The sequence below is a fragment of the Microbacterium sp. NPDC090281 genome (assembly GCF_044769635.1).
In the GTDB taxonomy this organism is placed as follows: Bacteria; Actinomycetota; Actinomycetes; order Actinomycetales; family Microbacteriaceae; genus Microbacterium.
In genome coordinates this window covers 281,235-504,156 of sequence record NZ_JBIVYH010000001.1, presented here as the reverse complement: position 1 = coordinate 504,156, position 222,922 = coordinate 281,235, and the positions used below count along the sequence as shown (strand labels likewise).

The window sequence follows — 222,922 nt, the reverse complement described above, 5'->3', positions numbered from 1 at the left end:
AGGGTGCTCTGGAACCGCTCGGCGGCTTCGTGGTCTGGGTGGTCGAGACGATCGTGTCGGCGATCGCCGGGCTCGCACTCGGGCTTGTCGTCGTCGGGATCGTGCTGGGCATCGCCCGCCTGTTCGGCAAGACGCCCAGCTTCCACGAGGGCGAGGAATCCCCCGCCGACGTGCACGTCTGAGCCGGTCCTACGCACACCCACCCACCCACACGCGCGAACGCGCGCTCACGCCGCGATGTCGTAGCGGGCCCTGCCCCCGAGTCGTGGTCGACGTTGCGGATCGACGGTCGGCGGAGGGATGAGCCACACGCGTGCGGCGAAGCCGCACCCCTCGATTCTGATCTCCCAGCCGTTGTCGTGGATGCGGTGATGACAGCTCTCGCAGAGCAGCACGCCGTTGTCGAGGTCGGTCGACCCGGCATCCCGCTGCCACCAGCGGAGGTGATGCGCCCGGGTCATCTGCGGAGGCAGCCCGCACATGACGCAGCCACCGTCACGCTCCACGAGCGCGAGTCGCTGAGCCTCCAGTTTAGAACATATCTTCGATATATTGGAGGGGCGTGGATACCTCAGTCATCGTCGTTGCCGTAGTCTCATCGCCATGTCTGCCTCCCCCAAGCTCCGGAGCGCGAAGCGCGATGCCGATCGCTGGTTCCGCGAGCAGGGCCTCCCGACCTTCGTGCCGTTGCGACGCTGGTTCACCGATCTCCCCCGCCGCGTCGCACCGCTGATCGCCTGGGTGGCGGTGTCTGCATACCTCTTCCAGGACGGGCTCGAAGTCGTCTTCGAACTCGCTCTCGACGACGACTCTGCCGCGTGGGAGATCCTGCTGGTCCCCTTCGCCGTCGTCATCTTCGTGCTCGCGGTCGGCCTCGCCTGGGCCGCCTACTTCCTCGTGCGCACCCTGCTGCGGCGCCTGCCCGTGGGCATCGGCACCACGATCGCGCTCATCCTGATCGCCTGCTGCATCGCGTTCACGATCGTGTACGGCTACAGCACTCAGCCGGATGCGACCGTCGGCCCCGTCTTCAGCACGATCCTCGTGCTCGTCCTCTGCATCCTGGCGACCGGGATGGGCGGCGGTGCGATGATCTCCTGGGCTTCGCGCCTCGCGGTGCGCAACGCCTCCGCGATCGGCCACATGGCGTCGATCGCCCTGCCGGTGATCCTGATGCTCGTCGTGTTCTCCTTCTTCTCGGCCGAGGTCTGGCAGATGGCATCCGCGCTGTCCTGGGGATCGATCGCCCTGCTCGGTCTCGTCGTGGCAGCGCTCGCCGGCATCGTCGTGCTGCGGGTCAGCGCCTCCGAGATCGATGACCACGCGCACGCGCCGACCGCGGAGCAGCGAGCCGCGCTGCTCATCGACACGCCCGCCGAAGGACGCACCCCAGCACCTGGCCCTCCAGGACGACTGCGCGCGCCGCAGCGCATCAACATCCTGCTCGCCATGACCATCGCGCAGCTGGTGCAGGCGCTGTTCTTCGCCGGGCTCCTCGCGGCGCTGCTGATCGTGATCGGCGGGATCACCGTCCCGACGGGTGTCGTCGGCATCTGGCTCGGCCCCGGCAGCGCCACGCAGCCGCTCGCTGTCCAGCCTCTGGAGTTCTTCGGACTGAAGCTGCCGCTCACCGTCAACCTGCTCAAGGCGGCGACACTGCTCTCGGTGATCGCAGCCCTCCCGTTCGTGTTCTCGGCCGTCAGCGAAGCCCGCTACCGGGAGCGGTTCTTCGACCCGATCATGGCCGACATGCGACGCGCGATCCTCGTGCGCGAAGTCGTGAGCGCGACGCCCGCACACCGCCCCTCGTAACTGTTCGGTTGCAGCACTCCAAGGGGCCCGGCATCCTGCTAGCGTCGGCGATGCGCACCCGAGCGCCGACGAAGGATGCGCACCCGAAGCGCAGAAGAAGAGAGACCGTCCGCCGATGACAGCCGTGCGAATCAGGGATGCCGAGACAGCCGATCTCGACACGATCACCGCGATCCACAACCATGCCGTGGTGCACACCACCGCGATCTGGAACGAAGAGGCCGTCGATCTCGCCGATCGTGCCGCCTGGCTCGCCGATCGCACCGCCCGCGGCTATCCGGTCATCGTCGCGGTCGACGACTCGGGCGTGCTGGGCTACGCGTCATACGCCCAGTGGCGGCCGCACAGCGGGTACCGGCTCACGGTCGAGCATTCCGTCTACGTCCTCGGCGGCCAGCACGGTCGAGGCATCGGCACCAGTCTGATGGCCGCGCTCGTCGAACGCGCCGGCGCCGCGGGGATGCATGTGATGATCGCCGGGATCGAGAGTGAGAACGCCGCCTCCATCGCTCTGCACGAGCGCCTGGGGTTCGTCGAGGTCGGTCGCATGCCGCAGGTCGGAGCCAAGTTCGGGCGCTGGCTCGATCTGAGCATGCTCCAGCTCGTGCTCGACGACCGCACCACACCCGACGCGGGGACCTGACGATGGACCTGCTGCAGTGGTTCGTCGACGCCTTCAACTCGCAGTGGATTCTGCCGGGCGGGCAGACCCTCCTCGTGCGTGAGGTCGTGGGCAACGCGTTCGGCCTCGCCAGCGCGCTCGGCGGCATGCGCCGGAAGATCTGGGCGTGGCCGGTCGGCATCATCGGCAACCTGCTGCTGCTCACGGTCTTCCTGGGCTCCGCCCTCAGCCCCGACCCGTCACTGCCGCACCTGCTCGGGCAAGCCGGTCGGCAGATCATGTTCATCGCCGTGGCGATCTACGGCTGGATCCGCTGGCGCAATCTCGACGGCGGACGGGTGGTCCCCCGCTGGGCGCCGACGAGCGCCCGAATCGGCATGGTGCTGGTGATGATCGTCGGCACGGTCGCCCTGACTCCGCTGTTCCGTCTGCTGGGATCGTGGGAGCCGGTGTGGGCCGACGCCTGGACGTTCGTCGGATCCCTGCTCGCCACCTACGGCATGGCCAAGGGCTGGACCGAGTTCTGGCTGATCTGGATCGCCGTCGACGTGGTCGGGGTGCCGCTGCTGTTCAGCTCGGGCTACTACGCCACCGGCTTCATGTACGTCTTCTACGGCGCCTTCACCGCGATCGGCTTCGTGATCTGGTGGCGGGCACAGCGCACCGCCGCACATCCGATCGAGATCTTGCCGCCCGACCCGAGCCCCCGACGGCCGGAGGAGGAAGAGCTCGCCTGAGCTTCCCTCCCCCGGCATCCCCCTCCGCCTCTATGTCGCCCCTCCTCGACACGAGGCCGTTCTCAGCCCCGGCGCTTCCCCGTGATGGCCGCCTTCGAGGTCAGCGCCATGGCGTCGGCCGCCCGTGCGGTGAGTCGTTCGAGCGGACCCTTGCCGACCGTGCGCGTCCAGATGAGCGCGCCGGCCATCATGAGCAGCGACAGCGCGATCCACGGCAGCACCGGGTTCGGGAGCCAGGTCGCCGCACCCGCCAGGATGAGGATCGCCTGGACGACGTAGCCGGTGAGCGGAACCGCACCGTAGGCGGCCAGCGGGAGAACGACCCACCGCGCATAGCGGGTCACCAGCAGGCACAGCCCGAGGACGGCCACCGCGAATCCGCCGGATGCCAGGACCTCCAGCACGCCGCCGGAATGGGCCGAGGCACTGATGACCGCTTCGAGCATCTTCGCGGGCGGGTCCTGCGAGGCCACACGATCGAAGTACGACTGCCCCTCTTCGACGACGCCGCCGTCGCCCGTGAACAGTGAGGCCTTCTCCGGCGGGAAGCAGGCGACGATCCCGTCGCTCTGCTGGCACGTCAGCCCGGAGACGTCGACCTCGTCACCCGGGATCATGCTCATCGAGCTCGGACTTGAACCCGAACTCGAGCCGGAAGCGGAGCTCGACGTCGCGAAGTGCTGCGGCGGCGCGAGCAGCGCGCCCAGTGCGTAACCGCCGATCGCGATCAGCCCTCCGCAGACGAGCATGACGACCGCCGTCTTCACCCGGGTCAGGTCGAGGCGTCCGATCACGAGACCCGCGCAGAGCAGCGCAGCCCAAACCGTGATCGGGTAGGTGCCGAACAGCACGAGCGACAGGCCAGGGCCGCCCAGATCCGGCGAGAGTGTGCCGATCAGGGCGAGCAGGGGAGGACCGAGGATGCCGAGCGCCGCCCCCGCGATCACCAGCACCCTGGTGCGCAGGTGCACCGTGAACGCCGCGAGGATGTAAAGCACGCCGTAGAGCGTGAGGATCACGGCGATCCCCGAGCCCAGCAGTTCGACCACGAGCCCGATCACGAAGATCGCCGCCCCGCGGCCGACCAGGCGCAACCGGATCTTGCGGAGTTCGTCCGGCGTCGCGTTGCGGGCGCCGCCCGTCATCAGCGCGAGCGAGACCCCGGCCAGCAGGGCGAACAGGATGGAGGAGCGCCCGTTGACGATGTCCAGCCACGTCGACGGGTCGGACAGGGTGAGCTCGGGACCGCTCGCGACCATCAGGTGCGCACCGAACATGCCGACCAGTGCGAGTCCGCGGGCTACGTCCACGCCGACGATGCGGCGCCTGCCCGTGCGGGCGCCTTCGTCGCGGCGCGGGCGGTCGCCGGAACCTGCCGCGGAGGGGTCGGCCGGCGGCGCGGCGGAAGACGGGATGATGTGGGGCGTACTCACGTGAGGACCTCTCGAGGAATCGGCGGAGACCTCAAGCTCAGCACGCGCCTCCGAGGGCGCGCATCCACCCTCAGTACCGCTTCGATCCGTCGAGCGGATGAGTGTCGGCGGCGCGCGGTCTCCGGCGCGAGTCAGTGCTGCACGCGCGCCAGGAAATCCGCGGTCGCGGCCTGCTGCGGGGCATCGAACACCTGTGACGGCGGCCCCTGCTCGACCACGACACCATGCTCGAGGAACACGATGCGGTCGGCGACCTCGCGCGCGAACGACATCTCGTGCGTGGCCATCACGATCGTCGCGCCCTGGTGCTTCAGCTCCCGCACGAGGTCGAGAACCTCGCCGACCAGCTGCGGGTCGAGCGCGCTGGTGATCTCGTCGAGCAGCAGCACCTCGGGCTGCGTGAGCACCGCACGCACGATCGCCACGCGCTGCTGCTGTCCCCCCGAGAGCCGGTCGGGGTACTCGGAGGCCTTGGCGCCGAGCCCGAGCGTCTCGAGGAGCTCTCGCGCCTTGGCGCGGGCCTCCGTCTTTCGCATGCCGTGCACGCGAACCGCCGCGAGCGTGACGTTGTCGAGCACGGTGAGATGCGGGAACAGGTTGAAATGCTGGAACACGACCCCGATCCGGGCGCGCACGGCATCGGCGTCCACCCGCGGGTCGGTGATGTCCTCGCCGGACAAGAAGATCTGGCCGTCGTCGATCCCCTCGATGAGGTTCATCGTCTTGAGGAGCGTCGACTTGCCGGAGCCGGATGCACCGATGAGCACGACCACCTCGTGCGTGCCGACCGAGAGGTCGATGCCGCGCAGCACGTCGTGGTCGCCGAAGCGCTTGCGCACTCCCCTGGCCTCGATCACGGGGACGCTCATACGACTCCTCCGGCCTGCTCGCGTTTGTTCAGACGCGCGGTGACGACGTCGGTCAGCCGGATCATCGGCCAGCTGAGGATGATGAACATCAGCCCTGCGACGACGTAGGGCGTGAAGTTGTAGGTCTCGGCGACCATCAGCTGAGCGGCGCGGACCGCATCGATCGCACCGAGGACGGAGATCAGCCCGACGTCTTTCTGCATCGACACGAAGTCGTTCATGAGGGCGGGGACGACCTTGCGCACGCCCTGCGGGATCACGACGATCCGGAGGGCCTGACCGTGGGTGAGTCCGAGCGAGCGCGCCGCGATGCGCTGCGACGGATGCACCGCCTCCATGCCGGCGCGGAGCACCTCGGCCACGTACGCGGAGTAGGTGAGGACCAGCGCGATCGTGCCCCAGAACATCGGAGGCATGCGCGGGAAGATCATCAGCGCCGGGATGCCGAAGCCGACGAGGTAGAGCACGATCAGCAGCGGGATGCCGCGGAAGAAGTCGGTGTACGCCGCAGCGAGCGCGCGCAGCGGGAAGAACACCGGTCCGCGCAGCGAGCGCATGGTGGCCAGGAGCGTGCCGAGGATCGCGACGCAGACCACGGCGATGGCGAGCACCAGGAGGTTGACGAGCAGCCCCTGGAAGATCGGCCCGATGCTCTCGAGCGCGACCTGCGGGTCGAAGAACGTCTGGCTGACGATCGCCCAGCCGGGGGTGTTGACCACGACGACGATCAGCACGACCGCGAGGGCGACGCTGCTGCCGAGCGCGATCAGGACCGATCGCGTGGTGGCCCGACGCCGCAGAACGCGGCGCGACAGCTCGAGCTCGCTCGGCTGCCACTCCGCGTCGACGGACTGTGAGGTCATTTCAGGACGGGGACGTCGACCGCGTCGCTGAGCCACTTCTGCTGCAGTTCGTCGAGCGTGCCGTTGTCGCGAAGGGTGTCGACAGCCTTGGTGACGTCGGCCGTGAGGGCAGAGCCCTTGGGCAGCACGATGCCGAAGTCGTCTCCGCCGTTCGCGTCGGCGAACTGTCCGGTGACCACGCCGTCGTCGAGCTGCGAACCGACGACGTAGAACGCACCGGGGAGGTCGGTGATCATGGCGTCGATCTGGCCACCCTTGAGCGCGAGCACGACGTCGTCGACCGAGTTGAAGACGTTGAGGTTGGCCTCGCCGAGCTGGGCCTTGGCGACCGTGTAGCTGGTGGTGCCGCTGGCGACGCCGACCTTGGTGGCCTTGAGCTCATCGATGGTGGTCGCCGATGCCGCGGGCGAATCGCCGACCGCGACGACGGCCTGCGTGGTCGTGTAGTACGGCGACGAGAAGTCGACGGCCTTCTTGCGGTCATCCGTGATGGAGAACTGCTGCAGGTTGATGTCCCAGTCCTTCGGGCCCGGTGCGATGGCGCCGTCGAAGGTGGTGCGCACCCAGACGATGTCGTCGGCCTTGTAGCCGAGCTGCTCGGCGACGGCGTTCGCGACCGCGCCCTCGAAGCCCTCGCCGTTGGAGGGGTCGTCGTCGACGAACCACGGCTCGTAGTTGGGCTCACCCGTGGCGATCGTGAGCTTGCCCTCGGTCACGGTCGGAAGGCCCGAGCCGTCTCCGCTGCCGGAGTCGGCGGACGGCGAGCTGCACGCGGAGAGGGTGATGGCGATGGCTGCGGCAGCGGCTGCGACGGCGGCTGCGCGGCGGAGAGAGGGAGCGAAGGGCACGGTGACTCCAGAGCGAGGAAGGGTATGGAGAAGACGGCGAGGCAGGACGGGTCTGCTTCTGCAGAGACGGGTCTGCCTCTACAGAGTAGGCGATTCGGCGAGTCGCCAATCGGCGAAGTCGAAACCTGGGGACACGAAGCACGACACCAGCACCTCGTCGGCGTCGAGCGGCCGCGCCGCCTGCCAGACGCCGGCGGGCACGAGCACCTGCGCGGCCTCACCGGCGCCGAGCACCACGGTGGTCGCTTCACCCGGTTCCGCACCGTCTCCGCCGAGGCTGAGCTCGAGCCGCCCCGGTCCGTGCCACAGCCACAGCTCGTCGCTGGTCACGACGTGCCATTCGCTCTTCTCCGACGGCAGCAGGAGGTAGTGGATGCAGGTGGCCGCCGGCCTCGGACCGTTCGGCGTCTCGACGGGCAGGGGGCTCGTCCAGGTGCGGCGGAACCAGCCGCCCTCGGGATGCGGGGCGAGGTCGAGCCGCTCGGCGGTCGTCGGGCGCTGTGTCATGCGACACCTCCGGGTTCGGGTACGGGGGTCATTCCGGTCGCACTTCCTGTCGGCTTCCGGTGCCGTGGACGGCAGGAAGTGCGACCGGAACGTTCACGGGGCGACCGCGGCACGGTCGAAGGAGTCGATCGCGAAGCGGACCTCGCCGGACACGACCGTGGCGGCAGTGCGACCAGCGCCGTGCTCGACGAGTTCGGGGACGGCATCGGGGCCTGCGGAGACGTCGAAGAACGTGAGGTCGGCAAGGGCCCCGACCGCGAGGTAGCCGGTGCGCTCAGGGCCGACGTCGATCCCCATGGCGTGCGCGCCACCGAGCGTCGCGGCACCGAGCAGGCGTGCATGCAGGTCGCGGTCGGTGTAGCCCTGCGAGCGCGCGATGCGGGCGAGCTCCGCCACGTCGGCCAGCACGTCGAGCGAGGGGCTGGATGACAGCGAGTCGGTGCCGACGGCGATCGGGCTGCCCTCGCGCAGGTACGCGGCGATGGGCGGCTCCTCGAGTCCGATGACGGCGTTCGATCTGGGGCAGAGCGCCACCGTGGTGCGGCGCTCCCGCAGGATCGCGCGATCCCTGGCGCTCATGTACACGCCATGTGCGATGTGGCAGTCGGGGCCGAGCACGCCGAGCTGGTCGACGAACTCGGTGGCGCTGGTGCCGAACCCGGCCTTGCGCAGTTCCTGGAAGCTGGCGAGACCCGCGGTGTGCCAGGCCTGCGGATGCTCGTGCGCGAACTCGCTCTCGAAAGCGGCCTCGCCGAGGTGGATGTGGATGCGCCCGCCCCGCTCGCGCACGATGTCGGGGATCTCCAGGAGCGGCTCGATGTCGAGCGAGTAGGGGGCGTGCGGCGACAGGCCGGTTCCCGGCGGGGTCGGCAGCGCATCGAGTGCCTGCTCGACCTGCGCGCGTCCGGTGCGAGCCCAGTCGGCGTTGGTCCAGCTCATCACCTCCCAGTAGGTGATTCCGTGCAGTCGGGCGTCGTGCAGGGCGGTCACGGCCGCGCGGTCGGTCACTACGTCGGCGACAGCCGTCGTGCCGGAGCGCAGCGCCTGTGCGGCACCGTCGGCCGCATCCGCCGCCCAGTCGCGTCCGCCCTCGTAGACCGGGTCGAAAGCGCGCACCCAGTCGTCGAAGCCGTCGTACTGTCCGCGGCCGACCGAGGCCATACCGGTGTACTGCAGGTGGGTGTGCGCGTTCACGAGTCCGGGGGTGAGCACGCCGTGCCAGTGCACCTCTTCCGCCTCGATCCCTCGTTCCGAGAGCGACCGCAGCACCCATTCGCGTTCGCCGACGTGCATGATGCGTCCGTCGCGGACGGCCACCGCGCCATCGACGATCGGCGGCGCCGTGATCGGCACCACGAGGCCTGCGGAGTAGACGGTCACGGCGGTCATGCGGATGCTCCCCGGAATCGCGGCGAGCGCCACTCGCGTTGCGCCTCGACCTGGGCCTGGCTGCGCTCGTCGATGTGGTCGCCCCGCAGCGCGAGGGCTGCGGTGCCGATCGTCGTGTCGGCCTCGGCAGGAAGCGGATGCACTCCGGCGGACAGGTCGTGCGAGAGCAGGTACTCGACCGCGTAGAGCTGCACCGAGAACGACAGGTCCATGATCTCGATCGGGTTGCCCTCACCGGCGGAGAGGTTCACGCAGCCGCCGCGGGCGATCACGAGCGCGCCGTCACCCGCACGCTCGACGTACGGCGAGGCTTCCCCGCGCGGTCCCGAGTACGGTCGCAGCGTCGACACATCCAGGTCGATCTCGTGCGGAACACCACCCGCGACCGCGACGATCGCCGCTGCGCGCAGGACCTCGGCGTCGACCGTGTGCGGCGCACCGGTGGCCGAGACGACGAGCGCTCCGGGAGCGAGATCGTGCAGCCGCCCGATGCGGTAGCCGTCGTGCGCGGCCCGCAGCGCGCGGACGGGATCGGTCTCGGTGACCGCCACCTGCACGCCGAGTGCGCGCAGGTGCGCGGCGACGCCCTCACCGACCGGGCCGTAGCCGACCACGACCGCGGGGTGGTCACGGATGTCGATGCCCGCGGCATCCAGAGCATCGGCGATCGCGAACACGCACGACTGGCCGGTGCCGTAGCGGTTGTCGAACGAGGTCTTGGTCAGGGCGTCGTTCACCGCGATCACCGGAATCCCGAGCACGCTCTCGCGCTCCATCAGCCGCAGGGGCGTGAGCCCGCTCGTGGTTTCCTCCGCCGCACCGCGCAGCCCGGCGGCGAGACCCTCTTCATGGGCGAGGCGGATCAGGTGCGAGCCGTCGTCGAGCAGCAGGTCGAAGCCACGGCGAAGGAAAGACACAGCGGCGGCGCGCTCGGCGGCACCGGAGAGCGAGGGGTCGCCATCGACGGGGATGCCCCGGGACCGCAGTACCTCGGCGACCTCGACGTCGATCTCATCGGGGTGGGCGTAGACGGCGACCGTGGCGCCCGCGTCCCGCAGCAGCAGGGCGAGCTGGGCGGTCTTCGGCTCGAGCACCATCGCGATGCCGATCCGCACTCCGCGCACCGTTCCGGCCTCGCGCAGCCGTCGGGCGCGGTCTGTCGCGACGGGCATGTGCCGGCCTGCGGCGTCGACGCGGTCTTCCGCGGTCTCGCGCACCGGGAGCGCGTGTCCGTCGAGCAGGATCTCGGGCGTCTCCCCCGGCGCGAACACGACACCCGCATCGCCGAGATGAGCGCCGAGAGCGGGAAGCAGCTGACGCAGCGCATCGGCCACGGCATCCGTCCCGACCACCGAGAAGTCTCGACCCGACACGAGCAGGTTGGTCTCGCGGGCGAAGCGGCGCACCAGACGCTGGGCTGTCGCGGTCTCGTCGGTCACCAGTCAAGGGTAGAGCCAGCGGGGGCGGCCGCATGCCAGATCGCGGGGTACCGCACCCGGAATGTGTCCGCGCATTTCGGCGGCCCTGGATCCGTGCGCCCCGTTCGCCTTTCATGGGGGCATGACCCGTCAGATCCGCTTCAACGCCTTCGACATGAACTGCGTCGCCCACCAGTCGTCCGGCCTGTGGCGGCACCCCGACGATCGCTCGCGCCAGTACAACACCATCGGGTACTGGACGGATCTGGCGAAGCTGCTGGAGAGCGCGACCTTCGACGGCATCTTCATCGCCGACGTGCTCGGCACCTACGACGTCTACGGCGGCACGAACGAGGCCGCGATCCGCAACGGCGCGCAGGTGCCCGTGAACGACCCGATCCTGCTGGTTAGCGCGATGGCCGCCGTGACCGAGAACCTGGGCTTCGGCATCACGGCCGGTACCGCGTTCGAACACCCGTACCCGTTCGCCCGTCGCCTCAGCACACTCGACCACCTCACGCAGGGCCGTGTCGGCTGGAACGTCGTGACCGGTTACCTGCCCAGTGCCGCGCGCAACATGGGCCAGGAGGACCAGCTCGCGCACGACGACCGCTACGACCATGCGGACGAGTACGTCGAGGTGCTCTACAAGCTCTGGGAGGGTTCGTGGGAAGACGACGCCGTGGTCGAAGACCGCGAGCGCGGCATCTTCACCGACCCGGCCAAGGTGCACCCGATCGGGCATGAGGGCAAGCACTTCAGCGTGCCCGGCATCCACATCTCCGAGCCTTCGCCGCAGCGCACCCCGGTGATCTACCAGGCCGGCGCGAGCCCGCGCGGCGTGAAGTTCGCGGCCGAGAACGCTGAGGCGATCTTCGTCGCCGCCCCCTCGAAGGAGGTGCTCGCCGGCACCGTCAAGCGCATCCGCGACGCTCTCGAAGCGGCCGGTCGTGACCGCTACGACGCTCGCATCTACACGCTGCTCACCGTGATCACCGCGGCGACCAGCGAAGAGGCGACAGCGAAGCACGCCGAGTACCTCTCTTATGCGAGTCCCGAGGGCGCGCTCACGTTCATGTCGGGATGGATGGGCGTCGACCTGTCGCAGTATGCCGAGGACGAGCCGGTCGGGAACGTCGAATCGAACGCGATCCAATCGGTGCTGCAGCACCTCAAAGAGGAGGCAGACCTCGGCCGCGAGTGGACCGTCGGTGACTTCGGCCGCCACAATGCGATCGGCGGCCTCGGCCCCACGATCGTCGGATCGGGCGTCGAGATCGCCGACGAGCTGCAGTCCTGGGTGGAGGAGACCGACATCGACGGCTTCAACCTCGCCTATGCGGTCACCCCCGGCACCTGGCAGGACATCATCGAGCACGTGATCCCGGTGCTCCGCGAGCGCGGCGTCTACCCCGAGGAGTACGCGCCCGGAACGCTGCGCAACAAGCTCCACGGCCGTGGCGACCGCGTGCAGGACACGCACCGCGCCGCGAAGTACCGGGTCGGGGCGTTCGCCAAGGCGTGAGTCGAGTAGTCAGGCGTCAGTCGTCGCTGCGGCTGAAGAGGCCCCGGATCACCAGATAGACGACCACGGCGACGACCGCGACGATCATGAGCTTGAAGAAGAAGGCGAGCACCGAGAACAGCGCGGTCACGATCCACCACGCGATCACGACGGCGAGGATGACGCCGAGGATGGTCCAGATGTTCTTGGTCATGCCTCCAGCCTACGGAGTCGAGGCTGTGGGCACCTCGTCGAGCGTCCGGTAGACCGGGAGCCCGAGCTGCTGGGCGATCTCGACGTCCTTGTCGGCACCGGAGGACTCCCCCGGCAGACGCAAGACGGCGTCGCAGTGCTGCAGCAGCCGGCGAGCCGTCTCGTACATGACGTCACCCTCCGCCGCGGCCTCCGGATCGACGGTTCGCAGAACCGGAAGCGCGACCCATTCTCCGATCATCGGCACATGACCGAGGCGGAAGATCGGACCGGATGCCTCTTCGAGACGGGCCAAGTTCTGGGCGATGAGGGCCGGGTCGCCGCCGGTGCCGGAGCGGTAGGGGCCGGCGATCAGGATCAGGAGTGGTTTTGTCATGGGGATGACTGTAGTCTGAATCATGCACAATCGTGCAACTTCGTGAGGAAACACATGCTCGCCGCTCAGCGCAAAGACCACCTGCTCGACCTTCTCGACCGTGACGGACGGGTCGTGGCCAAAGCCGTCGCCGACGAGCTCGGGGTGTCGGAAGATGCGATCCGGCGCGACCTCAGAGAGCTCGCCGAAGAGGGGAAGCTCCTGCGTGTGTACGGCGGCGCCCTCCCGGTCCCCGCGGCCGACCGCCCGGTGCAGGAGCGGCACGACCTGGCGACCGAGAGCAAGGAGCGGATCGCACGACAGGCCGTCGCGAGCATCCGCCCCGGGTCGACGATCGTGCTCGACGCCGGTACCACCACCGTCGCTATGGCTCGCCTCCTGCCCTCAGGCGCCGACATCACGGTGATCACCCCGAGTCCCGCCGTCGCCCTCGCCGTGGCCGAGCACTCCGATGCCCGCGTGATCATGATCGGCGGCGAGCTCACCCGACACTCTCTGGTGGCCGGGGGCGGACTCGCGATGGAGGCGATCCAGCACCTCGCGGCCGATATGTTCTTCGTCGGCGTGACGGGCGTCGACCCCGTGCACGGCCTCACCACCGGCGAGCTCGACGATGCGGTCACGAAACGGGCGATCGCCTCGCGATGCGCCGAGACCATCGTGCTCGCCAGCGAAGAGAAGATCGGGGCCGCCTCGCGCTACCCCGTGCTGCCGTTCGACGCCGTCACCGCGATCATCACCGACCCGCTCGACGAGAATCCGCTGATCGGCGAGGTCACGGGGCAGGTCAGCGGTCGGGCGTGACGGAAAGCCCCTCCTCCGCGAAGCGATCGGCGAGCAGGTCGTGCACGTGCCCCGCCGCCCCGAGCAGAGCGACGCTGCGACGGGTGAGGTCGCCCAGGCGCGCAGTGAGGATGCGCTGCACCTCTCCCGTCCGACCATGCGTGCGCACTTCGTCGAGGATCCGCGAGATGGCGGGGATGCCGTAACCGCCGGAGCGAAGGGCTGCCACGACTCGCGCCTCGGTGATCGCGACGGAGCCGTAGGAGCGGGTCGATGCGGTGCCACGAAGCGGATGCACGAGCCCCTCGCGCTCCCAGTGGCGCAGTGCCGAGGAGCGCACGCCGAGAGCCTGGGCGAGTTCGCCGATGGTCATCGCGTCGTCGTCGGCGAACACGTCGCCAGCTTCCGCCACCGCGACGTCGAGCCCCCTCAGCGCCTCGCGCACTCGGGAGCGCTCGTGGGCGAGCTCCGCATGCAGATCGTCGATCCGTTCGGCGGCACCCTCGACCGAGCCGCCGATCAATACGGGCATCAACCGGCGCGCAGGTACCGGTCCGAGCGCGGCCGCCATCGCGCGATAAGCCCGCAGCGCCGTGGCGTGCGGCATCCGATATCGGCGATAGCCGTTCACGCCACGCTCCGCTGCGGGGATGACGCCGAGCCTCTCGAGGTCGCGCACCTGCTGCGTCGAGTATCCGACGAGCCGTCCGAGCTGCATGGTCGTGAATGTCGTGACTTGAGGGTTCTGCATCTTCTCCCCTGTCTTTTCCGCGCTCAAGTCCACATAAGCACTTCCGCTTCACCATTGAAGGATGGAAATGCAGAAGATCATCGACACGGTCCGCGGGTTCGACGGCGTCCTCGTCGTCGAACCCGAAGCTGGCAGCGACTTTCCGGAGCTGTCGTGGGGAGACACCTACCTCTACTACGCACCCGATGGGCGGATGCCGGAGCGCACCCAGCCGTACGGGACGATCATCACGAAGGACTACCCCGACGACACCTCGTCCGCTTTGGATACTCCAGGGCGCTTCCGGGTGAACATCCACGTCGGGCGCGAACAGACGGAGTCGATCGTGGATGCTGACGCCGACCCGACCGCGGCCGACGTGTTCCGCCGGCATCCGCTCTACGGCGCCTCCGGCTGGGTGTGCGTGATCGACCCTGCGGAGCGGACGGCGGCTGCGGTGCTCACTCTTCTTCGCGAGGCGCACGAGACCGCACGAGCACGCCTCGAACGCCGAGCGCGGTGAGCATGACGACCCCACAGGGCATGACCGACGCCGACCGCCGCACCGTCGCGGTGTGGGCGGCCGACTGCGCGGAGCGGGTGCTGCCCTTGTTCGAGGCCGAGGCGCCCGACGATGCTCGGGCTCGGGACGCCATCGCCAGGGCGCGGGCGTTCGCGCGCGGTGAGCTCACGTCCGCGGACGAGATCCGTCGCCGCTTCGTCGCCGGCCGGGCTGCCCACAGCGCCACCTCGCCCGCCGGGGTCGCCGCGGCCCGGTCGGCAGCCCAGGCCGCAGGAGTCGCACACATGAGCGCGCACGCACTCGGAGCAGCCGCCTACGCCGCGAAGGCCGCGGGGCTGGCGCATCCTGACACCCCGGATGCCCGTGCGATCGAGGTGCGCTGGCAGCTCGCCGCTCTCTCGCCCGCCGCCGCGGTCACGTTACGGCGCCTGCCACCCCTCGGCACCGACTCCGCCGGCCCCCTCGGCCCCGGGCTCCTCGCCTCCGGCACCCTCGGCGAAGTGATCCGTGAGATCCAGGCGGCCCTCGCCGACTGACTCCTTCGAATCGGAGGGGGTGAGGCGACCGCTTCAGCCCGGATTCAGCGTCGACCGGCCACACTGGGGGAATGCGGATCCTGGTGGTTGACGACGAGGTGCGCCTCGCCGAGGGCGTGCGTCGCGGGCTCGAGGCCGAGGGCTTCGCCGTCGACGTCGCGCACAACGGCGTCGACGGACTCTGGCGTGCGCGCGAGACGCGGTACGACGCGATCGTGCTCGACCTGATGATGCCGGGCATGAGCGGGTGGAAGGTGTGCGAAGCGCTGCGGGCCGAAGAGAACTGGACGCCCGTGCTGATGCTCACCGCGAAGGACGGCGAGTGGGACCAGGTCGAGGCTCTCGAGACCGGGGCCGACGACTACGTGACCAAGCCGTTCTCGTTTGCGATCCTCGTCGCCCGCCTGCGTGCCCTCGTGCGCCGCGGGGCCGTCGCACGCCCGGCGATCCTCGAAGCGGGAGACCTGCGACTCGACCCCGCCGCGCACCGCGTCTGGCGGGGTGACACCCCGGTGACGCTCACCGCGCGGGAGTTCTCGGTGCTCGAGTATCTGATGCGCCATCGCGGCCAGGTGCTCTCGAAGCGCGCGCTCATCGACGGGGTCTGGGACGACGACTTCGACGGCGACCCCAACATCGTCGAGGTCTACGTCGGGCATCTGCGCCGCAAGCTCGACAAGCCGTTCGGACGCGAGGCGATCGAGACCGTCCGCGGTGCGGGCTACCGGCTGGCGGCGAACGGTGGCTAGCCGCGGCTGGCGCTCGGTGCGCGGCAGGACCACGCTCGGGGCGACCGTCGTCGTGGCCGTCGCGCTGCTCGTCGGCGCCTTCTCGTTCTACGGCGTCCTCAGCGCCAGCATCCACGACAGCACGGAGCGTTCAGCGGAGCAGCGCCTGGAGGAGTTCGCCGAGCGCGCCGGAGGGCCGGGAAGCAAGGGCGTCGAGGGACTCGACGACGAGATCCTGCAGATCATCGGACCGGACGGATCTGTGCGCGCGGCCAGCGAGGACGCCAGGGAGAAGCTGGGATCGACCCCTCTCCCGGTCGACGACGATCCGCAGACGATGACCGTCGACGGCGAGTCGGTCCTGGTGGTCTCGGAAGACATCGACGGCGACCAGACGCTCGTGCTCGCCGTCTCGATGGAAGACGACGCGGAGACCTTGGCGACGGTCTCGACGCTGCTGGCGATCGCCGTCCCCCTGCTCCTCCTGCTCGTCGCCGTCACCACCTGGCTCGTCGTCGGCCGCGCACTCCGCCCGGTCGAGCGCATCCGCGAAGAGGTCGACGGCATCACAGCCGAGCGCCTCCATCAGCGCGTGCCGGTGCCCGAGACGGCCGATGAGATCGCCGCACTCGCGACCACCATGAACGGCATGCTCGACCGGCTCGACGCGTCCGCCACCGCACAACGCCGATTCGTGTCCGATGCCTCGCACGAGCTGCGCTCCCCGCTCGCGACCATCCGTCAGCACGCGGAGCTCGCCCAGGCCCACCCCGAGGTCACCAGCATCGGCGAGCTCGCCGAGGTCGTCTCGGAAGAGGGGCTCCGGCTGCAGGGCATCGTCGAATCGCTGCTGCTGCTCGCCCGCCTCGACGAGGGTGCGAGCACGCTCGACGAGGCGGTCGACCTCGACGACTTCGCGCTCAGCGAGGTGCGCCGACTCCGTGCGGTCGGGCTCGACGTCGACGGTTCCGGCATCCATGCCGCACGGGTGCACGGCGACCCGCGCCTGCTCGGCCAGCTGGTGCGCAACCTGGCAGACAATGCCGCCCGCCACAGTCAAGGCCGGGTGGCGATCGGGGTGACCCCCGCGGACGGCTACGTGTTCGTCACGGTCGAAGACGACGGTTCCGGTGTTCCCGTCGAGGAGCGGGAGCGCATCTTCGAGCGGTTCGTCCGGCTCGACGAGGCCCGCAGCCGCGATGCAGGAGGCAGCGGCCTCGGCCTCGCGATCGCCCGCGGCATCGCCGGCTCGGCCCGCGGAACCCTCGTGGTCGACGACTCCCGCTGGGGCGGCGCACGCTTCGTCCTCACCCTGCCCCTCGCTGCCTGAGCGGCCTGATCGTCGGTTCCTGAAGAGGTCTTCAGGACGCTTCAGGATGGCTTCAGCGCCGGCGGGAGAGCATCGAGACATGAACGACAAGACACCCACTCCCGACCAGACGCCCGAGAGCACCCCGGATGCGCAGACCGTGCCGGTGACCCCGACTCCGGATGCGGCAGCCACGGCAGCAGGTTCCGGGCAGCACCCGACGTTCCCCGCCGCCGAGCCCGTTCCCGCTCCCGGGGCATCCGCGCCGAAGCCCGGTCGCAAGCGTGCTCTCCTCATCGGCGGTGGCATCGCGGCGGCCGTGGTCCTCGCAGGTGGCGGCATCGCCGTCGGTGCGGCGATCGGCGACGAGTTCGGCGACGACGACCGCTCCTCGATGTCCGACAGCCCCCGCCACGACGACGCAGACGACCAGGGTCAGCGCGGAGACGACCGCAGCGACGACCGCGACGACCGCGGGAACGCCCCCTCGAACGATCGCGGCCCCGTGACCGGCATCGGCAGCGCATCGGCCGACGAGCTGATCAAGATCGCGGCTGCCGCACGCGGAGCCGCCGACGGCGAGGTCACCTCGATCGACGCCAAGCGCGACGGCACGTGGGAGGTGCAGCTGACGACCTCCGCCGGCGACGAGACCGATGTCCGGGTCGACAGCAACCTCGCGGCATCCGTCATCTCGACCGATGTCGCCGACGGCGACGACACCGGTCCTGCGCTCACCCTCGACGACCAGACGATCCGCGCACTCGTCTCCGCGGCACTCGCCGAGGCTGAGGGCATGATCACCGACCTCGATGTGGACGGCGACGACGTGAGCCCCTACGACGCGTCGGTGCTCACGACGGACAACCGCTCGATCGACATCGACTTCAGCGCCGACTTCGCGGTCGTCGGAACCGACATCGACTGAGCCGAGCCGAGCCAAGCCAAGCCAAGCGGGCCGGGCCGGGCCGGGCCGATGAACAGCACCCTCGTTTCGCCGGGGGTGCTGTCGTCGTTCAGGCCGTGGCCTCGCGCACCGCGGCGAGCGCGGCCTCGGCTCGCACCCGGAGGCCTCCGAGGTCACCGCTCGCGACGGCATCACCGAGCAGCGGCGACCCCATCCCGACGGCGAGCGCACCTGTGGCCAGGTAGTCGGCGATGTCGTCGATCCGGACACCCCCGGTGGGGATCAGCAGGATGTCGTCGAGCGGCGCGCGCACCTCGCGGATGAAGCGCACACCCCCGAGGACGCCGGCAGGGAAGACCTTCACGGCCGTGGCGCCGGCGGTCCAGGCGGTCTCGATCTCGGTCGGGGTGGCAGCGCCGGGGTACCAACGCAGACCCGCTTCCGCCGCGGCGAGACCGACCGGCAGCGAGACCGTGGGCGTGACGATGAAGGATGCTCCCGCGTCGGCGGCCAGACGCACGTGCTCGACGGTGCGCACCGTTCCCATGCCCACCTCGGTCGCGCCCGCAGCGATGAGGTCAGCCACGACCCCTGCAGCACCGGGGGTGTTGGTCGTCACCTCGAGCACGGACACCCCGGCTTCGAGGAGTGTGTCGCACGCCGCGCGGAGGTGCGCCCCGGTGCGGTCCCGCACGATCGCCACGATCCGGGTGCTGCGGACGCCTTCGCCGGGTTCGAGTCTGGTCACCATTCGGCGAAGCTCCCGTCGTCGTGACGCCACAACGGCGAGCGCCAGAGTCCCACACCGGCAGCCCTGCGCACGGCGGCCTCATCGACCTCGATGCCCAGGCCCGGACGCGTCGGACGCTCGAACCAGCCGTCCCTCACCGTGAGCGGTTCGGGGTCGACGAGGTAGTCGAGCAGGTCGGCGCCCTCGTTGTAGTGGACGCCGAGACTGGATTCCTGCAGCACCGCGTTCGGGCTGGCGATGTCGACCTGGAGGCAGGCGGCCAGGGCGATCGGTCCGAGCGGAGAGTGCGGTGCGAGCCCCACTCCGTGCAGCTCGGCGAGCGCGGCGATGCGTCGGGTCTCGGAGATGCCACCGGCGTGCGAGACATCGGGCTGCGCGAGCGCGATCCCGGCTTCGAGCGCCGACCGGAAGTCCCACCGCGAATACAGACGCTCTCCGGTCGCGATCGCCACCGACGTGCCTGCGCACAGCTCGTCGAGGCGGTAGGTCAGTTCCGGGACGAGCGGCTCTTCGAGGAACAGCGGTGCGACGTTGGCCTCGAGCGCCCGGCACATGGTCTTGGCGACGCTGACCGACCACCGACCGTGTGCGTCGATCGCGACGTCGCCACCGTCCATGGCCGCCGTGGCCGACTCGACGCGGTCGACCACGCCCTGCACGGAGGCGTGCGACTCGAGGTGGCGCATCCGACCGGAGGCATTCATCTTGACGGCGGTGTAGCCCTCGGCGGCCCGGGCGGCCGCCTGCGCGGCGACCTCGGCCGGATCGTCTCCGCCGACCCACACGTAGGCCCTGATCCGGTCGCGGACCGGCCCGCCGAGCAGGTCGTACACCGGCACGCCCAGCGATTTGCCGCGGATGTCCCACAGCGCCTGGTCGATGCCGGAGATGGCGGAGGAGCGCTCAGGACCGCCGCGGTAGAAGCCGCCGCGGGTCATCGTCTGCCACAGATCTTCGATGCGGGTCGGGTCGGAACCGATCAGGATCTCGGACAGGGAATCGACCGCCGCAGCCACGACGTCGGCGCTTCCCTCCACGATAGGCTCGCCCCAACCGACCACTCCGTCGTCGGTCTCCATGCGAAGGAACTGCCAGCGCGGGGCCACGCTGAACGTCTCGATCCGACTGATGCGCATCCGGCTCCCTCGCTGAGATGTCTCCGGCGCCGGGTGATCGACGCTAGATAATACTATTATCATAGTATGCACACCGACGAGTGTCGGCGATGCGAGGAAGCAGAGGGTTGAGCATGACGACAGTGGCACCTTCCCGAGAAGGGGGCGGCGGCACGAGCGGTGCCGACCTTCTCCGAGGAGAAGTGATCCTCGTCACCGGGGGCGCCCAGGGGATCGGCAATGCCGTCGTCCGCACCGCGCGCGAGCAGGGAGCGACCGTGTCGTTCTGCGACCTCGACCCCGCACGCGTCGAAGCCGCGGTCGCCGCCCTCGCCGCAGACGGCCTCGACGTGCACGGCGCCGTCGCCGACGTGACCGACGAAGCCGCAGTCGCCCGCTGGGTGGAAGAGGCGACGACGGCCCTCGGCGCACCGAGCGGTCTCGTGAACAACGCCGGCCGCAACGCCTACAGCGATCCCACGACCATGAGCGTCGCCGAATGGGACGACTTCTTCGACCTCGACCTGAAGGCGTCCTGGTTGTGTGCGCGGGCTGTCCTTCCGGCCATGCTCGCCGCCGAGCGCGGATCCATCGTGTCGATCTCCAGCATCCACTCCAAGATGACGATGGCGGGGATGTTCCCGTACGCTGCGGCCAAGGCGGGGCAGCTGGGGTTCACCCGCTCGCTCGCCCTCGACGTCGCCGGCCGGGGCGTCCGCGTGAACGCCGTCTCCCCCGGACTCGTCTGGACCCCTCTCTCCGAGACCCACTTCGCCGAGCGTCCGGAAGAGCTCGCCGCAACCCTCGCGGTCCAGCCGACCGGGCGTCCGGCGCAGCCGTCGGAGATCGCCGCCGTCGTGTGCTTCCTGCTCTCGAGAGCCGCGTCCTACGTCAACGGCGCTGACTGGGCCGTCGACGGCGCCTACAGTGCGAGGTTCGCGTGATGGCCGCCCGGCGTGGGCTGCACGGCGTGCTCGTCGACGACCTCGGCCGCCGCATCGTGCACCACGAGATCGCCCCCGGCGCGCAACTGCCGCTCGATGAGCTCGGCGAGCAGTACGGGGTGTCGCGCACGGTGGTCAGGGAGACCATGCGCGTGCTCGAGGCGAAGGGACTCATCGTCGCTCGCCAGAACGTCGGCACGCGCGTGCTCGCCGACGACTCCTGGCACGCCCTCGACGTCGACGTGCTCCGCTGGCGACTCTCCGGGCCGGACGCCAAGGATGCCAGGCAGGATCTGCTGGAGCTGCGATCGGCTGTGGAGCCGACGGCCGCTCGGCTTGCGGCGCTTCGCCGGGATGAGCCGACCGCCGAACGTCTCGTCGCCGCCTCGCAGCGGATGCGCGATGCGCTCGAGCCGGAAGACGTCGACGGCTTCACGGCCGCGGATGTCGACTTCCACGCGACCCTGTTCGAAGCGGCGGGCAACCCCCTGATCGCCGAGCTGCTCTCGCTGGTCGGCGCGGCACTCGACGACCGCATCCAGGTGGTCGCGAGTCACGGCATCTCGGCCGTCGCCGTCGATCTGCACTGCGAGCTCGCCGCAGCCGTCGCCGCGGGCGATGCCGACCAGGCCGCCCGCACCGCCGGCGACCTCATCGTCCGCTCCTACGAAGACTCTCTGTGACCGCACTCTCGTTCGGCGCCATCGACCTGGCGGACGGCGCGAGAGCGAACAGCCTGCGCGGCGTCGAGGAGTGGCTGCACCAGCCGATCGGCGAGCGCACGCCCACGGATTTCACCGCCACCTCGCTGGGCGGTTGGGACGAGATGCTGCCGACCATCGACGCCTGCCGCGTCCCGCGAGGCACCGGCTTCGAGGAGTGGGGCGATCACGGCGAGGCGTGGAACCGGCGCTGGTCGGGCGACAGCGGATCGCACGCGGTCGAGATCGACGGGATGACGCTTCGCCGAAGCATCCACCACGACTCCACGGGTGTGCGCCTCGAGTATTCCCTTGCATCCGACGAGGTGCGCCCGGTGCAGTGGGCCGCGCATCCGCAGTTCATCTGGACCCCGGGCACGACCATCGAACTCGGTACGGCGGCTCCCTGGCGGCGCGTCTACCCGAAGGAGGTGACACGGGTCCTCGAGGCGGACAACGACCCGGCGGCGCTCCTCGACTCGCTCGCCGGAGCGAAGTGGTGGTCGACCACCCCGATCGATCGCGTCGTGCTGCGGCGACCCGACGGAACCGGTCTGCGCGTCAGCTGGGATGCCGATTCCCTCCCCTGCGTCGCCCTCTGGATCGACCCCGGTGCGTTCGCCTCCGGGCCGGTGATCGCGATCGAGCCGGCGTTGACGCCGTACGACTCTCTCGCCGATGCCGTCGAGGCGGGCGCGGCGCCGACTGTCGGCCCTGATCGGCCGCTCTCCTGGTGGCTGCATCTGGAGGAGATCGGCTGATCTCCCGAAGCCGTGGTGCGGAGCGGACTCGCCGCCCCGCACCACGCGCATCATCCGGGGATGCCGATGCGCCGCTCGCCGGAGCGGAGCTGCTGGATCACGACCGCGATCACGAGCAGTGCGCCCTGGGCGACGTTCTGCCAGAACGTGTTCACCCCGAGCAGGGTCATGCCGTTGGTCAGCACACCGAGGAGCACGACCGCGAGGATCGTCCCTGCGATGGTTCCCTTGCCGCCCTTCAGCGCGGCGCCACCGAGCGCTGCGGCCGTGATGGCCTGCAGCTCGAGTCCCTCGGAGCCGGAGATCGGCTGCCCTGAGCCCGTGCGCGCGGTGATCAGGATGCCGGCGACCGCGGCGATCGCGCCGGTGACCATGTAGACGCCGATGATGTAGCGGTTGATGTTGATGCCGGCCAGGCGGGAGGCGATGTTGTTGCCGCCGACCGCGTAGATGTTCCGGCCGATCGAGGTGTACCGCAGCACGATGTGCGCGAGCACCGCGACGATCACGAGCACCCAGATGAGGGTCGGGATGCCGATGATCGCCCCTCGCGCCAGGAAGATGAAGAACGGGTCGGCGCCCGTGTAGCCCTGTGCGCGTCCGTCGGAGAGCAGCTGCGAGATGCCCTTGAAGGCCGCGAGCGTCGCCAGGGTCGCGATCACCGGGTTCACCCGGCCGAACACGATGATGCAGCCGTTGATCAGACCGCAGAGCACGCCGATGGCGACGGCGCCGACGACCCCGATCGCGGGCCCTGCGACAGTGAAGATCATCGCCGAGGTGACGGAGGTGAGACCGGCGATCGACCCGACCGAGATGTCGAGCGCACCGAGGATGATCACGATGGTCTGCACCACGGCGAGCAGACCCATGATCGAGATCGCGGTGCCGATGACCTTGAGGTTCTGCACCCCGAAGAACAACGGGTTCTGGATGCCGATGATCGCGACGACGACGGCGATCGCGAGGATGAGGGAGAGGTTCTGCACGCCGATCGCGGCGATGACGCGCCGGACCGGTGAGAGGGGCTGCGTCTCCACGGATGTGGTGTTCGCGGCGGTGGTGGTCACGGTCGATGTTTCCTTTCGGGAATCGATGCTCATGCGGCGGCCTCTTCGTCCATCGCGAGCGCCAGGATGTTCTCTTCGGTGGCCTCGGTGCGCGACAGCTCGCCACTGATGCGCCCACCCGCCATGACATAGATGCGGTCGGAGACGCCCAGGATCTCGGGGAGCTCGCTGGAGACGACGATCACGGCGACGCCTTCGTGGGCGAGGCGGTCGATGATCGCGTAGATCTCGGACTTCGCTCCGACGTCGATGCCACGGGTGGGCTCGTCGAGGAGGAGCAGCTTGGGCTTGGTTGCCAGCCAGCGCGCCAGCACCACCTTCTGCTGGTTGCCGCCGGAGAGCTTCCCGACGAGCTGGTCGGTGGAGGGTGTGCGGATGCGGAGCGCATCCACGTACTCCTGCGCGAGGGCACGCTCGGCGCGATCCTTCACGAAGATCCAGCGCGAGAGTTGACGGAGCACGACGAGCGCCGCGTTGTCCCGCACCGAACGTTCGAGCAGCAGAGCCTCAGCCTTGCGCTCCTCCGGCGCGAATCCGATGCCGGCCCTGATGCTGTCGGCGGGCTGGCGGATGCGACGGCGCTTGCCCTGCACGCGGATCTCGCCTGCCTGCACGGCGAAGTCGCCCGCGATCGTCTTCATCAACTCGCTGCGGCCCGCACCGACCAGCCCCGCGATGCCGACGACCTCGCCCGCACGGACGGTGAGGGAGATGTCGCTGACGTGCTGGTTGGAGACGCCGGCGAGTTCGAGGACGACATCGCCGAGGGCTGCGGGCTCGCGGTGGAAGAACTGGGTGAGGTCGCGCCCCACCATCATCCGCACGAGTTCGTCGTGGTCGGTCTCGCCGACCAGCTTCGTGCCGACGAACGCGCCGTCACGAAGGACGGTGATCCGGTCGGCGAGCTGGAAGATCTCGCCCATCCGGTGCGAGACGTAGGCGATCGCGACGCCCTCGCTCTGCAGCTTCTTGATCAGCGCGAACAGCAGCGACACCTCCTCGTCGCCGAGGGAGGATGTGGGCTCGTCGAAGCACATGATCTTCGGGCGGGTGATCACCGCGCGCATGATCTCCACGATCTGCCGCTGTGCCGGCGAGAGCTCCGATCCGAGCGTCTCCGCCTTGATCACACGATGAAAGCCCCAGCGGGTCAGCTCTTCGCGCGCCCGCTTCAGCACGTCGCCACGACGATACGCGAGACCGCCGAGAGCTCCGACGTAGATGTTCTCGGCGACCGACACCCAGGGGATGATCTCCGGTTCCTGCGCGATGACGCGCAGACCGGCAGCACGCGCATCGGCCGGATCCGAGAAGTGCACGGCTTCCCCGTCGATGCGCAGCTCGCCCTCATCGGGGCGGTAATCCCCGTTGAGGATCTTGAGGAGGGTCGACTTGCCCGCCCCGTTCTCACCCATCAGCGCGGTGACCTCGCCCGCGCGCAGTTCCAGCTCGACGCCGCGGAGGGCCCGCACGACGCCGAAGTTCTTCGCGACACCCACGGCCTGTAAAACGATCGACTCTTCCGACACTTCCTCATCACCTTTCTGTCGTCACGGTCATGACGTGGGGGCGACCCGTCGGATCGCCCCCACGTGTTCAGACGATCAGGTGCAGACCACGCCCTTCGCCTCCCAGTTGCTCGCGTCGACGATCTCCGTGTTCGCGACCGTCTTGGGAGGAAGCTCGGTGCCGTCGCGCAGCAGCGCGATCATCGAGCCGACGGCGGCCTTGCCGACCTCGACGCCGGAGATGAACAGCGCCGACTTGTTGCCGGTCTCCTGTCCGGCGTTCCAGTCCTTGCAGGTCAGGTAGGCGCCGAGTCCGACGCCGGCGATGTCGGTGGATGCGACGCCCGAGTTCTGCAGCGCCGTCACGACGCCGGTCTCGTTCTCGTCGTTGCAGCCCCAGACGACCCAGTGCTTGACACCGGCGTTCGCCGTGATCACGGCTCCGGCCTTGTCCTGGGCGTCGGTGGCCGAGTTGTCGGTGCCGATGTCGATGACCTCCGGACCGTCGGGGACGGCATCGGCGAAGGCGGATGCGGCACCCTCGACACGCTCGACGCAGTTCGGCTGGTCCTGACGGTAGGCCGAGAGGATGCGGGTGTCGGCGGCCGTCCATCCGGCCTCCTGGTACAGACGTGCGGCTTCGGCGCCGACCTTCTCGCCCATCGATGTGCCGTCGAACCCGGTGAAAGCGGCGGCGACCCCGGCAGCGTCCTCGATCGGGTCGTCGGCCGCCATGATCGGGATGCCGGCCTCGTTCGCGAGCTGGATCACCTGCGGGCCGATCTTGCCGTCGGGGACGACGATGATGATGCCGTCGACCTGCTGTGCGATCGCGGCCTCGACCTCGGAGATGGCCTTGTTGGCATCGGTGCCCAGATCGACGACGTTGACCGTGACGTCGCCGGCATCCTTCGCCGCGTCCTTCGCGCCGGTGGCCTCGTCGATGAAGTACTGCTGGTCGCCCTGCTTCTGCAACAGGGCGATCGTGAGCGTGCCGTCCTTGGTGCCGCCCGAATCCGCGGGTCCGGCCGTCTCCTGGCCGGAGGAACAGGCGGCGAGCGCCGCGATGGTGAGTGCCGTGACCCCGACGGCGGCGAGCCGGAACCAAGTGGGGCGAGCTGCATGCTGCTTCATCAGCGATCCTTATCTTCTTCGATACTCCGGCGACTATGCCGAGGGATGTGATCCGCTCTCGGGCGGGTAAACATATAATATGCCTAATCAACGACAACGCAACGAATGTTGCGTATTCGAGATTCGCGATGGTGCCCGGCACACGCCGGCACCCCGGCATCGATCGATGGAGAACGACGTGCGGCCGAGACGAGACACAGCATGAGCGCCGAGAACATCGGACGCAGCCCCCTGCGCTCTCGCGCCTGGCTGGGCGAGAGCGGCAAGAACGGCTTCATCGCCCGCCATCACCTCCGCCAGTCCGGGCTCTCCGGACGACAGTTCGACGGTCGCCCTGTCATCGGCATCGCGAACACGTGGTCGGAGCTCACGCCCTGCAACATCCACCTGAAGGGGCTCGCCGACGCCGCCCGCCGCGGCATCCAGCAGGCCGGCGGCACGGCACTCGAGTTTCCCGTCCTCTCGCTCGGCGAACCGTTCATGCGCCCCTCGTCGATGATCTACCGCAACATGATGGCGATGGAGCTCGAAGAGCTCTGCCGCGCGAACCCCCTCGACGCCGTCGTGGTCCTCACCGGCTGCGACAAGACGACCCCGGCAGCCCTGATGGCGCTCGCGAGCGTCGACATCCCCTCGATCGTCCTCACCAGCGGCCCGATGCTGAACGGCCGGTTCCGCGGACGCCCGGTCGGCAGCGGCACCGACATCTGGCGGATGACCGAGGCGCTGCGTGCCGGCGAGGTGACGCAGGAGGAGTTCACCGAGTTCGAGAGCTGCCTGAATCGCTCGGCCGGCCACTGCATGACCATGGGCACGGCCTCGACGATGGCGAGCATCACCGAGGCATTGGGGATGCAGTTGCCGGGTGGAGCCGCCCTTCCCGCTGTCGACTCGCGTCGGCTCGTCCTCGCCGAGGACACCGGAGCCCGTGCCGTCGAACTCGCACTCGAAGGCCTGCGTCCCTCGACGATCATGACCCGGGAGGCGATCGAGAACGCCCTCGTCGTCAACGCCGCCTGCGGTGGATCGACGAACGCCGTGCTGCACCTGCTGGCCATCGCCGGACGGCTCGGAGTGCCGCTCTCGCTCGACGACATCGACGAGTTCAGCCGTGCCATCCCGCTGCTGGTCGACCTGATGCCGAGCGGGCGATTCCTGATGGAGGAGTTCGCGTACGCCGGCGGAGTCCCCGCGTTGATGAAGGAACTGGGCGACCTGCTCCACACCGGCGCCCCCTCGGTGACGGGTCGGACCCTGGGCGAGAACGTCGCCTCAGCCCGCAATGACGACCCCGAGGTCATCCGTCCACTGTCGAACCCGGTGCAGCCCGCGGGATCGGGCACCGCCGTGCTGCGCGGCAACCTCGCCCCCGACGGCGCCGTGATCAAGGTGAGCGCCGCCGAGCCGCACCTTCTCGACCACACGGGCCCTGCCCTCGTCTTCGACGACCTCGAGTCATACCTCGCCGTGGCCGGAGACCTCGACCTCGACGTCACAACCGACACCGTTCTCGTCGTGCGCGGCTGCGGCCCCCGCGGCTACCCCGGCATGCCCGAGGTCGGCAACCTTCCCCTCCCGAAGAAGCTGCTCGACCAGGGAGTGCGTGATCTCGTGCGGATCTCGGATGCGCGCATGAGCGGCACGGCCTACGGCGCATGCGTGCTGCACGTCGCGCCCGAGTCGGCAGCCGGCGGCCCGCTCGCACTGATCCGCACCGGAGACCTCGTGCGGCTGGACGTCACAGGGAGATCGCTCGACATGCTCGTCGACGACGCCGAACTCGATCGGCGGCGTGCCGAGCTTCCGGCACCGGCGGCCCGGAGCACGCGCGGCTGGACCCGGCTCTACACCGACCACGTGCTCCAGGCCGATCAGGGCGTCGACCTCGACTTCCTCGTCGGCTCCAGCGGCGACGAGCCCGCACGCAGCCCGTTCTGACCTCACTCAAGGAGTCGATCCCCGTGCCCAGCACCCCCATCCGCATCCACGGCGTCTGCCCCGTCGTCGAGACACCCTTCACCGCCGAGGGGCACATCGACGTGGCGGCGTTCCGCGTCCTCGTGCGATCCCTCGCCGATGCGGGCGTGCAGAGCGTGATGTATCCCGGCTTCGCGAGCGAGTTCTACAAGTTGACCGACCTCGAGCGCGATGAGCTCACCGCAGCGCTCCTCGACGAGGCGCACCGGCACGGCATCGTCGTGGTGGTCTCGGTACCCGACCACGCCACAGTGGTCGCGGTGGAGCGTGCGCGCCGGGCCGTCGAGCAGGGCGCCGACATGATCAACATCCTCCCCCCTCACGCCCAGGGGCCGAGCGGGGTCGCCGTGCGCACGCACATCCGCGCCGTGCTCGACGCGATCGGCTCGACCCCCGCGATCCTCCAGTACGCACCGGCGCAGACCGGCACGGCACTGGACGCATCGATCATCGCCGAGCTGGCAGCGGCGAACCCGAACCTCGTGCAGGTCAAGGTCGAATCCGTCCCGCCAGGGCAGCTCATCTCGGCCCTTCGCGAAGCGGCGCCCGCGCTCTCGTGCGTCGTCGGCTACGCGGGGGTGCAGCTCATCGACGCCCTGCGCCGTGGAGCCGTCGGCGTGCAGCCCGGCTCATCGTTCCCCGAGATCTACCTCGCCATCTGGCGCGCCTGGAGTCGGGGCGACCGGGAGCAGGCGGCCGCCATCCACGCGCGACTCCTCCCCTACATCTCCTACTGGATGCAGTCGGTCGAGCTGATCATCGCGGCTGAGAAGGAGATCTCCGCGCGCCGCGGCATCCTGCCGACCGCGATCTGTCGCGCGCCCGCCCGCGAGTTGGATGCCGAGGAGCACGAGATGATCACCCGCTTCCTCGCCGCATTCGACGATCTCCTCCGGCCCACCTCGAAGGCGATTAGCATTCAAGGATGACGAACACCGATCCGATCGACGACATCTCCATCGGCGGCGAGGTGATCCGCCTCGGACAGTTCCTGAAGTTCGCCGGCCTCCTCGACTCGGGCGGCAACGCCAAAGAGGTCATCATCGACGGATACGTGACCGTCAACGACGAGGTCGACCGCCGCCGCGGACGCCAGCTGCACGACGGCGACCTGGTGTCGTTCGAGGGCCGCACGGTTCGCGTCCGTCCCTGACGCCGGTCGGGTAGCGCATCTCAGCGTGCGCCTGCCGGCAGGGCCGACCGCGAAGTGACCACGATCAACGCGACCAGCAGCCCGACGATGGAAACGTCCGCGACGATGTACGCGTAGTGCGCCCAGTTCGTCCCCGGCGATTCAGCGCCTGCGATCACCAGGTCGCTGCGCTGATTGAGCACCGGCCGGATGACAGCGACCTCGACGAGATACACGACCCAGATCGAGCCGAGGATGCCCAGTGCCGCACGGCCGGCCCTCGCGCGCACGTTCACGACCGTGAGCACGAGCAGCACGACGCCGGCGAGCACGTTCAACGCCGTGAAGACGAGCCGTCCGATACCGAGCCCGATCGGGATCGTGACACCGGGGGCGAGGAACTTCAGCGGCGCCTCGAGGAAGGAGATCGCGATGATCGCGCCGAGCAGGAAGGCCGGCAGCAGCAGCCGAAGGGCAGTGGTCGTACGCACCATGGAAGTCACGCAGTCCTCATCTCCCGCCGATCGCCGTCCGCGCCTTCGACGCTACCTCGCCGGTGCGGGGTAGCGGCCTGCATCGACCGGGGAAAAGCGCACGACTCACAGCCACTCGATCACCTGCTCGACGAGGATCCCCACCCCGATGACGGTCATGGCGATGCCGGCGATCCGGGTGACCACGGAGCTCGCGCGCGGTCGGGTCCGCAGCAGCCGGCGGGCGAGCAGCCCGACGGTCGTGTAGACGACCGCGATGTTGAGCAGGTGCAGCCCGCCCAGTGCGAGCATCTGCGTCGTCGACGACCAGCCATCAGGGCTCGTGAACTGCGGAAGCAGGGCGAGCAGGAGCAGCAGCCCCTTGGGATTGATGCCGCTCACCCCGGACCCGCGCAGGAATTGCGCCCACCCGCCGGTCGCGATCGGCTCGCCGCTCTCGGCGATCGGCGCCGGGCGGCTGGCCAGAGTCGTGGCTCCGAGGAAGATCAGATAGAGCGCACCGACGACGGTGAGCGTGGTGAGGGTGACCGGGTAGGCGGTGACCAGCGCTCCCAGCCCCAGCGCGACGGCCACGATCACGACCGTGTACCCCGCGATCATGCCGAGGATGGACGGCGCGATCGAGCGGGCACGCAGGCCCGCGGAGATCGCGTATGCCCAGTCCGCCCCAGGGGTCAGCGCGAGCATGACGGCGACCACCCAGAACTGCATGACCAGAGCGATATCCATCGGTCCTCCTCAATCCGAGGAAGAGACTACGAAGGATCACGCGAAAGGTGCTCCGATTCTTCGAGCAACCACGCCCTTCACCTGCAAGAATTGTCACCATGGACGCACTTGACCGGGAGATTCTTTCGCTGCTGCAGGATGACGGCCGGATGAGTGCCACGAACCTCGCATCCCAGGTCGGGTTGAGCCTGTCCGCCTGCCATCGCCGACTCAAGGAGCTGGAGCAGTCCGGCGCGATCGAACGGTACCGGGCGGTCGTCGCCCCGGCGGCCGTCGGCCTGACCTTCGAAGCCATCGTGTTCGTGACGATCGGGCGCACCGACAAGGACACGATCGTCGCGTTCGAGGAGGCCGTCGTGGCGATCCCCGCCGTCGTCGAAGCGCAGCGCCTGTTCGGCGACCCCGACTACATGCTGCGCATCCTCACCCGCGACATGAGCGCCTACCAGGAGCTCTACGACAACACGCTCGGCGCCCTGCCCGGAGTGCAGCGGCTCACCTCGACCATGGTCATGAAGCGTCTCGGCGCGGATCGCGCGGTGCCGATCCCCTGAGGCGGGTGCGGCTGAGGCGGGTGCGGCTGAGGCGGGTGCGGCTGAGACGGGTGCGGTCAGTCGATGCCTCGCCGGATCCGTCCCACCACCACGTCGGGCGCAGCATCCACCACCACCGTGATCCCGCCCTCGTCCGCGCCGAGTCGTTCGAGTGCCGCCAGCTGCGACGTCAGCAGTGCGGGCGGCATGAAGTGACCTCGACGGGCGTTCGTCTGCTCAACGACACGTTCCGCCGGCGCATCGAGGTGCACGAAGACGACGGTCGGAGCCGCCGCCCGCAGCCGATCACGGTGAGTGCGCTTCAACGCCGAACAGGCGACGACGACACCGGGGTCCGCGGCGAGCGCCGCCCCCACACGGTCGAGCCACGGCCATCGGTCGTCGTCGTCGAGTGGGGTTCCGGCGGCCATCTTCGCGATGTTGGCCGGCCCGTGCAGGTCATCCGCATCGATGAACGCCACACCGATCCGGCGGGCGAGCTCCCGACCCACCGTGGTCTTGCCCACCCCGGACACCCCCATCACGACGATCGACCGAGACTCGGTGGTCACCAGTCGTGCACCGTTCCGTCTGCCAGCCGGTTGTACGGCAGATAGGCCCGCTCATACGGGTACTTGCCCGCCTCGTCGACGTCGAGCTCGACGCCCAGACCCGGCTTGTCGCCGGGGTGCAGCAATCCGTCGCGCCAGGTGAAGGACTGCTGGAACACCTGGTCGGTGCGCGAGCCGTGCTGCATGTACTCCTGGATGCCGAAGTTGTGGATGGCGAGACCGAGGTGCATCGCCGCCGCCATGCCGACCGGCGAGATGTCGGTCGGTCCGTGCATGCCGGACTTGATCTGGTACATCGCCGCGTAGTCGAGGGTCTTCTTCAGCGGGCTGATGCCGCCCATGTGGGTGACCGCGCCACGGACGTAGTCGATGAGCTGGTCGCGGATGATGTCCTTGAAGTCCCAGACGGTGTTGAAGATCTCACCGATCGCGAGGGGCGTGGTCGTGTGCTGGCGCACCAGTCGCAGTGCCTCCTGGTTCTCGGCGGGGGTGCAGTCCTCGAGCCAGAACAGGTCGTACGGTTCGAGCGCCTTGCCGAGCTTCGCCGCCTGGATGGGTGTCATCCGGTGGTGTCCGTCGTGCAGCAGCGGGATGTCGGGTCCGAACTCGTTGCGCACCGCCTCGAAGACACCGGGCAGGTGGTTCAAGTAGGCGCGGGTGTCCCAGTCCTCTTCGACCGGCTTCGCGCCTCGGCGGGCCGGCTCATGGTCGTAGCGGGCCTCTCCTCCTCCGGTGTCGGCTGCCTGCGAGGCGATGCCGTAGATGGCCTTGAGCCCGGGAACGCCCGTCTGGATGCGGATCGCCCGATACCCCTGATCGAGGTGCGCGCGCACGGAGTCGAACAGTTCCGGCAGCTCCTTGCCCGACGCATGGCCGTAGGCGAGCAGGCCGGTGCGCGATGCGCCGCCCAGCAGCTGGTAGACGGGCATCCCCGCCTTCTTACCCTTGATGTCCCACAGAGCCATGTCGACCGCGGCGACGGCGGCCATCGTGACGGGTCCCCGCCTCCAGTACGCGCTCCGGTAGAGGAACTGCCAGGTGTCTTCGATGCGGTCCTCGTCGGCGCCGATCAGCAGCGGCACGACGTGCTCGGTGAGGTACGCGACGACGGCGAGCTCGCGCCCGTTGAGGGTCGCGTCGCCGAGGCCGGAGATGCCGTCGGCCGTCGTGAGCTTGAGGGTGACGAAGTTCCGGTCGGGGCTTGTGACGATGACCTCAGCCTTGTCGATGCTCATGCGAGGGTCCCTTCGGGAGTGAGGTGGTCGATGATGGTGGGTGCGCGGTCGGCCGCGGGTGCGGCGGAGATGGTTCGGGCGAGGGCGGCCGTCGCGGCGTCGGTCGGGTCGAGTTCGATGAGCGAGCGGATCCAGGTCTCCACGGCATGCAGCTGTGCCACGTCGACGGCAGTGCCGGCCTCTCGGCGCCGACGCAGCGGAGCCACGAGCCGCAGCGCCACCTTGATCGGGCTGTCCCGGCGGATCTGGTCGAGTCGATGGGCGATGCGCGGATTCGCGAAGCGGATGCGAAGGTCGTCGAGCCAGGCGTCGAGTTCTGCGGCGGGCAGATCGACCGCGGTGCGCTGGGCGGCCCACAGCGCCTCGGTGTCGGCGCGCAGATCGGCGTCGTCGAAGGCTTCCGCGATCGTCTCGTATCCGCTCAGCCTTCCTGCCGCGGCGAGGAAGCTGTGCCCGGCGTTGAGCAGGTAGAGCTTGCGCTCTTCATAGGGCCCGACGTCGGCCACGAATCGCGCACCGGCCTGTGCCCAGTCCGGCGCGCCACCCGGAAACTCGCCCGCGAGGATCCACTCCGTGAACGGCTCGGTCACGACGGCGGAGGGATCGTCGAGGCCGGTGAGCTTCCGCACGGCGTCGATGTCGGCTGCCGTGACGGCCGGGGTGATCCGGTCGACCACCGTGTCGACGAACGACACGGTGGTCGAGATGCGCGCGGCCTCGGTGCCGGCAGCCTTGAGCACCGCGTCGCGCAGCACCCGGCCGTTCCCCGGCAGGTTGTCGCAGCTCACGACCGCGATGGGTCCTGCGTCGGCGTTCGCTCGAGCGAGGAGTCCTTCGGCGATGCGCCCGGGCACCCCGGAACCGCCGGAGTACCCCGCCTCGGTGACCGTCACGGTCAGCACTGCGACCTGCGGATCGGCGAGTGTGTCGAGCCAGGCCCGCTCATCCGATCCCGGGACCGCGCGCACGATCGACTGCACGGTCGTCATCCGGTCGCCCTCGGCGGAGCGCTCCAGCACCGTGTACACCCCGTCGTTCCGCGACAGCAGCGCGGCGGCCTCGGGGGTGCGTCCGGTGAAGGCGGCGATGCCCCACCCCTCCTCCGCGCGCACCTGGTTGTTGGCCTGCTGGGTGTACCAGGCCTGATGGGCGCGGTGGAAGGCACCGAGACCCAGATGAGCGGCACGCAGCGGCGGATGCTGCGTGCGCGCCGGTCCGGTCACGATCCGATGCCCGCGGCGCCGGCAGACGCGCGGAGGAAGGCGAGGTCGTCGATCAGTCGCTCTTCCAGCGGAGCATCCGTCGAGAAGTCCTCCAGCGTCACCCATCCGTCGTACCCCACCTCGGCGAGAGCGCGGAAGTAGTCCGGCACACTGGCGATGCCCTCGCGCAGCGGCGCCCACGCCGACTCCCAGCGCACATCGCCGTCGAGACCGGTCTGTCCGGTGCGCTGCCAGATCGCGTTCTTCACGTGGACGTGAGCGAGGTACTCGCCCAGAAGCTGCAGGCCGGCGCGAGTGTCCTCCTGCCCTTCGATCACGAGATTGCCGAGGTCGTGGATCACGCCGATGGTGCGCGGATCCATGCCGTCGACCAATCGGCGCGCAGCCGAGGCGGACGAGGTGATCGTCTGGTGGTGGAGCTCGATGAGCACTTTCACGTTGAGCCGCCCCGCCTCCGCGGCCGCCCATTCCAGCTCAGTCCTGGTCCGATCGAACACCACCTGATAGCCCTCCTGGAGGAGGTCGGTGGACGGGATGCGCATGCGCACCTGTCGAGCTCCGAGTTCGGCGGTCACTCGGAGCATCTGGAGCGCCTCGTCGCGGTCGGACGCGGGCGCGTAGCCGCCGATGCCGCTGAACTCGAGCCCCGCCTCGCGAGTGACGCGGGCGATCTCCGGGACCGCCTGCGCGAGACCCGTGAGCGGCCAGGTCGCCCGGTTGCCGGCCCAGAATCCCGGCGGCTCGGCCTCCTCCTGGTCGGTGATGCGCCACTCGATGCCGTCGTACCCGATCGCCGCGATGCGGCGAGCCGCCTCTGCGGGCTCCCAGTCCGGCACTGACGCCGTGAACACGGAGAATTTCATGCGATGCCTCCCGTCCGCACTTCACTGTCGTCGACGGTGCCGTCGATCAGCTCGGCGATGTGCACCGGAGAGCCGGTGGTCGCCGAGACGTAGATGCCGCGCACGACGGCGAGCGCCAGGAGCGCCTCCGGCACCCCGACGCGCGAGGCTCGACCGACACGGATGCTGTCGACGATGTCGGCGTACTGACGGGCATGGCCCTCGGCGAACGCCTGCGGGTTCCGTTCGTCGCCGAGCCGATGCCCCTCCGGCACCCGGTCGACGCTGCGGTCGGTCGGCTCACCGTCGACCCACAGCCGGGCGAGCTGATCGTTCTCGATGATGCCGGTCCCCTGCGCACCGTGCACGGCCACCCGCACCGGTTGCTCGGGGAAGGCCGCGGTCGTGGCGTGCAGCACGGCGAGCGCCCCCGATTCGAAGCGCACCGTGACCACCGCGACGTCTTCGACCTCGACCCGCTCGTGCGCGAGCAGCGCGGTGTGCGCGAAGACCTCCACGGGCGTGCCGAGGAACCACAGCAGCAGATCCACGGTGTGCACGCCCTGGTTCATCACGGCACCTCCACCGTCGAGCTCCCACGTGCCCCGCCAGGCGCCCGAGTCGTAGTACTCCTGCGATCGCCACCAGGGCACGGTCGCGACCGCGCTGGTGATCCGCCCCAGCCGTCCTGCGTGCGCCGCCTCCGCGACCGCCACCGCTGCGGGGTCGAAGCGGTGCTGGCTGATCACCGAGATCCCGATGCCCCGAGCGTCGGCCTCCCGTGCGATCTCCGCCAGGCGGCGCCCGCGTGCCATCGACACGTCGAGGGGCTTCTCGAGCACGACGTGCATGCCGCGCGCGACCGCCCGTTCGGCGAGCTCGACGTGGGAGCCGCTCGGCGTGCAGATGACGACCACGTCGACGTCGTCGGGGAGCGATTCGATCGCGGCGTGCGTCGATGGACGCTCTCCACCGAGTTCATCGACGACGAAGTCCGCCAGCCGCTCGGTGGCAGCCGGAACCTCGTCGACGACGGCGACGATGCGCAGACCCGGAGTGACCGCGATCGCTCTGGCATGGTTGACGCCGATGATGCCGCATCCGACGATGGCGACGTCGAGGATTGCGTCGGTCATGAGAGGGTGACTCCGATCTCGTCTGTGAGTGTGCGCAGGGCCCGCCCGGCACGCCCGAAGGCCGCAGGTCCCGAGAAGCCGCCGAGCGCGTTGACGTCGGCGAGGTGTGGTTCGAGCGAAGCGAACCCCGCGTAGCCGTCGTCGCGCAGGGCGGTGAGGGTCTCGCGCAGTTCGCCGTCTCCCTCGCCCACCGGGACGACCTCACCCGTCTCGGCGAGAGCATCCTTCAACTGCAGGTACTCGAAGTGCGGCCGCAGCATGGCGTAGCCGTCGGTGAACGGCCGGACGCCGACCTGCACGAAGTTGGCGTTGTCCCAGGCGACCCGCAGCCGATCCGAGCCGACCGACTCGATCACATCGAGCACGCGCGAGGGGATGTCGCCGTAGATGTCCTTCTCGTTCTCGTGCACGAGGGTGACCCCGGCCGCCTCGGCGGTGCGCGCGAGCGCTGCCATGCGCACGAGCACGTCGTCGCGGATGTCGTCCGCTGCGAGATGCTCCGCGCGGAAGAACGAGAAGATGCGGATGTATGGGGTCTCGAGCACCTCGGCCGCACGGATGGCCCGCTGCAGTCGACCGACCTCGTGCTCGATCGGCAGGGACACGTCGACCTTGCCGATCGGCGACGCGATCGCCGAGACCGCCATGCCGCGCTCGCGCACCACGGCCGCGAGCTGGGCGAGCTGGGACTCGTCGAGGTCGACGATGTTCACCCCCCACGCGCTGCGCACCTCGATGTGTTGCGCGCCGAGCGCCTGGAGCACGGCGATCTGCACGACCGGATCCGGATCGATCTCGTCACCGAATCCGGAAAGCTTCCACGGGGTCATTTCACTCCTCCTGCGGTGAGACCGCCTACGAGATAACGCTGGAACACGAGGTACAACACGACGACGGGGATGGCGCAGATGAGCGAGGCCGCCATCATCTGCCCGTACAAGGGCACAGCGCCCGTCTCCTGCGTCGCACCGAAGATCTGCAGAGCCACCGCGGCGGTGCGACTGTCGCGATTGGTCATGACCGAGGCGAACAGCACGTCGTTCCACCCCTGCAGGAACGCGAAGATCGCGGAGACCACGATCCCGGGCCAGCTCAGCGGAAGCACGATGCGGGTGAGGACGCGCAGGTTGGAGGCGCCGTCCATGCGGGCAGCCTCTTCGAGCTCGCGCGGCAGGCCGCGGATGTAGGTCACCATCACCCAGGTCGAGAACGGCAGCGCGAAGGTGAGGTAGGTGATGAAGACCGACCAATGGGTGCCGATGGTGGGGATGCGCAGCACCGACGAGAGCGTCGAGAACATCACGAACACCGGCAGCAGCATGAGGGTGCCCGGAACCGACTGCAGCCCGAGCAGTCCGCGAAGGATCGTGACGCGTCCGATGAAGGTGAACCGCACCAGCACCCACGCCATCGAGACGGCCACGGCCGCGCAGACGACGGCGACCGCCCCGCAGATCAGGAGGCTGTTGGCCAGACCCCCGGCGAGATCGACGCTGCGCCAGACCTTGATGTAGTTGTCGAGACGCAGCTCGGTCGGCCAGTACGCGCCGCCGGCGACCGCGACATCCGCATTGATCGAGGCGAACAGCATGTAAGAGACGGGTCCGAAGACGACCAGGCACAGGACGATGTTCGCGGCCACGAGGAGTGGACGCGGCAGGAGGCGGTCGACCTGGCTGTGACCGCCTGGACGGCTCCGGCGCGGGTTGACCTGCGCGATCGTGGTGGTGACGCTCATCGCTTCGCGTCCTCTCCGGTGTCGAGGCGCACAGCGCGCAGGTAGACGAACAGGGGGATGGCGACGATCGCGAGAGAGGCGACGGCCATGGCCGCCGAGAGCCCGAACCGGAAGCTCTGGAACGCCGTGACGTAGGTGAGGACCGGCAGGACCTCGACGTCGACGGGTGCCGGGATGCCGAAGAGCACGAACGGCATCGTGAAGGCGTTCACACTGTGCAGGAAGGTGAGGATGAAGGCCAGCAGGATCGATCCGCGCAGGTACGGGAGGATGACCTTGCGCAGCTTGATCCCCCAGCCGGCGCCGTCGAGCGCCGCGGCCTCATGCACCTCCGCATCCACCGCCTGCAAGCCGGCCAGCGTCAGCAGATACACGAACGGCCAGCTCACCCAGAGCTGCGTGATCACCAGGGTCCAGTAGCTCTGCGGGCCGTTCAACCACAGCCCCGGATCGACACCGAACACGCCGAAGGCCTCATCCACCACGCCCTCGGGCTGGAACATCGCCCGGAAGACGGTCGCCACGACGAACGCGGGGAGGATGTACGGGATCAGGTAGACCGAGCGCACCAGCCCGCGACCGCGGAAGGCGTTCTGCGTGGCCAACGCCGCGGTGACGCCGATCGGGATCGACGCCAGCGACACGATCAGCGCGTAGCTGACGCTCAGCCAGATCCCGCGAAGCAACGGGGAGGAGGAGAACGCCTCGATGAAGTTGCCCAACCCGACGAACGGCGCCTGCAGCCACTGCCTGATCGTGTACTGGTCGAGGTCGAGCATCGAGATCCAGAACGCCAGCAGGAGCGGAACCAGGATCAGCAGTGTCATCAGCACCCCGCCGGGGAGCAGCATCCACAGCGGGCGAGGCCGCTCGCTCGGCGGGGTGTCGTCGGAGCGTTTCCGACGTGTATCGGTGGCGATCGCCATGTGCGGGTCCTCGCGTCGTTACTTGGACTTGTCGAGCGCCGACTGCGAGCTCGTCTGGGCTTCGGCGATCGCTGCGGCGATGTCGCTCTGGCTGAGGCTTCCGCCCTGCAGTGCGGGCAGCGACTGCACGACGACGTTGGTCAGCGCGAGCTGCGTGTCACCCCAGGCACCCGTGAACGGAGTGGCGACCGACTGCGAGGCGGCCTTCACGTTGGCGCTCAGGTCGGGGTTGTCCTTCTCGACCTGCGCGGCGGCCTCCACTCCGGTCGGCAGCTCTCCGAAGGTGTCGAAGTAGTCGAGCTGCGACTCGGTGCTGGTGAGCATCTCGATGAACGCGAACGCGAGGTCCTGGTTCGGCGAGTACTGGGCGACGACGAGGTTGTCGCCGGAGAGGATGCTCGCCGCCTCCTCGCCGCCCTTGGGGAGTTCGGTCTCTCCCGGCGGGATGGTCGGAAGGAGCGCGTAGGAGTACGAGTCGGCCACGGGCGAGCCCTCGAACGTGGGCTTGGAGTTCGCCGAGGTCATCGGCAGGAACCCCGCCTTGCCCTCGGCGAAGGCGGCGACGGCCTGAGCGTTCTTCCACCCGACCGATGCCGGGTCGACGAGCCCGTCCTGGTACCAGCCGAAGTAGGTTTCATAGGCGGCGGCCACGGCCGGGTCGTCGATCTCCGCCTTCTTGGCGTCGACGTCGATCAGCGGATTGCCCGCCTGCACGCTCATGCCCCAGACGAACTTCCAGGGATCGAAGCTGTCTGCATAGCCGACTGCAAGGCCGTGCACATCGCCGGATTCGATCTTCGCGGCCGCGGCCGTCAGCTCGTCCCACGTCGTCGGCGGCTCTTCGATGCCCGCCGCGGCGAGCAGCTCGGTGTTGTAGGCCATCACGAACGGACGGCTCACGAACGGAACGGCGATCTCATCCTTCTCGCTCGGGCCGGAGATGCCCAGGGTCGACGGCACGAAACGGTCGCGGCCGCCCACCTTGTCCCAGTCGGCGTCGGTGAGCTTCACGAAGGCTCCGGTGGCATACGCGGTCGGGGTGAAGGTGGTGCCGAGGCCGTAGACGTCGGGACCCTGGCCGGAGAGCACCGACGTCTGGATCTTCGTCAGCTCGTCGTTTGCGCTCGCGAAGGTCTCGAACTCGACCTTGGCTCCGGTCTTCTTCTCGAAGGCGTCGGAGACGGTCTGGAACCACTCCTTCTGCTGCTCGGGGTAGAGGCCGTTCGCGGCCATCATCACGGTGAGCGTCTGGCCTGTCCCATCGACAGTGCCGCCGGCGTCGCCGTCATCCGTACCGGCGGTGGATCCCGAGCATGCGGTCAGTGCGATCGCTGCTGCGGCCATCGCCCCGAGGGCGATCAGGGGTCGAGACTTCATTGAACTCTCCTTCGAGACAGTGAGTGGACGTGACTGCGTCTTCGCCAAGGTAGGCAAGCATGGCAATTGTTAGCAATCCATTGCCAGTAATTGCCATCCTGTGATTCTGTTGCCCCATGTCGTCCCCCACACCACCTCCGCACCGGCCGACGCTCGCCGATGTGGCCGAGGCCGCCGGCGTCGCGATCTCCACGGCCTCGCGCGCGCTCGCCGTTCCGGGCCGCGGCAACGCCGAGACCCGCGAGCACATCATCCGCATCGCGAAGGACCTCGGCTATACACCCACCACCGCGCCCGGCACGGCATCGACACCGTCGACCCGCATGGTCGCGGTGCTCGTGTCCGACGTCACGAACCCGTTCTACTTCGGCATCATCCGCGGCACGCAGCAGGCGCTGAGAGTCGCCGGCTACTCGCAGATCCTGGTGCACACCGAGGAGTCGCCCGAGATGGAGGAGAGCACGCTCGAAGAGCTGCGCAGCTCCTACGACGGCGCGATCCTGACCGCATCCCGACTGTCCGACGAACGCCTGGCCGAACTCAGCGCCGAGCTTCCCCTCGTCGCCCTGAACCGTGCGGTGCCAGGGGTGCCGTCGGTGTTCATCGACACACCGCTCGGTTTCGACCAGGCGGTCGAGCATCTCGCCTCGCTCGGCCATCGACGCATCTGCTACGTGGCCGGCCCCCCGACCAGCTGGGCGAGCAACCTCCGCTGGCGTGCTGTGGCCGCGGCGTGCGAACGCCTCGGGATCGAGCACACGAAGGTCGGGCCGTACCAGCCGCGCACCAAGGCGGGCGCTGCGGCGGCGGATGCGGCGCTGAACACCGGCGCCACCGCCTGCGTGGCGTTCAACGACCTCCTCGCGATCGGCATGCTCATCCGGCTCAAGGAACGGGGAGTACGCGTTCCGGAGGACATGAGCATCGTCGGCTGCGACGACATCTTCGGCGCCGACTTCTGCAACCCGCCGCTGACGACCCTCACCGCTCCGATCGAGCAGGCCGCACGTCTGTCGGTGTCGATGCTGCTCGACCGGCTGCAGAGCGAGCGCATCGGCGCGAGCGCACTCAACCGACGGCACATCGCCGCGCTGCCCACCCACCTGACCGTGCGGGAGTCGACCGGCTCCGCACCGCGCCGTACCCCTGGAGGAGAATCATGAGCACTCCGCTCAGCCCGCACGCCGACCGACTCCTCCCCGCCGATCCCGGCGTGCGCGAGCTCTCCCGAAAGCTGTACGACACCGTCGCCGCGGCGCCGATCCTCTCCCCGCACGGGCACGTCGACGCCGCACTACTTGCCGATGACCAGCCCTTCCCCGATCCCGCGACGCTGCTGATCACGCCCGACCACTACGTGCTGCGTCTGCTCCACGCGGTCGGCGTCCCGCTCGGCACACTGGGTCGCGGAGCTGCGCCGGCCGATCCGCAGGAGGTGTGGCGGGCGTTCTGCGCGAACTGGGACGTGTTCCTCGGCACTCCGGTGCGCTACTGGTTCGAGACGTCACTGTCCGAGGTGTTCGGCGTGACCGAGCAGCCGAGTGCGGGCAATGCCGACGAGCTGTACGCGCACATCGACGCGCACCTGCGAACCCCCGCCTTCCACCCGCGGGCCCTGTTCGAGCGCTTCCGCATCGAGGTGCTCGCGACGACCGACGACCCCGCCGACGACCTCGCCGCGCACGCACGACTGCGCGACGATCCGTCCTTCCGCGGGCACGTGCTGCCGACGTTCCGCGCCGACCGCTACATGGATCCCTCTGCCGCGGGGTGGGCCGCGGCGAACGCCGAGCTGTCGGAAGCTGCCGGCACGGATGCCGGGAACTACGCCGGGCTGCTCGACGCCCTGCGCCGCCGCCGTGCCGCGTTCAAGGAAGCGGGCGGAACCGCGACCGACACCGGAGTGCTCGACGCCGGATCTCAGCCGCTCACGAGCGCGGACGCAGAGCGCATCCATGCCGCCGGCCTCCGCGGTGAGGTCGCCGCCGACGACGCTGTCGCCTACCGCCGCAACATGCTCTATCGACTGGCCGAGATGTCGTCTGAAGACGGACTCGTCATGCAGCTGCACCCCGGCGTCATCCGCAACCACCACCGCGACACGCTCGCGCAGTTCGGCCCGGACAGCGGGCACGACCTACCCGATGTCGCCGCCTTCACGCGTCCGCTCACCCCGATCCTCAACGACTTCGGCACGAACGAGACCTTCCGCCTGGTGCTGTTCACGGTCGACGAGACCTCGTTCAGCCGGGAGATCGGACCGCTGGCCGGGTTCTACCCCTCTGTCTACGCCGGTGCGCCGTGGTGGTTCCTCGACACCCCCGACGCCATCTCCCGCTACCGGAGGTCGGTGACGGACAGCGCCGGGTTCACCAAGACGAGCGGTTTCGTCGACGACACCAGAGCCTTCTGCTCGATCCCCGCACGCCACGACATGTCCCGACGACTCGACGCCGGCTACCTGGCGACGCTCGTCGCCGAACACCGTCTCACCGAGGAGCAGGCCTTCGCGCTCGCACACCGCTTCGTGGACGACATCCCGCGGACGACGTTCCGCCTTCCCGGGGGTACCGCCTGAGCTTCATGAGGTGGATGCCTTCGTGACACGACGCACGACGTATTCGACGACGTCGCCCTCCGGGATCGCGCGTGGGCGGAAGCGCACGCCGGTTGCCGCCCGCGGGACCATGCGATCGACGCGGAAGATGCGCCAGTCGTCTCGGTCGAGGTCCCACGCGAGCAGGTACCAGACCGACCCCCAGCTCACCAGCCGCTGCGGTTCGGTGTGCCGCGGCTCTTCACTGCCCCCGGGCTTGGTGTAGCCGAAGCGGAGCCGTTCGTGGCCGCGGATCGCAGAGGCGACCGTGCTGAGCGCCGCGAGATCGAGGGGTGGTTCGGCTCCGGGGACCACGCTCGTCGCCCCGCGGATCGCGTCGACGCGTCGGCGGAGGCGGGACGGCATCACCTGCTCCAGTTTCGCGAGGGCGGTGAGGGAAGTCTCCTCGACTCCGAGCCGCCAGGTTGCGGCCACCCCCAGCCCGACCGCGACTGCGACCGCCTCGTCATCGTCGAGTAGCAGCGGAGGCATCGCCGTCCCCGCGGCCAACCGGTAGCCGCCGGCGACGCCGGGTCGCGCGTCCACGGGATAGCCGAGCGAGCGGAGCTTGCCGATGTCGGCGCGCACGGTTCTCGTGCTCACACCCAGTCGGTCGGCGAGCGCAGAACTCGTCCAGTCACGTCTGAGCTGAAGCAACGACAGCAGTTCCAGCAGACGGGCCGAGGTCTCGAGCATGTCTGATCCTCTCAGCAAATGCGGAAGCTGTTCTTCCGCATTGCCTGAGAGCGTGAATGACATGACCCAGAACACCTCTCTCACCCCTTTCCGCATCGACATCCCGCAGGACGCCGTCGATGACCTTCACGATCGTCTGACCCGTACACGGTGGCCGCTCGCCGTGCCCGGTCGAGACGACAGCGCCGACTTCCGACGCGGTGTTCCGCTCCCCTACCTGAAGGAGCTCGCCGAGTACTGGCGCGAGGGCTTCGACTGGCGCGCGCAGGAGGCTGCCCTCAACACGCATGAGCAGTTCACGACGGTCGTCGACGGCCAGACGTTTCATGTGTTCCATGTGCGGTCGGCGAACCCGGCGGCCACGCCTCTGCTTCTCAGCGACAGCTGGCCGGCGTCGTTCATCGAGTACCAGCGACTGATCCCGTTGCTGACCGACGATTTCCACGTGATCATCCCGTCACTGCCCGGCCTCGGCTTCTCGAACCCGCTGTCCGCGACGGGGTGGGATCTCGCGCGGACGGCGGAGGCCTATGCCGAGATCATGACGCGTCTCGGCTACGCCCGGTTCGCGACGCACGGCACCGACGTCGGCACCGGCATCACCGGACGACTTGCCGGGATCCACCCCGACCGCGTCATCGGCACCCACTTCGGCAGCGACCGCGTGTGGCTCGGGCTGGTCGGCACCATGTTCCCCGCCCCCGATGCCCTGTCCGAGGAGGAGCTCGCCCAGCTCGAGGCCGCACACGCCGCGAGTGCTGCGGAACGCGGCTACATCGGCATGCACAACCATCGACCGGACACGATCGGCCCGGCACTCACCGACTCGCCGGTCGGCCAGCTCGCGTGGATCGTCGAGAAGTTCAAGCGCAGGATCGATGGCGGTCACCGAGCGCCGGACGTCGATCGCGACCAACTCCTGGCGAACGTCAGCCTGTACTGGTTCACCCGCAGTGGCGCTTCCGTCGCTCAGTTCTTCTACGAGTCGGAGCACGCCCAGCTCGACTTCGTCATGCCCTCCGGGGTGCCCGCCGGCTGGGCCGTCTTCGACACCCATCCGCTGATCCGGCGCACGATGGATCCGGCCGGTGCGATCAGCCACTGGAGCGAGTTCACCGAGGGTGGACACTTCCCGGCGATGGAGGCGCCGGAGCTTCTCGCCGATGACGTCCGCAGGTTCTTCCGCAGTCTCGCCTGATCGGCAGCGGACGCCCGCAGCTCGACGAGCACGGCTGCTGCGGTGTCTTCCACCGACACCTGCTGCCATGCGCCACCAGGTCTTCTGATCTCGTGTACGCTCAATCTCTTCCAGGAGATCCATTCCATGGAAAGTATTGGTAAGCCACGGCAGTGCCGTGCTCGACAGGCGGCAGGAGCTCGATCCCGGGTGAACGACACTGGAGGATCTGTGCATGCCATGCGGCACGTAGTCCGCCCGCCGGGACTCCACCGGCTGAGCACCCGGCCACCCGGCTGGGCGGACAGTCAGGGTGTGCCTGTTGTCGACGAGGCGGTTCTCGCCAGGCTGGGAGCGCTGCGGATTCCTCCCGGGTGGACGCATGTGTGGGCGTCCGCCGACGCGACCAGTCCCATCCAGGCGACGGGCATCGATTCCCGCGGCCGGACCCAGTACCGCTACTCCGCTGCGGCACTGGAGCGATCACGCGCGAACAAGTTCTCGCATCTGCTCGAGTTCGCCTCGTCACTCCCGACGCTCCGCCACCAGGTCGAGAACGACCTCACCCGCTCCTCCCCCGATGAGCCGCCGGAGGGACCCGTTGTCGCCGCCGCCGCCGTGCGTCTGCTCGATAGGGGGTTGTTCCGCGTCGGCAATGAGCGCTACGCACGGGACAACGACACCTACGGCCTCACCACACTCCGTCGCGCCCACCTGACCCTGGAACGCGACACCGCGGTGTTCGACTTCATCGGCAAGGAGCACATCTCCCACCACAAGGTCGTCAACGACAGCACGGTCGCGCCTGTGCTGCGCGCTCTGCTCGCCCAAGACTGCGCACCGACGCAGCGACTGTTCGCGACATCGGCACCACCCTCTTGGCGGCGAGTCGACAGCGCGACAGTGAACTCCTACATCCACACCCACGGCGCCGTGTCCGCGTCGGCGAAGGCCTTCCGCACCTGGGGTGCGACCGTTGCAGCGGCTGCGGTCGCAGCAGGAGCCGTGTTCGCGACCACGGCGCACAGCCGGCAGGAACGCCTCAAGCCGTACGATGCGGCCGCCCAGCTGTTGGGCAACACCCCGACGGTGGCGCGAGCCGCCTACGTGCATCCCGACGCGGTGTCCGTCGGCGGGAACGACGAAGTCGTGGCGGCCCTCGAGACGGCGATCGCCCGGCAGGGATCGCCACTCGTGGAAGAGGTCATGCACGACCCGGGGCTTCAAGCCGCTGTCCACACGGCTCTGGTTCGATCCGCCGATGGTTCCTCAGACTGGAGTTGAGAATGTCGCCACACGCCGCATGGACCGCCCTCGCCGTCGATGCGTGGCAGCCGCTGTCAGTGTCACACCTGAATCAGATGAGGAGTAAGAGATGACCGATGGTATAGATCCGAGCGTCGCACCTTCCGGGTCGGGGTGCGTGGAGTGCGACCAGACCGGCGGATGGTGGGTGCACCTTCGTCGGTGCGCGGAGTGCGGACACGTGGGCTGCTGCGACGACTCCCTTTCTCGCCATTCGAGCGCACATGCACGATCGACGGGGCATCCCATCATTCAGTCGTATGAACCGGGTGAAGACTGGTTCTTCGACTTTCGGACCGGTGCTCTCTTAGCCGGGCCGACGCTCGCCCCTCCGAGCAGCCACCCTGTCGAGCAGGGGGCGCCCGGCCCTGTCGATCGCGTGCCGACGAACTGGCAAGAGATTCTCAGCACGCGCTGAGGAGGCCGCAGCGACTACCCTCCCCCGCTTCGATCAGACCGCGACCGCGCTGATCGAAGCGTGCGGGCGTCGCCCGTCCTGCGCCCGCGCATCACTGTCGATCACAGAGAAGCCGGCGCGCTCCAGCAGCGCCGACATCCCCTCGATCGTCCAATAGTGCGCGGTCGTGACGGCGTGCGGGAACGGTTCGCCGTCCGGCCCGTCGAAGAAGCCGACCAGCAGGCGCCCGCCCTCGCGAAGTGCGCGTCGGGCAGCCGCGAGCAGAGACGGCAGCTCATCCGGACTCGCGTGGATCAGCGAGTACCAGGCGAGCACTCCACCGAATGAGGCTGGCGAGATGTCGGCGTCGTTCAGCGATGCCACCCGAAATGGCACGTGCGAGAACCGCGCTGACGCACCGACGATGAACTCCGGCACGAGGTCGATGCCCGAGGCCTCGGCGCCTCGATCGACGAGGAAGGCTGTCCAATGCCCGGGGCCGCACCCGGCATCGAGAATGCGACCCTCGACTCCGTCAGCCCATCGCCCGATGCGCGCCCGGTCGACAGCATCCATCTGCCCGATGTCGCCGAGCAGCTCGGTGTACTCGACGGCACGCGCGGCGTATCCGTCTCGGATGCGCGCATCGCTCCCGGAGTCGTTCGACATGAAACCCTCACCGTCCACTCGCGATCACCGACCTCCACGGTATCCGGCAGCTGGCGCGGGTGTGGATGTAACAACTGTTACAGTTCTGAATGTGACGGATATAAATGGCTGGCTCGTTCTCCTGGTTCAGGTGCCGGCGGCACCTTCGAGACACCGCGTCGCCGTCTGGCGGGAACTGCGCCAATTCGGCGCGGTGCCTGCAGGACAGGGCACCTGGGTCGCCCCAGAAGTGCCGGCGTGCGTCGCGGGCGTCGAGCGGGCCCGGGCGCTCGCGCAGCGCGGCGACGGCGACATCCTCGTGCTCCGCACCCAGGCCGACGGCGGCGACACGGCCGCCCTCAGAGCGCTGTTCGACGCCGCGCGCGCCGATGACTGGTCGGAGTTCATCGCCGACTGCGAGAAGTACCGGGCCGAGATCGCTCGCGAGATCGTGAAGAAGAAGTTCACCCTGGCAGAGCTCGAAGAGGAGGAGCAGAGTCTCGACCGCCTGCAGCGCTGGCATCGGACGATCCGCAGCCGCGATGTGTTCGATTCCGCATCGTCGAAGGACGCAGACCGCGAGCTCGCCGCCTGCGTCGCCGACCTCGCCCGGTTCGCCGATCTCGTCTATCAAGCGGTCCACGCGTGAGTGATCCGGCGGCCTCGGCACGGACGAGAGTTTCGATCGCCCCGCTCTACGCCGCCGGTTTCGTCACCGCCTTCGGTGCCCACAGCATCGCAGCGGGCATCGGCGCGACCGGGGAGAGCATCGGCCTCGATCTCCTCCGGATGGGCGCCCTCCTGGCGATCTACGACCTCGCCGAGGTGTTCCTCAAGCCGGTGTTCGGCTCGCTCGCCGACCGCATCGGCGCCAAGCCGGTGATCGTCTTCGGGCTTCTCGCGTTCGGCATCGTGTCGCTCATCGGACTGTGGTCGTCGAACACCATCGCCCTCGCAGTCGCACGACTCGGGCAGGGTGCAGCCGCCTCGGCGTTCTCACCCGCCTCCTCCGCGACGGTCGCACGGCTCGCAGCCCCGGGCGCGAAGGGGCGATACTTCGGCAGATACGGATCCTGGAAGGGACTCGGCTACACGCTGGGTCCGCTCATCGGCGCCGCGCTGATCTTCACCGGCGGCTTCGCGCTGCTCTTCGTCTGCCTGAGCGCGGTCGCGATCCTGACAGCTGTCTGGGTGGCGATCGCCCTCCCCCGCGTCGACCCGCTTCCTCGACCTCGCTATACGGTCGCCGACCTCGTCCGCCAGACGACGGAGCGCGGCTTCCTCATCCCGACCCTGGTCCTCGCCGCCTCCACCGGCGCGCTCGGTGCGGCCATCGGGTTCCTTCCCGCCATGGCGAGCAGCGAGGAGGCGCCCTTGTTCGCGAGCATCGCACTCGCGTCCGTTCTGGCGCTGAGCTCGACGCTCACTCAACCGTGGGCGGGAAGACTGCGTGACAGCGGCCGTGTCAGCGATCGCGCCGCGATGGCGCTGGGCCTCGCGATCGTCACCGCCGGCACCCTCGTCGCCGCCCTCCTGCCCACATTGCCGGGCCTCTACGTCGCCGCCGGACTGCTCGGCATCGGAATCGGAATCGCCACACCCTTCGCATTCGCGCACCTCGCCGACGCGACACCGCCCGAGCGGATGGGGCGCACGATGGGTACCGCTGAACTCGGCCGTGAACTCGGAGACGCCGGAGGGCCCTTGCTCGTCGGCGGCGTCGCCGTGGTGGCGACGCTGCCGATCGGGCTCACTGCGCTCGCGCTCGTCGTCGCGCTGACGGGATCGGCCACGCGGATGCTGCCACGCCTCCCGGCCGAGAGCACGAAGGCCACCGGTCCGAACGCGTGATGCGTCCCTCGACGCCAGGATGCGGTGACCGATACTGTCTGGTCATGACTACGACCGACGCACCGGTGCGCTCACCCCGTTGGCACCTTCTCGGTTCGCTGCCCTTCGCGGCGGCCGCGCTCGTTCTCGTGAACGCGCTCTACATCTTCCTCGTCGCGCTCGGGAACATCACCGACTACGGCACCAACTTCGACTTCGTGCAGCATGTGCTGGCGATGGACACCACGAACTTCGGCCAGGAGGCCGGCAAGGGGCTCGACCCCGACGTGATGTGGCGAGCGATCAACGACCCCGTGCTGTGGAACCTCGCATACATCGGCGTGATCATCTGGGAGTCGCTGAGCGCGATCGTGCTGATCGTGGCCCTCGTCTTCTTCATCCGCGGATTCCTCGGCCACGGCTTCCACGCCGCTCGGGTCTGGTCGTCGATCGGACTGGTGATGATCATCCTGCTCTTCGTCGGCGGATTCATCTCGATCGGCGGCGAGTGGTTCCAGATGTGGCGCTCCACGTCGTGGAACGGACTCGACCCCGCGTTCCGCAACTCGGTGATCGCCGGCATCGGCCTGGTGTTGCTGCATCTCCCGTCGCCCCGGTGGGACGACACCACGCCTCGCCGCGACGCCACATCGTGATCGCGGGAAGCCGCTGGGTCGTCACGGGCGCTGCCGGGACCATCGGATCCGCACTCCGCGCCGCGCTCGCGGAAGAGGGCGTCGCGCTGGTGTCCACCGACATCCGTCCGGCGACACCCGTCGACCCCGGGGACTCCGTCGTGACGGCGGATCTCGGTGACCTCGAATCCCTGGTGGAGCTGTTCGCGGGCGCCGACGGCGTGATCCATCTGGGCGGCATCGCCGACGAAGCGGACTTCCACGATCTCGCCGAGGTCAACATCGTCGGCACCTACCACGTGCTCGAGGCCGCCCGTCGGGCCGGCGTGCCACGAGTCGTCTACGCCAGCAGCAACCGACTGACGGGCATGTACTCCGCTGGCGAGCACGTCACGCCGGACCTGCCTCCGCGGCCCGACGGCTTCTACGGGGTGTCGAAGGTGGCAGGCGAAGCCCTGTGCCGACTGTATGCCGACAAGTTCGGCCTCAGCACCGTCTCGGTGCGGATCGGCACCTACGAGCAGCAACCCGGATCCGCGCGCGAGCAGCGCACCTGGCTCAGTCCCGCCGACGCGGTGCGGGCGTTCCTGGCCGCCATGACCACCACCGAGCACACCGCCGTGTTCTATGCGGTGTCGGCGAACACGAACCGTTGGTGGGATCTCGAGGCCGGAGCAGCGGTCGGGTACGTCCCCCAGGACGATGCCGCGGACCGGGTGCCGGAAGAGTCGATCGACGCGAGCATCCCGCAGGGCGGAATCTACGCGACTCCGGAATACTCGACCGACCGGATGCGTCGCTAGGCGAATCCCCGGACCTCAGGCGCGGGAGTCGGTGTGCAGGCGCAGGTATCTCCCGGTCAGGCTCTCGGGAATCCGAGTGAGCCCCTCGGGGGTCGTCGCGGCCACGATCTGCCCGCCGTCCGCACCGCCGCCGGGACCGAGGTCGATCACGTGGTCGGCGTTGGCGATCACATCGAGGTCGTGCTCGATGACGATGACCGTCGCGCCCGCGTCGATCAGACGCTGCAAGACGCCGAGCAGCACCCGAACGTCCGACGGATGCAGGCCGACACTCGGCTCGTCGAAGATGAAGAGCGTTCCGTGCAGCTCGCGCTCGAGATCCGAGACGAGTTTGAGCCTCTGCGCCTCGCCGCCGGACAGGGCAGGGGTCGCTTCGCCCAGCGTGAGGTACCCCAGCCCGATCTCCTCCAAGGTCTGCAACCGGGCCGCCACCTTGCGGAGGCCGCCGAACCGGGAGCGGGCCTCCTCGACGGTCAGGGCGAGGGCCTCTGGAAGGGTGACGCCGGCGAGGCTCACCTCATCCGCTCGGGGGCTGTACCGCGTGCCCCCGCACGTCGGGCAGGCGATGTCGACGTCGGGGAGGAACTGCACGTCGAGGAAGACCTGCCCCACGCCGTCGCAGGCCGGACACCGGAGGTCGCCCGTGTTGTACGAGAAGCTCGAGGCCGTGAGTCCGAGGGTCTTGGCGGCATCGGTGTGCGCGTAGGCCCGACGCAGGTCGTCGAGGATGCCCGTATAGGTTGCGACCGTCGACCGCACGTTTCGTCCGATCGGTGCCGCGTCGACGACGACCGTGCGCTCGATGCCGCCCGGGTCGAGGTCGGCGACATGCGCTGGACGACTCGTCCCGGTGTGCTGAGCTTCCAACGCGGCTGCGAGGCTTTCGAGGACCAGGGTGGTCTTGCCGGACCCGGACACCCCGGTCACCGCGGTCAGCCGACGGAGCGGGAAGTCGACGGAGAGCCCGTGCAGTGTGAAGTGCGGTGTGGTGCGCAGCGAGATGCGTCCCTTTGCGAAGATCTGCTCGGCATCGACCTGCTCACGCACGACCGCTGGTTCGCGGCCGCTGAGGAAGCCGCCGATGCGAGAGGACGGGTTGCGCTCCATCGCTGCGACATCGCCCGTCGCGACGATCTGTCCGCCGTGCGTCCCCGCGGACGGACCGACTTCGATCAACCAGTCCGCCTGCCGGAGCACGTCGACGTCATGGTCCACGAGAACCACCGAGTTGCCCGTCTCGACGAGCCGCCTCACCACCCGCAGCAGCGACTCGATGTTCGCCGGATGCAGCCCGATCGATGGCTCGTCCAGCACGTAGAGGATCCCGGTCGCACTGCTGCGCAGCGCCCTGCCCAGCTGCACCCGTTGGAGTTCCCCTGTCGAGAGCGTGCGGGACGCCCTGTCGAGCGCGACGTAACCCAGCCCCAGTCCGAGAAGGCGATCCCCCGTCGAGGTGAACGCCTCGACAATGCGCTCCGTCATCTCCCGCAGCTCCGCCGGAGCCGTGGACGGCAGACCACGGACGAACTCGGTGACCTGCTCCAGGCTCCAGGCAGACAACACGTCGATGCTCTCCCCGTCCACCGTCGTGGAACGTGCCTGCGCGTTGAGCCGTGAACCTCCGCAGGCAGGGCACCTGGCCACGTGCACGAACCGGTTGAGCCGCGCGAGGCCCTTCTCGCTCTGGGCCTTGCGCAGGGCGTCGTCGATCACCTGGCCGGCGTTGCGGTACTTCGCGTTGAGCTCGAACACGTTGCCGTTCTTGCTCGTCACGACGACCGGTCGTGTCGTCTCCTCGCCGTCGAGCACTATGTGCCGCTCGGCGTCCGTCAGGTCGCGGAACGGGATGTCGGTGCGCACGCCGAGAGCCGCGACCACCTGCGGCAGGAGACTCGCGCCGAACGAGCCCCACGCGGCGACGGCACCCTGGTCGATCGTGAGCGACTCGTCGGGAACGAGTGCCCGCCGGTCGACCTGACGCGTCTCTCCCGTGCCTTCGCAGGTCTCGCACGCGCCCTCTTCGTTGAACGAGAACGCCTCGGCCCCCGGGGCGGGAAAACGCACGCCGCAGGTGGGACACGTGGTGTGACCGGTCGAGGCGATGCTGAGCGACGGCGGCACGCTGTGTCCGTTCGGACACCGATGCGCGCCGAGACGGGAGAAGAGCAACCGCACAGAGTTCAGCAGCTCCGTCGCCGTCCCGAAGGTGCTCCGCACGCCGGGGATCGCCGGGCGCTGGTGCAGCGCGATCGCCGCAGGAACACCCTCGACGATGTCGACGTCCGCGCGGGCTGCCTGCGACAGCCGCCGGCGCGTGTACGCCGAAAGCGCCTCGAGATAGCGGCGCGACCCCTCGGCGTAGAGCACCCCGAGGGCGAGCGAGGACTTCCCCGAACCCGAGACGCCCGTCACCCCGACCAGGGCGTGCAGCGGCACATCCACATCCACGTTCTTCAGGTTGTGGACGCGGGCCCCACGCACGACGACTTCCTTGCCCCATTCCATCCCCTCACCGTAGAGGAGGGGATCGACGTCAAGCGCGGGCTGGCCTCGGATGACCTGGGCGACGGATCATTCGCCCCACCCCTACGACGACAGCCCCGACGACTCCACCGATCGTGTTCCAGACGACATCCTGCACATCAGGAACACGCCCCGGGATTGCCGACTGAACATGCTCAATCGCAAACGACGCGCAGAACACCAGCAGCGGCGCCAGCACCCAGAGACGCCTGCTGAGCGCGATCGCGAACGCGGCCCCCAGCGGGACGAACAGCATCGCGTTGAGCGTGCTCTCCAGTTCGAGGTAGGTCATCGGTTCGACGAGCGGTGCGGCGAAGACATGCGCGAGGTCCATGAAGAGGGCGCGGGCAGGTCCCACCAGCTGACGCGGCGTCAGTGTGACGGCCATGACGACCAGGGAGGCGACGCCCATGACGAGGACCCGCGCGCCGGACGAGGGATGGGGATGAGCGGAGTGAGCCATGCCCCCACCTCAACGCATTCGATGTTGCGTGAGCGTATGCGTTTCGGTCGGTAGCCTTCAGGGGTGGAAAGCGAACCGCGATGGAATCTGACCGTCGGCCGGCCACCCACGCCGATTTTGGACGAACGCACCATCGAGCATCACCGCCTGCCGGACGGCGCAGGGCTCCCGCCTTCGTACATCTCCTTCGCGCGAACGTTCGGCTGGGGTCGCCTGTTCGGGCTCTGGCTCATCTACACGCCGGTTCCTTCAGGGTTCGGCGACGGCGTCGTGGGTCGAGGCGGGCATCTGACCGATCGACTGCACGAGGAGTTCCGCGAAGGTCGAGCCGAGGAGGATGACTGGAAGATCGAGCCCGACGGCTCCTGGGAGATCGCAGAGCGGCTCGTGGTCTTCGCGATGAGCGAGAACGGCGACTATCTCGCCTGGGACGCGGGCAGCCGAGACGGCAACGGCGAACTGCCGATCTTCCACACCACCCGCTTCGACTCACTCACGCGCATCGGCGACGACCTGTATGAGGCGGTCGAAGAGCTCCGCGGGCGCAACGGCGGTCAGGGCGACGAGCCCGTGGATTTCAGGCCGCTCGTTCCGGCTGCGCTGTGAGCCGTACGGCCGCACTCAGTTGAAGTCGCCGCCGGGGGCCATGTCCATGAAGCGCGAGTAGTGACCCTGGAACGCGACGGTGATGGTCGCGGTCGGACCGTTACGGTGCTTGGCGACGATCAGGTCGGCCTCGCCCGGACGCACGTCCTTGTCGTAGACGGAGTCGCGGTGCAGCAGGATGACCATGTCGGCGTCCTGCTCGATCGAGCCGGACTCACGCAGGTCGCTGATCGCGGGCTTCTTGTCGGTGCGCTGCTCGGGACCACGGTTCAGTTGCGACAGGGCGATGACCGGAACCTGCAGCTCCTTGGCGATGAGCTTGAGGCTTCGCGAGAACTCCGAGACCTCTTGCTGTCGCGACTCGACGCGCTTGCCCGAGGTCATCAGCTGCAGGTAGTCGATGATGACCATGCGCAGACCCTCGCGCTGCTTGAGTCGACGGCACTTGGCGCGGATCTCGACCAGCGTCATGTTGGGGCTGTCATCGATGTAGAGCGGGGCGTCGTTGATGCGGCCACGGGTCGCGGCGACGGTGGTCCAGTCACGAGGGTCGAGGTTTCCCTTGCGCATGTTCTGCAGCGGGATCTGGCCTTCGGCACTGAGCAGACGCATCGCGATCTCGCTCTTGCCCATCTCGAGCGAGAAGAAGACCGAGGGGATGTTGTGGCCGATGGATGCCGAGCGCGCGAAGTCGAGCGCGAGCGTCGACTTACCCATCGCAGGTCGCGCGGCGACGACGATCATCTGACCACCGTGCAGGCCGTTGGTGAGTTCGTCGAGCTCCTTGAAGCCCGTCGGAACGCCGGTCATCGATCCGTCACGGCCGCTGGCCGCCTCGATCTCCTCGAGTGCGGCGTCGACGGCGATCTGCAGCGGAACGTAGTCTTCCGCGGTCTCGGATCCGGTGATCGAGTAGATCTCGGCCTGGGCGTTGTTGACGATGTCGGTCGCATCGCCCTCGCCCGCGTAGCCGAGCTGCACGATGCGGGTGCCGGCGTCGACGAGGCGGCGAAGGATCGCACGCTCGGAGACGATGCCCGCGTAGTAGCCGGCGTTGGCCGCGGTCGGGACGATCGAGGTGAGGGTGTGCAGGTAGTCGGCGCCACCCGCCCTGCCGAGCTCGCCGGTCTTGATGAGCTCGTCGGTGACGGCGACCACGTCGGTCGGCTCGCCATGCGAGTACAGCGAGAGGATCGCCTCGAAGATCAACTCGTGCTTCGGAATGTAGAAGTCGGCGCCCTTGAGCGTCTCGATCACATCGGCGACGGCATCTTTCGACAGGAGCATTCCGCCCAGTGCGCTCTGCTCGGCGAGCAGGTCGTGGGGAGGCGTGCGCTCCGGGCCGCGCTTCCCACCCGCGCGCTCCTCTGAGATGTCGGCGATCGACACAGTCTTCCCTTCGATGCGACGTTTCCGATGCGATGTTCTGATGAGGCGTTTCGATGAGGCGTTTCGACGGCTGGGCCTCTTATGGCTCTCGGCCGTGACGTCACCCTGCGCAGCAAAACAGGTGCCTCCGACATTCGGTCGCTCGCCCACGCTACGAGCGACTGTTTCCACATGCAACACGGCCTGTGGATAACTCTGTGGAGAGCGTGCGGACAAAGCCGGAGTGTCTGTGCAGAACGGGTGTGGATAACCCCGTGGAGGACCGCGAAACCAAACTTTTTTATAAGCCGTGACCTGGCTTTTCCTGTTTCCCCAGCCTGTGGATGAGAATCAGTTTAAATCGAGCCTTGAAGGTTGCCTCTCCCGGGAGGGGGATGTGTAGAACCTGGGGAAAGTCAAGCCGAGATTTCTCCGGGCGCGTCACACCCCGACATCCCCGGAAACGCGCGGAGAACCCCCTAGACAGGAACCCCGCGCGCGAGTATCGTCACCCGCAATCGATGCATCTGCGTCGACGTACGTTGCCTTCTGAGGGGGAGGTGGACGTGGACGTTCGGGCCACCCGACACGGCGTTCCTGCCGTCGCCTTCTGGGGTGCCATCGGCGTTCTCGCCTGGGCGACGCTCACAGTCCTTCTCGCAGGCGGATCCGCGCACGCCGACGACCAGGAAGATGGGCCGCTCGACGGGCTCACGTCGCTCGTCAGCAACACGGTTACAGCCGTCACGGCCCCGGTGACCCCGATCGTCACGCAGGTCGTCGCACCCGTCGTCACCCAGGTGGTCGCGCCCGTGCAGCAGGCCGTCCCCGCCGTGGTCACCACCGTGACGCAGCCGATCGTGAACGCTCCGGTCGTCGGACCGGCGGTCACACCCGTCGTTCACGCCGTCACAGAGACCGCGACGGCGGTCGTCACACCCGTGACCGACGCGCTGACCGGCTCTCCGGTCTCGCAGATCACCGATCCGATTCTCGACGCCGTCGCCGGCATCCCGGTGGTCGGCGGACTCGTCTCCGACCTCGGGCTGATCTCCGCTGTGGATGACGTCGTCGGTGTGGTCGACGACACCACCGCCCTTCTCGGGAACGTGGCGAACGAGACAGTCCCGCCAGTGCTCGAAGCCCTCGACCCGACGACGTCGACGACACCCGAACCCGGTGAAGGTTCCGGGAGCGTCGCCGAGCCTGCGGTGAAGACGACCACCCTCATCATCACGACCGAGAACACCGCGGCGACGCCACCGGTATCACCGACGCCCGCGTCCTCGGCCGGAAGTCCGTCGCCGATCGCGCTCTCCACCACGATCGGTGCGACCCGAGCCGTCGACGACACCACTCCTGTGCCCACCGGCCCTCCCTCAGGGAGCCCGCCTGGTGCCACGGTTCCCGCGTCATCCTCTGCCGGTTCCGGCGGAGGCAACGGCGCTGCCCCCGCGCGTCTCAGCGACGTGACCTCTTCTCCGCTCCGTGCTGGTGAGCGGACATCCGGCGCCTCCGACGACGAGCTTCCCTCATCGCCGGTCGCCGACACCGACGTCTCTCCTGACTGACGGATCGTCACGTCGTTCCCCCGGGAATGACAGAAGCCGTGCTGCGCGCGCACTTTGATCGCGCGCACCCTTCAGACGAACCACCTAGTCAGGAGAACGATCATGCGCACTTTCATCAAGCGAGCCCTATGGGGCGCGCTCATCGCCGGGGGCATCACGCTCCTCGGCGCGACGGCCGCGAACGCGGCTGAGACGACCGGAGACGACGGACTGCTCTCCGGCACACAGGCGGAGACCGCGATCACCGCGCCACTCTCGATCGTGAACAACGCGATCTCGGTAGTGGGCGATGCCGTCGCTCCGGCACCGGCCCCTGCACCCGCTCCGGCACCGGCACCCGCTCCGGCTCCTGCTCCTGCTCCTGCTCCCGCCCCAGCTCCGGCGCCGGTCGCCACCACCAGTGGCGATTCAGGCACGGCATCCGGCACTCAGGCCGCAGTGACCGTGAACCTCCCCGTCACCGTGTCGAACAACGCCGTGAGCGTGCTCGACACGTCAACGACCAGCGCCCCGGCCGCGACTCCCCAGAGCCCGGCTCCCCAGGCCGGGACACCGGCCGGGGCGCCCCTCGTGACCACGAACGGCCTGGACGGAGTGCTCTCGGGCACCCAGGCGCTGCTCGCGGTCAACGCACCGATCACCGTCACGGGCAACGCCGTGTCGCTGCTCGGCGACACCGAGAGCACCGCTCCGGCAGGGCAGGGAGCCGCAGCACCGGCATCCTCCGCACCCGTCGGCGCAGCGACCTCCGGCGATGACGGAATCGGCAGCGGGACCCAGGTGATCGCTCCGATCACGGCACCCGTGACGGTGTCCGGCAACGCGATCTCGCTGCTCGGTGACACGAGCTCGACCCGATCCGGCACTGCCGGCGCTACCGGCTCTTCCACTCCCGCCACCGCGGCGGGCACTTCGGGCGACGACGCGATCCTCGGCGGCACGCAGGCCACTGCTCCCGTCACGGCACCGGTGACGGTGTCGGGGAACGCGATCTCGCTGCTCGGTGACAGCGCCACGACCGGCGCCGGCGGTACCACCTCCGCACCGGCCGCACCGGCCGGCAGCGGCAACACCACCACGGGAACCGACAGCGTCCTCGGCGGCACCCAGATCACTGCACCCGTCACAGCCCCCGTGGGCGTGACCGGAAACGCGATCTCGCTGCTCGATGACGCCACCGTCACCCGTACCGGCGGAACCGCCACCGCACCGGCCGCACCGGCTGGCAGCGGCAGCACCACCACGGGAGCCGGCGGCATCCTCGGCGGCACCCAGCTGGCGCTGCCGATCAGCCTTCCGATCACACTCGGCGGAAACGCCATCTCGGTGGTCGGCGAGGCGACGGTGACCGACCCCGGCCCGGGAACGAACCCGGGGACCGACCCCGGGACCGACCCCGGCACCGACCCGGGAACGAACCCCGGGACGAACCCCGGCACCAACCCGGGAACCGGCACCGACCCGAGCACGAACCCTGTCCGCACCACCGGAGCCGCCTTCGCCTCTGGCGCAGCGACCACCGGTCAGGCATCAGGGCTCGCGATGACCGGCGGCACATCGCCGGTCGGACTGATCGCACTCGCCGCCGCCCTGATCCTTCTCGGAGGTGCGGGACTCCTGCGACGTCGCCGGCTGACGGCGTAGCGATGACGCCGGCGGTGCGGTCGCCCTCGGGGAGGAGAGCCCGCACCGTCGGTGCGCCGACGCGTCCACCCCATACGTCGACGGACTCGTAGCCCCCAGCTCACACCGTCGTTCGACGCCGGCGCAGAAGAGGCGGATGCCCCGTGGAAATCCCACCCACGGGGCATCCGTCGCGCCCGCACCGCGGCGAGATCAGGGGATGTCGTCGACCTCGCCGTAGGGGATGATCGCGGCGCGGTAGCGCTCGACGAGTTCACGCCATCCGAATCCCTCGGTGTACTCGTGCTCGTAGACGGCTTCGGTGAAGTGCCAGAGCAGATACGGGTGCGCGCCGAGGCCGTACAACATGCCGTAGTCACGGTTCACGAACGCCTCGCGCTCCTCGGGCGTCAGCGTCCGGTCGTCGGTGACCGCATCCGGTCCCGCTCCCCCGGCCAGCCAGCCGTCGACGAACCCCTCGGTGTCGGCGACGTAGGCGTTCACGTTCGCGGTGCTCATCTCGACGGCGCGGATGAACTTGTTCATCATGTACCGGCTCATGACGCGGCCCTCCACAGGAAGAACGGACTGGAGGCGAAGCGCGAGGTTGTGGCCTCCGCCAGGTCGGCCGGGCGGCCCTGCATCGCGGCGAGCGCTGCAACGATGTTCACGTACTGGTAGGTGACGTTGCCGGCGGCCATGATCCGGTCGTACCGGCATCCGGCGATCGCCCCGTCGAGGTCGCCGTCGCGCATCCACTCCACCGCCTCGGCGTCGAACTCCGGGTCAGGGGAGCCGTTGAAGGTGCGCGGTCCACCGACGTCGGTGGCCATGTGGCCCGAGGTGAGCAGTCCCACCCTGGCATCGCTGTCCCAGGACTCCACCGCGGTGCGCAGATGCTGCCCGAGCGCGGCGAAGCGTGCGGCTGTGGGCAGCGGAGGCAGGATCGAGTTCGCGTGGATCGGCACGATCGGCAGGTCGAGCTCTGGGCGCACGTACTGCAGCGGCAGCACGAAGCTGTGGTCGAGGCGCCACTCGTGCGACACCGAGAAGTCGATCGTCTCGGGCAGCACCTCGCGGCCGGTGATCTGCGTCGCCAGCTCCGGGTTGCCGGTCAGCTCGGCGTACTCCATGCCGAAGGTGCGCACCTCGTTCTCGTAGGTGCCGTGGTACGACGCGGCCTTGCCGACGATGAACGCGGGCGAGTTGTCGGAGAAGAACTGCCGCACGTGGTCGGTGCCGAGCACGATGAGTGTGTCGACGCCCGCATCCGTGATCGCGTCGCGGATGCGACCGAAGTTCGCCTCGACCTGGATGAGATCGTCCGGCACCGGTTCGCGCATCGCCCGCCACAGCAGCGGGTTGTGCGGGGTCGCCGCGGCCATCACCAGTTCAGCCACGATCGTCTCCTTCCTTCGCGCTCACAGTCGGAACAGCTTGCGTGCGTTGTCGAGCAGGATCTTCCGGCGCGACTCCTCCTTGAGTCCGAGCTCGTCGAACTCGGCCATCCAGCGATCCGCGGTCATCACGGGCCAGTCCGACCCGAAGAGCACCCGGTCGGAGATCAGCGAGTCGGCATAGCGGACCACCTCGGGCGGCAGATACTTCGGCGCCCAGCCGGACAGGTCGAGGTACACGTTCGACTTGTGCCAGACCATCGCCAGGTTCTCGAGGTGCCACGGCCAGGCCGGGTGCGCGCTGATGATGTTCAGCTCGGGGAACTCGGCCGCCACGTCGTCGATGTAGGGCACGGGGCGGGCGTTCTCGAGACGGTAGCCACCACCGCCAGGGGTGCCCGCACCGGCGCCGGGGAATCCGGAGTGGAACATGACGACGAGTCCGAGTTCGGCGCAGGTCTCCCAGATCGGGAAGAAGCGCCGGTCGTTCGCGAGGAACTTCTGCCGCGACGGGTTGAGCTCGCCGACGCCCTTGATGCCGTACTCGGCGTGCATCCGACGGATCTCGGCGACCGCGGCCTCGCCCTTCCACGGGTCGATGCCGGCGAAGGCGAGGAACACGTCGGGGTGGTCCTGTTGCGCCTTGCCGAGCAGGTCGTTGGGCGCGCCCTTGATGCCGCTCGTGGTCTCCGAGTCGGAGTTCACGATGACGGCCATCATCTTGCGGTCGCGGTACTGGTCGGCCTGCTCGGCGAACGACACGACCGGCCGCTCGCGCCCGAAGTGCGCCGACATCTGGGAGTGCCGCTGGCCCATCGCCGCGATGAACTCCTCGGTCTGCGGGTGGGTGTGCACGTCGATCGCGACGAGGTCGTCGATACCGGTCATCAGGCTGCCCCTTCCTTCGCTCGTGCGGGTTCGGATGCTCCTGCTCCGGACTGCAGTCCGGTGATCGTTTCCGTGTCGGCACCGAGCGCGGGTGCGTACCGCAGCTCCGGGCGCCCGGAGCGCTGGAATCTGATGCTGGGCACGGGCACGCGCAGCGCGCCATCCGGCCCCTCGATCTCCTCCACCAGCCCCATGCTCGCGATCTGCGGATCGTCGAACAGGTCGCCCATCGTGTTCAGCGGGCCGTGCGGGATGTCGTGCGCGGCGAGTCGGTCGAGCCAGTACTGGCGGGGCCTGGTGGCGGCGATCTCCTTGAGCACGACGTCGAGCTCGTCGTAGTTGCGCACGCGCCCCTCGCGTGTCGAGAAGCGCGGGTCGTCGGCGAGGTCGGGCCGCTCGAGCACGTCGAGCAAGCCGGTCCAGAACTTCTCGGGCACGGACATGTGGATCACGAATGCCTTGTCGTCCGAGCCCCGGCAGGCATAGGCCTGAGCGCGACGCGGCCGCGAGTCGGGCGACGAGACCTGGCCTGTCTCCAGGAACGCGGACGCCGACTCGGTGAGGAAGTCGAGCAGTGCGCCGACCATCGTGACCTCGACATGCTCCCCCACCCCGCTCACGTCACGGGCGTGGAGTGCGGCGAGCACGGCCTGCACGGCCGACATCCCCGACAGCAGATCGGAGAACGCCGGTCCCAGCGGACGGATCGTGGATGCCGGAACGACCTGGCTGTACATGCCGCCGGTGGCCGAGATGACGGTGTCGTAGGCGGGTCGCTTCGCCGCGGGGCCGGTCGCACCGAAGCCGGTGATCGAGCACGTGATGACCCGCGGGTTGCGGGCGTGCAGGGCGTCGGGGCCGAACCCGAGCCGCTCGGCCACGCCGGGGCGGAAGTTGTCGAGCACGATGTCGGCGTCATCCACCAGGCCGAACAGGGCGGCGAGGCCCTCGGCGCTCTTGAGGTCGAGGACCACTCCGCGCTTGCCCCGGTTGTAGGCGGCGAACTGCGGGCTCATGGTCGCTCGCCCTTCCCACCGGCGCATCGGGTCACCTTCAGGCGACTCGACCTTGACGACGTCGGCGCCGAGGTCGGCGAGCAGCTTGGCGGCGAACGGGCCCGAGATGTACTGGCCGAGCTCGACCACGCGGATCCCGGCCAGCGCTCCGGCGCCCGGGGATGCAGTACTCGTCACTTGTGGTCTCCTCTTCGATACCGAGGGCGGTCAGCGCACATCGACGACGACCTTCCCGTCGCCCTTGCGGGGGAAATCGCGATACGCCGTGGCGATGTCGTCGAACGCATAGCGCCGGCCGACGAGTGAGGGCAGTGCCCCGGCGGCAGCCAGCGCGAGGGCCTCTGCCACGTCGTCGTAGCGCGCGCTGGCCACGCCGAACAGTCGCTTGCGACGCAGGTAGAAGTCGCGGGCATCGATGCGCAGATCGCTGTCGACGGATGCCGCGCAGAACACGGCCCGACCGCCCCAGCTGAGCGCCGAGATCCCGGCGCTCAGGGTCGGAGCATGGCCGGAGACATCGAGCACGACGTCGAACCCCTCTCCCCCGTCTAGCGCTGCCGCCAGGGACGCTGCACCCGATGCCTGAACGACCTGCTCGTCGCCGAGCGGGGAGAGAGTGCGGCGCGAAGCCGCGACCACCCGGGCGCCGCGAGCGAGCGCGATGGCGACTGCCGCACGCCCGAGCGTTCCGCCCGCGCCGGTGACGAGAACCCTGTCTCCAGCGGCGAGCGCGACCGTGCGCACGGCGTTGATCACGATGGAGGCGCTGTGCACCACGGCGGTCGCCTGCGCGGCGTCGAGGCCGTGACGGTCGATCGCATTGCGCGTCGGCACCGCGACGTACTCGGCCGCGCCGCCGTCGCGATGCACGCCCACGACGGTCTGCTTCGGGCAGTCGGCTTCGTCTCCGGCCTCGCAATGCACGCACTGCCCGCAGGCGATGTTGGGTTTGACGACGACGGTCTGCCCGATCCGCCCCCGGTCGACGCCCGCTCCGACCGCGACGATCTCGCCTGCGGGATCGATCCCGAGGATGCGGGGCAACTGCGCCTGTGAGCCTGGGCCGATGCCGGCGATCACGTTGAGGTCGAGCTGATTCACGCCGACGGTCTCGACACGCACGAGCACCTCGCCCGCGCCGGGTGTCGGCACGTCCGTCTCCGTGACGGTCAACCCGTCCACGTCATGACGGCTCAGCACGGCGGCACGCATCTTCACCTCTTCATCGCGGGAATCTGTTTGGGATACTGTATCCAATTTTCACCACGGCCGTCTACACCCTGTTCGAGCACGATATCCCGCAAACCATGGACACGGGATTCCAAATTGGATACCGTATCCCAAAATCCGCGTGAGGCGCCCCACTCCACGGAGGAGTCGCACGCACTTGCCCGAATGGAGAGTCATGCGCACGACACGAAACAGACTCGGCATCGCCGTGGTCGGGGGCGCAGCAGCACTGACGCTGCTCGCCGCCTGCGCCTCGCCGACACCGACACCGGAAGGCCCCGTCGACCTCGGCGACGGCGAACCCGGCGCGGCGGAGGACACCAGCATCACGGTGGCCATCCCCTTCCCCGACATCACGATGTACTCGATGTTCACGCTCGCGACCGACCTCGGCTACTACGAAGACGAGGGCCTCACCGTCGAGGTCATCACCGCCGACAACGTCACCGCAGCGGTCGCCAGCGGCAGCGCCGACATCGGCGTCGAGTCGACCGGCACCGTGATCGACGCCATCCGCGGCGGAGTCGAGATCGACCTCGTCTCCGGGCACTACTGCCGGCAGAACTTCGACTTCGCGGTGCAGTCCGACGTGAAGAGCGTCGACGACCTCGACGGCACCTCGATCGTGCTCGCCGGCACCCCCGGCGATCCCGCCGAGTTCCAGCGCGCCCAGGTGCTGAAGGAAGAGGGCTGGGACGTCTCGTCGATCAACGCCGAAGTCGTCTACCCCGGGCCCGGATCGGAGTCGTGGACGGAGTTCTTCGTCAACGACAAGATCACCCTGCAGCCGTTCTACGCCGACGACCGGGCCGCCCTCGAGGAGCACGGCGCGAACATCGTCGTGGAGTCGCTGCGCAACTGGGCCAACGACGTGCAGATCGCCGGCACCAAGTGGGCGCAGGAGAACCCGAACACCCTGGTCCGGTTCTTGCGCGCAACGCTGAAGGGCACCGACTTCATGACAGCGCCTGCGCCCGGCGAGTTCCCCGAGAACGCGGAGGAGGCGCTGGACATCTACGAGGCCAACGACTTCGACGTCGCGGAGCTGCGTGAGTCGGACAGCGTCTGGATCCTCGACGGACACCTCGCCTGCCCGAACCTGTACTTCGACGACGAAGCCTGGGACACCACCATCGAGACGCAGAAGCTCGAGCCGCTCGAGTTCGACTCCGACCAGCTCGTGTACCTCCGCAAGGCGCAGGAACTCCTGGGCCTCGACAACGAGGGGCCGGCCACGCTGACCTACCCGTGAGTCGCGGACTCATACGAAGAGGCCCCACCGTTGCGCATGGCGGTGGGGCCTCTTCGTGTGTTCGGGGTGTGGGATCTACCGCTGAGCGAAGAGCCCCACGACCCCGGCGGGATAGAGGGGCAGCGCCTCGGCGTCGTCATCGAAGCTGCGCCAGACGACGGGAACCACCGCCCCGTCGCTCTCCGTCAGCGTCGCGCCCGTCGCTGCGGGCTCCGGGTCGAGAGTTCCCGTGTACACGAAGACGATCTCGTGTCCGACGTCGCCGTCCAGGTGGAAGATGTTCTCCACCACCCCGAGGTAGCTCAGATCACGGATCGTCGCCGACAGCTCCTCGCGCACCTCGCGCCGGACCGCATCGAGGTGGGTCTCACCGAGCTCGACGCTGCCGCCGATGAGGCGGTGATACCCGCCCGGATTCTCTGCGGTCGCGGCGTTGACGCTGACCGCGTGGGCGGTCCTCTGCGCGTTCGGCGCGACGAGCATCGCCTTGACGCGGATATGGCTTCGATCGATCGGCGGGGCAGGCTCTACCATGATCGCCACGACGATCCCCTGAACACGACGGCCAGATCACGCACCGTTCGTCCAGTGGGTTCAGGTGCTGGAGGTGCGATCTGAGGACTCCTCATTCTTGCTCTTGCGCACCTCATAGACATAGCGAGAAATCCACCCCGCAGCTGCGAGAAACGCCACGACCACAGTGACGTACGAGTACCACTCCGGCCCCACACCCTTGACGAGCGAGAAGATGCCGACGCTCAAGAAAGCGGCCGCCCCCAGCAGATTCCACTTTCCGTAGCGCTCCATGGTGAGCGATGCTACTTCACACGAACCCGACAGTCGACTCGACGACGGCCCTTCGGCAACGCGTCCTAGTAATGGTCGCGAGCCTGCAGGATGATGATCTGCTCATCGCTCACGTAGTAGACGAGGCGATTGGTCTGGTCGATGCGGCGGGACCACGCTCCGGAGAGCACGTGCTTCAGCGGCTCCGGTTTCCCGATGCCCTCGAAGGGATCACGGAGAACATCGGCGATGAGCTGGTTGATCCGCCTCAGCGTCTTGCGATCCTGGCCCTGCCAGTACGTGTAGTCCTCCCACCCGTTGGGGTCGAAGGCCAATCTCCGAGTCACTCGTCGATCAGATCGTGCTGCTCGGTCTCACCGCGGCGCGCACGCTCGATCGCCGAGAGAAGTCGCTCTGCACCCAAAGGGTTTCGGAGCAGGTACGCCGTCTCCGTGAGGGCGTCGTAGTCGTCCTTCGACATGATGACGGCGTTCCCACGTCGGGAGACGACCTCGACGGGCGCATGGTCATCGTTCACCTGCTGGATAAGACCGAACAGGCGCTTGCGGGCCTCGGTAGCCGAGATCGCGGACATCCTCCACCTCCCTAGTGGTACAACAAAACGTACCACTCGATCGCGCGTGAACGCCCGCCGAACAGACCCGACCCCCGTCGCGCATGAGACGGAGGCCGGGAGTCGTGACGGCGGGTCAGCCGACGATCTTGCGCTCGTCATACCAGGGCGCGAGCCGGCGGCGGAGCACGGAGATGAGCAGCAGCGTGAGGTTCGCGATGATCACCATCACCACGACCATCGCGATGGCCTCGTCCATCCGGAACTGGTACGCGGCGAACTCGAGCAGGTGGCCGAGGCCGCCGGTGCCGCCGAGGAACTCGCCGAGCACCTCACCCGTGAAGCCGAGCGCCGCACCGCGCTGGATGCCGGAGAGGCTGTAGGGCAGCGTGGCGGGGAAGATCACCTTCCAACCGAGTCCGATCCCCTTGGCGCCGTAGACCCGGGCCGCGTTGACGAGCGAGGGGTTCACGGTGACCGCGCCCTCCATCGTGTTCAGCAGGATCGGGAACACCGCGAGCAGGATGACGAGCGCGATCTTCGACTCACTGCCGAGGCCGAGCCCGAGGATGAACAGCGGGGCGAGCGCGACCTTGGGCGTCGAGTACAGCACCCATAGGAACGGCGCGACCATGAAGCGCAGCACCGGTGACCACCCGACCGCGAGACCGACGACCACACCGACGACGATCGCGATCGTGAGGCCGATGAGCAGGTTGGTCACGCTGAACGCGAAAGCGCTCCAGAACTCCGGATCGACCATGAGCTGCCCGAACGCCACCGCCACCGCGGTCGGTGCGGGCAGGAACGCCTCGGGGATCCAGTGGAACCAGCTGACGGCCGCCTCCCACAGGAGCAGCACGGCGGCGATCACCCCGATCAGCAGCAGCGTCCACTTGCCCTCGCCCGAGCGCACCACACGCCGCGGCCGCACGATGCGGACGGTTCCGGTTGCCGAGACGACGCTCATCGCTTGCCCTTCCTCGTCCAGGGCGCGATCCCGCGTTCGATGGCCGTGACCACCTGGGTCATGCCCACGCTCCACAGCACGACGACCGCGATCGCGGCGAACGCCTGGTCGGTCTGATAGGTGTTCGACGCGCGGATGATGAGTGCTCCCATGCCGCTCGACGAACCCGCGAGCTCGGCCACGACCATGCCGATAGTGGCGAGCACGACCGCCTGGCGGAGCCCCGCGAACAGGAACGGCACCGTCGACGGCAGGTACACCGAGCGATAGAGCCGCATCCGACCGGCGCCGTAGACGCGGGCGGCGCGGATGATCGAGGGGTTCGTGGTGCGCATGCCGGCGGCGACGTTGAGCAGGATCGGGAAGATCGCACTGATCGTGACGAGGAAGATCACCGGACCGATGCCGAAGCCGAACCACGCCTTCGCGAGCGGCTGATAGGCGATCGACGGGGTGGCGTAGATGGTCCAGGCGATCGGGCCGATCACCCGGTCGACCGGAAGCGAGGCGCCCATGAGAAGCCCGACGGGGATGCCGACGACCACCGCGAGCACGAAGCCCGTCAGCCATGCCTGCACTGAGACCCCGGCATTGGCGGCGAGCGATCCGTTCGCCACGATCTCACCGAAACCCTGCGCGATGGCGAGGGGCGGTGGGAGGAAGACCGGGCTGATCCATCCGAAGACCCCGACGACCAGCTGCCAGAGCACGAGGAGGATGACCACCTCGATCGCGATGACGGCGGCCTTGCCCCGGGCGCTCAGGCCCGCGAGCCAGGCGGCGACACCACCTCGGCCGAGGTTCGGCCCGGTGGCGAGCAGCGCGGTCACTTCGACACCGCTGCCGCCGTGGCCTCACCCTCCAGCGCCTCCCAGAGGTGGTCGCGGAGTTCGAGGAAGCGGGGATCATGCTGCACCGAGCGCTCCGACCGCGGGCGCGGGATGCCGGTCGTGATGATCTCCTTGATGGCGCCGGGGTGGCTCTTGAAGACGACGATGCGGTCGCCCAGGAGGATGGCCTCCTCGATCGAGTGCGTGATGAAGAGGACGGTCTTGCCCGTCGCCTCGATGAGCTTCTCGATCTCGTCGCGCATCACCTCGCGGGTGAGGGCGTCGACGGCGCCGAGCGGCTCGTCCATCAGCAGGATGCGCGGCTCGGCGACGAACGCACGGGCGAGCCCGACGCGCTGCTGCATGCCGCCGGAGAGCTCGCGGGGATACGACGACTCGAATCCCTTGAGCCCCACCATGTCGATGGCCTCCTGCACCTTCGCGCGCCAGTCGGCGGTGCGCAGCCCCTTCTGCATCTCGAGCCCGAACTTCACGTTGTCGAACACGGTGCGCCAGGGCAGCAGCGCATAGTCCTGGAAGACCACGGCCCGGTCGGGCCCAGGGCCGTTGACCTGCTTCCCATCGACGAGGACCGAGCCGGTGCTCGGCGCGACGAGGCCGGCGATGACGTTCATGAACGTCGTCTTTCCGCACCCCGACGGGCCGAGCACCGTGATGAACTCGCCTTCGAACACGTCGAGGTCGACGTTCTCGATGGCTATCAGCTTCTTTCCCGTCCGCGCGACGTCGTAGCTCACCGAGAGTCCGGTGACCGAGATCAGCGGATCCGCCGAGTCCCGTGCGGTGTCGTTCACGTCAGTCATCGTCGACCTCTCGTCTCATCGCCGCGCGTCGGTGCGCGGCTTATCGCAGCTTCGGAAGCACCTCGGTGCCGAGGAGTTCGATCTGCTCGAAGAACCGATCGAACTTGAAGCGGAAGTCGAACACCAGGTGCTCGGTGCCGACCTCCTCGAACCGCCGGATCTGCTCGACGGCCTGATCGGGGTCGCCCACGATCAACTGACCCTCGAGGTCTTCGACGGTTTCGAAGCTGCCGGACGGCGGCTTCACCGCGAACTTCGCCTTGTTCGCCCAGGCGAGAAGGCCGGGGATGTTCACGTGCTTCAGAGCCTCTTCGCGGGTGTCCTCGATCGAGGTCGGCGGGATCACGGCGATGGTCGGCATCGGCCGGCCGTTCTCATCCGTCATCTCGCGCATGGTCTTGATGCGCTTCTCCATCGTGAGCAGGCCCGTGCGTCCCGGCATCCATCCGTCGGCGAACTCCGCCGCGAGACGGGCCGAGCGCGGGGTCGCACCGCAGTACCAGAACGGGATGCGTCCGCCCACGGGCTTCGGCTCGATCGTGACGTTCTCGAACTTGAAGATGCCGTCGTCGTAGGTGACGTCGTTCTCGGTGAACACACGACGCAGGATCTCGGCGTTCGAGCGCACCATCTCCACCCGGTCGAGGTCGCCCCAGCCGATCGCATCGAACTCGTGGTCGAAGGTTCCGGCGCCGAACCCGAGGATCAGGCGCGGGCCGAGCAGCTGCGTCATCGTGCCGGCCATGAGGGCCGTGACGAGCGGATGGCGGAACGGGATGAGCGATCCGGTGCCGAGCTCGATCTTGTCGGTGACGGCACCGATGGCGGTGAGGGTCGTCAGCGCGTCGTAGAACGTGCGGTTCGGCTTCTCCATCTCGCCGTGCGGTTCGAACACCAGGTGATCGCGCACCCAGACGGAGTCGAATCCGAAGCTCTCGGCGAGCTTCGATCCCTCCAGCAGCTTCTCCTTGCTCGCCTCCTCGCCGAAGTGCGGCAGCAGCAGTCCGAATTTCATGTCAGTTCCTCTCTAGCGGCGAATGCCGCCCTGTCTTCCGCCGATGCGGCGAGCTTTCCGAATGTGCGATCGCCTGTGACCTCGTCGCCGACGTAGACGTCGACACCGCGCACGAGGGTGCGCTGGATGCGGGCGCTGATGGTGCGCCCGTCGTACGGGGTCCAACCGATCTTCGACAGCACGCCGTCGTTCGTGATGGTCCACTCCTCGGCCAGGTCGGCGATGACGATGTCGGCATCCGCCCCGATCGTGAGCGATCCCTTCACACCTTCGAGGCCGAACTTGGCGGCGGGGATGTGGGCGACCATGTCGATCGCGCGCTGCAGGTCGAGCTCGCCTTTGTTCACGGCGTCGAGCATGAGCTCGTAGTAGTACTGGATGCCGGGGGTGCCGGTGTGCGAGCTCCACATCTGCGTCCAGCCGACCTCCTTCTCCTCGCGCGTGTGCGGGGCGTGGTCGCTGGCGGCGATGTCGATCGTGCCGTCGCGCATGCCCTCCCAGACGGCCGCGCGGTTGTCGTCGGGAACCCAGTAGCTGAGCGCGTACGGGCCGAGCGTCTCGACGTCGTTCCAAGTCGACAGGAACGGCGCCCAGTGGTTGACCTCGCAGGTCACGTCGATGCCGTTCTGCTTGGCGCGACGCACGGCCTCGATCGAGCGCCGGGTCTGGATGTGCGCGATGTGCACGGGGCAGCCGGATGCCTCGGCGAGACGCAGCACGACGTCGATGGCCGTGTCCCAGATCACACCCTCGCGGGCGGCGTAGGCGGAGGCGTAGCCCTGCGGGGTGTTCTCTCCGCGGGCGAGGTAGGCGCCCTCGATGTAGTCCATGAGCGCCTGGTCGTGCGGGTGCACGATGAAGCGCTTGCCGGTCTGGGCGATGTGATCCATGATCTCGAGCAGGTGCCCGTGGTTGTGGATGCCGGTGCCGGAGGGGTGCGGGTAGTCGCGGCCCGTGTCGACGACCATGTAGATCTTGTACGCCCGGATGCCCATCTCGCTCATGCCGGCGATCTCGTCGAACTTGGTCGGCGCGGGGTTGTGGTTCCAGTCGACGATCGACGATTCCTCGTACCGGTGGAACACGTCGGTCAGGGTGGCGACATCGGTGGTCGGCGGCTTGAGGTTCGGCATCCCGAACATCGTGGTGACACCGCCGGCCGCAGCCTGCAGGCTCGTCGTGTAGATGTCGTCCTTGTGCTCGTAGCCGGGCTCGCGGGTGTGCACGTGCACGTCGACCATGCCGGGGAGCACGAGCTTGCCGGTGGCGTCGACCGTGCGCTCGGCGGCGATCTCGGTTCCTGCGGCCACGATGCCGGCGATCTTGCCGTCGGCGACGAGCAGGTCGGCGACGACCGGTCCTGCGGGGGTGACGACGGTGCCGCCGGTGATCTTCAGTTCCACGCTCACCGCGTGACCTCCTCTGTCTGGATGGACTCGCCGATCGCGGGCGACGGCGAAGACCGGTGGATGAGATGCGCCGGGCGCACGTACTGGTCGAACCAGCCGACGATCACCGGGGTGGTCTGCTCCCAGTACGCGTCGTACGCGGCGTAGTGGGTCGTGTGTCGCTGCATGATCAACTGCTTCGGGCCGCGGGCGGCCTCGTACAGCGCCTCGGCATGGTCGGTCGGCGTGGTCGCATCGCCCTCGACGCCGATCACGAGCAGCGGCGTGGTCAGGCGGGCCGCTGCCTCGACGGGCCGGTAGGCGATGATCCCCTCGGCGCACGCGAGCGGCACGGCGGTCGGGATGCGGTCGTCGACGTCGGCCTTGATCTTGGTGGCGCGCCGCTCGGCCGTGGGGATCATGATCTCCTCGCGGGGGTGCACGATCCGCCCCTCCCCTGTGGCGACGCGCTGGCGGCGGTCCTCCTCGAGAGACTTCTGGAAGTCGAGCCATTCGTACTCGCTGCGCATGCGGTGCAGCCAATCCTCACCGTCGGCGACGGGCACCTGGCTGACGGCGGCCTTGATGCGCGGGTCGGCGTCGGCGAGGAGCACGGCGTTGCCGCCTCCGGTGCCGCCGGTGCCGAAGACCCCGATCGCATCGGTGATCACGTCTTCGCGGGTGGTGAGGTAGGTCACGGCATTCACCAGGTCCTGCAGCTGCCAGGCCGGGGAGAGGTAGCCGCGGTCGCCCTCGGAGTCGCCGAAGCCGCGGTAGTCGATCACGAGTACCGCGAAGCCGGCCTCGACGAGGGCCTCGTGGTAGCGGACGTAGAGCTTGGCGTCCTTGAGCCCGAGCCAACCGGGACCCTGCACGATCGCGCGATACGGGCCCTCATGATCGGGCGTGCGCCACACGGCGGAGATGCGCTGACCCTCGCTGAAGTACGAGACGGGTGTGGTCTGCATGGGTTCCTCTCGGCTGAACGCGGCGTCGCGATCGGCGATCTGCGCCGCTGCGGTGGGGCGTTTCCCATCTTCGCCCATTTTGGATCCAGAATCCAGTATTGATTGGATCCAGTATCCGCGCTAGCATGACCGCATCACGTCGGCCCGATTGGTCGACGTCGGTGGTCCCGACCTGGACTGCGAACGTGCTCTCTCTTGCGCCCTTCCCCTTCCTCGTCTTCCGGAGAACCATGCCTGCCACCACCCGCGCCCTCGGCGCCGTCCCCGCCCTCGCGCTCCTCCTCGCCGCCGGATTGAGCGGATGCGCCGGTTCGCCGGCAGCTCCCGCTGCTGCCGCCGATCCGAAACCCGTCGTGCTCGACAACTGCGGGGCCGAGGTCTCACTCGATTCCCCGCCGCAGCGCATCCTCACCGTGAAGTCGTCGACACTCGAACTCGCGCTGGCGCTCGGCGCGGGCGACCGGATCATCGGCTCGGCGTTCTCCGACGGTCCGCTGCCGGAAGATCTCGCGGCAGACGCCGAAGAAATCCCGGTCGTCTCCGACAAGGTGCCGTCGAAGGAGGCAGTGCTCGAACTCGAGCCCGACCTGGTGTTCGCCGGCTGGGAATCGAACTTCTCGGTCGACGGTGCCGGCGAGCGCGCCGACCTGGAGCAGCTCGGCATCACCACCTATGTCGCGCCCGCCGCGTGCAAGGCTCCCGGGTACATGCCCGACCCGCTCACGTTCGACACGGTCTTCGACGGGTTCGCCGAGGCGGGCCAGCTGCTCGGCGAGGAGGACGCTGCCGCGGCACTCATCGCGGAGCAGCGGAAAGAGCTCGACGGGATCACTGCCGACGACCGCGGCCTCACGGCGGTCTGGTACTCGTCCGGCACGGATCAGCCCTTCGTTGGCGCGGGCATCGGAGCGCCGCAGATGATCATGTCGGCGGCTGGGCTCGACAACGTCTTCGCCGACGTGCACGACACCTGGACATCGAGCTCGTGGGAGCTGATCGCCGAGGCCGACCCCGACGTGATCGTGCTGGTGGATGCCGCATGGAACACCGCCGACTCCAAGATCGCACTGCTCACAGCGAACCCGGTCACCGCGCAGCTCGACGCCGTGAAGAACCAGCGGTTCGTGATCGTCGACTTCCCGGCGACCGAGGCCGGCATCCGCAACGTGAACGCCGTGGAGTCGATCGTGGCGCAGCTCGGAGAGCAGTGAGCGTCGCGGTTCCGCTGCGGACGGCGCTCCCGGCCGCCTCGGCATCCGTTCCCCGCCCGCGACGGCGGCGCACCGCTTCGGCGATCGCGGTGCTGCTGCTCGTGCTGGCGGGCACGATGGTCGCGGCGGTCGCGATCGGTCCGGCCGACATCACCCCGGCCGAGCTCGTGGCGAGCGTGTGGTCGCACCTGACCGGGGCCGCCAGCGGGCTCACTCCCATCCGCGACGCGATCATCTGGGAGGGGCGCGTGCCCCGCGTGCTCACGGCCGCGGCGGTCGGAGGCGGCCTGGCCCTGTGCGGGGCCGTGATGCAGGCTCTCACCCGCAACCCGCTCGCCGACCCGTACCTGCTCGGACTCTCCTCCGGCGCCTCGACCGGCGCCGTGATCGTCATCGTGCTGGGGGCCGCGGTGGCACTGCCGTTCGCGGCCTTCGCGGGTGCGCTGCTCGCTCTGGCCCTCACGCTGGGCCTCGCCCGCGCGGCCGGTTCTGCAGGATCGACCGCGGTGGTGCTCGCCGGTCTCGCCGTCTCAGCCGTGCTCGCCGCGTTGACCAGCCTCGTGATCTTCTGGAGCGCGACGAACGACAGTTACCGCGAGATCCTCAGCTGGCTGCTCGGCTCGCTCGGCGGTGCGGACTGGGCGGATGCGGCACTGGCCGGGGTCGCCGTGGTCGTCTGCGCCATCCCGCTGCTGGCTTCGGCCCGACCGCTCGACAGCCTCGTGCTCGGTGACACCGCGGCCGAGGCGCTGGGAATCCCGGTGACCCGGCTGCGGGTGCTGCTCTTCATGTGCACAGCTCTGCTGACCGGAGCGCTCGTCGCCGTGAGCGGGTCGATCGGCTTCGTCGGGCTGATCCTCCCGCACGCGGTTCGTGCGGTCGTCGGCGCCTTGCATCGCGCTCTGCTGCCGGTCTCGTTCCTCGCCGGCGCCGTGTTCCTCATCTGGGCCGACACCATCGCCCGCACCGTCTTCGAGCCGCGCGAGCTTCCGGTCGGGATCGTGACAGCGCTGATCGGCGGACCGGTGTTCGCGGTGCTGATGCTGCGCATGCGGAAGAGCCGCGCATGACCGGGGTGCACGGAAGCGGCCTCGATGCCCGACGCATCCGCTTCGGCCACGGCGACCGTCTCATCATCGACGGCATGCATCTCACCGCTCCCGGTGGCGCGGTGACGGCACTCCTCGGACCCAACGGCTCGGGCAAGAGCACGCTGCTGCGGTTGATCGCCGGGACTCTGCGCGGCGAGGCCGACGCGCTCGAGCTGGACGGCGGGTCACTCACGGCGATGCGGCGGCGAGAGCGTGCACAGCGGGTGGCCCTGGTCGAGCAGGAGTGGTCGGCGGCCGAGGGCATGACCGGACGCGACATCGTCGGCCTCGGGCTGCTGCCGCATCGGGGGTGGTTGTCGTTCGAGGGCGAGGAGGCGGATGCCATCGCCACGGACACGGCATTGACGCGTGCGGGTGCATTCGAGTTCGCGGAGCGCGACGCCGCGACCCTGTCAGGCGGCGAGCGCCAGCGCGTGAACCTCGCGAGGGCCCTGGCTCAACGCCCGACGCTGCTGCTGTGCGACGAGCCGACGAACCACCTCGACATCCGCGCCCAGCTCGACGCGCTCGTGTTGCTCCGCTCCCTCGCTCGCGACGGGATGACCGTGATCGCCGCGCTGCACGACCTGAACCACGCGGCGGCCTTCGCCGATCGGGTCGTCGTTGTCGCTGACGGCCATGTGCAGGCGGCCGGTTCGCCGCAGGACGTGCTGACGCGCGAGCTCATCGCGCGTGTCTGGAGCGTCGACGCCGAGGTGCTGTCCCGGCCGGGCAGCGATCGCCCGCTGATCGTGTTCGATGCGGAGCACGCTCTCGCGCGCTGAACTCGGCCGAACTCCACCGGGTGGGCTCAGCCCAAGGCGGCCTCCGCGGACGCGAAGTGCGGAACTTCGACGAACAAGCCCAGACGGTGTGCAAGTGCCCGCGCTTCGGCCTCCCGCTCTTCCTGCTGATCCTGCTGAAGGCTGACCGTCGATACCCCCGCACTCATGGCCGCGCCCATTCCGACTCCCGCTCCCGCGAGAACACACGCCTCCGCCGGTTTCCGAAGCTGGTCGAAAGTCATGGGCAGAGCCGCGCACGAGGTGTGCCCGCACAGCAGATGCGCGAGTTCATGGAGCACCACGTGCAGGCGATACCAACGCGGATCAGAGCGCCGCACGGGGATTCTCGCGCGATCACCGTCCCAGAGCACGAACCTGGGCACGGTCGCCCATTCGTCCTCGTCCAAGACGTCGACCTCGATATCCAGGCCCATCAGTGCGGAAACCCGCTCCGTGATGCACTGCACACTCGCGCCGCATTCGACCTCCAGCTCTTCGAAGAGCCGATCAACCCCACTTCGACCACCCATTTGTCCCTCACCCCTCGCATAGCCCGACCCCCTTTCGGTCGGACAACCCTCACAGTGGAGAGACGGCGGTCAGGGCTCAGTCATTACGCCGAAAACCTGGGAACTTTCGGCCAGTCTTTCGAGACTTCCGACTATCACCTTTGGTCTCAGCCGATCGGGGCGATGTCGAGAGCCGCGGCAGCAAGATCGGCGGCGCTGTCGAGGTCGCGCATCCAGAGCCGACGCACCGGCGCGCGCAGTCCGGTCGCCTCGAGGCCTTCGGCGAGCGATGCGTCTTCCTCGGCGATGAGCCAGGCATCGAGCAACCCGCCCTTCTCGCGTGCGCCGTAGTGGCGTCCGACCGCATCGGCAGTGGCGGGGAGGCCGACGGCGGCGAGGCAGGCATCGGCCATGCCGCGCACGGGAGCGCCGGCGATGATCGGCGAGACCCCGACGACGCTCCCTGGTGCGGCGCGGACGGCGTCGGCGATGCCGGGGACCGCGAGGATCGGACCGAGCGAGACCACCGGATTCGACGGTGCGAACAGAATGACGTCTGCTGCGGTCAGCGCTTCGCGCACCCCCGGTGCCGGCACGGAGTGCGCGATGCCCGGCCAGTCGAAGCCCTGCGCCGGAAGGGCTGCGCGATGCCTGGTCCACCACTCCTGGAAGTGCATCCGGCCCTGCGCGGTGGTCACGTGCGTGTCGACTTCTGCATCCGTCATGGGCAGCAGCCGGACCCCGAGCGGCCATCGGGATGCGAGGCGGTCGACGACCTCGGTCACGGAGGCGCCGTCGTGGAGCCAGCCCGTGCGGGCGATGTGGGTGCCGAGGTCGAGGTCTCCCAGAGTGAACCACGGCCACCCGGCTCCCCACGCGTGCAGCTCGGCGGCGACGCGCTCGCTCTCGCCCGCTCTCCCCCATCCGCGATCGATGTCGTTGACGCCGGCCAGCGCGTAGATCATCGAGTCGACGTCGGGTTGCAGCCGCAGGCCGCTGAGCCACAGATCGTCCCCGGTGTTGGCGATCACCGTGATGTCGGCGCGTGTCCCACCCGCCGCATCCGGCCATCGTCGGCGTGCGGCCTCGCGCACCCCGACCACGAACTTCGACCCGCCGACGCCACCGGCCAGCACGACGATGCGCGGGGAACCGGCAGCGACGTCTAAGACACCGGTCATGAGGCGAGTACCAGCGGACGGTCGACGAGCGCCGCGGTGCGCGGGCCCAGACCTGCACGGCGTGCGGCATGGAGATGCTCGGCGTGATCGAGGTCGCGCCGGAGGCCACTCAGCACCGGGAACCCGACCTCGGCGAACCCGGCTGCGCGATGCGCGGAGGCCGAGTCAGGCCCGAAGCACGGCGTGAGGTCGAAGCCCGACCGAGCAGTCGCGAGCACGGTGCCGGTCCCTTCCGCATCCGGAACGAACGCCCGCGGATGCGACGAGGCGAAGGCGAGCGCCCTGGCCAGCTCGTCAGGGCGCAGCGCCGGGAGGTCGCCGAGCATCACGGCACGCGGGCGCATGTCGGGTGCCGCATTCACTCCGAGCCCGATCGCCGCGGTCAGTCCGTCGCCGCGGTCGCGCACCAGGCGCACCCTCGGCAGCAGACGCAGAGCAGTCGCGGTGACCTCGTCGCTCGTGACGACGATGACTTCGGCGACGCGCTCGCACGTCGCGGCAGCCTCGACCGTGTCGAGCGCGATCGCCCGCGCGAGGGGTTCGCGCTCGACACCGGGGATCCGCAGCCGCGACTTGCCGATCTCGGCGCGCTTGACCGGGATCACCACGATCCACTCGCGTGCGGGCGCGCCTGGCAGCGGCACCCCGATTCCCGGACCCCGGATCATGTCCGTCTCCTCAGCCGCGCAGGGCGGCGGCAGTGTCGCGCAGGGCGGCGGTGTCGCGCAGCCGGGGTGCGATGTCGCGCTCGAATAGCTGCAGGAACCGACGCTGGTCGTGGCCCGGCGCATGGAAGACGAGGTGGTTGAAGCCCCAGTCGATGTACTGCTGGATCTCGGCGGCCACGGCATCCGGGTCGTTCCCGACGATCCAGCGCTTCGCGATGGTCTCCAGCGGCAGCGCATCGGCGGCCTTCTCCATCTCGACAGGATCGGTGATGTCGTGCTTCTGCTCCTTCGAGAGCGACAGCGGTGACCAGAAGCGGGTGTTCTCCAGCGCCGCCTCACGGGTCTCCTCGTACGACAGCTTGATCTCGATCATCCGGTCGTAGTTGTCGAAGGAACGCTCGGACTGCTCGAGCCCCTCCTTCACTGCGGGCAGCAGCTGGTCGACGTAGAGCTCCTGGCCCTTGCCCGAGGTGCAGATGAAGCCGTCGCCCGCACGGCCGGCGTAGCGTGCGACCATCGGACCGCCCGCGGCGATGTAGATCGGGATGCCACCCTCTGGGCGGTCGTAGATCGAGGCGTCGTGCGTCGAGTAGTACTCGCCGTCGAAGTTCACCCGATCGCCTGACCACAGTGCCCGCATCAGGCGCACCGACTCCCGCAGCCGCGCGTAGCGCTCCTTGAACTCGGGCCACTCCTGCTCGCCCGCGCCGCGGAATCCGGTCGCGATCTCGTTCAGCGCCTCACCCGAGCCGACCCCGAGGATGATGCGGTCCTGATACATGCAGCCCAGGCTCGCGAACGCCTGCGCGAGCACGGCAGGGTTGTAGCGGAAGGTCGGGGTCAACACCGAGGTGCCGATGCGGATGCTCGTCGTGCGCTCGCCGACCGCGGCCATCCAGGTCAGCGAGAACGGGGCGTGGCCGCCCGTGTGCCGCCACGGCTGGAAGTGGTCGCTGGCGAAGACGGACTGCATGCCGTGCGCCTCGGCCGCGACCGAGATCTCGACGAGCTCCCGCGGGTCGAACTGCTCAGCGCTGGCCTTGTATCCGAGCGTCAGTGTCATGTCGCATCCTTCTTGTCGGGTTCTTGCTGTTCGTGTTCTTGCTGTTCGTGTGGGTGCTGTTCGTTTGGGTGAAGTCCTGCCAGGGCCGCGGCGTAGCCGTCGCGGTACCCCTGGTCGAGTGCTTCGGCTGTGCCCAGCCAGAACAGGTCGCGCTCCGAGGCGCGCACGATGCTCGAGGCACCGGGGAGGGTGAGCGGTCCGACGAGGTCGGCGCGTCCGCGCACCACAGCGACGGGGTTGCCTCTCGCCTTGCCCTTGACGAGGTCTGCTGCCGCGGCGAGCTCGTCGGCGACGCACGGGGTCGTGACGCTGAGCACCTTGCCCGCCTGGTCGGTCGTGCCGCGGAGGTCGGCGATCATCCGCACACCCCCACCGCCGATCGCGACGTCGGTCTGTCCTTCTCGCCAGGGACGCCCGAGGGTGTCGCTGAGGATCACGCCCACCTCGGCCCCCGTGGCCGCACGCAGCCCTGCGGCGAGCGCACGCGCCGAAAGATCGGGGTCTTCGGGAAGCAGCAGCACCCAGCCGTCGGGGGTGTTGCTGGCGTCGACCCCGGCGGCCGCGGCGACCATACCCAGGCGGTTCTCGACGATGCGCATGGTGTGCCCGTCGAAGGTGCGCGAGGCGACGAGGCGCACGGTCTCGGCGGTGATCGCCTCCTCACGGTCGGCGGCCTGCACGTAGCGCCCCTCCGCCTTGGAGACGATCTTCGAGGTGACGACGAGGATGTCGCCGTGGGCGAGCTCGACGCCGGTCGCGAGGATCAGGGCCACGAGGTCGTCGCCGGGCTGCACTTCGCCCATGCCGGTGAGGGCGAAGACGGTGATCGCGGGGGCGCTCACGCGTGCACCTTCCGGAGCACGTCGCGGCCGAAGACCTCGAGGAACTCCCGCTGGTCGGGCCCGACGTTGTGCAGGTAGATGCGGGTGAAGCCGAGGTCGGCATAGCGCTGGATCTGTGCGCGGTGCACGTCGGGGTCGGCGGAGATGAGCATCGACGCCCGCATGTCGTCGGCCGTCACTCCGCGCACGAGCTGCTCGAAGTCGTAGGGCGAGCGCACGTCGCCGCGGCGCATCCGGAGTCCGGCGATCGGCCATTCGGACAGTGCGTTCGCGAGGGCCTGCTCCTCGGTCGGCGCCCACGAGAGGCGCAGCTGGAGCACCTTCGGAAGGACATCTGGGTCGTGACCTGACTCGCGTGCTCCTTCGGCGAATCGGGCGAGCAGGGGCGCGAGGCGCTCCAGCTCGGCGGAAGTCGTGATCAGGCCGTCGGCGTTCCGGCCGGCGCGGCGTGCGGTGGCGGGACCGGCTGTCGCGACATAGACCGGCGGGGCTACGGGCGGCATCGTCCAGAGCCGGGTCGACTCCATCCGGAAGTGCTCGCCGCGGTGGCGGGTGTCGCGACCGGCGAGCGAGGCGGTGAAGAGCTTGCGGATCAGATCGACGGCCTCGAACATGCGGTCGATGCGCTCCGCGGGTTCGGGCCAGTAGTCGCCGACGATGTGCTCGTTCAGCGCCTCCCCCGATCCGACGCCGAGCCAGGTGCGCTCCGGATAGAGCGTCGCGAGCGTCGCCGCGGCCTGCGCGACCACGGCGGGGTGCGTGCGGTAACCCGGCGTCGTGACTCCGGGACCGAGGTCGCCGGTGGTGTGCGCACCGATCGCGCCGAGCATGGTCCACACATGGGCGGCCGCGCGGTGGCGGGGAAGCCAAGGCTGGAAGTGATCGGTGGCCATGATCCCGCGGAACCCGTGCGCCTCGGCGAGGACGCAGTTCGCGATCACGGCGGTCGGCTCGACCTGCTCGAGCATCGCGGCGTACCCGATGTGCATGTCGCCTCCTCCCCCTGCTTCTGTCCGCTGTTCTCCTGTTGCTGCTGTTCCCATTGAATGGATACTGGATCCAAAAGTCAAGAGCCGCTCTTCTCCTGGGTCCCCAACGCTCGTCGAGTGCACGGGATCTCGTCGAGTGCACGGCTTCACTACGTCGACAAGCCGTCCACTCGGCGCGAAGCCGTGCACTCGGCGCCTGGGGGCGGGGGGGAGCGGGGGCGGGGGGGCTAGCCGTTGGCGTAGATGGCCATCGTGGCCCAACCCAGGCCGAGGAAGAGGAGCGCGGAGTGGGTGAGGACCTGTTGCATCGCGGTGGCCCGTCGGCGGAACACCCAGGTCAAGACCAGCGCGAGGAGCCCGAGTCCGGTGGCGAGGAACGCGATCGGGACCCGAGACTCACCGGTCTGGGTGGTGATCGTGCCACCGTCCGTGGCGGCGTAGGTGCACTGTCGACCCGGGGGCAGGAACGTGATGTCGGCTTCGTAGGCGGAGGAGTCTTCTGTCACCACAGCCCCTGGGGGCACGTTCCCGAAGCACTTGCCTTCGATCTCTCGGCCGTCGGCGTACTGACCGATGAACACGAACCAGATCAGCGCCGCGCCCAGCGCGCTCAGGAGGACGAACCACCATCCCAGATTGCGCCGGCGGTCTGCATTCGTCATCGAGTCACGACCTCGTCCGCGCTCTCTCGACGCGGACGAGGCGGGTCGCGGAAACGGCATACGCGCCGGCTATGGCCAGCGCCAGAAGCGCGCCGAGAACGACGGCGGCCGGGAACGGAGCGGTCCCCGCTCGAAAGAGGCCGGTGACGGCCTGAATCGCGAAGAGGACGGAGAGGACCGCACTGGAGAGAGCCGTCGTCGTCATCCGCCACCACGGCCGGGGCTCCGGCCCCTCGCCGGGACCACGGAACACACGCGCGGTGAAGACCACCAGGGCGATGACCACCAGCAGCGACCAGACATACCCGATCAGGAGGTTCATCGCGCCGAGGGCGATCCCGATCATCGGAAGGATGATCACCGCTCCGACGACGATGCCCGCCTTGGCCGAAGGTGCTCGCACGCGCATTCTGCCCTCTCCCCCACACGAATCCTGCACACGACGAAGAGACGTCATGCCATCAGGACACTAGACGTTTCTGAGCGCCGTGTCTGTCGACTGTTCGGGGACACCGCCATAGTCGGGCGTTCTCGTCGAGTGCACGGCATCCTGCCGAGTGCACGGCTTGGTCACGTCGATAAGTCGTGCACTCGGCGCGAAGCCGTGCACTCGCGGCCCACCGGCGCGGGCCGGGGCGCGCCGCCGCTCAGCGTTTCTGGCGCTGCACCGCCAGGGTCACCGTCGCCGAGTCGGCGGCGGGGACAGGAGGCGCGGCGAGGGTGGGAAGCCCTGCGGCGACAGGCTTGCGGGCCCGACCGATCGCTCGACGGGACAGCGCCCACTGCAGGCCGTAGCCGATCGCGAACACCATCAGCGTGAAGATGAGCGCCATCGCGGCACCCTGATCCGGCGCGTACAGCTGCGCGGACCGCGGGTTGATCATCGCGTAGATGTACATCGACAGCGGACGCGACGACGGGGTCGCGAGGAACGCCGGGAGCGTGAACTCGTTGGTGCCGAGGATGAACATCTGGATCCACACCGCCATCACGGTGGGCATCAGCAGCGGCGCGATGATGCGGCGGAACCCCTCGAACCGACTCGCTCCGCTGGTGAGCGCTGCCTCCTCCAGCTCCGGACGGATCTGCAGCGTCGCGCTGTACGACGAGCGGTAGGCGATCGACACCCGGTACGAGTACGCGATCACGAGCGCGAGCAGCGTACCCGCGATCGGGATGTAAGGGTTGATCACCATGAAGGTGAGGAACATCGCGAAGCCGGCGATGGTCGCGGGGATCGCGACCGACGACGAGGCGAACAGGTCCATGGCCTTCACCCACCACGTCTTCTTGCTGCGGGCGATGCCATAGGCGAGCACGGTGGCGAAGACCACCGCGATCGTTGCGCTGCCGCCCGCGATGATGACCGTGCGCCCGAGCGACACCCAGAACTCCGGGTCGGCGAGCACCGTGCCGAACGCTCCGAAGTCGGTGCTGCCGAGCATCGCGTCGATCGAGAATGCCACAGGGTACGGGGTGATCGCCGCCCACAGCAGCGCCAGAAGAGGAAGGATGCCGGTGAGCAGGATGAACACGGCGACCAGCAGCATGACCGGGATCTTCCACGGCCCCATCCGCATGGTCGACGGCCGGAAGCCCTTGCCCGACACCGAGGCTCTTCGCTCGGCGTTGCGCGTGGCCCGCAGATAGACCGCGAAGGCGATGGTCGTGATCACGAGGAACACCAGGCCCCACGCGGCGGCCAGACCGTACTGCGGCAGCTCGCCCGCGTTGGAGCTGATGAGCGTCCAGAGTTTGAGGGCGAAGATGTCTCGCCCCGACTCCTGCCCGAACAACAGCGGGACCTCGAGACTGCCGAGACCGAGGATGAAGGTGAGCACGGTCACTCCGAGAAGGCCGGGCCAGAGCATCGGCAGCGTCACGCGGCGCAGGGTCTGCGGCCAGGAGGCGCCCGACACTCGCGCGGACTCCTCCAGAGAGCCGTCCATGTTCGTCAGGATGGGCACGATCATCAGGTACGGGAACGTGACGTTCGTGAGCGCCTGGATGAAGATCATCGTCGGGAAGGCGTACGGATCGATCGGCACGTCGCTCGCGAACGGCAGCAGTCGCAGCATCTGGTTGAGCACGCCAGACTCCGGCGACAGCATCAGCAGGTAGGCCTGCGCCTTCACGATCGGCGGGATGATGTACGGCACGATCACCAGCACCGAGATGAGGCGACGCCACGGGGCGTCCGTGCGCACCGTGACCCAGGCGAGGCCGAAAGCCATCAGGAGCGTGAGCAGCGTGGAGCCGCCGACGAAGGCGCCGGTCGCGCCGAGCACTCCCCAGAAGTCTTCACGCAGCTGCCACAGGGTGACGAAGTTGTCGACACCCCACTTCGCCGATGAGACGCCGAAGGGCAGGAACGGACCACGGAACGCGGTGATCACCTGGACGATCAGCGGTACCGCGAGAAGGATGAAGATGACCGCGCCCGAGACGATCATCGCGATCGTCATCGTGGTGGGACGCTTTCGCCCCGTGGTCCGTCCTGCCTTGAACATCGTTATCCGTTCAGCGCCTTGTCGGCGGCGTTGATCATGGCCTGCCAGTCGTCACGAGTGGCCTGCGTCTCGGTCTCGGCCCCGTTGTCGAGGCCGAGCAGCAGTGCGTCGGAGTTCGTCTTCATGAGCCCGGTGGACTCGGCGAACGTCGCGGCCGGAAGACCTGCGAACGGCACCTGGGTGCTCGCGAAGCGCTCATCCGTCATGCGCAGCTTGATCCAGTCGGGGTCGAACGCGTTCCACAGGGTCCACAGCGCCGCACCCGGCTTGTTCTTGGCGTCGGAGTTCACTCCGGAGAACTGCGCCCAGACTCCCGCGTGCTCGAACGGCGAGACCTGCAGCGCGGGGTTCGGGTTGAACAGCGTCTGGTTCAGCGCGATCGGCACGTCACCGCTGGAGAGCGGAGCGCCCTGGTCTTCGAGCAGCTTCAGGTTGCCCGACGACATGAGCTCGTCGATCAGCGAGACCATCTTGTCTTCGCCCTCGGCCATGCCGTATCCGGCGAAGACCACCGCGTTGTAGCCGGCGACCGACACCTTGTCCTTGTACTCGGGGGCCAGCAGCCCGTCGAGCGTCTCCGGCACCGACTCGACCTTGTCGGTGTTGTACTGGATGAGGGTGCCGTTGATGCTGTCGGGCATGAGCTCGGGGGCACCGATGGTCAGGAACTCCTTCGGAACGCCGAAGCTCTCCCAGTCGACCTTCTCCCAGAAGCCCTCGTCGTACATGGCGGCCATCGAGGTGATGGAGCCTGACACCACATCGGTGTTGCGCGAACCCGTGGCCTTGGCCGAGATGATCGCCGATGACAGGTTGTAGGTGAGTCCCCTGGTCTCGACCTTGATGTCGGGGAAGCGCTTGTTGAACTGCTCGATCACATCGGGCGACAGTTCGTACCAGTCCCAGATGACGAGCGTGCCGCCGTCGGCCTTCTTGGCCTCTTCGTAGAGGGTGTCGAGCTGCTTGTCGATCTCGGGCCAGTAGTCGTCGTAGAAGTTCTCGCAGCGCGTGATCGCTCCGATCTCCGCAGCATCGCAGGTGGCCGAGGCGGCGTCGCCCTTGAGCGCGCTGTCACCGCCGGCGGCCTCGGTCGACGTGTTGCATCCGGTCAGGGCGAGCGCGAAGACCGCCGTGATGGCGACTGCTCCCAGTGTTCTCTTCATGATCTGAATGTCCTCTCTGACATCAGGTATGTGATTGCGGGTGTGGTGCGTGGTTTCGTCAGGCGCCCAGCACGCGGCAGGCGTGCGGGACCAGTTCGAGGAAGACCCTGCCGCCCTCGGGGGGTGTCGCCTGCGGTGCTCCGCGGCCGACGATCGTGGCGACCGGCTCGCCGTCGGTGAGCACCTCGGCCTCGTACTCGACGATCTCGCCGAGGAACTCCACTCGCACGATGCGCACGGGAAGCACGTTCGGGCGGTCGACCGCGGTCTCGTGCCAGCGCACGGTCTCGGGGCGGAAGGTCAACGTGACCTGATCGCCCGCCGAGACGTCGTCGGGCACGGGCGTCTGCAACCGGGTGCCGAGCGCTTCGACCACCGCGTCGCCGGCGCCATCGCGGTCGATCACCACGGCGGGGATCATGTTCGCGCGGCCCACGAAGTTCGCCACGAACCGGTCTGCCGGCTGGTCGTAGAGTTCGCGGGGCGTGGCCTCCTGCACGATCCGCCCCTCGTTCATCACGGCCACCCGGTCCGACATCGACAGCGCCTCCGACTGATCGTGCGTGACGTAGAGGGCACTGATGCCCAGGGTGCGCTGCAGACTCCGCAGCTCGTTGCGCATGGTGTCGCGCAGCTTGGCGTCGAGGTTCGACAGCGGCTCGTCGAGGAGCAGCAGTCGCGGCCGATGAGCGAGTGCACGGGCGAGAGCGAGTCGCTGCTGCTGTCCGCCCGACAGCGCGGTGGCGGGGCGCTGCGCGAGGTGGTCGAGCTGCACGAGCTCGAGCGCCTCCATCGCCCGCTTGCGCGCCTCCTGCTTCGGAAGCTTCGAACCCGCGACCTGCAGCGGGAAGATCGCGTTGGCGAAGACCGTCATGTGCGGCCAGATCGCGTAGTTCTGGAACACCATGCCGATGTCGCGCTTGTCCGGCGACACGTGCTCGGTGCCCGTCGACAGAACGCGGCCGTCGAGCGAGATGACACCGCCGTTGCTCCGCTCGAGGCCGGCGACACAGCGCAGCGTGGTCGTCTTGCCGCATCCCGACGGACCCAGCAGCGAGTAGAACGTTCCCGGCTCGATCGTGAAGGTGACGTCCTTGACGACGGGAACGGCCGCGCCATCCAGCTCGTAGTCCTTCTTCAGGCCGTCGACGACGAGTCTTCCGCCTCCGGATCTCTCGTTCATCGGAGCCTTCTCCTGCTTCTTGGTTCTGGATGTTGGATCCACTGCGATTGCCGTCATCATCGTCCCTCTCTCACAACAGAACCCACCGGCTGCGGGGCGGTCGGTGCACCCCAGGGGCGGGGCTTCTCGAAAAACACCACGACGACCGCGCACACCGCGAAGGCGATGGCCGAAAGCAGAAGCGACTGCGACATGGCCGCGGCCAGCCCGATGCCGTCCTTCGTCGAAAGCTCGCTGCCCGGGTGGATCGCCCCTGGCACGAAACCGGTGATGTGCGCGGCGAGCGTCACATTCATCAGCACGGCCAGCAGCGCCGATCCGATCACCGATCCCATCTGCCTGGTCGTGGAGTACACACCCGATCCCGCTCCCGCCTGCGTGTGCGGGAGATTGCGGGTGGCGGTCGACGCGAGCGGGCCGAACATGCCGGACACCCCAACCCCCAGCAGTGCCGAGGGGAACAGCAGGAGCCAGAACGGAGCATCGAGCGTCATCGTCGCCGCGTACCAGGCCATGGCCACGGCCGAGATGACGAAGGCGGCGAACGTCACCCAGCGCGGACCGATCCGGTCGCTCAGCTTGCCGACGAACGGCCCGAGCACACCCGAGACGACCGCCATCGGCGCGAGCATCAGAGCGGCGAGCGTCGGGTCGAGGCCACGGGCGACCTGGAAGTAGAAGGCGAGCGGCACGGGCATCGCGGTGATGCCGACACCGACGAGGAAGATCGTGGCGTTCGCGACCGAGAAGTTGCGGTCGCGGAACAGGCTGAGGGGCATGAGGGGCTCTGCGCGGTTGAACCGCTGCCAGACCACGAAGAGCACCAGCAGCACGGCGCCTGTGACGATGACGCCCCACACCGTGACCGGGCCGAACATCACCCCCCAGTCGTAGACCTCGCCCTCCTGGATGCCGAACACCAGCAGGAACAGCCCCAGCCCGGACAGGGCGACGCCGATCCAGTCGAACCGGTGCGGATGCCCCTCCAGGTTCGGCACCAGACGCCAGGCGACGACGAAGGCGACGATCCCGACCGGCACGTTGACGAAGAAGATCCACTCCCAGCCCACGGTGTCGGTGAGCACGCCGCCGAGGATCGGACCGACGAGCGTCGCCAACCCTCCGACCGCTCCCCACGCGCCCATGGCCTGACCGCGACCGCGAGGCGGGAAGACCCGCGCGATGATCGCCATGGTCTGCGGCGTCATCAGAGCGGCACCGAAGCCCTGCACGGCTCGGGCCGCGATGAGCATCTCGATGCTGCCGGCCAGGCCGCACGCGAGCGAGGCGAGAGTGAAGACCACGAGGCCTACGAGGTAGACCCGCTTGGGACCGAACCGGTCGCCGAGCCTGCCCGTCACCAGCAGCGGAACCGCGTAGGCGAGCAGGTAGGCGCTGGTGACCCAGATCACCGTGGTCAGGTCGGCGTCGAACGCCGCGAGGATGACCGGGTTGGCGATCGCCACGATCGTCGTGTCGACGAGGATCATGAAGAAGCCGATGCACAGCGCCCACAGGGCTGGCCAGGGCCTGACTGTCTGAGTCATGGATCGCTTTCGGGAGGGATCGTCATGGGTCGGGAGCCGGTGTCCGTCCACTCAGCCCCTTGTCGGAGGACGGACACCGGAGTTTCGGGGAAGCGGTCAGCCTTCGGCGGCGGGGATGCCGACGACGGGTTCTCCCAGCAGCGGAGTGGAGACCGCGTAGATGCCGTGGTTGGCGAAGAGCCAGATCACGTTGCGGTCCCACTCGACGAAGATGCCGTGCACGGGGGCGGCGAGGTCATCGTCGTCCTTGAGACCGATCGGCGGAACGAAGTACGCACCGACCTTGGGGTTCTCCGGGTCGCGCACGTCGAAGATCTGCAGACCAGCGGCGTAGAACGCGTAAGGGATGACTCCACCGTGCGGCGTGCCCGTGTTGGTGAAGTAGCCCGAGCGCTTGGGCCCGAACGATCCGCGGCGCTGCGCCCAGTCGGTGAACGCGGCCTCTGCCGGCGGCGTCGGGCGGGGGAGCGTCCGCACGACCCGCGGGTTCGTCGGGTCGCTCACGTCGATCTGGTAGATCTCCTTGGCCGGCTCGTAGCAGTCGGTGTTCATCGGGTAGCCCGAGACGTAGACGTATCCCGTCTCCTCCACCTGAGTGGTGTCGACGTTGTCGCCCTCGGTGCCGGCGACGCTGACCGGGAGGTGGCACCAGCCGACGTGGTTGATGTTCGTGGGGTCGGACACGTCGAGCACGAAGAAGCCCTGACCGCCCTGGGCGGCGTAGCCGTACTTCCACCCTGACTCGACCGAGCGCGGCATGAAGATGCCCATGCGCGAGCCGAACCACGAGGTCTTGTTGTTCCAGCGCTCGTTGTCGGCGAGGTACTCGGAGTCCGCCTCCTCGCCGGCGCGGGATCCGGGCACCCACCAGTTCGAGAGCAGCTCGGGCTTCGCCGGGTCCGACACGTCGTAGGCCGCGTGCCCCGCCGTCCACAGCGTGGTCTTGTACGGCTGGTTGGTGAAGGTGTTGTCGGGCGCGGTCGCCACGAACAGGTACTTGTCGCCGTAGTAGACCGGCAGGTCGAGCACGCCGTTGCCCTCCTGGATCTCGTCCGGTCCGTGGTTCGGGTCGGTCGAGACCTCGGTGAGGAGCGTCCAGTCGCGGGGGCTGGGGCCGTTCATCTCCCAGGTGCGGAAGCCGCGCAGGCCCTCCCACTCCTTCAGCTGCCCCTCGACGGTGTCGTCGATCCACTTGTTGGCGACGCGCCCCTTGAGGAAGTACCGCGGGGTCTCGCTCGCCTGGATGGCGATGTGCTTGCCGAGCTTCTGGTTCCACTGCACCGTCGTCGCGCCGAACTGCGGGCGGGGGTCGTCCCAGCCCCACTGCTCCTCGTCGACGATGGTGAGGTCGCGCGGGTCGGTGATGTCGTAGAGCTTCCAGTGGTTGCCGCCGCCGTAGTGCAGCATGAGGCGGCGGCCGTCCCAGTCGTAGATGCACTGCCACGAGTGGCTCGTGTTCACCACGATCGGGTAGAACGCCTCGGCGGTCGCGTTGAGCGCATAGGTCTCGGGGTCGCGGTAGTCGAGCTGCCCCGGCCAGTCGACGAAGACGTCGCGAGGCACGGACGGCGTGTGCTCCGGCGGCAGGAACGTGCCGTCGGGCTGCATGCCCCAGCTGGAGGGATCGGGATCGGCCGGTTCACCGGCGACGCGCACGAAGTCTTCCGGGCGGTACTTCTTCGCATCGGGCACGTAGGGAGAGCCGGCCATGTCGCCTCCATTGGCTGAATCGGGTGAGATCGTCACGACGTGGTGTCGTTCTCATCAGGTTCACCCTGTGGGAGCGATGCTGTCCAATATCCATACGGGTCAGAGCTATGACCATCCGGGCATATCAGCCGGCGAAGCGCGGCTCCGTCTGCGCGTACTCGCGCTCGAGCTCCGCCAGGCGTGCGCCCTCTTCGCGCAGATGAGCCAGCAGCGCGGATGCTGCCGGCGACGGCGCCCGGTCCTTGGGCACCGTGACGCCGACCGAACGACGGATGGAGCTGAGCGGCGTGGGCAGGATCCGCAGTTCGCGGTCGTCGACGGCGATGAACATCGGGAGCGCCGCGATCACATCGGTCGAGATGAGCAGGGTGCGCAGCGTCAGCATCGAGGTGCACTCGACGCGGTCGGGCGGGAGCGGCAGTCCCTCGTGGAAGAAGACCGCTTCGAGCTCGGCCCGCAGCGCCGTCTGCGCGACCGGGAAGATCCACGGGTAGCTGATCAGCTCGGCGAGGGAGTTCGCTTTGACCCCGCCGAGCACCGGATGCCCGGCGCGCGCGACCAGGCGGATCGGCTCGAGATGCAGTCGCTCCTGCTCGAGTCGCACCGGCGCCGTGGGCGAGAGCCGCCCGACCGTGAGGTCGAGGTCGCCGGCAAGGAGCAGCTGCTGCAGCGTGTCGGGCGTTCCCTCACGCACGACGACGGTGAGCCGTGGATGCTCGGCCTTCAGCGCGGCGATGGCCCGTGGCAGCAGCAGGTTGGAGCCTGCGAGGTGTGTGCCGACCGTGACGGTGCCGAGCTGCCCCGACTGCAGCAGCCGCACCTCCTCCCCCGCGGCACGAAGCTCGGCGAGCACGGAACGTGCGCGCTCGATGAACGAGTACCCGTACTGCGTGGGCCTGACCCCGCGCGGCAGCCGCTCGAACAGCGGCACGCCCAAGACGTCTTCGACCTCGCGGAGGCCGCGGGTGACGACGGGCTGGGTGATGTGCAGCGACTCGGCGGCGCGCACCAAGGTGCCTTCGTCGGCGATGGCGGTGACGAGGACGAGGTGGCGGATCTTGACCCGTCCGTCGAGCAGTCGATCGGTGACCATGTTCCGGACTATAGCCGTATGGGCATGGCAGTGCATCAAGAGAGTATTTGTCGGCATCCCTCGAACCTTCCTAGCCTGAGCCCATGCCTTCCGAGACGATGACGCCTCCCCTCCGTGCCGCCGAGCCGGAGCGGGCGCCCCGCGCGATCCACAACATGATCGCCGGCGAGCGCGTGGAGGGCATCGCCACCTTCCAGAAGATCAGTCCGGTCGACGGGTCGATCATCGCCGAGGTGCACGAAGCCGGCACCGAGCAGGTCGACCGCGCCGTGGCCGCTGCCCGCGCGGCGTTCGACGGACCGTGGGGACGGATGACGGTCGCCGAACGCGCCCGTCTGCTGCGCGGGGTCGCCGACGCGATCGACCGCCGCGCCGATGAGCTCGTCGCGGCCGAGGTGGGCGACACCGGCAAGCCCGAGGCTCTCGCCCGCGACCTCGATGTGGCCCGGGCCGCCGCGAACTTCCGCTCCTTCGCCGACACGGTCTCCACGGCCGGACTCGACTCTTTCCTGACCGAGCTGCTCGACGGCCGCCGCGCCCTGAACTACGCCGTGCGCAAGCCGCTCGGGGTCGTCGCCGTGATCGTGCCGTGGAACCTCCCGCTGCTGCTGCTCACGTGGAAGCTCGCTCCGGCCCTCGCCACCGGCAACACGGTCGTGATCAAGCCCTCGGAGGAGACGCCCTCGTCGGCCACGCTGCTCGCCGAGATCCTCGCCGAGGCGGGGGTGCCGGCCGGCGTCGTCAACGTCGTGCACGGTTTCGGTGCCGACTCCGCAGGCGAGGCACTCACGAAGCACCCGGGCATCGACGGGGTCACCTTCACCGGCGAATCGTCCACCGGCTCGGCCATCATGCGGGCGGTCGCCCCGCGCGTGCGCCCGGTCTCATTCGAGCTCGGCGGCAAGAACGCCGCGCTCGTGTTCGCGGACGCCGACCTCGACTCCGCCATCGCCGGCCTCGCCCGCTCCACGTATCTCAACACCGGCCAGGTGTGCCTGTGCACCGAGCGCATCTACGTCGAGCGCTCGGTCTTCGACGATGTCGCAGCCGGCCTCGCCGAGCACGCCGCCCGTCTGCGACTGGGCCGCCCGGAAGACCCGGCCACGACCACCGGTCCCCTCATCTCGCAGGCGCACCGCGAGAAGGTGCGCTCCTACTTCGACCTCGCCGTCGCGGAGGGTGCGACCGTGCTCGCCGGCGGTGGCATCCCCACCCTCGGCGACGGACTCGATGGCGGATCCTGGATCGAGCCGACCCTGTGGACGGGCCTCGACAACAGCCACCGCACCGTGCGCGAAGAGGTGTTCGGTCCGGTCGCCGCGCTCATCCCGTTCGACACCGAGGAGGAGGCGATCCGACTGGCGAACGACACCGACTACGGGCTCGCCGCCGTCACCTGGACCACCGACCTCACCCGCGGCCACCGCGTGGCGCAGCAGATGCGCACCGGCATGTCGTGGGTCAACACCTGGTATCTGCGCGACCTGCGGAGCCCCTTCGGCGGTGTCGGGCTCTCGGGCATCGGCCGCGAGGGCGGCCACCACTCGCTCGAGTTCTACACCGAGCCGACGAACGTGTGCGTGCAGCTGTGACCGGCATCCAGGATTCCGACGCCGTGCGCCTGGCGGACGAACGGCTTCGGCTCGCAGCCGAGTCGGGGCGCCCGTGTGCGCCGGTGCGCGACCTGCTCGGCGAGACGGATCAGGATGCCGCGTACGCGGTGCAGTCGCTCGGCATCGCCCGGCGCCTGGACGAAGGGCGACGGGTGGTCGGCCGCAAGATCGGCCTCACCTCCCCCGCCGTGCAGACGCAGCTCGGCGTCGACAGCCCCGACTACGGCGTACTGCTCGACGACATGATGTTCGCCGACCGTGAGCCGATCGACCTCGCGCGCTTCCTGCAGCCGCGCGCCGAGGCCGAGGTCGCCTTCGTGCTCGGCAGCGACCTCGACTCCCCCACCACGCACGTCGCCGATGTGATCCGGGCCACCGAGTTCGTGCTGCCCGCGATCGAGGTCGTCGACTCCCGCGTGGCCGGGTGGGACATCCGCATCACCGACACCATCGCCGACAACGCCTCCAGCGGGGCGGTCGTGCTCGGCACCACGCCTCGACGCCTCGACGGGTTCGACCTGACCGCACTCGGCATGACCCTCGACCGCGAGGGCCGTCCGGTCTCGACCGGATCGGGCGCTGCGTGTCTCGGCAGCCCGGTGATCGCGGTGGCGTGGCTGGCACGCGAGGTCGCCAGACGCGGGCAGCCGCTGCGCGCGGGCGAGGTGATCCTCTCTGGAGCGCTCGGCCCGATGGTCGACGCGACCGCCGGGGTCTACCGCGCCCGCCTCGACGGACTCGGCGAGGTGCGTGCCGACTTCTTCGGCACGGCATCCGGCACATCAACGGAAGGGGCAGCGGCATGACCGTCGGCATCGCCATCATCGGCTCAGGCAACATCGGCACCGACCTGCTCATCAAGGTGAAGCGGCTCTCGACCACGCTGCACGTGGTCGCGATGGCCGGCATCGACGAGCGCTCCGACGGGCTCGCCCGCGCGCGCCGGCTCGGTGTGGCCACGACCCACGAAGGCGTGGACGGCCTGATCGCGATGCCCGAGTTCGCCGACGTCGAGCTCGTGTTCGATGCGACCTCGGCCGGAGCCCATGCCCGCAACGACGCACTCGTGCGCGACGCCGGGCGCATCATGGTCGATCTGACCCCCGCGGCGATCGGCCCCTACGTCGTGCCGGTCGTGAACCTCGAGGCGCACCTCGGCGCGACCAACGTGAACATGGTCACGTGCGGGGGCCAGGCCACGGTGCCGATGGTCGCCGCCGTATCGCGCGTCGCCCCAGTGGCTTACGCCGAGATCGTCGCGTCGATCGCCTCGAAGTCGGCCGGTCCCGGCACCAGAGCGAACATCGACGAGTTCACCGAGACCACCGCCCGCGCGCTGGAGGTGATCGGCGGCGCCGAACGCGGCAAGGCGATCATCGTGCTCAACCCGGCCGACCCGCCGCTCATCATGCGCGACACCGTGTTCTGCCTGGTCGAGGGCGACCCCGACGCACTGGATCGCGATGCCGTCAGCGCCTCGGTCGCCGACATGGTCGCCGAGGTGCAGGCCTACGTCGGCGGCTACCGCCTCAAGCAGCAGGTGCAGTTCGACGCGGTCGACGAGGCCTACGTGCCTGCTCTCGACCGCCCGTTCCGCGGCACGCGCGTGACCGTCCTGCTGGAGGTGGCGGGCGCGGGCCACTATCTTCCGGAGTACGCGGGCAATCTCGACATCATGACCTCGGCCGCCCTGCGCACGGCCGAGAGACTCGTCGCCGAACGGACAGGGGTTCCCGCATGACCACTGCATCTCCGCGCGTCTACGTGCAGGACGTCACCCTCCGCGACGGCATGCACGCCATCGGCCACGGTTACACGACCGACCAGGTCCGCGGCATCGCGCGTGCTCTCGAGGCCGCGGGCGTGGATGCCATCGAGGTCGCGCACGGCGACGGCCTCGGCGGTTCGAGCGTGGCCTACGGACAGGGCGCGCACACCGACTGGCAGTGGATCGAGGCGGCGGCCGAGGTGCTCGACCGTGCCGTCCTGACCACCCTGATCCTGCCCGGCATCGGCACGATCGACGACCTCGCCAGGGCCCGTGACCTCGGTGTCGCGAGCGTGCGGGTCGCGACGCACTGCACCGAGGCCGACGTCGCGATCCAGCACATCACCTGGGCGCGCGAGCACGGCATGGACGTCTCGGGCTTCCTGATGATGAGCCACCTCAACGATCCGCGCGGTCTCGCGGAGCAGGCGAAGATCATGGAGGCGGCCGGAGCGCACTGCGTGTACGTCACTGACTCGGGCGGACGCCTCACGATGCGCGACGTCGCCGACCGCGTCGACGCCTACCGCGAGGTGCTCGACCCCGGCACGCAGATCGGCATCCACGCCCACGAGAACCTCTCGCTGAGCGTGGCCAACAGCGTCACGGCCGTCGAGCACGGCGTGTACCGGGTGGACGCCTCGCTCGCAGGACAGGGCGCGGGGGCGGGCAACTGCCCGATCGAGGCGTTCATCGCGGTGGCCGACCTGCTCGGCTGGGAGCACGGCTGCGACCTGTTCGCGTTGCAGGATGCCGCGGAGGAGCTGGTGCGTCCGCTGCAGCGCCGCCCGGTCCGCGTCGACCGCGAGACCCTCACGCTCGGCTACGCGGGGGTGTACTCGAGCTTCCTGCTGCACGCCGAGCGCGCGGCGGAGAAGCACCGCCTCGATGCCCGTGACATCCTCGTGGAGTTGGGACGCCGCCGCATGGTGGGCGGCCAGGAGGACATGATCGTCGACGTCGCCCTCGACCTCGTCGCCGCCCGCTCGATCGAGGTGACCGCATGACCGCGGATGCCGTGTTCGCCGCCGCGCTCGACACCGCTCAGCGCACCGCGACCGCCATCAGCCAGCTCTCCTCCACGGAGGAGGTCGGTCTCGACACCGCGTACGCCACGCAGCATGCGCTGATCGCCCGCCGAGTCGCCCGCGGCGAGCGCATCGCGGGCCTCAAGCTCGGCTTCACGAGTCAGGCGAAGGCGCAGCAGATGGGCGTGCACGATGTGATCATCGGCACCCTGACCGATGCCATGCGCCTCGACGACGGTGCGACGTTCGACCGGCGATCGGCCATCCACCCGCGCATCGAGCCCGAGGTCGCCTACCTCCTGGCATCCGACATCGACGGCACGGATATCAACGGCGCCGGAGCCGATCGCCCGCTGTCTGAGCTCGTCGCCGCGGTCGCTCCTGCGCTGGAGATCATCGACTCGCGGTACCGTGACTTCCGCTTCAGCCTCTCCGATGTCGTGGCCGACAACACCTCGGCAGCCGGCTACGTGATCGGCCCATGGACACCGTTCGACCGGGCCGGTGCCCTCGACAACAGGGCTGTCCGGCTCGAGGTCGACGGCAGGGTCACGGCCACCGGCTCCACCGCCGCGATCCTCGGCGACCCCGGTCGTGCCATCGCCGCAGCCGCACGGCTCGCCGCCCGCCACGGGTTCACCCTCCGCGCCGGCACGGTGCTGCTCGCGGGGGCCGCGACCGCCGCCGTCCCACTGCCCGACAACGGAGTGGTCGAGGCGACGATCACCGGGCTCGGAAGCGTCAGTGTCCGCACGCGCAACGGAGCCGACAGTCTCGTCCAGGAGGAGGCACGATGACCGAATCACGCGGCATCCTCGTCGAGGGCAAGGCCACGCCCCGCGGCCGCTTCCCGCACGCCAAGGTCTCCGGCGACCTGGTCTTCGTCTCCGGCACGTCGAGCAGGCGTCCCGACAACACGATCGCCGGAGCCGAGGTCGATGAGTTCGGGGCGACGAGGCTCGATGTCGCGGTGCAGACCCGCGCGGTCATCGAGAACATCCGCGAAGTGCTGGCCGCCGCCGGCTGCGGCCTCGACGACCTGGTGCAGGCGACCAGCTTCCTCGTCGACATGAACGACTTCGTCGCGTACAACGCCGTCTGGGCCGAGTACTTCGACGAGCAGGGGCCGGCCCGCACCACGGTCGCGGTGCATGCCCTGCCGCATCCGCACCTGCGCATCGAGATCCAGGCGATCGCGCGCCGCCCCGAATCCAGTACCGACCGCACCACCACTGACCACAACACCACTGACCACAACACCGCTGCCACTCTCGAGGAGGAGAAATGAGCACCATCGCACCCGTCATCCCACCCGTGATCGATTTCCCCGCATGGATCAAGGAGAACGAGCATCTCCTCAAGCCACCGGTCAACAACAAGGCCGCCTGGACGCCCATGGGCGACTTCATCGTGCAGGTCGTCGGCGGCCCGAACCAGCGCACCGACTTCCACTTCGACCCGTATGAGGAGTGGTTCTACCAGTACCGCGGCAACATGCACGTGAACATCCAGACGCCCGACGGTCTGCAGCGTATCGACATCCGCGAGGGCGAGATGTGGCTGCTGCCCGGCAACGTGTTCCACTCCCCGCAGCGCCCGGAAGAGGGCTCCATCGGCATCGTGATCGAGCGCATCCGCGAAGAGGGCACGCTCGAGAAGTTCGCCTGGTTCTGCCCGAACTGCAACGCCAAGGTGCACGAGGTCGAGCTCCAGGTGCGCGACATCGTCGAAGATCTGCCGCCGGTGTTCCGCGACTTCTACGAGAGCGAAGAGGGGCGCACCTGCCCCGAGTGCGGCGCCGTCCACCCCGGCAAGGGCTGAAACCCCTTGGGCACGATCGACGTCCACACGCACTTCGTGCCGAGCGCCTGGCCCGACCTGTCGACACAGGTCGGGCCAGGTCTCTGGCCGACCCTGCGCGTGGACTCCGAGCGCGAGGCGATGATCATGCTCGGCGACACCGAGTTCCGACGGGTCGGCGACGACTGCTGGGACGCTTCCGTGCGCCTGGCCGACATGGATGCCGACGGTGTCGAGATGCAGGTCGTCTCCCCCACCCCGCTGTTCTTCTCTTACGACAAGTCGGGCACCGAGGCCGTCAAGGTCGCCCGCATCTTCAACGACCTCGCGCTGGAGATCTGCGCCCCGGCACCCGATCGGCTGATTCCGTTCGCGCAGGTGCCGTTGCAGGATCCGGATGCCGCGTGCGCCGAGGCCGACCGCGCGATCGCCTCCGGTCACGCCGGCGTCGAGATCGGCAACCATGTCGGCGACCGCGACCTCGACGACGAAGGCATGGTGATGTTCCTGCAGCACTGCGCCGACAGCGGCATCCCGGTGTTCGTGCATCCGTGGGACATGCCCGGCTCACCCCGTCTCGACCGCTGGATGGCGCGCTGGCTCACCGGCATGCCCGCCGAGACGCACTTGTCGATCATCGCCATGATCCTGGGCGGAGTGTTCGACCGGGTACCGCCGACTCTTCGCCTGGCGTTCGCGCACGGGGGCGGATCGTTCGCGTTCTGGCTGGGCCGGTTCGAGAACGCCTGGCAGCAGCGGCCCGACCTCATCGGGGTCAGCGAGCGCCCGCCGTCGGCCTACCTCGACCGCTTCAGCGTCGACAGCGTGGTGTTCGACCCCGTGGCCCTGCGCGTGCTGGTCGAGACTCTGGGCGCCTCTCAGGTGATGGTCGGCAGCGACTACCCCTACCCCCTGGGCGAGCGCCCCGTCGGCAGCGTCGTCAACCGGGCCGACTTCCTCGATGACGCGCAGAAGAGCGCCATCCGCCGCGACAACGCCCTGCGATTCCTGGGGCGCTGACCCCGCACGACCTCGAACGGACCTGCCTCATGAGCACCACCTCCACCCGCCCCGTCATCGACCGCGCGACCTGCACGGCCCTCGACGACGCCGACCCGCTGGCCTCGATGCGCGATCGCTTCGTGCTTCCCGACGGCGTGATCTACCTCGACGGCAACTCGCTCGGCGTGCTGCCGAAGCACACCGCAGCCCACCTGCAGCGTGTGATCACCGAGGAGTGGGGCACCGGCCTCATCCGCAGCTGGAACGACGCCGGATGGTTCGCCAAGCCGCGCACGATCGGCGACCGCATCGCACCCCTGATCGGGGCTGACGCCGGCGAGGTCGTGCTCGGCGATTCGACATCGGCGAGCCTGTTCCAGGCCGCGGTCGCGGCGGTCAGGCTTCGTCCGGGACGACGCGTGATCGTCGCGGAGCGCGGCAACTTCCCCACCGACCTCTACATGCTGGAGGCCGTGCAGGAGCTGCTCGGTGGCGGAACCCCGTTGGAGCGCCGGCTGATCTCCGACGACGGTCCCACCCTCGACGACGTGCTCGACGATCACGTCGCGGTGGTCGTGCTCACCCAGGTCGACTACCGCACCGGACGAATGCACGACATGGCCGAGGTCACACGCAAGGTGCATGCCGCCGGTGCCCTCGTGGTCTGGGACCTGTGCCACAGCGTCGGCGCGGTGCCGATCGACCTGAACGGAGCGGAGGCCGACTTCGCGGTCGGCTGCACCTACAAGTACCTCAACGGCGGGCCCGGCTCGCCGTCGTTCATCTGGGCCGCCGCCCGGCACCACGACGCTGCCCGTCCGGCCCTGACCGGCTGGCACGGTCACGCGAAGCCCTTCGACTTCACCGTCGAGTACGCACCCGCCGCGGGCATCGAGCGCTTCCGCGTCGGCACGCCTCAGCTGCTGTCGGTCGCCGGACTCGAAGCGAGCCTCGACATCTGGGACGACGTCGACATGGAGCTGCTCCGCGAGAAGAGCCTGCGGCTGACCGAGCTGTCCATGTCCCTCGTCGACACCCGCCTCACACCGCGCTGGGGAATCGAGCCGGTCACCCCTCGGGAGTCCGCCCGCCGCGGCAGCCAGGTCTCGCTCCGCCACGAAGACGGCTACGCGGTCATGCAGGCCCTGATCGAGCGCGGGGTGATCGGCGACTTCCGAGCGCCCGACCTCATCCGCTTCGGATTCACGCCGCTCTACACCTCCTACACCGACGTGTGGGATGCGATCGATGCGCTGGAGGACGTGCTCGACAGCGAGATCTGGCGCGAGCCGCGGTTCGCGCGTCGCGGCACCGTCACCTGAAGCACCGTCACCTGAAGCACCGTCACAGAGGGGGACCGCGAAATGATCGCCGGTCCCCCTCTCGTGCACACAGTTGCTGCGCGTCAGGCTCCGTCGCCCGCGGCCTCGATCGCTGCAGCCTCGAGCAGTGCGATGACCCCGTCGCGCACGTGATTCAGGTGCGACTCGAGCACGCGCAGAGCCTCGTCCCCATCTCCGGCCGCCACGACATCGATCAGCTCGCCGTGCGAGTGGTCGTGCGCGCCAGGAGACACCAGCCGCCAGCCGAGCACGTAGCGCCCCAGCTTGAGTCGCAGCTGCTCGATCATCTCCCACATCACCGGACGGGACTGTGCGTCATACAGCGTCGCGTAGAACTCGGTGCGGGCCTCGACGAACTCGCCGCCTTCGGAGATGTCGTCCGCCGTCTGCGCGAGTTCGCGCAGGCGAGCGACCCGTTCGGGCGTGATCTCCTCCATCGCCAGGCGCAGTGCGTCCTTCTCGAGCAGCGTCCGCAGATGATAGACCTCCGTGGCTTCCTCGACCGACAGCGCGCGCACCATCGCCCCGCGACGGGCATGGAAGATCACGAGCCCGTCGGCCTCCAACTGGATCAGCGCGGAGCGGATCGGCAGTCGCGAGATTCCGATGGATTCGGCCAGCGTCTCCTGTCGCAGCTTCATGCCGGGGGGCAGCGTGCCGTCGAGGATCGCGTCGCGGATGATGTCGTACGCCATCGCTCCGACCGACCGGTATCCGGCCCCGTGTCGCTGCGCGAGCTTCTGCAGCGCCTCGGCCCGTTCCTTCGGCGACGCGGCGTTCCCTGATTGCACCATGGGAGCGAGAGTATCGGATCATCACCGCGAACTCTGCATTCTGGATCCAAAATCGGCACGCGCCGTCACGGCAGTCACGTCCACCTGCGGGGGGACGAGGATCAACCCGCGGGAGGATGTCTCGGCTCGCGCGACCCGGCAGGCTCGAATTGTCGATCGTGTCGCCGAAGCTCAGTCGCCTCTCGTCGCGCTGAGCCGGAACCACAGGACTCGGCGCGGAACGATGAGAGTCGGGTGACCACAGGCGGCTTCCGCGTCGCGGTGTGCGTCTTCGCCTGCCACCGCGACCCAGCCGAAAGCACCTCACCGCTCCATGTCGTTCCTCACGCGCAGCAGTCTCAAGAACCGTCTCATCCTGTCGCTCGCGACACTGGCCATCGTCGCCCTCGGCCTGATATCGATGGGGTCGCTCAAGCAGGAGCTGATGCCGTCGCTGCAGGCGCCGATGGCGTACATCTCCGCACAGTCGCAGGGTCTCGCGCCCGAGGAGATGGCGAGCAGCGTGACCGAGCCCGTCGAGCAGGCGGTCCGAGCCGTCCCCGGCGTGACGAGCGTGACCTCGACGACATCCAGCGGTGGTGCGCAGATCCTCGTCGAGTGGTCGTTCGGCGAGAACGACGAAGAGACCCTGCGCACGATCCGCAGTGCGACCGAGTCGTTGAAGCCGAGCTTCCCGTCCGGCACAGAGGTCGTCGTGGCGTCCGGGGGTGCCGGTGATATCCCGGCCATGGTGCTGAGTGCCGGCACCAGCGGCGACCAGGAGGCGTTCGGCGACGCCCTGCAGCAGACCGTCGTCCCCGCACTGAAGGGCGTTCCGGGGGTTCGCGATGTCACGCTCGCCGGCCAGGAGACCCAGCGCATCACGATCGACCTCCGCCCGGCAGACGTCACGCGCCTGAAGGTCGAGACCTCGACTCTCGGGCCACTCCTCGAGTCCCACGGCGCAGCGCTCCCCGCCGGGCAGGCGGACTCCGCTGAAGGCCCGCTCTCGATCACCGTGGGGTCGCGGCTCGCCACCCTCGAAGACATCCAGGCTCTCTCCGTGCCCACACCCGACGGCGCCGTCACGGTCGCCGACTTCGCTGACGTCACGATCGAGAAGGTGCCGGCGCAGACCATCTCGCGCGTCAACGGCAACCCCTCCCTCACCCTCCAGGTCATGCCGTCGCAGGGTGCCAACGTGGTCGACATCTCGCACGGAGTGAACGCCGAGCTCGACAGGCTCGCACCGATCCTCAAGGCCGACTTCGTCACGATCTTCGACCAGGCGCCCTACATCGAGCAGTCGATCCACGACCTGTCCGTCGAGGGCGGGCTCGGACTCCTCTTCGCGGTGCTCGTGATCCTCGCGTTCCTGCGTTCGTGGCGCTCGACGGTCATCGCGGCCGTGTCCATCCCCCTGTCGCTGCTGATCACCCTCGTGGGCCTGTGGTGGAGCGGCAACACGCTCAACATCCTCACCCTCGGCGCCCTGACGATCGCCATCGGACGCGTCGTCGACGACTCCATCGTGGTGATCGAGAACATCTCGAGAAGGCGCGGAGACGGCCCGCTCACGATCGACGGCATCGTGGCGTCCGTGCGCCAGGTCGCCGGTGCCATCACCGCGTCGACCCTCACCACTGTTGCCGTCTTCCTGCCGATCGCGTTCGTCTCGGGCATCGCCGGTCAGCTGTTCCGCCCGTTCGCGGTGACCGTGTCGATCGCCCTCCTCGCCTCGCTCGTCGTGTCGCTCACGATCGTGCCCGTGCTCGCCTCGTGGTTCCTCAACAAGGCTCCGAAGCACCGTGCCGCAGACGCCGAGATTGCTCACCCCGCGGACTCGGAAACGTCTCCCGACGCGGCGCCGGCTCTCGAGGCCGAGGGGACGACGGCCGTGCTCGCGACACCTGCCGCAGCTGTCGCCGCCGCACCGGCACCGACTCTCGCGAGCGAGGCGCCGTCCGAGCTCGACGAGATCCACACCGCTCCCGACCGCCTGCAGCGCACGTTCATGCCGGCCCTGAATGCGACCCGTCGGCACCCCGTGATCACCCTGGTCGCCTCCGGGTTGCTGCTCGTGGCGACCCTCGGCATGACGCCGTTCATCCAGACCGACTTCCTCGGCTCGTCAGGCCAAGCGAGTCTGCGGGTCGTGCAGACTCCCCCGAAGGAGTCCACAGCCGACCTCGTCGCCGCGGCGGAGCCGGTTGAGAAGACGCTCGGAAAGATCACGGGCATCGCCGACATCACCACCTCGATCCCGATCCCCACACCCGGCACGCCCACCTCCATCACCTACGACCTGCGCTTGAAAGACGGCGCCGAGGTCGCAGAGGTCGAGTCGAAGGTGGAGAAGGCGCTCGATGGGTTGCCGGACAGCGGCGAGATCGAGCTCGCATCGCAGGATGCCTCGCTCGCGGGAGCCGGTGACGGTATCGCCCTGGCGATCCAGGGCAACGATCCCGCGGCTCTGCGCACAGCGAGCGACCTGCTCGAGAAGCAGCTCACCGACGCCGACGGAGTCCGGTCCGTGAAGAGCGAGCTCGCCGGCGAGCAGCCGGTGCTCCGGGTGAAGGTCGACGAGCCGCTGGCCGCGCGCCTCGGGTTCGACCGCGCGATGATCGCGAAGGCCGTGCAGGAGGCTCTTGCCGGTACCACCGTCGGCACACTCATGTTCGAGGGTCAAGAGCGCGACATCGTCGTGCGCACCCCGGGCGCCGAGCGCACCGCCGACAAGATCGGCGAGATCCTGCTCCCGGTCACTCCTCAGCAGACCGCGGAGGCGCAGAAGGCCGCCGCAGACGCGCTCAAGGCCAAGGCCGATGCCAAGGCGAACGAGGCGAAGACCAAGGCCGAGAACGAACTCAACTCGCAGATCAACACGGCCACGAAGCAGCGTGCGGAGCTCGCCGGCCAGATCGGCGCCTTGAACAGGCAGCTCGCGGAACTGTCTGCAGCGCCGATCGTCCCCGCTGACCCGCTCGATCCCAACGACGAGGCCGTCCTCAAGGCGCAGACGGAGCGCGCCGAGCAGCTCTCCGCGCTGCAGGGTGCGATCGAGGGCGCGCAGTCCGGCGTCAAGGCAGCGGACGAGCAGATCAAGGCCCTGCGTCAGGGCCGCGCCGATGCCGCAGCCCAGCAGGTCGAGGCCGAAGCCGCCGAGGCCGAGGCCAAGGCGGCCGCCGAGGTCACCGGAACCGCGATCCCGCTCGCCGCGATCGCGACCGTCGAAGAAGAGCTGACGGCTCCGACCATCACGCGCGCCGAAGGCGAGCGTCAGGTGACTCTGACCGTGACCCCGGAGAAGGGCGGCCTTGCGGCCGCCAGCCGGGCGATCGACAAGGCGATCGCCGAGACCGATCTCCCGGCGGGGGTCACCTTCGAACAGGGTGGTGCGTCGGCACAGCAGGACGAGGCCTTCAGCCAGCTCGGTCTGGCCATGCTCGCCGCCATCGTGCTCGTGCTCCTGGTGATGGTCGCGACGTTCCGCAACTTCCGCGGACCGCTCGTGCTGCTCATCTCGATCCCGTTCGCGGCGACCGGGGCGATCCTCGGGCTCCTGCTCACCGGCACCCCGATGGGCCTGCCGGCCCTGATCGGGCTCCTGATGCTCATCGGTATCGTCGTGACGAACGCCATCGTGCTCATGGACTTCGTGAACCGTCTCCGAGAAGCCGGAGCGAACCTCGATGAGGCCGTGGAGCACGGCACCCGCCTGCGCCTGCGCCCGATCCTGATGACGGCTGCCGCCACCATCTTCGCGCTGGTCCCGATGTCTCTCGGGCTCACAGGCGGCGGGGTGTTCATCTCGAAGCCGCTGGCGATCGTCGTGATCGGCGGGCTCGTGTCGTCGACGCTGCTCACGCTCGTCCTGGTGCCCGTGCTCTACACGCTCGTGGAGCGCAGTCGGGATCGCCGGATCGCCAAGCGCGCCGAACGTCGGGTCCGTCGCGAGGAGCGCCGCGCCGCTTCGTCCGAGACATCGACCGACATCTTCGAGGTCGCAGCCGACAGGGAGTAGCCCCTGGGCCCGGGTCACTCGCTGCACATGTCGGGAGATTCCGGCAGGTCCCACACGGATCTGCCGGAATCGACCGACATCCGTGAATCCTCCCGACATCCGTGCATTGATGTCGGGAGGACGCAGGATTCAATCGTCGGACGAAGCCGCTGACCGGATGACCTCGGCGAGGTCACCTGGACGACTCCACATGGGCCAGTGCCCCGTGGGGAGGTCGATGACATCGAGATGCTCGAGGTTCGCGACCTCGGCGAACATGGGGTGACCTGCTCGAGCCAGCTCCAGCAGTTGCGCGCTCGGGATCGAGCAGCACACCAGTGTGGTCCGAACCCTCCGGCGAGCGTCGTTCGAGAGCTCGACAGACTGACGAAGCACCGGACCGGGCTCGGGGACAGCCCTGGCGCGAAACCGCTCGAGGACCTCTGCACTCAGCCCCTCGAGGCTCGCCTGCTGCGCGAGGACGTCGAAGGGCGGCAACGGAAGCTCCGCCACCTCGTCCGGCAGCTCGGGCGCGAAGATGCTTCCCGTCGCCACCGGGCCGGAGTCGACCCAGATCACGCGGTCGACGAGCTCAGGATGCCGGTCGAGGACGAGACTGACCGGCGCATTCGCCCCACTGTGAGCGACGATGATCGCGGGCTGATCCTCAGAGACCCCGCGCTGGGCGAACTCCTGGAGAATGCCCGCGGCCTGATCATCGATCGTCTTCGTCGCTCGCTCAGGGTCTTCCCCGTCGAGACCCGCCAGGGTGATCGCGACCGCGCGCGAGTGGTCGATCTTCAGGTGGTCGAGAACCTCATCCCATACCCAGGCACCCAGCCAATGGCCGGCGATGAGGATGATGGTCGGACTGCTCGTCGTCGTTGTCATGTCTCCACCTTCTTACCTACCGCAGGCAGGTGTGTGTCACTATTTATGTCATGAATCTGCCCCGGTCTGCACGATGAAGCGCACGGAACGCCTCCATGCCCTGTCCGAGATGCTGCGCCGCAGCGGATCGCGGGGGTGCTCGGCTGAGCGGATGGCGCGAGAATTCGATGTCTCCGTGCGAACAGTCAAGAGAGACCTCGCCGCACTGGCGAACAGCGGCGCGCCGCTCTGGTCGCGCCCGGGCCCTGGTGGCGGGTACGGGTTGGCCCTCGGCGCATCCCTGCCACCGGTCAGTCTGTCTCCCGCACAGGCCGTCGCGTTGATGGCCGCCGTGTCGGCTGCACCCGATGCCCCGTACGCCGATCTGGCCGCAGCCGGCGTCCGCAAGATCCTCGACGTCCTCGATCCGCGAACCCGAGCACGAGCCGATGAGTTGGCCGATCGAGTGTGGGTCGAAGCGCTCCCGTCCGCATCCCGCGCGATCCGATCGGCGCTGGAGGAGGGGATGGCCGAGCAGCGAGTGGTCCGCATCCGCTACACGTCCGGAGACGGGACGACGACCACCCGCGATGTCGAGCCCGTGCTGTTCGCCGCCACGAACGGCCAGTGGTATCTCGTCGGGTGGTGCCGACTGCGAGACGCCATGCGGTGGTTCACCGTGCCACGTGTCGAGCGGGCCCATGTGACCAAGACGGCCTGCAGCGGCCATACCGTCGACGAGGTCGGCGAGCCCCCGGCGAACGCCAGAGCGGTGCACGGACGGGTCGCCTGAGTCACGGGATCGAACTCGCAGGAAATGCAGAACGCCCCCTGTCCCGAAGGACAGGGGGCGTTCTGGAAGTGCCTTACTTGGCGGCGACGACCAGCAGCGTGATGACTGCGGTGACGTCGTCGTGCAGACGCACGGTTGCCTCGTGCTCACCGGTCACCTTGATGGGCGACGGGATGTGCACCTTGCGCTTGTCGATCGCGCCCAGGCCGGCGGCTGCGACAGCATCCGCGACGTGGTCGGTCTTGACGGAGCCGAAGAGACGACCCTCCTTGCCGGCCTTGACCGTGAGGCGCACCTTGGTGCCCTCGAGAGCGTTCTTCAGTGCGACAGCGTCGTCACGATCGTGGATCGCGCGTGCCTGACGCGCGGCCTGGATCGATGCGACCTGCTTTTCGCCACCGCGGGTCCACGCCGTAGCGAAACCCTGCGGGATGAGGAAGTTACGGGCGTACCCGTTCTTGACCTCGACCACGTCACCAGCGCTACCGAGCCCGGCGACCTCGTTCGTGAGAATCAGCTTTGCCATCTCGATACCCCTTACCGGCCGGCGCCAGCGTAGGGCAGGAGCGCCATTTCGCGCGCGTTCTTGACCGCGGTGGCGATCAGACGCTGCTCCTGCACCGAGACACCGGTGATACGACGGGCACGGATCTTGCCGCGCTCCGAGACGAACTTGCGGAGGGTGGCGACATCCTTGTAATCGATGAGGCCAACCCGGATGGACTTCGCGGGAGCGGTGGGCTTGCCACCCTTCCGCGGCTTGCGGCGGTCGCCGCTCGACTTTCCAGCCATTGTGTTTCCTTAAATGAGAGCGGATGCCTTCCCCGAGACGAGCTCGGGGCCGGATCCAGAAGTTGTTTAGAAGGGGGTGTCGTCGCCGAAGCTGCCAGGAGTGCTCCAGGCATCCGCGCTGGTCGACGAGCCGGGCGTGGACCACGGCTCTTCCGACGTCTGCTGCTGCGCGGGACGGGACTGTCCACCGCCGCCGGCACCACCGGCACCGCCGGCACCACCGGTCGAGGCCGCACGGGTGACCTGCGCGGTCGCGTACCGGAGCGAGGGGCCGATCTCGTCGACCTCCAGCTCGATAGCGGTGCGCTGGTTGCCCTCGCGGTCCTGGTAGGAGCGCTGACGCAGACGGCCCTGCGCCATGACGCGCATGCCCTTCGTCAGCGAACCTGCCACGTGCTCGGCGAACTCGCGCCACACGGATGCACGGAGGAACAGCGCATCGCCGTCCTTCCACTCATTCGCGGCACGGTCGAAGTTCCGAGGCGTCGATGCGATGGTGAAGTTCGCCACCGGCAGCCCGTTCTGCGTGTAACGCAGCTCGGGGTCGGCCGTGAGGTTTCCCACCACGGTGATGACGGTTTCGCCGGCCATGGCGCTTAGGCCTTCGCAGCCTTGGCGGCCTTGCGGGCAGCCTTCTCTTCGGAGCGCTTGGCTTCGAATGCGGCCATTGCCTGAGCCTCTTCCGAGCGGAGGACCTTGGTGCGCATGATCTGCTCGTTCAGCTTCAGCTGACGGTCGAGCTCCTGCGTGGCCTCGCTGGTGGCGGTGAAGTTGACGACGGCGTAGATGCCCTCGTTCTTCTTCTGGATCTCGTAAGCCAGACGGCGCTTACCCCAGATGTCGATCTTGTCAATCGAGCCACCATCGTTGGTGATGACCTTCAGGAACTTGTCGAGCGTAGGGGCTACCTGGCGCTCGTCGATCTCGGGGGTCAGAATGACCATGAGTTCGTACTGGTGCGTCACTTACCCACCTCCTTCGGACTAGAACGGTTACCGCGTATCTCGCGGAAACAGGAGGGTGTGTGAATGTGTCGGCCCTTCGATGAGCGCAGGGGCTCAGAGCAGACAACCTCGACAGTCTAGCGGAATCGGGTGGATGGCGCGAACGAGGCCGGCAACGTGCGGAACGTCAGCGGACCTTTGGCATGCTGGGACCCGTGCCCGTTGACGGTCATCGGGCACTCGACCAGAGGGGGGACGCCATGCGCGTCAACAAATGGGGGGTCGGCGTCATTCTCGCCGCCGCCGTGCTGCTCATTGGATGCTCGGGGAGCGGAGCGGAAACGACGGCCGACAAGAAGCCCAGCGCCGGATCGTCGCAGCAAGAGGAAGCACCGAAGACGGATTGCCCCGAGCTGAAGGAGGGTGCGACCGTCGACGGCGCGGCCCTCGGCGGGTGCATCGCCGATGCGATGTCGGACACGGCGGGGTACGCGGCGAAGACCAGCGTGATGGGCGTCGATTCGACGGCACGCTTCAACCCGTCCGAGAAGGCGATCGAATCGATCTCGCCGGTCGGATCCCTGATCGCCATCGGAGACGACGTCTGGGTGAAGTCCGCGACGAGTGACTGGCAGGCCGCCGACCCGTCGTCGAACGATCCGATCATCGCCGCGCTCAGCACCAGCGCCGCCAACATCACCTCGCTCGACCCGGCAACGGCCGCGTCGGCCATCACCGGCGACTTCACGGTGACCGGAACCGGCGAGCGACTGGGCCAGAAGGTCTACCTCCTCTCCGGCACCGTCGAGCAGCAGGGCGCCTCGATCGACATCGTCTTCGAGGTGACGGCGGACTACATCAACCTCGCGTCGACCAGCACGGCGTCGCTCGAGGGCCAGTCCGTCGAGGTCTCGATGGAGATCACCGAGTGGGACGTGCAGCAGGACATCGTCGCACCGCTCTGATCCAGAGCTGAGAACGAAGGGCCGGGGCGGATGCCCCGGCCCCTCGTGTTTCTCGGGCACGCGACGGTACAGCGCAGCCGTGCCCGGCCCGACGTGCGGACCGGGCGCAGCGCGGCTTCAGCCCTCGCTGTTGATCGCGGGGGGCGCGTCGACGATCTCGTGCGTGAAGCGTCGGATGGTCGTCGGTGCCCCGCTCTCGACGAGCGGGCTCGTGCCGACCGGCACGTTCTGGCCGGCATCGTACGCCTCCGTCAGATGCTGAGAGACTTCCCGCAGCTGATCGGTTTCGGTGTCGAAGACGAGCCGACGGATCGCCCGGTCGTCATCGAGGCGAACGGTGGTGACGGTTCCCTCGACCGACTCGATGTGCAGGCCGTCCGCGAGTGCGATCACGCCGAGGAGCACGGAGCGGTAGGCACCCGAAGCGGTGGCTATGTCGCCGGTGACCAGGGTCTCGAAGACCACGGCGATGGCTTTCTCCTTGGTCGTCCCGGCGGGGAACTCCGCCAGGATGTCGTCGAGAAACTCCTGGGGCTCGGTCGCGAACGTGCCCCAGTCGTCGATGCGAGAGTCGTCGGGGTCGTCGATGACCTGCCCTTCTTCGAGATCATTGCTCCAGAGACGCGCATGGGCGACACCATCCATCTGGAAGACCACCGGCGGGCGGGGAGATTCGATGACGTCATCCCAGCGCCCATAGGTCGAGCCGTAGTAGGAGTTCCACGCCTCCTCGACGGCTTGGACGTCGCCGTTGGCCGCGACCGGCTGATAGTCGCTCACCTCCAGAATCGGCGGGACGTCGGCGTCAGACGAGAGGAAGGTCGAGGTGATCCACCTCGTCGTCAGAACGCCGGTCGCGTCCTGCAGCACGTACGAGAAGGGTTCTGCCTCCGTCGGTCCGTGGAAGCCAATGACCTGCTCGAACGTCTCGGTCGTCTTCAGGTACTTACCGGCCGGTATCTCGGACGCCCGGAGTTGTGCGGCAGCACTCAGGACGATCGTCTCCGCTGCCGACGCCGGTGGCGCGACGACGACCGCGCCGACAGTGAACGTGCCCGCCACGACCGCTGCCACCGCGGAGATGCCGACGACACCACCTGCTGTGCCGAATGCGATTCCCAGGCCACGGCGACGTCGCCGGCGCCCCTCGCCCGCCATCGCCCGATGAAGCGAGTTCCGCGCACCGACGATGCTGGCAGAGGGGTCTTCCACTCCGAGTTCGCGAACGCTATCCAAGATGTCCATATTCGACCTCCGATGTGTGCTGAGTGCTGGTTGATGTCTTGTTGCCCGCGCGCGCCGGCGCAAGCAGCCGACGAACGCGATTGAGGCGTGACTTCACGGTTCCCACCGGAACGCCGAGAGCCTGCGCCGTCTCCTCATAGCTCAGATCCCCCCACGCGAAGAGGAAGAGCGTGTCGCGGTCCTTCTTCGCCAGTGCGGCGACGCGAGGGGCCAGTTCCCGGAGCGACGCACTCGCGTCGAGACGATCCGACAGACCGTCGGAGTCGTCGGGGCGCGCTCGCTCGGGCGGCTGGGCGAGCAGGCTTCGCAGCTGCTTGGCCTCGCTCGCGCGGTGTCGGTGGATGATCCGGGTCGCGATGCCGAGCAGCCACGGACGCGCGGAATCGACTCGGAGATCGAAACTCGCGCGCCGGCGGAAAGCCACGAGGAACGTCTCGCTCAGCACGTCTTCCGCGACATCCGCTCCGACCCGTCGAGAAGCGAAGCCCACCACCGCGCGGGCGTGCCTCTCGAACAGCTCGCCGAACGCGGCCGCCTCCTGTCTCGATCGCCGAACGATCTCACTATCAGTGTTCACGTTAGATATTCCTCAGCCCGCGCGATCAGGTTCACGCGCGGTCATCCTAGGACGACGTCGAGGCGAGGGCGGCGCGACAGGAAGAAGCCGCGCACGTCGGGAACGCCGTGTTCCGCCGCGTCGAATCAGGCCGATGCGCGGCGCGACCGTCAGTACATGACCGGCGGGATCTCCGCCCACACCGTGCGGTCGTCGACCGAGGGAGCTGCGGGGATGCGGCCGGCGCCGTCGGGCTCCGGGATCGCCGCGAGCAGCGCCTGCGTATAGGGGTGCCTCGGCGCAGCCCAGAGCTGATCCGTCGGCCCCGACTCGAGCACACGTCCACCGAACATCACGAAAGTGCGGTCGGCGATGCGCCGCACCACGGCGAGGTCGTGCGAGATGAAGAGCATCCCCGCACCCGACTCCGCCACGAGGTCGCGCATGAGCCCGGCCACGCTCGTCTGCGTCGAGGCATCGAGGGCGGAGATCGGCTCATCCGCGACGAGGAGCGAGGGCCGTGCGGCCAGGGCCCTGGCGATCGCGATGCGCTGCTTCTGTCCGCCGGAGAACTGGTGCGGGAAGCGGGTGCTGACGTTCGTGGGCAGCCCGACCCGCTCGAGCCATTCGTCGACGGTGGATCCTTCGGCACCGCGAGCGCGGGCCGTCGCGATGCCGTCCGCGATCTGGTCACCGACCCGGCGTCGCGGGTTCAGCGAGGTCGCCGGATCCTGGAACACCATCTGGATGCCGGTGAGCGCGATCGACCGGCGGCGGATGCCGAGCGGCGACACGGGTGCGTCCCGGAAGAGCACCGTCCCGCCCGCGGTCTTCTCGATGCCGACGACGGCACGGGCGAGGCTCGACTTGCCACTGCCCGACTCCCCCACGAGAGCGACGGTCTCGCCCGCGGCGACGCTGATCGATACGCCGTTGACGGCGATCACGGGCGGGTTGCCCGGGTAGCGCACGACCACGTCCTGCGCGTCGAGGACTGCGACCTCACTCATCTGCAGCCTGCCCTTCCGGTGCCTCGTCGATGCGCGAACCCGGCAGGGCCGCGAGCAGCATGCGCGTGTACTCGTGCTGAGGATCGCGGAACAGCGTCTCGCGATCAGCGAGCTCCACGATCCTGCCGTCCTTCATGACGGCGACCTTGTCGGCGATCGCGCTCATCACGCCCAGGTCGTGCGTCACGAGGAGCACGGCGAGGTTGCGTTCGATCGCGAGGTCGCGCAGCAGCTTCAGGATGCCCGCCTGCACGGTCACATCGAGAGCCGTGGTGGGCTCATCCGCCAGCAGCACCTCGGGATCGCACGCCAGGGCGCAGGCGATCGCGATGCGCTGACGCTGTCCGCCGGAGAACTGATGCGGGTAGCGCTTGAGCGCCTCGGCGGGGTTCGGCACCTGCACGGTCTCGAGCAGCTCGACGGCCCTGGCGCGAGCTGCGGCACCCTTGAGTCCGAGATGCACACGCATGTGGTCGGTGAGCTGGCGGCCGATGGGCAGCTGCGGGTGCAGCGAGGCCGACGGATCCTGGAACACCATCGCGATCCGCTTGCCGCGCACCCGGTTGAGGGAGCGACGGCGCAGGCCCACGAGCTCTTCGCCGCCGAGCAGGATCGATCCGCCGGTGCGCGCCTGGCGGGGAAGCAGACCCAGCACGGCGAGCGAGGTGAGGGTCTTCCCCGAGCCCGATTCACCGGCGAGGCCGTGGATGCGACCGGCCTCGAGTTCGAGCGAGACGCCCTTCACGAGCGGGCGCCCGATGTCGATCGTCAGGTCGCGGATGCTGAGCGTCGACGACTGCTGCTCGACTGCGCTTCGGACACTCATGCGGCCACCCCCGTCGCGGAGGCCTTGTGTTCCGCGGCCTTCTCGTGCGTGATCTCGGCCGTCGGGTCGAGCACGTCGCGCATCGCATCTCCGAGGAAGTTGAACGCCAGCACGACGGTCAGGATCGCGAGACCCGGGAAGACTCCGAGCCACCACGCGTCGAAGTTCTGCATCGCGCCGGAGATCATCGACCCCCACTCCGCGGTCGGCGGCTGTGCACCGAGGCCGAGGAAGGAGAGTCCGGAGAGGAGCAGGATGGCCGCACCGATGTCGAGCGTCGCGAGCACCAGGACGGGGCCGGCGATGTTCGGGAGGATGTCGACGAACAGCGTCCGTGCGGGCGAGTGCCCGAGCAGACGACCTGCGATCACGTAGTTCTGGCCGCGCAGACCCAGCACGATGCTGCGCGTGACACGGGAGTACTGCGGCCACGACACCACGATCGCCGCGATCACCGCGTTGAAAAGCGACGGTCCGAGGGACGCTGCGACCACCATCGCGAGGATCACGGTCGGGAATGCCATGAACAGGTCGGTGATTCGCATCAGCGTCTCATCGACCCAGCCGCCGAAGTACCCGGCGATCGCACCGATGAGCGTGCCGATGATCATCGCCGCGATCACGAGCATGAGCGCGAGCGGCAGGCTCACGGTGGCACCGGTCATCAGGCGCGAGAAGATGTCGCGCCCGTTGCCGTCGGTGCCGAGCAGGGTGTCGATCCCCGGCGGCTGCAGGCGGGGCAGCACCTGCGCGTTAGGAGGGAACGGAACCCACCACTGCGCGGTGAAGGCCACGACGATCCAGGCTCCGGCGATGACGGTGCCGATGATGCCCAGCGGGGTGCGCCAGGCGCGGGGCCAGCGGAAACGGAAGCGCCCGGCCGGTGTGGCGGCGGCGATGCGGCTCATGCGATCCTCACTCTCGGGTCGAGCACGCCGTAGAGCAGGTCGACGATGAAGTTGATGAGGAGGTAGATCATGCCGACCACGAGTCCGACGCCCATGATGCCGGGCAGGTCGAGGTTCGCGGCGGAGTTGTAGGCGTAGGTGCCGAGCCCGGGCCAGGCGAACACCGACTCGACGAGCACCGTGCCCGAGAGCAGCGCCCCGAACGCGACACCCACCACCGTGAGGATCGGCAGCGAGGCGCCCCGGAGCACGTAGTCGAGGATCACGCGCATGGCCGGGAGCCCCTTGGCGCGGGCTGCGCGCACGTAGTCGCTGCCGAGCACCTCGAGCACCGAGGTGCGGATGAAGCGGGTCAGCAGACCGATGGTCACGAGCGAGAGCACCATGACCGGAAGGGCCAGGTGCGCGAGGGCGTCGAAGAAGCCGACCGCGTCGCCGTTCAGGAGGTAGTCGACCGTGTAGAGCCCGGTCACGCGCGGCGGCGGTGTGATCGACGGCGAGATGCGGCCGGACCCTGGTGCGATGCGCAGCTCGAGGAAGAAGACGTAGAAGCTGACCAGCGCCAGCCAGAAGGTCGGCACGCTGAGTCCGACCAGGGTGACCACGCGGATGACCTGGTCGGTGACGAGTCCGCGGCGGTACGCGGCGAGAGTGCCGAGAACGATGCTGACCGCGAGGCTGACGATGATCGCCCCGATCGCGATCTCGATGGTCGCCGGCACCGCGGTGGCGAGGTCGCTGGTGACCGGGCGTCCGGTCACCAGCGACGTGCCGAGGTCCCCGCGGAGCAGGTTCCCCATGTAGATGAAGTACTGCACGAACAGTGGCTGGTCGAGACCGTGCTCCTTGATGAACGCGTCACGCGTCGCGGGGTTCTGCGACGCGCCCTCACCGAGTGCGGCCGAGACCGGGTCTCCCGGCACCAGGTTGGTGAGCGCGAACGTGACGATCGTCACGCCCACCAACAGGAGCAGGGAGGTGCCGACCCGCCGCAGCAGGTATCCGATCAGAGGCGATCGGCGCCGCTGCGCCTGCCTCTGCACCGCCACTGTCGTCATGAGATGTCCGCTCAGCCGGCCGGCGTGATCTCGGCGATGTCCATCTCCCAGACGGAGTTGTACACCGCGCCCTTCACGCTGTCAGCAGAGGAGATGTTGCGGCCGGGAACGATCAGCGGCACGAAGGGGCCATCGGCCTGCATGGCCTCGGCGAACGCGGTGAACGCCGACGAGCGCTGGTCGGGGTCGGTCGCGGCAGCAGCACCCGCGGCGATTCCGGCGATCTCCGGGTTGGCCTCGGCGGCCCAGCCGGCGCGGAGGCCGACCTTGAGGCCCGGAGCGAAGGGCAGGAAGTTCGCGGAGTCCGCGTAGTCCGGACCCCAGAACCAGAGGCCGAAGCCCTCGGTGCCGTTGACGTAGGCGTCGAGCTCGGTCGCGAAGGGTGCGGGGGCGAGGTCGACCGTGATGCCGGCATCTTCGAGCTGCGCCTGCACACGCTCGGCGAGCGGGGTGAACTCCACACCGCCGACCGGGTAGTCGTTCGGGAACTGCAGCTTCAGCGTCTGGCCCGTGTATCCGGCCTCGGCGAGCGCGGCCTTGGCCTTGTCGAGGTCCTGCTTCACGCCACCGTCGAGAGCGCCCTCGAATCCGGGAGGGATGACGCCGGTCGCCTGCACGGAGCCGGCACCTGCCAGTTCGAGCAGCGCGTCGTAGTCGAGCGCGTAGCGGATCGCCTCGGCGATCTTGACGTTCGCCAGGTCACCGGCGACCGCCTCGGACTGGTTCAGCAGCAGGAAGATGGTCTGACCGGAGGGAACCGAGTCGACCGTGATGCCGTCGCCGAGACCGGCGACCTGGTCGCCGTTCAGGTCCATCGCGACCATCGAGTCGCCGCCCTTGAGGTTGGCGAGCTGGGTGGCGCTCTCCGAGACGTTGCGTACGACGACGCGCTTGTACGCCGACTCCTCGTCGCCGTTGTATTCGTCGTTCTTCTTCAGCACGACCTGCGAGCTGAGGTCGAGGGTGTCGAGGACGAACGGACCGGAACCCGCGGACTCGCCGTCGAGGAACTTCTGGGCCGAGTCGGTGCCGTCGGTGGTGCCGCCGTTCTCGATCACGACGTCGGAGTTGACGATGCCCAGTGCCGGGTTCGCGAGGATCGCGGGCAGCTGCAGCAGCGGGGTCTCGGAGGTGAACTGGATCGTCTTGTCATCGACCTCGGTGATGGTGAGGCCGCCGAGAAGGAAGTTCGGCTTGGCGTCTTCCATGCCCTGGATGCGCTGCAGCGTGAAGACGACGTCCTTCGCCTCGATCGGCGAGCCGTCGGAGAAGACGCGATCCCCCTCGAGCGTGAACGTGAACTCGGTCGCCTCGTCGTTCTGCTCCCACGAGGCGAGGCCGGCGACGGGAGTGGAGACGTCGGAACCCTCGAAGTCGACGAGGGTCTCGTAGAGCGCCTTCGCGATCATGTTGCCGGTCGGGTCGTAGGTGTGACCCGGGTCGGTGGTCTCGATCGAGAACGCGGTGTCGATGACGAGGGAGTCGGAGCCTGCGGACTGGCCGCCGCCGCCCGCCGAGTTCCCTCCAGAGCAACCTGCGAGCGCAAGGAGCGCGACGGCTCCGAACGCGATGACCGGCGTGATACGGCGTGACGACATGAGGGCCTCCAGAGGCGAGGAGTACATTCGGGTGAGTCGCCACCGATGTGGACGACCGTGGATCAGATTCGCATCATATGCGACGATGTGTCCAGCAAGAGCGGGTCACCTCGGCACGCTCTGTCCAGAACCTCGGATGTGAGGAACAATATGTCCAGCAAGGACGCGGAACCGTCGAAGCATTCTGGACGAAGTGCCGCACCTTTGGACGAGACGGCATACAGAATCCTCGAAGTGCTGCGTGATAACGGTCGCGTCTCGATCGCCGCCCTCGCCGACAAGGTGGGGATCTCCCGCGCGAATGCGTACACGCGCGTCGAGTCGCTGGTGCACGACGGGGTCATCACCGGCTTCAGCGCACGGGTCGATCAGGCGAAGGCCGGGCTCTCGATCGGTGCGCTCGTTTTCGTCACGGTGATGCCGCAGGCCTGGGCGTCATTCCGCGAACGAGTACTGGAGATGCCTGACGTCGAGTGGTGCGCCATCACGACCGGCGAGCACGACGCGATGCTGCTGATCCGCGCCGTCGATGTCAGCGGCGTGCACGAGTTCTCCACCGGAGTGATCGCCCAGCTGCCCGAGGTGCGCACGGTCGTGAGCGTCGTCGTGCTCGACGAGGTCATCCGCCGTCCGTACCTGCTGCCGGCCGACCTGCCGGAGCGCGATGCCGACACCGCGCCCCTCGGCATGACGCGGTGGACGCCCGCTTCACCTGGTCGCGATGCACTCCCGCCCCGCTGACGCGCCATCCGTCAGGCGGAGATCTCCTCGCACACGCTGAGCTGCGGGAGCCCGTGCATCTCGTAGTGCTCCACGAGGCGGATGCCGCCGTCGTCGGTCAGCTCCAGCTCGCTCTCGCCGTCTCCGGTCACGACCGTTCCGTCGGTCTTGAGCACGTGCACGAACGAAACCCAGATCGTGTCACCCGTGCGCGTGCCGACGAACTTGCCGAACGTGACCGTGTCGCCCTCGTACCCGCCCCAGATCGCTCCGTCGCGTTCGAAGTACTCGAAGATGCTCGGGGATTCCGGGTCGACCGCAGAGGTCGTGGACGACACCATCCGGAATCGGCGGCCGTCGAGGGAGGGGAGGGTTGCAGTCGCAGTCACACCCTTGATTATGCCCGTCGAAACTCACCCGCAAACTCACCCGCCGAGGGTGGTGACACCCCGGAGCGCCCTGCTTAGGCTGGGCGCGAAGCGGGCTGCTCTGCTCGCCGAGAGCCGTAGGAGTGAGCATGTCCGAGCCCCAGCGTTCCAGTCTTCCGATCCCCGATCTGGCCTACACGGGCACGGTCACCTACGACGCGACCGACCCTGACACGTCGTTCCCGCCGATCACTCCGGTGCGTCCACCGAAAGGCGCCCCGAACGTGCTCGTCGTGCTCATCGACGACACCGGGTTCGGCGCATCGAGTGCTTTCGGTGGCCCTGTGCAGACCCCCAACTTCGAGCGTGTGGCGGCTGCGGGTCTGAAGTACACCCGCTTCCACACCACGGCCCTGTGCTCTCCGACCAGGGCAGCCCTGCTCAGCGGCCGCAACCACCACACGGTCGGCATGGGGGGCATCACCGAGATCGCCACATCAGCGCCCGGGTACAACTCGCTGCGCCCCAACAGCTGCGCCCCGCTCGCCGAGACGCTCAAACTCAACGGCTACAACACCGCCCAGTTCGGCAAATGCCACGAGGTGCCGGTGTGGCAGGCGAGCGCGATCGGCCCGTTCGACGGGTGGCCGACCCCGGGCAACGGCTTCGAGTACTTCTACGGCTTCATCGGCGGCGAGACCAACCAGTGGTACCCCGCGATCTACGAGAACACGACGCCCGTCGAGCCCTGGGGCACACCCGAGCAGGGCTATCACTTCATGGGCGACATGACCGACAAGGCGATCGCCTGGACGCGAGAGCAGAAGATGCTGGCCCCTGAAGTGCCGGCGTTCACGTACTTCGCGCCGGGCGCGACACACGCCCCGCACCACGTGCCTGCCGAGTGGGCCGACAAGTACAAGGGGCAGTTCGATCAGGGGTGGGACGAGATCCGCAAGGAGACCTTCGCCCGTCAGATCGAGCTCGGCGTCATCCCCGCCGACGCGGTGCTCACCGAACGCAGCCCCGGCATCCCCGCCTGGGATGAGATGAGCGAACTGATCAAGCCCGCCCTGGCCCGGCAGATGGAGGTCTACGCCGGGTTCCTCGCGTACGCCGACCACCACGTCGGCCGCCTGCTCGACGCCTACGAAGAGCTCGGCATCCTCGACGACACCCTCGTGTACGTGATCATCGGCGACAACGGCGCGAGTGCCGAGGGGTCGATGCACGGCACGACCAACGAGGGCTTCACGATCAACCACATGAACGAGATCGAGACCGAGCAGTACGTGGCCGACCACATCGACGACATCGGCACCCCGAGCTCGTACAACCACTACGCGGTGGGCTGGGCGCACGCGATGGACACGCCCTATCAGTGGACCAAGCAGGTCGCCAGCCATTGGGGCGGCACCCGCAACGGCACGATCGTCAGCTGGCCGAACGGCGGCGTGGAGAAGGGCGGCATCCGCAATCAGTTCTCGCATGTCATCGATGTCGCCCCGACGGTGCTCGAGGCCGCAGGTATCCCCGAACCGACGAGCGTGAACGGCGTGACGCAGCGCCCCTACGAGGGGACGCCGATGAACTACACGTTCGCGGATGCGGATGCGGATGAGCGCCACATCACGCAGTACTTCGAGATGGTCGGCAACCGCGCGATCTATCACAAGGGCTGGACGGCCGTCGCGAAGCACAAGGACCCGTGGCTCGGATCGGACCACGGACTCGACGACGACCGTTGGGAGCTCTACAACGTCGACGAGGACTGGACTCAGTCGCACGACCTCGCCGACCAGGAACCGGAGCGACTCGCCCACCTGCAGCAGCTCTTCCTCATCCAGGCCGCGCGCTTCAACGTGCTTCCGCTCGACATCCGCACCGCCGAGCGGTTCAACCCCGACCTCGCCGGCCGTCCGGTGCTCTCGCTCAGCAACACCCAGAAGTTCTACCCGGGCATGAAGCGCCTCAGCGAGAACACCACCATCAACATCAAGAACAAGTCGTGGACCGTCACCGCCCGAGCCGTGGTGCCCGAGTCCGGGGTCGACGGCGTGATCATCGCACAGGGCGGTGCCTACGGCGGCTGGTCGTTCTACACGACCGGTGGCCGACTTGCCTTCGCCTACAACCTGCTCGGCATCGACGTCGACATCATCCGCTCCGATGGTCAGATCCCTGCCGGCGAGCAGGAGCTGCGAGCACACTTCGCCTATGACGGCGGTGGTCTCGCCAAGGGCGGCACCGTCACCCTCTACGCCGGCGACGACAAGATCGGCGAGGGGCGCGTTCACAAGACGATCCCGTTCCAGTTCACATTCGACGAGACCGTCGATGTCGGCTGCGACCTGGCCTCCCCCGTCTCACCCGACTACCCGGCAGCAGGCAACGGGTTCACCGGGACGCTCGAATGGGTGCGCATCGATCTCGGAGACGACGACCATTCGCATCTGATCGATGACTCGCACAAGCTCGCGGTGGCGATGCTCAAGCAGTAGCCGAAGCTGGCCTCGGGCGGCGTGCGATCACCGATCGCATGCCGCCCTTCGTCATCTCCCGGTCCCGCCTCGTTCTCGCCACTCATCCTCGAGGAGCGCATAGACGAGCAGTGTCGTCCACTCGTCCTTGAACCATTCGCTCTCCACCAGTCGCGCCTCGCGCCGGAAGCCGAGCCGCTCGACGACCCTGGCCGATGCCGTGTTCCGCTCGTCGATCCGCGCGACGATCCGGTGCAGGCCCAGCCCGTCGAACCCGAGTTCGAGGAGCGCGCCGACGGCCTCCGTCGCGTATCCTCGACCGCCGGCGCGCGGGTCGAAGATGTACCCGACCTCACCGGATCGGTCGGTCTCACTGCGCCAGAACAGCACCACGTCGCCGACCAGCCCACCGGTCGCAGGCTCCTCGACGGCGAGGGAGACGGCGTCGCCCTCCTTCGCGAAGCGGGTGTTCGACCAGGTGGTCGCGATGCGCTGCTCGACGTCTGCGAGCTCCAGCGGCGCGTAGGGCACGTACTGCACGGCATCCGGATCCGACTTGTAGACGTGCATCGGTGCCGCATCGGCCGGCGCGATGGGACGCAGGATCAGGCGCTCGGTGCGAATCGGGTACTCGGGGTCGTGTCCCCTCTCCCCGGTCACTCGAGGTCCAGGGAGAGGAGGCCGGGCAGATGCGCGGTCCTTGCTCGGACAGCCAGCAGGAGGTCGTCGTAGTCGGGTGTGATCCCGACACGGGAAGATGCCAGCAGGTGCGTGGTCGTCTTGCCTCCGGCGCGTGCGAGGCGCAGGCGCTTGACCGGGTAGGCCGGCGGGGTCAGCCAGATGCGGCTGAGCTGCGTGTAGGGGGTGTCGACTCCGTCGATGCGGATGCCGTGGGTGTCGATCGACACCTGGGCGGGGATCGACCGCACGACGCGTCGGCGCTGCACGGCACCGATCCCGAATCCGATGGCGGCGAGCGCGGCGAACGGCGCGAGCAGAATGAGGGCCGAGAGCTCGCTCTCGACGAAGCCCGGCACGATCACCAGCAGTCCGACGCCGACGGCGATGACGAGGAAGACGACCGCGGCGATCGTGATGCGCGAAGCCAGACGCCGCTCGCCCGTGGCGTCGATCGTGAACTGCGTCGGCAGCTGGGCCGCGGCGCGCGCAGCTGCGACGGGATCGTCGAACACCGGCTGCGCGATCGGGTTGAGCGTCGCCATCAGCTCGTTGAACAGCGACCGCGTGTAGCCGGGCAGCTCGATCGTGATCTCTCGGTCACCGCTGTGCACGACCAGAGCGCGCGTCGTTCCGCTGGGCAGTCCGTTGGTGCGGTGTTCGGTGATCTTCGATCGGAAGGCGGTCGTCGCCCTCGAGAACGTCTCGCGGCTGCCGGCCTTCCCGATCTCGACCGCATCGGGGCGCACGACGATCCGGATGTTGCGGAACCAGAAGAATCCGGCGAACACGGCGATGGTCAGCGCGATCGCGATGACGAGCACCAGCACGCCGCGGGTCGAGATCTTCATGGTGCCCGGTAGGAACTTCGGGAGCAGGAAGAGCGTCGCCGCCGACAGCACCGCCGAGAGCACGATCGCCCCGACGGCCGAACGGACTGGATTCCTGCGGAAGATCCGCTCACCGGACACGGCTTCGGCCTGATTCAGCATTCGAACTCTCCCCCAAGACAGTCGGCTCGCGCGACGCGATTCCTACCGTAGCGCCCGCCCCGGTGGCAGCACTGCGTCGGATCTGCTCAGCGGGCGACCGATCCGCCGCCCCTGCCCCAGACGCCGCGGAATCGGCTGGCTGCCCAGACCAGGACGCCGGCGAGGAGGACCGCCGCGAGCAGGCCGATGATGTGGAGGAGCAGCGACACCGGGCCACGTTCGGGAAGAAGGAAGCCGTACGGCACCCAGCCATCGGTGACGCCACGGATCAGGACCACGACGAGCCACATGAGGGGATAGGGCAGGAGCATCCAGAGGTGCCGCCACGGCAGGCGGAAGCGATCACCAACCAGCAGCCAGTCGAGCACGACGAGTACCGGGAACACGACGTGCAACAGCACGCTCACCCAGGGCGGCGCCGAGCCGGTGCCGGGGACGAGAACGTTGTAGATCACCCCGACCACGATCAGATACGCGGTCACGATGCCCCTCAACAGAGTGAGCCAGGGCGGGATCGGTCGACCGTTCACCGCGATTGCTCCGGCGCCGATCAGGATCAATGCGGCGATCAGGCTGGTCTGATTCGTGAAATATCCGAAGTAGTCGAGTGGGTTGCCGTCTCCGACCGCGATGCGCAGGAGATAGGCGTAAAAGAGGACCGCGATGACCGAGACTCCGGCGACGATTCGCCCGATCGCCCACACGATGGAGGTCGGCGGCGCAACGGTGTCGGACTTCACAGCGCCAGCCTAGGAGCACTTCCTGCACGACCGATGGTCGCAGTCCGCGCGCGTTGGGTAGCGTGGTCGCATGGAGTGGATGTCTGATCCATCGGCGGGTGCATGGCTGCACGAGCGGCTCGATGCGGGGTACGAGACCATGCACGGCGTAGTCCCTCGGGGCTTCCCCGCGTATGCGCGCGTCTTTCATCCCGCCGTCGTCCGTTCGCTGCCCGACCGCGCGATCCCGACGCCCGACGAACTGGTGCGGATGCCGGAATCCGAACAACACGCCCTCATGGACCGATTCGTCGACGAACCCGCCACTTGGGCGCAGGCTGCCGCGACCTTCGGCACGGTCCTGCATCCGCTGGCACAGTGGCAGCGGATCGTGCGCACACCGCCAGACGGCGACGGGCGCATGGGGATGGCGCCGGATGGCCGCGAGTTCTCGGCGCCGATGGAAGGCGAGCTCCCACCGGACCTCCTCGCCGCGATCGCCGGCCACCTCGTGGATCACACGCAGACACCGGATGCCGGATTCGCTGCGCTCTGGGAAGGACGCGGCGGTCTGCTGGGGTTCGTCGGCATCACCCCATCGCGCGCGTTCCTGACCTTCTCGGACGACCCGAACCATCAGGCGATGCTCGACCGCAGCACACGCGATCCGTTCAACAACGTCTTCCGCAAGCCCACCTGGCAGGAGGGCATCCTCTCGCGCGAGATCTCGGAGGGGCCGCGGTTCGAGCTGCCGGGACGGGGGCACGTGCTGTTCTCCGCATCGCCGCGCTCCTTCGCCGACCCCGACTGGGTGCTGCGCGCCCCCTGGCGAGACCTTCCGGCCGAAGAGCATGGGTTCCCGCCGTCCGCTCAGAGTCCGAGCATCCTGTGGCCCGAAGATCACGCCTGGGTCATGGTGAGCGAGGTTGACTTCGACTCGACGATCGTGGCGGGGTCGTCCGAGCTGATCGCGGCCATCTGCGCCGACGGGCGTCTGGAGGCGCTCCCGATCCCGGAAGGCGCCGACCTCACTTGGGATGCCGATGCGGTGAATCGGTGATGACACCGCCGCCCACCTTCGACGCCGGGCCTCTCACCGAACCGGTCGACGCGGCGGCCGTGCGCGCCTTCGCCGCGGAGCTTCGTTCACGACCCACGGCAGGTCTGTCGGCATCCACGATCATCGGCATCGTGGCGATGACGGTCGCTGCCATCGTGTTGCTCCCGCTCCTCGTTGGCGTGATCCTGAGTCTCGGGTCGTTCGGCACCTCACCTGCCGTTGCGGCGATCCCACTGGTGCTGATCTTTCTCCTCCTCGCTGCAGTGGGAGTGATGATCTGGTTGGCCGCGCGCAACGCGCAGGCCAGACGCTACCGGCTGCATCGATTCGCTCAGGCGAACGGCATGTCATACGAGCCGAAGCTCGCGGACCCGCCGCTTCCCGGCATGATCTTCAGCCTCGGTCGCGCGCGTCAGTCGACCGACCTGGTCCGGGGCACCCGACCGCGCTTCGTGGAGTTCGGCAATTACCAGTACACGGTGCAGTCGGGAAAGAACTCGACGACCTACCGCTGGGGGTACGTGGCCGTGAAGCTCGATGCTCCCCTGCCGAACATCGTGCTCGACGCGAAGGGCAACAACGGTTTCGGGTCGAACCTTCCGGCATCGTTCCAGAAAGCGCAGCGCCTGTCACTCGAGGGCGACTTCGATCAGCACTTCACGCTGTACTGCCCTGCCGGATACGAACGCGATGCTCTCTACCTCTTCACGCCCGACATCATGGCGCGGTTCATCGACAACGCCGCCCAGCTCGACGTCGAGATCGTCGACGACTGGCTGTTCCTCTACACGCAGCGCAAGGTCTCGACGCTCGACCCCGCGACGTGGGCGTGGTTGTTCGCAGTGGTGGGCGCACTGCTGGCGAAGTTCGATCAGTGGTCGCGGTGGCGCGACGAGCGACTGACTGCCGACGACGCGGGCGCCACGGCATCAGGCCCCCACCCGGGACAGGCGCTGCCCTTCGCTCCGCCGGCGGGACTGCGCACACCGCCACCGGGAGTCGCTCCGCAGGGACGGCGCCTGAAGCGAGGCGGGACCTGGCTTCCGATCATCGTGGTGATCGGGTTCATCGCGTTCTGGGTCGTGAGCCGACTGAACTGACGCGGATCCGAGTGTGGGGGTGGGCGTCGGCTGGGGACCGAACTCCCACCCCATCCCCCCCTCGGGATCGAAAAGAGATCCACTCTCCCTCCGCATGACGGCTGAGCCGCCCCGCCCACGGTCAGCTGGGGACTGACACTGCTGGGCGTATGGCCAAATGGTATACCGGACGAGGTTGCAACCTGTTGCATCCATGCACCGGAATGGGATTTCATCCGGGCGTTAGGAGCGGAGGTATCCGGCCAGGAACAGATCGACAGCCCTGGCCACCGGCGCCGCCTCAGTCATCACACCCAGAAGGCCGGCGTTCAGTGGCGCGCCCACGACCAACCAGGTGAACTCGCTCGCGAGCGCTCGGGGGTCGTCGACGACCAGGCCGTGCACCTCGGAGAGGTCGGTCATCGCCTCTGCGAGGTTGCGGATGTTCGCGTCCCAGCTCTGTGACAGGTAGTCGCTCGCGACGTCCGGGTGCGCGGCCGCTTCGGCGATGACCAGACGGCGCATCGCCACCACCGGATCACTCAGAATTCCGGCCCGCATGGTCTCGCCGAGCGCGACGAGCCCCTCCCTCAGGTCGGGGTTCGCCTTGAGGTCTTCGAGGGCCGGTCTCATCGCGTCTCGACCTGCGAGCGCCCAATGCCGGACGACGGCGGCGTACAGAGCCGACTTCGAGGCGTGCTCCCGGTAGAGCGACGCCTTCGAGATACGCGCACGCCGGGCCACCTCGTCCATCGACGTCCCCACATATCCGAACTCGAGGAAGACGTCCCGGGCAGTGTCGAGCAGAGCATCGCCCGTGCGACCGGCCGGGCGTCCTGGCGTTCGAGGCATCACCGTCATGCGATCGAGTTTAGTACTTGACAGTTTCCCCCGAGGGGAATACTTTGAGTACCACCAAGTACTAAAGGAGGCTGACATGATCGTTCTGGCAATCACCCTGGCCACCGTGGCATCGTTCATCGCGAGCGCTCTGCTCTACGCCCTGCCTCCGGTCTCGGCGCTCATCTCTCGGACGAGCACACCCCGGCCCGGCCTCCCTATCGTCGCGCAGATGGCGTCGGTCGTACTGCGCAGCCTCATCGTCTCGTGCCTCGTCGCCGGCCTGATGGCCGCAGCGGGGTGGCACGGCGCGGGTTCCGGTGCGCTGCTCGGGCTGGCTCTGTGCACGCTCCCCCTCGTCCTGCTCATGGGAGGCGTCGTGCATGAGAACACCGCACCATCCGCCGCGGGCGTCCACCTGCTCGACTGGATCCTCAAGCTCATCATCATCGGCGCGATCGTCGGATCGTTCGTCTGAACCGCGAAGGAGAAGGACATGCACAGCCCACTCGACATCACGTTCACAGCCACCCTCGGAAAGGTGCGCGAAGGCGACACCTGGACCTGCGTCCAGCTCGACGACTCCGCGACCGTCTTCGGCACGCGCGGACTCGTCAAGGTCGCGGGCACCGTCGACGGCGAGCCTTTCCGCGGCGCTTTCATGGCGCTCGGCGACGGCACACACAAGCTCCCGGTCACCGCCGCCATCCGCAAGCGCATCGGCAAGACCGACGGCGACAAGGTGACCGTTCATCTCACCGAACGCCTCAACGGCTGAAGACAGCTGTCCTTCGAGGCCGGGCTGAGGCCTACCGATCAGCCCGCGAGAGTCGCGCGAGCATCTTTCACCAAGAGGAAGAGCGTTCGCCGAGCACCAGGGAACGCGCTGAAGCCGAATCGCTCATAGAACGGCACGATCTCGTCGCTGATCGCGTGTACCAAGATGGCGCGGACCCCGATGGCGTCCGCGGCTTCGAGCGCCCGCATCGTCGCGTGCTGCAGGAGGGAGAACCCCAGCCCGCGACCCACGTACTCCCGATCCACGGCCAGACGCCCCAGCAACACGATGGGAACAGACACGGGCATGCCGGCGGCGAGCGGTGGCGGCCCCTCCCCTCGGTCGATGGCACTCGAGGCCAGGCAGTAGTACCCCGCCACCCTCCCCTCCCGCGTGACCGAGACCATCGTGCGCGAAGCACCGCTCTTCTCGTTCGAGCGGGCCCGGCCGCGCAGCCAGATATCGAGGCTCTCTTCCCCGCAACGGAACTCCGACAGCTTGTCGCCCGACGCGAGATGTCGAGGCGTCAGGAACTCAGTCAATGAAGACGGATCCGCGACTCAGCAGTTCACGCAAGCCTTCGACGGTGCGGGGCGGACGCTCCATGACCTCGATAAAGGCGTCGAAGCGCACCGCATCGACACGCAGTCGACGGTCGCGCTCGATGACCTCCTGAGCCCGCTCCGCGAGCACGGACGCTGAGAAGTCGGTGACCGTGCGCCCCTCGATGGCAGCCGCCTCTTCGATCGCCTCCTTCTGCTCTGCCGTGACGCGGAACTCCAGGCGGGCGTTCTTCAGAGGCGAGGCGGAGGTACTCATCAGGTCAGTGTACGGCAGATCTCCGTACACGCTCGACTCGATGCCGCGTTACTCCGAGTGACGCCCTCGGCCCCACCTCGTTCTGCATGCAAGAGAATTGAAAGTGATGTCTGAACGCGAAGATCACACCCACTGGCAGGCCGAGCGCCGCGCTGCCGTCACTTCGGCGACGGGCAACCTCGCCCTGGTCGAGACCCGCTGGACGGGCGAGGCCCCCGACCTCGACGCCGAGCAGCGCGCCGCAGCAGACACGGTGACCGTGACCCCGGTCGAGCGCACGAACATCGAGACCGGCCAGGCGGAGCACGGGCTGCGTGTCTGGGATGCCGACGCCCCCGCCATCCGCGCCTTCGACCGCATCGACACCTACGAGTACGACCCCGCATGGGTTCTCGAAGGGCACTTCACCCCTGTGTCGGGTAGTCGCCGCGTCTCGTTCGAGCACATCCGCGACAACGGCGGCACACGCGACCTGGTCGTCCCCGGCGACATCCGCCTCGAGCTCGACGGCCAGGAGTACACCCTCGCCGCCTTCGACGACGGCGGCACGCTGCTGCTCGTGTTCGGCGACGAGACGAACGGATCGGAGACCTACGGTTCCGGTCGCTTCCTGTTCGTCCAGCTGCGCGACGATGAGGGCTCAGTGGTCCTCGACTTCAACCGCGCGTTCGTGCCCCCATGCGGATTCAGCGCCCAGTACAACTGCCCGCTGCCGCCGGCATCCAACCGCTTCCCCCTGCCTATCCGAGCAGGCGAGAAGAACGTCGTCTTCCGCGACGGCTTCGACATCTACGCGGCGTGACGCCGCACACTCTCACCCTGGAGTACTCATGAGAAGAACCCGCATCCTCGGCGCGCTCGGCGCCGTCGCCACGCTCGCCCTCGTGGCCGGTTGCGCGTCCGGCACGAGCAACGACGCCGCCGCGAGCGAAGACGCCACGATCTTCATCGGATCGCTGTACGAGCCCACCAACCTGAGCAACACCCAGGGCGGCGGCCAGGGCGTCACCGAAGCACTCACCGGCAACGTCTACGAGGGCCTGTACCGATTGACGGATGACGGCGCGGTCGAGCCTCTTCTCGCCGAAGACGCCCAGGTTTCCGACGACGGCCTGACCTACACGATCACGCTGCGCGACGACGTGACCTTCCACTCGGGCGACCCGCTCACCTCCGCCGATGTGAAGTCGAGCATCGAGGCCGTCACCGCCGAGGAATCGGTCTCTGCCCGCAAGTCGAGCTTCAAGACGATCGCCGACATCGCCACCCCCGACGACAACACGGTCGTGTTCACCCTGTCGGAGCGGTCGATCTCGTTCCTCTACAACCTCAGCTACGTCTGGATCGTGAACGACGAGGCCGGCGACATCACCAGCACCGAAGACGGCACCGGCCCGTACACGCTCGACGAGTGGAAGAAGGGCTCGACCCTCACCCTCGACCGCTGGGACGACTACTGGGGCGAGCCCGCCAAGAACGGCGAGGTCGTCTACACGTACTTCACCGACGCGACGGCCGAGAACAACGCACTCCTCACTGGCGAGATCGACGTCATCACCAGCGTGCAGAGTCCCGATTCGCTCACGCAGTTCGACTCCGATGACTACGTCGTGAGCGAGGGAACCTCGACCACGAAGGAGCTGCTCGCCTTCAACGACCGCGTCGCCCCCTTCGACAACACGCTCGTGCGCAAGGCGATCTACTCCGCGATCGACACGAAGAAGCTCCTCGAATCGATCTGGGGCGACTACGGCACGCTGATCGGCTCGATGGTCCCCCCGACCGACCCCTGGTACGAAGACCTCACCGCGGTGAACCCGTATGACGTCAAGCTGTCGAAGGATCTGCTCGCGCAGGCCGGCTACGCCGACGGCTTCACGTTCACGCTCGACACCCCGAGCTACGACCCGCACCCCGCGGTGGCGGAGTTCCTGCAGTCGCAGCTCGCCGAGGTCGGCATCACGGTCGAGATCAACACGATCAGTGCTGACGAGTGGTACACGAAGGTCTTCAAGGAGCAGGACTTCGAGGCCACTCTCCAGGAGCACGTGAACGACCGCGACGTGGTCTGGTACGGCAACCCCGACTTCTACTGGGGCTACAACGACGCCGACGTGCAGCAGTGGGTCGCCCAGGCCGAACAGGCAGCCACGACCGACGAGCAAACGGCTCTGCTGAAGCAGGTCAACGAGAAGATCGCCGCGGATGCCGCGAGCGTATGGTTGTACCTGTACCCGCAGATCGTGGTCGCCTCCAGCGACCTCAGCGGTTACCCGGTCAACGGCCTGAACTCGCAGTTCTTCGCGTACGACATCGTCAAGTCCTGACGTGCGTGGGGGATGCCGCGCGTCGGCATCCCCCACGTCATCCTGAGAAGCCATGCTCGCCTATCTCCTGCGCCGCCTCGCCTTCCTCGCGGTCTCGCTCGTCGTCGCGATGGTCGCGATCTTCGTGCTGCTGCGACTGCTTCCCGGCGACCCGGCCAATGCACTGCTCTCGGTGAACGCCACCCCGGAGCAGATCGACGCCGCGCGCGCCCAGGTCGGCTCCGACCAGCCTCTGTTGCAGCAGTTCACGACGTGGGCGGCACAGCTGCTCCGATTCGACCTCGGCGAGTCCTTCCTGAGCTCCCGTCCCGTCGGACCCGACATCGCCGATCGCCTCGCCGTGACGCTTCCGCTCACGCTCATCGCCTTCACCATCGCACTGCTCGTCTCGCTCGCGATCGGCATCACCGCGGCCGTGAAGTCCGACCGCTGGTACGGCATCGCGCTCTCGGGGTTCGCGCAGCTCGGTGTCGCGGTTCCCGTGTTCTGGGTCGGCGTCGTGCTCGTCTGGGTCTTCGCGCTCGGGCTGGGTCTGCTGCCGTCCGGCGGCTTCCCTCGAGACGACTGGGAGGATCCGGCCGACGCGCTGCGCTCGCTCGCGCTTCCGGTGCTCACGATCGTGATCGTCATGAGCGCCTCCCTGAGCCGCTACGTCCGCTCGGCCACCCTCGACGTGCTGGGCAGCGACTATCTGCGCACCGCCCGCGCGGGAGGATCCGGCATGGGTGAGGCCCTGCTCCGGCACGGTGTGCGCAACGGCGCGGTGCCCGTCGTCGCGATCCTCGGTATCGAGCTGTCCACCACGCTGCTGGGCGCGGTGGTCGTCGAGAGCGTCTTCACACTTCCCGGGCTCGGCAGCCTGTTGCTGTCGGCCATCGAGCAGCATGACTTCCAGGTCATCCAGGGCGTCCTCGTCGTCAGCACCCTCTTCGTGCTGCTGGTCGGGTTCGCCGCCGACATCGTGCAGCGCCTGATCGACCCGCGCCTGCGCACGAGCGTCTCGGGGAACCGATGAGCCGCGTCGCCGAACAGCTGATCACCGGATCGGTACCCGTGCGCCGGCGTCCGAAGGCGACCCTCCTGATCGGGATCGTGCTCACCGGTCTCATCGTGCTGATGGCCCTGGTCTCTCTGTTCTGGCTGCCCTACCCGCTCGCCGACACCAGCGGCAGTCGCCTCGAGGGGCCCAGCGCCCTGCACCTGCTCGGCACCGATCGACTCGGGCGCGACCTGTTCTCGCAGCTGATGTGGGGCGCACGGATCGCCCTCATCGTCGGCACCTGCGCCGTCGCGATCGCCGCGCTCCTCGGCACGATCGTCGGGCTCCTCGCCGCGTTCGCCCGCCCCTGGGTCGACGACACGCTCTCGGCGGGACTCGACGTCGTCATCGCCTTCCCCGTGCTGCTGCTCGCGATGCTGGTCGTCGCCGTGCAGGGCGCATCCCTGTGGTCGGCGGTGCTCGCGATCGGACTCGCGATGTCGGCGGTCGTGGCACGTCTCACCCGCATCCTCGCGCGGCGCGTGCTGCAGGAGCAGTACATCACCGCCGCGCGCACGAGCGGCACCGGCGTGCTCGGAATCGTGTTCCAACACGTGCTGCCGAACATCGCCCCCACGCTCGCCGTGAGCCTCGCGCTACAGTTCGGCGCCGCCGTGCTGGCCGAGGCGAGCCTGTCGTACCTCGGGCTGGGGGCTCCACCGCCCAACGCGTCATGGGGGCGGATGCTGCAGGAGGCGCAGGGCACTGTGCTTGTCGCACCGGTCGGCGCGATCGCTCCCGGTGTCGCGATCATCGCGCTCGTGCTCGGTGTGAACTTCCTCGCCGACGGTCTGCGCGATCTTGCCGACCCGACCCGCAGGAGGAGCCGATGAGCATTCTCGACGTCTCCGGCCTCACGGTGCGCTCCGGCACTGGCGCGCTCGTGCGTGACGTGTCGTTCGCGCTCTCTCCCGGTGAGCGACTGGGGCTGATCGGTGAGTCCGGTTCGGGCAAGTCTCTGACTTCGCTGGCGGTGACCGGGCTGCTGCCGGATGCGCTCAGCGCATCAGGATCGGTGCTGCTCGACGGCCACCAGGTCATCGGCGCTCGAGATGCCGATCTGCGCCCACTGCGCGGACCCGTCGCGCAGATCGTGTTCCAGGAGCCCCTCACCGCGCTCGATCCGCTGATGCGGGTGGGGCGTCAGATCGCCGAACCGCTGCGCCGCCACCTCGGGCTGCGCGGCGCGGAACTGCGTTCTGCGGTGGCGGCTGCTCTCGACGAGGTCGCGCTGTCCGACGCCCGCATCGCACGCGCCTACCCGTACGAGCTCTCGGGTGGTCAGCGCCAGCGGGTGGCCATCGCCATCGCCCTCGCGGCACGCCCGCAACTGCTCATCGCAGACGAGCCGACGACTGCACTGGATGTGACGGTGCAGGACGGCGTACTCGCCCTGATCGAGCGCCTCGTCGACGAGCGCGGCATGGCGCTGCTGTTCATCAGCCACGATCTGGCCGTCGTCTCGCGCATGGTCGAGCGCATCGTCGTGCTGCGCGACGGACTCGTCGTCGAAGCGGGCTCCGTGACGCAGGTGCTGCAGACGCCTGCGGAGCCGTACACACGGATGCTGGTCGACAGCGCCCGTGCACTCGATGCATTCCTCGACGCCGGGGAGGCCGGACGATGACACTGCTCGAACTGCGCGGCGCCGGCTTCGCCTATGGGTCACACCGCGTGCTCGACGACGTGTCGCTGAGCATCGACGAGGGCGACTCGCTCGGCCTCGTCGGAGAATCGGGCGCAGGCAAGTCGACGATCCTGCGACTGCTGCTCGGACTCGCCGCCCCGCGCGATGGCCAGGTGCTGTTCGAGGATGCACCGCTCGCACTGCGCGACCGGGGGCAGATGCGTCGCTTCCGCGCGAGCGTGCAGCCGGTGTTCCAGGATCCGTACTCGTCGCTCGACCCGCGCCAGCGCATCGATCGGATCGTCGGCGAACCGCTCCGCTCACTGGGGCTGGCATCCGGCGCCGACGCGCAGCGCCGCATCGCGGAAGCCCTCGACTCCGTGGGGCTTCCCGCCGACACCGCACGCCGGTACCCGCACGAGTTCTCCGGAGGACAGCGTCAGCGCATCGCGATCGCGCGGGCCGTGGTCTCCCGTCCCCGGGTGCTGCTCGCCGACGAACCGGTCAGCGCCCTCGATGTCACCACCCGCGTGCAGGTGCTCGAGCTGCTCGACCGGCTGCGCCGCGAGAACGGCCTGTCGCTCGTCATGGTGTCGCACGACCTGACCGCGATCGCCTCGGCCTGCGACCGTACGGTCGTGCTCCAGAACGGACGCGTCGTCGAGCAGGGGACTACCTCTTCCGTGCTGCACGACCCGCATGACCCCTACACGCGTGCGCTGGTCGACGCCGTTCCCCGGCTCCCGCGCTGAGCGCGCGACCCCGTCTGTCAGCTCCCTGACGACACCAGACCGAAGTACGCGAGTTCCGCGTCGTTCAGCATCCGGGAGCGGATCAGGAACCGCATGCCGGTCGGCCCCTCGACGCTGAACCCGGCACCGCGCCCAGGCACGACGTCGATAGTGAGGTGCGTGTACTTCCAGTACTCGAACTGAGACTCCGACATGAAGACCTCGACCGGCTGCGGAAGCCCGACGTCGAGCGCGCCGAGCAGCACGTCGCCCGGCCCCGTGATGAACATCCCGATCGGATAGCACATGGGTGAAGAGCCGTCGCAGCAGCCGCCGGACTGGTGGAACATGAGCGGCCCGTGCTGCACGGTCAGTTCGCGCACGAGTGATGCCGCCGCATCCGTCACGTCCACCCGCTGGTAGGTACCGATGCTGACCATGACTGCCGCCTTCCGGGGATGGAGCCGGGCGGACGCTGAGGGAGCAGCGCCCGCCCGGGATCGAACTCAGAAGAAGCCCATCGGGCCTTCCGCGTACGAGACCAGGAGGTTCTTCGTCTGCTGGTAGTGGTCGAGCATCATCTTGTGGTTCTCGCGCCCGACCCCCGACTGCTTGTATCCGCCGAACGCCGCGTGCGCGGGGTACTGGTGATACGTGTTGGTCCAGACGCGTCCGGCCTCGATCGCCCGCCCTGCACGATAGGCCGTGTCTCCGCTGCGGCTCCACACACCCGCGCCGAGTCCGTAGAGGGTGTCGTTCGCGATCGAGATCGCATCGTCGAAACCGTCGAACGAGGTGACCGACAGCACCGGGCCGAAGATCTCCTCCTGGAAGATGCGCATGTCGTTCGTGCCCTCGAACACGGTCGGGGCGACGTAATAGCCCTCGCTCAGATCGCCGCCGAGATCCACTCGCTCGCCACCCGTGAGCAGGCGCGCACCGCCTTGCTTGCCGATGTCGATGTAGCTGAGGATCTTCTCCAGCTGGTCGTTCGACGCCTGCGCGCCGATCATGGTCGCGGGGTCGAGCGGGTTGCCCTGCACGACCTTCGCGACCCGCTCCAACCCGTCGGCGAGGAAGCCGTCGTAGATCGAGCGCTGGATGAGAGCGCGCGAGGGGCAGGTGCAGACCTCACCCTGGTTCAGCGCGAACATCGTGAATCCCTCGAGCGCCTTGTCATAGAACGGGTCGCTGGTCGAGCGGGCGACGTCTTCGAAGAACACGTTCGGGCTCTTGCCTCCGAGCTCCAGCGTGACGGGGATCAGGTTCTGCGACGCGTACTGCATGATCAGGCGTCCGGTCGTGGTCTCCCCCGTGAAGGCGACCTTGCGGATGCGCTTGTGCTGCGCGAGCGGAGCGCCCGCCTCGATGCCGAATCCGTTGACGATGTTCACGACACCGGCGGGAAGCAGGTCACCGATGATGTCGAACAGGAACAGGAGCGACGCCGGAGTCTGCTCGGCCGGCTTGATGACGACGCAGTTGCCTGCGGCGAGCGCGGGCGCCAGCTTCCACACCGCCATCAGGATCGGGAAGTTCCAGGGGATGATCTGCCCGACCACACCCAGCGGTTCATGGAAGTGGTACGCGACGGTGTTCTCGTCGAGCTGGCTGATGCCGCCCTCTTGAGCGCGCAGAACGCCGGCGAAGTACCGGAAGTGGTCGACGGCGAGGGGGATGTCGGCGGCGAGGGCCTCACGCACCGGCTTTCCGTTCTCCCACGTCTCGGCGACCGCGATCTCCTCGAGGTGCTGTTCGATGCGGTCGGCGATCCTGTTCAGGATCACCGAGCGCTCTGCCGGGCTCGTCTTGCCCCACCCCGCGAACGCCTGCCAGGCGACCTCGACCGCACGGTCGATGTCTTCGACGGTGCCGCGTCCGACCTCGGTGAAGGGCTTGCCGTTCACCGGGCTGACGTTCTCGAAGTACTGGCCCTTCACGGGATCGACGAACTCGCCGCCGATGTAGTGGCCGTAGCGCGGGCGGTAGTTCGCGAGGGCGCCCGGCCGGCCCGGGGCCGCGTAGGCGAGGGACACGTCTTCTTCGACGATGCTCATGGGGTCTCCTTCGACGGGCCGCGCGTCGGTGCGGCGGCTGTCCTCCGAAGGTAGGTCGCGCGAGGTTGCGCCCCGGTGCGCAACGTTGCGCCCGGTTGCAGACCTCAGCTCTCGAGGCGCTCGATCCGTGCGACCAGCCCTGCTCGTTTCGGCGAGCGGGCGGGCAGCATCTCCAGCGCGAGGCGGAGGGCCTCGGCATCGCCCTGCCCCTCGGGGATCTCGGCGTACGAGAGCAGCACGTCGAGACTGGCCTCGGACAGCATCGCCTCTCGCAGCGCGGCCCGCACCGACTCGCGGAACTCCTCCACGCCGGGTGATGTCGACTCCGGCAGCACCGGACCTCGATACGCGGTGAGTGCCACCCGGTGGGCACCGCGATCGAGCAGCGACAGCACATCGTGCGCATCGGTGTCGAGCGGGACGGGCAGGCGATACGGACGAGACTCCGGCACGAGGTCGGGTGCAGTGCGCTCGAGCACCTTGCGAAGGCGCACCATCTCCGGGCGCAGTGTGTCGGGAGAGACTCCACTGCCGTAGACGAGCTCGCAGAGGCGCTCGGCGGAGAGACCCTGACGGTGCAGGGCCAGCATCAGCAGGATCGCGGCGTGACGCGCGCTGAGCTCGATCATCGATTCGCCGTAGGCCGACTCGGTCTCCAGGCGAGCTCGATCGCGGCCCAGCACGTGCAGGGTCGCGCGGGCAGTCACCGGCGTGCGTGCCTTCGTCGTCGTCGACCTGGACCGAGGCGCCTCGCTGCGTTCACGAAGACGCGCCACCATCAGCTCCGACTCAACCGCGCGAGCCGTCGCGTCGACGAGCAGTCTCGCCTGCAGCGACACGACCTCGGGACCTCCCGTGATGTCGATGACTCCGAGCACACGCTGGGTCTCAGGGTCGCGCACCGGGGCAGCGGTGCACGACCACGGATGCACCAGGCGGTTGTAATGCTCTGCGCCACGGATCTGCACCGATTGCCCGAGGGCGAGCGCGGTTCCCGGCGCACTCGTGCCGACGGAATCCTCCGACCAGTTCGCCCCGGCGACGAAGCCCATCCCATCGGTGAGCGAGCGCAGCTGGCTGTCGCCCTCGATCCACAGCAGCCGCCCCGCCTGGTCTCCCACCGCGATGATCACACCGGTGTCCTCGACCTCGCCGGGAAGCAGCAGGGCACGGATCATGTCCATAGCTGAGGCGAGCGGGTGGGCGAGACGGTAGGCCTCGAGTTCGTCGCTGACCAGCTCGAGTGGAGGGGCGCCCTCGGGGCCGACCCGACCGCGCCACGACCGTTCCCACGACTCTCGGACGAGGGGTCGCACCTCCTGCAGTCGCCGGTCGTCGAGGTTGCCGGCCAGCAGCTCCTCGTGCGCGCGCTCGATGAGCAGTCGCGATGTCGGAGGAAGGGACTCGCGAGATACCTGCCACGGCGCAGACACAGCGGTCTCCGATCGTCGAGGACGTGCGTTGCCTCAGTGTACGAGCAGCGCGCCCGCGAGGGAACACCCCTTGCGACGTCAGCGGATGAGCCCGGCCACCAGGTCGTCGATCACGTCATCGGTGGAGGTCTCCGGATCGATCGGCGTGGTCAGCCTGTCGAGCAGCAACCCGTCGATCGCGTAGTGGAACAGAGCGATCTCACGGCGTCCGCCCGGGAGCCCCGCCGCGGTGTTGAAGGCTACGTCGCCTTCGAAGCCAGCACGCTGCCAGGCGCGGAGGACCGCAGCGACCTCCGGGCGGCGTCCACCCTCGAGTCGCAGCTCGAAGAGGGCGAGGGTGACGTCCGGGTCGGCGGTGAGGCGGCGGACGATGTCGCGGATGTAGTCGGCGAACAGCGCGGGCCCCGGGGCCGCGGAGGCACGCCGTTCCAAATCGTCCGGTGTGGGCGCGAGTCGCTCCCCGATCCGCTCCACGAGCCCCTCGATCAAGGCATCCCGACTCCGGAAGTAGTTCGAGGTCGTGCCGGTCGGAACCTGTGCGGCGGTGTCGACCGCGCGGTGAGTGAGGCCCCGCGACCCCTCTCGCGCGAGCACCGTGAGCCCGGCGTCTGCGATCGTCCGCCGTCGGGAGTCGTTCTTCACCATGACTCGAACACTAGCGCAATCACTACGCCTGTTGTACTGTAACTGCGACATCTGTAGTGATTGGAGAATCATGCGAGAGCTCGTGTACTACGCCGCCGTCACCCTCGACGGCTACATCGCCGGCCCGAACGGGGAGTTCGATGCCTTCCTCGTCGAGGGCGACCACATGGCGGGCATCAACCGGCGATTCGCCGACACCCTCCCCACCGTCGCCGCCGAAGCACTCGGCATCGAACAGAAGCGCGAGGTGTTCGACACCGTGCTGATGGGGTGGAACACCTACCAGGTGGGCGGCCTGCCCAGTCCATATGCGCACCTCCGGCAGATCGTGTTCAGCCGAACGAGGTCCGCGGAGGCCGAGAGCCTGGAGGTCACAGCCGAAGATCCGGTCGCCGTGGTGCGCCGCCTCAAGCAGGAGGACGGCGCCGCGATCTGGCTCTGCGGCGGCGGCGCTCTGGCCGCGACGCTCGCAGACGAGATCGATCGGCTCGTCCTCAAGCGGCAACCTCTGCTGTTCGGCTCGGGCATCCCGCTGTTCGGCGACCGCCCCTACCGTCCGGACCGGTTCGACGTCGTCGAGACCGTCGCCTACGACAGCGGCGTCGTGTTCACCGAGCTGGAGCGCCGCCGCGAGGGGTAGATGGGCACGGGAGGCGATGCTAGCATTCTGCTGTCAGGAGGCGAGACATGGCGACCGTGACCATCCGGAATCTCAGCGACGACGTCGTCGACGCATTGAAGGAGCGTGCCCGGCGAAACTCCCGTTCGATGGAGGCCGAGGTGCGCGATGTACTGACCCGCCTGGCGGAAAACGACGCGAGCGGGATCGAGGCCTCCCTCGCGCAGCGGATTCCGCAACGTCGACGCTGGTCCGTTCCGTCGAGCGAGATCATGGCGTGGATCGACGGGAACCCCTCGACTCCTGAGCAGGACAGGATGCGGGAGGAATGGGCGGCTGAGTTGGAGGCCGATCGGAGGAACCCGCTGTTCGACGAGACCATCCGTGACCCATGGGACGACGATGCTTCTGCTTGACACGAACGTGCTGATCCGGATCCGAGAAGTGCGTCTCCCTCGTGACGACGTCGCTCTGAGCGCACTCTCCTTCGCGGAACTCCGGTTCGGCGTCGAGCGTGCGAGCGCACCCGCAGTCCGCCGAGAGCGTCAGACCGACCTCGCTCGAATCGCGACCATGTTCTCGTCCGACTGGCTGCCGTTCGACACCGCCGCCGCTGATTCCTATGCCACGCTGGCGGCGCACGTCGCAACCAAGCGTCCTGCCCACGCGCGGAGCACCGATATCATGCTGGCCGGCCACGCCCACTCACTCGGCGCCGCCTTCCTCACCTTCAACCCGAAGGACTTCGAGCTCGTGTCCGACCGGGTCGAGATCATCGTCCCCGAGCGGCGCTGAGGCTGCTCAGCTCCGCGCGGCCCACCACTCGCGCAGCCGCTGCTCGGCGACCTCCGGGCCCAGCACACCCTCATCCAGACGCAGGTCGAGCAGGAACTTGTAGGCCTCGCCCACCTCGCGCCCCGGCGTGATGCCGAGGACCTGCTGGATGCGGTTGCCGTCGATCTCCGGACGGATGGAGTCGAGCTCCTCCTGCTCGCGCAACGCGGCGATGCGCGACTCGATGTCGTCGTAGGCGCTCGCCAGGCGTCCGGCCTTGCGCTTGTTGCGGGTGGTCACGTCGGCGCGCGTGAGGATGTGCAGGCGCTCGAGCAGGTCGCCGGCGTCGCGCACATAGCGGCGCACGGCAGCATCCGTCCACGCCCCCTCGGCATAGCCGAAGAAGCGCAGGTGCAGCTCGACGAGGGTGGCGACAGCGTCCGTCGTATCGCTGTCGAACCGCAGCGACTGCAGGCGCTTGCGTGCCATACGGGATCCGACCACGTCGTGGTGGTGGAAGGTGACCACTCCCCCGTCTTCGAGCTTGCGGGTGCGGGGCTTGCCGATGTCATGCAGCAGCGCGGCGATGCGCAACGGCACATCGGGTGCAGCGCCGGGATGCCGGGCGTGCTCGAGCTCGATCGCCTGACTGAGCACGGTGAGCGAGTGCTCGTAGACATCCTTGTGATGGTGATGCTCGTCGACCTCGAGGCGCAGTGCGGTGACCTCGGGGAGGAACTCGTCGATCAAGCCGGTGTCGACCAGCACTCGGATGCCGCGCACCGGGTCGTCGGTCTGCATGAGGCGCACGAGTTCCGACTGGATGCGCTCGGGGCTCACGATCGCCAGTGTCTCGCGCAGCTCGGTGATCGCGTCAGAGGTGGCCTCTTCCACACGGAACCCGAGCTGGGCGCTGAAACGGGCCGCACGCAGCATCCGCAACGGGTCGTCGCCGAACGAGACCCGCGGATCGGCGGGTGTGCGCAGTACGCCGGCGACCAGGTCTTCGACGCCTCCGGTCGGGTCTACGAGCTTCACGGACGGCACCAGCAGGGCCATGGAGTTGACGGTGAAGTCGCGGCGCACGAGGTCGCCGTCGATCGTGTCGCCGAACTCGACCGTGGGCTTGCGGGTCACACCGTCGTAGCTGTCGGCGCGGTAGGTCGTGATCTCGACCTGCTCACCCTGCACGCGGGCACCGATCGTGCCGAACGCACGGCCGATGTCCCACTGCGCGGTCGAGAGCGGCTTGACGATCTTGAGGATGTCATCGGGCGAGGCGTTCGTCGTGAAGTCGAGGTCATGCGTCGCACGGCCGAGCAGCGCGTCGCGTACCGGTCCACCGACCACGGCCAGGTCGAAGCCGGCGTCCTCGAACGCCGTCGCGAGGGTGCGGACGACCGGATTCTCGGCGAGCGCACCGAGACGAGCGAGGCCGTCAGCCATGTTGAGCATGGTTTCCAGCGTACCGGGGTGGGTGCGAAGGCTGCCGCGGGGGCCTGTTCACCTCCCGGTCGCCCGGAGGCCAGCCCCCGGTCATCCGCCTTCGATGGGGTGGAGGGGCCCCGTGCGGCTGAGCACGGAACTCCCCACCCCGAAGGACTCACATGACCTCCCCCACCCCTGCGGTGCGGTGGCGGCGTCGCGGATTGACATCCGTCGCGCTCCTCGCCCTGCTCGGCGGCGCCGTCGTCGCCCCCGCGGCCCTCGCCGCACCCGACCCCGAGGTGCCGACGGGCTCGCTGATCACCGGCGACACCGCCTGGCACTACCTCGACGACGGCTCCGACCCGTCTCCTGCGCCGGCACAGCTCCGCGACTGGACGCTGCCCGCCTACGATGACAGCGCGTGGAAGACAGCGCCGGGTTCGTTCGGCGCCAAGGGCGGGAAGCTCGCACCGGTCGGCCCGCAGACGCCGAAGACCCTTCTCAACCACTACCTCGACGGCACCAAGGCCCCGACCGTGCCGACCTACTTCTTCCGCACGACGTTCGAGCTCGAAGCGGGCGTGGCCGAGCAGGTCGCGGCCCTGCAGAGCACCATCACGTACGACGACGCGATCATCGTCTGGCTCAACGGCGTGGAGGTCGCCCGCTACGTCGACGGCCGCATCACCGACACCAAGAACGTCGAGTACGCCGGAGACAGTGGCGGCGACCCGCTCACGAGCTCGTTCAGCGCCGAAGGCGAGCTGCTGCACGACGGTACGAACACCATCGCCGTGTCGCTGTTCCAGGACCGCGAGACCAGCTCCGACATCTACTTCGACATGTCGTCGCTGACCCTCGTGAAGGCATCCGCTCCCGGCGCGCCCGTGGTGGCGCCGCCGACGCGCGTCATCCTCACCCCGACCGAACAGCCGGCCGTCTCGCAGTCGTTCTCATGGCTCGCCGGTGACGCCTCGCACACGGTCGGACAGGTCGAGATCGCCCCGACCGCGGGCGGCGACGTCCGCACGGTCGACGCCTACGACGCCGGTGTGGTCAACGGCAATCCGAACAAGCACTTCTCGGCAACGATCACCGGTCTCACGGCAGCCACCGAGTACCGCTACCGCGTCGGCCTGCCCGGCAGCTGGAGCGACTGGTTCGAGTTCCGCACGGCCGACCCCAAGGCCACCGACTTCCAGTTCATCTACTACGGCGACGCGCAGATCGGCCTCGACACCACGTGGCCGAGCGTCGTGAAGCAGGCCGAAGCCAATGCACCCCGGTCGATCGGCTCCGTGCACGCGGGCGACCTGATCAACACGTCGAGCAATGAGAACGAGTGGGTCAACTGGTTCAAGGGCATGAAGGACTCGGCCGTCCGCACCAACGTGATGGCAGCCCCCGGCAACCACGAGTACTCCGGCGACAAGCTGCTCACGGCATGGAAGGCCGCGTTCGAGTACCCGCACAACAACCCGTCGACGAGTTCGATCGGCGAACTCGCGAACCTCGCGAAGGGCGACTCCGAGGTCGCGCAGCAGTACCGCGCGTTCTTCGACCACTGGAGCTCGTTCGCCGCCGAGACCGCGTATTACACCGACTACCAGGGCATCCGCTTCATCACTCTGAACGCGACACGCGACACGACGTTCCTCACGCCGGCCGGTCTCCCGTCCTGCACGGGAGCAGAGTGCCCCTCCGCGCAGATCGGCCTCCTCTGGACCCGCTTCCAGGGTGCCTGGCTCGACCTGCTGCTGCAGAACAGCCCGTCGAAGTGGAACGTCGTCACGTTCCACCAGCCGGTGTTCTCCGCATCCGAGGGACGCGACGAGCCGGTGCTGCGCGCCGAATGGCTGCCGGTCTTCCAGCGCAACGACATCGATCTGGTGCTCATGGGCCACGACCACACCTACGCCCGCGGCTACGTGAACACGGATGCCACCGAGACCCCCGGCCTCACCACCGGACCGGTCTACGTCGTGTCGAACTCGGGCGCGAAGCACTACGACCTGGAGACTCCTGAGAAGAACGTCTGGACCAACAACGGCGCCACCCAGGTGCTGCGCGGCCAGGGCGTCACGACCTATCAGGTGATCGACGTCTCGAAGAACCAGCTCGTCTACCGCTCCTACCTCGCGGAGAAGCAGCCGGGCGCCACGACCGATCTTCCCGTCGGTGCCGTCTACGACACCTTCACGGTGACGAAGTCGGATGCCGGCGAGAAGTGGGTCACTGAAGCCGGTGTCACGCCTCCGGTCACGCCGGAGCCCGAGGTTCCTGCCAAGGTCGAGCTCGGCGCTGCATCCGTGAAGGCCGGCGGCACCGTCACGGTGTCGGGCAGCGGCTTCGCGGAGGGCGCTCAGCTGCGACTCGAGCTGCGTTCCGATCCGGTGCAGCTGGGCACGGCGACCGCCGGTGCGGATGGCTCGTTCCAGCGCACGGTCACGATCCCGGCGAACACTGCGGCGGGTTCTCACACGCTCGCCGCGATCCTCCCGGACGGCACCGAAGTCACCGCCGCACTGACCGTCGCGGCGGCAACCGGTGGTGGAGCGGTGGCACCCGGCAACGGCGGCTCATCCGGCGGCGACCTCGCCACCACGGGTGCCGACAGCGTGCCGTACGTCGTCGCAGCCGTCGTGCTCCTCGCGGCGGGTCTCGGCCTGTTCGCGATGCGCCGTCGTCGGCAGCACGCCACGGTGGAGACGACTGAGGCGGAGTAGTCCGAAGGAGGGCGCCGTCCGGGCTCCGGGCCGGGCGGCGCCCTCTGCTGATGTCCCATCGATAACGATCCGGATGCCGCCACGCGTACGGGCCGTCCTCGTCCGCGGGGCATCCTAGGCTCGTACCATGCACCGCCGCTCCCACGTCATCCTCGCTTCCACCGCCGCCGTGCTGCTGGGCTTCTCGCTCACCGCCTGCGCCCCCGCGAGTACGGACGGCTCCGCGACACCGTCACCGTCACCGACGTCATCGCCGGCACCCTCCCCGTCCGTCACACCCACCCCTGAGGTACACATCATTCAGATCTCGGTCGACGGGCTGTCGATCGACGACGGCCCCGTGATCACGTACAGGGAACCGGACGGTGCTGTCGCCGCCCTCACCGATGCATTCGGATCGGCACCGACGGAAGGTCCGGTCGAGGGTCCCTATGGCAGCGTGTACGCCGGGTTCGACTGGGAAGGGACGAAGGCGACGGTCCAAGAGACATACTTCTACCTGAGCGTTTCGGCAGATGCCCCCGGCGTCACGTTCCGCACGCCGGAGGGCATCGGCATCGGTTCGACGCGCGCCGAGGCTGTGGCCGCAGGAGCCGTGGACGGGTGGGATGAGGACAGCGACGGCGTCGCCGATTATCTGAGCATCGGCATGCGAGAGGTGCCCGGCACCGAGTCGCTCGAGCATCCCGGCGAAGTCGGAGTGGAGTACATCAACCTGAAGATCACGGACGACACCGTCACCCGTCTCAGCAGCGGCGGCAACGACTTCGCCGACATCTGACGCGACTCGCGAGGTGCATCGACGGCGATCTCCGAAGTCATGCAGGGCGACGAGGGGTGGTCCGGTCATAGGATCGCGGCATGGCCGATGACGACTCCTCCTCCCCCGACGCTCCCCGCGATGCCTCCCGCCGAGGCTTCTTCAAGGTGGGTGGTGCCGCTCTCGCCGGCGCGGTGGTCGGGGGTGCAGGTGGCGCGGCCATCGGGGCCTCGATCGCAGGAAGCGCACGCGATGGATTCGCGGCCGACCCCGATCAGTTCGCCGCACTCACGCCAAGAAGTGAGCCGGGCTTCGACCACCTCGTCGTGGTGATGGGTGAGAACCGCTCCTTCGACAATCTGCTCGGGTACTTGTACTCGAAGGAGAACCTGCCGAAGGGCGAGAAGTTCGAAGGCCTCGACTTCGGCTCGTACAGCAACACCGCCGCCGACGGCACGGTGGTCGACGCACACGTGTACGAAGGCGACACCGACCGGATCATGAGCCTTCCCGACCCGGATCCGGGCGAGGAGTATCCGCACGTCAACACGCAGATCTTCGGCACGGTCGACCCGAAGACGAACGCCGACCTCTTCGTCGACCAGATGACCGCGCCGTTCAACGCCCCGACGCACGGCGAGAAGGCCACGATGTCGGGGTTCCTCGACGACTACATCATCAACTTCCGGCGTCTGCGCAAGGGAGTCGATCCGAAGCCCGAAGAGGCGGCGCACATCATGGGCTCGTTCTCGCCCGAGATGCTGCCGGTGCTGTCGACGCTCGCCTCCGAGTTCGCCGTCTTCGACCACTGGTACGCCGGCGTGCCTTCGCAGACTTTCTGCAACCGCTCCTTCTTCCATGCCTCCACCTCGCACGGCTTCGTGACCAACCAGGCCGGTGGCGGCTACCGGAAGTGGCTGGATGCACCGGCCGCGCCCACGGTGTTCAACCGGCTCGAGGACAAGAAGGTGAGCTGGAAGGTTTACATCGACAAACTGCAGCTGGTCTCGTTCACGGGGATGCTGCATGCGGCGGTGCTGGAGAAGTACTGGCGCACCGACCACTTCGGCACCATGGAGGACTTCTACGCCGAGGCCAAAGACGGGAAGCTGCCCGCCTATGCGTTCATCGAGCCGCGGATGGTCTACGACCACAACGACTTCCACCCCCCGTTCGGTTCTCCCCGCGAGGGCGAGGTCGACGGCGAGGCCGTGTTCGACAGCGCGATCTCGGATGTGCGCGCCGGCGACCGGCTCATCCACGACATCTACGAGGCGGTGCGCACGAGCGCCTCCCCGAAGGGCTCCAACGCCGTCAACACCCTGCTGCTCATCACGTTCGACGAGCACGGCGGATGCTACGACCACGTGCCGCCGCCCGCTGCCACCAAGCCCACCCCCGACACCGAGGCGGGCGAGATGGGCTTCACATTCGATCGACTCGGGTGCCGCGTACCGGCGATCGCCGTGTCGGCCTACACGCGGCGCGGCAGCATCATCCACGACGAGATGCATCACGGCTCGGTCACCGCGACCCTCTCGCGCCTGCACGGCCTGAAGCCCCTCAACGACCGTGACCAGTCAGCCAACACGCTGCTGAACGTCGTGAACCTCGACAAGCCGCGGCACCCGTCCGACTGGCCGGTGACGACTCCCGCCTACACGCCGCCGAACCCGGAGGACACGGCACCGCAGCCAGGCGAGCAGGATCAGATGAAGCCGCTCACGCCGCCCGCGCGTGGCCTGCTCGGCCTGCTCCTCGCGCGCTACGGCAAGCCCGGCGAGCAGGAGCCCGAGACGTTCGCCGACGCCTACAAGCTCCTCCACGAGCACGGCGAAGAGTTGTTCGGCCCGCCGAACGGCAGCTGACCGCGACTCGCGGGCTACTTCCGCCCTGCGCGCCGGCGGGAGACGATCAGGAGAGTCGCGCCGAGGATGATCACGACCGCACCGCCCGCCGCCCAGGCGAGCGTCTCAGGTCCGAGTCCGGTTGCAGGCAGCCGTCCGTTGCCGTTGCTATTCCCGTTTCCGGTCGACGGATCGGGCGACGGCGATGGCGGGACGACGACGGCCGCGAGAGTGAAGTCCTGCCCCTCGATGGACTCGCCGACAGCGGAGATCACGACGGTGCGGATCGCCGGGCCGACCACACTGCTGCCGGTCGGCGTGCGCACGATCAGCTCATAGGTTCCGGGAGCGAGGCTGCCGAGACCATAGGTGCCGTCGGCGTCGGTCGTGAGCTGCTGTGGACCACCGGGTCCGTTCAGGTCGATCACCACACCACCTACGGGGGCGCCGCCGTCGGTGCGCACCGTGCCGTCGATGGCCCCCAGCCGCGCGAGGTCGAAGTCCACACCTGTCACGTCCGTTCCCGCGACGGGCTCGGTGCGGCTGACGGGAGAAGTGGCGACATACCCCTCCGGCGTCGTCATCGTCACCGTGTAACCGCCGGCGGGCAGGCGCGCGAACGTGTAACCGCCGTCCGCTCCGGTCACGGTCGTGAGAGTGCCCCCGCCCTGCAGCACGGCGGTGACCGTGACTCCTGGCACTCCCCCGCCGTTCCATCGGACGACCCCGCTCAGGCTCGGGTTCGCCTTGATGACGAAGTCGGCGAGGGTGATCAGGTCCTCGTTGTCAGCGGGGACCACGAAATCGGGCGGGGCAGTTTCGAGGGTGTACCCGGTCGGGACGACGATGCTCGCCTCCTGCGGCCCGTCCAGGACCATGTCGAACAGATACCGTCCATCCGCGTCGGTCATCGTGGTCTGTCCGTCGATCGTGACCGCGACACCGGCGATGGGGTTGCCGTCCCCATCGACCACCAGCCCGGTGACGGGTGAGGGGATGATGTCTCGCACGGTGAAGTCGACCCCCTCGGCGTTGCCGCCGCTGAGGTCGACCGGGGTCGTGGTCTGGCCGACGGCGATCTTGTCGTCGGGTGCCGTGACGCTCACGCGATACCCGTCCGTGGCGATGAATCCGGGGAACGAATAGGTGCCGTCCGCAGCAGTGGTCGTCCGGCCGACGATCGAGCCGTTGCCGTCTGTGAGCGTCAGGGCGACACCGTCCAGAGGACCGGTGGCCACGTCGGCGACGGTGCCTCGGATGTCGTTCGCGGCCGAGACGAACCACGTCTGGTAGACGGGGAGGCCGGATCGCCGGGTGAAGATGAAGCTGAGTGAGCTGATGGGGGTCGAGGGCTCGAACCACGCGGCGGACCCGCTGGTGTCGGCGGCAGCCGCGTTGCCGGTGAGCGTGAGGGTCGCGGCATCCCAGGTCGGCACGTCATCTGCGGCACCGTTGCAGGCGGGCTTGCCGGCGACTCCGGGGGCGCAGTAGTTGAAGCGGTCTCTGAGACCGATCTCCGAAGCGGTGAGCACATGCCCGTCCGGGGCGACGGCCTGGATGCGCACGCTGTCGGAGTCGATGTCACCCAGCGCGAAAGCCCACCCCGACGTCGGCGTCGGGGCGGCGAACGAATAGGTCGTCGTCGACGGGCTCGTGGCGTTGTCGGCCTTGGGGCGCAGATTCAGGTACGGCTGGTCCTTGCTGGATCCGTACTTGGCCCCGATGGGCGTGCCCTCGGAAAGCCAGGTCGACGCCCCGGTGATCACTCCGACCTGTCCTGCGCGCGAGTCGCTGGTCATGGTCGCGGTGAGTGCAGGCTTCGGCGCCACCTGGACCGTGGTCGTATAGGCGCCTCCCGTGCCGCCGAGCAGCCCCCAGGTGGCCCACGACGTCACGGCGGCTGCGGCGGGGATGGCTCCCACGAGTACGGCGACGAGCACGATGGCTCCGGTGATGATCCCGTTGCGGCGAAAACGCATGCGGTCAGAGTACTGGTATACCGGATCGCTGAGAAGTGAATTCTTCGGGACTACACGTCGGCGATCAGCCTCTTGCCGAGGTCCACCGTGTCATCGATCTCGTAGCCGAGCCGGCGGTAGAAGTCGACGACCTGCGCGTTGCCGGAACGCACCTGCAGATTCACCTTCGGGCAGCCCAGGTCGCGCAGGCCGGCCTCGACGTGGGCGACGAGTGCCCGGCCCACCCCGAGCCCTCGGGAATCGAGCTGTGTCGCGAGGTAGTTCATCCACCCGCGGTGCCCGTCGTACCCGGCCATGACCGAGCCGAGGATGCGGCCCGTCTCGTCTTCCGCCACGACGAAGAGGTGCGACTGCACGGTCGCCTTGCGAGCGATGTCCTTGAGTGGGTCGTTCCACGCTCTCGTGAGCCCTGCCGCCGCCCACAGGGCGACGACGGCATCGGTGTCTTCAGGCTGGAAGGGTCGGATTCGCACCCGTCCAGCTTTCCAGATCGGAGCGCTTCCCCGGATCAGCCCTCGCGTGAGAACGTGATGTGCGTGACGCCGGACTCGGCGACCTCCGAGGTGACGCGGTAACCGGATTCGAGACCGCGCAGATCGTCCCACAGACGGATCCCGCTTCCGATCACGATCGGCGTGATGCCGACATGCAGGTCATCGACGAGTCCGGCACGAAGATACTCACGAACGGTCGTCGCCCCACCCCCGACGCGCACGTCCTTCCCACCCGCTGCGTCGACCGCGGTGCGCAGTGCCTCCTCGGGAGTCGCCGAGAGGAAGTGGAAGCTCGTGCCGTTGGCGAACTCGATCGAGGGACGCGGCGTGTGCGTGAGCACGAACACCGGCGCGTGGAACGGCGGCTCCTCGCCCCACCAGCCGCGCCACTCGGGGTCGTCCGGGTTGGCATGCAGACCGAACATCCCGGCTCCCATGATCTCGGCGCCGATGTTCTCGAAGTACTGGGAGGCGTACTTCTCGTCGACGCCGTCGGTGCCCGCCCCGCTGGTGTCGTGGAAGACACGCTCGTGGAACGTTCTGGTCGCCGTGTATGCGGCGGTGAGTCGGCCCCAGTCGTCGCCGAAGGGGTTCTCGGGAGTCTGATCCGTCGTCGTGGCGAAGCCGTCGAGCGAGATGTTGAGATCGACGCGAACACGGGTCATGACTGCCTCCGGAACTGCACGGGGTGACGGCGCCTCCATCGAAGCACCGTCACCCAGCGTCAGCTTTCCTCCCGGCGATGTCAAGGGCGCCGGTCGGGATCAGACGGGGTCGCCCTGGACGGGCCCTTCGGTGTTCGGCTTCCACCCGAGTGCGGGGGCCACGTGCTTGGCGAACGACTCCAGCACGTGCAGGTTGTAGTCCGGTCCGAGCTGGTTCGGGATGGTCAGCATCAGGGTGTCAGCAGCCATCACGGCCTCGTCCTGTCGAAGCTGCTCGATCAGCACGTCGGGCTCGGCCGCGTAGGTCTTGCCGAACGTGGAGCGGAACCCGTCGATGATGCCGACCTGGTCGGCGTTCTCCTCGCTCCGAAGGCCGAAGTACGCGCGGTCCATGTCGGAGACCAACGGGAACACGCTGCGGCTGACCGAGACCCGCGGGGTGCCGGTGTGCCCGGCTTCCTTGTAGGCCGACCGGAACAGGTCGATCTGCTCGCGCTGCAGTTCGTGGAACGGCTGCCCCGTCGCCTCGGTGACGAGGGTCGAGCTCATCATGTTGAGACCCTTGCGACCCGTCTCGATCGCGGTCGGCCGGGAACCCGACCCCCACCAGATGTGGTCACGGAGTGTCGGCGACTGCGGTTCGATCGCGAGGTAGCGCCCCGCGCCCACCATGCGGGGGTCGCCGGGGGCGATTCCTTCGCCGTCGATCGCGCGGAGGAAGAGGTCGAACTTCTCGCGGGCGATGACGCTGCCGCGCTCGGTGTCCTCCTCGTCGACATAGCCGAACGTCTCGTAGCCACGAAGAGCCGTCTCGGGTGAACCACGGCTCACGCCCAACGCGATGCGGCCGTCTGCGATGAAGTCGAGAGCAGCCGCCTCCTCAGCGAACTGGAACGGGTTCTCGTACCGCATGTCGATCACGCCGGTACCGACCTCGATGCGCTTGGTCCGCGCGGCCATGGCACTCAGGAGCGGCATCGGAGAAGCCGCCTGGCGCGCCCAGTGATGCACGCGCACGTACGCGCCGTTCACACCGATCTCGTCGGCACCCTCCGCGATCGCGATGGTCTGCTTCAGCATGTCGCCCGCGGTGCGGGTCACCGAGCCCGGCACATCCGCGTAGTGCCCGAACGAGAGGAATCCGAAAGCCTTCATGATCTATTCCAACGCATGTATCCGCGGTCTATTCCCCTGGTACCAGGATGCCGTCGAGCACGAGGGAACGGATGCGGGGCTCCAGATCCGCCCACAGCTCCACCAGCGGCACCTCGAAGAGGTCAGCCAGCGCGGCGACGATCTGCACGACCGTGAGCTCGCCATCACAGGCGCCCACGAAGCCTGCGAGTGCGGGGTCGACGTTCACCGTGCGCGCGAAGCCACCGCCCTGACGCAGCTCGATCACGCTCGGGTCGTCGTTGCCGGGAAGCAGGTGCCTCGCCTCCGTGACATCCGCCGCCGTCACCAGCCTCGCCGGTATCCCCGCGGCGAGAACATCATGCGCCGCCAGGCCCGTGCCCAGGGCGGCTCCGACATTCGAGACCTGCTGGGCGATGCGCTCTGTGCGACGGAGCGGCTCGCCCGAGGTGCCTCTGCGCATCAGCACGTACCCGAACCCGATGGAAGTCACGGCGCGGGCGGCGAAGTCGTCGAGCCATGCGGTGAGCAGCGGGGTGAACGCGGGGTCACGCGGCGTCGTGCCGCCGTCGCGGATCCACAGCTCTGCGTAGCCGAGAGGCGACAGCTCCTCACGTTCGATCACCCAGAGGTCGAGTTCGCCCGGCACCCAGGCTTCGAGGCGCGCGAGACCTGCGACGCCCGCCCTGGACTCCCAGTTCCCCAGCAGCTGCGCGATGCCGTTCGGGGTCAGGAAGGCAGGTGCACTGCGCACGAACTGCTCGACGAGAGCGTCTCCCACCAGCCCCCCGTCGCGGTACTCGTACGCAGGGACACCCTCCACGCGCGGAGTGATCACGAACGGCGGATTCGAGACGATCAGGTCGAAGGCCTCTCCTTCGACGGGTTCGAACATGCTGCCGTGTCGGAACTCGATGTTCGTCACGCCGTTGAGGTGGGCGTTGAGCTCGGCGAACGCCAGAGCACGGGCGGAGATGTCCGTCGCCACGACCGTGCCGGCTCGCCGTGCGACGAGGAGCGCCTGGATCCCGCATCCGGTGCCCAGGTCGAGGGCACGCTCGACCTGGATCGGAACGACGGTCTCGGCGAGCGTGCGCGAGGCTCCGCCGACACCCAGCACATGGTCGGCGGGCAGCGGGCCGTCGAGAGCCACCTCATCGAGGTCGCTGGCGATCCACCACTCACCCACACCCTCCGCATCGACGAACGACTGCGGACGCAACAGGGCGGTGGGTGTCACGGTGTCGGCGTCGTCGAGCTTCGCGAGCCCGAGGTCGACGAGCCCATCCACTCCGAGCCGCGGCAGCGAGGCGGCGACAGCCACCCGGGGCTGCGGCATGCCGAGCACAAGCAGACGGCCCAGCGTCGCCAGCACCCCCGAGTCACCGGCGATCGCACGCAGGATCGGCTCCCGCATTCCGCGGGCGAGTGCGTCGTCCGCCTCCTCTCCCCACAGGCGTCGCAGTGGCTCGGAGCGAAGGTCCGCAGCGTCGAGATCAGCGGCGAATGCGGCGCTGCGAAGCGGGTCTGGGAAGGGTGTGGGGGTGTCGGACACGGCCGTCACTCTACGCGTCTTCAGGGTTCTCATTCCCCGCGCCTCCTAGAATCACTAGGTCAGTACTCACGATCAGCCCGATTCCGGGCGTTCGAGGAAGACCTTCATGACCGCGATCACCCCCGAGCACGGCCTCCGTGCGCGCCTGCGAAGGCTCGCAGGCAGGACCGTCGTTCTCGCGATCGCACTGGGCTCGTGTGCACTTGCCGCACCGAGCGCGGCCATGGCTGCCGATCAGTCGTCTTCGAGCGATGATGCGGGCGTGGGGTTCCACGTGGCAGCGGGCCTTCGGGGCCTCGTCGCACCCGGTTCCTCGACCACGGCGATGCTCACAGTGCAGAACGACACCGAGTCGAAGTTGTCCAGTGGTCAGGTGCAGGTCGAACTCAGCAAGACGCCGCTGACCGATGAGGAAGCGGTCTCGAGTTGGCTCGATGATGGCGAGGCTCCCGGCGACTTCGCCTCGATCGGCACCGACACGACCGCCGTGCTCGATGCCGGGACCTCCGCCACGACGACGATCTTCGTCCCCGCCGAGACGCTCGCCGATCTCACGCCCGGCGTCTACCCGCTGCGGGCGGAACTGACCGGTGCGACCACGGAGAATGCCGCGGACGACCGTTCGACGACCGTGGCGACGACGGCTTCCAGCGTGCTGGTCATCGCCGGCTCGCAGACGGCTCAGGTCGGGGTTCTCGTTCCCATCACCGCGACTCCGGCCGGCGGTTCTCTGCTCACAGCCGAAGAGCTCTCGAAGCTCACAGCCCCCGACGGACCTCTCACCGCTCAGCTCGACGGTGTTGCCGGCACCACCGCGGTGCTCGCCATCGATCCGTCCATCCTTGCGGCGATCCGGGCACTGGGTTCGGCTGCGCCCGAGACCGCGCAGGAATGGCTCACACGCCTCGAGGGTCTGCCGAACACACGGTTCGCGTTGCAGTTCGGCGATGCGGATGCTTCGGCCCAAGCGCAGGCAGGGCTGCCCGCCCTTCTGCAGCCGACGACTCTGACTCCTTTCCTCAACGGAGCGAACTTCCCGCAGGCGTCTGCCACCCCTGCTCCCCCGGCTTCCGCGAGCACGACACCGACACCGACACCGACCGCCGCCCCTCAGCTCCCCGACGACGAAGAGCTCACCGCGATCAACGGTGCGCTCCCCCGCATCCTCTGGCCCGACAGCAGCCTCGATCAAAGCGATCTGGCCGCGTTCACGGGCTACCTCGGTGAGGGGACGACCACAATCGTCTCGTCGACGGCGGTCGGCGATCAGAGCGCGGCGCACGCGGCATCCGACGGACTCGATCTACTGGTCACAGATGCCGCCACGTCCGAGTCCCTCTCGGACGTGGCCGCCGAACCCGACGCCGTGGAGCGTCAGCGTCTGCTCGCCGAGGCCTCTGCGCTGCTCCTCCTGGCCGAGGGCCGCGTGCCGGGAGCTCCGCTGCTGATCGGACTCGATCGCGACGAAGCGCGCACTGCCGGCGCGCTGCGCGATGCGATCTCCACCGCCGACTCGATCGGATTCGAGCTGTCCGCACTCCGCGCGACGACGCCCGTCTCCGCATCCATCTCAGGTGACGTCGATCCGGCCCGTGCAGCAGCTGTGACAGACCTCCTCGCCGACGAGGGCAAGCTCACCGCCTTCTCCTCCATCCTCACCGACCCGCAGGTGCTGTTGAGCCCCGAGCGAATCAGAATTCTGCGCACCCTGTCTGTCGGCACCTCCGCGAGCGCCTTCGCAAAGAAGGTCGACGCACATAAGGAACGGACCGAGGGCACTCTGGCCGCGGTCAACATCCCGCCGTCCAGCACGATCCAGTTGCTCACAGCCAATGCCGATCTGCCGATCGCGGTGCGCAACGATCTGCCGTGGCCCGTGAATGTGCAGCTCTTCGCCTCTCCCACTGACCCGCGTCTCGAGGTCAAACCGATGACAGAGACTGTCGTGCAGGCCAACTCGACGGTGCGAGTCAAAGTACCCGTGTCCGCACGGGTGGGAAGCGGCGAGGTCGACCTCCGGCTCAGCCTCTACAGCCCCACCGGCGTGCAGATCCAGGACACGCAATCGGTCCGCGTCGCCGTCCGCGCGGAATGGGAGACCATCGGTCTGATCGTCTTCGGCGGTCTCACCGTCGTGCTGATCGCGCTCGGCGTGATCCGCACCGTCCGTCGCAAGCGCCGCGAGGCAGCCGAAGAGGCAGTACTCGAAGCGCAGATCGAAACTCTCGAAGAGGATGCCGTGGAAGCCAGACCGGATGCCACGACGACCGAAGACAAGCATGAGTAGTCTCGGACGCGCGAGCGCTGTGATCGGCGCCGGCACCCTGGTGTCGCGCCTGACCGGCCTGCTGCGCAGCATCGTGCTCGTCGGCGTCCTCGGCTCTGTCGCCTCCGAAGCAGCGGATGCGTTCACCTACGCGAACCAGCTGCCGAACAGCGTCTTCTCCTTGATCTCGGTCGGCATCCTCACCGCCGTCATCGTGCCTCAGATCGTCAAGGCGACCGCGGATGCCGACGGTGGCAACGCGTTCATCTCGAAGCTGTTCACTCTCGGCACAGTCGTTCTGGTCGTGGTGACCGGAATCGCGACTGCAATGGCACCGTGGCTGGTGCATTTGGTTGCCGGCAAGGCCAACGAGTCCACTCTCGCGCTCGCGACAGCTCTCGCGTACTGGTGTCTGCCCCAGATCCTCCTCTACGGCCTGTACGCGATGCTCGGTGAAGCGCTCAACGCGCGGAAGATCTTCGGCCCGTTCACCTGGGCGCCGGTCGTCAACAACATCGTCTCGATCGCCGGATTCCTGGCACTCGGCGCTCTCTTCGGGCCCGTTTCCACCAAGGCCACCAACTGGACTCCGGAGATGATCAGCCTGCTCGGCGGCACCGCCACGCTGGGTATCGCTCTTCAGGCCGTCGTCCTGCTCGTGTTCTGGCGTCGCACGGGCCTCGCGCTGAAGCCTGACTTCCGCTGGCGCGGAGTGGGCCTCGGCAATGTCGGCCGTCTGGCGGGCTGGACGTTCCTCATGGCCTTCGCGAGCCTCTCCGCAGGAATCCTTCAGGGATACATCGTCAGCGAGGTAGCCGGTCTCGGTGCGTCCGCCACTGTGACGGCGAACGCCTGGCTCATCTTCATGCTCCCGTACTCGGTGATCGTGCTCTCGATCGGCACCCCCTACTTCACTCAGATCAGCGGTCACGCCGCTGCCGGACGTGACGACGAGGTCCGCGCCGACATCGCACGGAGTATCCGCACCCTGCTGTTCTTCATCGTGGCGGCCGTGGCAGCTGTCGCTGCCGCGGCCATCCCTGCGTCTCGTGTGTTCACCGACTCCGCCGATGATGCCCAAGCCGCTGCCTGGGTGCTGATCGCGTACCTCGTCGGACTCATCCCCCTCACGATCCTGTTCATCGTGCAGCGCACCTTCTATGCGTATGACGACACACGCACGCCCTTCTGGTTCACGATCTTCCAGTGTGTCCTCATCGTGGCGACCGCACTGATCGCTCTGGGAATGCGAGAAGCGGGAATCATCCCCCTCACCTCCCTCGCCGCGGCGGTCGCGCTCGGACAGTCGATCGCGAGCATCCTGCAGACGATAGTTGCCACCTGGCTGCTGCACCGCAAGATCGGCGGTCTGCAGATCCGCTCGTGGATGTCGGCCATCGGTCGCTTCGCGATCGCCGGTATCCCGGCGGGTCTGGCCGGCTGGGGCGCTTTCGCGCTGCTCGGTGGCACCACCGGCTGGACGATGGATGACAAGATCCAGGGCGCCGTCGGTACGGCGATCATCGGTCTCGTCGTCGTGGTCGTCTACATCGCGATCCTCGCCGTGATGCGCGCCCCCGAGCTCAAAGCGGGCAGCGCGCTCGTCCGCCGATTCCTCCCCGGCCGCTGATCCGGGCGCGGAGCCTTCTCCCAGCCCGGCGACGCACACTGTCCGGGGAATGCCTCGCGGCTACCATGGGTTGAACCACTCGAAGGTCATTCGACTGCAGTTTCTAAGACGGAGAGCACATGCGTCAGGTCATCATCATCGGCTCCGGCCCCGCCGGATTCACGGCTGCCATCTACGCGGCCCGAGCGAACCTCAAGCCGCTGCTCATCGCGAGCTCGGTCGAGGTCGGCGGCGAGCTGATGAACACCACCGAGGTCGAGAACTACCCGGGCTTCCCCGAAGGCATCCAGGGTCCTGAGCTCATGGCCAAGTTCCAGGAGCAGGCCGAGAAGTTCGGCACCGAGGTCGTCTACGACGACGTCACCGAGCTGCAGCTCGACGGCCCCGTCAAGAAGGTTATCCTCGGCTCCGGTGCGGAGCACGAGACGCAGTCGCTGATCTACGCGACCGGCTCCGCCTACCGCAAGCTCGGCATCGAGGGCGAAGAGCGTCTTTCCGGCTACGGAGTCTCGTGGTGCGCCACGTGCGACGGCTTCTTCTTCCGCGAGAAGACGATCGCCGTCGTCGGCGGCGGCGACTCGGCGATGGAAGAGGCCACCTTCCTCACGCGCTTCGCCGAGAAGGTCTACGTCATCCACCGCAAGGACACTCTGCGCGCTTCGAAGATCATGCAGGAGCGTGCATTCGCGAACCCCAAGATCGAGTTCGTGTGGAACAGTGCTGTCTCCGAGGTGCTGGGTGGCGATTCGGTGACCGGCGTGCAGCTGCGTTCGACGGTCGATGGCACCCTGAGCGACCTTCCGCTCGACGGACTCTTCATCGCGATCGGCAACGACCCGCGCACGCACCTCGTGCACGACAAGCTCGAGCTCACGGCAGAGGGCACGATCTGGGTCGACGGCCGCTCGTCGAAGACCTCGGTTCCGGGCGTCTTCGCCGCCGGCGACGTGATCGACCCCACCTACCGTCAGGCCATCACGGCAGCCGGTACTGGAACGATCGCTGCCCTCGACGCCGAGCACTTCCTCGCGGATTTTGAGGATGCTTCCGTAGAGGTCCCTGCTGCGGAAGCGGCCGAGATCCTCACGGCCTCGGCATAGTCCGGTCGGGAACACTTTTCGCTCGTCCGCTGTTGTAGCTGGCGAACCTCAAATCAAGGAGAACTCTGATGAGTGCAAAGGCTACGAGCCAGGCGACCTGGGAACAGGACGTTCTGCAGGCCGAAGGTCCCGTGCTGGTGGACTTCTGGGCCGAGTGGTGCGGTCCGTGTCGTATGGTCGCGCCGGTGCTGGATGAGATCCAGGCCGATAACCCCGACAAGATCACCATCCTCAAGCTCAACGTCGACGAGAACCCCGAGCTGGCGATGAAGTACCAGATCACGTCGATCCCGGCGATGAAGGTCTTCGACGGTGGTGAGGTCAAGACGACCATCATCGGCGCCAAGCCGAAGTTCGCGCTCGAGAAGGACCTCGCCGCTTTCATCGGCTGATCCTCTTACTCGAAGGCCCGCATCTCTCCGGAGATGCGGGCCTTTTCGCATCCCCGGTCAGCTCTTGTCGTGCACGGGGATCGGGGCAAGGCCACGGTCGATACGAGCCTTGTCCATGATGAGCTGGATCACTTTCGTCTTCCCGGCGTTGTACGACTGCTCCCCGGTACGCGCCGCGTCGAGAGCCGCGTGTTTGGCTCGTTCGTAGAGGATGACGTCGTCCGGATGCTCTCGCAGCCAGTCGCGCAGGATCCTCTGGCTGACATCGTCCCAGGTGTGCGCCTCAAAGAAGTGAGCGATCCGGGTGCGTGCATCACCCACTTCGAACACCATCACTCGATGACTGCGTATCCCGCTCCCCACACGCCAGCCGATGGTCTCGAGTGCGGGGCGATGCCTGAGGAAATCAGCGTCGTCGACGATTCGCACCGCGACGTCGATGACCGGCTTGGCGCTCAATCCAGGGATCGCCGTGGATCCTATGTGCTCGATATCCCATCCCGGGTCGCCGTGTTCGCGGAGCTCCGTCGCAACTTCCTCGAACACAGCCGGCCACGCCGGATCATACGGAACGAGGACGATGCTCACGTCAGGAGGCGTCGGCCACGCTCGGGTCCCACCGACGATGCCGCTGCTTCTCGTCCAGCAGCCCCCAGACGGCCGAGGTGAGTTCCGGGTACTCCAACGCGATCTGGCGCAGCACACGGTAGTGCCTGGCGGCGTTGGGACGCACTCCGTCGTTCGCGTTGATGTTGTCGGCGCGCAGCAGGTACACGACGAGCTCATCGACGCTCGGAAGATCTTCCATGAACTCCCAGGGGTCTTCCCCACCGAGGAGTCGCTCCTGGATGAGCACCGCAAGCTCGTCGGCGGCCTCGGCACGCAGCACTTCCAGGCTGGCGCGGCGCTGAACGGACTCGGTCATGCCTTAAGCCTACGTCGGCTGCGGACCCCTCCGTCGCGTGACCTTCATGTTCTCGGTCATCTCCTCGAGTTCCTTGCCCTTGGTCTCGGGCACCTTGAAGAACACGAAGAAGAACGACAGGAGAGCGAAGAACGCGTAGAACCCGTATGCGAACGTGAGGCCGATCTCGGCGAAGGCGGGGAAGGTCGTCGAGATGAAGAAGTTCGCAACCCACTGCGCGGCCGCGGCCACAGCGAGAGCGCCCGCGCGGATCGAGTTCGGGAAGATCTCACCCAGCAGCACCCAGACCAACGGGCCCCAGCTCGCGCCGAAGAAGACGACGAATCCGTTCGCGCAGACCAGGGCGATGGTGGCCCACGGATCAGGAAGTGTGGCGGTGCCCTGTGCGTCGAGAGTGCCGAACGAGAAAGCGAGCGCCATGAGGCCGAGCGTCACCGTCATCCCGACCGAGCCGACCAGCAGCATGATGCGGCGCCCGATCTTGTCGACCAGCAGGATCGCCACGATGGTGACCACGATGTTCGTGACCGATGTGATCACCGAGGTCAGCAGCGCGCTGGACTCGTCGAAGCCCACGGACTGCCACAGGGTCGTGGAGTAGTAGAAGATCACGTTGATGCCGACGAACTGCTGGAACACCGACAACAGGATGCCGATCCAGACGATCGGCTTCAGCCCGAAGCGATTGCCACGGAGGTCTCGCAACGACTCGGTGCGCTCCGTGTCGATGGTTCCGGTGATCTCTTGGATCTTGCCTTCGACGTCGATCGTGCCGGTTACGGTCTCGAGAACTTCTGCAGCACGCTTCAGCTCCCCCTTGCGCACCAGATATCGCGGCGATTCCGGGAGCCGGAGCGACATGATGCCGTAGACCAGGGCCGGGATCGCGGCGACCATGAACATCCATCGCCACGCCGTGAGGCCCCACAGCGGCTGGTCCGCCGAACCCGCGATACCGGCGAGGAACGCATCGGAGAGAAGCGCGGCGAAGATACCGGTCACGATCGCGAGCTGCTGCAGCGAGCCGAGTCTTCCGCGCACCGCTGCAGGCGACACCTCCGCGATGTAGGCGGGGGCGATGACGGATGCTGCACCGACACCCAGTCCGCCGATGACACGCCAGATGATGAGGTCGACGACACTGAAGGCGAGACCTGAACCGATCGCGGATATGAAGAACATCCCCGCCGCGACGACCATCACGGGGATGCGTCCGTACTTGTTCGACACGGGACCCGCGAACCAGGCCCCCACAGCACAGCCGATGAGTGCCGACGAGACGGCGAAGCCCTTCAGCGCCGTGCCGAGGTCGAACCCGGAGACATCGCCCGCCAGTGCGTCGACGGCTCCGTTGATCACGGCTGTGTCGAATCCGAAGAGGAATCCACCCAATGCCGCCGCGATACTCACCGTGATCACACGGCGCTTGATGGCAGCTGGACCCGCTGGTCTGCTCATGACATCCCCCTCATCGTCAAGATGACGCGAGTCTAGGCGACCTGCGACGCTATCGGGGGTGTCACTTCGCCGTGCCGTAGCCGCTCTCGCCGATCTCCTCGAGGATGCGATTGAGATCCTGAATCGATGCGAAATCGATTGTGACCTGGCCTTTACGCGCACCGAGTGCGATCTTGACCCGGGTGTTCAAGCGGTCACCGAGCTTGCCTGCGACCTCGTCGAGATAGGCACGACGCGCACCAGGAGTCGGCTTCACGGACTTGCCGGCGCTGGGCTGCGACTTGGCAGCCTCCTCCGTCGCTCGCACCGAAAGGTCTTCGTTGACGACCTTGTCGGCAAGGCGCTGCATCGATTCCGGGGAATCGAGGCTGAGAATCGCGCGCGCATGTCCTGCAGTCAGCACACCGGCTGCCACCCGCTGCTGCACCGGTACGGGCAGCTTCAGCAGGCGGATCGTGTTGCTGATCTGGGGACGGGAGCGACCGATTCTGGTGGCCAGTTCTTCCTGGGTGATCCCGAAGTCCTCGAGAAGCTGCTGGTAAGCCGATGCCTCTTCGAGCGGGTTCAGCTCAGATCGGTGGAGGTTCTCGAGCAGCGCGTCACGGAGAAGATCCTCGTCCGCGGTGTCGCGAACGATCGCGGGAATGACCTCGAGACCAGCCTCACGAGCGGCACGGGTGCGCCGCTCCCCCATGATCAGCTCGTACTGGCCCTCATTGTTCTTACGAACGACGACCGGCTGCAGCACGCCGAACTCACGCACGCTGTGGACCAGCTCTGCGAGGTCCTCAGCATTGAAGTGCGTACGAGGCTGTCGCGGATTCGCGACGATGGTGTTCGGATCGACCTGTATCAGGTGGATACCGGGAACAGCTGCGAGCTCTGGCTCGTCAGCTGCCGTCTCGACAGCCTTCTCCGACGCGGCCTGGCGCAGGCTCGCGCCCGGGAAGAAGATGTCAACGGGACGTTCAGACTGATCAGCAGTGGGAATGAGGGCGCCGATCCCCCGGCCCAGTCCAGTGCGCTTCGCCATCATTTCTCCTTGCTCTGCGTCGCTGTCCGCGATGCGATTTCGACGGCAGCCTCGCGGTAGGCGATCGCACCGGCGGATTGTCCGTCGTAAGCGATCACGGTCTGCCCGAAACTCGGGGCCTCGGAAACACGGACCGAGCGCGGGATGACCGTCTCCAGAACCTGTTCCGGGAAGTGTGTGCGCACCTCATCGGCGACCTGCTGGGCAAGACGGGTACGCCCGTCGAACATGGTCAGCAGAATCGTGGAGAGATGCAAGGCGGGGTTCAGGTGCTTCTGGATCATCTGGATGCTCCCGAGCAGCTGGCTGAGTCCCTCAAGAGCGTAGTACTCGCACTGAATCGGGATGAAGACCTCGGTGGCCGCCGTGAACGCGTTGATCGTGAGCAATCCCAGCGAAGGAGGACAGTCGATGATGACGAAATCCATGGGGTTGTCGACCAGGTAGGTCTCCAATGCACGGCGCAGACGATGCTCTCGTGCGACCTGAGCGACGAGCTCGATCTCGGCACCCGCGAGATGGATGGTACTCGGCGCACAGAAGAGGTTGGGATCTTCCGGGCTCGCCTGCACGATGTCCGCGAGGGGGAACTCCTCGATGAGGACGTCATAGACGCTGGGGACGTCCGCACTATGCGGAACCCCGAGCGCGGTAGACGCATTGCCCTGTGGATCAAGGTCGATGACCAGAACCTTCGCACCTAGCCCGGCGAGGGCGGAAGCGATATTCACAGCGGTCGTGGTCTTGCCCACGCCACCCTTCTGATTCGACACCGTCAGCACACGGGTTTCCCCTGTGAACTCCACAGCCGTAGCTTCCAGTGCCCGCCTGCGAGCGGAGAGGTCAGCGATTTCCCGCGCGAGCGGCGTATCCATCCCGAACGACTCGTTCGATGATGTCTTCTCGGATTGTTTCACGTGAAACATCCACTCCTTTCGGGGCCGCGTTCCACTCTAATCGCATGCAGCGACGTTCGATTACGGATGCGCCCACAGCACTGCGCTCCGGGGCGGAAACAGGCGAACCGGCAGCCAGTTCACGGTTCGATCGCACCCTTTGAGTGGGACCGGGTGGTCAGATTCCCACGAAAGTGATTTGAGATCCCTCAAACAGTCATGTTTCACGTGAAACGTCGTGCCGACGGCCCGAGGAGGAATTCACTTCCAGACGAACGAGCCTCGGAAGTCTTGGCTGGTGGGCGACCAGTCCCTCGGGGTAGAGCCCCCAGCACCGCTACGTACTGACCGCAGCCTCGCTCACACATCGGCCCTATTGACCGAAGCTCCACCGAGGTTTCATGCGCGCGTCTTGGGGCGATCCACCGTGCACCCACTGTCTCCTACTGCACTCAAGACCCCGACTACCCGAATACCGCGTCTCCCCCGCAGCGTCCAGCCCCGTTTCACGTGAAACATTCGGCTCCGTAAACCTCCCGCTGCACTCAGACGGTCGATTGCCGCTCCGATCCGGAATGTACTTCTCCATGGGGGGAGGCACCTCCCCAGGAGTGCTCCACTCGCACGGGAGCACATCGACGTCTACGAGCCGAATCCTCAGGGCCGCACCCCCGACCGGATAGCGCCGTGTCGCCCATATTCAAGCTCCAACGCTCCGCACGGGACGCAACTTGTGGAGCAGTGGCATGTCGGCTTCAGGCGTCGGAAGCCCTTCATCCGCCAGGCACAACAGGGAGCGTGATCATGCCATGGGGAGCGCAACGATCCGACGGTGACGACAGGGACCGACGACGCGAGAACCACGATGCGAAATGAACGATGAGAGGGGAGGAACGCCTGGCGGAATCCAGGCTGACGAGTGCCACTCTTAGAAGTCGAGGCACAGACTCACCAGCAACGGTGGTGGGTTTGTCGCATTGCGCTGAAGTACAGGCAGACAGGGCTGTGTCCACTCGACCTGTAGGAAGCACCGAGCGCCATAAACACCTGGGGCCGTTTCACGTGAAACATCACCGAGCCGCTCATCAGGACCGACCGGGCGGAGGTAGCATCAGACGCCGCGCCACGCGTCCTGCAATCAAGCCCGCGCGACTCATCCTGCACCCGAGCCCCCGCAACGATTGGAGGTCGACTACGCCTTGGCGGGTTGCGACCGCCTACACGACGACAAGTCAGCATGTACGGCGACAAGTCAGCATGTACGCAAAAGCCGGATGTTCCACGTGAAACATCCGGCTTGCAGTGGATCGCGGTATCAGCGGACCCGAGCCCGCAATACCCGAGTCGTCTCGGGGAGAACGTTCTCCCCCATTACTTCGACCCGCACATCCGCGAGGCGGAACTTCTTGATCTGCTTCTGTGCAGCCTCGATCTCGTTCGCGACATTCATACCCTTGAGGAGAGCCAACTCTCCCCCGTCGCGAACCAGAGGTGCTGTGATCGGGATCAGTGTACGCAGCGCACTGACTGCTCTGGCGGTGACGACATCGAATCCGTCAGTGGACCGGACATCTTCGGCACGTGCACGAAGTACCGTGACGTTCCCGAGCTCCAGCGCAGAGACCTGCTCGTTGAGCCAGACAACCCGGCGCTCCATGGGCTCAACCAGAGTCCACTGCACGTCAGGACGTGAGATTGCGAGAACGATTCCGGGAAGCCCGGCCCCGGAGCCGATATCAGCCACAGATCCGTAGAAGAGCGGCGCCGCTATCACGCTGTTGAGGATGTGTCGAGTCCACAGCCGTGGAAGCTCGAGTGGACCGATGAGTCCACGCTCTTCGCCTTCACGGGCGAGCGCAGCTGTAAACGCGCGCGCTACGTCGATCCGATCACCGAAGAGGTCACCCGCAACTGCCGGCTCGACCTCGAGCTCGAGATCACTCATGGAAATCTCCGAGAACGCGATGTTTCACGTGAAACATCAACGACGGCGGAGGACCGTGTGCCGGTCAGCGCCCTCGCCATAGGACTCGGATACGAGTCCACGCTCAGCTGCGATGTCATGGACGAGCTTGCGCTCATAGCTCGACATCGACGGCAGGGAAGCCTGCGACGAACCCTCATCGAGCTTCTCGGCCGCTGCGTTGACCAATGTCTCCAGCTGGCGACGGCGAGTATCGCGCGAGCCGGCGACATCGAGGATCAATCGGGAGAACGATCCGGTCTTGCTCTGCACCGCGAGGCGAGTGAGTTCCTGAAGCGCCTGGACAGTGTCGGGAGCCGAGAGCAATGCAAGCCCATCACCCTCAGCCTCTACGGAGACGTAGGCGCGGCCCTGGCGGACGTCGAGGTTCAGGTCCCCATCGATATCCGCGATGTCAAGGAGCTCCTCGAGGTAATCCGCGGCGACGTCGCCCTCATTCTCGAGCTGAGCCACGGTGGGCTCGATGTTCTCGGTCATGGTCTCGCTCATGAACCGCTCCCCTTCTTCTTAGAACGCTTCTTACCCACCGGCTGCTGACGCTTCGGTGCTTCGGCCTTCGCCTTTTCGACCTCTTCGAGCAGACGCTGCTGCTCAGCCTCATACGCGGCCATCGGCACGACCTTGCCCGAGGAGTCGATCGCCTTGCCCTTGCGGGCCAGACGCTCTTCACGTGCCTTGGCGGCCTCCGAACCCGGAGTCGGCATCTCGCGGATGACGAGGAACTGCTGGCCCATGGTCCAGAGGTTCGAGATGAACCAGTAGACGACCACGCCGAGGGGGAAGAACACACCGGAGAAGATGAAGCCCAGCGGCAGAACGTAGAGCATGATCTTCTGCATCTGGTACGCCTGGCCGGTCTTGGCCTCGGGCGACAGGTTCTTCGAGATGATCTGCAGCTGCGTGAAGAACTGCGAAGCGATCATGAGCACGACGAGGGTGACCAGGATGACGATCGCCGTGGTGTTCTTCGCCTCGACCGCGTTGCCCAGGTTCTCGTGCAGGGAGGCGACACCGAACAGCTTGGCGTCGTAGAACTCCTTCGTCAGCTCGGGGCTCATCAAGCCCACGCCGCCGATTCCTGCCTCCGCATGCTTCTTGACGTCGCTCAGAACGCTGAAGAGGGAGAAGAAGATCGGCATCTGTACCAGGAGCGGCAGGCAGCTCGACATCGGTGTCGTGCCGTGCTTCTTGTACAGGCCCATGGTCTCGCGGCTCATGGCCTCGCGAGAGAGCTGATCCTTCTTTCCGCGATACTTCTCCTGAACTTTTCGCAGTTCAGGAGCAATTTCCATCATCTTTCGCTGGCTCTTGATCTGCTTCACGAAGAGCGGGATCAGAGCAGCGCGGACCACGACCACGAGGCCGACGATCGACAGCACCCAGGTGATGCCGGATGCCGCAGGGAGACCGACGGCCGTCAGGAGCCAGTGCCAGGCGACGAGGATCAGCTCGACCACCCACTTGAGCGGCCAGAGGATGGTGCCGAGCAGATCGAACCCACCTGCAGCGGGGGCGTCGCTAGGAGTGGAGCTGGCTAGCAGAAGGTCAAGACCCACCGATCAGTCCTTTCGGGAAGGGACGACGAAACCGTGTGAGGTCAGGTCGTAGCGGAAGTGGTCATGCGGCCGCACGTCATCGACGCCGCCGCTGGTCCAGGGGTTGCAGCGGAGGATGCGCCACGCCGAGAGCACCGCTCCCTTTGCAGCACCGTGCTGCTGCACCGCACCTACAGCGTAGGCGGAACAGCTGGGGTAGTACGCACAGACATCTCCGTACATCGGGGAGATGACCTTGCGATAGCCCGTGAGGAAGCCAAGGACCAGATTTCGGGGGATCAGCGGGATGCTGCGGAGGAGATCGCTCGAGTGCACCTGCGCCGTGCCGATCGACGAGGCGGGCAGCGCCGTCATGAGGATCCTGCAGTCGATGCCGGCGTGAGCCTGCTGAGACACCGACGTACATCGGCTTCGAGCTCGGCGAAGGAAGCCTCCGCAGATGCAGGAAGGGCACGGATGACGACATCCGTGCCCTCGGGAACACGCGGGAGCGCCTCCGCACAGACGGCTTTGAGTCGCCGACGCACGGTATTGCGCACCACAGCGGTGCCTACCTGCTTGCTGATGATGAATCCGAACCTTGCGGCTCTGCTCTCGCCCGTCGTCAACATCGAGGTGATGACACGCGCGCCGCCACAACGGGAACCACGACGAACGACCAGACGATAGTCGGTCCCGCGGGTCAGCCGATGTGGGCGGGCGAGCACAGCGGACTACGCAGAGAGCTCGGTGCGGCCCTTCGCGCGGCGGGCAGCGAGGATGCCGCGGCCGGCACGCGTACGCATGCGGGCGCGGAAACCGTGCTTCTTGGCGCGACGGCGGTTGTTGGGCTGGAAGGTGCGCTTGCTCATGGAATCACTCCGGGAATGCTGCCACCGGATTCACTTCGACCGGAGACATGGGGAACTGCCAAAAATGGCATAAGTCAACCGACTTAGGGTACGTCCTACTGGCGCGCAGAGCAAATCTGCGTGCTTCGGAGGTGGTCGACCGACCCGAACCGCACAGCCATTATCCACAACCACGGCTCGCCCGACAGGCACAACACGCGCGCGTAATTTCAAGGGCAGGTTGCCGTTCACAGCCGGGGTGACTACCGTGGCATCCTAAGTTATCCACAGGGGGCACGGCACGTCGACCCCGCCTCGATCACTCGTCCGGAGCGTCATGTCATCACCTGCCCAGCCCGACGTTCCTATCTGGACCACGGTGCAGGAGCTTCTGGTCGATGACGATCGCGTCACGCCACAGCTTCAGGGCTTCCTGAGCCTGGCCGTACCCGCCGGAGTCATGTCGGCGACGCTGTACCTCGAAGTGCCGAACGATCTCACAGCTGCGCAGATCAACAAGCGACTGCGGCTCCCGATCATGGAGGCTCTCTCCCACATCGGCGACGAGGTCTCCTCGTACCGCGTCGTCGTCAACCACGAGCTCGCCGAGCAGCAGTCGGCACCGATGGTGGTCGGCGACTTCGGCCGACATGAACAGGCCCGCATCGAGTCGCCGATGGAACAGCCGACTCAGTTGCGCCATGAGTCGCGGCTGAACCCGAAGTACACCTTCGACAACTTCGTCATCGGTCAGTCCAACCGATTCGCGCATGCCGCAGCGGTCGCCGTCGCCGAAGCACCGGCCAAGGCCTACAACCCGCTGTTCATCTACGGTGACTCGGGGCTCGGCAAGACCCACCTCCTCCATGCGATCGGCGACTACGCGCAGTCCCTCTATGCAGGAGTGAAGGTCCGCTACGTCTCGAGTGAGGAGTTCACCAATGACTTCATCAACTCGATCGCGAACAACCGTGGCGCCGCCTTCCAGGCTCGATACCGCGACGTCGACATCCTCCTGATCGACGACATCCAGTTTCTTCAGGGGCGTGCGGAGACGCAGGAAGCGTTCTTCCACACCTTCAACACGCTGCACGACCACAACAAGCAGGTCGTGATCACCAGCGACGTCGCCCCGAAGCACCTCACCGGATTCGAAGATCGGATGCGAAGCCGCTTCGAGTGGGGCTTGATCACCGACGTCCAGGCACCGGACCTCGAGACGCGCATCGCGATCCTCCGCAAGAAGGCGCAGAGCGAGGCCCTCCATATCCCGGACGAAGTCCTCGAGTACATCGCCACGGTCGTCTCGTCGAACATCAGAGAGCTCGAGGGCGCCCTCATCCGGGTCTCGGCCTTCGCCAGCCTCAATCGCTCGGCACTCGACATCTCGCTCGCACAGACGGTGCTCCGCGACATCATCGACACCGCAGAAGACAACATCATCTCGCCGACCGACATCATCACCGCGACGGCTCAGTACTTCAAGCTCACCGTCGACGACCTCTACGGCTCGAGTCGCTCCCAGCAGATCGCCACCTCCAGGCAGATCGCCATGTACCTCTGTCGTGAACGCACGAGTCTCTCGCTGCCGAAGATCGGTCAGCTGTTCGGCAACAGGGACCACACCACGGTGATGTATGCCTATAAGAAGATCAGTGAGCTCATGAAGGAGCGTCGCTCCATCTACAACCAGGTGACGGAGATCACCACGCAACTCGGTCGCCGCTGAGCGTCCGAAGTCGCGAGAAAAGGGAGAGGCAGCACCCGAACGGTGCTGCCTCTCCCTTTTTCCGTGCCCGCCAGGGAATCTGATCGCCGGATAGATGCCTGTTTGCACATGTGGATAACTTGTGGATGAACGTGGATTCGATCGGGACGAATGTGGGCTGATCGCCCAAACCTGTGGATAACTATGGGAGGGCGCGGATCGACCCGGATGCCGGTAACCCGCGGATTCCTCAGGGATTCCACAACTGACAACCATGTAGTTCCCTACTCGCTCTTGCTATCCACCGACTTATCCACAGTATCCACAGCTGTTAACACTGTTAAGGAGTTAAGTCTTTCAAGGCGCGATCCCATCACCAGACGGTGGGGAGAACCGTCGAGCGAACGACAAGAACCTCGGCGTAGGGATACGCCGGACTGTGGGGCTAGCATGGGAAGCCCTGCACCGGCAGGGATGACGACAACGCGTCACATTTCGACGACAAGGGAGCACCCGTGAGGTTTCAGGTCAACCGCGATGTCTTCAGCGAGGCTGTCTCGTTCGTCGTCAAGCTTCTGCCGCAGCGCAACCCGCAGCCGATCCTCGCCGGAGTCCTGATCGAAGCGGATGGCTCAGGCCTCACGCTCTCGGCCTTCGACTACGAAGCCTCTGCACGGACGACGATCGAAGCAACTGTCGAAACGCCGGGCACGATCCTGGTCCACGGCCGGCTTCTGTCCGACATCGCCAGCCGTCTTCCGAACGCCCCGATCGAGATCGCCGTCGAGGAAGACGGCGGAATCACCGTCACCTGTGGCTCGGCTCGGTTCACGCTGGCCGCGATGCCCGTCGAGGAATATCCCTCGATCCCTGAAGTCACCGGGTCCTCCGGTGTCGTCCCGGCCGACGACTTCGGTACGGCGATCGCCCAGGTCGGGTTCGCCGCGTCGCGTGACGACGTGACCCCCGTACTCACGGGTGTTCAGCTCGAGGTCTCCGGGCACAGCTTGAGCCTGGTCGCCACCGACCGCTACCGGGTTTCGCTCCGCGATGTGCCGTGGGACGGCGAGGCCGTCGAAGCCACTGCCCTGGTCCCTGCGCGCACCCTGCTCGAAGTCGGTAAGACGTTCGGACATGCCGGCACCATCCAGATCGCCTTCTCCGGGGCGGGTGACCGCGAGATCATCGCCTTCACCGCCGGCAACAAGACCGTGACTTCGCTCCTGATCAAGGGCAATTTCCCGCCGGTCCGCCGCCTCTTCCCGGAGCAGACCGACCACTACGCGGTGGTCAACACCGCCGACCTGGTCGAGGCCGTGCGCCGAGTGTCGCTCGTGCTCGACCGCGCCGCTCCCCTGCGTTTCACCTTCACGAACGACAGCGTCACGATGGACGCTTCAGGCGGCGATCACGCACGGGCCTCCGAGTCGGTCGACGCGATCCTCTCCGGAGGCGACGAGGTCACGCTCGGCCTTAACCCGCAGTACCTGATCGAGGCACTGGGTGCGGTCAAGAGCGAGTTCGTCCGCGTTACGTTCACCTCGAGTGACAACGCCAACAAGCTCAGCCCGGTGCTGATCACGAGTCAGACGTCTGTGGACCAGGCCGGCCTCGACTCGTTCAAGTACCTCCTTCAGCCGAACCTCCTCCTGCGCTGATTCCGCTGTTTCCGGCCGTTACGTGCCGGAAACAGCAAAGCTCAGAACGCGAAACACCAGACTGCGAGAGTCGGCCGTGCCCCAGAGCACGGCTGCTCCGCATAGCCGTGCGGCCGCGCTCGTCTTCCCAGACGAAAGACGCTCCGCATGCCCCAAAATGCTCGTGCTCTCTTCCGCAGGCTGCGCGCCCCCCTCTCGGGTGTCGTCGTGCTCGCGGCTACAACCTTCCTGGCACTGGGGGCGGCATCGCCGGCTTCCGCCGTCACGATCTCGGCCACGTATGACACTGTGTCGCTGACGGCGACTCCGGCCACGCTGTCTGTCGGTGACACCGTCACGGTCTCCGCGGTCTTCACCGGCCTCGTCGATGCCTACGCGTACGAGCTCGACATCTCGTACGACGCGAAGCTACTCGCGTTCATCGATGACAGCGAGCAATTGCCCTCTGGAGGATTCGACTCGGTGACGGATCGGGGAGGCGAGATCGGCATCGCTGCGACCCGGCTCGGTACCTCGCCGGGTCTGGCCGGCACGCAGACTCTCGTCACGCTCACATTCACAGCACTCGACGAGGGGGATGCTTCATTCGCCATCTCATCCGGTCGGATCGTGGGTTCGAACGCGCAGACGTCCACTGTCGATCCGGCCGCGGCGGGCGCATCGACGATTGTCGAGATCTCGAGTAATGACGATGCGGAGCCCGGTTCAGGGGACAACGGTTCGTTTGGGGCAGATCCCGGGTCCGGGCCCGGGTCACCGCTTCGAACGGGATCGGGCAGCGCCGCAGACGGATCGCTCGCCATCACCGGTACTGACGCCGCGCCCTGGCTCATTCTCGGTGCCGGCGCCATCGCTGCTGCTGCCGCAGGCACGATCATCGCCATCCGACGGAGGACCCGATGACCCCACGCGAAGTCAGAGCTCAGGTGCTGGACGACAGGAGAGACAAGACCGTGAAGAAGATCACCCTTCGGACCGTTGCCGCCGTTTCGGTCGCAGGTTCTGCAATCGTCGCGGGAAGTCTGGTGACCGTGCCTGCCGTTGCCGCATCGCCGACAGCATCCGTCAGCCTCCCGCCGTACTACAGCGAGCTCGACCTGACCGGAGATGCGATGGTAACCGCGTCCGATCTGTCGATCGCCGGTGAATCGCTGGGCCTCACGACGGCCTCTCCGGAGTGGTCCCGTGTGTCGATCCTCGATACCGATGTCGACGGTGAGCTCACGATCCTCGATCTCGCTGGCCTGTCGCAGCGGATCATCTACGATGATGGGCCGTTCGAGCTCGTCGAAGCCTCGCTGATCGACATGCAGGCGGCGATGAACGCGGGGATCGCGAGTTCGCAGAGCATCACCCAGGAGTATCTCGACCGGATCGAGGCCTACGATCGCACGGTCTCACCGGGCGGAAGCCGCCCTCTCAACTCGATCATCACGGTGAACCCGCAGGCGCTCGACGATGCGGCGGCGGCCGATGGGATCCGCGCTTCCCAGGGGATGACGAGCCTGCTGCTGGGTGTTCCGATCGCATTGAAGGACAACTACGACACCGTCGGCATGGTGACAACCGGTGGGTGCGCGTGTTGGAACGAGAATCAGACGGCCACTGACGCCTCGATGGTCACAGGTCTCCGGGGCGACGGCGCCGTGATCCTCGCGAAGGCGAGTCTCGACGAGTTCGCCTACGGATTCGTCTCCGAGTTCTCCTCGTTCCAGGAACCGGGATCGACCTCCCTCGTGGCGAGCCCGTATGACACCACGAAGACGGCCGGCGGATCCAGCGGAGGAACGGGGGCCGCGATCTCGGCGAATCTCGCCGCCGTCGGCTTCGGCACCGACACCGGCGGTTCGATCCGGGTGCCTTCGTCGTACAACCAGCTCGTCGGTGTTCGTCCCACCGTGGGCCTGGCGAGCCGTGACGGCATCATCCCGCTGGCGCTCTCGCAGGACACGGGCGGACCGATGGCCCGATCGGTCATCGACGCGGCGGTCGCGCTCGATGCCGTCGTCGGCGTCGACGACGCTGATCCCGTCACCGCGCGGCAGCAGGGCTTGGTTCCCGATTCGTACACCTCGTTCCTCGATCCGGACGCACTTCAGGGCGCGCGCATCGGATACGTCACCTCGATGGTCGGCACCAACACCGGCACCGTTCGCCTCTTCTCTGAGGCGACGGCGGCGCTGACCGCGCAGGGCGCGACCGTCGTTACCGTGACACCACCGGCGGGTCTCGCCGCTGTGCTGAACGAGGGCTCCGGATCGACGAACGAGTTCCGACACGACCTCGACGAGTACATCGACACCCATCTCGGTGCGGCGGTAGAGGCACGGACGCTGACAGACATCCTCGCGTCGAACAGCTTCGTGACCTCACGGCGTCCGATCTACGAGGCGCGAGATGCCGTCACCGACGCGACCTATGAAGCATGGGCGGGAGCGAACGGCTCGCATACCGTGCAGATCGCAGCGGGCAAGAGCCTCCTGACGCAGACGATGGAGGATCTCGATCTCGACGCGATCATCTACCCGAGCACGAATGCGTACGCGACGCAGGGCACCAACATGAGGTTGAGCCCGAACACCGGGATGCCGTCGGTGACCGTTCCGATGGGGCAGACGGTCGCGGGCGAGTCTCTGCCCGGCAGCGGAGTGAACCTGGAGTTCCTCGGACGGGACTTCGACGAGGGCACGCTGCTGGGTCTGGCGTACGCGTTCGAGCAGAAGACGGGTGCCCGCACCTCTCCCTCGCTCTACGGACCGCTTCCGTGATCCACGGCCGGCGACTGCTCGACGAAAACGGGCGGTCGCCGGCCCGGATCCGCCGGAAGGAGATGTCAGACCCCGAAGGTAGGCTGACAGCGTGATTGTGGAACACCTGAGCCTGGTCGATTTCCGCAATTACGCGACCGCTGAACTCTCCCTCCACCGCGGTCCGAACGTCCTCGTCGGACGAAACGGTCAGGGAAAGACGAATCTGGCCGAGGCCGTCGTGTTCCTCGCCACGCTCGGATCCCACCGGGTGTCGTCGGATGCGCCCATGGTCCGCGACGGGCAGGAGTTCGCGGTGATCCGCGCCCGACTCTCACATGGCGAGCGTCGGGTGCTCGCCGAGGTCCAGGTGAACAGGCAGGGATCGAACAAGGCCCGCATCAACGGCTCGCCGTCCAAGCCGAACGAGCTCCCCCGCTACGTGCACGTCGTCCTGTTCGCTCCCGAAGACCTGCAGATCGTGCGAGGTGATCCCTCGGCGCGCCGCCGCTTCACCGATCAGCTCCTCATCCAGCGCACACCGAGACTCGCTGCTGTGCTCGCCGACTACGACCGCGTGCTCAAGCAGCGCAATGCGCTGCTGAAGTCGGCGCGAGCCCGGGGCATCCGCGGAGAAGGCCTGAGCACACTCGATGTGTGGGACGACAAGCTCGTCTCCCTCGGTTCCGAGATCATCACGGCACGCCAACGTCTGGCGGCAGATCTGCAGCAGCCGGTCGCCGATGCCTACGAGGCGATCGCCGGAGAGGATCATCGTCCGCAACTGGAATGGGCGCTTTCGGTCGGTGGCGGAGACCCCGAGGAAGGTGAAGACGGGGCGGAAGACATCGAGGACGAGGTGGCCATCACCAGGCTCGGCGATCCGAATCACATCGCCGATCTCTTCCGTGCGTCGCTCGCGGCGAAGCGATCGAAGGAGCTCGACCGAGGGCTGACCCTCACCGGTCCGCACCGCGACGACCTGGTTCTGCGGGTTCGCGACCTTCCGGTGAAGGGGTACGCCTCTCATGGGGAGTCGTGGTCGGTGGCGCTCGCGCTCCGACTCGCTTCGGCCGAACTGCTGCGCAGTGAATCTCCTGCCGGCGACCCGGTACTCATCCTCGACGACGTCTTCGCCGAACTCGATGCCGATCGACGCCAGCGGCTCGCCGCCCTGACCGCCGGGTACGAGCAGGTGGTGGTGACCGCTGCGGTGGAGGAGGATATCCCCGAGGTGCTGCACGCCCATGTCGTCCGGATCAGCGCCGGAACCATCAACGATGAGCGTGTTCTCGGGCAGACACCGGAATCGAGTGAAGATGACTGACGCGGCTTCGACTCCGGCAGCAGAGGTGCCGGAGACCGTCGGCACCTATCTTCGGCTGCGCGGACTCCAGCCGAGTTCCAAGAGCTGGAAGCGCAAGCGCCGCATCACCACCGATGACGACAACGCCCCCTTCACGCCGGGGCGCGATCCCGGTTCGCTCGGTGCGGTCCTCGATCGGTTGAGTCGCGATTCGGGCTGGCAGATCACCCTGGCCAGGGAAGACCTCGTTCGTCAGTGGGCCGATCTCGCCGGGGCCGACACGGCGAAGCACTCCGAGCCGGTCTCTCTCGAGCGCGGATTGCTCACGGTGAAGTGCGACTCCACGGCTTGGGCGAAGAACCTGCAGTTCATGCGGGCGACCATTCTCACCGAGATCGGTCGGCGGTATCCCGACGCGGGAGTCGAGAACCTCCGCTTCATCGGACCGGACGTTCCCTCGTGGAAATGGGGTTCCAGAGCCGTTCCAGGACGGGGCCCGCGCGATACCTACGGGTAGGGCACCATGCGAAGGGGTCGAAACGCTCAGAGGGCCACACGCGGCCGTTGAGCGGCATTTCCCGACGAAACCCCGCTAGAATGGGAGTTCGTGATATCGATGTGGAGAATGCCCTCTGATGACGCCTGAATCCCCTGCTGACGAGACGGAATCGACAACCGGGGGAACCTCCGACCCCATCGACGGGTCCGAGACCACGAGCAACTCGATCTCCCCGAAGATCAAGCAGCCCGGCGAGTACGGTGCCGACTCGATCCAGATCCTCGAAGGCCTCGAAGCCGTTCGCAAACGCCCCGGCATGTACATCGGGTCGACAGGCCCGCGCGGTCTCCATCACCTCGTGTACGAGATCGTCGACAACTCGGTCGATGAGGCTCTGGCCGGCTACGCCGACACGATCCTCGTCACGATGCTCGCCGACGGCGGCGTGCGCGTCATCGACAACGGCCGTGGCATCCCCGTCGATCCGCACTCCTCCGACCCGAACAAGTCGACCGTCGAGGTCGTGCTGACGATCCTGCACGCCGGCGGAAAGTTCGGCGGCGGCGCCTATGCCGTCTCCGGCGGACTGCACGGCGTCGGATCGTCGGTGGTCAACGCGCTGTCGACCCGCTTCGATGTGGAGGTCAGGCAGAAGGGCTTCGTCTGGCGTCACTCCTTCGCAGAGGGCGGCATCCCGCAGCAGAAGCTCGAGAAGGGTGAGGCGACCGAGGAGACCGGAACGAGCATCACGTTCTGGCCTGACGCCGAGATCTTCACCGAGACGACCGAGTTCGAATACGACACACTCCGCACGCGCTTCCAGCAGATGGCGTTCCTCAACAAGGGGCTGCGCATCGAGCTCCGTGACGAGCGAGAGTCCTCCGCCTACGAGGTGGAAGAAGAGGGCACTGCCGTCACCAAGCAGCCCGGCGACGTGTTCTTCTACGAGCGCGGACTCGTCGACTACGTCGAGTACCTCAACAAGGTGCGTCACGCCGAGGTCGTCAACGACGAGATCATCGCCTTCGAATCCGAGGACACCGCTCGCAAGATCTCACTCGAGGTCGCGATGCAGTGGACGACGTCGTACACCGAGAACGTCTTCACCTACGCCAACACCATCAACACCCACGAGGGCGGAACGCACGAAGAAGGCTTCCGTGCAGCGCTCACCACTCTGGTGAACAAGTACGCCCGTGCGAACAACATCCTCAAGGAGAAGGACGACAACCTCTCCGGTGACGACGTGCGCGAGGGCCTCACCGCGGTCATCTCGATCAAGCTCGGTGAGCCGCAGTTCGAGGGTCAGACCAAGACCAAGCTGGGAAACACCGAGGCGAAGGCCTTCGTCCAGAAGGTCGTCGGAGATCAGCTCGGTGACTGGTTCGACCGCAACCCGGTCCAGGCGAAGAACATCATCCGCAAGGCGCTCGATGCAGCGACCGCTCGACTCGCTGCTCGAAAGGCGCGCGAGACCGCGCGCCGCAAGAGCGTGTTCGAGTCGGCCGCGATGCCGGACAAGCTCAAGGACTGCACAAGCAAAGACCCGTCGATCAGTGAGATCTTCCTCGTCGAGGGTGACTCGGCCGGTGGTTCCGCCGTTCAGGGTCGCGACCCGCACACCCAGGCGATCCTGGCGCTGCGCGGCAAGATCCTCAACGTCGAGCGCGCACGCCTCGACAAGGCCCTGGGCAACAAGGAAGTCCAGGCGATGATCCAGGCCTTCGGCACCGGCATCGGCGAAGAGTTCGACATCGAGAAGGCGCGCTATCACAAGATCGTCCTGATGGCGGATGCCGACGTCGACGGCCAGCACATCACCACGCTGCTGCTCACGCTGCTGTTCCGCTACATGCGAGGACTCATCGAGGCCGGCTTCGTGTACCTCGCGATGCCGCCGCTCTACCGCTTGAAGTGGTCGAACTCGGCGCACGAGTACGTGTTCAGCGACGCCGAGCGCGATGCTCTGCTCAAGCACGGGCTCGACAACGGCAAGCGCATCCCGAAGGATGCCGGCATCCAGCGCTACAAGGGTCTCGGTGAGATGAACCCGAAGGAGCTGTGGGAGACGACGATGGATCACTCCACTCGCACCCTCCAGCAGATCACCATCGAAGATGCAGCTGCCGCCGACGAGATCTTCAGCGTGCTGATGGGTGAGGACGTCGAATCCCGACGCAGCTTCATCCAGCGCAACGCCAAGGACGTCCGCTTCCTCGACATCTGACGCCCGCGGGCTCAGACCAGATGTGTGACAGAGAGATTGATTCATGACTGACGAAGAACGCACCGAACCGGAACACGATCACGGCAAGATCGACCAGGTCGACCTGCAGTCGGAGATGCAGCGCAGCTACCTCGACTACGCGATGGCCGTCATCGTGGGGCGCGCACTCCCCGACGTCCGCGATGGACTGAAGCCCGTGCACCGCCGTGTCATCTACGGGATGTACGACGGTGGCTTCCGCCCAGACAAGTCGTTCTCCAAGTGCGCCCGCGTGGTCGGCGAGGTCATGGGGCAGTACCACCCGCACGGCGACTCGGCGATCTACGACGCCCTCGTCCGCTTGGTGCAGCCCTGGTCGCTGCGCTATCCGCTGGCACTCGGTCAGGGCAACTTCGGCTCCCCTGGCAACATGGGCGCCGCAGCCCCTCGATACACCGAGACCAAGATGGCCCCACTCGCGCTCGAGATGGTGCGCGACATCGAAGAAGACACGGTCGACTTCACCGACAACTACGACGGCCAGACGCAGGAGCCGACGGTCCTGCCCGCCCGCTTCCCGAACCTGCTCGTCAACGGCTCGGTCGGCATCGCGGTCGGTATGGCGACGAACATCCCGCCGCACAACCTGCGTGAGGTGTCGGATGCCGCACTCTGGGCTCTCGACAATCCCGAGATCTCGCGTGAAGAGCTGCTCGACGGTCTGATCCAGCGCGTCCCCGGTCCTGACTTCCCGACCGGTGCGCAGATCCTCGGAACCAAGGGCATCCAGGAGGCGTACCGCACCGGACGCGGGTCGATCACGATGCGTGCGGTCGTGAACGTCGAGGAGATCCAGGGTCGTACCTGCCTCGTCGTGACCGAGCTGCCGTACCAGGTCAACCCCGACAACGTCGCGGTGAAGATCGGTGATCTAGCCCGTGACGGCAAGATCACCGGCATCGCCGACATCCGTGACGAGTCGTCCGACCGCACCGGTCAGCGTCTCGTCGTCGTGCTCAAGCGCGACGCGGTCGCGAAGGTCGTGCTGAACAACCTCTACAAGCACACGCAGCTGCAGGAGAACTTCGGCGCGAACATGCTCGCGATCGTCGATGGTGTGCCGCGCACACTCGCGATCGACGGCTTCATCACCAACTGGATCGCGCACCAGATCAACGTGATCGTCCGGCGCACGGAGTACCGTCTGCGCGAGGCCGAGAAGCGCATGCACATCCTGCGCGGATACCTGAAGGCGCTCGATGCGCTCGATGAGGTCATCGCGCTCATCCGTCGATCGCAGACCACGCAGGATGCGAACGAGGGACTCCAGAAACTCCTCGACATCGACGACATCCAGGCCGACGCGATTCTGCAGATGCAGCTGCGCCGTCTCGCCGCTCTCGAGCGTCAGAGGATCATCGACCAGGCGAACGAGCTCGAGGCTCAGATCACCGACTTCAAGGCGATCCTCGCCGACGAGGGGCGTCAGCGCACGATCATCCGCGAAGAGCTGACCGGGATCGTCGACCGCTTCGGCGACGAGCGCCGCACGCACATCCTGCACGGTTTCGACGGCGACGTCTCGATGGAAGACCTCATCGCCGAGGAGGAGATGGTCGTCACCGTCACGCGCGAGGGGTACATCAAGCGCACGCGCAGCGACAACTACCGCTCCCAGCACCGCGGTGGCAAGGGTGTCAAGGGCGCGCAGCTGCGGGCCAACGACATCGTCGAGCACTTCTTCGTGACCACGACGCACCACTGGCTGCTGTTCTTCACCGACAAGGGTCGCGTCTACCGCGCGAAGACCTACGAGGTGCCGGAGTCCGGGCGTGACGCCAAGGGCATGCACGTCGCGAACCTGCTGGCACTGCAGCCGGATGAGAGCATCGCCCAGGTGCTCGACATCCGCGACTACCAGGTGGCCGACTACCTGGTGCTGGCCACGCGTGAGGGTCTCGTCAAGAAGACCCGGCTCGAGGCGTACGACACCAACCGCCAGGGCGGCGTCATCGCGATCCGCCTGAACGACGAGGACGAGCTGGTCAGCGCGTTGCTCGTCGACGCCACGGACGACATCCTCATGATCAGCCGCCGCGGCATGTCGGTGCGCTTCGAAGCGACCGATGAGGCCCTGCGTCCGATGGGACGCGCGACGGCCGGCGTGCGCGGCATGAAGTTCAAGATCGACGACGACTGCCTGCTCTCGGCATCCGTCGCAGCGCCTGGGAAGTTCGTGTTCGTCGTCACCGACGGCGGGTACGCCAAGCGCACAGCGGTCGAGGAATACCGCGTGCAGGGACGCGGTGGAACCGGCATCAAGGTCGCCAAGCTCAACGACGATCGGGGCACTCTCGCGGGTGGTCTGATCGTCGCCGAGGACGACGAGGTCTTGGTGGTTCTCTCCAGCGGCAAGGTGGTACGCTCTGCCGTGGCCGAGGTCCCCGCCAAGGGGCGAGACACCATGGGAGTGGTGTTCGCTCGTACGACGGAGGCCGACCGGATCCTCGCCATCGCCCGTAACGGTGAGCGTGGCCTCACCGAAGACGAGGCGGATGCGGAGGATGCCGAGACCCAGGCCCCCGAGACGACAGAGACCCCCGAGGATACAGACGCATGAGCACAGTGGCCGACAAGCTGGCTAAGAAGTCGACCCGCAAGACCGGTGGCAAGCAGGTTCGCCTCCGACTGGTCTACGTGGACTTCTGGTCGGCAGTGAAGCTCTCGTTCCTCGGAGCGGTCGCCCTCGCGGTGGTCACCATGGTCGCGTTCTTCCTGATCTTCCTGGTGCTCCAGGCGACGGGCGTCATGACCACGGCCGAGGGGTTCCTGGTCAGCATCACGGACAACACGTTCGTGCTGTCAGAGGTCGTCGGTCTGCCGCAGGTGATGGCGTTCGCCGCCGTCGTCGCGATTCTGAACCTCATCGTCTTCACGGTGCTTGGCGCCGTCGTCGCCGGAATCTACAACCTCGCCGTGAAGGTGACGGGCGGACTGCTCGTCGGCTTCATGTCGAACTGATCCGGCGTTTCACGGAACGGACTTCACGAAGGGCGGATGCTGCGGCATCCGCCCTTCGTCGTTCCTCGGGGTGATCGTCGCTAGACGACGCCGGAGGTGCCGAGGAGCGTGCCGATCAACCAGGTGGCTGCCAGGGCCAGGGCGCCGCCGACGACCAGCCGGATCGATGCCGGAACGGGCGCCGAACCGCCGATCTTCGCCGACACGGCACCCGTCACGGCCAGAGCGATCAGGACGGCGATGAAGGTCACGGGCACACGCCACTCGGGCGGTGGCAGCAGGATCGCGAGCAGCGGCAGCAGCGCGCCGAGTGTGAAGGCGACCGCGGAGGAGATCGCCGCATGCCAGGGATTGACGAGGTCGTTCTGGTCGATGCCGAGTTCGACCTCCAGATGAGCGGAGAGGGCATCGTGCGCGGTGAGCTCCTCGGCCACCTGACGCGCTGTCTCCTCTGAGAGTCCGCGGTCGCGATAGAGCTCGGTGAGTTCGCTGAGCTCTGCCGTCGGCATCGTGCGCAGCTCTTCACGCTCCTTGGCGATCAGCGCACGTTCACTGTCGCGTTGGCTGCTCACCGAGACGTACTCGCCGAGCGCCATCGAAATCGCCCCACCGACGAGTCCGGCGATCCCCGCGGTGAGGAGTGCGGCGTTGTCGGTGGTCGCGCCGGCGACGCCGACCACGAGTGAGGCGACGGAGACGATGCCGTCGTTCGCACCCAGCACCCCTGCACGCAACCAGTTCAAACGCTGGCCGAGACCTGCGCCATGCGGTTCACCTTCGTGGGCTGTCATGCCCCCAGTGAAGCAGACGGGAGTCGTAGAGCGGGGGTACGCACTGGTCCCTCATTACGGAAAACCCGAAGTGGAGTATCCGGATGACTCGGTGTCGCGCCCACCCGCCCGCCCGTAACTTGGAAGCATGACCACTCAGACTGCGACCCCGGCTCCCGCAACGGCGGTGAAGCCGCCGTTGCGCCTCTTCCTCACGATCCTGCATCTCGCAGGCGTCGGCATCCTCGGCGGTGCGATCTTCGGCATGCTCGGCGGCCTTCTCGGCACCGGCCTCGGACTCCTGTTCGCCGCTGGAATCGGGCTCGTCCTTCTCGTGGGGCTGGTCTACGCGCTGTATGGGCTGGGCTGGTTCGAAGTCGCCCGCGTCGGCGCCCTGTACCGCGTCCCGATCGCACCGCTGCGCCTGCAGCCTCGTGACCGCCCCGGCTTCGCCGGCTGGCTGCGGGCCCTCGGACGACAGTCGATCGATGGCCGCATGTGGCGCGCGGTCGCCAACTTCGCCATCTCCGCCGTTCTCGGCTGGATCGTGCTCCGGCTGTTCTGGGGCCTGATCTGGTCGATCATCATCTCGTTCGCGCCCCTCACCGCTGCGGACTCGGTGATGGGACCGTTCGGCGGCGGAGGCATCCCCGTCGCCTGGGCGCCGCTGGTCGGCATTCTGGGCATCGCGGCCTGCGTCGTCGGCATGATCGGCCTCGCACTGCTGCATCGCACGCTGTCACTCGCGATCGTCATCCGCAGCAAGGAGACCGAGCTCACCGAGCGCGTCCGCACCTCGACAGCCCAGCGCGAAGGCGCCGTGCGCGCTGCAGACGTCGAACGCACCCGCATCGAGCGCGACCTGCACGACGGCGTCCAGCCGCGGCTCGTCTCGGTCGGCATGACCCTCGGACTCGCACAGCAGAAGATCGACAACGACCCCGAGGCCGCGAAGGAGCTGATCAACGAAGCTCACACGTCCACCAAGGCGGCCATCACGGAGCTGCGTCAGCTTGCTCGCGGCATCCACGCCTCCGTGCTCGACGACAGAGGCCTCGACGCCGCACTCTCGGCACTCGCCGGCAGGTCGCACATTCCCGTGCACCTCGATGTGCGCATGGAGGGGCGGTGCAGTCGTGAGGCCGAGGCCGCCGTGTACTTCTCCATTGCGGAGTCTCTGACCAACGCCGCGAAGCACTCACGCGCCAGCGAGGCCCGCGTCATCGTGCGGCTCCGCGAGGGCAACACGCTCTGGGCACGGGTCGAGGACAACGGCATCGGAGGCGCGCAGGTGCAGCCGGGCGGTGGGCTCGACGGGATCGCGAATCGTATCCTCGCTGCGGGGGGAACCTTCCGCCTCGACAGTCCGCAGGGTGGACCGACGAGCCTGGAGGTGAACGTACCGTGCGCATCCTGATCTGCGAGGACTCGGTCCTCCTACGCGAGGGCCTGGTGCGTCTGCTCGAAGACGCGGGCCACGATGTGGTCGCCGCTCTCCCCGACATCGAGGGCCTCGACCAGGCCGTCGCCACCACAGCACCCGACCTGTGCATCCTGGATGTCCGTCTCCCCCCGACGTTCACCGATGAGGGCATCCGCGCCGCGCTCGGGCTGCGTTCGACGCATCCGTCGCTCGCGATCCTCGTGCTCTCGCAGTACGTCGAAGAGCGATACGCCTCGGATCTGATCGCGGCGCAGGGTGGTCCGCTCGGATACCTGCTCAAGGACAGGGTCGCGGATGTCGCGGAGTTCCTCGTCTCAGTGCAGCGGATCTCGGAGGGCGCGACGGTGCTCGACCCCGAGGTCGTCGCGCAGTTGCTCTCGCGGCGGAATCGGGATGACCGGATGCTGCGGCTCACCGAGCGCGAGCGTACGGTTCTCGCCCTGATCGCCGAGGGGAAGTCGAACCAGGCGATCGCCGGGCTGCTGTTCCTCTCGGAGGCGAGCGTCGAGAAGCACATCACCGCCATCTTCCAGAAGCTGGGTTTCGAGCAGGACGAGTCGGGAAACCGACGTGTGCTCGCAGCCCTCGCCCACATCGAGAACACCGGTGGCCCGACGCCGCCGACCGGCCAGACAGGAGTGGCACGATGACCACCGACAACAGCGGCGTCCCGAGTGAGCACACCCCGCTCACGCCACCGCCTGCTTCAGCCCCACAGATGCCCGCTCCGCAGGGGGTGCCGACCCCTCCTCCGCCCGGTCCCTCCGGTGGTCGCTCTTCCGGAGCCACAGCTGTCATGGTCGTGACAGCGGTGGTGGGCGGGATCGCCCTGCTGGGCACCGGGGGCACCGCCGTCGCCGCTGCAGCAGGGACCGTCATCTCGTCGAGTCGACCGGACTCCGTGCAGACCGTGGACGTCGAGGGCATCGAGGGCATCGACCTGGATGCGGACGCCAGCAGCATGCGCGTCGAGTTCGGCGATGTCGACGAGGCGGAGCTCGCGATCACCAACGGTCGCGGCACCGCGTGGACGTTCGAGCGCGACGGCGACGAACTCATCGTCCGGAGCCCGGACAGCGTATTCGGCTGGTGGTTCGGCAGTTGGTTCGGAGACGAGCAGATCGCCGTGCTCACGCTGCCGGAGAGCCTCCGTGGCACAGAGTTCGATGCCGACCTGACTCTCGATGCCGGCAGCCTCGACGTCGACGGAGACTTCGGGGTGCTCGACGTCACCGTGAGCGCCGGTGCACTCGATATCACCGGATCGGCCACGGAGCTCGATGTGGAGATGAGTGCCGGTCGTGCCGACATCATCCTCGACGGCGTCACCGCCGCCGATCTGGGTGTGTCCGCGGGTAATCTCACCGTGGAACTGACGGGTGCGCCGCCGTCTCAGACCACGATCGATGTGAGCGCGGGCTCGCTGGATCTGACCGTGCCCGACGTCGAATACGCCGTCACGCAGGACATCAGCGCGGGCACCCTCAACTCGAAGGTCGACGAAGCCTCGAGTGCGCGGCGGACGATCGACGTCTCGCTCTCCGCCGGCACTGCGACGATCCGACCAGGGCACTGAACACGGTCGAGGGGGATGACACTCCCGGGTGCTCCCCCTCGATTCGGATTTTCCGTGATTCTCCGGTAAAGTCTTGGAGGTTGACGGGGCTATAGCTCAGGCGGTTAGAGCGCTTCACTGATAATGAAGAGGTCCCAGGTTCAAGTCCTGGTAGCCCCACTCCTTAACTCAAGAAAATCCCCTTACGGGGCCTTAGCTCAGTTGGTAGAGCGCCTGCTTTGCAAGCAGGATGTCAGGAGTTCGAATCTCCTAGGCTCCACAGGATCGAGAAGCCCCCGGCACCTGCCGGGGGCTTCTTCTTTGTCCGACGGTTGACCTCCCCGAATCGGTGCTCAGTCGAGATCGATCTCGTAGTGGATCATTCCCGAGCGCGAGGCTACTCGGTCGTAGAGGACGCGTGCGGTGGAGTTCGACTCCGCGGTGAGCCAGTAGAGCTTCGCCGAGCCGTGCTGCTCCGCCCACGCTCGGACGTGCGCGATCAATGCTCTGCCGACTCCACCGCCACGGACTCCGGTCGTGACGAAGAGGTCTTCGAGATAGCAGTAGTCCGTCGTGGTCCACGTGCCCGGATGAGTGAGCCAATGGACGATTCCCACCGCGTCGCCGCCCTCGTCACGCGCGATCGCCCCATGGATGCCGGAACCAGGGTCGACAAGGCGCTCGAAAGTGGTCGCCGTTGTCGCCTCGTCGAGATCGGTCTCGTAGAAGGTGAGGTACCCGCTCCACAGCTCTCGCCAGTCGGACTGGTCGTTCATGGTGATCGGTGCGATCGTCGTCATGAGTCGAGAGTAACGACCGAGTGCGGAGGATCACTCGACCGGTCGGAGTGCCCGCAGGATCGTGGCGTGCCGCATGAGGAAGGTGCGCTCGTCGAGCTTCTTGCGGCGGAGCCAGCCGGTGACCTCGTCGTTGTGCTTGCTCGCGTTGCAGGAGGCGCAGGCCGGGACCACGTTCTCGAGCGTGTAGCGTCCCCCTCGCGACACGGGCTGGATGCAGTCCCGCTGCAGAGCGGCGCCGTCTCCGCCGCAGTAAGCGCAGCCGCCCCAGGCCTCCATGAGGTCGTACCATTGCTCGTCGGTGAGGTCGTTGTCGACACGGGCGAGCCGATTCTGGCGCCGCTTGGCGTAGCGCGCTCGGGTCGCCGGCGACGCGTTGGCTGAGGAGACCTTGCGGGGGCGGCGCATGGGCCGATGCTATCGCGGCGGTCGGTCGAGTCCGGTCAGCGGACGCCGACCGAAGTCAGCTCGTGAGGGGCGACGTTCAACCGTTCTCCGCCGTCGGCCTTGACGATCACGATGTCCTCGATGCGAGCACCCCACGAGCCGGCGAAGTAGATGCCCGGCTCGATGCTGAACGCCATGCCCTCGCGCAGCACCAGGTCGTTGCCCGGTGCGATGTAGGGCTCCTCGTGCACCGAGACGCCGATGCCGTGACCCGTGCGGTGCAGGAACGCCTCGCCCAGGCCGGCGTCGGCGAGCACGGTTCGGGCCGCCACATCCACCTCGGCCGCGGTGACACCCGGACGCACGGCATCGACTGCCGCCTGCTGCGCCCGCACGAGCACCGCGATCCGTTCAGCCGCTGCGGGGTCGGGGGTGCCGACGACGTAGGTCCTGGTGCTGTCGGAGTTGTAACCGCTCGGCACCGCACCGCCGATGTCGACCACGACGACATCGCCCTCTTCGATCACGCGGTCCGACACCTCGTGATGCGGGTCTGCACCGTTCGGGCCGGAGCCGACGATGACGAACTCCACCGTGCGGTGTCCTTCGGTGACGATGGCCTCGGCGATGTCGGCTGCGACCTCGCGCTCGGTGCGTCCGGCCCGAAGCCACTCGTGCACGCGGCGGTGCACCGCGTCGATGGCGTCACCGGCCCTGCGCAGTTCGGTGATCTCCTCGGCATCCTTGATCATCCTTCCTTCCCGCAGCACGGGGGTCGCGAGCTCGAGGCGCACACCCAGTCGCTCGCCGATCGGGATGACGTGCAGAGCGGGAAGCGCATCGGAGACGCCGATGCGTGATGCGGTGCCCACGGCTACGGTGACCAGTGCGTACGGGTCTTCGCCGTCGACCCAATCGGCGACAGCGAGTCCGAGTTCACCGACCGCGGTGGTACGAACCTTCGCGAGCTCCATCCGCGGCACGATGACCGTGGCGGTGCCGCCGGTGCTGAGAACCAGAGCGGTGAGTCGCTCGATCGTGTCGCCTTCGACGCCGACCAGATACTGCAGGTCGGGGCCCGGTCCCACGATGATGGCGTCGAGTCCGGCCTCGGCGGCGAGGGTTGCGGCGCGGTCGAGGCGGGCGGCGTACACGGAAGCGGGGAAGGGCAGTGTGCTCACAGGCTCAACGCTACTGCGCAGGCGTCTGCAGGGCACAGGGTTCTGCAGACGTGGCGGCTGTTCAGCTCGCGCGCACCGCGCGGGGAGGCACCCCGTAGTGCGCACGGAACACCCGGCTGAAGTGCGCGGGGTCGACGAAACCTGCGGCGATCGCGATCTCGGCGATGGAGCGGTGCGCCTGATAGGGATCGGTGAGCGCGTCGTAGCAGCGCTGCAGGCGACGCCGGCGGATCACCGTGGAGACGGTGGATCCCTGTTCACTGAACATCGCGTGCAGGTGCCGCACCGAGATGTAGTGCGCTGCGGCGATCTGCGACGGCGAGAGCTCGCTGTCCGAGAGGTGCACGTCGATGTAGGTGAGGATGTGCGTCAGCGTCGCGGAGTGCGCGCTCACCGGGCCGTCGGTCGCGGCGAGGTTGGCCTCCAGCACCGTGCTGAGCATGTCGACCGCTGTCCGCAGCATGCGTCGGGCGATGCGGCTGTCGAGGTTGTGCGCTCCTTGGGCGAGCGAACCCAGATACGGACCCACCATCGCCCCCAGAGCCCCGCCCGCGTTGAGTCGGGTGGCGGTGATGCGACTGGTGTCCTCTGACGGGATGTCGAGCAGCACCTTGGGGAACATCACGACCGACATCTGCACGGAGTCGTCGAACAGCAGTGAGTACGGGCGGTCGGTGTCGTAGAGCGCCATGTCGCCGCTGCCGAGCGCGGTCTCACGACCGTCCTGCACGATGAGTCCGCTTCCACGTTCGATCCGCGAGAACTTGAAGTACTGCTGCGGTGCACGGGAGATGAGCGAAGGGGTGCGGTGCACGCCGTGTCCGTCGGCGTCGATCGCGAAGACGTGGATGTCGCCGGCCGCGGTGGCATCGATCGCGCCGCGGAAGCGATCCTGCTCCGGTGCCGTCACGTCGAGCGCGACGACGGCACGAGAGACCGCATGGCGGTAATCGAGGAACGACAGACTCTGCATCAAGGCTCACCCCACTGTGGCCGATCATATACGATGCTGCATTTTAGCATCAGCCCCCTGTGCCCGCGTAGACAAGTGTTCTGCCCTCGCCGTCAATCGACGACGCGTGGCCCTGGCGAGTATGAGGACATACCCGAGCATCGAAGGAGCTGCGCCATGGCGACGTCCACACCCACAACGTCGACGACGAGAACGGCCGAGCATCGGCGTCTCGGCGTCTTCGCGGTCGCATTCATGATCATCGCGGCCTCCGCACCCCTGACGGTGCTCGCCGGCGGAGTGACCAGCGCCTATGCGGTCACGCACGTCGACGGCATCCCGTTCGGCTACATCGTGCTGGCAGTCGCGCTCGCCGTCTTCGCCATCGGATACGCGGCCATGAGCAGGTTCGTCACCAACGCGGGAGCGTTCTACGCCTACGTCGCGCAGGGCATCGGACGCCCGACCGGTGTCGGCGCCTCCGTGCTCGCGTTCCTGTCGTACAACGCGATGCAGATCGGCATCTACGGGATGCTCGGCTTCCAGATCAGCTCGTTCATCGAGTCCAAGACCGGTTGGGCGACTCCGTGGTGGGTGTGGGTGCTGCTGACCATCGTGCTCGTGGGCGTTCTCGGGGTGCATCGGGTCGACCTCTCGGCGAAGGTTCTGGGGGTACTCGTCGCGCTCGAGTTCGTCGCGGTGATCGTGTTCGATGTCGTCGCCTTCGGCAACCCCGCTGAGGGGTTCACCGCCGCGCCGATCAGCCCGTCGGCGCTGTTCGTGCCCGGGGTCGGGGCAGTCCTGGCCTTCGGCATCGCGGCGTTCATGGGCTTCGAATCGGCGGCCCTCTACGGCGAGGAGTCGAAGGATCCGAAGCGCACCATCCCGCGGGCGACTTTCCTGGCGGTCTGCGTCTCGGGCATCTTCTACGCCGTCTCCTCGTGGGCGCTCGCGCTCGCGGTCGGTCCGAGCAAGATCACCGACCCTTCCGGGATCTCGCCCGAAGAGGCCGGTCCCCCGCTGTTCTTCAACTTCGTCGCCGAACAGCTCGGAGTCATCTGGGTGGATGTGATGTCGATCCTCTTCATCACGAGCCTGTTCGCCGCCCTCGTGAGTTTCCACAATGCCGTCGCCCGGTACGCGTTCTCGCTCGGACGCGAGGGCGTGCTGCCTCGGGTGCTGGGCACCGTCCGCACCAAGAGCGGCGCACCGTGGGCCGGTTCGCTGTTGCAGTCCGCGATCGCGGTCGTCGTCATCGTGGGTTTCGCAATCGGAGAGCAGGGCTGGAACCCCGAGAACGGCCCGTATCCGGTGATCACCCTCTTCACCTGGCTCACCAACCTCGGCGCCTTCGGCCTCGTGCTGCTCCTCGTGCTGGTCTCGGTCGCGGTGATCGGGTTCTTCCGGCGCGATCGGCGCGGGGTGGGGACCGGCAGCAGGTTGGTCGCTCCGCTCATCGCGTTCGTTGCGCTCGCGATCGTATGGGTGCTGATCCTGCTGAACTGGGATGTGCTGCTCGGTCAGGCAGAGTCCACCCCGACGACCTTCATCCTCCCCGCCGTTCTCCTGGTTCCCTCGGCGCTCGCCGTCGTGTGGGCGCTGTGGCTGCGGCGGGCCCGGCCCGAGGTCTACCGTCAGATCGGGCACGGTACCGAACTGCCGGAGAACCCCCGCCTGGGTGAACCGGTGGTCGACGCGACGAGAGGAAACCAGTGAGCACCCCGGACACCAGACTGACCTTCCGCTATCTGTCCGAGCCCGACATGATCGCGGCGGGCGTCACAGACATGGGGCTGTGCGTCGATGTGATGGAGGAGACCCTGCGTCTGGTCGACGCCGGCGACTACCGGATGGGCGGCCCCGACGGGAACTCCCATGGCTCGATGGTCACGTTCCCTGCCGAATCGACGCACGACGGCATGCCGCTCGACGGGCCCCACCGGCGGATGATGGCGATGCCGGCCTATCTCGGCGGCACCTTCCAGACCGCCGGGTGCAAGTGGTACGGGTCGAACATGGCCAACCGTGAGCAGGGGCTCCCTCGGTCGATCCTCATGCTCACGCTGAGCGATAAGGACACCGGGGCTCCGCTCGCGCACATGTCGGCCAACCTGTTGAGCGCCTATCGCACAGGTGCCGTGCCGGGCGTCGGTGCCAGACACCTCGCGAACCCGGGGGCGCGGAGCGTGGGCATCGTGGCTCCCGGCGTCATGAACAGGACCACGCTCGAGGCCTTCGTTGCCGTGCGTCCCGGCCTCGACACCCTGAAAGTCGCCGGACGCAGCCGTTCGAGCATCGACTCCTTCGTCGAGTGGGTGCGGCGCGAGTACCCGCAGTTCACCTCGGTCGCGGTGGTCGACAGCGTCGAGGAGGCCGTGCGCGACAGCGACCTGGTCACGATCGCCCCCACGACGCCGGCGGGTTCTGCGAACTACGTGCGGATCGAGAAGCGGTGGATCAAGCCCGGGGCCCTCGTGAGCCTGCCCGCCGACATCATGATCGACGACGAACTGCTGCACGGTGCTCGGCACATCGCAGACTTCCGTGGGCTGTACGAGGCATGGAGCGAAGAGGTGCCCCACCCCGCTCACGAGCACATCGGGCTTCACGGCATGTACCTGCTCGACCGGATCCGTTCCGGAGACGTGAGCGACGAGACGCTCGAGAACCTCCCCGCGATCATGAGCGGTGAGGCCGAGGGGCGCAGGAGCGAAGACGAGATCTTCCTGTACTCCGTCGGTGGGATGCCGGTGGAAGACGTGGCGTGGGGAACCGTCGTCTACCGGCGCGCGGTGGCCGAGGGCATCGGCACCGAGCTTCTTCTCTGGGACACTCCGGCGCTCGCATGACCGGCGTCCATCCCCCATCGTCTTCTCGTCAGGAGTCTTCATGAGTGCGCAGGTCAGAAAGCGGATCGTCATCGTCGGGTTGGGAGCTGTCGGTGCGCTCACCGCGTGGCGACTGTCACAGCGCGACGACGTCGAGGTCATCGGCATCGAGCAGTACGGCAAGGTGCACGACCGTGGTTCGTACGCCGGAGAGTCTCGGGTCTTCCGCACGGCGTATCACGAGGGCGGGTTGTACGTGCCGATGCTGCAGGAGTCACGGCGGCTGTGGCGTGAACTCGAGCAGCAGTCGGGCCGGGAGCTCTACCTCGAGGTGGGCGCCCTGTCGATCGCACAGCCCGATCGGATCGAGATGCGCACGACCCTCGACACCATCCGGGAGTTCGACCTGCCGCACACCGTCTACGACACCGAGGAACTGCGGCGCGCACACCCGCAGCACAACGTGCACGACGGCGACGTCGGGGTGCTCGACCACCACGGCGGCGGGATCCGTCCCGAGGTGTCTCTGATGGCAGCGCTCGATCTCGCCGAGGCCGCCGGCGCGCAGCTGCACTTCAATACCCCGGTGCTGTCGATCGAGGAGGAGCCCGGTGGCGTCGTGGTGCGCACCCCGACGGGGGCGATCAGCGCCGACACCGTGATCCTCGCCTCCGGGTCGTGGTCGACGCGACTGGATGGCCGACTGCGCGACCTGCTGCGGCTCCAGGTGCTCGGATTGACCTGGTTCATGCCCACGGACATCGCCGACTTCCTGCCGGAGCGCTTCCCCGCGTTCCTCCGCGACGTGGGGCCGGTGCACTTCTTCGGGGCCCCGAGCCTCGACGGCTACTCGATCAAGGCGAGCAGCAACCCGACCTGGCCCGTCGCCCGCGATGTCGACGAGGTGCCGCGGGAGTACACACGGCACGAGCTCGTGAAGATCGGGCAGCAGGCCAAGGAGTTCTTCCCGTCGTTGAACCCCGAGCCGGTGCGCTCCAGCGTGCATCACTGCGCCTATACGCCCGATCGCACCCCGATCGTCGATGTGAGTGAGAGCGAGCGGATCGTCACCGTGACCGGCCTCTCCGGCCACGGCTTCAAGTTCGCGCCCGTGCTCGGTGAATGGGCTGCCCGGCTCGCCACAAAGCCGCGCGACGCCCACATCGATCCGCACTTCTCGATGGCCGCCCACCTCGACCGACTGGCGACCGTCGGCGCCTACCGCGGCGGAGGGCACTGAGCGCTGTTCCGGGCGGCGTGCTTCGGTCACGGACGGGCAAGCGCGCCGCACGGGCAGTCAAACCGCGTTCCACCCCCGAGCGCAGACTCGAACTGCACGATGAACCAGTCGTGCCCCCGTCGTGAGGAGACAGTGATGTCGGAAACCGCCCCGGTTCTGGATGAGGCCGCTCTGCTGGAGCGCGTCGGCGCACCGGAAGGACAGGGTCGCGAAGTGGTCGACGCGGCGACGCGCGAACCGATCGGACGAGCACCCGTGCATACGGTCGAGCAACTCGACGCCGCGATCGCGCGTGCCAAGGCGGCTCAGCCCGCGTGGGATGCGCTCGGGCATGCGGAGCGCAGCGCTCTGCTGGTCCGGGTCGCCGATGCGATCGACGCGAACGCCGAGCCGCTCGCCCGACTGCTCTCCCGCGAACAGGGCAAGCCGCTCAACGGACCGAACGCCCGCTTCGAGGTCGGTGCGTGCTCGGCATGGTTGCGCACCGCCGCAGCGACGCCGCTCGAGCCGGAGACTGTGGTGGACGACGGTGAGACCCATGCCGAGCTGCACTACCGTGCGATCGGTGTGGTCGGCGCGATCGGGCCCTGGAACTGGCCGCTCATGATCGGCATCTGGCAGATCGCGCCGGCCCTGCGCATGGGGAACACGGTGGTCGTGAAGCCGAGCGGGTACACGACGCTCAGCGTGCTGGCGCTGATCGAGGTCATGAACCAGGTGCTTCCCCGCGACGTGCTGATCGGGGTGGCCGGCGATCGCGAGGTGGGCGCGCGGATCGCCTCGCACCCCGACATCGGCAAGGTCATGTTCACCGGCTCGACCGCGACCGGACGCAGCATCGTCGAGAGCTCGGCGAAGAACCTCGCCCGGCTCACGCTCGAGCTCGGCGGGAACGACGCGGGGATCGTGCTGCCCGGTGTCGACGCGACGGCCATCGCACAGGATCTCTTCTGGGGTGCGTTCATCAACACCGGACAGACGTGCGCGGCGCTCAAGCGGCTCTACGTGCACGACTCCGTCTACGACGAGGTCGTCGAGGCGCTGGCAGAGGTCGTGCGTCAGACTCCGATGGGCAACGGTCTGGACGAGCAGAACGTGCTCGGTCCACTGCAGAACCACGCGCAGTTCGAGATCGTCCGCGACCTGGTCGAGGACGCTGCCCGACGCGGTGGCCGGATCGTCACAGGTGGAAAGCCTGCCACCGAGCTCGGGGAGCTCTTCTATCCGGTCACGCTCGTCGCGGATGTGTCTGACGGAGTCGCGCTCGTCGATGAGGAGCAGTTCGGCCCCGCCCTGCCGATCATCCGGTACACCGACGTCGACGATGCCGTGGCCAGCGCCAACGGTCTCGATGTCGGTCTCGGCGCCTCCGTCTGGGGCGAACGCGAAGAGGCGCGGAAGGTCGCTGCGCGCATCCAGGCCGGGACCGTGTGGATCAACTCGCACGGCGGGGTCCACCCGATGATCCCGTTCGGCGGCCACAAGTCCTCGGGCTACGGCCTCGAGTTCGGCGTGGAGGGGCTGAAGTCGGTGGCGGTGCCGCAGATCATCAACGGTTGAGTGAAAGGGTGCGCGGTCGAGCGACCGCGCGCCCTTTCACAGAGGATCAGCTGATCGCGACGCGGATGCGCTCGGCGAGGAACTCCAGGTCGGCCTCGGTGAGGTCGGTCACGGCGTATGCGGTCGGCCAGACGGTGCCGTCGTCGAGGTTCGAGATGGGCTCGAAGCCGAACGTGCCGTAGCGCACCTTGAACTTGCTGGCCGGCTGGAAGAAGCAGAGCACCTTCCCGTCGCGACCCCACGCCGGCATCCCGTAGTACGTGCGCGGCACGAGTTCCGGTGCCACCTCGGAGACGAGCGCGTGCAGCTTCTCGGAGAGCGCCTGGTCTTCCGGGGTCAGCTTCTCGATCGCCTCCTTGATGTCGGCCTCTCCCGCCGCCCGCAGCTCTTCGGGTGACTTCTTCGCGCGGGAGCGCCGCGTGCGAGCCTCCTTCGCGGCGGCCTGCATGGCGTCGCGTTCTTCGGCGCTGAAGTTCTTCTCTTTCTCGGCCACGATCTGTCCTCTCGACGTACTTCCGGTGTGAAGATCACACTACGGAGGCCGAGCATCGATGTGCTTCTCGATTCGTGATCGATCTCGGTCCGGTGGCTCCCGCCCTGCCAGACTGACGCCATGACGACAGTCTTCACCGGCCGTATCCGTCCGCTCTCCCCGACTTCTGACACCGAGGTCGAGGCCATGGCCGTCGAGGAGGGAACGATCATCGGCGTCGGTTCCGCGGAAGAGGTCAGCCGCCGGTTCCCGGATGCCGACACCATCGCACTCGACGGTTGGGTCATGCCCGGTCTGATCGAACCGCACGGGCACCCCGGCTTCGCCGCGATCCTGCTGTCCGATCTGGTGGTCGACCTCCGCCCCGTGGTCATCCCCGATGCAGACGGCGTCCTCACGGCCCTCCGCGCGGCGGTGGCGGAAGCCGACGGAGGAGCGGTCTTCGCGAACGGGTGGGATGCGCTGCTGCAGCGCGGGCTCCCCGAACCCGACATCCATTTCCTCGATGAGCTCGCCGGCAACGTGCCCCTCGTCGTGATCCACAACTCCGGACACTCGGTGTACTTCAACACTGCGGCTGCGGTCGCCGCAGGCATCGACCGCAGCACACCTGATCCGGTCGGAGCGTCGTTCGGTCGAGATGCAGAGGGCGAGCTCACCGGTGTCGCACTCGAGGCGGCCGCCGTCGAGATGGTCGTCGCCCCGATGCTCGCGAACGCGCAGCAGCATCTTCCCCGCGTCCTTCCTGCGCACCTGCATGACCTGGCCTCTCGCGGCATCACCACCGTGTCCGACCTGTCGTGGAATCCCGGACTCAATCCGCTCATCGACGCGCTCCGTGCACAGCACGCGATGCCCGTGCGGCTGCGGTGGTACGAGATGTCGCGTCCGGGCGGGGCGCCGTCCGTGCGAGGCGGCGACGATCCGGTCTTCCGCCAGACGGGGGTGAAGACGTGGTCGGACGGTTCCCCGTGGGTCGGCAATATCGCCACCTCCTTCCCCTATCTCGACACTCCGGCGACCCGCGCGCTCGGGCTCGAACCGCATCACGTCGGGCAGGCGAACTACACGCCGGACGAGCTGAAAGCGATCGCCGAGCCCTACGCCGCGGCCGGCTGGCAGCTCGCCTGCCATGTGCACGGAGACCTCGCGATCGACGCCACCCTCGACGTCTACGCGCAGATCATCGCGGAGCAGGGACTCCTCGATCACCGCTACCGCCTGGAGCACTGCGGCGCGATGACCCCTGCCCAGTTCGAGCGCGCGGCGTCTCTCGGCATCACTGTGAGCCTGTTCGTCGACCACATCACCTATTGGGGCGAGGTGCTGGTCGACGACCTCTTCGGTGCGGAGCACGGGGGTGCCTGGGCGGATGCCGGTGCCGCATTCGCCGCGGGCCACCGGGCGACTTTCCACAACGATGGCTGGGTTACCCCGAACGAGCCCTTCCGCAACATGGCCGTGGCCGAGACCCGCACCACCCGCAACGGATATCGGATGCCGGGCGGCACACCGGTCACGCGCGAGCAGGCTCTCCTCGCGCACACGGCCAATGCGGCCTGGCAGCTGTTCAGCGACCACGAGGTGGGTGTCCTCTCTCCAGGGCTCCTCGCCGACTTCATCGTCGTCGACCGTGACCCCGTGACCGTCTCCGCCGAAGACCTCGCCGAGACACAGGTGATGGCGACCTACGTGGGCGGTACCCGAGTGGTCTGACGCGCGGTCATCGAGGGGCTTTGCCGACGGATAGTGTGTGATCCATGGACCTGCGTGTCGCGGCGTATGCGGTCGTCACCGATGACGATGGACGGCTGCTGCTGGCGCGCTGGACCGAAGGGCGCCGCGTGGCGTGGACCATGCCTGGCGGCGGACTCGAGGCCGGTGAATCTCCGGAGGATGCGGTGCGCCGTGAGCTCCGCGAGGAGACCGGCTACACCGTGAAGGTCGGCGAGCTTCTCGGCATCCACTCTCGCGTGATCCCCGCCGGTCGGCGCGTGCAGAAGGCAGCGGATCCGCTGCACACCCTGCGCATCCTCTATCGCGCCGAGGTCACGGGCGGCAAGCTGCGCTTCGAGACCGAGGGCTCGACCGATATGGCCGAGTGGTTCCCTCTGAAATCGGTCGCGGCGTTGCAGCGCGTCAAACTGGTCGACATCGCGATGAGGATGGCCGGCATCCTCTGAGCCGATCGGTCAGCGATCCTCGGGCACGGAGATGTCGGCGACCGTGGCGCCGTATGCGGAGATGAGGTCGTCTGCCTCGACGAACAGGCTGTAGCCGTGTGCGCCGGCACCCATCGCGATGCGCTGACCGACGATCGACTCGTCGGCGTAGATCGGCCAGTCTGTGGTGCTGCCGATCGGCACGATGGTGCCGCGCTCGTATCCGGTCGCGGCGAGTGCCAGCTCGGCCTCGGGGAGTCGGAGCTTGTTGACGCCGACCAGAGCGCGGAGCTTCGGCCAGGAGATCGAGCGTCCACCGGGCACGAGGGCGAACAGGAACGTGTCGTCCGAGCGCTTCACGACGAGCGTCTTGACGATGCCGGATGGATCGATGCCCAGCAGCTCCGCGGCCTCGAACAGGCTGCCGGCCGCTGGTCGTTCGCGGATCTCGATGTCGAGTGACCGTGCAGCGGCCGCATCGCGGACCCGCGCATGCTGATCGCCTCCGTCACCAGAGGCGACGGAGGCGGGATCAGACTGGTTCACGCGTCGGGCGCGGACAGCGGGTCGTCCGCGACCCAGAGCTCGTCGTCTGCGCGCAGTGCCTGCCATGCGGCGTAGAGCACGCCGACGGCGGCAGCAGCACCGAGGATGATCGCGATGACCGAGCCGAGACCGGGACCCGACTTCTGCGGCGCGGTCGCCTTGCGCACCTGCACAGCGACGCCGTGGCGCTTGGCGTTCGCCACGTCCCACGCGGTGAGGGCAGAGCCGACGACACCGCCCACGATCGGCACGAACTTGTCGTCGACGACGTGCTTGCCGATCTTCACGCCGCGGTCGACGACCGGGGCGACACGGCGGTTGTACGTGTCCTGGATGACCGGCACGACCTGCTCGCGATTGATGTTGCCGAGCTGACGTCCGGCCTCGCGGGCGACATCGGCGGCGTGACCGACGAGCACCTGCTGGTTCTCCCAGAGCTGGTTCGCGTCGTTCTGAAGACGACGCAGTTCCTTCTTCCGCTTGCGGCTGAGGCTCACGATGCTCTCCTGTCCATTGGAGTACGGGTTCCCCATCTTGCCACGAGAGGCTGGAAGCGGGGCGGGAATCGCCCGGCCCTTGCGTCATCGTCCGATCGGATGTAGGTGCCTCGGCCAACTCACCGGAAGCTCTGCGAGAATGAAGGCATGGCTCACGCTTCTCATGTCGCAACTCTGCACACCAACCACGGTGACATCGTCATCAACCTCTTCGGGGACCACGCACCGAAGACGGTCAAGAACTTCGTCGGCCTCGCCGACGGCACCCAGGAGTGGACCGATCCCGCCACCGGCAAGCCCGGCGAGGGAGCCCTCTACAAGGACGTGGTGTTCCACCGCATCATCCCGAACTTCATGATCCAGGGCGGCGACCCGCTCGGACAGGGCGTCGGCGGCCCCGGCTACAACTTCGACGACGAGATCAACATGGAGCTCGACTTCAACAAGCCGTACATCCTCGCGATGGCCAACGCCGGCCTCCGTCGCAACGCCATCACCGGCAAGCCCGAGGGCACCAACGGATCGCAGTTCTTCATCACCACCGACCCGACGCCGTGGCTGCAGGGCAAGCACACGATCTTCGGCGAGGTCGCCGATGACGCCTCCAGGGCCGTCGTCGACGCGATCGGCGCCGTGCAGACCGGTGCGGGAGATCGTCCCGTCGAGCCGGTCGTGCTGCAGTCGATCGACATCGTCGCGGCCTGACGACAGCTGCGGCCGATCCGGATGACCACGCCTGAGTTCACGAGCAATCGCGACAACTTCTGCTACCGCCATCCGGATCGGCAGAGCTTCGTGCTCTGCCAGCGGTGCATGCGCACCATCTGCCCCGAGTGCCAGACCCAGGCGGCCGTCGGCGTCATCTGCCCGGAGTGCATGAGCGCCGACCGCAAGAGCCGCACCCCCGCGCAGAAGAAGGCCGCGCGGCGCTGGGGCGCGAACGCCGGCTCGACGATGGCGATGACCCGCAGCGGCAAGCCGATCGTCACCTACGTGCTGCTCGCGGTGACGTCGTTCATCGGTCTGGTGCAGCTGATCCCGGGCGTCGGTCCCGCGATCACCAGCCAGCTGCTGTTCGCCGCACCGTATCTCTACCCGAACCTGTTCCCCTTCCCTTTCGAACCCTGGCGCCTTCTGACCGCCATATTCGTGCACGGCAGCTTCATCCATCTGGCGTTGAACATGCTCGCGCTGTGGATGCTCGGACAGAGCCTCGAACCGATGCTCGGTCGTGCGCGCTTCCTCGCGATCTACCTGATCAGCGGTCTGGGCGGATCCGTGATGGTCGCCTGCCTCGCACCCGGAACCTCCACCGTCGGTGCGTCCGGTGCGATCTTCGGCCTGATGGCGGCACTGCTGATCATCGGCAGACACATCGGCGCCAACGTCACGGGACTGCTCGTGATCCTCGGCATCAACTTCGCCTTCGGATTCTTCGTCGGCGGCATCGCCTGGCAGGCGCATCTCGGTGGAGCCATCGTCGGCGCCCTGGTCGCCCTGATCTACACGCGCACGAAGCGCCGGGAGCAGCGCACCCTGCAGATCGTTCTGCTGTCGGCGCTCGTCGTCCTGTTGATCGTTGTGGTGGCCTTCGTGCCACCGCTGATCCTTTTGTCCTGATCCCGAGTTGTTAACAGGGTTGTTAACCCCTGTGAATAACACCGGTGTAATTCTCCCCAGGCTGGGGATAGATCTGTGGATAACTCTTCTTCGGGGGACGGTCGCAGGCGGATCCCCTTCGCTCGCAGAGCGGGTTCCCTCCCGCTTCGCGGGCCCCTCCCGATGCTCGCTCCGGGAATCCGCCTGCGACCTTCGGTCGGACGGCAATCGATCGCGCCTGGCGGAGAATCTCTGTGGCAGGCATGAGAAAGGCCCCCTCGCGATGCGAGAGGGCCTTTCGACGTAGGGAGTGTCAGCGCCAGCGAGTGGTCATCAGGAAACCGATCAGGGCGATGCCGAGGCCGATGGCGAGGTTCCAGTTGTCGAGCCCAGGGATCGGGAACTGCATGCCGGAGATGTAGAAGACCAGGATCCACGCGAGACCGAGGAGCATGAAGCCGACCATCACCGGCTTGAACCACACGGCGTTGGGAGCGGCGTCGCCTTCGGCGCGCTCGACTGCGGGTTCTTCATTCTTACGGTCACGTGCCATGCCGTCATTGTACCCATTTCACCTGTCTTCCGACGAGGCCGCGATACCTGTCACGGCCGGATGCCACGGCATCCGCTCAGCGTTCCCGGATATGATCGCGACATGACTGCATCCGTCGCGCCTGGGGGGCGACGTCCGCGGCGACAGCGACCACGCTCTCGCGCGACGTTCGCGAGCGTACTCGGCGAGCTGCTCCTCACCGCAGGAGTGATCGTGCTCCTCTTCGTCGCCTGGCAGATGTGGATCGGCGACATCATCATCGCTGCGCAGAAGAACGACGAGGGCGCCGCCGTATCCCAGTCGTGGGCACGGGCCGAGGCCCCCGAGCTTCCGCCCGTGACGGAGGGCGCAGATGGCGCAGTCGCCTATGTGCCGCCGGTACCTGCCGCTCCGGCAGACGGTGAGCTTTTCGGGCAGATGCAGATCCCTCGCTTCGGCGCCGACTACAACTTCGGGATCTACGGCGGGACGAGCCGCGCTCGCACGCTCGATCAGAAGGGGATCGGTGTCTACACGAACTCGAAGATGCCCGGCGAGGTCGGCAACTTCTCGATGGCCGGACACCGCACCACCTGGGGCAAGCCGTTCAATCAGCTCGACAAGCTGCAGCTGAACGACGCGATCGTCGTCGAGACTCCGGACGGGTGGTACACCTACCGATTCCGGACGCTGGAGTACGTCAAGCCGACCCAGACCGACGTGCTCGCCGACGTGCCGCAGATGCCCGAGCAGCAGACCGGAGAGCAGTACATCACGCTCACCGCCTGTTCGCCGCTCTACTCACTGGCCGAACGCATCGTCGCCTACGGGGTGTTCGAGAGCTTCCAACCCCGTGCCGAAGGCCCCCCGTCCGCGCTGACCGACCCGCCGCCGCCACCGGCAGCGCCATCCGTGTGATCGTGGACGTCCACAAGGGAGAAGACTGATGTACGCCGCAATCTGGCGCCTGCTGCCCGGACCCTGGTGGCTGCGCGTACTCATCCTGGTGGTCGTCATCGCCGCCATCCTCTACGGGCTGTTCTGGTACGTGTTCCCGTGGGTGAGCCCGATCATCGCCCCTGGCGAGGTCGACGTCGAATGACACGAGTTCTCGTGGTCGACAACCACGACAGCTTCGTGCACACACTCGTCGGATACCTGCGTGAACTCGGCGCCGACACCGTGATGATCGAGTCCGATGCCGTCGATGCCGAAAGCCTCGAGGGGATGCTGCCCGAGTATGACGCGCTGATGCTCTCGCCCGGACCAGGTGCCCCTGCCGATGCCGGCGCCTCGCTCGACGCGGTGCGGATCGCCACGCGGCTGCACACACCGACGCTCGGTGTGTGCCTCGGGCATCAGACGATCGGCGAGGCGTTCGGGGCTCCGGTCTCCGCAGCGCCCGAACTCATGCACGGCATGGTCTCGAAGGTCACACACGACGGATCGGCCCTGTTCGCCGGCATCCCCTCTCCGTTCGAGGCGGGTCGATACCATTCCCTCGCCCTCGCGGCAGCCGATCTGCCCGCCGAGGTCATCGTGACCGCCTGGGCCGAGAACGGAACGGTGATGGCGCTGGCGCATCGCGATCTGCCGCTGCTCGGCGTGCAGTTCCACCCGGAGAGCGTGCTCACCGAGGGCGGCTACCGGCTTCTGGCGAACTGGCTGGAGCTGTGCGGTGACGAGGATGCGGTGGTCCGCTCCGAGAGGCTGCACCCCCTGTCGAGGTGAACCTCAGCGGTGGATCGTGCGATCCGTCGACCGCTATCCGGTGCAGAAGAAGATCTGCACCGACGAACCGATCGGAACGTCTCCCGGCGCCACAGACATCGAGTGGACGGTCGCCGGCTCCGTAGCCGGGCAATCCGTCGTCGGTGTGGGTGCGGCGACCAGTCCGAGGTCTGTGAGGTTGGTAGTGGCAGCGTCGACGGTCCAGCCGACGAGGTCGGTCAGAGTCACCTTGCCGCTGGCCACGACGAGGTTGATGACGGTGCCTGGATCCAGCTCACTGTCGGCCTTCTCGCTCGCGGAGATGACGGTGTTCGCCGCCAGAGACTTGTCGTTGCGTTGGATGACGGTCCCGAGTTCGAGGCCAGCAGCCTTCAGTGCGTTCGTGGCGTCGTCGAGAGCCATGCCCTCGATCTTCGGCATGACCACCGTCTCTTCACCGGAGGAGACATGCAGGGTGACCGTCGAGCCTTCCTCCACCGAGACGCCCGCTTCGGGGTCGGTGCGGATGACGTTGCCTTCCGCGACTTCGGAACTCGTCTCGATCACGATCTTCGAGGTCAGGTCGAGCTTGGCGAGATCGTCCTGTGCACGCTCGGACGAAACGTTGACGAGGTTGGGAACGATCCGCGACGTGCTCGACACGTCTGCCGGGCGCATGCTGATGGTGACCACCCAGAACAGCACGGATGCCAGCAGAACGGCGAGAAGCGCGACTCCCGCCCAGATCCACGCGACCGGCGGGCCGGACTGCGTTCGGGTCATGGTCGTGTCGGTGCTGAGCTGGCGCAGCGAACGCGCAGTCTCCTGTGCCTGCCGCGGGCTCGGACCGTAGAGCTCGCTGGTCAGCGCACCGAGTTCCTTGCGGGTCGGTGCATTGCCGGTCACGGCGGCGTCGAGGGCGGCGCGGAAGTGCGCGGCATCCGGATACCGCTGGTAGGGGTCTTTCGCGAGCGCGCGCAGCACGATCGGGTCGAGAGACCGCGGAGCGTCTTCGTTCACTTCGGTCGGCGGAACGGGGGTCTCGCTCACGTGCTGGTAGGCGACTGCCACGGGAGACTCGCCACGGAACGGCTGACGACCGGTGAGGAGCTCATACAGCACCACACCGGTGGAATAGAGGTCGGTGCGAGCGTCGACGGGTTCGCCCTTGGCCTGCTCCGGCGAGAAGTAGGCGGCGGTGCCGATGATCTGCGTTGTCTCGGCCACCGTCGACGACGAGTCGGAGACGGCTCGGGCGATGCCGAAGTCCATCACCTTGACCTGACCCTTGTCGGTCACCATGACGTTGCCCGGCTTGATGTCGCGGTGCACGACGCCGGCGCGATGCGAGTAGTCGAGAGCTTCGAGGATGCCGTCGACGTAGCGCACGGCATCGGTCACCGGTACCGGGCCGGCGGAGATGATGTCCTTGAGGAGAGTGCCCTTGACGAGCTCCATCACGATGTAGGGCGGCTCGTTCGAGCTGCTGTCGCCGGTCGAAGGGTCGCCGGCGTCGAACACCCGCACGATCGACGGATGCGACATGCGCGAGGCGGCCTGTGCTTCGAGGCGGAACCGGTTGCGGAAGGCGGTGTCACGCGCCAGATCAGGGTCGAGGACCTTGATCGCGACCTCACGCCCGAGCGTCAGGTCGTACCCGCGGTAGACCTTCGCCATTCCGCCATGCCCGATGAGCTCGTCGACGCGGTACCGGCCCGCGATGACTCGTGGCTCTGTGGACACGGATGACCCCCCTGGAAACTACTCTGACTGAACTGGATTAAAGGTTACCCGTCGGTGTCGCTGTCGCCGTCGCCCGGCACGGTGGCCGCAGCGATCGGGACCGAGAGCGACGGCGACGCGGCCGAGGTGCGCTGGTCGCCACCGGAGCACATGCCCTGGTACGAGACGATGAGCTGCTGGCCGGCGGCATCCGCGACCTTCACCTGAGTGTTGCGCTGTGTCGGCTGGAACGTCGGTCCGCCTGTGGCGAAGGTGCCGTTCTGGACCGAGACGACGTAGCCCGACAGGGTGGTACCGCTGGGGCACGTGAAGCCGGTGCCCCACGAGATCGTCACCGTCGAGCCGGCGACCGGGTCGCCGGTGGGCGAGATCGTCGGTGCGTCGGTCGGCGTCGGGAGGCCGGCGCGAGCGGCGTACACGGTCAGCGTGATCGGCTGGGTCGTCTCGACGTTGCCGGTGGGCGCGACACGGTACACCGTGCCGACGGCCTCATCGGTGGGGGCAGGGTCGCCGTCGACGCAGGTGATCTCACTCTCGAAGCCCGCGCCGGTGAGGGTGGACGTGGCGGCGCCGCAGTCCATGCCTTCCAGCTTCAGCGCAGTCACGTCGACACGGGTCACTTCCGGTGTCGGCGGCGGCGTCGTCGGAGTCGGGGTCTGCGAGGTGGTGGTGCTCGGCGTGGGCGTGGGCTTGCCGTCGTCATCGCCCTGGTTCGCCAGCATCGCCCACACCGTGCCACCGAGCACGATCACCAGCAGCGCGATCAGTGCGATCAGCGGCCAGGTCCAGGGGCTGCGCTTCTTCTTCTTCTCCTCTTCCGCGGCTTCCTCGGTGGGGAGCTGGGCGGTGGTGGGGAGGATGCGCGTGGTGCCGTCGTCGCCGGAAGCGGTAAGGAGCCGCGTGGCGTCGTCGCCGCCGGCGATGCCACCGGTCGCGATCGCGGGAACGGCGATGGCCGCCGAGTTCAGGTCTCCGCGTCGAAGGGCCTGAGCTGCGCGTGCCACCGTCGCGGACGATGATGGGCGGTCGCTGGGCTTCTTGGCGATCATCGCCATGACCAGGTTCTGCACCGGGATCGGCACGGTCGGCGGCAGTGGAGGCGCCTGCTCGTTGATCTGCGCCATCGCGATGGCCACCTGCGATTCGCCGGTGAACGGACGCTTGCCCGCCAGGCACTCGTACGCCACGATGCCGAGCGAGTAGGTGTCGGTCGCGGGCGATGCCGGGTGTCCGGAGGCCTGCTCGGGCGACAGGTACTGCACTGTGCCCATGACCTGGCCGGTCGCGGTGAGCGGCACCTGGTCTGCGATGCGCGCGATGCCGAAGTCGGTGATCTTCACGCGACCGTCGGGCGTGATCAGCAGGTTGCCCGGCTTGATGTCGCGGTGCACGAGACCTGCGGCGTGAGCGGCCTGCAGAGCGGATGCGGTCTGGGCGACGATGTCGAGCGTCTTGTCGGCGCTCAGCGCGCCTTCGCGCTCGAGCACGGTCGAGAGTGCTTCACCCGGTACCAGCTCCATGACGAGGTAGGCACTGCCGTTCTCCTCGCCGTAGTCGAACACGCTGGCGATGCCCTCATGGTTGACGAGAGCAGCGTGCCGTGCCTCGGCACGGAACCGCTCGAGGAACCCGGGGTCCCCCATGTATTCGTCTTTGAGGATCTTGATCGCGACGGTACGTCCGATGACGTGATCCGTCGCTTCCCACACCTCGCCCATGCCACCGATCGCGATACGCGACTGCAGCTCGTAACGACCACCGAACGACACACCCTGCGTCGGCCTCATCTGCCCAGCACCGCCTCTATGACCTTCTTCGCAATCGGAGCGGCGATGGTGTCGCCGCTACCTGATTGTCCCTGTCCGCCGCCGTCTTCGACGACGACCGCTACTGCGACCGCGGGGTCGTTCGCCGGTGCAAAACCGGTGAACCACAACGTATGCGGCCTGTTTCCGTTCTCTGCGGTACCCGTCTTACCGGCCACGTCGATCCCGTCTATTCTTGCACCCTGGGCCGCTCCCGTAGCGACGCTCGCGACCATCGCCGCGGTGACGTTGTTCGCGACGTCCGCATCCATGGCGCGACCGAACTCGCTGTTCTCGAAAGCCTTGATGACGGACAGATCGTTGCCGATCACGGCGTCGACCATCCGCGGGTTCATCACGAGTCCGTCGTTGGCGAGTCCGGCAGAGACCATCGCCATCTGCAGCGGAGTCGCGGTGACCTGTCCCTGTCCGAATCCGGTCAAGGCCGTCTGTGCATCGTCGAGCGCGCGGGGGTAGCTCGAAGGGGTCGACTTCAGCGGTGTCTCGAAGGACTGATTGAATCCGAGCTTGTCCGCCATCTCGCGGATGGTGTCGTCGCCGAGTTCGACCGCGAGCTCTGCCATCGGAATGTTGCAGCTGAGGCGGATCGCCTCCGCGATCGTGACCGTCTCGCCGGGACCGCAGGTGCCGCCCCAGGCGTTGGATACGCGGTTGGATGAACCGGGCAGCGTGTAAGCGACGGGGTTGGGCAGAGTCGAGTCCGGGGTCCAGTTGCCGCTGGCGTAGGCGGCCGCAGCGACGACGACCTTGAAGGTCGAACCGGGAGGATTGAGGTCGCCCGCGATCGCCCGGTTGGACAGCGGCTTGTTCGAGTCGGCGACCAGCCCGTCATACGTCGCGTTCGCGGCATTCGCGTCGTGGGTCGCCATGAGGTTGGTGTCGAATCCGGGGGTCGAGACCATCGCCAGGATGCGTCCGGTCTTCGGGTCCATCGCGACGACTGCGCCCTTGAGCCCATCGAGCGCTTCGTACGCGGCCCGCTGCGCTGCGGTGTTCAGGGAGAGCTCGACGCTGTAGCCGCGCTGAGGCTGGCCGGACAGGATGCGCTCGACCTCGCCGAGGAACGCGTTGGACCCCGTACCGGAGAGATCGGCGTTCATGGCCTGCTCGATGCCGGTGCTCGACCCGAGAGCGGGGTTGAAGTACCCGGTCACCGGCTCCCACATCGGGGCATCCGTGTAGACGCGCTGGAACTGGTACCGGTCATCGCTCGGTACGGAGTTGGCGATGGTGGCGCCGTCGACGATGATCGACCCGCGTTGGATCTCATAGCTGTCGAGCGCGGTGCGCTTGTTGTTGCTGTTCTGGGCCAGCGCATCCGCCTCGACGACCTGGATCCAGCTGGTCGCCGTGAAGAGCGCGAGGAACATGAACAGCATGATGATGCTGAGGCGGCGGAGTTCTTTGGTCATCCGATCACGATCCTCGGCTGGCGGCGCACGCCGTCGGAGATGCGCAGCAGCAGCGCGACGATGAGCCAGTTGGCCACGAGCGACGAGCCGCCGGCGGCGAGGAACGGAGTGGTCAGACCGGTCAGCGGGATGAGGCGCGTGACGCCGCCGACCATGATGAACACCTGCAGCGCGATCGTGAACGAGAGCCCGGTCGCGAGCAGCTTGCCGAAGTCGTCCTGACCTGCGAGGCCGATGCGCATGCCTCGGCTGACGAACACCATGTAGAGGCAGAGGATCGCGAACAGGCCGATCAGGCCGAGTTCTTCGCCGAGGCTGGTGATGATGTAGTCGCTGTGGGCGAGCGGGGTGACCTCGGGGCGTCCCTGACCCCAGCCCGTGCCCATGAGCCCGCCGCGCGCGAGGCCGAACAGGCCCTGCATCGGCTGGTATCCGGCACCGTCGGGGTCGACCTGGTCGGCGTCGAAGAGGAACAGCCAGTTGACGAAGCGACCCTGCACGTAACTGAGGATCTGCGTCGCGAGCGCGACGCCGGCGACCACCAGGGCGAGGCCGATGAGCACCCAGCTCGTCTTACCGGTCGCTACGTAGAGCATCGCGACGAACATCCCGAAGATCAGGGTTCCGGTGCCGAGGTCACGCTGGAAGACGATGATCCCCAGCGAGATGAGCCAGACGACGAGTACCGGCCCGAGCTCGCGCATGCGGGGCCAGGTGATGCCGAGCACGCGTTTGCCGACCGACGTCAGGCTCTCGCGGGTGCGGACGAGGTATCCGGCGAAGAAGATGGCCAGACAGATCTTGGCGAGCTCACCCGGCTGGAAGGCGAACGCGCCGCCGAGCGAGACCCAGACCGCGGCGTTCGCGTCGGGGATGCGCAGGCCGGGGACGAACGGCAGGAGCAGGAGCAGGATTCCGGCGAGGCCGAAGATGTAGGTGTACCGGAACAGGACGCGGTAGTTGCGCAGCAGGATGACCACGGCGATGGCGCCGGCGAGCGAGATCGCCGTCCACGCGAGCTGCTTGGTGGAATAGGCGTTCCAGCCGGTGTTCTTGAACGCGATGTCGATCCGATAGATCATCGCGATGCCGAGGCCGGTGAGCAGAGTCGCGATCGGCACGACGAACGGGTCGGCGTCGGAGGCGACGAAGCGCAGCACGATGTGCAGGGCGAACGCGAGGGCAGCGAGCCCACCGCCGATCGCCAGGATCATCGGGTCGATCACACCGAGTGCGCCCAGCTGCACGAGCGTGAGGGCGGCGCCGCTGATGGCGCAGGCGAAGAGCAGCAGCCAGAACTCGCGGTTGCGCTGGTTCTGCGGCATCCGGATGCGTTTGAGGGCCTTGATGACGCTGGTGTCGGCTGTGACGTCGGTGCTCATCCCTCACCCCCTGCAGGGGTGTCGACAGGGGTGGGCATGGGCGTGGGCAGCGGGGTCTGCTCGATCACGTTCGCCTCGGCGCCCGCTCGGAGCCGGTCGACGATCGCCATCGCATCGGACAGCGAACGCGCGGTGATGGTGCGCTCGACCGACGCCCGTTGATAGGGCGGAAGGTTCGCGAGGAGGATGTCGGTGTCTTCGATCGGAGTCGACAGGGTGACCGGCCCGATGTTCTGCTGCACACCCTGGAAGATCACCACGCTGTCTTCGTCGGCGCCGATGAAGTAGCGCGTCTGGGTCCAGCTGTAGGCAGCGAAGGCGGCGACACCGAGCATCACGACGACTACGAGAGCGCCGGCGATCCAGCCCAGACGGCGACGCTTGGCGCGACGGCGATCCTCTTCGATGAGCTCTTCGAGATACTCGGGGGCCGGCTCGAAGTGGCTCGGCTCGTTCGCGGCCTGACGCACCGGGTGCAGCCAGTTCCCGCGCGGAGCTCGCACCGGCGGCACGTACACGCCATCGGGGTTCGAGGCCGAGCCGACGATGGTGGGGGTTCCCGAGTGGATCGGATGCTGTCCGCCGACGTCGACCAGGACCATCGTGACGTTGTCGGGCGCGCCGCCGTCGAGAGCCTGCTTGAGCAGGATGTCGGCCGTACGACCCGGGGCGAGGCCGAGCTGCATCGCCTTGAGGATGTGGGGCTCGTCGACGACGCCCGAGAGTCCGTCCGAGCAGAGCAGCCATCGGTCGCCGGGCTGCGTGTGCATGACGAACATGTCGAGCTCGGGGTCGGAGTCCATGTCGCTGAGCACGCGCATGAGCACGGAACGGCGCGGGTGGTAGCGCGCCTCTTCCGGGGTGATGCGGCCAGAGTCGACCAGGCGCTGCACGAAGGTGTGGTCGGCGGTGATCTGGGTCAGCGCCTCGTCGCGGTACAGATAGATGCGCGAGTCGCCGATGTGGCCGATGACCGCGTATTCGTCGACCATGATGATCGCGCTGACCGTGGTGCCGAGGCCCGCGAGCTCCGGGCGATCCTTCGCAGCGCGGATGAGGTCGCCAGCGGCCGTGGTCGTCGCGGCCTGCAGCGAGGCCTGGGCGTCTTCGGTCGACGTGTACGCCTGGTCGAGGGGCTCGAGGCGGTGGATCGCGATGCTCGAAGCGACGTCTCCACCGGCGTGACCGCCCATGCCGTCGGCGACGACGAAGAGGTTCGCTCCGGAATAGCCGGAATCCTGGTTGTTGGAGCGGACCTTCCCGGTGTGGGAGATCGCGACGCTCGAGCCTTCGAAGACCATGCCGGCGTCAGGCTCGCAGCTCGAAGGTCGTGGCGCCCACCTTGATGGGGGTGCCGAGCGAGAGGGCGACGGGCGAGCCGGAGACGCGCTGGCCGGCGACGAAGGTGCCGTTGGTGGAGTCGAGGTCCTGAATCGCCCAGCTGTCTCCGCGCAGCATCAGGCGGGCATGGTGGCTGGACGTGTAGTCGTCGCGGATCACGAGGGCGGATTCGCTCGAGCGGCCGATGGTGAGCGAGTCGGCGCTGAGCGGCAGTTCGAGGCCGGCCTTGGGGCCGGAGGTGATCACGAGGCGCTTGGCCGTCGCGACCGTCGCCGGTCCGGTCGTCGTGGGGCGGGAGGATGCCGGTTTCGCGGCAGGAGCAGCAGCCGGAGCGGGCGCCGGAGCACCAGCGGTCGCCTCGACGGGGAGCTTGCGCACCCGCACGCCGAACAGGTCGGCGCGGAGTGAGTACACGACGCCGAACACGAAGAACCACATCAGGAGGAGGAACCCGATGCGCAGGAGAAGCAGGATCAGTTCACTCAACCGAGGGCTCCGAACGCTCGGGTGGCGTCGTCGCCCCTGGACGCAGGACGCGAGGGCGTGGCCACGGGGACGATGCGGAACACCAGGTCGGTGCGACCGATGGTGATCGTGGTGTCGGTGGGGAGAGCTGCTTCGCGCAGCTTCTGACCGTTGACCTTCGTGCCGTTGGTGGAACCGAGGTCGCGCATCATGGCGCGCTCGCCGTCCCACAGGATCTCGACGTGCTTACGGCTCGAACCGGCATCCGCGATCGTGATGTCGGCATCCGACCCGCGGCCGATGACCGTGCGGGCGCGGGAGATCGAGTGACGACGGCCGTCGACGTCGACGACGGCCTGCCAGTTGACGCGACCTTCGACCGTGCCCGAACTCACACGCACAGTGCCGGTGGCGACCTTCTCGTCGGCCTCGAGGTTGATCGAAAGCGGGCCGGCGAAGCTGTAGCCCTGAGAAGTGGCGTGCTTGGTGAGAAGTGCGTGCAGCTCATCGGTGAGGGCGCCGCCGAGGCCCTGCATCCGCTCTGCATCGTCGGCACTGAGGCGCACGACGAAGCTGTTGGGCGCGATGATGCGATCGCGGCTCACGACCGCGGCCTTGGTGTCGGCTTCACGCCGCAGCGCCGAAGCGATCTCCACAGGCTGGATGCCGCTACGGAAGGTCTTGGCGAACGCGCTGTTAACCGCGCGTTCGAGACCCTTCTCAAAGCTGTCAAGTAGTCCCACTGGGCTCCTCTGGCATGCCGACTGGTAGACACATCGTAGCCAGGTGTCCTGGGGGAAAGCCGCCGAACCCCCTCCAGGCGCGTGCAACGAGGCCGAAAACGCATGATATCTTTGGGAAGTTGAGTTCTTCGGAACGAGACACTCGCGCGAGTGGCGGAATGGTAGACGCGCTGGCTTCAGGTGCCAGTGTCCGTAAGGACGTGGGGGTTCAAGTCCCCCCTCGCGCACAGTATGTGCGTATCGGAAGTTCATCCGGTGTGATTGTGAGAATGGCCCGGTTCCCTTGAGGAAGCCGGGCCTTTTCCGTTCTCCGAGCCTCGGCTGGGCGTTCGCACGATGTTCATCCCTCAGCACGATGCGCCGCCGAACGGGCAGTGAAACGTCCGTCCGCGGTATCACCTCGCCCCTACCCGCGGCCGATGTGGCGAGCATCCACTCTCGAGACGATGAGAGTCCACCCTCTCCCCCATAGAAGGCGTCTCGTGACCTCACGCACCCCCAGCCCTCGCTTCGCTCTCGCTCTCGCCGCCGTCGGGCTCAGCACCTCGGCTCTCGCGCTCGCCGCGTGCGCTTCGCCCGCCCCCTCCGCGACGTCTTCCACGAGTTCCGGATCGTTCGACGCCGAGACGGTGAAGAAGCTCGACCGGATCCTCGACGACGCGATCACCGAACACGACATGCCGGGCGTGACGCTCGCCATCTGGAGTCCCGCCGGCGAGTACGTCTCGTCGGCGGGGCTCGCCGATGTCGAGAAGAAGACCGAGATGACCCCCGCGCTGAACCACCGCATCGGCAGCGTCACCAAGACGTTCGTCGTGACGGCACTGCTTCGCCTGGTGGACGATGGCGAAGTGTCGCTCGACGACCCGATCTCGAAGTACGTCGACGGCATCGCCGAGGGCGACAGGATCACGCTGCGCCACCTCGCCGGCATGACCTCGGGCATCCCCGACTACACGAACGACACCGACTGGCAGAGCGCCTACCTGGCCGATCCGCTGGCGACTCTGACACCGCAGAGCCTGATCGAGGGCATCAAGGACAAGTCGCTGCACGACGAGCCCGGCACCGTGGTGGAGTACTCGAACTCGAACACGATCCTCATCGGTCTCGCGATCGAGAAGATCACCGGTGCGCCTCTGTCGGAGGTGCTTCGGGTCGAGGTGACGGAGCCGCTCGGCCTCGACCACACCTTCCTCCCCGAAGCCGCCGAGTTCCCGGAGCCGCATGCCCAGGGATACACGAAGCAGACGATCGACGGCTCGAAGGCTGTTGCGACGGACTGGAACCCGTCGTGGGGATGGGCCGCCGGGGCGATGATCTCCGATCTGGATGACCTGAAGGTGTGGGTTCCCGCCCTCGCGACGGGCCAGCTGCTGTCGCCGGAGCTTCAGAAGGAGCGCTTGGCGGTGACGCCGCTCTCGCCCGAGGATCAGGACTCCGGCTACGGGCTCGGACTCTTCCGGCTCGACGGGTGGATCGGCCACAACGGCGGACTCCCCGGGTACAAGACGGTGACGATCTATCTCCCCGAGAAGGAGATGACGCTCGTCGCGTTCGTGAACTCCGACGTCGACGGCGAGTCCGACCTCGGACCGAACCTGCTCACGCCGGTGACCGAGCTCCTCACGCCGAAGAACGTCTACCAGCTCGGGTGACCATCAGCGGGCCACGTCGTAGACGACCTTCACGACGCCGTTCGCGTAGGCGGCCGATTCGCGCAGCGTCAGCCGCTGCTCGCGTGGCCCCGACGGGAAGATCCGCTTGCCGGAGCCGAGAAGCACCGGGAACGTCAGCAGGTTGTACCGGTCGATGAGGTCGGCCTCGGCGAGGCGGAGGGCGAGCTCCGCACTGCCGTGGATGAAGATGCCGCCGCCGTCGCCGGCTCGGAGGCTCGCGACCTCATCGGTCGAGCGCAGGATGCGGGTCTCGCCCCATCCTTCGACCAGGTCGTGTTCCGTGAGGGTGGTCGAGACGACGTACTTGGGCAGATCCCGATAGGAGGCGTGGTCTTCCGAATCCCGCCAGAACGGCGCGAAGGCCTCGTAGCTGCGACGCCCGAACAGGAGCGCCGTGGTGTCGGCCAGCTCTTCGCCCTTCAAGGAGTATGCGTCGGCGTCGAAAGGCGTGCGGAGGACCCATCCGCCGTTCGGGTGGCCTTCGACCGCGCCGCCGGGGGAGTCGACGATGCCGTCGGCGGTGATGAATCCGGTGTAGACGAGTTCGCGGGTCATGTTCTTCCTCCTGCTCGGGGTCGCCGTTCGACCCTCTCATCATGACGTCGAACGGGAATCCCCGAAATCGACACCTCCTCCGGAACGCGACGTTCAGGATGCGCTTTGGCAATATCATTAGCCGCCTAGTAATCTCTGATCGATGACGAATGCGGTGGGGATCAAGCAAGAGCTTCTGCTGTCGCGGCTCGGCGACGACGATGCCGCACGATTGGTGATGACGGTGCTGACGACCGCGCGCCGGATCGACGCCGCGTGCGCGGAGCTGCTCGCCCGACATGATCTCTCCGAGGGGCGGATGGCTACGCTCCTGGCGGTCTCCGCTGAGTCGGGGATCACGCCACGGCTGCTCGCGACTCGGCTCGCTGTCACTTCCGCGACGGTCACTGGGCTCCTGGACCGGCTCGAGCGCGACGGGCTGATCGAGCGCCACCCCCATGCGAGCGACCGGCGCACGCACACGCTCGTCGCGACCCGTGCGGGCGAGCAGCTCATCGCCGAGTTGGTGCCCGTCTACGCAGGCTGGCTGCGACAGCTCGGAGTCGGGATCAGCGCTGTGGAGCGCGACGGCGCAGCGCTCGTCCTGGCCGCCTTGCAGCAGAACCTCGCCGGTGAGTAGTCAGGCGAGCGGACGAGGCGCACGCACTCTGGCCGACATCGACGCGGCGCACCTGGAAGCGCTCAACACGGGCACCGCATCGTCGCGCACGCTCACCGAAGCCCTCGCCATCGACCACACGATGCTGCTCCGCACAGTGTTCCCCGACGCAGACGACGGGTTGCTCGCCGAAGCCGCCGAGGCGCAGCAACTGGGCATCCTCAAGCGGATGGCGCGCATCGGAGCCGCCCTGGCAACCCGACTCGATTCCGCCGAGCTCGAGTACGTGGCCGGCCATCCCTCCGACACCGTGCGCGGGTGGGCGTGCTTCCTCATCGCCGCGCGTCCTAGCGCCCCGCCCGCGCTGCTCGATCGACTCCGGCGGTTCGCCGATGACGAGCACTTCGCCGTTCGCGAGTGGGTATGGATGGCCGCTCGCCCGGTGCTCGTGACCGATCTCGGAGCCAGCATCGACATCCTCACCGGATGGACGAGTGATCCGTCTGAGCGTGTTCGCCGGTTCGCCAGCGAAGCGCTGCGGCCACGAGGCGTGTGGGCAGCGCATATCGGCGTACTCAAGGAGCATCCGGAACGCGGCGAAGCGATCCTGCATCCGCTGCGTGCCGACCCCTCTCGCTCGGTGCAGGACTCCGTCGCCAACTGGATCAACGACGCCGCGAAGACCCGCCCTGACTGGGCCGTCGAGCTCTGCGACCGATGGGCCGGGGGAAGCGACGCCGCGGCAACGGCCTACATAGTGAAGCGCGCGCGGCGCTCTCTCGTTCGCACTCCCGGACGGTGATCGGTGGGGCGCTCGCCTCTTGTCGTGGTCCGCACCGGCAGAACCGAGACAAACGAAAGGCCGCTGGCTAGTCTGGCCGTTATGACGGACGAGCCGAAACCTTCGACGAAGGCCCGTCCGCGCACGCTGATCCGTGATCAGATCTATGCCCGCCTGGCGCAGGAGATCGTGACGGGGCGTCTGGCACCGCTCGAGGAGATCCGTGATCAGGATCTTCAGGCCGAGTACGGAGTCTCCCGCACACCGATCAGGGAGGCGCTCATCCGGCTCGCCGACGTGGGCCTGGTGGAGATGAGTTCGAACCGCTTCACTCGGGTGGCACCCATCGACCTGCAGGCCCAGTCGGATCGAGCCGAGGCCGCGGGGGCGCTGGTCGCGTATGCGGCGGCGAAAGTGGTTCCGAACCTGACCGACGACCAGCTGGCTTCTCTCGACGCCAAAGTGCAGGCGATCCTGGACTCCGATCTCACCCGAGGTGGCATGCCCGACGGGCTGCGGCTCTGGTTCGCCCTGTGGGTCGAGGTGATCGAGCTGGCCGACAACGCGGTCGTCACCGAAATCCTCGATCGCAATCTCGTCCTGCACCTGAGCCGCTCGGTTCAGGATCGGCCGCTACCGCAGTGGCTCGGAGACCAGCAGCGCGCGCTCGTCGAGCCGCTTCGGAGCGCACTCCGAGCCCGAGACGGCGATGCGGCGCGCGATGCGGTCTTCGAGATCTTCCGCATCACCACCGTCGAGCGGTTGCGCGCGGCGCTCACCGGCGAATGGCGGCTCCCCGAGTGAGTAGCGCCGAGTCGGATCCGCGCGCTGGCGCTTCCTCGTTCATGTCGGTTGAGATCCTGGATCTCGTCGACCGGAAGGAGCTGGCCGCTCCCCGACCCGTCCCGACGCGACTGGAATCCGTGGTGGAGGCGCTGACCACGAAGATGGAGACCGGAGACCTGCCGCCGGGCGCGGCTCTGAAGGTCTCGAAGCTCTCGAAGGAGCTCGATGTCGCCCCGAACACCGTGCGCGAGGCGATCTCGATCCTGACGGCGCAGCATCTGGTCGAGGCGCATGCGCACAAGTCGTCGGTCGTGGCGACCCCGACGGATGCGTGGCTCGCGGCCATCGTGGCGGAGTGCGCGGGGTTGTCCACCCTGGCCGCGACCCTGGGCATCGCCCGCGCAACCCCGAACGAGCGCCGGGAGTTCCGGGTGGCAGCAGAGCACACGATCACGGCCTGGCGCGCGCCGCTCGTCGACCACCGCGTCGCCTCAGGGCTGACCTGGAACCTCTTCCAGCAGCTCGCCTCCTTCTCGCGGAATCAGTATCTAGAGGCGATGCATGCCGCCAAGCGCCCCGCCCTCGTGCTCGGATTCACGCACCTCGGGCGTGAGCGCAACGCAGCGATGGTGAGCAATGCGATCGCGGAGCTTCTCGACGCGGTCGAAGACGAAGCGGCTCATGAGGGGGCAGAGATCGTCGGCGACCTCTACGTCTACGTGCTCGACGACCTCACGCCGGACTGACCGCGCACTGATATTTCACCGCGACGGACGGATCACGGATACCGTTTGATTGTCGCCTTTCTGATGGCGACAGCACAGCACTCCCGACGGTCCCCACCGTCACAGCGATCGTCCCCAAGATCGCGCATCGACGGGTGCTGCGCTTCGTTCGTTGGCCGCCGTCCCCACGGCGGCCGGCGGACGCCCAATCCCGCTCTCGAATGCGCGACGCAGGGCAGTGATGCCGAGGATCCAGGCGACGAGACCCGCGGCGGCGAAGGCCGCACCGAGGAACGCGGACCCCACCCACCCCGAGATGCTGAAGACGAGCGTGGTCGTGGCAGCGCCAACGGCGGATCCCAGTGAGTAGAAGATCATGTATCCGCCGACGGTCGTCGACACCCGATCGGGGTGCAGCGTGGTCAGGATGTGCTGGTTGCTGACGTGGGCGGCCTGCACGGCGAAGTCGAGCATGACGATGCCGACGACGACCAGGATCAGCGACCAGGAGAGGTGACCGATCAACGCCCAGGAGGCGATCAGGGCGACCAGCGCGAGCCCGGTGATGCGATTCGCCTTGCCGTCATCAGCCCAGCGGCCCGCACGGACGGCACCCAGGGTGCCGGCGAGACCGGCCAGACCCAAGAGCCCGATCTGGGTCTCGGTGAGGTGCCAGGGCGCTTCGGCCAGGGGAAGCGCCAGCCCGCTCCAGAGCGTTCCGAACGAAGCGAAGAGGAAGAAGGCGATCACACCGCGGCTGACGAAGGCGGGTTCGGCGAGCAGGCGACCGAGTCCTCGGACGAGATCCGCGTAGCGGCGGACGGGCGGGCGGACGTCGATCGGAAGAGCGAGGAGGGCGAGAGCTCCCAGCGCCACGGTCGCCACCGCCAGGGCCACGTAGACACTTCGCCACCCCCAGGTGTCGGTGAGCGCGCCGGCGATCAGACGTGAGCCGAGAATGCCGACCACGACGCCGGATGTCACGAATCCCAGATTTCGCCCTCGCTCCGCAGGTTCGGACACGGCCGCGGCGTAGGCGACGGTCGTCTGCACCACGACCGCGAAGAGTCCGGAGAACGCCAACCCGACGTAGGCCACCCATGCTGTCGGGGCGGTCGCGACCACAGCCATGCCGATTCCCACGAGGCCGAGGTGGAGGGCGATCAGCCGTCGTCGATCCAGCCGGTCGCCGAGAGGGACAAGCAGGACGAGCCCGATGAGATAACCCAGCTGTCCGGCCGAGACGAGCCAGCCCAGCGCCTCGGTCGATACTCCGAGGTCGCGCCCCATCTCGGCGAGCATGGGTTGCGCGGCGTACACGGTCGCGACGGCGGCCGCGCAGATGACAGCCAGCAGAGTCTTCGTCTTGAGGTTCACGCTCTTCCTTTGGTTGCAGATTGCTACCGAATGAACCGTAGGGGATAATGGTTTCAAATCGCAACTCTTGGAGATGTCATGAGCGAACCCGTCGGACTCCCGCAGTGGACCGATCCGAGCTGCCCGGTCGGCCGGGCAGTCGACCTCATCGGCGATCGGTGGAGCATGCTGATCATCCGGGACGCGATGGACGGTGCCCGCTCATTCACCGACTTCCAGCAGCGCACGGGCATCGCGCGCAACATACTCGCCGACCGCCTGCGCAGACTCGTCGGCTACGGGCTCATGACTCATGTCGATGCGCCGGCCGGCAAACGCAAGCTCTACGAGCTGACCCCCGATGGCGAGGACCTGTTCCCCATCGTCCTTGCCCTTCGGCACTGGGGGGAGGGGCATGCTTTCCGCGACGGGGAGACGCATTCGACTCTGATCGACGCCATGGGAGCTCCAGTGACTGCGCCGGAGCCGGTCGGCGCGGACGGAACGCGGCTCACGAGCCGGAACACCCGCGTCGTGAAGTGAGGGCACCCGCGCGTCGTGCGGGTCTCAGCCCAGCGGGCCCTCGAGCACGGTGAGCACGTCTGCCTCCTCGAACCCGATGGATCTGTTGAGCGCGAGCATCGGCTCGTTCGTCAGCGCCGTGTAGGTCTGCAGAAAAAGCGAGCCGGCGCTCTCCGGGACGCTCTCGAGTCGGCGGAGGTTGGCGATCTTCAGCGCGCGGCCGATGCCGCGACCACGAACGCGCTCCTCGACGAAGGTGTCGTCCTGAAGCACGATCTTCGGATCCGGCCGCGAGAGGAGGATCTCGGTGTAGCCCACGGCTTCCCCGTCTACGCGGGCCAGGCTCCGCACCAGGGCATATCCCTGTTCGGACATGCGCTCCTCGTTCCGGCGCACGGCCTCGACATCGGCGGGCAGGGCGGTGCGGGTCAGGTCGCCCATCGGCACGTCGTCGGACATGTGAGAGCGAAGCCGAGCCCACCCGTCGAGCAGCTCATCGGGGCACGCACCCACCCACGAGAGAACCTCGACATCTGACGGAGCACCCGGGAGTCCGTCGAACGCGCCCTCGGACAGAGGGAGGTCGACCACCTGCCGGCTTTCGCGAACGCCGACTCGCAACCCCTCGGAACGCGCGAAAGCGACTCCGACATCGGAGTACGTCTCGGTGCGCATCAGCGTTGCGGTACCGCGCAGTGCGTCCCGGACGGCAGCGAGCAGCGCACGGGCGACCCCGCTGCGGCGGAAGGCATCGAGAACCGCGATCTCGGCGTCGGCCGGTTCGCCGGGATGCGCGTGCGCTTCGGCTGCGCCGACCGGAACCCCGTCGATCTCGGCGAGCAGCAGCACCGAGCGGCGGGTCGGATGCGGCTTCTGGAACTGCAGGCGCGTCGCATCGTCGCTGCGGGACCACACCTTCTGACGCCCGACCGAGTAGCCGTCACGGAGGATTCCGTTCCACTGGACCAGACGAGCGGTGTTCTGCGGATCGACGTCCGTGACATGGATACTCAACGGAGATCACGACGCTTTCGGTGTTCGAAGACGGATGGGTGCATGACCCAGGTTGCCATGCCGCCGAGCCGTTATCCCTTCCCTTGCTGCCTCGGGCATCTGAGAAGGTGGAGGCAGGAGTTGCCCCTGAGCAATGAAGCGGTGAGTGATGAGTGGACCTGATTCTCCGGTGATCGCGATCGAAGGCGCATCGTCGCGGTGGTCGCCGTGGTGGCTGGCATCGGGAGCGCTGTTCATCGTCTCGGCGCTGCTGGTCGCGTTCCGCAGCCTTCCCGGCTCTCTCGTCGTGGACGTTCTCGTCGTGATCTCGACCACGGCGACCGTGGCCTTCAGCCTCGCGCTCGTTGCAGCCGGTGTCGGTGCCGCGCGCCGCGACGGCACTGTTCAGCTGCCGAACGCCGCGATCGTCTCCCTCTTCCTCCTCGCGGCCTGGCTCCCCGTGGGGCCGCCGGTGCTGGCAGCTTCATTCGACTTCGCCTCGGCGGCGCCGTTCTATGTGAACGCCCTCGTCGAGCTGGGGCTGAGCGGTGCGATCGTCGCCGGGGTGCTTCGCAGTCCGTTGGTGAAGCCCTGGCGGTTCGTTCCCGCGATCGCGCTCGCCGCGGTGGTTCTGGGGTCTCTGATGGAGGTCGCCATCATGTCGGGCGGCGTGTCCGACCAGAACGCGATGATCCTGGTCGTCAACGTGATGATCCTGACGCGCATCCTGGCAACGGGCGCGTTGGGTGCCGTCGCGTTCCGGGCTGCTCGCTCACGTTCCGGGTCGGTGGTCGTGCTCTAGGGGTGACCCTCGTCCTAGACCCTGCTGCTCGCCCTGCGTCACGCGACGGTGACGTAGCCGCTCGAGGAATCGTCTTCGACGAGGGCATAGGTGAGGACGCCGTCCGAGTGGGGCCGAGTCTGCCGCCACACTCGCTCGTGCCCACCTGCGGCGTAGTCGAGCACGATCCATTCGGGTGTCCGCGGATCACGACGCCCGACGACGTACGAGGCGCTGCCGAGGCCGACCGAGCTGAGCTGCGCGACGAACTGATCGGCACCCAGCGGCGCCGTCGGCAGGCTGCAGAGCTCGGAAGAGCGGATGTGCAGGGTCAGCTCCGCCTCGGCCCTCCTCTTCATGCCGACCTCCCGGCGCGCGCACCCAGCTCGCTGGTGTCACGGAGGCCGTGCGCGTCGAGGTAGGCGCGGATCACATCGTGGACGATGCGGATTTGGGCCTCGTTCCCCATGGCGGCCTGCATGGCACCCATCGTGGGTGCCGGTTTGCCGTTCACGCGGTCGAGTGCCTCCCAGACGATGTCCTCACGTGAGCCACGGCCCATCGAGTGCGGCATCGAGCTGAACACCGGATTCTGCTTCCAGCCGGTTCGGGTCTCCTCCATCAGCGGTTCCTCTCCTCTGTTTCCGGGCGCAGTCGGATGCGGGTGCACCAGATCATGCGCGATGAGCGCGCAAAACATCCCTGGGGCGAAGTGCCCCCGATGGACGGCGCGCGATCTGCCGACCGGACGCTTCCCTGAGAGCTGTCGGATGTCGACGTGAGGAAGGTCGATTCGGTCTTTCGGTTCCCTACGACCGTACCACGTTATTTTGAGTCATTCAAAATAAAGATCGCCGCTGGGTGCGACGAAGGCCCGGCTCTCAGAGAGCCGGGCCTTCGTCGCGTGGGAAATCGTTCCAGGATCGTCAGGAGAGGTCGGCAGCAGTCGGAACCACGGTCGCGTAGAGGTCGGCGATGCCGGCGAGGGCTGCGCGGTGGAGCTGCGCGGCCGACACGTCACCGACGACCGAGGGGAGACTCCGCGTCGCGGTGGCGGCAGCGACGACGGTCGGACGGTTTCCCCGGAGGAAGGCGCCTTCGGTCGTGTAGTTGACGCACATGTGTGTCATGAATCCGGCGATGACGACGTCTTCGTGGCCGGTCGCGTCGATGAGATCCCCCAGCTCGGTGCCGACGAAGGAGTTCGGAGCCGTCTTCACGACGACCGCTTCGTCATCGTTCGGAGCGACGCGCTCGTGGATCGCGCCGATGTCGTCGCGGATGTCGTATGCCGAACCGACGCCGCCATCGTGCTGCACGTGGATCACGGTCGCACCCGCGCGGCGCGCCCTCGCGAGAAGGTCGGCGGCGGCATCGAGTGCCGCGTCCCATCCCTCGAGCTCCATCTCGCCGCGAGTGTAGGTGTTCTGGAAGTCGATGAGCACGACGGTCGAGGTCGCGAGCGCGGCAGGGCTGTCGACGATGCCGCTCAATGTGCGGAGTGTGGCTGACGTGGTCATGGCGGGTGTCCTCTCTCAGGGGTCGTCTGTAGTCTGGTTGACCCGAACCCCTCTGAACAGCAGGATTCGGGTCAGGTGTCGCCATGATCGGCTCGTCCGCATCGCACGGGAGGAAGGAACGCACATGGGCGCTCCCCGCGTGACGGTGATCGCTGTGGATGGCATCAGCCCGTTCCACCTCTCCGTCCCGTCCCTCGTGTGGGGTGGCGAGACTCCCGTCGGTGAGATCGATCCGTGGCCGATCCGGGTCGCGGCCCTGCGGGCGGGCACGCTCCGTACCTCCGCCGACTTCGACATCGACGTGCGACACGGGCTCGAAGCCGTGCGCGGTGCCGACGTCGTCGTGGTGCCGTGGTGGGGTGAGCCCGACCGCGCGGCGCCGGACGAGCTGTCGCTCGCACTGCGCGATGCGCGCGACGACGGCGCCGAGCTGGTCGGGCTGTGCCTGGGCGCATTTCCGCTCGCCGACAGCGGAGTGTTGGACGGGCGAACCGCGACCACGCACTGGAAGTGGGCCGAAGTGTTCCGGGAGCGGTTCCCCCGCGTCTCGCTGGAACCCGACGAGCTCTACATCGATGAGGGGGCGATCATCACGGGTGCCGGAGCCACCGCCGGCATCGACGCCTGCCTCCACCTCCTCGCCCGGAGAGAAGGCCAGCACGTCGCGAACCGCGTCGCACGGAGGATCGTCGCACCGCCGCATCGAGCCGGCGGGCAGGCGCAGTTCATCGAGCGGCCGATCCCGGAGGCCGGTGGCGACCCGATCGACGAGGCGATGCGGTGGAGTGCGGCGAACCTCGAGGCTGACCTGTCGATCGACGTGCTCGCCGCCCGCGCGCATCTCAGCCGCAGCTCGTTCACTCGGGCTTTCCGCGTCCGCACGGGTTCGACGGTCGCGAAGTGGGTGCTCGCCCAGCGCCTCGCGGCGGCACGGGAGTTGCTCGAGGCCACCTCGCTCCCGGTCGATGCAGTGGCATCGACGACGGGGTTCGGAGGGGCGGCTCTCTTCCGCCAGCACTTCGGCCACGCATTCGGTGCGACGCCGAGCCAGTATCGATCGGCATTCCGAGCTTCCTGACCCGAGGCGCGTGTGACGATCACCGCTGTGGCTCCGAACTTCTCACCCCGGGTGGGTGAGGCGGGAGACCGCGCCCCTAGAGGGGCACCGTCTCCCGCTCCTATACTCCACAGAACATGAACACGTGGTCATCGGCCCGGCCTCACCACTGATCCATCGAGACGGCGTCGGCGGCCCGCACTCCTTCGTTGCCCCTGCGGCATCTCTACGAAACGAGCACCATGTCGATGACGTCACGGCCCACCGAGAACCGGTTGCGCAAGTTCCTCCTCTCCCTCGTCGCGGTCTTCGCACTCGTCGGCGCCGGCCTCGTCGTGCCCCTCGCCGCACAGGCGGCAGAGTCCTCGCTCCGCATCGACAAGCGCGTCGATGGGCTGGACACGCAGGACACGCTCGGCCCGGGCGACGAGTTCACCTACACCGTCGACCTGGTCTGCGACGACGTCGACTGTCTCAACGTCGTGCTCACTGACACCCTCCCGGCCGAGTTCGCGGGATTCGAGTTCGTCGGCTCCTCGTACACTCCCTCCGACCTGCCGCTCACCGTCACCTCCGAGGGATGTGTGGAAGACGGTGGCGTACCGGTCGAGGTCACGGATGACTGCACGTTCCAGGTCGTCTTCCAGCAGCCGGTGGACGGCGGGATAGGCCTCGAGGCGGGTGGAACGCTGAAGCTGAGCCTCGTGCTCCGGGTCCCCCTCGATCTGCCGGCGGATTGGCAGTACAACGGCGACACCGTCACGAACACGGCGGCGGCGGACTGGGACAACGGTCCTGGCGATCTGCCGGCGACGATCACGGACACGGCCGACGCGGTCGTCACGGTCGACACCGTGATCGGGGTCGAGGCCAGCAAGAGCTGGACGCCGGCTTCGCAGCAGTTCGATCCGGGAGAGACCTCGGAGATCACGATCGGCGCGCAGAACCAGTCGAACATCGGTGCCGACACGCTCGTGATCCAGGAGCCGACGACGGCGGCCGACGGGGCGACGACTCTGGCCGCAGACAACCCGTTCCGCATCGTCGACTTCGAGGGATTCGGGGCCACCACCTTGCCGCCGGCGGCGACGGCGGTGCAGGTCGACGCCTATGTGTACGACGAGGGGACAGGCACGTGGAGCTGGCAGTCGGGAACGCCGGGTGCGGCCCCGGCGCTTCCCGCAGGCGTCGATCCGGCGGACGTCGGCGGTATCCGCCTGACGTACTCCGGAGGCACGATCGCGTCCGATTCCGCTGCCTCGACGGCGTTCTCCGTGGGCCAGCGGTCGACGGATCGCAACGACGGGAGCACGCTCGCCACCGGCGACACCGTGACCAACAGCATCACCTCCACCGTGAACGCCCCCGGCGGCGCGACGGCGAACGACGACGCCACCGCGCCGTATGAGATCGGACCCCTGACGGTCGACGTGCTCGCGGGAAAGACGATCACCCCCGCCGAGCTCGCAGCCGGTGGTGAGGCGCTCGCGGAGCTCACCGCGACCAACACCTCGAACGGCCCGGTGGAGAGCCTCACGATCTCCGACCTCAGCTTCTTCGACGCGGACATGGTCTTCGGCGGCTTCCCCTCCGGTATCGACTACCCCGCGGGAGCGACAGCGGCGACGATCACCTGGTACATCGACGGGGTCGCGCAGGCACCGGTCCCCTTCGCCGATTCCGCGTCTCCGACCCCGCCGCCGGGGACCGTCACTGGTTTCGTGATCGAGTTCACCGGAGACATGCCGGCGAACACCGCGGCGACGATCGACGTCGCGATCGAACCCGCACTCTCGCTGGTCAGCACCGAGGTGCCGACGCATCAGCGCACGAACACGATCGACGTGACGGCCACGAACGATGTGGGAACGGCCGATGACTCCGCCGCCGACGACATCGCCGTCTACTTCCCGCAGATCGGCGTCGCCCTCGACAAGCAGATCACCCCCGGCGGGGCGGTGGAACCGGGCAACAGCGTCGTCGCGAGCCTGACCGCCACGACCGAGACGGGCGTCGCGCAGGTCGACCCGACCCAGATCGTCGTCGAGGACACCTGGCGCGATGATCAGGTCGACGACTTCTGGAACGCGTTCGACATCGTGGCGATCGCCCCGACCCAGGTCCCGCCGAACACGACGGCGACCGCCGAGTACCAGCGCGCCGACGGCACCTGGGTCACACTTGCCACAGTCAGCACCGGTGCGACCGCAGAGACTTTCCAGATGAGCCGCGCCGAGTTCGCCGCCGCGCTGACGCCACCCGACGTGCCATCCGATGTCACGGGCATCCGCTTCACCTTCGACAACCCTGACGGCTTCTCGCAGGGGTTCAGCGTCGAACCGAACCTCGTCTTCGAGGCGCGGACCGACCTTCGTGACGGCTCTGGGCCCACGGATCCACGTGATGATCCTGCCGACGAGCAGTCGGCGCAGCGACCCACCGTCTACGAGAACGAAGCCACGGCGCAGAGTCATGGCGAGGTCGACGGCCTCCCGGACGGCATCGACAGCGACGTCGTCACCGATCAGGACACGATCGGCGTGCAGACACCCGCGACGGGTGAAGGGGCGGGCGTCGACGCCAACAAGCGGTGGGTCGAGAGCGGCGACAAGACCACTGATGTCGACTTCCTCGATGCGCAGTCCGGCGACATCGTCTCCACGCGCAATGAGTGGCGGACCGGGACCACCGGCATCAACACCCTCGTCCTCACTGACCCTGCCACCGCGCCCGACACCGATCCGGCAGGTGCGGCGACGACCGTCTTCCAGGCGTTCGATCTGCTGAGCATCGACCCCATCACGCTCGCCGACGATCCGCTGCTGGCCTGGGACGACATCACCGAGGTCTGGTTGTTCGTCGACGGTGCCTGGGCGCCCATCTCTCCGCCCGGCGGTTCCTGGATGGGCGCGGACGGCTTCATCGGCTACACGCTCACTCCGCAGCAGACCGCCGGTACGACCGGTGTGCGCCTCGTCTATGCGCCCGACGATGCCACGCGTGCCGCCAGCACCGACCCGACGAGGCCCGAACCCGGCTCCGGTCTCGCCACCTCGGCGGTGGGTCAGTACCGCCCGACCTTCCTCACCTGGGAGCTGCGCAACGTCGTGCGCGACGAGACGGCGACGACCGACCGCTGGGTGAGCGCCGATCAGACCTTCAACGATCCCGACGCCGGGATCGTGTGGAACTCGCTCCGCGGGGACTGGACCTCGGCGGCAGGCAACGGCAGCGATACCGAGCAGGACAACATCACCCTGATCGATCAGCCGCCGCTCGTCTCGGTGGACAAGACCGTCACGCCCTCGACCGTGACGATCCCGGAGTCGGCCGACGTGGACCCGGTGAACTATCCGACGGTGACGTTCGACATCGCCGCGAGGAACGACAGCACCGCGCGCGCCTCGTACGTACGGGTGACCGACCCGATCCCGTGCGCTGCCGGCGCGGCCGACCAGTGCGTGAGCGCGGCCGATGCCTGGGCCGACGACCCCTTCGATGGCGCCGACTACGACGCGGCGACCAACCCCTACGAGCGGCTCGACGTGCAGTCACTCGTCTTCACCTATCCCGCCGACCAGGTCGACGCCGCAGCCTCCACGGTGACGCTGTGGGACCGTGCGGCCGACGGCACCCTGAGCACGCGCACACTGTCGATCACGGCAGCGGCCGCGCTCGCGTCGAGCGACCTGACGACCGTCGTCGGCGTGAGCGTGGTGTTCCACGGCATCGCTCCGGAGACCGAGGGCGGCAGCATCCGCGCCGGCGAAAACCTCGGTGTGCAGATCGAGACCCGCGTGCGGCAGTATGAGCGCTCGGATGCCGGCCAGCTCGTTGAGCCGGGTACCGTCGCCAATGACGTGATCGCGCAGTCGTACGACCCGGTCCTCACGCCGTCCGGCACCGCGTCGACGCCGAACGATACGGCCACCGACACGGTCGTGTTGGTCAGTGCGCTCCTCGACGTGACTCTCGCGAAGACCATCGATCCGGATGCGATCCTCGAGACCGAGTTGGCGAATCCCGTCACCGTGACCCTGGATGCGACGGACGGAGCCTCGACCGCGGCCACGCAGCAGGTCACGATCACCGATGCGGATGCCGACTTCTGGAACGCGGTGCAGCTGGCGCCCGATCCGGCGTTGAGCGTCGTGATCCCGGCAGGTGCCGATCAAGTGCGCATCGATGCGCGCGTGGGGACGAACTGGGTCGAGGGCGCATACGCGCCGACCGCCGCCCTCCCCGCGGGAGTCGATCCGTCCGCCGTCGTCGGGCTTCGGGCGGTGTTCCGTAACGCCGCCGGTGACGTGTTCTCCCGCAACGCGCCACCGGACGACTGGACTGCCCAGCTGGCCTTCGATGTCGTCGTGTTGGCGACGCAGCGCGACGGTGCCCCGCTGGCGCTGCCCACCACGCTCCCGAACGCGGCCACCGCGGAGAGCGCGAGACTCGACGGGCTCTACGCTCCGGCAGACGACGAGGGCGATGCCGAACTGGCCATCGACCCCGGCACGCATCAACTCGACGTGGTGAAGTCCCAGCCGGGAACGAGCCATGTCGTCTCCATCGGTGCGAGCCTGCCGTGGACGTTGCAGTTCACGAACACGGGTACCGGGTTCGTCACGATCGATCAGCTCGTCGATCAGCTCCCGGAGTATCTCGACTGGGACTTCTCGCCGCCCACCTATCAGACTTCCGCGGGCGGAACGCTGTCCACCGACGTGTCGGCGCTGATCGACGGCACCGGCAAGAACGTGACGTTCACGTGGCCGGAGGGGGGTGACCGGATGTCTCCCGGCGAGGTCTTCACCATCACCGTGAACCTCGTGCTCGCACCAGGGCTCACTCTCGACCAGTTCACGACCAACACGTTCGTCGTCACCACGGATGAAGAGCTCGACGCCTGTACGAACGCTTCTGGCAATGGAGAGGGTACGGTTCCCGACCTCGCCGCCGACCAGTGCGGCACGACGAACTACGTGCAGCCGTCGCCCGGCGGAGCGCTCGCGGCGTACAAGTACGTCAAGGGGGAGATCGACGGTGACCTGGTCGACGGTCAGCTGAACCTCAACAACCCCGACGCGGCGTGCCCGCTCGATCCTGACGGGTACACCCGCACGCCGTGCGCCGCTTACACCGCGGTGGGCGCGACGGATGACTGGCGACTCTCGGTCGTGAACAGCGGCACGGTCGGCTTCGAGACCGTGTCGCTCGTGGATCCCCTCCCGAGGATCGGCGACCGGCTGCTCGCGACCGGCGCGGCGCGCAACAGTACCTACGCGCCGGTGCTCCTGCCGGACTCGCTCTCGGCCAACGTGCTGCCCGCCGGGGCGACGCTCACGCTCGATGTCACGACATCCGCTTCGCCCTGCGTCGGGACGGGATCCACTTCCGCCTGGTTCGACGACCTGCTCTGCGACACCACGGCGACCTGGACCCCGGTCCTCTCCTACAGCGGAGCCTGGGAGGATGTCACCGGAATCCGCGTCACGATCGACTTCACCGGGACCGCCGCCGGCTCGTTCGCACCCGGTGAGGTCTTGTCTCTGCACTACGAGACGCAGAACGTGCCCGAGTCGGCCACGTATCCGGACCTCGCCCCGATCGCTGTTCCCGATGCGGGCGGGATCGCCTGGAACCAGATGGGTGCGGTGGGGACCGATGCCGGAGGCCGCGAGTACTCAGTCGCCCCCGTGCAGGCCGGAGTCATGCTGCTCGACGGCGACCTCGCTGTGCAGAAGGTCGTGGCGGGTGACACCGGTCGTGCGCCCGACGCGTTCGACTTCCAGCTCGACTGCACGGTGGCGGGCGTTCCGCTGGCGCTGCCGGCAGACGGGGCCATCAGCGTCTCGAACCAGAGCCAGTTGAAGGGGCGCCTCGATGGGCTCCCACTGGGTTCGACCTGCGCTGTCGCCGAGACCGGCGCGGTCGGGGCGCACGGCGAAGCCTCCAGGCTCGGAGACGGTCAGATCGTCACGATCACGACGCCTTCGACTCCGGGGTCGGAGCCGCCGACGACCCAGACCGCATCGATCACGAACGTTTACCCGGTGCTGCCGCCCGATCCGACGCCCGATCCGACGCCGGATGGTGGCGGCGGACTCCCGACGACGGGTCTGGACGGCTCGTCCGTGTCGTTGCTCGCGGGGCTCGGTGCGCTCCTTCTACTGGCGGGCGCGTTCCTCGTCCGCCGTCGGCGGGGTGTCCTGCGGTAGCGCGGAGGCTCAGTTGCACACGCCGTCGATGCTGCACGACTCGCCGGCTTGCCCCGCCACACCTTCGGTCACCAGCGCGGAGGTCGTGGCGGGCTCGGCGAGGAGCCGCCCCAGG

General features: G+C 67.7%; 224 protein-coding genes, 3 tRNA genes and 1 pseudogene (2 of these 228 only partly in view). 103 read left to right on the top strand and 125 right to left on the bottom strand.

Features of this window, described 5'->3' with window-relative positions; genetic code table 11:
• Positions 1-182: the end of a DUF808 domain-containing protein gene (locus ACIQTX_RS02445; RefSeq protein WP_028501077.1), read on the top strand. The gene continues 736 nt to the left of window position 1, outside the view; the window shows 182 of its 918 coding nt (coding positions 737-918); its start codon lies off the left edge, out of view; it ends in the stop codon at positions 180-182.
• Between the two features lie 45 nt (positions 183-227).
• Here ACIQTX_RS02445 and ACIQTX_RS02440 read toward each other — a convergent pair whose 3' ends face one another.
• Positions 228-482: an HNH endonuclease gene (locus tag ACIQTX_RS02440; protein WP_402968429.1), complete on the bottom strand. Its 255-nt coding sequence runs from the start codon at positions 480-482 to the stop codon at positions 228-230.
• A 121-nt stretch (positions 483-603) separates the two neighbouring features.
• On the opposite strand from ACIQTX_RS02440, the gene ACIQTX_RS02435 reads away from it, so the two are divergent.
• The 3 genes from ACIQTX_RS02435 to pnuC all read left to right on the top strand — a co-directional run bounded on the left by ACIQTX_RS02435 (position 604) and on the right by pnuC (position 3,171).
• Positions 604-1,812, top strand: coding sequence for a hypothetical protein (locus tag ACIQTX_RS02435; RefSeq protein ID WP_402968426.1), 1,209 nt, complete (start codon positions 604-606; stop codon positions 1,810-1,812).
• Positions 1,813-1,927: 115 nt separating this feature from the next.
• A complete protein-coding gene (locus tag ACIQTX_RS02430; RefSeq protein ID WP_402968423.1) occupies positions 1,928-2,455 on the top strand; it encodes a GNAT family N-acetyltransferase in 528 nt (175 codons plus the stop codon).
• A gap of 2 nt (positions 2,456-2,457) precedes the next feature.
• Positions 2,458-3,171, top strand: coding sequence for a nicotinamide riboside transporter PnuC (pnuC, locus tag ACIQTX_RS02425; protein WP_402968420.1), 714 nt, complete (start codon positions 2,458-2,460; stop codon positions 3,169-3,171).
• A 62-nt stretch (positions 3,172-3,233) separates the two neighbouring features.
• On the opposite strand, the gene ACIQTX_RS02420 is transcribed toward pnuC, so the two are convergent.
• From ACIQTX_RS02420 to ACIQTX_RS02390, 7 genes are all read right to left on the bottom strand, one after another.
• Positions 3,234-4,604 (bottom strand): heparan-alpha-glucosaminide N-acetyltransferase domain-containing protein, encoded by a 1,371-nt coding sequence (locus ACIQTX_RS02420; protein ID WP_402968417.1) that lies wholly within the window; start codon positions 4,602-4,604, stop codon positions 3,234-3,236.
• Between the two features lie 131 nt (positions 4,605-4,735).
• Positions 4,736-5,473 carry an amino acid ABC transporter ATP-binding protein gene (locus tag ACIQTX_RS02415; protein WP_402968414.1) on the bottom strand — a complete coding sequence of 246 codons (738 nt, stop codon included), beginning with the start codon at positions 5,471-5,473 and terminating at the stop codon, positions 4,736-4,738.
• Entirely contained in the window at positions 5,470-6,336 is an 867-nt protein-coding gene (locus tag ACIQTX_RS02410; protein ID WP_402968411.1) for an amino acid ABC transporter permease, read from the bottom strand. Before ACIQTX_RS02410 ends, ACIQTX_RS02415 begins: the two co-directional genes overlap by 4 nt.
• On the bottom strand, positions 6,333-7,184 hold the full coding sequence (locus tag ACIQTX_RS02405; RefSeq protein ID WP_402968408.1) for an ABC transporter substrate-binding protein: 852 nt from the start codon (positions 7,182-7,184) through the stop codon (positions 6,333-6,335). Before ACIQTX_RS02405 ends, ACIQTX_RS02410 begins: the two co-directional genes overlap by 4 nt.
• 78 nt (positions 7,185-7,262) lie before the next feature.
• On the bottom strand, positions 7,263-7,691 hold the full coding sequence (locus tag ACIQTX_RS02400) for a cupin domain-containing protein (protein ID WP_402968405.1): 429 nt from the start codon (positions 7,689-7,691) through the stop codon (positions 7,263-7,265).
• A 93-nt stretch (positions 7,692-7,784) separates the two neighbouring features.
• Entirely contained in the window at positions 7,785-9,080 is a 1,296-nt protein-coding gene (locus ACIQTX_RS02395; protein WP_402968402.1) for an amidohydrolase family protein, read from the bottom strand.
• Complete coding sequence (locus ACIQTX_RS02390) at positions 9,077-10,519, bottom strand: adenosylhomocysteinase (RefSeq protein ID WP_402968399.1); 1,443 nt, start codon at positions 10,517-10,519, stop codon at positions 9,077-9,079. Before ACIQTX_RS02390 ends, ACIQTX_RS02395 begins: the two co-directional genes overlap by 4 nt.
• A 121-nt stretch (positions 10,520-10,640) precedes the next feature.
• Between ACIQTX_RS02390 and ACIQTX_RS02385 the strand changes: the two genes are divergently transcribed.
• Positions 10,641-12,023 carry an LLM class flavin-dependent oxidoreductase gene (locus tag ACIQTX_RS02385; RefSeq protein WP_402968396.1) on the top strand — a complete coding sequence of 461 codons (1,383 nt, stop codon included), beginning with the start codon at positions 10,641-10,643 and terminating at the stop codon, positions 12,021-12,023.
• Between the two features lie 16 nt (positions 12,024-12,039).
• Here the strand turns inward: ACIQTX_RS02385 and ACIQTX_RS02380 are convergent, their stop codons facing one another.
• Both ACIQTX_RS02380 and ACIQTX_RS02375 read right to left on the bottom strand, forming a co-directional pair.
• On the bottom strand, positions 12,040-12,216 hold the full coding sequence (locus tag ACIQTX_RS02380) for a hypothetical protein (protein ID WP_028501090.1): 177 nt from the start codon (positions 12,214-12,216) through the stop codon (positions 12,040-12,042).
• 9 nt (positions 12,217-12,225) lie between these two features.
• Positions 12,226-12,591, bottom strand: coding sequence for a DUF4406 domain-containing protein (locus ACIQTX_RS02375; RefSeq protein WP_402968392.1), 366 nt, complete (start codon positions 12,589-12,591; stop codon positions 12,226-12,228).
• A 54-nt stretch (positions 12,592-12,645) separates the two neighbouring features.
• On the opposite strand from ACIQTX_RS02375, the gene ACIQTX_RS02370 reads away from it, so the two are divergent.
• Positions 12,646-13,395 carry a DeoR/GlpR family DNA-binding transcription regulator gene (locus ACIQTX_RS02370; RefSeq protein WP_402968389.1) on the top strand — a complete coding sequence of 250 codons (750 nt, stop codon included), beginning with the start codon at positions 12,646-12,648 and terminating at the stop codon, positions 13,393-13,395.
• On the opposite strand, the gene ACIQTX_RS02365 is transcribed toward ACIQTX_RS02370, so the two are convergent.
• On the bottom strand, positions 13,379-14,125 hold the full coding sequence (locus ACIQTX_RS02365; RefSeq protein WP_402968386.1) for a MerR family transcriptional regulator: 747 nt from the start codon (positions 14,123-14,125) through the stop codon (positions 13,379-13,381). The genes ACIQTX_RS02370 and ACIQTX_RS02365 overlap by 17 nt on opposite strands.
• Positions 14,126-14,192: 67 nt before the next feature.
• Between ACIQTX_RS02365 and ACIQTX_RS02360 the strand changes: the two genes are divergently transcribed.
• The 5 genes from ACIQTX_RS02360 to ACIQTX_RS02340 all read left to right on the top strand — a co-directional run bounded on the left by ACIQTX_RS02360 (position 14,193) and on the right by ACIQTX_RS02340 (position 18,128).
• Positions 14,193-14,627 (top strand): DUF6194 family protein, encoded by a 435-nt coding sequence (locus ACIQTX_RS02360; protein ID WP_402968383.1) that lies wholly within the window; start codon positions 14,193-14,195, stop codon positions 14,625-14,627.
• A gap of 2 nt (positions 14,628-14,629) precedes the next feature.
• Positions 14,630-15,163, top strand: coding sequence for a putative immunity protein (locus ACIQTX_RS02355; RefSeq protein ID WP_402968380.1), 534 nt, complete (start codon positions 14,630-14,632; stop codon positions 15,161-15,163).
• 71 nt (positions 15,164-15,234) lie between these two features.
• On the top strand, positions 15,235-15,912 hold the full coding sequence (locus tag ACIQTX_RS02350) for a response regulator transcription factor (RefSeq protein ID WP_402968377.1): 678 nt from the start codon (positions 15,235-15,237) through the stop codon (positions 15,910-15,912).
• Positions 15,905-17,221: a sensor histidine kinase gene (locus tag ACIQTX_RS02345; protein ID WP_402968374.1), complete on the top strand. Its 1,317-nt coding sequence runs from the start codon at positions 15,905-15,907 to the stop codon at positions 17,219-17,221. Before ACIQTX_RS02350 ends, ACIQTX_RS02345 begins: the two co-directional genes overlap by 8 nt.
• A 79-nt stretch (positions 17,222-17,300) precedes the next feature.
• Entirely contained in the window at positions 17,301-18,128 is an 828-nt protein-coding gene (locus ACIQTX_RS02340) for a hypothetical protein (RefSeq protein ID WP_402968371.1), read from the top strand.
• Between the two features lie 88 nt (positions 18,129-18,216).
• On the opposite strand, the gene ACIQTX_RS02335 is transcribed toward ACIQTX_RS02340, so the two are convergent.
• Together ACIQTX_RS02335 and dgoD are read right to left on the bottom strand one after the other, a co-directional pair.
• Positions 18,217-18,858, bottom strand: a complete 642-nt coding sequence (locus ACIQTX_RS02335) for a bifunctional 4-hydroxy-2-oxoglutarate aldolase/2-dehydro-3-deoxy-phosphogluconate aldolase (protein WP_402968368.1) — start codon at positions 18,856-18,858, stop codon at positions 18,217-18,219.
• Positions 18,852-19,994 carry a galactonate dehydratase gene (dgoD, locus tag ACIQTX_RS02330; protein WP_402968365.1) on the bottom strand — a complete coding sequence of 381 codons (1,143 nt, stop codon included), beginning with the start codon at positions 19,992-19,994 and terminating at the stop codon, positions 18,852-18,854. The genes ACIQTX_RS02335 and dgoD overlap by 7 nt, the downstream gene beginning before the upstream one ends.
• A 113-nt stretch (positions 19,995-20,107) precedes the next feature.
• On the opposite strand from dgoD, the gene ACIQTX_RS02325 reads away from it, so the two are divergent.
• The 3 genes from ACIQTX_RS02325 to ACIQTX_RS02315 are packed head-to-tail and all read left to right on the top strand — an operon-like array spanning position 20,108 to position 22,379.
• The gene (locus ACIQTX_RS02325) at positions 20,108-20,917 is read left to right on the top strand and encodes an SDR family NAD(P)-dependent oxidoreductase (RefSeq protein WP_402968362.1); all 810 of its coding nucleotides are present in this window, start codon (positions 20,108-20,110) and stop codon (positions 20,915-20,917) included.
• The gene (locus ACIQTX_RS02320; protein ID WP_402968359.1) at positions 20,917-21,600 is read left to right on the top strand and encodes a FadR/GntR family transcriptional regulator; all 684 of its coding nucleotides are present in this window, start codon (positions 20,917-20,919) and stop codon (positions 21,598-21,600) included. The genes ACIQTX_RS02325 and ACIQTX_RS02320 overlap by 1 nt, the downstream gene beginning before the upstream one ends.
• On the top strand, positions 21,597-22,379 hold the full coding sequence (locus tag ACIQTX_RS02315) for a hypothetical protein (protein ID WP_402968356.1): 783 nt from the start codon (positions 21,597-21,599) through the stop codon (positions 22,377-22,379). Before ACIQTX_RS02320 ends, ACIQTX_RS02315 begins: the two co-directional genes overlap by 4 nt.
• Positions 22,380-22,429: 50 nt before the next feature.
• Here ACIQTX_RS02315 and ACIQTX_RS02310 read toward each other — a convergent pair whose 3' ends face one another.
• The 3 genes from ACIQTX_RS02310 to ACIQTX_RS02300 form a co-directional block, all read right to left on the bottom strand.
• Positions 22,430-23,449, bottom strand: coding sequence for an ABC transporter permease (locus ACIQTX_RS02310; RefSeq protein ID WP_046398922.1), 1,020 nt, complete (start codon positions 23,447-23,449; stop codon positions 22,430-22,432).
• A 29-nt stretch (positions 23,450-23,478) separates the two neighbouring features.
• Positions 23,479-24,978 (bottom strand): sugar ABC transporter ATP-binding protein, encoded by a 1,500-nt coding sequence (locus ACIQTX_RS02305; RefSeq protein WP_402968353.1) that lies wholly within the window; start codon positions 24,976-24,978, stop codon positions 23,479-23,481.
• 75 nt (positions 24,979-25,053) lie between these two features.
• Positions 25,054-26,091 (bottom strand): substrate-binding domain-containing protein, encoded by a 1,038-nt coding sequence (locus ACIQTX_RS02300; protein WP_402968350.1) that lies wholly within the window; start codon positions 26,089-26,091, stop codon positions 25,054-25,056.
• 201 nt (positions 26,092-26,292) lie between these two features.
• Between ACIQTX_RS02300 and ACIQTX_RS02295 the strand changes: the two genes are divergently transcribed.
• From ACIQTX_RS02295 to ACIQTX_RS02285, 3 genes are read left to right on the top strand one after another with little or no spacing between them, the layout of a single operon-like run.
• Positions 26,293-28,029 (top strand): IlvD/Edd family dehydratase, encoded by a 1,737-nt coding sequence (locus ACIQTX_RS02295; RefSeq protein WP_402968347.1) that lies wholly within the window; start codon positions 26,293-26,295, stop codon positions 28,027-28,029.
• A gap of 23 nt (positions 28,030-28,052) precedes the next feature.
• Positions 28,053-28,997, top strand: a complete 945-nt coding sequence (locus ACIQTX_RS02290) for a dihydrodipicolinate synthase family protein (protein ID WP_402968344.1) — start codon at positions 28,053-28,055, stop codon at positions 28,995-28,997.
• Positions 28,994-29,221 (top strand): RNA-binding S4 domain-containing protein, encoded by a 228-nt coding sequence (locus ACIQTX_RS02285; RefSeq protein ID WP_028501099.1) that lies wholly within the window; start codon positions 28,994-28,996, stop codon positions 29,219-29,221. Before ACIQTX_RS02290 ends, ACIQTX_RS02285 begins: the two co-directional genes overlap by 4 nt.
• A gap of 20 nt (positions 29,222-29,241) precedes the next feature.
• Here ACIQTX_RS02285 and ACIQTX_RS02280 read toward each other — a convergent pair whose 3' ends face one another.
• Together ACIQTX_RS02280 and ACIQTX_RS02275 are read right to left on the bottom strand one after the other, a co-directional pair.
• Positions 29,242-29,694 carry a hypothetical protein gene (locus ACIQTX_RS02280; protein WP_402972931.1) on the bottom strand — a complete coding sequence of 151 codons (453 nt, stop codon included), beginning with the start codon at positions 29,692-29,694 and terminating at the stop codon, positions 29,242-29,244.
• Between the two features lie 105 nt (positions 29,695-29,799).
• On the bottom strand, positions 29,800-30,423 hold the full coding sequence (locus tag ACIQTX_RS02275) for a LysE family translocator (RefSeq protein WP_402968341.1): 624 nt from the start codon (positions 30,421-30,423) through the stop codon (positions 29,800-29,802).
• A 98-nt stretch (positions 30,424-30,521) separates the two neighbouring features.
• Between ACIQTX_RS02275 and ACIQTX_RS02270 the strand changes: the two genes are divergently transcribed.
• Positions 30,522-30,977: an Lrp/AsnC family transcriptional regulator gene (locus ACIQTX_RS02270; RefSeq protein ID WP_028501102.1), complete on the top strand. Its 456-nt coding sequence runs from the start codon at positions 30,522-30,524 to the stop codon at positions 30,975-30,977.
• 56 nt (positions 30,978-31,033) lie between these two features.
• Here the strand turns inward: ACIQTX_RS02270 and ACIQTX_RS02265 are convergent, their stop codons facing one another.
• Genes ACIQTX_RS02265 through ACIQTX_RS02225 form a run of 9 tightly spaced genes read right to left on the bottom strand, consistent with a single transcriptional unit; the run spans position 31,034 to position 40,005 of the window.
• On the bottom strand, positions 31,034-31,528 hold the full coding sequence (locus ACIQTX_RS02265; protein ID WP_402968337.1) for a gluconokinase: 495 nt from the start codon (positions 31,526-31,528) through the stop codon (positions 31,034-31,036).
• Positions 31,525-32,763, bottom strand: a complete 1,239-nt coding sequence (manD, locus tag ACIQTX_RS02260; RefSeq protein WP_402968334.1) for a D-mannonate dehydratase ManD — start codon at positions 32,761-32,763, stop codon at positions 31,525-31,527. Before manD ends, ACIQTX_RS02265 begins: the two co-directional genes overlap by 4 nt.
• Positions 32,760-33,986, bottom strand: coding sequence for a mannitol dehydrogenase family protein (locus tag ACIQTX_RS02255; protein WP_402968331.1), 1,227 nt, complete (start codon positions 33,984-33,986; stop codon positions 32,760-32,762). The genes manD and ACIQTX_RS02255 overlap by 4 nt, the downstream gene beginning before the upstream one ends.
• Positions 33,983-34,849, bottom strand: a complete 867-nt coding sequence (locus ACIQTX_RS02250) for a sugar phosphate isomerase/epimerase family protein (RefSeq protein WP_402968328.1) — start codon at positions 34,847-34,849, stop codon at positions 33,983-33,985. The genes ACIQTX_RS02255 and ACIQTX_RS02250 overlap by 4 nt, the downstream gene beginning before the upstream one ends.
• Positions 34,846-35,964 (bottom strand): Gfo/Idh/MocA family protein, encoded by a 1,119-nt coding sequence (locus ACIQTX_RS02245; RefSeq protein WP_402968325.1) that lies wholly within the window; start codon positions 35,962-35,964, stop codon positions 34,846-34,848. Before ACIQTX_RS02245 ends, ACIQTX_RS02250 begins: the two co-directional genes overlap by 4 nt.
• A complete protein-coding gene (locus ACIQTX_RS02240; RefSeq protein ID WP_402968323.1) occupies positions 35,961-36,794 on the bottom strand; it encodes a sugar phosphate isomerase/epimerase family protein in 834 nt (277 codons plus the stop codon). Before ACIQTX_RS02240 ends, ACIQTX_RS02245 begins: the two co-directional genes overlap by 4 nt.
• A complete protein-coding gene (locus ACIQTX_RS02235; RefSeq protein ID WP_402968320.1) occupies positions 36,791-37,702 on the bottom strand; it encodes a carbohydrate ABC transporter permease in 912 nt (303 codons plus the stop codon). The genes ACIQTX_RS02240 and ACIQTX_RS02235 overlap by 4 nt, the downstream gene beginning before the upstream one ends.
• Positions 37,699-38,628 carry a carbohydrate ABC transporter permease gene (locus tag ACIQTX_RS02230; protein WP_105526142.1) on the bottom strand — a complete coding sequence of 310 codons (930 nt, stop codon included), beginning with the start codon at positions 38,626-38,628 and terminating at the stop codon, positions 37,699-37,701. Before ACIQTX_RS02230 ends, ACIQTX_RS02235 begins: the two co-directional genes overlap by 4 nt.
• 18 nt (positions 38,629-38,646) lie before the next feature.
• Complete coding sequence (locus ACIQTX_RS02225; RefSeq protein ID WP_402968315.1) at positions 38,647-40,005, bottom strand: ABC transporter substrate-binding protein; 1,359 nt, start codon at positions 40,003-40,005, stop codon at positions 38,647-38,649.
• A gap of 116 nt (positions 40,006-40,121) precedes the next feature.
• Here ACIQTX_RS02225 and ACIQTX_RS02220 point away from each other — a divergent pair, with 116 nt between their 5' ends.
• The gene (locus ACIQTX_RS02220; protein ID WP_402968312.1) at positions 40,122-41,168 is read left to right on the top strand and encodes a LacI family DNA-binding transcriptional regulator; all 1,047 of its coding nucleotides are present in this window, start codon (positions 40,122-40,124) and stop codon (positions 41,166-41,168) included.
• Positions 41,165-42,583 carry a glucuronate isomerase gene (gene uxaC, locus ACIQTX_RS02215; RefSeq protein ID WP_402968309.1) on the top strand — a complete coding sequence of 473 codons (1,419 nt, stop codon included), beginning with the start codon at positions 41,165-41,167 and terminating at the stop codon, positions 42,581-42,583. The genes ACIQTX_RS02220 and uxaC overlap by 4 nt, the downstream gene beginning before the upstream one ends.
• A gap of 3 nt (positions 42,584-42,586) precedes the next feature.
• Here the strand turns inward: uxaC and ACIQTX_RS02210 are convergent, their stop codons facing one another.
• On the bottom strand, positions 42,587-43,297 hold the full coding sequence (locus ACIQTX_RS02210) for a helix-turn-helix transcriptional regulator (RefSeq protein ID WP_402968306.1): 711 nt from the start codon (positions 43,295-43,297) through the stop codon (positions 42,587-42,589).
• 61 nt (positions 43,298-43,358) lie between these two features.
• Here ACIQTX_RS02210 and ACIQTX_RS02205 point away from each other — a divergent pair, with 61 nt between their 5' ends.
• The 3 genes from ACIQTX_RS02205 to ACIQTX_RS02195 all read left to right on the top strand — a co-directional run bounded on the left by ACIQTX_RS02205 (position 43,359) and on the right by ACIQTX_RS02195 (position 46,197).
• Positions 43,359-44,495 carry an epoxide hydrolase family protein gene (locus tag ACIQTX_RS02205; RefSeq protein WP_402968303.1) on the top strand — a complete coding sequence of 379 codons (1,137 nt, stop codon included), beginning with the start codon at positions 43,359-43,361 and terminating at the stop codon, positions 44,493-44,495.
• 126 nt (positions 44,496-44,621) lie between these two features.
• Positions 44,622-45,758, top strand: a complete 1,137-nt coding sequence (locus ACIQTX_RS02200; protein WP_402968300.1) for a hypothetical protein — start codon at positions 44,622-44,624, stop codon at positions 45,756-45,758.
• 91 nt (positions 45,759-45,849) lie between these two features.
• Entirely contained in the window at positions 45,850-46,197 is a 348-nt protein-coding gene (locus ACIQTX_RS02195; RefSeq protein WP_402968297.1) for a UBP-type zinc finger domain-containing protein, read from the top strand.
• 33 nt (positions 46,198-46,230) lie between these two features.
• Here the strand turns inward: ACIQTX_RS02195 and ACIQTX_RS02190 are convergent, their stop codons facing one another.
• Positions 46,231-46,845 (bottom strand): class I SAM-dependent methyltransferase, encoded by a 615-nt coding sequence (locus ACIQTX_RS02190; protein WP_402968294.1) that lies wholly within the window; start codon positions 46,843-46,845, stop codon positions 46,231-46,233.
• Between the two features lie 91 nt (positions 46,846-46,936).
• Between ACIQTX_RS02190 and ACIQTX_RS02185 the strand changes: the two genes are divergently transcribed.
• The 4 genes from ACIQTX_RS02185 to ACIQTX_RS02170 are packed head-to-tail and all read left to right on the top strand — an operon-like array spanning position 46,937 to position 50,092.
• On the top strand, positions 46,937-47,473 hold the full coding sequence (locus ACIQTX_RS02185) for a Chromate resistance protein ChrB (protein WP_402968291.1): 537 nt from the start codon (positions 46,937-46,939) through the stop codon (positions 47,471-47,473).
• Complete coding sequence (locus tag ACIQTX_RS02180) at positions 47,470-48,675, top strand: MFS transporter (protein WP_402968288.1); 1,206 nt, start codon at positions 47,470-47,472, stop codon at positions 48,673-48,675. The genes ACIQTX_RS02185 and ACIQTX_RS02180 overlap by 4 nt, the downstream gene beginning before the upstream one ends.
• A 44-nt stretch (positions 48,676-48,719) precedes the next feature.
• Positions 48,720-49,310 carry a DUF2165 domain-containing protein gene (locus ACIQTX_RS02175; protein WP_402968286.1) on the top strand — a complete coding sequence of 197 codons (591 nt, stop codon included), beginning with the start codon at positions 48,720-48,722 and terminating at the stop codon, positions 49,308-49,310.
• The gene (locus tag ACIQTX_RS02170) at positions 49,271-50,092 is read left to right on the top strand and encodes an NAD-dependent epimerase/dehydratase family protein (protein ID WP_402968283.1); all 822 of its coding nucleotides are present in this window, start codon (positions 49,271-49,273) and stop codon (positions 50,090-50,092) included. Before ACIQTX_RS02175 ends, ACIQTX_RS02170 begins: the two co-directional genes overlap by 40 nt.
• Positions 50,093-50,107: 15 nt before the next feature.
• On the opposite strand, the gene ACIQTX_RS02165 is transcribed toward ACIQTX_RS02170, so the two are convergent.
• The gene (locus ACIQTX_RS02165; RefSeq protein WP_402968280.1) at positions 50,108-52,597 is read right to left on the bottom strand and encodes an excinuclease ABC subunit UvrA; all 2,490 of its coding nucleotides are present in this window, start codon (positions 52,595-52,597) and stop codon (positions 50,108-50,110) included.
• A gap of 28 nt (positions 52,598-52,625) precedes the next feature.
• Entirely contained in the window at positions 52,626-53,078 is a 453-nt protein-coding gene (locus ACIQTX_RS02160) for a VanZ family protein (protein ID WP_402968277.1), read from the bottom strand.
• A 63-nt stretch (positions 53,079-53,141) separates the two neighbouring features.
• Here ACIQTX_RS02160 and ACIQTX_RS02155 point away from each other — a divergent pair, with 63 nt between their 5' ends.
• Entirely contained in the window at positions 53,142-53,684 is a 543-nt protein-coding gene (locus tag ACIQTX_RS02155; RefSeq protein WP_402968274.1) for an SMI1/KNR4 family protein, read from the top strand.
• 15 nt (positions 53,685-53,699) lie between these two features.
• On the opposite strand, the gene dnaB is transcribed toward ACIQTX_RS02155, so the two are convergent.
• Entirely contained in the window at positions 53,700-55,073 is a 1,374-nt protein-coding gene (dnaB, locus tag ACIQTX_RS02150) for a replicative DNA helicase (RefSeq protein WP_028501110.1), read from the bottom strand.
• 545 nt (positions 55,074-55,618) lie between these two features.
• Between dnaB and ACIQTX_RS02145 the strand changes: the two genes are divergently transcribed.
• Positions 55,619-56,623: a hypothetical protein gene (locus ACIQTX_RS02145; RefSeq protein WP_402968271.1), complete on the top strand. Its 1,005-nt coding sequence runs from the start codon at positions 55,619-55,621 to the stop codon at positions 56,621-56,623.
• A 102-nt stretch (positions 56,624-56,725) separates the two neighbouring features.
• Positions 56,726-58,267, top strand: coding sequence for a hypothetical protein (locus tag ACIQTX_RS02140; protein ID WP_402968268.1), 1,542 nt, complete (start codon positions 56,726-56,728; stop codon positions 58,265-58,267).
• A 192-nt stretch (positions 58,268-58,459) separates the two neighbouring features.
• Here ACIQTX_RS02140 and ACIQTX_RS02135 read toward each other — a convergent pair whose 3' ends face one another.
• The 5 genes from ACIQTX_RS02135 to ACIQTX_RS02115 are packed head-to-tail and all read right to left on the bottom strand — an operon-like array spanning position 58,460 to position 62,759.
• Positions 58,460-58,807, bottom strand: coding sequence for a hypothetical protein (locus ACIQTX_RS02135; protein ID WP_402968265.1), 348 nt, complete (start codon positions 58,805-58,807; stop codon positions 58,460-58,462).
• Positions 58,804-59,646 carry a hypothetical protein gene (locus tag ACIQTX_RS02130; RefSeq protein ID WP_402968262.1) on the bottom strand — a complete coding sequence of 281 codons (843 nt, stop codon included), beginning with the start codon at positions 59,644-59,646 and terminating at the stop codon, positions 58,804-58,806. The genes ACIQTX_RS02135 and ACIQTX_RS02130 overlap by 4 nt, the downstream gene beginning before the upstream one ends.
• 21 nt (positions 59,647-59,667) lie before the next feature.
• Positions 59,668-60,531 carry an amidohydrolase family protein gene (locus ACIQTX_RS02125; RefSeq protein WP_036273531.1) on the bottom strand — a complete coding sequence of 288 codons (864 nt, stop codon included), beginning with the start codon at positions 60,529-60,531 and terminating at the stop codon, positions 59,668-59,670.
• Positions 60,531-61,724: a CaiB/BaiF CoA transferase family protein gene (locus ACIQTX_RS02120; protein ID WP_402968259.1), complete on the bottom strand. Its 1,194-nt coding sequence runs from the start codon at positions 61,722-61,724 to the stop codon at positions 60,531-60,533. The genes ACIQTX_RS02125 and ACIQTX_RS02120 overlap by 1 nt, the downstream gene beginning before the upstream one ends.
• A 30-nt stretch (positions 61,725-61,754) precedes the next feature.
• Positions 61,755-62,759, bottom strand: a complete 1,005-nt coding sequence (locus ACIQTX_RS02115) for an alcohol dehydrogenase catalytic domain-containing protein (protein WP_402968256.1) — start codon at positions 62,757-62,759, stop codon at positions 61,755-61,757.
• A gap of 193 nt (positions 62,760-62,952) precedes the next feature.
• Between ACIQTX_RS02115 and ACIQTX_RS02110 the strand changes: the two genes are divergently transcribed.
• Positions 62,953-64,029: an ABC transporter substrate-binding protein gene (locus ACIQTX_RS02110; RefSeq protein WP_105528294.1), complete on the top strand. Its 1,077-nt coding sequence runs from the start codon at positions 62,953-62,955 to the stop codon at positions 64,027-64,029.
• Positions 64,030-64,104: 75 nt separating this feature from the next.
• Here ACIQTX_RS02110 and ACIQTX_RS02105 read toward each other — a convergent pair whose 3' ends face one another.
• The 10 genes from ACIQTX_RS02105 to ACIQTX_RS02060 form a co-directional block, all read right to left on the bottom strand.
• Positions 64,105-64,563: an NUDIX hydrolase gene (locus tag ACIQTX_RS02105; protein WP_402972929.1), complete on the bottom strand. Its 459-nt coding sequence runs from the start codon at positions 64,561-64,563 to the stop codon at positions 64,105-64,107.
• Positions 64,564-64,623: 60 nt separating this feature from the next.
• Entirely contained in the window at positions 64,624-64,836 is a 213-nt protein-coding gene (locus ACIQTX_RS02100) for a hypothetical protein (protein WP_402968253.1), read from the bottom strand.
• A gap of 65 nt (positions 64,837-64,901) precedes the next feature.
• Complete coding sequence (locus ACIQTX_RS02095) at positions 64,902-65,162, bottom strand: Txe/YoeB family addiction module toxin (RefSeq protein WP_402968250.1); 261 nt, start codon at positions 65,160-65,162, stop codon at positions 64,902-64,904.
• Positions 65,159-65,410, bottom strand: coding sequence for a type II toxin-antitoxin system Phd/YefM family antitoxin (locus ACIQTX_RS02090; RefSeq protein ID WP_402968247.1), 252 nt, complete (start codon positions 65,408-65,410; stop codon positions 65,159-65,161). The genes ACIQTX_RS02095 and ACIQTX_RS02090 overlap by 4 nt, the downstream gene beginning before the upstream one ends.
• 115 nt (positions 65,411-65,525) lie before the next feature.
• Complete coding sequence (locus tag ACIQTX_RS02085) at positions 65,526-66,359, bottom strand: ABC transporter permease (protein WP_402968244.1); 834 nt, start codon at positions 66,357-66,359, stop codon at positions 65,526-65,528.
• Positions 66,356-67,189 (bottom strand): ABC transporter permease, encoded by an 834-nt coding sequence (locus ACIQTX_RS02080; protein ID WP_402968241.1) that lies wholly within the window; start codon positions 67,187-67,189, stop codon positions 66,356-66,358. Before ACIQTX_RS02080 ends, ACIQTX_RS02085 begins: the two co-directional genes overlap by 4 nt.
• Positions 67,186-68,013, bottom strand: a complete 828-nt coding sequence (locus tag ACIQTX_RS02075) for an ABC transporter ATP-binding protein (protein ID WP_387179981.1) — start codon at positions 68,011-68,013, stop codon at positions 67,186-67,188. Before ACIQTX_RS02075 ends, ACIQTX_RS02080 begins: the two co-directional genes overlap by 4 nt.
• Positions 68,014-68,053: 40 nt before the next feature.
• Positions 68,054-69,028 (bottom strand): LLM class flavin-dependent oxidoreductase, encoded by a 975-nt coding sequence (locus ACIQTX_RS02070; RefSeq protein WP_105528300.1) that lies wholly within the window; start codon positions 69,026-69,028, stop codon positions 68,054-68,056.
• Positions 69,025-70,437, bottom strand: a complete 1,413-nt coding sequence (locus ACIQTX_RS02065) for a dihydroorotase family protein (RefSeq protein WP_402968235.1) — start codon at positions 70,435-70,437, stop codon at positions 69,025-69,027. The genes ACIQTX_RS02070 and ACIQTX_RS02065 overlap by 4 nt, the downstream gene beginning before the upstream one ends.
• A complete protein-coding gene (locus ACIQTX_RS02060) occupies positions 70,434-71,384 on the bottom strand; it encodes an alpha/beta hydrolase (RefSeq protein WP_402968232.1) in 951 nt (316 codons plus the stop codon). The genes ACIQTX_RS02065 and ACIQTX_RS02060 overlap by 4 nt, the downstream gene beginning before the upstream one ends.
• Positions 71,385-71,614: 230 nt before the next feature.
• On the opposite strand from ACIQTX_RS02060, the gene ACIQTX_RS02055 reads away from it, so the two are divergent.
• Genes ACIQTX_RS02055 through ACIQTX_RS02045 form a run of 3 tightly spaced genes read left to right on the top strand, consistent with a single transcriptional unit; the run spans position 71,615 to position 74,471 of the window.
• Entirely contained in the window at positions 71,615-72,595 is a 981-nt protein-coding gene (locus ACIQTX_RS02055; protein ID WP_402968229.1) for a putative F420-0 ABC transporter substrate-binding protein, read from the top strand.
• On the top strand, positions 72,592-73,665 hold the full coding sequence (locus ACIQTX_RS02050) for a putative F420-0 ABC transporter permease subunit (protein ID WP_402968226.1): 1,074 nt from the start codon (positions 72,592-72,594) through the stop codon (positions 73,663-73,665). Before ACIQTX_RS02055 ends, ACIQTX_RS02050 begins: the two co-directional genes overlap by 4 nt.
• Positions 73,662-74,471, top strand: a complete 810-nt coding sequence (locus ACIQTX_RS02045; protein ID WP_402968223.1) for an ABC transporter ATP-binding protein — start codon at positions 73,662-73,664, stop codon at positions 74,469-74,471. Before ACIQTX_RS02050 ends, ACIQTX_RS02045 begins: the two co-directional genes overlap by 4 nt.
• Positions 74,472-74,497: 26 nt before the next feature.
• Here the strand turns inward: ACIQTX_RS02045 and ACIQTX_RS02040 are convergent, their stop codons facing one another.
• The 14 genes from ACIQTX_RS02040 to ACIQTX_RS01975 form a co-directional block, all read right to left on the bottom strand.
• Complete coding sequence (locus ACIQTX_RS02040; RefSeq protein WP_402968220.1) at positions 74,498-74,878, bottom strand: hypothetical protein; 381 nt, start codon at positions 74,876-74,878, stop codon at positions 74,498-74,500.
• Positions 74,879-75,147: 269 nt separating this feature from the next.
• The gene (gene cofD / locus ACIQTX_RS02035) at positions 75,148-76,161 is read right to left on the bottom strand and encodes a 2-phospho-L-lactate transferase (RefSeq protein WP_402968217.1); all 1,014 of its coding nucleotides are present in this window, start codon (positions 76,159-76,161) and stop codon (positions 75,148-75,150) included.
• On the bottom strand, positions 76,158-76,829 hold the full coding sequence (gene cofC, locus ACIQTX_RS02030) for a 2-phospho-L-lactate guanylyltransferase (RefSeq protein ID WP_402968214.1): 672 nt from the start codon (positions 76,827-76,829) through the stop codon (positions 76,158-76,160). Before cofC ends, cofD begins: the two co-directional genes overlap by 4 nt.
• A gap of 10 nt (positions 76,830-76,839) precedes the next feature.
• Entirely contained in the window at positions 76,840-77,892 is a 1,053-nt protein-coding gene (gene fgd, locus ACIQTX_RS02025; protein ID WP_402968211.1) for a glucose-6-phosphate dehydrogenase (coenzyme-F420), read from the bottom strand.
• Positions 77,889-78,734, bottom strand: coding sequence for a coenzyme F420-0:L-glutamate ligase (gene cofE, locus ACIQTX_RS02020; protein WP_402968208.1), 846 nt, complete (start codon positions 78,732-78,734; stop codon positions 77,889-77,891). The genes fgd and cofE overlap by 4 nt, the downstream gene beginning before the upstream one ends.
• Positions 78,731-79,723: a TIGR03557 family F420-dependent LLM class oxidoreductase gene (locus tag ACIQTX_RS02015; RefSeq protein ID WP_402968205.1), complete on the bottom strand. Its 993-nt coding sequence runs from the start codon at positions 79,721-79,723 to the stop codon at positions 78,731-78,733. Before ACIQTX_RS02015 ends, cofE begins: the two co-directional genes overlap by 4 nt.
• A 227-nt stretch (positions 79,724-79,950) precedes the next feature.
• On the bottom strand, positions 79,951-80,385 hold the full coding sequence (locus ACIQTX_RS02010) for a hypothetical protein (protein WP_402968202.1): 435 nt from the start codon (positions 80,383-80,385) through the stop codon (positions 79,951-79,953).
• Positions 80,386-80,389: 4 nt separating this feature from the next.
• Positions 80,390-80,788: a hypothetical protein gene (locus ACIQTX_RS02005; RefSeq protein ID WP_402968199.1), complete on the bottom strand. Its 399-nt coding sequence runs from the start codon at positions 80,786-80,788 to the stop codon at positions 80,390-80,392.
• 244 nt (positions 80,789-81,032) lie between these two features.
• Entirely contained in the window at positions 81,033-82,850 is a 1,818-nt protein-coding gene (locus tag ACIQTX_RS02000) for an ABC transporter permease (RefSeq protein ID WP_402968196.1), read from the bottom strand.
• 47 nt (positions 82,851-82,897) lie between these two features.
• Entirely contained in the window at positions 82,898-84,058 is a 1,161-nt protein-coding gene (locus ACIQTX_RS01995; protein ID WP_402968193.1) for an ABC transporter substrate-binding protein, read from the bottom strand.
• Positions 84,059-84,116: 58 nt separating this feature from the next.
• Entirely contained in the window at positions 84,117-85,241 is a 1,125-nt protein-coding gene (locus ACIQTX_RS01990) for an ABC transporter ATP-binding protein (protein ID WP_402968190.1), read from the bottom strand.
• Positions 85,242-85,297: 56 nt separating this feature from the next.
• A complete protein-coding gene (locus tag ACIQTX_RS01985) occupies positions 85,298-86,788 on the bottom strand; it encodes a DHA2 family efflux MFS transporter permease subunit (protein WP_402968187.1) in 1,491 nt (496 codons plus the stop codon).
• A gap of 96 nt (positions 86,789-86,884) precedes the next feature.
• Positions 86,885-88,498, bottom strand: a complete 1,614-nt coding sequence (locus ACIQTX_RS01980) for an LVIVD repeat-containing protein (protein ID WP_402968184.1) — start codon at positions 88,496-88,498, stop codon at positions 86,885-86,887.
• 124 nt (positions 88,499-88,622) lie between these two features.
• Positions 88,623-89,591 (bottom strand): LysR substrate-binding domain-containing protein, encoded by a 969-nt coding sequence (locus ACIQTX_RS01975; protein WP_402968181.1) that lies wholly within the window; start codon positions 89,589-89,591, stop codon positions 88,623-88,625.
• An 83-nt stretch (positions 89,592-89,674) separates the two neighbouring features.
• Between ACIQTX_RS01975 and ACIQTX_RS01970 the strand changes: the two genes are divergently transcribed.
• The 9 genes from ACIQTX_RS01970 to kynU are packed head-to-tail and all read left to right on the top strand — an operon-like array spanning position 89,675 to position 98,124.
• Positions 89,675-91,183: a 2-hydroxymuconic semialdehyde dehydrogenase gene (locus ACIQTX_RS01970; RefSeq protein WP_402968178.1), complete on the top strand. Its 1,509-nt coding sequence runs from the start codon at positions 89,675-89,677 to the stop codon at positions 91,181-91,183.
• Positions 91,180-92,010, top strand: a complete 831-nt coding sequence (locus ACIQTX_RS01965) for a 2-keto-4-pentenoate hydratase (protein WP_402968175.1) — start codon at positions 91,180-91,182, stop codon at positions 92,008-92,010. The genes ACIQTX_RS01970 and ACIQTX_RS01965 overlap by 4 nt, the downstream gene beginning before the upstream one ends.
• Complete coding sequence (locus ACIQTX_RS01960; RefSeq protein WP_402968172.1) at positions 92,007-92,945, top strand: acetaldehyde dehydrogenase (acetylating); 939 nt, start codon at positions 92,007-92,009, stop codon at positions 92,943-92,945. The genes ACIQTX_RS01965 and ACIQTX_RS01960 overlap by 4 nt, the downstream gene beginning before the upstream one ends.
• Positions 92,942-93,979 carry a 4-hydroxy-2-oxovalerate aldolase gene (gene dmpG / locus ACIQTX_RS01955; protein WP_402968169.1) on the top strand — a complete coding sequence of 346 codons (1,038 nt, stop codon included), beginning with the start codon at positions 92,942-92,944 and terminating at the stop codon, positions 93,977-93,979. Before ACIQTX_RS01960 ends, dmpG begins: the two co-directional genes overlap by 4 nt.
• Complete coding sequence (locus ACIQTX_RS01950; protein ID WP_402968166.1) at positions 93,976-94,797, top strand: 2-keto-4-pentenoate hydratase; 822 nt, start codon at positions 93,976-93,978, stop codon at positions 94,795-94,797. The genes dmpG and ACIQTX_RS01950 overlap by 4 nt, the downstream gene beginning before the upstream one ends.
• Positions 94,794-95,288, top strand: a complete 495-nt coding sequence (locus ACIQTX_RS01945) for a RidA family protein (RefSeq protein WP_402968163.1) — start codon at positions 94,794-94,796, stop codon at positions 95,286-95,288. Before ACIQTX_RS01950 ends, ACIQTX_RS01945 begins: the two co-directional genes overlap by 4 nt.
• Positions 95,285-95,821, top strand: a complete 537-nt coding sequence (locus ACIQTX_RS01940) for a 3-hydroxyanthranilate 3,4-dioxygenase (RefSeq protein WP_105526600.1) — start codon at positions 95,285-95,287, stop codon at positions 95,819-95,821. Before ACIQTX_RS01945 ends, ACIQTX_RS01940 begins: the two co-directional genes overlap by 4 nt.
• 6 nt (positions 95,822-95,827) lie before the next feature.
• Positions 95,828-96,820 (top strand): amidohydrolase family protein, encoded by a 993-nt coding sequence (locus ACIQTX_RS01935; protein ID WP_402968160.1) that lies wholly within the window; start codon positions 95,828-95,830, stop codon positions 96,818-96,820.
• 29 nt (positions 96,821-96,849) lie between these two features.
• Positions 96,850-98,124 (top strand): kynureninase, encoded by a 1,275-nt coding sequence (kynU, locus tag ACIQTX_RS01930; RefSeq protein WP_402968157.1) that lies wholly within the window; start codon positions 96,850-96,852, stop codon positions 98,122-98,124.
• A gap of 83 nt (positions 98,125-98,207) precedes the next feature.
• Here kynU and ACIQTX_RS01925 read toward each other — a convergent pair whose 3' ends face one another.
• Positions 98,208-98,939, bottom strand: a complete 732-nt coding sequence (locus tag ACIQTX_RS01925) for a GntR family transcriptional regulator (protein WP_402968154.1) — start codon at positions 98,937-98,939, stop codon at positions 98,208-98,210.
• 313 nt (positions 98,940-99,252) lie between these two features.
• Between ACIQTX_RS01925 and ACIQTX_RS01920 the strand changes: the two genes are divergently transcribed.
• A complete protein-coding gene (locus ACIQTX_RS01920) occupies positions 99,253-102,942 on the top strand; it encodes an efflux RND transporter permease subunit (protein WP_402968151.1) in 3,690 nt (1,229 codons plus the stop codon).
• A gap of 129 nt (positions 102,943-103,071) precedes the next feature.
• Here the strand turns inward: ACIQTX_RS01920 and ACIQTX_RS01915 are convergent, their stop codons facing one another.
• Positions 103,072-103,812 (bottom strand): alpha/beta fold hydrolase, encoded by a 741-nt coding sequence (locus ACIQTX_RS01915; protein ID WP_402968148.1) that lies wholly within the window; start codon positions 103,810-103,812, stop codon positions 103,072-103,074.
• A gap of 73 nt (positions 103,813-103,885) precedes the next feature.
• Between ACIQTX_RS01915 and ACIQTX_RS01910 the strand changes: the two genes are divergently transcribed.
• On the top strand, positions 103,886-104,584 hold the full coding sequence (locus tag ACIQTX_RS01910; protein WP_402968145.1) for a helix-turn-helix transcriptional regulator: 699 nt from the start codon (positions 103,886-103,888) through the stop codon (positions 104,582-104,584).
• Positions 104,585-104,657: 73 nt separating this feature from the next.
• Here ACIQTX_RS01910 and rplI read toward each other — a convergent pair whose 3' ends face one another.
• The 4 genes from rplI to rpsF all read right to left on the bottom strand — a co-directional run bounded on the left by rplI (position 104,658) and on the right by rpsF (position 106,341).
• The gene (gene rplI, locus ACIQTX_RS01905; protein WP_028501150.1) at positions 104,658-105,110 is read right to left on the bottom strand and encodes a 50S ribosomal protein L9; all 453 of its coding nucleotides are present in this window, start codon (positions 105,108-105,110) and stop codon (positions 104,658-104,660) included.
• An 11-nt stretch (positions 105,111-105,121) separates the two neighbouring features.
• A complete protein-coding gene (gene rpsR / locus ACIQTX_RS01900) occupies positions 105,122-105,376 on the bottom strand; it encodes a 30S ribosomal protein S18 (protein ID WP_028501151.1) in 255 nt (84 codons plus the stop codon).
• 66 nt (positions 105,377-105,442) lie between these two features.
• Complete coding sequence (locus ACIQTX_RS01895; protein WP_028501152.1) at positions 105,443-105,967, bottom strand: single-stranded DNA-binding protein; 525 nt, start codon at positions 105,965-105,967, stop codon at positions 105,443-105,445.
• A gap of 5 nt (positions 105,968-105,972) precedes the next feature.
• A complete protein-coding gene (gene rpsF / locus ACIQTX_RS01890) occupies positions 105,973-106,341 on the bottom strand; it encodes a 30S ribosomal protein S6 (RefSeq protein WP_105526592.1) in 369 nt (122 codons plus the stop codon).
• Between the two features lie 239 nt (positions 106,342-106,580).
• Here rpsF and ACIQTX_RS01885 point away from each other — a divergent pair, with 239 nt between their 5' ends.
• Positions 106,581-107,285, top strand: coding sequence for a hypothetical protein (locus tag ACIQTX_RS01885; RefSeq protein ID WP_402968139.1), 705 nt, complete (start codon positions 106,581-106,583; stop codon positions 107,283-107,285).
• A gap of 117 nt (positions 107,286-107,402) precedes the next feature.
• Here ACIQTX_RS01885 and ACIQTX_RS01880 read toward each other — a convergent pair whose 3' ends face one another.
• From ACIQTX_RS01880 to ACIQTX_RS01850, 7 genes are all read right to left on the bottom strand, one after another.
• The gene (locus ACIQTX_RS01880) at positions 107,403-108,530 is read right to left on the bottom strand and encodes a hypothetical protein (RefSeq protein ID WP_402968136.1); all 1,128 of its coding nucleotides are present in this window, start codon (positions 108,528-108,530) and stop codon (positions 107,403-107,405) included.
• Complete coding sequence (locus ACIQTX_RS01875; protein WP_105526589.1) at positions 108,514-109,107, bottom strand: RNA polymerase sigma factor; 594 nt, start codon at positions 109,105-109,107, stop codon at positions 108,514-108,516. The genes ACIQTX_RS01880 and ACIQTX_RS01875 overlap by 17 nt, the downstream gene beginning before the upstream one ends.
• A 149-nt stretch (positions 109,108-109,256) precedes the next feature.
• On the bottom strand, positions 109,257-110,096 hold the full coding sequence (locus tag ACIQTX_RS01870) for an ABC transporter ATP-binding protein (RefSeq protein ID WP_028501155.1): 840 nt from the start codon (positions 110,094-110,096) through the stop codon (positions 109,257-109,259).
• A complete protein-coding gene (locus tag ACIQTX_RS01865; RefSeq protein WP_402968131.1) occupies positions 110,089-110,922 on the bottom strand; it encodes an ABC transporter ATP-binding protein in 834 nt (277 codons plus the stop codon). The genes ACIQTX_RS01870 and ACIQTX_RS01865 overlap by 8 nt, the downstream gene beginning before the upstream one ends.
• A complete protein-coding gene (locus ACIQTX_RS01860) occupies positions 110,919-111,830 on the bottom strand; it encodes an ABC transporter permease (protein ID WP_028501157.1) in 912 nt (303 codons plus the stop codon). The genes ACIQTX_RS01865 and ACIQTX_RS01860 overlap by 4 nt, the downstream gene beginning before the upstream one ends.
• A complete protein-coding gene (locus tag ACIQTX_RS01855) occupies positions 111,827-112,888 on the bottom strand; it encodes an ABC transporter permease (protein ID WP_028501158.1) in 1,062 nt (353 codons plus the stop codon). The genes ACIQTX_RS01860 and ACIQTX_RS01855 overlap by 4 nt, the downstream gene beginning before the upstream one ends.
• 11 nt (positions 112,889-112,899) lie before the next feature.
• Complete coding sequence (locus tag ACIQTX_RS01850) at positions 112,900-114,486, bottom strand: ABC transporter substrate-binding protein (RefSeq protein WP_105526586.1); 1,587 nt, start codon at positions 114,484-114,486, stop codon at positions 112,900-112,902.
• A 150-nt stretch (positions 114,487-114,636) separates the two neighbouring features.
• On the opposite strand from ACIQTX_RS01850, the gene ACIQTX_RS01845 reads away from it, so the two are divergent.
• Entirely contained in the window at positions 114,637-115,227 is a 591-nt protein-coding gene (locus ACIQTX_RS01845) for an Lrp/AsnC family transcriptional regulator (protein WP_258131274.1), read from the top strand.
• Positions 115,228-115,238: 11 nt separating this feature from the next.
• Here the strand turns inward: ACIQTX_RS01845 and ACIQTX_RS01840 are convergent, their stop codons facing one another.
• The gene (locus tag ACIQTX_RS01840; protein ID WP_258131275.1) at positions 115,239-115,595 is read right to left on the bottom strand and encodes a hypothetical protein; all 357 of its coding nucleotides are present in this window, start codon (positions 115,593-115,595) and stop codon (positions 115,239-115,241) included.
• Between the two features lie 128 nt (positions 115,596-115,723).
• Between ACIQTX_RS01840 and ACIQTX_RS01835 the strand changes: the two genes are divergently transcribed.
• A complete protein-coding gene (locus tag ACIQTX_RS01835; RefSeq protein WP_402968124.1) occupies positions 115,724-118,075 on the top strand; it encodes a sulfatase-like hydrolase/transferase in 2,352 nt (783 codons plus the stop codon).
• A 51-nt stretch (positions 118,076-118,126) separates the two neighbouring features.
• Here ACIQTX_RS01835 and ACIQTX_RS01830 read toward each other — a convergent pair whose 3' ends face one another.
• From ACIQTX_RS01830 to ACIQTX_RS01820, 3 genes are all read right to left on the bottom strand, one after another.
• The gene (locus ACIQTX_RS01830; RefSeq protein WP_402968121.1) at positions 118,127-118,714 is read right to left on the bottom strand and encodes a GNAT family N-acetyltransferase; all 588 of its coding nucleotides are present in this window, start codon (positions 118,712-118,714) and stop codon (positions 118,127-118,129) included.
• Positions 118,711-119,724: a hypothetical protein gene (locus ACIQTX_RS01825; protein WP_402968118.1), complete on the bottom strand. Its 1,014-nt coding sequence runs from the start codon at positions 119,722-119,724 to the stop codon at positions 118,711-118,713. Before ACIQTX_RS01825 ends, ACIQTX_RS01830 begins: the two co-directional genes overlap by 4 nt.
• Before the next feature lie 86 nt (positions 119,725-119,810).
• The gene (locus ACIQTX_RS01820; RefSeq protein ID WP_402968115.1) at positions 119,811-120,464 is read right to left on the bottom strand and encodes a Pr6Pr family membrane protein; all 654 of its coding nucleotides are present in this window, start codon (positions 120,462-120,464) and stop codon (positions 119,811-119,813) included.
• A gap of 70 nt (positions 120,465-120,534) precedes the next feature.
• On the opposite strand from ACIQTX_RS01820, the gene ACIQTX_RS01815 reads away from it, so the two are divergent.
• Both ACIQTX_RS01815 and ACIQTX_RS01810 read left to right on the top strand, forming a co-directional pair.
• Complete coding sequence (locus ACIQTX_RS01815) at positions 120,535-121,503, top strand: hypothetical protein (protein ID WP_402968112.1); 969 nt, start codon at positions 120,535-120,537, stop codon at positions 121,501-121,503.
• A complete protein-coding gene (locus ACIQTX_RS01810; RefSeq protein WP_402968109.1) occupies positions 121,503-122,603 on the top strand; it encodes a hypothetical protein in 1,101 nt (366 codons plus the stop codon). Before ACIQTX_RS01815 ends, ACIQTX_RS01810 begins: the two co-directional genes overlap by 1 nt.
• A gap of 222 nt (positions 122,604-122,825) precedes the next feature.
• On the opposite strand, the gene ACIQTX_RS01805 is transcribed toward ACIQTX_RS01810, so the two are convergent.
• Positions 122,826-123,443 (bottom strand): TetR/AcrR family transcriptional regulator, encoded by a 618-nt coding sequence (locus ACIQTX_RS01805; RefSeq protein ID WP_402968106.1) that lies wholly within the window; start codon positions 123,441-123,443, stop codon positions 122,826-122,828.
• Between the two features lie 76 nt (positions 123,444-123,519).
• On the opposite strand from ACIQTX_RS01805, the gene ACIQTX_RS01800 reads away from it, so the two are divergent.
• Complete coding sequence (locus ACIQTX_RS01800) at positions 123,520-123,900, top strand: DUF1761 domain-containing protein (protein WP_402968103.1); 381 nt, start codon at positions 123,520-123,522, stop codon at positions 123,898-123,900.
• A gap of 18 nt (positions 123,901-123,918) precedes the next feature.
• Positions 123,919-124,200 (top strand): DUF1905 domain-containing protein, encoded by a 282-nt coding sequence (locus ACIQTX_RS01795; protein WP_402968100.1) that lies wholly within the window; start codon positions 123,919-123,921, stop codon positions 124,198-124,200.
• 38 nt (positions 124,201-124,238) lie between these two features.
• Here ACIQTX_RS01795 and ACIQTX_RS01790 read toward each other — a convergent pair whose 3' ends face one another.
• Both ACIQTX_RS01790 and ACIQTX_RS01785 read right to left on the bottom strand, forming a co-directional pair.
• Positions 124,239-124,742 (bottom strand): GNAT family N-acetyltransferase, encoded by a 504-nt coding sequence (locus ACIQTX_RS01790; protein WP_402968097.1) that lies wholly within the window; start codon positions 124,740-124,742, stop codon positions 124,239-124,241.
• Positions 124,735-125,019, bottom strand: coding sequence for a DUF1778 domain-containing protein (locus ACIQTX_RS01785; protein ID WP_402968093.1), 285 nt, complete (start codon positions 125,017-125,019; stop codon positions 124,735-124,737). Before ACIQTX_RS01785 ends, ACIQTX_RS01790 begins: the two co-directional genes overlap by 8 nt.
• 106 nt (positions 125,020-125,125) lie before the next feature.
• Between ACIQTX_RS01785 and ACIQTX_RS01780 the strand changes: the two genes are divergently transcribed.
• Genes ACIQTX_RS01780 through ACIQTX_RS01755 form a run of 6 tightly spaced genes read left to right on the top strand, consistent with a single transcriptional unit; the run spans position 125,126 to position 130,764 of the window.
• Positions 125,126-125,821, top strand: a complete 696-nt coding sequence (locus ACIQTX_RS01780) for a DUF1684 domain-containing protein (protein WP_402968090.1) — start codon at positions 125,126-125,128, stop codon at positions 125,819-125,821.
• A 28-nt stretch (positions 125,822-125,849) separates the two neighbouring features.
• A complete protein-coding gene (locus ACIQTX_RS01775) occupies positions 125,850-127,346 on the top strand; it encodes an ABC transporter substrate-binding protein (RefSeq protein WP_402968087.1) in 1,497 nt (498 codons plus the stop codon).
• A gap of 52 nt (positions 127,347-127,398) precedes the next feature.
• Positions 127,399-128,361: an ABC transporter permease gene (locus ACIQTX_RS01770; RefSeq protein ID WP_387180124.1), complete on the top strand. Its 963-nt coding sequence runs from the start codon at positions 127,399-127,401 to the stop codon at positions 128,359-128,361.
• Complete coding sequence (locus ACIQTX_RS01765) at positions 128,358-129,218, top strand: ABC transporter permease (RefSeq protein ID WP_387180127.1); 861 nt, start codon at positions 128,358-128,360, stop codon at positions 129,216-129,218. The genes ACIQTX_RS01770 and ACIQTX_RS01765 overlap by 4 nt, the downstream gene beginning before the upstream one ends.
• Positions 129,215-130,012 (top strand): ATP-binding cassette domain-containing protein, encoded by a 798-nt coding sequence (locus ACIQTX_RS01760; protein ID WP_402968082.1) that lies wholly within the window; start codon positions 129,215-129,217, stop codon positions 130,010-130,012. Before ACIQTX_RS01765 ends, ACIQTX_RS01760 begins: the two co-directional genes overlap by 4 nt.
• Positions 130,009-130,764 carry an ABC transporter ATP-binding protein gene (locus tag ACIQTX_RS01755; protein WP_402968079.1) on the top strand — a complete coding sequence of 252 codons (756 nt, stop codon included), beginning with the start codon at positions 130,009-130,011 and terminating at the stop codon, positions 130,762-130,764. The genes ACIQTX_RS01760 and ACIQTX_RS01755 overlap by 4 nt, the downstream gene beginning before the upstream one ends.
• A gap of 17 nt (positions 130,765-130,781) precedes the next feature.
• Here ACIQTX_RS01755 and ACIQTX_RS01750 read toward each other — a convergent pair whose 3' ends face one another.
• The 4 genes from ACIQTX_RS01750 to ACIQTX_RS01735 form a co-directional block, all read right to left on the bottom strand.
• Positions 130,782-131,183, bottom strand: a complete 402-nt coding sequence (locus ACIQTX_RS01750) for a DUF779 domain-containing protein (protein WP_402968076.1) — start codon at positions 131,181-131,183, stop codon at positions 130,782-130,784.
• Between the two features lie 66 nt (positions 131,184-131,249).
• Positions 131,250-132,800 (bottom strand): aldehyde dehydrogenase family protein, encoded by a 1,551-nt coding sequence (locus ACIQTX_RS01745; RefSeq protein WP_402968073.1) that lies wholly within the window; start codon positions 132,798-132,800, stop codon positions 131,250-131,252.
• 104 nt (positions 132,801-132,904) lie between these two features.
• On the bottom strand, positions 132,905-134,233 hold the full coding sequence (locus tag ACIQTX_RS01740; RefSeq protein WP_402968070.1) for a transcriptional regulator: 1,329 nt from the start codon (positions 134,231-134,233) through the stop codon (positions 132,905-132,907).
• 78 nt (positions 134,234-134,311) lie between these two features.
• Positions 134,312-134,878, bottom strand: coding sequence for a TetR/AcrR family transcriptional regulator (locus ACIQTX_RS01735; protein WP_402968067.1), 567 nt, complete (start codon positions 134,876-134,878; stop codon positions 134,312-134,314).
• A gap of 70 nt (positions 134,879-134,948) precedes the next feature.
• Here ACIQTX_RS01735 and ACIQTX_RS01730 point away from each other — a divergent pair, with 70 nt between their 5' ends.
• Genes ACIQTX_RS01730 through ACIQTX_RS01720 form a run of 3 tightly spaced genes read left to right on the top strand, consistent with a single transcriptional unit; the run spans position 134,949 to position 136,292 of the window.
• Positions 134,949-135,518, top strand: coding sequence for a dihydrofolate reductase family protein (locus ACIQTX_RS01730; RefSeq protein WP_402968064.1), 570 nt, complete (start codon positions 134,949-134,951; stop codon positions 135,516-135,518).
• Between the two features lie 47 nt (positions 135,519-135,565).
• The gene (locus tag ACIQTX_RS01725) at positions 135,566-135,913 is read left to right on the top strand and encodes a FitA-like ribbon-helix-helix domain-containing protein (RefSeq protein ID WP_402968061.1); all 348 of its coding nucleotides are present in this window, start codon (positions 135,566-135,568) and stop codon (positions 135,911-135,913) included.
• The gene (locus ACIQTX_RS01720; RefSeq protein WP_402968058.1) at positions 135,900-136,292 is read left to right on the top strand and encodes a PIN domain-containing protein; all 393 of its coding nucleotides are present in this window, start codon (positions 135,900-135,902) and stop codon (positions 136,290-136,292) included. Before ACIQTX_RS01725 ends, ACIQTX_RS01720 begins: the two co-directional genes overlap by 14 nt.
• A gap of 6 nt (positions 136,293-136,298) precedes the next feature.
• Here ACIQTX_RS01720 and ACIQTX_RS01715 read toward each other — a convergent pair whose 3' ends face one another.
• Positions 136,299-137,726 (bottom strand): CCA tRNA nucleotidyltransferase, encoded by a 1,428-nt coding sequence (locus ACIQTX_RS01715; RefSeq protein ID WP_402968055.1) that lies wholly within the window; start codon positions 137,724-137,726, stop codon positions 136,299-136,301.
• Positions 137,727-137,878: 152 nt separating this feature from the next.
• Here ACIQTX_RS01715 and ACIQTX_RS01710 point away from each other — a divergent pair, with 152 nt between their 5' ends.
• The 3 genes from ACIQTX_RS01710 (at position 137,879) to ACIQTX_RS01700 (ending at position 143,053) form a co-directional block, all read left to right on the top strand.
• Positions 137,879-140,425 (top strand): fibronectin type III domain-containing protein, encoded by a 2,547-nt coding sequence (locus ACIQTX_RS01710; protein WP_402968052.1) that lies wholly within the window; start codon positions 137,879-137,881, stop codon positions 140,423-140,425.
• A gap of 127 nt (positions 140,426-140,552) precedes the next feature.
• Entirely contained in the window at positions 140,553-141,206 is a 654-nt protein-coding gene (locus ACIQTX_RS01705) for a hypothetical protein (protein ID WP_402968049.1), read from the top strand.
• Positions 141,207-141,286: 80 nt separating this feature from the next.
• Positions 141,287-143,053, top strand: a complete 1,767-nt coding sequence (locus tag ACIQTX_RS01700; RefSeq protein WP_402968046.1) for an alkaline phosphatase family protein — start codon at positions 141,287-141,289, stop codon at positions 143,051-143,053.
• 14 nt (positions 143,054-143,067) lie between these two features.
• Here ACIQTX_RS01700 and ACIQTX_RS01695 read toward each other — a convergent pair whose 3' ends face one another.
• The 5 genes from ACIQTX_RS01695 to ACIQTX_RS01675 all read right to left on the bottom strand — a co-directional run bounded on the left by ACIQTX_RS01695 (position 143,068) and on the right by ACIQTX_RS01675 (position 148,868).
• Positions 143,068-145,011, bottom strand: coding sequence for a collagen binding domain-containing protein (locus ACIQTX_RS01695; protein WP_402968043.1), 1,944 nt, complete (start codon positions 145,009-145,011; stop codon positions 143,068-143,070).
• A 50-nt stretch (positions 145,012-145,061) separates the two neighbouring features.
• Positions 145,062-145,484, bottom strand: a complete 423-nt coding sequence (locus ACIQTX_RS01690; RefSeq protein WP_105526560.1) for a GNAT family acetyltransferase — start codon at positions 145,482-145,484, stop codon at positions 145,062-145,064.
• Positions 145,485-145,519: 35 nt separating this feature from the next.
• Positions 145,520-146,170 carry a dihydrofolate reductase family protein gene (locus ACIQTX_RS01685; protein ID WP_402968040.1) on the bottom strand — a complete coding sequence of 217 codons (651 nt, stop codon included), beginning with the start codon at positions 146,168-146,170 and terminating at the stop codon, positions 145,520-145,522.
• Between the two features lie 99 nt (positions 146,171-146,269).
• Positions 146,270-147,325, bottom strand: a complete 1,056-nt coding sequence (locus tag ACIQTX_RS01680) for an LLM class flavin-dependent oxidoreductase (protein WP_402968037.1) — start codon at positions 147,323-147,325, stop codon at positions 146,270-146,272.
• Between the two features lie 28 nt (positions 147,326-147,353).
• A complete protein-coding gene (locus ACIQTX_RS01675) occupies positions 147,354-148,868 on the bottom strand; it encodes a class I SAM-dependent methyltransferase (RefSeq protein ID WP_402968034.1) in 1,515 nt (504 codons plus the stop codon).
• Between the two features lie 97 nt (positions 148,869-148,965).
• Here ACIQTX_RS01675 and ACIQTX_RS01670 point away from each other — a divergent pair, with 97 nt between their 5' ends.
• The 4 genes from ACIQTX_RS01670 to trxA all read left to right on the top strand — a co-directional run bounded on the left by ACIQTX_RS01670 (position 148,966) and on the right by trxA (position 154,247).
• On the top strand, positions 148,966-151,146 hold the full coding sequence (locus ACIQTX_RS01670; RefSeq protein ID WP_402968031.1) for a DUF6049 family protein: 2,181 nt from the start codon (positions 148,966-148,968) through the stop codon (positions 151,144-151,146).
• Positions 151,139-152,755, top strand: coding sequence for a murein biosynthesis integral membrane protein MurJ (murJ, locus tag ACIQTX_RS01665; RefSeq protein WP_402968028.1), 1,617 nt, complete (start codon positions 151,139-151,141; stop codon positions 152,753-152,755). Before ACIQTX_RS01670 ends, murJ begins: the two co-directional genes overlap by 8 nt.
• Before the next feature lie 119 nt (positions 152,756-152,874).
• On the top strand, positions 152,875-153,855 hold the full coding sequence (gene trxB / locus ACIQTX_RS01660; protein ID WP_028501189.1) for a thioredoxin-disulfide reductase: 981 nt from the start codon (positions 152,875-152,877) through the stop codon (positions 153,853-153,855).
• A gap of 68 nt (positions 153,856-153,923) precedes the next feature.
• Positions 153,924-154,247 (top strand): thioredoxin, encoded by a 324-nt coding sequence (gene trxA / locus ACIQTX_RS01655; RefSeq protein WP_028501190.1) that lies wholly within the window; start codon positions 153,924-153,926, stop codon positions 154,245-154,247.
• Between the two features lie 57 nt (positions 154,248-154,304).
• Here the strand turns inward: trxA and ACIQTX_RS01650 are convergent, their stop codons facing one another.
• The 11 genes and pseudogenes from ACIQTX_RS01650 to rpmH all read right to left on the bottom strand — a co-directional run bounded on the left by ACIQTX_RS01650 (position 154,305) and on the right by rpmH (position 162,950).
• Positions 154,305-154,835 (bottom strand): GrpB family protein, encoded by a 531-nt coding sequence (locus ACIQTX_RS01650; RefSeq protein WP_402968023.1) that lies wholly within the window; start codon positions 154,833-154,835, stop codon positions 154,305-154,307.
• Between the two features lies 1 nt (position 154,836).
• A complete protein-coding gene (locus ACIQTX_RS01645) occupies positions 154,837-155,172 on the bottom strand; it encodes a hypothetical protein (protein WP_028501191.1) in 336 nt (111 codons plus the stop codon).
• A gap of 9 nt (positions 155,173-155,181) precedes the next feature.
• Positions 155,182-156,666, bottom strand: a pseudogene (locus tag ACIQTX_RS01640) (sugar porter family MFS transporter); the annotation flags it as partial.
• 25 nt (positions 156,667-156,691) lie between these two features.
• Complete coding sequence (locus ACIQTX_RS01635; RefSeq protein WP_402968019.1) at positions 156,692-157,663, bottom strand: ParB/RepB/Spo0J family partition protein; 972 nt, start codon at positions 157,661-157,663, stop codon at positions 156,692-156,694.
• Positions 157,663-158,538 carry a ParA family protein gene (locus ACIQTX_RS01630; RefSeq protein ID WP_402968016.1) on the bottom strand — a complete coding sequence of 292 codons (876 nt, stop codon included), beginning with the start codon at positions 158,536-158,538 and terminating at the stop codon, positions 157,663-157,665. The genes ACIQTX_RS01635 and ACIQTX_RS01630 overlap by 1 nt, the downstream gene beginning before the upstream one ends.
• Positions 158,539-159,874: 1,336 nt before the next feature.
• Positions 159,875-160,504 carry a 16S rRNA (guanine(527)-N(7))-methyltransferase RsmG gene (rsmG, locus tag ACIQTX_RS01625; protein WP_402968013.1) on the bottom strand — a complete coding sequence of 210 codons (630 nt, stop codon included), beginning with the start codon at positions 160,502-160,504 and terminating at the stop codon, positions 159,875-159,877.
• A gap of 36 nt (positions 160,505-160,540) precedes the next feature.
• Positions 160,541-161,032 carry a protein jag gene (locus tag ACIQTX_RS01620; RefSeq protein WP_402968010.1) on the bottom strand — a complete coding sequence of 164 codons (492 nt, stop codon included), beginning with the start codon at positions 161,030-161,032 and terminating at the stop codon, positions 160,541-160,543.
• The gene (gene yidC / locus ACIQTX_RS01615) at positions 161,029-162,099 is read right to left on the bottom strand and encodes a membrane protein insertase YidC (protein ID WP_028501197.1); all 1,071 of its coding nucleotides are present in this window, start codon (positions 162,097-162,099) and stop codon (positions 161,029-161,031) included. Before yidC ends, ACIQTX_RS01620 begins: the two co-directional genes overlap by 4 nt.
• Positions 162,100-162,102: 3 nt before the next feature.
• Positions 162,103-162,453, bottom strand: a complete 351-nt coding sequence (gene yidD / locus ACIQTX_RS01610) for a membrane protein insertion efficiency factor YidD (RefSeq protein ID WP_028501198.1) — start codon at positions 162,451-162,453, stop codon at positions 162,103-162,105.
• Positions 162,450-162,806 carry a ribonuclease P protein component gene (gene rnpA / locus ACIQTX_RS01605; protein WP_081663010.1) on the bottom strand — a complete coding sequence of 119 codons (357 nt, stop codon included), beginning with the start codon at positions 162,804-162,806 and terminating at the stop codon, positions 162,450-162,452. The genes yidD and rnpA overlap by 4 nt, the downstream gene beginning before the upstream one ends.
• Before the next feature lie 6 nt (positions 162,807-162,812).
• Positions 162,813-162,950, bottom strand: coding sequence for a 50S ribosomal protein L34 (gene rpmH, locus ACIQTX_RS01600; protein ID WP_013584598.1), 138 nt, complete (start codon positions 162,948-162,950; stop codon positions 162,813-162,815).
• Positions 162,951-163,266: 316 nt separating this feature from the next.
• Here rpmH and dnaA point away from each other — a divergent pair, with 316 nt between their 5' ends.
• The 9 genes from dnaA to ACIQTX_RS01555 all read left to right on the top strand — a co-directional run bounded on the left by dnaA (position 163,267) and on the right by ACIQTX_RS01555 (position 176,074).
• On the top strand, positions 163,267-164,658 hold the full coding sequence (dnaA, locus tag ACIQTX_RS01595) for a chromosomal replication initiator protein DnaA (RefSeq protein ID WP_402968005.1): 1,392 nt from the start codon (positions 163,267-163,269) through the stop codon (positions 164,656-164,658).
• 494 nt (positions 164,659-165,152) lie between these two features.
• Entirely contained in the window at positions 165,153-166,295 is a 1,143-nt protein-coding gene (dnaN, locus tag ACIQTX_RS01590; protein WP_402968002.1) for a DNA polymerase III subunit beta, read from the top strand.
• A gap of 147 nt (positions 166,296-166,442) precedes the next feature.
• Entirely contained in the window at positions 166,443-167,198 is a 756-nt protein-coding gene (locus ACIQTX_RS01585; RefSeq protein WP_402967999.1) for a cohesin domain-containing protein, read from the top strand.
• Positions 167,195-169,063, top strand: a complete 1,869-nt coding sequence (locus tag ACIQTX_RS01580) for an amidase family protein (protein ID WP_402967996.1) — start codon at positions 167,195-167,197, stop codon at positions 169,061-169,063. The genes ACIQTX_RS01585 and ACIQTX_RS01580 overlap by 4 nt, the downstream gene beginning before the upstream one ends.
• 91 nt (positions 169,064-169,154) lie before the next feature.
• Positions 169,155-170,369: a DNA replication/repair protein RecF gene (gene recF / locus ACIQTX_RS01575; protein WP_402967994.1), complete on the top strand. Its 1,215-nt coding sequence runs from the start codon at positions 169,155-169,157 to the stop codon at positions 170,367-170,369.
• Complete coding sequence (locus tag ACIQTX_RS01570) at positions 170,362-170,865, top strand: DUF721 domain-containing protein (RefSeq protein ID WP_402967992.1); 504 nt, start codon at positions 170,362-170,364, stop codon at positions 170,863-170,865. Before recF ends, ACIQTX_RS01570 begins: the two co-directional genes overlap by 8 nt.
• A 118-nt stretch (positions 170,866-170,983) precedes the next feature.
• Positions 170,984-173,074, top strand: a complete 2,091-nt coding sequence (gene gyrB, locus ACIQTX_RS01565; RefSeq protein ID WP_028501206.1) for a DNA topoisomerase (ATP-hydrolyzing) subunit B — start codon at positions 170,984-170,986, stop codon at positions 173,072-173,074.
• Between the two features lie 43 nt (positions 173,075-173,117).
• Complete coding sequence (gene gyrA / locus ACIQTX_RS01560) at positions 173,118-175,673, top strand: DNA gyrase subunit A (protein WP_028501207.1); 2,556 nt, start codon at positions 173,118-173,120, stop codon at positions 175,671-175,673.
• Positions 175,670-176,074 (top strand): DUF3566 domain-containing protein, encoded by a 405-nt coding sequence (locus tag ACIQTX_RS01555; RefSeq protein WP_028501208.1) that lies wholly within the window; start codon positions 175,670-175,672, stop codon positions 176,072-176,074. Before gyrA ends, ACIQTX_RS01555 begins: the two co-directional genes overlap by 4 nt.
• Positions 176,075-176,154: 80 nt before the next feature.
• Here ACIQTX_RS01555 and ACIQTX_RS01550 read toward each other — a convergent pair whose 3' ends face one another.
• A complete protein-coding gene (locus ACIQTX_RS01550) occupies positions 176,155-176,865 on the bottom strand; it encodes a VIT family protein (protein ID WP_028501209.1) in 711 nt (236 codons plus the stop codon).
• 127 nt (positions 176,866-176,992) lie between these two features.
• Here ACIQTX_RS01550 and ACIQTX_RS01545 point away from each other — a divergent pair, with 127 nt between their 5' ends.
• The 5 genes from ACIQTX_RS01545 to ACIQTX_RS01525 all read left to right on the top strand — a co-directional run bounded on the left by ACIQTX_RS01545 (position 176,993) and on the right by ACIQTX_RS01525 (position 180,123).
• Entirely contained in the window at positions 176,993-178,261 is a 1,269-nt protein-coding gene (locus ACIQTX_RS01545; protein WP_402967987.1) for a histidine kinase, read from the top strand.
• Complete coding sequence (locus tag ACIQTX_RS01540) at positions 178,249-178,938, top strand: response regulator transcription factor (protein WP_105526540.1); 690 nt, start codon at positions 178,249-178,251, stop codon at positions 178,936-178,938. Before ACIQTX_RS01545 ends, ACIQTX_RS01540 begins: the two co-directional genes overlap by 13 nt.
• Complete coding sequence (locus ACIQTX_RS01535) at positions 178,935-179,864, top strand: hypothetical protein (protein ID WP_402967983.1); 930 nt, start codon at positions 178,935-178,937, stop codon at positions 179,862-179,864. Before ACIQTX_RS01540 ends, ACIQTX_RS01535 begins: the two co-directional genes overlap by 4 nt.
• 85 nt (positions 179,865-179,949) lie before the next feature.
• Positions 179,950-180,023: transfer RNA gene (locus ACIQTX_RS01530), tRNA-Ile, on the top strand.
• Between the two features lie 27 nt (positions 180,024-180,050).
• Positions 180,051-180,123: transfer RNA gene (locus ACIQTX_RS01525), tRNA-Ala, on the top strand.
• 73 nt (positions 180,124-180,196) lie between these two features.
• Here ACIQTX_RS01525 and ACIQTX_RS01520 read toward each other — a convergent pair.
• The 4 genes from ACIQTX_RS01520 to ACIQTX_RS01505 all read right to left on the bottom strand — a co-directional run bounded on the left by ACIQTX_RS01520 (position 180,197) and on the right by ACIQTX_RS01505 (position 183,181).
• Positions 180,197-180,643 carry a GNAT family N-acetyltransferase gene (locus ACIQTX_RS01520; RefSeq protein WP_402967980.1) on the bottom strand — a complete coding sequence of 149 codons (447 nt, stop codon included), beginning with the start codon at positions 180,641-180,643 and terminating at the stop codon, positions 180,197-180,199.
• Between the two features lie 30 nt (positions 180,644-180,673).
• Positions 180,674-181,048 carry an HNH endonuclease gene (locus ACIQTX_RS01515; RefSeq protein ID WP_402967978.1) on the bottom strand — a complete coding sequence of 125 codons (375 nt, stop codon included), beginning with the start codon at positions 181,046-181,048 and terminating at the stop codon, positions 180,674-180,676.
• 35 nt (positions 181,049-181,083) lie between these two features.
• Positions 181,084-182,208 carry a M24 family metallopeptidase gene (locus ACIQTX_RS01510; RefSeq protein ID WP_402967975.1) on the bottom strand — a complete coding sequence of 375 codons (1,125 nt, stop codon included), beginning with the start codon at positions 182,206-182,208 and terminating at the stop codon, positions 181,084-181,086.
• A gap of 61 nt (positions 182,209-182,269) precedes the next feature.
• Positions 182,270-183,181: a helix-turn-helix domain-containing protein gene (locus tag ACIQTX_RS01505; protein ID WP_402967972.1), complete on the bottom strand. Its 912-nt coding sequence runs from the start codon at positions 183,179-183,181 to the stop codon at positions 182,270-182,272.
• Positions 183,182-183,337: 156 nt separating this feature from the next.
• Between ACIQTX_RS01505 and ACIQTX_RS01500 the strand changes: the two genes are divergently transcribed.
• The 4 genes from ACIQTX_RS01500 (at position 183,338) to ACIQTX_RS01485 (ending at position 188,788) form a co-directional block, all read left to right on the top strand.
• Positions 183,338-184,876, top strand: a complete 1,539-nt coding sequence (locus ACIQTX_RS01500; protein ID WP_402967969.1) for an APC family permease — start codon at positions 183,338-183,340, stop codon at positions 184,874-184,876.
• Positions 184,873-186,009 carry a tyramine oxidase subunit B gene (locus ACIQTX_RS01495; RefSeq protein WP_402967966.1) on the top strand — a complete coding sequence of 379 codons (1,137 nt, stop codon included), beginning with the start codon at positions 184,873-184,875 and terminating at the stop codon, positions 186,007-186,009. The genes ACIQTX_RS01500 and ACIQTX_RS01495 overlap by 4 nt, the downstream gene beginning before the upstream one ends.
• Before the next feature lie 40 nt (positions 186,010-186,049).
• Complete coding sequence (gene solA / locus ACIQTX_RS01490) at positions 186,050-187,228, top strand: N-methyl-L-tryptophan oxidase (protein WP_402967963.1); 1,179 nt, start codon at positions 186,050-186,052, stop codon at positions 187,226-187,228.
• A gap of 135 nt (positions 187,229-187,363) precedes the next feature.
• Entirely contained in the window at positions 187,364-188,788 is a 1,425-nt protein-coding gene (locus ACIQTX_RS01485) for an aldehyde dehydrogenase family protein (protein ID WP_402967960.1), read from the top strand.
• A gap of 46 nt (positions 188,789-188,834) precedes the next feature.
• On the opposite strand, the gene ACIQTX_RS01480 is transcribed toward ACIQTX_RS01485, so the two are convergent.
• Positions 188,835-189,281 (bottom strand): hypothetical protein, encoded by a 447-nt coding sequence (locus tag ACIQTX_RS01480; protein ID WP_028501217.1) that lies wholly within the window; start codon positions 189,279-189,281, stop codon positions 188,835-188,837.
• Between the two features lie 120 nt (positions 189,282-189,401).
• Here ACIQTX_RS01480 and ACIQTX_RS01475 point away from each other — a divergent pair, with 120 nt between their 5' ends.
• Both ACIQTX_RS01475 and ACIQTX_RS01470 read left to right on the top strand, forming a co-directional pair.
• Positions 189,402-190,997, top strand: a complete 1,596-nt coding sequence (locus ACIQTX_RS01475) for an amidohydrolase (RefSeq protein WP_402967957.1) — start codon at positions 189,402-189,404, stop codon at positions 190,995-190,997.
• Between the two features lie 44 nt (positions 190,998-191,041).
• On the top strand, positions 191,042-191,464 hold the full coding sequence (locus ACIQTX_RS01470) for an NUDIX hydrolase (protein WP_028501219.1): 423 nt from the start codon (positions 191,042-191,044) through the stop codon (positions 191,462-191,464).
• Between the two features lie 9 nt (positions 191,465-191,473).
• Here the strand turns inward: ACIQTX_RS01470 and ACIQTX_RS01465 are convergent, their stop codons facing one another.
• Together ACIQTX_RS01465 and ACIQTX_RS01460 are read right to left on the bottom strand one after the other, a co-directional pair.
• Positions 191,474-191,989 (bottom strand): aminoacyl-tRNA deacylase, encoded by a 516-nt coding sequence (locus ACIQTX_RS01465; protein WP_402967954.1) that lies wholly within the window; start codon positions 191,987-191,989, stop codon positions 191,474-191,476.
• Entirely contained in the window at positions 191,986-192,486 is a 501-nt protein-coding gene (locus tag ACIQTX_RS01460; protein WP_028501221.1) for a hypothetical protein, read from the bottom strand. The genes ACIQTX_RS01465 and ACIQTX_RS01460 overlap by 4 nt, the downstream gene beginning before the upstream one ends.
• A 147-nt stretch (positions 192,487-192,633) precedes the next feature.
• Here ACIQTX_RS01460 and ACIQTX_RS01455 point away from each other — a divergent pair, with 147 nt between their 5' ends.
• On the top strand, positions 192,634-193,191 hold the full coding sequence (locus ACIQTX_RS01455; protein WP_028501222.1) for a peptidylprolyl isomerase: 558 nt from the start codon (positions 192,634-192,636) through the stop codon (positions 193,189-193,191).
• Between the two features lie 21 nt (positions 193,192-193,212).
• Entirely contained in the window at positions 193,213-194,106 is an 894-nt protein-coding gene (locus ACIQTX_RS01450) for a rhomboid family intramembrane serine protease (protein ID WP_402967950.1), read from the top strand.
• Between the two features lie 292 nt (positions 194,107-194,398).
• On the opposite strand, the gene ACIQTX_RS01445 is transcribed toward ACIQTX_RS01450, so the two are convergent.
• On the bottom strand, positions 194,399-194,638 hold the full coding sequence (locus ACIQTX_RS01445) for a cell division protein CrgA (protein ID WP_028501224.1): 240 nt from the start codon (positions 194,636-194,638) through the stop codon (positions 194,399-194,401).
• Positions 194,639-194,740: 102 nt separating this feature from the next.
• Between ACIQTX_RS01445 and ACIQTX_RS01440 the strand changes: the two genes are divergently transcribed.
• From ACIQTX_RS01440 to ACIQTX_RS01430, 3 genes are read left to right on the top strand one after another with little or no spacing between them, the layout of a single operon-like run.
• Complete coding sequence (locus ACIQTX_RS01440) at positions 194,741-195,535, top strand: class E sortase (protein ID WP_105526528.1); 795 nt, start codon at positions 194,741-194,743, stop codon at positions 195,533-195,535.
• A 28-nt stretch (positions 195,536-195,563) separates the two neighbouring features.
• Positions 195,564-195,719 (top strand): hypothetical protein, encoded by a 156-nt coding sequence (locus tag ACIQTX_RS01435; RefSeq protein WP_036273556.1) that lies wholly within the window; start codon positions 195,564-195,566, stop codon positions 195,717-195,719.
• Positions 195,716-196,348, top strand: coding sequence for an anthranilate synthase component II (locus ACIQTX_RS01430; protein WP_402967945.1), 633 nt, complete (start codon positions 195,716-195,718; stop codon positions 196,346-196,348). Before ACIQTX_RS01435 ends, ACIQTX_RS01430 begins: the two co-directional genes overlap by 4 nt.
• A gap of 33 nt (positions 196,349-196,381) precedes the next feature.
• On the opposite strand, the gene pknB is transcribed toward ACIQTX_RS01430, so the two are convergent.
• Genes pknB through ACIQTX_RS01395 form a run of 7 tightly spaced genes read right to left on the bottom strand, consistent with a single transcriptional unit; the run spans position 196,382 to position 205,239 of the window.
• On the bottom strand, positions 196,382-198,070 hold the full coding sequence (pknB, locus tag ACIQTX_RS01425; RefSeq protein ID WP_402967942.1) for a Stk1 family PASTA domain-containing Ser/Thr kinase: 1,689 nt from the start codon (positions 198,068-198,070) through the stop codon (positions 196,382-196,384).
• Between the two features lie 44 nt (positions 198,071-198,114).
• Positions 198,115-199,857, bottom strand: a complete 1,743-nt coding sequence (locus ACIQTX_RS01420; RefSeq protein WP_402967939.1) for a protein kinase — start codon at positions 199,855-199,857, stop codon at positions 198,115-198,117.
• Positions 199,854-201,308 carry a penicillin-binding transpeptidase domain-containing protein gene (locus ACIQTX_RS01415; protein ID WP_402967936.1) on the bottom strand — a complete coding sequence of 485 codons (1,455 nt, stop codon included), beginning with the start codon at positions 201,306-201,308 and terminating at the stop codon, positions 199,854-199,856. The genes ACIQTX_RS01420 and ACIQTX_RS01415 overlap by 4 nt, the downstream gene beginning before the upstream one ends.
• Positions 201,305-202,690, bottom strand: coding sequence for an FtsW/RodA/SpoVE family cell cycle protein (locus ACIQTX_RS01410; RefSeq protein ID WP_028501230.1), 1,386 nt, complete (start codon positions 202,688-202,690; stop codon positions 201,305-201,307). The genes ACIQTX_RS01415 and ACIQTX_RS01410 overlap by 4 nt, the downstream gene beginning before the upstream one ends.
• A complete protein-coding gene (locus ACIQTX_RS01405; RefSeq protein WP_105526523.1) occupies positions 202,687-203,991 on the bottom strand; it encodes a PP2C family serine/threonine-protein phosphatase in 1,305 nt (434 codons plus the stop codon). Before ACIQTX_RS01405 ends, ACIQTX_RS01410 begins: the two co-directional genes overlap by 4 nt.
• A gap of 7 nt (positions 203,992-203,998) precedes the next feature.
• A complete protein-coding gene (locus ACIQTX_RS01400; protein ID WP_402967931.1) occupies positions 203,999-204,517 on the bottom strand; it encodes an FHA domain-containing protein in 519 nt (172 codons plus the stop codon).
• Complete coding sequence (locus ACIQTX_RS01395; RefSeq protein ID WP_028501233.1) at positions 204,514-205,239, bottom strand: DUF3662 and FHA domain-containing protein; 726 nt, start codon at positions 205,237-205,239, stop codon at positions 204,514-204,516. Before ACIQTX_RS01395 ends, ACIQTX_RS01400 begins: the two co-directional genes overlap by 4 nt.
• Before the next feature lie 144 nt (positions 205,240-205,383).
• Here ACIQTX_RS01395 and ACIQTX_RS01390 point away from each other — a divergent pair.
• Together ACIQTX_RS01390 and ACIQTX_RS01385 are read left to right on the top strand one after the other, a co-directional pair.
• Positions 205,384-205,466: transfer RNA gene (locus ACIQTX_RS01390), tRNA-Leu, on the top strand.
• A gap of 255 nt (positions 205,467-205,721) precedes the next feature.
• Positions 205,722-206,897 (top strand): serine hydrolase domain-containing protein, encoded by a 1,176-nt coding sequence (locus ACIQTX_RS01385; RefSeq protein ID WP_402967927.1) that lies wholly within the window; start codon positions 205,722-205,724, stop codon positions 206,895-206,897.
• A 3-nt stretch (positions 206,898-206,900) separates the two neighbouring features.
• Here ACIQTX_RS01385 and ACIQTX_RS01380 read toward each other — a convergent pair whose 3' ends face one another.
• Positions 206,901-207,473: a dihydrofolate reductase family protein gene (locus tag ACIQTX_RS01380; protein ID WP_402967924.1), complete on the bottom strand. Its 573-nt coding sequence runs from the start codon at positions 207,471-207,473 to the stop codon at positions 206,901-206,903.
• Positions 207,474-207,615: 142 nt separating this feature from the next.
• Between ACIQTX_RS01380 and ACIQTX_RS01375 the strand changes: the two genes are divergently transcribed.
• The 4 genes from ACIQTX_RS01375 (at position 207,616) to ACIQTX_RS01360 (ending at position 210,384) form a co-directional block, all read left to right on the top strand.
• Entirely contained in the window at positions 207,616-208,092 is a 477-nt protein-coding gene (locus ACIQTX_RS01375) for a MarR family winged helix-turn-helix transcriptional regulator (protein WP_402967921.1), read from the top strand.
• Complete coding sequence (locus ACIQTX_RS01370; protein WP_402967918.1) at positions 208,085-208,873, top strand: HEAT repeat domain-containing protein; 789 nt, start codon at positions 208,085-208,087, stop codon at positions 208,871-208,873. The genes ACIQTX_RS01375 and ACIQTX_RS01370 overlap by 8 nt, the downstream gene beginning before the upstream one ends.
• Positions 208,874-208,954: 81 nt before the next feature.
• Complete coding sequence (locus ACIQTX_RS01365; RefSeq protein WP_402967915.1) at positions 208,955-209,656, top strand: GntR family transcriptional regulator; 702 nt, start codon at positions 208,955-208,957, stop codon at positions 209,654-209,656.
• A 41-nt stretch (positions 209,657-209,697) separates the two neighbouring features.
• Positions 209,698-210,384, top strand: coding sequence for a GntR family transcriptional regulator (locus ACIQTX_RS01360; RefSeq protein WP_402967912.1), 687 nt, complete (start codon positions 209,698-209,700; stop codon positions 210,382-210,384).
• Between the two features lie 99 nt (positions 210,385-210,483).
• Here the strand turns inward: ACIQTX_RS01360 and ACIQTX_RS01355 are convergent, their stop codons facing one another.
• Positions 210,484-211,740, bottom strand: coding sequence for an MFS transporter (locus tag ACIQTX_RS01355; protein WP_402967909.1), 1,257 nt, complete (start codon positions 211,738-211,740; stop codon positions 210,484-210,486).
• 78 nt (positions 211,741-211,818) lie between these two features.
• Between ACIQTX_RS01355 and ACIQTX_RS01350 the strand changes: the two genes are divergently transcribed.
• On the top strand, positions 211,819-212,262 hold the full coding sequence (locus tag ACIQTX_RS01350; RefSeq protein ID WP_402967906.1) for a winged helix-turn-helix transcriptional regulator: 444 nt from the start codon (positions 211,819-211,821) through the stop codon (positions 212,260-212,262).
• A gap of 24 nt (positions 212,263-212,286) precedes the next feature.
• Here the strand turns inward: ACIQTX_RS01350 and ACIQTX_RS01345 are convergent, their stop codons facing one another.
• A complete protein-coding gene (locus ACIQTX_RS01345; RefSeq protein WP_402967903.1) occupies positions 212,287-213,255 on the bottom strand; it encodes a GNAT family N-acetyltransferase in 969 nt (322 codons plus the stop codon).
• A gap of 148 nt (positions 213,256-213,403) precedes the next feature.
• Here ACIQTX_RS01345 and ACIQTX_RS01340 point away from each other — a divergent pair, with 148 nt between their 5' ends.
• On the top strand, positions 213,404-214,036 hold the full coding sequence (locus ACIQTX_RS01340) for a hypothetical protein (RefSeq protein ID WP_402967900.1): 633 nt from the start codon (positions 213,404-213,406) through the stop codon (positions 214,034-214,036).
• A gap of 38 nt (positions 214,037-214,074) precedes the next feature.
• On the opposite strand, the gene ACIQTX_RS01335 is transcribed toward ACIQTX_RS01340, so the two are convergent.
• The 3 genes from ACIQTX_RS01335 to ACIQTX_RS01325 all read right to left on the bottom strand — a co-directional run bounded on the left by ACIQTX_RS01335 (position 214,075) and on the right by ACIQTX_RS01325 (position 215,535).
• On the bottom strand, positions 214,075-214,374 hold the full coding sequence (locus tag ACIQTX_RS01335; RefSeq protein ID WP_402967897.1) for a hypothetical protein: 300 nt from the start codon (positions 214,372-214,374) through the stop codon (positions 214,075-214,077).
• Positions 214,371-214,637 carry a hypothetical protein gene (locus ACIQTX_RS01330; RefSeq protein WP_028501241.1) on the bottom strand — a complete coding sequence of 89 codons (267 nt, stop codon included), beginning with the start codon at positions 214,635-214,637 and terminating at the stop codon, positions 214,371-214,373. The genes ACIQTX_RS01335 and ACIQTX_RS01330 overlap by 4 nt, the downstream gene beginning before the upstream one ends.
• A gap of 304 nt (positions 214,638-214,941) precedes the next feature.
• Positions 214,942-215,535 carry an isochorismatase family protein gene (locus tag ACIQTX_RS01325; protein WP_402967894.1) on the bottom strand — a complete coding sequence of 198 codons (594 nt, stop codon included), beginning with the start codon at positions 215,533-215,535 and terminating at the stop codon, positions 214,942-214,944.
• Between the two features lie 124 nt (positions 215,536-215,659).
• Between ACIQTX_RS01325 and ACIQTX_RS01320 the strand changes: the two genes are divergently transcribed.
• Complete coding sequence (locus ACIQTX_RS01320; protein ID WP_402967891.1) at positions 215,660-216,613, top strand: GlxA family transcriptional regulator; 954 nt, start codon at positions 215,660-215,662, stop codon at positions 216,611-216,613.
• 227 nt (positions 216,614-216,840) lie between these two features.
• Positions 216,841-222,807: an LPXTG cell wall anchor domain-containing protein gene (locus ACIQTX_RS01315; protein WP_402967888.1), complete on the top strand. Its 5,967-nt coding sequence runs from the start codon at positions 216,841-216,843 to the stop codon at positions 222,805-222,807.
• Between the two features lie 9 nt (positions 222,808-222,816).
• On the opposite strand, the gene ACIQTX_RS01310 is transcribed toward ACIQTX_RS01315, so the two are convergent.
• Positions 222,817-222,922, bottom strand: the end of a protein-coding gene (locus ACIQTX_RS01310; protein ID WP_402967885.1) for a TlpA family protein disulfide reductase. It continues 449 nt past the right edge of the window; only the last 106 of its 555 coding nucleotides appear in the window; its start codon lies beyond the right edge, outside the window; the stop codon is at positions 222,817-222,819.

Excerpts from the sequence above, each read along its gene's own strand:
- yidD (WP_028501198.1), bottom strand. The coding sequence starts at position 162,453 with ATGACGGCGCTGCCCGCCTCGTCGATCGGCACGGCGCAGGTGCACTCG.
- ACIQTX_RS02110 (WP_105528294.1), top strand. The coding sequence starts at position 62,953 with ATGCGCACGACACGAAACAGACTCGGCATCGCCGTGGTCGGGGGCGCA.
- ACIQTX_RS01885 (WP_402968139.1), top strand. The coding sequence starts at position 106,581 with ATGCGCGTCAACAAATGGGGGGTCGGCGTCATTCTCGCCGCCGCCGTG.
- ACIQTX_RS01835 (WP_402968124.1), top strand. The coding sequence starts at position 115,724 with ATGTCCGAGCCCCAGCGTTCCAGTCTTCCGATCCCCGATCTGGCCTAC.
- ACIQTX_RS02370 (WP_402968389.1), top strand. The coding sequence starts at position 12,646 with ATGCTCGCCGCTCAGCGCAAAGACCACCTGCTCGACCTTCTCGACCGT.
- cofD (WP_402968217.1), bottom strand. The coding sequence starts at position 76,161 with ATGACCGGTGTCTTAGACGTCGCTGCCGGTTCCCCGCGCATCGTCGTG.
- ACIQTX_RS01860 (WP_028501157.1), bottom strand. The coding sequence starts at position 111,830 with ATGAGCCGCATCGCCGCCGCCACACCGGCCGGGCGCTTCCGTTTCCGC.
- kynU (WP_402968157.1), top strand. The coding sequence starts at position 96,850 with ATGAGCACCACCTCCACCCGCCCCGTCATCGACCGCGCGACCTGCACG.
- ACIQTX_RS02365 (WP_402968386.1), bottom strand. The coding sequence starts at position 14,125 with ATGCAGAACCCTCAAGTCACGACATTCACGACCATGCAGCTCGGACGG.
- ACIQTX_RS01760 (WP_402968082.1), top strand. The coding sequence starts at position 129,215 with ATGAGCATTCTCGACGTCTCCGGCCTCACGGTGCGCTCCGGCACTGGC.
- solA (WP_402967963.1), top strand. The coding sequence starts at position 186,050 with ATGAGTGCGCAGGTCAGAAAGCGGATCGTCATCGTCGGGTTGGGAGCT.
- ACIQTX_RS02090 (WP_402968247.1), bottom strand. The coding sequence starts at position 65,410 with ATGTCCGCGATCTCGGCTACCGAGGCCCGCAAGCGCCTGTTCGGTCTT.
- ACIQTX_RS02175 (WP_402968286.1), top strand. The coding sequence starts at position 48,720 with ATGACTACGACCGACGCACCGGTGCGCTCACCCCGTTGGCACCTTCTC.
- ACIQTX_RS01920 (WP_402968151.1), top strand. The coding sequence starts at position 99,253 with ATGTCGTTCCTCACGCGCAGCAGTCTCAAGAACCGTCTCATCCTGTCG.
- ACIQTX_RS02295 (WP_402968347.1), top strand. The coding sequence starts at position 26,293 with ATGAGCGCCGAGAACATCGGACGCAGCCCCCTGCGCTCTCGCGCCTGG.
- manD (WP_402968334.1), bottom strand. The coding sequence starts at position 32,763 with ATGAGCATCGACAAGGCTGAGGTCATCGTCACAAGCCCCGACCGGAAC.
- gyrB (WP_028501206.1), top strand. The coding sequence starts at position 170,984 with ATGACGCCTGAATCCCCTGCTGACGAGACGGAATCGACAACCGGGGGA.
- ACIQTX_RS01700 (WP_402968046.1), top strand. The coding sequence starts at position 141,287 with ATGGCCGATGACGACTCCTCCTCCCCCGACGCTCCCCGCGATGCCTCC.
- ACIQTX_RS02070 (WP_105528300.1), bottom strand. The coding sequence starts at position 69,028 with ATGAAATTCGGACTGCTGCTGCCGCACTTCGGCGAGGAGGCGAGCAAG.
- ACIQTX_RS02015 (WP_402968205.1), bottom strand. The coding sequence starts at position 79,723 with ATGCACATCGGGTACGCCGCGATGCTCGAGCAGGTCGAGCCGACCGCC.
- ACIQTX_RS01865 (WP_402968131.1), bottom strand. The coding sequence starts at position 110,922 with ATGAGTGTCCGAAGCGCAGTCGAGCAGCAGTCGTCGACGCTCAGCATC.
- ACIQTX_RS02285 (WP_028501099.1), top strand. The coding sequence starts at position 28,994 with ATGACGAACACCGATCCGATCGACGACATCTCCATCGGCGGCGAGGTG.
- ACIQTX_RS02250 (WP_402968328.1), bottom strand. The coding sequence starts at position 34,849 with ATGAAATTCTCCGTGTTCACGGCGTCAGTGCCGGACTGGGAGCCCGCA.
- ACIQTX_RS02400 (WP_402968405.1), bottom strand. The coding sequence starts at position 7,691 with ATGACACAGCGCCCGACGACCGCCGAGCGGCTCGACCTCGCCCCGCAT.
- ACIQTX_RS01720 (WP_402968058.1), top strand. The coding sequence starts at position 135,900 with ATGCTTCTGCTTGACACGAACGTGCTGATCCGGATCCGAGAAGTGCGT.
- ACIQTX_RS01780 (WP_402968090.1), top strand. The coding sequence starts at position 125,126 with ATGTCTGAACGCGAAGATCACACCCACTGGCAGGCCGAGCGCCGCGCT.
- ACIQTX_RS02200 (WP_402968300.1), top strand. The coding sequence starts at position 44,622 with ATGGAAAGTATTGGTAAGCCACGGCAGTGCCGTGCTCGACAGGCGGCA.
- ACIQTX_RS01410 (WP_028501230.1), bottom strand. The coding sequence starts at position 202,690 with ATGAGCACCGACGTCACAGCCGACACCAGCGTCATCAAGGCCCTCAAA.
- ACIQTX_RS01535 (WP_402967983.1), top strand. The coding sequence starts at position 178,935 with ATGACCACCGACAACAGCGGCGTCCCGAGTGAGCACACCCCGCTCACG.
- ACIQTX_RS02135 (WP_402968265.1), bottom strand. The coding sequence starts at position 58,807 with ATGAGCCGGTACATGATGAACAAGTTCATCCGCGCCGTCGAGATGAGC.
- uxaC (WP_402968309.1), top strand. The coding sequence starts at position 41,165 with ATGAGCACTCCGCTCAGCCCGCACGCCGACCGACTCCTCCCCGCCGAT.
- ACIQTX_RS01350 (WP_402967906.1), top strand. The coding sequence starts at position 211,819 with ATGAGCGAACCCGTCGGACTCCCGCAGTGGACCGATCCGAGCTGCCCG.
- ACIQTX_RS01325 (WP_402967894.1), bottom strand. The coding sequence starts at position 215,535 with ATGACCACGTCAGCCACACTCCGCACATTGAGCGGCATCGTCGACAGC.
- ACIQTX_RS02115 (WP_402968256.1), bottom strand. The coding sequence starts at position 62,759 with ATGCGTGCCGCCGTGCTGAGCCGTCATGACGTGGACGGGTTGACCGTC.
- ACIQTX_RS01825 (WP_402968118.1), bottom strand. The coding sequence starts at position 119,724 with ATGCTGAATCAGGCCGAAGCCGTGTCCGGTGAGCGGATCTTCCGCAGG.
- ACIQTX_RS01980 (WP_402968184.1), bottom strand. The coding sequence starts at position 88,498 with ATGGCCGGCTCTCCCTACGTGCCCGATGCGAAGAAGTACCGCCCGGAA.
- ACIQTX_RS01570 (WP_402967992.1), top strand. The coding sequence starts at position 170,362 with ATGACTGACGCGGCTTCGACTCCGGCAGCAGAGGTGCCGGAGACCGTC.
- ACIQTX_RS01320 (WP_402967891.1), top strand. The coding sequence starts at position 215,660 with ATGGGCGCTCCCCGCGTGACGGTGATCGCTGTGGATGGCATCAGCCCG.
- ACIQTX_RS02275 (WP_402968341.1), bottom strand. The coding sequence starts at position 30,423 with ATGGATATCGCTCTGGTCATGCAGTTCTGGGTGGTCGCCGTCATGCTC.
- ACIQTX_RS01975 (WP_402968181.1), bottom strand. The coding sequence starts at position 89,591 with ATGGTCACCGATCGACTGCTCGACGGACGGGTCAAGATCCGCCACCTC.
- ACIQTX_RS01435 (WP_036273556.1), top strand. The coding sequence starts at position 195,564 with ATGTACGCCGCAATCTGGCGCCTGCTGCCCGGACCCTGGTGGCTGCGC.
- ACIQTX_RS01710 (WP_402968052.1), top strand. The coding sequence starts at position 137,879 with ATGACCTCCCCCACCCCTGCGGTGCGGTGGCGGCGTCGCGGATTGACA.
- ACIQTX_RS01940 (WP_105526600.1), top strand. The coding sequence starts at position 95,285 with ATGAGCACCATCGCACCCGTCATCCCACCCGTGATCGATTTCCCCGCA.
- ACIQTX_RS01505 (WP_402967972.1), bottom strand. The coding sequence starts at position 183,181 with ATGCAGAGTCTGTCGTTCCTCGATTACCGCCATGCGGTCTCTCGTGCC.
- ACIQTX_RS01850 (WP_105526586.1), bottom strand. The coding sequence starts at position 114,486 with ATGTCGTCACGCCGTATCACGCCGGTCATCGCGTTCGGAGCCGTCGCG.
- cofC (WP_402968214.1), bottom strand. The coding sequence starts at position 76,829 with ATGATCCGGGGTCCGGGAATCGGGGTGCCGCTGCCAGGCGCGCCCGCA.
- ACIQTX_RS02280 (WP_402972931.1), bottom strand. The coding sequence starts at position 29,694 with ATGGTGCGTACGACCACTGCCCTTCGGCTGCTGCTGCCGGCCTTCCTG.
- ACIQTX_RS01725 (WP_402968061.1), top strand. The coding sequence starts at position 135,566 with ATGGCGACCGTGACCATCCGGAATCTCAGCGACGACGTCGTCGACGCA.
- ACIQTX_RS02335 (WP_402968368.1), bottom strand. The coding sequence starts at position 18,858 with ATGGTGACCAGACTCGAACCCGGCGAAGGCGTCCGCAGCACCCGGATC.
- ACIQTX_RS01990 (WP_402968190.1), bottom strand. The coding sequence starts at position 85,241 with ATGAACGAGAGATCCGGAGGCGGAAGACTCGTCGTCGACGGCCTGAAG.
- ACIQTX_RS01895 (WP_028501152.1), bottom strand. The coding sequence starts at position 105,967 with ATGGCCGGCGAAACCGTCATCACCGTGGTGGGAAACCTCACGGCCGAC.
- ACIQTX_RS02000 (WP_402968196.1), bottom strand. The coding sequence starts at position 82,850 with ATGACGATCGCGATGATCGTCTCGGGCGCGGTCATCTTCATCCTTCTC.
- ACIQTX_RS01475 (WP_402967957.1), top strand. The coding sequence starts at position 189,402 with ATGACGACAGTCTTCACCGGCCGTATCCGTCCGCTCTCCCCGACTTCT.
- ACIQTX_RS01800 (WP_402968103.1), top strand. The coding sequence starts at position 123,520 with ATGATCGTTCTGGCAATCACCCTGGCCACCGTGGCATCGTTCATCGCG.
- ACIQTX_RS02075 (WP_387179981.1), bottom strand. The coding sequence starts at position 68,013 with ATGACTGACGTGAACGACACCGCACGGGACTCGGCGGATCCGCTGATC.
- ACIQTX_RS01785 (WP_402968093.1), bottom strand. The coding sequence starts at position 125,019 with ATGAGTACCTCCGCCTCGCCTCTGAAGAACGCCCGCCTGGAGTTCCGC.
- ACIQTX_RS01485 (WP_402967960.1), top strand. The coding sequence starts at position 187,364 with ATGTCGGAAACCGCCCCGGTTCTGGATGAGGCCGCTCTGCTGGAGCGC.
- ACIQTX_RS01415 (WP_402967936.1), bottom strand. The coding sequence starts at position 201,308 with ATGACCAAAGAACTCCGCCGCCTCAGCATCATCATGCTGTTCATGTTC.
- ACIQTX_RS01550 (WP_028501209.1), bottom strand. The coding sequence starts at position 176,865 with ATGACAGCCCACGAAGGTGAACCGCATGGCGCAGGTCTCGGCCAGCGT.
- ACIQTX_RS02085 (WP_402968244.1), bottom strand. The coding sequence starts at position 66,359 with ATGAGCGTCGTCTCGGCAACCGGAACCGTCCGCATCGTGCGGCCGCGG.
- rplI (WP_028501150.1), bottom strand. The coding sequence starts at position 105,110 with ATGGCAAAGCTGATTCTCACGAACGAGGTCGCCGGGCTCGGTAGCGCT.
- ACIQTX_RS01620 (WP_402968010.1), bottom strand. The coding sequence starts at position 161,032 with ATGAGCGAGACCATGACCGAGAACATCGAGCCCACCGTGGCTCAGCTC.
- ACIQTX_RS01520 (WP_402967980.1), bottom strand. The coding sequence starts at position 180,643 with ATGACGACGATCGCACCGATCACCATGAACGACCAGTCCGACTGGCGA.
- rpsR (WP_028501151.1), bottom strand. The coding sequence starts at position 105,376 with ATGGCTGGAAAGTCGAGCGGCGACCGCCGCAAGCCGCGGAAGGGTGGC.
- ACIQTX_RS01925 (WP_402968154.1), bottom strand. The coding sequence starts at position 98,939 with ATGGTGCAATCAGGGAACGCCGCGTCGCCGAAGGAACGGGCCGAGGCG.
- ACIQTX_RS02100 (WP_402968253.1), bottom strand. The coding sequence starts at position 64,836 with ATGGAGCGCTACGGAAAGTGGAATCTGCTGGGGGCGGCCGCTTTCTTG.
- ACIQTX_RS01945 (WP_402968163.1), top strand. The coding sequence starts at position 94,794 with ATGACCGAATCACGCGGCATCCTCGTCGAGGGCAAGGCCACGCCCCGC.
- ACIQTX_RS02430 (WP_402968423.1), top strand. The coding sequence starts at position 1,928 with ATGACAGCCGTGCGAATCAGGGATGCCGAGACAGCCGATCTCGACACG.
- ACIQTX_RS02165 (WP_402968280.1), bottom strand. The coding sequence starts at position 52,597 with ATGGAATGGGGCAAGGAAGTCGTCGTGCGTGGGGCCCGCGTCCACAAC.
- ACIQTX_RS01970 (WP_402968178.1), top strand. The coding sequence starts at position 89,675 with ATGCCTTCCGAGACGATGACGCCTCCCCTCCGTGCCGCCGAGCCGGAG.
- ACIQTX_RS01440 (WP_105526528.1), top strand. The coding sequence starts at position 194,741 with ATGACTGCATCCGTCGCGCCTGGGGGGCGACGTCCGCGGCGACAGCGA.
- ACIQTX_RS02160 (WP_402968277.1), bottom strand. The coding sequence starts at position 53,078 with ATGGCTCACTCCGCTCATCCCCATCCCTCGTCCGGCGCGCGGGTCCTC.
- ACIQTX_RS01375 (WP_402967921.1), top strand. The coding sequence starts at position 207,616 with ATGACGAATGCGGTGGGGATCAAGCAAGAGCTTCTGCTGTCGCGGCTC.
- ACIQTX_RS01765 (WP_387180127.1), top strand. The coding sequence starts at position 128,358 with ATGAGCCGCGTCGCCGAACAGCTGATCACCGGATCGGTACCCGTGCGC.
- ACIQTX_RS01960 (WP_402968172.1), top strand. The coding sequence starts at position 92,007 with ATGACCGTCGGCATCGCCATCATCGGCTCAGGCAACATCGGCACCGAC.
- ACIQTX_RS01855 (WP_028501158.1), bottom strand. The coding sequence starts at position 112,888 with ATGACGACAGTGGCGGTGCAGAGGCAGGCGCAGCGGCGCCGATCGCCT.
- ACIQTX_RS01330 (WP_028501241.1), bottom strand. The coding sequence starts at position 214,637 with ATGGAGGAGACCCGAACCGGCTGGAAGCAGAATCCGGTGTTCAGCTCG.
- ACIQTX_RS02055 (WP_402968229.1), top strand. The coding sequence starts at position 71,615 with ATGCCTGCCACCACCCGCGCCCTCGGCGCCGTCCCCGCCCTCGCGCTC.
- ACIQTX_RS02210 (WP_402968306.1), bottom strand. The coding sequence starts at position 43,297 with ATGCTCGAGACCTCGGCCCGTCTGCTGGAACTGCTGTCGTTGCTTCAG.
- ACIQTX_RS01430 (WP_402967945.1), top strand. The coding sequence starts at position 195,716 with ATGACACGAGTTCTCGTGGTCGACAACCACGACAGCTTCGTGCACACA.
- ACIQTX_RS01405 (WP_105526523.1), bottom strand. The coding sequence starts at position 203,991 with ATGGTCTTCGAAGGCTCGAGCGTCGCGATCTCCCACACCGGGAAGGTC.
- ACIQTX_RS01805 (WP_402968106.1), bottom strand. The coding sequence starts at position 123,443 with ATGACGGTGATGCCTCGAACGCCAGGACGCCCGGCCGGTCGCACGGGC.
- ACIQTX_RS01545 (WP_402967987.1), top strand. The coding sequence starts at position 176,993 with ATGACCACTCAGACTGCGACCCCGGCTCCCGCAACGGCGGTGAAGCCG.
- ACIQTX_RS01695 (WP_402968043.1), bottom strand. The coding sequence starts at position 145,011 with ATGCGTTTTCGCCGCAACGGGATCATCACCGGAGCCATCGTGCTCGTC.
- ACIQTX_RS01555 (WP_028501208.1), top strand. The coding sequence starts at position 175,670 with ATGAGCACAGTGGCCGACAAGCTGGCTAAGAAGTCGACCCGCAAGACC.
- ACIQTX_RS01915 (WP_402968148.1), bottom strand. The coding sequence starts at position 103,812 with ATGACAACGACGACGAGCAGTCCGACCATCATCCTCATCGCCGGCCAT.
- ACIQTX_RS02140 (WP_402968268.1), top strand. The coding sequence starts at position 56,726 with ATGCGCACTTTCATCAAGCGAGCCCTATGGGGCGCGCTCATCGCCGGG.
- ACIQTX_RS02060 (WP_402968232.1), bottom strand. The coding sequence starts at position 71,384 with ATGCAGACCACACCCGTCTCGTACTTCAGCGAGGGTCAGCGCATCTCC.
- ACIQTX_RS01470 (WP_028501219.1), top strand. The coding sequence starts at position 191,042 with ATGGACCTGCGTGTCGCGGCGTATGCGGTCGTCACCGATGACGATGGA.
- ACIQTX_RS02205 (WP_402968303.1), top strand. The coding sequence starts at position 43,359 with ATGACCCAGAACACCTCTCTCACCCCTTTCCGCATCGACATCCCGCAG.
- ACIQTX_RS02010 (WP_402968202.1), bottom strand. The coding sequence starts at position 80,385 with ATGACGAATGCAGACCGCCGGCGCAATCTGGGATGGTGGTTCGTCCTC.
- ACIQTX_RS01880 (WP_402968136.1), bottom strand. The coding sequence starts at position 108,530 with ATGGACATCTTGGATAGCGTTCGCGAACTCGGAGTGGAAGACCCCTCT.
- ACIQTX_RS01645 (WP_028501191.1), bottom strand. The coding sequence starts at position 155,172 with ATGACCGAGTCCGTTCAGCGCCGCGCCAGCCTGGAAGTGCTGCGTGCC.
- ACIQTX_RS02415 (WP_402968414.1), bottom strand. The coding sequence starts at position 5,473 with ATGAGCGTCCCCGTGATCGAGGCCAGGGGAGTGCGCAAGCGCTTCGGC.
- ACIQTX_RS01455 (WP_028501222.1), top strand. The coding sequence starts at position 192,634 with ATGGCTCACGCTTCTCATGTCGCAACTCTGCACACCAACCACGGTGAC.
- dmpG (WP_402968169.1), top strand. The coding sequence starts at position 92,942 with ATGACCACTGCATCTCCGCGCGTCTACGTGCAGGACGTCACCCTCCGC.
- ACIQTX_RS01995 (WP_402968193.1), bottom strand. The coding sequence starts at position 84,058 with ATGAAGAGAACACTGGGAGCAGTCGCCATCACGGCGGTCTTCGCGCTC.
- ACIQTX_RS01775 (WP_402968087.1), top strand. The coding sequence starts at position 125,850 with ATGAGAAGAACCCGCATCCTCGGCGCGCTCGGCGCCGTCGCCACGCTC.
- murJ (WP_402968028.1), top strand. The coding sequence starts at position 151,139 with ATGAGTAGTCTCGGACGCGCGAGCGCTGTGATCGGCGCCGGCACCCTG.
- pnuC (WP_402968420.1), top strand. The coding sequence starts at position 2,458 with ATGGACCTGCTGCAGTGGTTCGTCGACGCCTTCAACTCGCAGTGGATT.
- ACIQTX_RS02350 (WP_402968377.1), top strand. The coding sequence starts at position 15,235 with ATGCGGATCCTGGTGGTTGACGACGAGGTGCGCCTCGCCGAGGGCGTG.
- ACIQTX_RS01810 (WP_402968109.1), top strand. The coding sequence starts at position 121,503 with ATGACACCGCCGCCCACCTTCGACGCCGGGCCTCTCACCGAACCGGTC.
- ACIQTX_RS02195 (WP_402968297.1), top strand. The coding sequence starts at position 45,850 with ATGACCGATGGTATAGATCCGAGCGTCGCACCTTCCGGGTCGGGGTGC.
- ACIQTX_RS01845 (WP_258131274.1), top strand. The coding sequence starts at position 114,637 with ATGTCCAGCAAGGACGCGGAACCGTCGAAGCATTCTGGACGAAGTGCC.
- ACIQTX_RS01585 (WP_402967999.1), top strand. The coding sequence starts at position 166,443 with ATGCCCCAAAATGCTCGTGCTCTCTTCCGCAGGCTGCGCGCCCCCCTC.
- ACIQTX_RS02300 (WP_402968350.1), bottom strand. The coding sequence starts at position 26,091 with ATGAAGCAGCATGCAGCTCGCCCCACTTGGTTCCGGCTCGCCGCCGTC.
- ACIQTX_RS01815 (WP_402968112.1), top strand. The coding sequence starts at position 120,535 with ATGGAGTGGATGTCTGATCCATCGGCGGGTGCATGGCTGCACGAGCGG.
- ACIQTX_RS02380 (WP_028501090.1), bottom strand. The coding sequence starts at position 12,216 with ATGACCAAGAACATCTGGACCATCCTCGGCGTCATCCTCGCCGTCGTG.
- ACIQTX_RS01685 (WP_402968040.1), bottom strand. The coding sequence starts at position 146,170 with ATGACCCGTGTTCGCGTCGATCTCAACATCTCGCTCGACGGCTTCGCC.
- ACIQTX_RS02220 (WP_402968312.1), top strand. The coding sequence starts at position 40,122 with ATGTCGTCCCCCACACCACCTCCGCACCGGCCGACGCTCGCCGATGTG.
- rpmH (WP_013584598.1), bottom strand. The coding sequence starts at position 162,950 with ATGAGCAAGCGCACCTTCCAGCCCAACAACCGCCGTCGCGCCAAGAAG.
- ACIQTX_RS01340 (WP_402967900.1), top strand. The coding sequence starts at position 213,404 with ATGAGTGGACCTGATTCTCCGGTGATCGCGATCGAAGGCGCATCGTCG.
- ACIQTX_RS02245 (WP_402968325.1), bottom strand. The coding sequence starts at position 35,964 with ATGACCGACGCAATCCTCGACGTCGCCATCGTCGGATGCGGCATCATC.
- ACIQTX_RS01450 (WP_402967950.1), top strand. The coding sequence starts at position 193,213 with ATGACCACGCCTGAGTTCACGAGCAATCGCGACAACTTCTGCTACCGC.
- ACIQTX_RS02235 (WP_402968320.1), bottom strand. The coding sequence starts at position 37,702 with ATGAGCGTCACCACCACGATCGCGCAGGTCAACCCGCGCCGGAGCCGT.
- ACIQTX_RS01515 (WP_402967978.1), bottom strand. The coding sequence starts at position 181,048 with ATGCGCCGCCCCCGCAAGGTCTCCTCAGCCAACGCGTCGCCGGCGACC.
- ACIQTX_RS02270 (WP_028501102.1), top strand. The coding sequence starts at position 30,522 with ATGGACGCACTTGACCGGGAGATTCTTTCGCTGCTGCAGGATGACGGC.
- ACIQTX_RS02125 (WP_036273531.1), bottom strand. The coding sequence starts at position 60,531 with ATGACCGGTATCGACGACCTCGTCGCGATCGACGTGCACACCCACCCG.
- ACIQTX_RS02190 (WP_402968294.1), bottom strand. The coding sequence starts at position 46,845 with ATGTCGAACGACTCCGGGAGCGATGCGCGCATCCGAGACGGATACGCC.
- ACIQTX_RS01680 (WP_402968037.1), bottom strand. The coding sequence starts at position 147,325 with ATGAAGGCTTTCGGATTCCTCTCGTTCGGGCACTACGCGGATGTGCCG.
- ACIQTX_RS01730 (WP_402968064.1), top strand. The coding sequence starts at position 134,949 with ATGCGAGAGCTCGTGTACTACGCCGCCGTCACCCTCGACGGCTACATC.
- ACIQTX_RS02435 (WP_402968426.1), top strand. The coding sequence starts at position 604 with ATGTCTGCCTCCCCCAAGCTCCGGAGCGCGAAGCGCGATGCCGATCGC.
- ACIQTX_RS01635 (WP_402968019.1), bottom strand. The coding sequence starts at position 157,663 with ATGGCGAAGCGCACTGGACTGGGCCGGGGGATCGGCGCCCTCATTCCC.
- ACIQTX_RS01445 (WP_028501224.1), bottom strand. The coding sequence starts at position 194,638 with ATGGCACGTGACCGTAAGAATGAAGAACCCGCAGTCGAGCGCGCCGAA.
- ACIQTX_RS01360 (WP_402967912.1), top strand. The coding sequence starts at position 209,698 with ATGTCGGTTGAGATCCTGGATCTCGTCGACCGGAAGGAGCTGGCCGCT.
- rsmG (WP_402968013.1), bottom strand. The coding sequence starts at position 160,504 with ATGAGTGATCTCGAGCTCGAGGTCGAGCCGGCAGTTGCGGGTGACCTC.
- ACIQTX_RS02045 (WP_402968223.1), top strand. The coding sequence starts at position 73,662 with ATGACCGGGGTGCACGGAAGCGGCCTCGATGCCCGACGCATCCGCTTC.
- dgoD (WP_402968365.1), bottom strand. The coding sequence starts at position 19,994 with ATGCGCATCAGTCGGATCGAGACGTTCAGCGTGGCCCCGCGCTGGCAG.
- ACIQTX_RS01795 (WP_402968100.1), top strand. The coding sequence starts at position 123,919 with ATGCACAGCCCACTCGACATCACGTTCACAGCCACCCTCGGAAAGGTG.
- ACIQTX_RS01910 (WP_402968145.1), top strand. The coding sequence starts at position 103,886 with ATGAAGCGCACGGAACGCCTCCATGCCCTGTCCGAGATGCTGCGCCGC.
- ACIQTX_RS01420 (WP_402967939.1), bottom strand. The coding sequence starts at position 199,857 with ATGAGGCCGACGCAGGGTGTGTCGTTCGGTGGTCGTTACGAGCTGCAG.
- ACIQTX_RS02230 (WP_105526142.1), bottom strand. The coding sequence starts at position 38,628 with ATGGCGATCGCCACCGATACACGTCGGAAACGCTCCGACGACACCCCG.
- gyrA (WP_028501207.1), top strand. The coding sequence starts at position 173,118 with ATGACTGACGAAGAACGCACCGAACCGGAACACGATCACGGCAAGATC.
- ACIQTX_RS01315 (WP_402967888.1), top strand. The coding sequence starts at position 216,841 with ATGACGTCACGGCCCACCGAGAACCGGTTGCGCAAGTTCCTCCTCTCC.
- ACIQTX_RS01365 (WP_402967915.1), top strand. The coding sequence starts at position 208,955 with ATGACGGACGAGCCGAAACCTTCGACGAAGGCCCGTCCGCGCACGCTG.
- ACIQTX_RS01770 (WP_387180124.1), top strand. The coding sequence starts at position 127,399 with ATGCTCGCCTATCTCCTGCGCCGCCTCGCCTTCCTCGCGGTCTCGCTC.
- ACIQTX_RS01580 (WP_402967996.1), top strand. The coding sequence starts at position 167,195 with ATGACCCCACGCGAAGTCAGAGCTCAGGTGCTGGACGACAGGAGAGAC.
- ACIQTX_RS02360 (WP_402968383.1), top strand. The coding sequence starts at position 14,193 with ATGCAGAAGATCATCGACACGGTCCGCGGGTTCGACGGCGTCCTCGTC.
- ACIQTX_RS02440 (WP_402968429.1), bottom strand. The coding sequence starts at position 482 with ATGTGCGGGCTGCCTCCGCAGATGACCCGGGCGCATCACCTCCGCTGG.
- ACIQTX_RS01670 (WP_402968031.1), top strand. The coding sequence starts at position 148,966 with ATGACCGCGATCACCCCCGAGCACGGCCTCCGTGCGCGCCTGCGAAGG.
- ACIQTX_RS01335 (WP_402967897.1), bottom strand. The coding sequence starts at position 214,374 with ATGAAGAGGAGGGCCGAGGCGGAGCTGACCCTGCACATCCGCTCTTCC.
- ACIQTX_RS02410 (WP_402968411.1), bottom strand. The coding sequence starts at position 6,336 with ATGACCTCACAGTCCGTCGACGCGGAGTGGCAGCCGAGCGAGCTCGAG.
- ACIQTX_RS02325 (WP_402968362.1), top strand. The coding sequence starts at position 20,108 with ATGACGACAGTGGCACCTTCCCGAGAAGGGGGCGGCGGCACGAGCGGT.
- ACIQTX_RS01985 (WP_402968187.1), bottom strand. The coding sequence starts at position 86,788 with ATGACTCAGACAGTCAGGCCCTGGCCAGCCCTGTGGGCGCTGTGCATC.
- ACIQTX_RS02320 (WP_402968359.1), top strand. The coding sequence starts at position 20,917 with ATGGCCGCCCGGCGTGGGCTGCACGGCGTGCTCGTCGACGACCTCGGC.
- ACIQTX_RS01745 (WP_402968073.1), bottom strand. The coding sequence starts at position 132,800 with ATGAGCATCGTCGAAGAAGACGTGTCCCTCGCCTACGCGGCCCCGGGC.
- ACIQTX_RS02355 (WP_402968380.1), top strand. The coding sequence starts at position 14,630 with ATGACGACCCCACAGGGCATGACCGACGCCGACCGCCGCACCGTCGCG.
- dnaA (WP_402968005.1), top strand. The coding sequence starts at position 163,267 with ATGTCATCACCTGCCCAGCCCGACGTTCCTATCTGGACCACGGTGCAG.
- ACIQTX_RS01755 (WP_402968079.1), top strand. The coding sequence starts at position 130,009 with ATGACACTGCTCGAACTGCGCGGCGCCGGCTTCGCCTATGGGTCACAC.
- ACIQTX_RS02385 (WP_402968396.1), top strand. The coding sequence starts at position 10,641 with ATGACCCGTCAGATCCGCTTCAACGCCTTCGACATGAACTGCGTCGCC.
- ACIQTX_RS01630 (WP_402968016.1), bottom strand. The coding sequence starts at position 158,538 with ATGGATACGCCGCTCGCGCGGGAAATCGCTGACCTCTCCGCTCGCAGG.
- ACIQTX_RS02375 (WP_402968392.1), bottom strand. The coding sequence starts at position 12,591 with ATGACAAAACCACTCCTGATCCTGATCGCCGGCCCCTACCGCTCCGGC.
- ACIQTX_RS01870 (WP_028501155.1), bottom strand. The coding sequence starts at position 110,096 with ATGAGTGAGGTCGCAGTCCTCGACGCGCAGGACGTGGTCGTGCGCTAC.
- ACIQTX_RS01950 (WP_402968166.1), top strand. The coding sequence starts at position 93,976 with ATGACCGCGGATGCCGTGTTCGCCGCCGCGCTCGACACCGCTCAGCGC.
- ACIQTX_RS01750 (WP_402968076.1), bottom strand. The coding sequence starts at position 131,183 with ATGGTCAGCATCGGTACCTACCAGCGGGTGGACGTGACGGATGCGGCG.
- ACIQTX_RS01500 (WP_402967969.1), top strand. The coding sequence starts at position 183,338 with ATGGCGACGTCCACACCCACAACGTCGACGACGAGAACGGCCGAGCAT.
- ACIQTX_RS02340 (WP_402968371.1), top strand. The coding sequence starts at position 17,301 with ATGAACGACAAGACACCCACTCCCGACCAGACGCCCGAGAGCACCCCG.
- ACIQTX_RS02225 (WP_402968315.1), bottom strand. The coding sequence starts at position 40,005 with ATGAAGTCTCGACCCCTGATCGCCCTCGGGGCGATGGCCGCAGCAGCG.
- ACIQTX_RS02240 (WP_402968323.1), bottom strand. The coding sequence starts at position 36,794 with ATGACCCCGTGGAAGCTTTCCGGATTCGGTGACGAGATCGATCCGGAT.
- trxA (WP_028501190.1), top strand. The coding sequence starts at position 153,924 with ATGAGTGCAAAGGCTACGAGCCAGGCGACCTGGGAACAGGACGTTCTG.
- ACIQTX_RS01715 (WP_402968055.1), bottom strand. The coding sequence starts at position 137,726 with ATGCTCAACATGGCTGACGGCCTCGCTCGTCTCGGTGCGCTCGCCGAG.
- ACIQTX_RS01705 (WP_402968049.1), top strand. The coding sequence starts at position 140,553 with ATGCACCGCCGCTCCCACGTCATCCTCGCTTCCACCGCCGCCGTGCTG.
- fgd (WP_402968211.1), bottom strand. The coding sequence starts at position 77,892 with ATGACACTGACGCTCGGATACAAGGCCAGCGCTGAGCAGTTCGACCCG.
- ACIQTX_RS02395 (WP_402968402.1), bottom strand. The coding sequence starts at position 9,080 with ATGACCGCCGTGACCGTCTACTCCGCAGGCCTCGTGGTGCCGATCACG.
- ACIQTX_RS02105 (WP_402972929.1), bottom strand. The coding sequence starts at position 64,563 with ATGGTAGAGCCTGCCCCGCCGATCGATCGAAGCCATATCCGCGTCAAG.
- trxB (WP_028501189.1), top strand. The coding sequence starts at position 152,875 with ATGCGTCAGGTCATCATCATCGGCTCCGGCCCCGCCGGATTCACGGCT.
- ACIQTX_RS01380 (WP_402967924.1), bottom strand. The coding sequence starts at position 207,473 with ATGACCCGCGAACTCGTCTACACCGGATTCATCACCGCCGACGGCATC.
- ACIQTX_RS01735 (WP_402968067.1), bottom strand. The coding sequence starts at position 134,878 with ATGGTGAAGAACGACTCCCGACGGCGGACGATCGCAGACGCCGGGCTC.